The 230686-nt window shown below is 41.8% G+C and carries 175 protein-coding genes, 3 tRNA genes and 1 pseudogene (2 of these 179 running past the window's edge); 73 read left to right on the plus strand and 106 right to left on the minus strand.

Annotation, left to right across the window (positions count from 1 at the left end; translation table 11 throughout):
* Nucleotides 1-641: the 5' portion of a recombinase RecA gene (gene recA, locus F0361_RS06100; protein ID WP_138256564.1), read on the minus strand. Its footprint begins 367 nt before the window's first position; 641 of the gene's 1008 nt are visible here — the first part of the coding sequence; its start codon is at nucleotides 639-641; the stop codon falls past the left edge of the window.
* Nucleotides 642-972: 331 nt separating this feature from the next.
* On the opposite strand from recA, the gene trhO reads away from it, so the two are divergent.
* The 9 genes from trhO (at nucleotide 973) to F0361_RS06145 (ending at nucleotide 12468) form a co-directional block, all read left to right on the plus strand.
* Nucleotides 973-2013, plus strand: a complete 1041-nt coding sequence (gene trhO, locus F0361_RS06105) for an oxygen-dependent tRNA uridine(34) hydroxylase TrhO (RefSeq protein ID WP_154917650.1) — start codon at nucleotides 973-975, stop codon at nucleotides 2011-2013.
* 143 nt (nucleotides 2014-2156) lie between these two features.
* The gene (locus tag F0361_RS06110) at nucleotides 2157-3338 is read left to right on the plus strand and encodes a PSP1 domain-containing protein (protein ID WP_154917651.1); all 1182 of its coding nucleotides are present in this window, start codon (nucleotides 2157-2159) and stop codon (nucleotides 3336-3338) included.
* The gene (locus F0361_RS06115; protein ID WP_154917652.1) at nucleotides 3331-3816 is read left to right on the plus strand and encodes a gliding motility lipoprotein GldH; all 486 of its coding nucleotides are present in this window, start codon (nucleotides 3331-3333) and stop codon (nucleotides 3814-3816) included. Before F0361_RS06110 ends, F0361_RS06115 begins: the two co-directional genes overlap by 8 nt.
* A 4-nt stretch (nucleotides 3817-3820) precedes the next feature.
* A complete protein-coding gene (locus tag F0361_RS06120; protein ID WP_154917653.1) occupies nucleotides 3821-6163 on the plus strand; it encodes a penicillin-binding protein 1A in 2343 nt (780 codons plus the stop codon).
* Nucleotides 6164-6275: 112 nt separating this feature from the next.
* The gene (locus F0361_RS06125; protein ID WP_154917654.1) at nucleotides 6276-6977 is read left to right on the plus strand and encodes a CoA transferase subunit A; all 702 of its coding nucleotides are present in this window, start codon (nucleotides 6276-6278) and stop codon (nucleotides 6975-6977) included.
* 1 nt (nucleotide 6978) lies between these two features.
* Nucleotides 6979-7635 (plus strand): CoA transferase subunit B, encoded by a 657-nt coding sequence (locus F0361_RS06130; protein WP_138257312.1) that lies wholly within the window; start codon nucleotides 6979-6981, stop codon nucleotides 7633-7635.
* Between the two features lie 494 nt (nucleotides 7636-8129).
* Nucleotides 8130-10502 (plus strand): S9 family peptidase, encoded by a 2373-nt coding sequence (locus tag F0361_RS06135; RefSeq protein ID WP_154917655.1) that lies wholly within the window; start codon nucleotides 8130-8132, stop codon nucleotides 10500-10502.
* Between the two features lie 29 nt (nucleotides 10503-10531).
* The gene (locus F0361_RS06140) at nucleotides 10532-11032 is read left to right on the plus strand and encodes a GNAT family N-acetyltransferase (protein ID WP_246160815.1); all 501 of its coding nucleotides are present in this window, start codon (nucleotides 10532-10534) and stop codon (nucleotides 11030-11032) included.
* 284 nt (nucleotides 11033-11316) lie between these two features.
* Nucleotides 11317-12468, plus strand: coding sequence for a serine hydrolase domain-containing protein (locus F0361_RS06145; protein ID WP_154917657.1), 1152 nt, complete (start codon nucleotides 11317-11319; stop codon nucleotides 12466-12468).
* On the opposite strand, the gene F0361_RS06150 is transcribed toward F0361_RS06145, so the two are convergent.
* From F0361_RS06150 to F0361_RS06175, 6 genes are all read right to left on the minus strand, one after another.
* Complete coding sequence (locus F0361_RS06150; RefSeq protein ID WP_154917658.1) at nucleotides 12465-13619, minus strand: methionine aminotransferase; 1155 nt, start codon at nucleotides 13617-13619, stop codon at nucleotides 12465-12467. The two genes, F0361_RS06145 and F0361_RS06150, sit on opposite strands and share 4 nt — an antisense overlap.
* Before the next feature lie 68 nt (nucleotides 13620-13687).
* Nucleotides 13688-14233, minus strand: a complete 546-nt coding sequence (locus F0361_RS06155; RefSeq protein WP_154917659.1) for a type 1 glutamine amidotransferase domain-containing protein — start codon at nucleotides 14231-14233, stop codon at nucleotides 13688-13690.
* Nucleotides 14234-14367: 134 nt separating this feature from the next.
* Entirely contained in the window at nucleotides 14368-14838 is a 471-nt protein-coding gene (locus F0361_RS06160; RefSeq protein WP_154917660.1) for a very short patch repair endonuclease, read from the minus strand.
* 65 nt (nucleotides 14839-14903) lie between these two features.
* On the minus strand, nucleotides 14904-15650 hold the full coding sequence (locus F0361_RS06165) for a succinate dehydrogenase/fumarate reductase iron-sulfur subunit (protein ID WP_154917661.1): 747 nt from the start codon (nucleotides 15648-15650) through the stop codon (nucleotides 14904-14906).
* 9 nt (nucleotides 15651-15659) lie between these two features.
* Nucleotides 15660-17657 (minus strand): fumarate reductase/succinate dehydrogenase flavoprotein subunit, encoded by a 1998-nt coding sequence (locus F0361_RS06170; protein ID WP_154917662.1) that lies wholly within the window; start codon nucleotides 17655-17657, stop codon nucleotides 15660-15662.
* Between the two features lie 11 nt (nucleotides 17658-17668).
* The gene (locus tag F0361_RS06175) at nucleotides 17669-18346 is read right to left on the minus strand and encodes a succinate dehydrogenase cytochrome b subunit (RefSeq protein ID WP_154917663.1); all 678 of its coding nucleotides are present in this window, start codon (nucleotides 18344-18346) and stop codon (nucleotides 17669-17671) included.
* A 442-nt stretch (nucleotides 18347-18788) separates the two neighbouring features.
* On the opposite strand from F0361_RS06175, the gene F0361_RS06180 reads away from it, so the two are divergent.
* Entirely contained in the window at nucleotides 18789-22634 is a 3846-nt protein-coding gene (locus F0361_RS06180; RefSeq protein WP_154917664.1) for an Ig-like domain-containing protein, read from the plus strand.
* A gap of 58 nt (nucleotides 22635-22692) precedes the next feature.
* Here the strand turns inward: F0361_RS06180 and F0361_RS06185 are convergent, their stop codons facing one another.
* The 8 genes from F0361_RS06185 to F0361_RS06220 all read right to left on the minus strand — a co-directional run bounded on the left by F0361_RS06185 (nucleotide 22693) and on the right by F0361_RS06220 (nucleotide 35053).
* Nucleotides 22693-23121, minus strand: coding sequence for a hypothetical protein (locus tag F0361_RS06185; protein ID WP_154917665.1), 429 nt, complete (start codon nucleotides 23119-23121; stop codon nucleotides 22693-22695).
* 212 nt (nucleotides 23122-23333) lie between these two features.
* Nucleotides 23334-23723, minus strand: a complete 390-nt coding sequence (locus F0361_RS06190; protein WP_138256581.1) for a DUF2721 domain-containing protein — start codon at nucleotides 23721-23723, stop codon at nucleotides 23334-23336.
* A gap of 13 nt (nucleotides 23724-23736) precedes the next feature.
* Nucleotides 23737-24075, minus strand: a complete 339-nt coding sequence (locus F0361_RS06195; protein ID WP_154917666.1) for a cupin domain-containing protein — start codon at nucleotides 24073-24075, stop codon at nucleotides 23737-23739.
* 19 nt (nucleotides 24076-24094) lie between these two features.
* Nucleotides 24095-26941, minus strand: coding sequence for a VPS10 domain-containing protein (locus F0361_RS06200; RefSeq protein ID WP_154917667.1), 2847 nt, complete (start codon nucleotides 26939-26941; stop codon nucleotides 24095-24097).
* 75 nt (nucleotides 26942-27016) lie between these two features.
* Nucleotides 27017-28753: a M28 family peptidase gene (locus tag F0361_RS06205; RefSeq protein WP_154917668.1), complete on the minus strand. Its 1737-nt coding sequence runs from the start codon at nucleotides 28751-28753 to the stop codon at nucleotides 27017-27019.
* A gap of 12 nt (nucleotides 28754-28765) precedes the next feature.
* Nucleotides 28766-30322, minus strand: a complete 1557-nt coding sequence (locus tag F0361_RS06210) for a sulfatase family protein (RefSeq protein WP_154917669.1) — start codon at nucleotides 30320-30322, stop codon at nucleotides 28766-28768.
* Between the two features lie 95 nt (nucleotides 30323-30417).
* The gene (locus F0361_RS06215) at nucleotides 30418-31869 is read right to left on the minus strand and encodes a M20/M25/M40 family metallo-hydrolase (protein ID WP_154917670.1); all 1452 of its coding nucleotides are present in this window, start codon (nucleotides 31867-31869) and stop codon (nucleotides 30418-30420) included.
* Between the two features lie 22 nt (nucleotides 31870-31891).
* Entirely contained in the window at nucleotides 31892-35053 is a 3162-nt protein-coding gene (locus F0361_RS06220) for a WD40/YVTN/BNR-like repeat-containing protein (RefSeq protein WP_154917671.1), read from the minus strand.
* Between the two features lie 150 nt (nucleotides 35054-35203).
* Between F0361_RS06220 and F0361_RS06225 the strand changes: the two genes are divergently transcribed.
* The 3 genes from F0361_RS06225 (at nucleotide 35204) to F0361_RS18680 (ending at nucleotide 37565) form a co-directional block, all read left to right on the plus strand.
* Nucleotides 35204-36502, plus strand: coding sequence for an aminopeptidase P family protein (locus F0361_RS06225; protein ID WP_154917672.1), 1299 nt, complete (start codon nucleotides 35204-35206; stop codon nucleotides 36500-36502).
* Nucleotides 36503-36618: 116 nt separating this feature from the next.
* Nucleotides 36619-37389 (plus strand): exodeoxyribonuclease III, encoded by a 771-nt coding sequence (locus F0361_RS06230; RefSeq protein ID WP_154917673.1) that lies wholly within the window; start codon nucleotides 36619-36621, stop codon nucleotides 37387-37389.
* 2 nt (nucleotides 37390-37391) lie between these two features.
* Complete coding sequence (locus F0361_RS18680; protein ID WP_161598212.1) at nucleotides 37392-37565, plus strand: DUF4448 domain-containing protein; 174 nt, start codon at nucleotides 37392-37394, stop codon at nucleotides 37563-37565.
* Nucleotides 37566-37601: 36 nt separating this feature from the next.
* Here the strand turns inward: F0361_RS18680 and F0361_RS06235 are convergent, their stop codons facing one another.
* The 23 genes from F0361_RS06235 to F0361_RS06345 form a co-directional block, all read right to left on the minus strand.
* Nucleotides 37602-38882: a metal-dependent hydrolase family protein gene (locus F0361_RS06235; RefSeq protein ID WP_154917674.1), complete on the minus strand. Its 1281-nt coding sequence runs from the start codon at nucleotides 38880-38882 to the stop codon at nucleotides 37602-37604.
* 241 nt (nucleotides 38883-39123) lie between these two features.
* Entirely contained in the window at nucleotides 39124-39981 is an 858-nt protein-coding gene (locus F0361_RS06240; RefSeq protein ID WP_317131728.1) for an aldo/keto reductase, read from the minus strand.
* Between the two features lie 314 nt (nucleotides 39982-40295).
* Complete coding sequence (locus tag F0361_RS06245; RefSeq protein WP_154917675.1) at nucleotides 40296-41522, minus strand: murein hydrolase activator EnvC family protein; 1227 nt, start codon at nucleotides 41520-41522, stop codon at nucleotides 40296-40298.
* A gap of 4 nt (nucleotides 41523-41526) precedes the next feature.
* Nucleotides 41527-42282 carry a DUF4292 domain-containing protein gene (locus tag F0361_RS06250; RefSeq protein WP_170257993.1) on the minus strand — a complete coding sequence of 252 codons (756 nt, stop codon included), beginning with the start codon at nucleotides 42280-42282 and terminating at the stop codon, nucleotides 41527-41529.
* A gap of 32 nt (nucleotides 42283-42314) precedes the next feature.
* Nucleotides 42315-43235 carry a tetratricopeptide repeat protein gene (locus F0361_RS06255; protein ID WP_161598213.1) on the minus strand — a complete coding sequence of 307 codons (921 nt, stop codon included), beginning with the start codon at nucleotides 43233-43235 and terminating at the stop codon, nucleotides 42315-42317.
* Nucleotides 43236-43261: 26 nt separating this feature from the next.
* The gene (gene dut, locus F0361_RS06260) at nucleotides 43262-43696 is read right to left on the minus strand and encodes a dUTP diphosphatase (protein ID WP_154917677.1); all 435 of its coding nucleotides are present in this window, start codon (nucleotides 43694-43696) and stop codon (nucleotides 43262-43264) included.
* 18 nt (nucleotides 43697-43714) lie between these two features.
* Nucleotides 43715-45172 carry a lipopolysaccharide biosynthesis protein gene (locus tag F0361_RS06265; RefSeq protein ID WP_154917678.1) on the minus strand — a complete coding sequence of 486 codons (1458 nt, stop codon included), beginning with the start codon at nucleotides 45170-45172 and terminating at the stop codon, nucleotides 43715-43717.
* An 80-nt stretch (nucleotides 45173-45252) separates the two neighbouring features.
* Nucleotides 45253-46497, minus strand: coding sequence for a TCR/Tet family MFS transporter (locus F0361_RS06270; RefSeq protein WP_154917679.1), 1245 nt, complete (start codon nucleotides 46495-46497; stop codon nucleotides 45253-45255).
* Nucleotides 46498-46591: 94 nt separating this feature from the next.
* Nucleotides 46592-47452, minus strand: coding sequence for an ATP synthase F1 subunit gamma (atpG, locus tag F0361_RS06275; RefSeq protein ID WP_154917680.1), 861 nt, complete (start codon nucleotides 47450-47452; stop codon nucleotides 46592-46594).
* A 91-nt stretch (nucleotides 47453-47543) separates the two neighbouring features.
* Entirely contained in the window at nucleotides 47544-49124 is a 1581-nt protein-coding gene (gene atpA / locus F0361_RS06280; protein WP_138256598.1) for a F0F1 ATP synthase subunit alpha, read from the minus strand.
* A 65-nt stretch (nucleotides 49125-49189) separates the two neighbouring features.
* Nucleotides 49190-49729, minus strand: coding sequence for an ATP synthase F1 subunit delta (gene atpH / locus F0361_RS06285; RefSeq protein ID WP_154917681.1), 540 nt, complete (start codon nucleotides 49727-49729; stop codon nucleotides 49190-49192).
* 1 nt (nucleotide 49730) lies between these two features.
* Nucleotides 49731-50231, minus strand: a complete 501-nt coding sequence (locus F0361_RS06290; RefSeq protein WP_154917682.1) for a F0F1 ATP synthase subunit B — start codon at nucleotides 50229-50231, stop codon at nucleotides 49731-49733.
* 87 nt (nucleotides 50232-50318) lie between these two features.
* Nucleotides 50319-50507 carry an ATP synthase F0 subunit C gene (gene atpE / locus F0361_RS06295; RefSeq protein WP_013993139.1) on the minus strand — a complete coding sequence of 63 codons (189 nt, stop codon included), beginning with the start codon at nucleotides 50505-50507 and terminating at the stop codon, nucleotides 50319-50321.
* A gap of 35 nt (nucleotides 50508-50542) precedes the next feature.
* Entirely contained in the window at nucleotides 50543-51721 is a 1179-nt protein-coding gene (gene atpB / locus F0361_RS06300) for a F0F1 ATP synthase subunit A (RefSeq protein ID WP_154917683.1), read from the minus strand.
* 94 nt (nucleotides 51722-51815) lie between these two features.
* Nucleotides 51816-52199, minus strand: coding sequence for a DUF6168 family protein (locus F0361_RS06305; protein ID WP_138256602.1), 384 nt, complete (start codon nucleotides 52197-52199; stop codon nucleotides 51816-51818).
* A gap of 4 nt (nucleotides 52200-52203) precedes the next feature.
* Nucleotides 52204-52428, minus strand: coding sequence for an AtpZ/AtpI family protein (locus F0361_RS06310; protein ID WP_138256603.1), 225 nt, complete (start codon nucleotides 52426-52428; stop codon nucleotides 52204-52206).
* Nucleotides 52406-52840 carry a bactofilin family protein gene (locus F0361_RS06315; protein WP_154917684.1) on the minus strand — a complete coding sequence of 145 codons (435 nt, stop codon included), beginning with the start codon at nucleotides 52838-52840 and terminating at the stop codon, nucleotides 52406-52408. The genes F0361_RS06310 and F0361_RS06315 overlap by 23 nt, the downstream gene beginning before the upstream one ends.
* A 3-nt stretch (nucleotides 52841-52843) precedes the next feature.
* Nucleotides 52844-55399, minus strand: coding sequence for a type IX secretion system periplasmic lipoprotein PorW/SprE (gene porW / locus F0361_RS06320; protein WP_154918510.1), 2556 nt, complete (start codon nucleotides 55397-55399; stop codon nucleotides 52844-52846).
* Between the two features lie 295 nt (nucleotides 55400-55694).
* Entirely contained in the window at nucleotides 55695-56390 is a 696-nt protein-coding gene (locus tag F0361_RS06325; RefSeq protein WP_154917685.1) for an ABC transporter ATP-binding protein, read from the minus strand.
* A 68-nt stretch (nucleotides 56391-56458) separates the two neighbouring features.
* The gene (locus tag F0361_RS06330; RefSeq protein ID WP_154917686.1) at nucleotides 56459-57928 is read right to left on the minus strand and encodes a DUF5687 family protein; all 1470 of its coding nucleotides are present in this window, start codon (nucleotides 57926-57928) and stop codon (nucleotides 56459-56461) included.
* A gap of 60 nt (nucleotides 57929-57988) precedes the next feature.
* A complete protein-coding gene (locus tag F0361_RS06335; protein ID WP_154917687.1) occupies nucleotides 57989-58681 on the minus strand; it encodes a hypothetical protein in 693 nt (230 codons plus the stop codon).
* On the minus strand, nucleotides 58682-59314 hold the full coding sequence (locus tag F0361_RS06340; RefSeq protein ID WP_154917688.1) for a hypothetical protein: 633 nt from the start codon (nucleotides 59312-59314) through the stop codon (nucleotides 58682-58684).
* Nucleotides 59315-59324: 10 nt separating this feature from the next.
* Entirely contained in the window at nucleotides 59325-59663 is a 339-nt protein-coding gene (locus tag F0361_RS06345) for a PadR family transcriptional regulator (protein ID WP_154917689.1), read from the minus strand.
* A 144-nt stretch (nucleotides 59664-59807) separates the two neighbouring features.
* Here F0361_RS06345 and F0361_RS06350 point away from each other — a divergent pair, with 144 nt between their 5' ends.
* The gene (locus F0361_RS06350; protein WP_154917690.1) at nucleotides 59808-60857 is read left to right on the plus strand and encodes a ferredoxin--NADP reductase; all 1050 of its coding nucleotides are present in this window, start codon (nucleotides 59808-59810) and stop codon (nucleotides 60855-60857) included.
* A 300-nt stretch (nucleotides 60858-61157) separates the two neighbouring features.
* Complete coding sequence (locus tag F0361_RS06355) at nucleotides 61158-62999, plus strand: SLC13 family permease (RefSeq protein ID WP_154917691.1); 1842 nt, start codon at nucleotides 61158-61160, stop codon at nucleotides 62997-62999.
* Between the two features lie 5 nt (nucleotides 63000-63004).
* Here F0361_RS06355 and F0361_RS06360 read toward each other — a convergent pair whose 3' ends face one another.
* Nucleotides 63005-63778, minus strand: a complete 774-nt coding sequence (locus F0361_RS06360; protein WP_154917692.1) for a patatin-like phospholipase family protein — start codon at nucleotides 63776-63778, stop codon at nucleotides 63005-63007.
* Nucleotides 63779-63849: 71 nt separating this feature from the next.
* Nucleotides 63850-65364: a Do family serine endopeptidase gene (locus F0361_RS06365; RefSeq protein WP_154917693.1), complete on the minus strand. Its 1515-nt coding sequence runs from the start codon at nucleotides 65362-65364 to the stop codon at nucleotides 63850-63852.
* Nucleotides 65365-65717: 353 nt separating this feature from the next.
* On the opposite strand from F0361_RS06365, the gene F0361_RS06370 reads away from it, so the two are divergent.
* The 8 genes and pseudogenes from F0361_RS06370 (at nucleotide 65718) to F0361_RS06405 (ending at nucleotide 75876) form a co-directional block, all read left to right on the plus strand.
* Nucleotides 65718-66419 (plus strand): TIGR04282 family arsenosugar biosynthesis glycosyltransferase, encoded by a 702-nt coding sequence (locus F0361_RS06370; protein WP_154917694.1) that lies wholly within the window; start codon nucleotides 65718-65720, stop codon nucleotides 66417-66419.
* A gap of 59 nt (nucleotides 66420-66478) precedes the next feature.
* Complete coding sequence (locus tag F0361_RS06375; RefSeq protein ID WP_154917695.1) at nucleotides 66479-69682, plus strand: SusC/RagA family TonB-linked outer membrane protein; 3204 nt, start codon at nucleotides 66479-66481, stop codon at nucleotides 69680-69682.
* A 148-nt stretch (nucleotides 69683-69830) separates the two neighbouring features.
* Nucleotides 69831-71267, plus strand: coding sequence for a SusD/RagB family nutrient-binding outer membrane lipoprotein (locus F0361_RS06380; protein ID WP_246160817.1), 1437 nt, complete (start codon nucleotides 69831-69833; stop codon nucleotides 71265-71267).
* Between the two features lie 6 nt (nucleotides 71268-71273).
* Nucleotides 71274-72614, plus strand: a complete 1341-nt coding sequence (locus F0361_RS06385) for a sodium:solute symporter family transporter (protein ID WP_154917697.1) — start codon at nucleotides 71274-71276, stop codon at nucleotides 72612-72614.
* Nucleotides 72599-73207: pseudogene (locus F0361_RS06390) on the plus strand (metallophosphoesterase family protein); the annotation flags it as partial. The gene F0361_RS06385 and the pseudogene F0361_RS06390, both read left to right, overlap by 16 nt.
* A 264-nt stretch (nucleotides 73208-73471) precedes the next feature.
* Nucleotides 73472-73807 carry an arsenosugar biosynthesis-associated peroxidase-like protein gene (locus F0361_RS06395; RefSeq protein WP_094999161.1) on the plus strand — a complete coding sequence of 112 codons (336 nt, stop codon included), beginning with the start codon at nucleotides 73472-73474 and terminating at the stop codon, nucleotides 73805-73807.
* 122 nt (nucleotides 73808-73929) lie between these two features.
* Nucleotides 73930-74985, plus strand: coding sequence for an arsenosugar biosynthesis radical SAM (seleno)protein ArsS (arsS, locus tag F0361_RS06400; RefSeq protein ID WP_154917698.1), 1056 nt, complete (start codon nucleotides 73930-73932; stop codon nucleotides 74983-74985).
* A gap of 273 nt (nucleotides 74986-75258) precedes the next feature.
* A complete protein-coding gene (locus tag F0361_RS06405) occupies nucleotides 75259-75876 on the plus strand; it encodes a TetR/AcrR family transcriptional regulator (protein ID WP_154917699.1) in 618 nt (205 codons plus the stop codon).
* Here F0361_RS06405 and F0361_RS06410 read toward each other — a convergent pair.
* The 3 genes from F0361_RS06410 to F0361_RS06420 are packed head-to-tail and all read right to left on the minus strand — an operon-like array spanning nucleotide 75873 to nucleotide 78479.
* Nucleotides 75873-76922, minus strand: coding sequence for a glycosyltransferase family 9 protein (locus F0361_RS06410; protein WP_246160818.1), 1050 nt, complete (start codon nucleotides 76920-76922; stop codon nucleotides 75873-75875). The genes F0361_RS06405 and F0361_RS06410 overlap by 4 nt on opposite strands.
* The gene (locus tag F0361_RS06415) at nucleotides 76909-77511 is read right to left on the minus strand and encodes a DUF4254 domain-containing protein (protein ID WP_154917700.1); all 603 of its coding nucleotides are present in this window, start codon (nucleotides 77509-77511) and stop codon (nucleotides 76909-76911) included. Before F0361_RS06415 ends, F0361_RS06410 begins: the two co-directional genes overlap by 14 nt.
* Nucleotides 77512-77540: 29 nt before the next feature.
* The gene (locus F0361_RS06420) at nucleotides 77541-78479 is read right to left on the minus strand and encodes a DUF6427 family protein (RefSeq protein ID WP_154917701.1); all 939 of its coding nucleotides are present in this window, start codon (nucleotides 78477-78479) and stop codon (nucleotides 77541-77543) included.
* Nucleotides 78480-78520: 41 nt separating this feature from the next.
* On the opposite strand from F0361_RS06420, the gene F0361_RS06425 reads away from it, so the two are divergent.
* Complete coding sequence (locus F0361_RS06425; RefSeq protein WP_154917702.1) at nucleotides 78521-78742, plus strand: DUF6341 family protein; 222 nt, start codon at nucleotides 78521-78523, stop codon at nucleotides 78740-78742.
* Nucleotides 78743-78796: 54 nt separating this feature from the next.
* Here F0361_RS06425 and purD read toward each other — a convergent pair whose 3' ends face one another.
* The 9 genes from purD to F0361_RS06470 all read right to left on the minus strand — a co-directional run bounded on the left by purD (nucleotide 78797) and on the right by F0361_RS06470 (nucleotide 90721).
* Nucleotides 78797-80068, minus strand: coding sequence for a phosphoribosylamine--glycine ligase (gene purD, locus F0361_RS06430; RefSeq protein ID WP_154917703.1), 1272 nt, complete (start codon nucleotides 80066-80068; stop codon nucleotides 78797-78799).
* A gap of 42 nt (nucleotides 80069-80110) precedes the next feature.
* The gene (locus F0361_RS06435) at nucleotides 80111-81088 is read right to left on the minus strand and encodes a UDP-glucuronic acid decarboxylase family protein (RefSeq protein WP_154917704.1); all 978 of its coding nucleotides are present in this window, start codon (nucleotides 81086-81088) and stop codon (nucleotides 80111-80113) included.
* Nucleotides 81089-81097: 9 nt separating this feature from the next.
* On the minus strand, nucleotides 81098-82384 hold the full coding sequence (locus tag F0361_RS06440; protein ID WP_246160819.1) for a sugar transferase: 1287 nt from the start codon (nucleotides 82382-82384) through the stop codon (nucleotides 81098-81100).
* A 210-nt stretch (nucleotides 82385-82594) separates the two neighbouring features.
* The gene (locus F0361_RS06445) at nucleotides 82595-83896 is read right to left on the minus strand and encodes an O-antigen ligase family protein (RefSeq protein ID WP_154917706.1); all 1302 of its coding nucleotides are present in this window, start codon (nucleotides 83894-83896) and stop codon (nucleotides 82595-82597) included.
* A gap of 28 nt (nucleotides 83897-83924) precedes the next feature.
* Nucleotides 83925-84716, minus strand: a complete 792-nt coding sequence (locus tag F0361_RS06450; RefSeq protein ID WP_161598214.1) for a hypothetical protein — start codon at nucleotides 84714-84716, stop codon at nucleotides 83925-83927.
* Between the two features lie 77 nt (nucleotides 84717-84793).
* On the minus strand, nucleotides 84794-85876 hold the full coding sequence (locus F0361_RS06455; RefSeq protein WP_154917708.1) for an EpsG family protein: 1083 nt from the start codon (nucleotides 85874-85876) through the stop codon (nucleotides 84794-84796).
* A 5-nt stretch (nucleotides 85877-85881) separates the two neighbouring features.
* Complete coding sequence (locus F0361_RS06460; protein WP_138256628.1) at nucleotides 85882-87021, minus strand: hypothetical protein; 1140 nt, start codon at nucleotides 87019-87021, stop codon at nucleotides 85882-85884.
* The gene (locus F0361_RS06465) at nucleotides 87018-88340 is read right to left on the minus strand and encodes an MATE family efflux transporter (RefSeq protein WP_154917709.1); all 1323 of its coding nucleotides are present in this window, start codon (nucleotides 88338-88340) and stop codon (nucleotides 87018-87020) included. The genes F0361_RS06460 and F0361_RS06465 overlap by 4 nt, the downstream gene beginning before the upstream one ends.
* 29 nt (nucleotides 88341-88369) lie before the next feature.
* Complete coding sequence (locus F0361_RS06470; protein WP_154917710.1) at nucleotides 88370-90721, minus strand: acyltransferase family protein; 2352 nt, start codon at nucleotides 90719-90721, stop codon at nucleotides 88370-88372.
* 166 nt (nucleotides 90722-90887) lie between these two features.
* Between F0361_RS06470 and F0361_RS06475 the strand changes: the two genes are divergently transcribed.
* A complete protein-coding gene (locus tag F0361_RS06475) occupies nucleotides 90888-92639 on the plus strand; it encodes a glycosyl hydrolase family 28-related protein (RefSeq protein ID WP_154917711.1) in 1752 nt (583 codons plus the stop codon).
* Here F0361_RS06475 and F0361_RS06480 read toward each other — a convergent pair.
* From F0361_RS06480 to F0361_RS06535, 12 genes are all read right to left on the minus strand, one after another.
* Nucleotides 92636-93580, minus strand: a complete 945-nt coding sequence (locus F0361_RS06480) for an NAD(P)-dependent oxidoreductase (protein ID WP_154917712.1) — start codon at nucleotides 93578-93580, stop codon at nucleotides 92636-92638. The genes F0361_RS06475 and F0361_RS06480 overlap by 4 nt on opposite strands.
* 2 nt (nucleotides 93581-93582) lie before the next feature.
* On the minus strand, nucleotides 93583-94239 hold the full coding sequence (locus F0361_RS06485) for an HAD family hydrolase (RefSeq protein WP_154917713.1): 657 nt from the start codon (nucleotides 94237-94239) through the stop codon (nucleotides 93583-93585).
* Nucleotides 94240-94244: 5 nt separating this feature from the next.
* The gene (locus tag F0361_RS06490) at nucleotides 94245-95120 is read right to left on the minus strand and encodes an NAD-dependent epimerase/dehydratase family protein (RefSeq protein WP_154917714.1); all 876 of its coding nucleotides are present in this window, start codon (nucleotides 95118-95120) and stop codon (nucleotides 94245-94247) included.
* Nucleotide 95121: 1 nt separating this feature from the next.
* The gene (locus tag F0361_RS06495; RefSeq protein WP_138256635.1) at nucleotides 95122-95907 is read right to left on the minus strand and encodes an HpcH/HpaI aldolase family protein; all 786 of its coding nucleotides are present in this window, start codon (nucleotides 95905-95907) and stop codon (nucleotides 95122-95124) included.
* Entirely contained in the window at nucleotides 95885-96352 is a 468-nt protein-coding gene (locus F0361_RS06500; protein WP_154917715.1) for a YhcH/YjgK/YiaL family protein, read from the minus strand. The genes F0361_RS06495 and F0361_RS06500 overlap by 23 nt, the downstream gene beginning before the upstream one ends.
* Entirely contained in the window at nucleotides 96349-97017 is a 669-nt protein-coding gene (locus tag F0361_RS06505; protein WP_138256637.1) for an acylneuraminate cytidylyltransferase family protein, read from the minus strand. Before F0361_RS06505 ends, F0361_RS06500 begins: the two co-directional genes overlap by 4 nt.
* Before the next feature lie 324 nt (nucleotides 97018-97341).
* On the minus strand, nucleotides 97342-98202 hold the full coding sequence (rfbA, locus tag F0361_RS06510) for a glucose-1-phosphate thymidylyltransferase RfbA (protein ID WP_154917716.1): 861 nt from the start codon (nucleotides 98200-98202) through the stop codon (nucleotides 97342-97344).
* Nucleotides 98203-98211: 9 nt separating this feature from the next.
* On the minus strand, nucleotides 98212-99282 hold the full coding sequence (rfbB, locus tag F0361_RS06515; RefSeq protein WP_154917717.1) for a dTDP-glucose 4,6-dehydratase: 1071 nt from the start codon (nucleotides 99280-99282) through the stop codon (nucleotides 98212-98214).
* 1 nt (nucleotide 99283) lies between these two features.
* Entirely contained in the window at nucleotides 99284-100264 is a 981-nt protein-coding gene (locus F0361_RS06520; RefSeq protein WP_246160820.1) for a hypothetical protein, read from the minus strand.
* Nucleotides 100265-100283: 19 nt separating this feature from the next.
* Nucleotides 100284-101963 carry a DUF6909 family protein gene (locus F0361_RS06525; RefSeq protein WP_154917719.1) on the minus strand — a complete coding sequence of 560 codons (1680 nt, stop codon included), beginning with the start codon at nucleotides 101961-101963 and terminating at the stop codon, nucleotides 100284-100286.
* Between the two features lie 54 nt (nucleotides 101964-102017).
* Complete coding sequence (locus F0361_RS06530; protein WP_154917720.1) at nucleotides 102018-103514, minus strand: GH3 auxin-responsive promoter family protein; 1497 nt, start codon at nucleotides 103512-103514, stop codon at nucleotides 102018-102020.
* 5 nt (nucleotides 103515-103519) lie between these two features.
* Nucleotides 103520-104389, minus strand: coding sequence for a M23 family metallopeptidase (locus tag F0361_RS06535; protein WP_154917721.1), 870 nt, complete (start codon nucleotides 104387-104389; stop codon nucleotides 103520-103522).
* Between the two features lie 188 nt (nucleotides 104390-104577).
* Here F0361_RS06535 and tatA point away from each other — a divergent pair, with 188 nt between their 5' ends.
* The 3 genes from tatA (at nucleotide 104578) to F0361_RS18940 (ending at nucleotide 108196) form a co-directional block, all read left to right on the plus strand.
* Nucleotides 104578-104763 carry a twin-arginine translocase TatA/TatE family subunit gene (gene tatA / locus F0361_RS06540; RefSeq protein WP_138256644.1) on the plus strand — a complete coding sequence of 62 codons (186 nt, stop codon included), beginning with the start codon at nucleotides 104578-104580 and terminating at the stop codon, nucleotides 104761-104763.
* Between the two features lie 259 nt (nucleotides 104764-105022).
* Nucleotides 105023-107779 carry an OmpA family protein gene (locus F0361_RS06545; protein WP_246160821.1) on the plus strand — a complete coding sequence of 919 codons (2757 nt, stop codon included), beginning with the start codon at nucleotides 105023-105025 and terminating at the stop codon, nucleotides 107777-107779.
* A 240-nt stretch (nucleotides 107780-108019) separates the two neighbouring features.
* The gene (locus F0361_RS18940) at nucleotides 108020-108196 is read left to right on the plus strand and encodes a DUF6747 family protein (RefSeq protein WP_162850204.1); all 177 of its coding nucleotides are present in this window, start codon (nucleotides 108020-108022) and stop codon (nucleotides 108194-108196) included.
* A gap of 71 nt (nucleotides 108197-108267) precedes the next feature.
* On the opposite strand, the gene F0361_RS06550 is transcribed toward F0361_RS18940, so the two are convergent.
* The 3 genes from F0361_RS06550 to F0361_RS06560 form a co-directional block, all read right to left on the minus strand.
* Entirely contained in the window at nucleotides 108268-109254 is a 987-nt protein-coding gene (locus F0361_RS06550; protein WP_138256645.1) for a DUF4837 family protein, read from the minus strand.
* A 14-nt stretch (nucleotides 109255-109268) separates the two neighbouring features.
* Entirely contained in the window at nucleotides 109269-110900 is a 1632-nt protein-coding gene (locus F0361_RS06555) for a LysM peptidoglycan-binding domain-containing protein (RefSeq protein ID WP_246160822.1), read from the minus strand.
* A 118-nt stretch (nucleotides 110901-111018) separates the two neighbouring features.
* The gene (locus F0361_RS06560; protein WP_154917722.1) at nucleotides 111019-112209 is read right to left on the minus strand and encodes a phosphoglycerate kinase; all 1191 of its coding nucleotides are present in this window, start codon (nucleotides 112207-112209) and stop codon (nucleotides 111019-111021) included.
* Nucleotides 112210-112323: 114 nt separating this feature from the next.
* On the opposite strand from F0361_RS06560, the gene F0361_RS06565 reads away from it, so the two are divergent.
* Together F0361_RS06565 and F0361_RS06570 are read left to right on the plus strand one after the other, a co-directional pair.
* Complete coding sequence (locus tag F0361_RS06565; RefSeq protein WP_154917723.1) at nucleotides 112324-113487, plus strand: DNA polymerase III subunit; 1164 nt, start codon at nucleotides 112324-112326, stop codon at nucleotides 113485-113487.
* Nucleotides 113487-113885, plus strand: coding sequence for a DoxX family protein (locus F0361_RS06570; RefSeq protein ID WP_154917724.1), 399 nt, complete (start codon nucleotides 113487-113489; stop codon nucleotides 113883-113885). The genes F0361_RS06565 and F0361_RS06570 overlap by 1 nt, the downstream gene beginning before the upstream one ends.
* 30 nt (nucleotides 113886-113915) lie before the next feature.
* Here F0361_RS06570 and F0361_RS06575 read toward each other — a convergent pair.
* The 7 genes from F0361_RS06575 to F0361_RS06605 all read right to left on the minus strand — a co-directional run bounded on the left by F0361_RS06575 (nucleotide 113916) and on the right by F0361_RS06605 (nucleotide 135007).
* A tRNA-Cys gene (locus F0361_RS06575) sits at nucleotides 113916-113986 on the minus strand.
* Nucleotides 113987-114111: 125 nt separating this feature from the next.
* Nucleotides 114112-114182 (minus strand) — tRNA-Cys (locus F0361_RS06580).
* Between the two features lie 6 nt (nucleotides 114183-114188).
* On the minus strand, nucleotides 114189-114551 hold the full coding sequence (folB, locus tag F0361_RS06585) for a dihydroneopterin aldolase (protein ID WP_154917725.1): 363 nt from the start codon (nucleotides 114549-114551) through the stop codon (nucleotides 114189-114191).
* A 47-nt stretch (nucleotides 114552-114598) separates the two neighbouring features.
* Nucleotides 114599-115555: a PorP/SprF family type IX secretion system membrane protein gene (locus F0361_RS06590; protein WP_154917726.1), complete on the minus strand. Its 957-nt coding sequence runs from the start codon at nucleotides 115553-115555 to the stop codon at nucleotides 114599-114601.
* Between the two features lie 17 nt (nucleotides 115556-115572).
* The gene (locus F0361_RS06595) at nucleotides 115573-130125 is read right to left on the minus strand and encodes a T9SS type B sorting domain-containing protein (protein ID WP_154917727.1); all 14553 of its coding nucleotides are present in this window, start codon (nucleotides 130123-130125) and stop codon (nucleotides 115573-115575) included.
* A gap of 404 nt (nucleotides 130126-130529) precedes the next feature.
* On the minus strand, nucleotides 130530-132752 hold the full coding sequence (locus tag F0361_RS06600) for a PorP/SprF family type IX secretion system membrane protein (protein WP_154917728.1): 2223 nt from the start codon (nucleotides 132750-132752) through the stop codon (nucleotides 130530-130532).
* An 8-nt stretch (nucleotides 132753-132760) separates the two neighbouring features.
* Nucleotides 132761-135007, minus strand: a complete 2247-nt coding sequence (locus tag F0361_RS06605) for a T9SS type B sorting domain-containing protein (protein WP_154917729.1) — start codon at nucleotides 135005-135007, stop codon at nucleotides 132761-132763.
* A 222-nt stretch (nucleotides 135008-135229) separates the two neighbouring features.
* On the opposite strand from F0361_RS06605, the gene F0361_RS06610 reads away from it, so the two are divergent.
* On the plus strand, nucleotides 135230-136918 hold the full coding sequence (locus F0361_RS06610) for a glutamine--tRNA ligase/YqeY domain fusion protein (RefSeq protein WP_154917730.1): 1689 nt from the start codon (nucleotides 135230-135232) through the stop codon (nucleotides 136916-136918).
* Between the two features lie 152 nt (nucleotides 136919-137070).
* On the opposite strand, the gene F0361_RS06615 is transcribed toward F0361_RS06610, so the two are convergent.
* On the minus strand, nucleotides 137071-138018 hold the full coding sequence (locus tag F0361_RS06615; RefSeq protein ID WP_154917731.1) for an SPFH domain-containing protein: 948 nt from the start codon (nucleotides 138016-138018) through the stop codon (nucleotides 137071-137073).
* 524 nt (nucleotides 138019-138542) lie between these two features.
* Between F0361_RS06615 and F0361_RS06620 the strand changes: the two genes are divergently transcribed.
* The 4 genes from F0361_RS06620 to F0361_RS06635 all read left to right on the plus strand — a co-directional run bounded on the left by F0361_RS06620 (nucleotide 138543) and on the right by F0361_RS06635 (nucleotide 141952).
* Nucleotides 138543-139058: a Cif family virulence factor gene (locus F0361_RS06620; protein ID WP_154917732.1), complete on the plus strand. Its 516-nt coding sequence runs from the start codon at nucleotides 138543-138545 to the stop codon at nucleotides 139056-139058.
* Nucleotides 139059-139134: 76 nt separating this feature from the next.
* Entirely contained in the window at nucleotides 139135-139770 is a 636-nt protein-coding gene (locus F0361_RS06625) for a DUF1801 domain-containing protein (protein ID WP_154917733.1), read from the plus strand.
* Nucleotides 139771-139852: 82 nt separating this feature from the next.
* The gene (locus tag F0361_RS06630; protein ID WP_170257977.1) at nucleotides 139853-140590 is read left to right on the plus strand and encodes a sulfite exporter TauE/SafE family protein; all 738 of its coding nucleotides are present in this window, start codon (nucleotides 139853-139855) and stop codon (nucleotides 140588-140590) included.
* Between the two features lie 84 nt (nucleotides 140591-140674).
* Complete coding sequence (locus F0361_RS06635) at nucleotides 140675-141952, plus strand: alkaline phosphatase family protein (protein ID WP_154917734.1); 1278 nt, start codon at nucleotides 140675-140677, stop codon at nucleotides 141950-141952.
* A gap of 12 nt (nucleotides 141953-141964) precedes the next feature.
* Here F0361_RS06635 and gltX read toward each other — a convergent pair whose 3' ends face one another.
* Entirely contained in the window at nucleotides 141965-143488 is a 1524-nt protein-coding gene (gene gltX / locus F0361_RS06640) for a glutamate--tRNA ligase (RefSeq protein ID WP_154917735.1), read from the minus strand.
* A 182-nt stretch (nucleotides 143489-143670) separates the two neighbouring features.
* Here gltX and F0361_RS06645 point away from each other — a divergent pair, with 182 nt between their 5' ends.
* From F0361_RS06645 to F0361_RS06665, 5 genes are all read left to right on the plus strand, one after another.
* Nucleotides 143671-147156 (plus strand): DUF4175 family protein, encoded by a 3486-nt coding sequence (locus F0361_RS06645; RefSeq protein WP_154917736.1) that lies wholly within the window; start codon nucleotides 143671-143673, stop codon nucleotides 147154-147156.
* Complete coding sequence (ybeY, locus tag F0361_RS06650; protein ID WP_154917737.1) at nucleotides 147149-147568, plus strand: rRNA maturation RNase YbeY; 420 nt, start codon at nucleotides 147149-147151, stop codon at nucleotides 147566-147568. The genes F0361_RS06645 and ybeY overlap by 8 nt, the downstream gene beginning before the upstream one ends.
* 5 nt (nucleotides 147569-147573) lie before the next feature.
* Nucleotides 147574-149442, plus strand: coding sequence for a tRNA uridine-5-carboxymethylaminomethyl(34) synthesis enzyme MnmG (mnmG, locus tag F0361_RS06655; RefSeq protein ID WP_154917738.1), 1869 nt, complete (start codon nucleotides 147574-147576; stop codon nucleotides 149440-149442).
* 48 nt (nucleotides 149443-149490) lie between these two features.
* Complete coding sequence (locus F0361_RS06660; RefSeq protein WP_154917739.1) at nucleotides 149491-150324, plus strand: class I SAM-dependent methyltransferase; 834 nt, start codon at nucleotides 149491-149493, stop codon at nucleotides 150322-150324.
* A gap of 198 nt (nucleotides 150325-150522) precedes the next feature.
* Entirely contained in the window at nucleotides 150523-151029 is a 507-nt protein-coding gene (locus tag F0361_RS06665) for an OmpH family outer membrane protein (protein WP_154917740.1), read from the plus strand.
* Nucleotides 151030-151073: 44 nt separating this feature from the next.
* Here F0361_RS06665 and F0361_RS06670 read toward each other — a convergent pair whose 3' ends face one another.
* The 3 genes from F0361_RS06670 to rnr form a co-directional block, all read right to left on the minus strand.
* Nucleotides 151074-151742, minus strand: a complete 669-nt coding sequence (locus F0361_RS06670) for a LysE family translocator (protein ID WP_154917741.1) — start codon at nucleotides 151740-151742, stop codon at nucleotides 151074-151076.
* A gap of 7 nt (nucleotides 151743-151749) precedes the next feature.
* Entirely contained in the window at nucleotides 151750-152427 is a 678-nt protein-coding gene (locus F0361_RS06675) for a head GIN domain-containing protein (RefSeq protein ID WP_154917742.1), read from the minus strand.
* A 73-nt stretch (nucleotides 152428-152500) separates the two neighbouring features.
* Nucleotides 152501-154690 carry a ribonuclease R gene (rnr, locus tag F0361_RS06680; protein WP_154917743.1) on the minus strand — a complete coding sequence of 730 codons (2190 nt, stop codon included), beginning with the start codon at nucleotides 154688-154690 and terminating at the stop codon, nucleotides 152501-152503.
* A gap of 711 nt (nucleotides 154691-155401) precedes the next feature.
* Here rnr and rpiB point away from each other — a divergent pair.
* From rpiB to F0361_RS06710, 6 genes are all read left to right on the plus strand, one after another.
* Nucleotides 155402-155833, plus strand: a complete 432-nt coding sequence (gene rpiB, locus F0361_RS06685; protein WP_154917744.1) for a ribose 5-phosphate isomerase B — start codon at nucleotides 155402-155404, stop codon at nucleotides 155831-155833.
* 12 nt (nucleotides 155834-155845) lie between these two features.
* Complete coding sequence (locus tag F0361_RS06690; RefSeq protein WP_154917745.1) at nucleotides 155846-156766, plus strand: cation diffusion facilitator family transporter; 921 nt, start codon at nucleotides 155846-155848, stop codon at nucleotides 156764-156766.
* 140 nt (nucleotides 156767-156906) lie between these two features.
* Nucleotides 156907-157332: a PH domain-containing protein gene (locus F0361_RS06695; protein WP_138256671.1), complete on the plus strand. Its 426-nt coding sequence runs from the start codon at nucleotides 156907-156909 to the stop codon at nucleotides 157330-157332.
* The gene (locus F0361_RS06700) at nucleotides 157329-157772 is read left to right on the plus strand and encodes a GNAT family N-acetyltransferase (RefSeq protein WP_154917746.1); all 444 of its coding nucleotides are present in this window, start codon (nucleotides 157329-157331) and stop codon (nucleotides 157770-157772) included. The genes F0361_RS06695 and F0361_RS06700 overlap by 4 nt, the downstream gene beginning before the upstream one ends.
* 94 nt (nucleotides 157773-157866) lie before the next feature.
* A complete protein-coding gene (locus F0361_RS06705; RefSeq protein WP_154917747.1) occupies nucleotides 157867-158568 on the plus strand; it encodes an endonuclease/exonuclease/phosphatase family protein in 702 nt (233 codons plus the stop codon).
* Entirely contained in the window at nucleotides 158568-159446 is an 879-nt protein-coding gene (locus tag F0361_RS06710; RefSeq protein ID WP_154917748.1) for a GIY-YIG nuclease family protein, read from the plus strand. Before F0361_RS06705 ends, F0361_RS06710 begins: the two co-directional genes overlap by 1 nt.
* 209 nt (nucleotides 159447-159655) lie before the next feature.
* Here F0361_RS06710 and F0361_RS06715 read toward each other — a convergent pair whose 3' ends face one another.
* From F0361_RS06715 to dcm, 3 genes are all read right to left on the minus strand, one after another.
* A complete protein-coding gene (locus tag F0361_RS06715) occupies nucleotides 159656-160030 on the minus strand; it encodes a hypothetical protein (protein ID WP_154917749.1) in 375 nt (124 codons plus the stop codon).
* Between the two features lie 69 nt (nucleotides 160031-160099).
* Entirely contained in the window at nucleotides 160100-160708 is a 609-nt protein-coding gene (locus F0361_RS06720; RefSeq protein WP_154917750.1) for a hypothetical protein, read from the minus strand.
* 9 nt (nucleotides 160709-160717) lie between these two features.
* Nucleotides 160718-161944, minus strand: a complete 1227-nt coding sequence (dcm, locus tag F0361_RS06725) for a DNA (cytosine-5-)-methyltransferase (protein WP_154917751.1) — start codon at nucleotides 161942-161944, stop codon at nucleotides 160718-160720.
* A gap of 143 nt (nucleotides 161945-162087) precedes the next feature.
* On the opposite strand from dcm, the gene F0361_RS06730 reads away from it, so the two are divergent.
* Both F0361_RS06730 and F0361_RS06735 read left to right on the plus strand, forming a co-directional pair.
* Nucleotides 162088-163272 carry a C40 family peptidase gene (locus F0361_RS06730; protein WP_154917752.1) on the plus strand — a complete coding sequence of 395 codons (1185 nt, stop codon included), beginning with the start codon at nucleotides 162088-162090 and terminating at the stop codon, nucleotides 163270-163272.
* 158 nt (nucleotides 163273-163430) lie between these two features.
* On the plus strand, nucleotides 163431-164972 hold the full coding sequence (locus F0361_RS06735) for a sulfatase family protein (RefSeq protein ID WP_154917753.1): 1542 nt from the start codon (nucleotides 163431-163433) through the stop codon (nucleotides 164970-164972).
* A 162-nt stretch (nucleotides 164973-165134) separates the two neighbouring features.
* Here the strand turns inward: F0361_RS06735 and F0361_RS06740 are convergent, their stop codons facing one another.
* Together F0361_RS06740 and F0361_RS06745 are read right to left on the minus strand one after the other, a co-directional pair.
* Nucleotides 165135-166655 carry a sodium:solute symporter family protein gene (locus F0361_RS06740; protein ID WP_154917754.1) on the minus strand — a complete coding sequence of 507 codons (1521 nt, stop codon included), beginning with the start codon at nucleotides 166653-166655 and terminating at the stop codon, nucleotides 165135-165137.
* A 135-nt stretch (nucleotides 166656-166790) separates the two neighbouring features.
* Nucleotides 166791-168269, minus strand: a complete 1479-nt coding sequence (locus F0361_RS06745; RefSeq protein WP_154917755.1) for an acyl-CoA synthetase — start codon at nucleotides 168267-168269, stop codon at nucleotides 166791-166793.
* Nucleotides 168270-169034: 765 nt separating this feature from the next.
* Between F0361_RS06745 and F0361_RS06750 the strand changes: the two genes are divergently transcribed.
* On the plus strand, nucleotides 169035-170258 hold the full coding sequence (locus F0361_RS06750; RefSeq protein ID WP_154917756.1) for a porin family protein: 1224 nt from the start codon (nucleotides 169035-169037) through the stop codon (nucleotides 170256-170258).
* Nucleotides 170259-170418: 160 nt separating this feature from the next.
* Here the strand turns inward: F0361_RS06750 and F0361_RS06755 are convergent, their stop codons facing one another.
* Genes F0361_RS06755 through F0361_RS06770 form a run of 4 tightly spaced genes read right to left on the minus strand, consistent with a single transcriptional unit; the run spans nucleotide 170419 to nucleotide 175906 of the window.
* Nucleotides 170419-172542: an outer membrane protein assembly factor BamB family protein gene (locus tag F0361_RS06755; protein WP_154917757.1), complete on the minus strand. Its 2124-nt coding sequence runs from the start codon at nucleotides 172540-172542 to the stop codon at nucleotides 170419-170421.
* Nucleotides 172543-172575: 33 nt separating this feature from the next.
* Nucleotides 172576-173439 (minus strand): fructosamine kinase family protein, encoded by an 864-nt coding sequence (locus tag F0361_RS06760; RefSeq protein WP_154917758.1) that lies wholly within the window; start codon nucleotides 173437-173439, stop codon nucleotides 172576-172578.
* A gap of 6 nt (nucleotides 173440-173445) precedes the next feature.
* Nucleotides 173446-174399 carry an MBL fold metallo-hydrolase gene (locus tag F0361_RS06765; RefSeq protein ID WP_154917759.1) on the minus strand — a complete coding sequence of 318 codons (954 nt, stop codon included), beginning with the start codon at nucleotides 174397-174399 and terminating at the stop codon, nucleotides 173446-173448.
* Between the two features lie 4 nt (nucleotides 174400-174403).
* Nucleotides 174404-175906 (minus strand): S10 family peptidase, encoded by a 1503-nt coding sequence (locus F0361_RS06770; protein WP_154917760.1) that lies wholly within the window; start codon nucleotides 175904-175906, stop codon nucleotides 174404-174406.
* A 91-nt stretch (nucleotides 175907-175997) separates the two neighbouring features.
* On the opposite strand from F0361_RS06770, the gene F0361_RS06775 reads away from it, so the two are divergent.
* Genes F0361_RS06775 through F0361_RS06785 form a run of 3 tightly spaced genes read left to right on the plus strand, consistent with a single transcriptional unit; the run spans nucleotide 175998 to nucleotide 178882 of the window.
* Nucleotides 175998-177104, plus strand: coding sequence for an acyltransferase family protein (locus F0361_RS06775; RefSeq protein ID WP_154917761.1), 1107 nt, complete (start codon nucleotides 175998-176000; stop codon nucleotides 177102-177104).
* 29 nt (nucleotides 177105-177133) lie between these two features.
* Complete coding sequence (locus tag F0361_RS06780; RefSeq protein WP_161598216.1) at nucleotides 177134-177961, plus strand: PIG-L deacetylase family protein; 828 nt, start codon at nucleotides 177134-177136, stop codon at nucleotides 177959-177961.
* 18 nt (nucleotides 177962-177979) lie between these two features.
* A complete protein-coding gene (locus tag F0361_RS06785) occupies nucleotides 177980-178882 on the plus strand; it encodes a 3-keto-disaccharide hydrolase (RefSeq protein WP_246160823.1) in 903 nt (300 codons plus the stop codon).
* Here F0361_RS06785 and F0361_RS06790 read toward each other — a convergent pair whose 3' ends face one another.
* From F0361_RS06790 to F0361_RS06820, 7 genes are all read right to left on the minus strand, one after another.
* Nucleotides 178883-180517: a S41 family peptidase gene (locus F0361_RS06790; RefSeq protein WP_154917763.1), complete on the minus strand. Its 1635-nt coding sequence runs from the start codon at nucleotides 180515-180517 to the stop codon at nucleotides 178883-178885.
* Nucleotides 180498-180896, minus strand: coding sequence for a ribonuclease P protein component (gene rnpA, locus F0361_RS06795; RefSeq protein ID WP_246160824.1), 399 nt, complete (start codon nucleotides 180894-180896; stop codon nucleotides 180498-180500). The genes F0361_RS06790 and rnpA overlap by 20 nt, the downstream gene beginning before the upstream one ends.
* A gap of 22 nt (nucleotides 180897-180918) precedes the next feature.
* Nucleotides 180919-182775 (minus strand): M1 family metallopeptidase, encoded by a 1857-nt coding sequence (locus F0361_RS06800; RefSeq protein ID WP_154918516.1) that lies wholly within the window; start codon nucleotides 182773-182775, stop codon nucleotides 180919-180921.
* Between the two features lie 17 nt (nucleotides 182776-182792).
* Nucleotides 182793-184424, minus strand: a complete 1632-nt coding sequence (locus F0361_RS06805; RefSeq protein WP_154917765.1) for a S8 family peptidase — start codon at nucleotides 184422-184424, stop codon at nucleotides 182793-182795.
* Between the two features lie 31 nt (nucleotides 184425-184455).
* Complete coding sequence (locus tag F0361_RS06810; protein ID WP_154917766.1) at nucleotides 184456-185319, minus strand: MBL fold metallo-hydrolase; 864 nt, start codon at nucleotides 185317-185319, stop codon at nucleotides 184456-184458.
* A 162-nt stretch (nucleotides 185320-185481) separates the two neighbouring features.
* Nucleotides 185482-185862: a response regulator gene (locus tag F0361_RS06815; RefSeq protein WP_154917767.1), complete on the minus strand. Its 381-nt coding sequence runs from the start codon at nucleotides 185860-185862 to the stop codon at nucleotides 185482-185484.
* Nucleotides 185863-185873: 11 nt separating this feature from the next.
* Complete coding sequence (locus F0361_RS06820) at nucleotides 185874-189311, minus strand: PAS domain S-box protein (protein ID WP_154917768.1); 3438 nt, start codon at nucleotides 189309-189311, stop codon at nucleotides 185874-185876.
* 352 nt (nucleotides 189312-189663) lie between these two features.
* Here F0361_RS06820 and F0361_RS06825 point away from each other — a divergent pair, with 352 nt between their 5' ends.
* Complete coding sequence (locus F0361_RS06825) at nucleotides 189664-191544, plus strand: cation:proton antiporter (RefSeq protein WP_138256693.1); 1881 nt, start codon at nucleotides 189664-189666, stop codon at nucleotides 191542-191544.
* Here the strand turns inward: F0361_RS06825 and lepA are convergent.
* Nucleotides 191541-193337, minus strand: a complete 1797-nt coding sequence (gene lepA, locus F0361_RS06830; RefSeq protein WP_138256694.1) for a translation elongation factor 4 — start codon at nucleotides 193335-193337, stop codon at nucleotides 191541-191543. The two genes, F0361_RS06825 and lepA, sit on opposite strands and share 4 nt — an antisense overlap.
* Before the next feature lie 207 nt (nucleotides 193338-193544).
* Here lepA and F0361_RS06835 point away from each other — a divergent pair, with 207 nt between their 5' ends.
* The gene (locus F0361_RS06835; RefSeq protein ID WP_246160825.1) at nucleotides 193545-195953 is read left to right on the plus strand and encodes an outer membrane beta-barrel family protein; all 2409 of its coding nucleotides are present in this window, start codon (nucleotides 193545-193547) and stop codon (nucleotides 195951-195953) included.
* 102 nt (nucleotides 195954-196055) lie between these two features.
* A complete protein-coding gene (locus F0361_RS06840) occupies nucleotides 196056-198461 on the plus strand; it encodes an outer membrane beta-barrel family protein (RefSeq protein WP_154917769.1) in 2406 nt (801 codons plus the stop codon).
* Nucleotide 198462: 1 nt separating this feature from the next.
* Here the strand turns inward: F0361_RS06840 and F0361_RS06845 are convergent, their stop codons facing one another.
* The 4 genes from F0361_RS06845 to F0361_RS06860 are packed head-to-tail and all read right to left on the minus strand — an operon-like array spanning nucleotide 198463 to nucleotide 201923.
* On the minus strand, nucleotides 198463-198675 hold the full coding sequence (locus F0361_RS06845) for a hypothetical protein (RefSeq protein WP_154917770.1): 213 nt from the start codon (nucleotides 198673-198675) through the stop codon (nucleotides 198463-198465).
* Nucleotides 198672-200066 carry a radical SAM protein gene (locus tag F0361_RS06850; protein WP_154917771.1) on the minus strand — a complete coding sequence of 465 codons (1395 nt, stop codon included), beginning with the start codon at nucleotides 200064-200066 and terminating at the stop codon, nucleotides 198672-198674. The genes F0361_RS06845 and F0361_RS06850 overlap by 4 nt, the downstream gene beginning before the upstream one ends.
* Nucleotides 200038-200799 carry a prolipoprotein diacylglyceryl transferase family protein gene (locus F0361_RS06855; RefSeq protein ID WP_154917772.1) on the minus strand — a complete coding sequence of 254 codons (762 nt, stop codon included), beginning with the start codon at nucleotides 200797-200799 and terminating at the stop codon, nucleotides 200038-200040. Before F0361_RS06855 ends, F0361_RS06850 begins: the two co-directional genes overlap by 29 nt.
* 17 nt (nucleotides 200800-200816) lie before the next feature.
* A complete protein-coding gene (locus F0361_RS06860; protein WP_154917773.1) occupies nucleotides 200817-201923 on the minus strand; it encodes a TolB family protein in 1107 nt (368 codons plus the stop codon).
* A gap of 32 nt (nucleotides 201924-201955) precedes the next feature.
* Between F0361_RS06860 and F0361_RS06865 the strand changes: the two genes are divergently transcribed.
* From F0361_RS06865 to dusB, 3 genes are all read left to right on the plus strand, one after another.
* Nucleotides 201956-203182 carry a M28 family peptidase gene (locus F0361_RS06865; protein ID WP_154917774.1) on the plus strand — a complete coding sequence of 409 codons (1227 nt, stop codon included), beginning with the start codon at nucleotides 201956-201958 and terminating at the stop codon, nucleotides 203180-203182.
* A gap of 18 nt (nucleotides 203183-203200) precedes the next feature.
* A complete protein-coding gene (locus tag F0361_RS06870) occupies nucleotides 203201-203500 on the plus strand; it encodes a hypothetical protein (RefSeq protein ID WP_154917775.1) in 300 nt (99 codons plus the stop codon).
* Between the two features lie 132 nt (nucleotides 203501-203632).
* On the plus strand, nucleotides 203633-204631 hold the full coding sequence (gene dusB / locus F0361_RS06875; protein WP_154917776.1) for a tRNA dihydrouridine synthase DusB: 999 nt from the start codon (nucleotides 203633-203635) through the stop codon (nucleotides 204629-204631).
* Here the strand turns inward: dusB and F0361_RS06880 are convergent.
* Both F0361_RS06880 and rbfA read right to left on the minus strand, forming a co-directional pair.
* The gene (locus F0361_RS06880) at nucleotides 204628-205833 is read right to left on the minus strand and encodes an ABC transporter permease (protein ID WP_154917777.1); all 1206 of its coding nucleotides are present in this window, start codon (nucleotides 205831-205833) and stop codon (nucleotides 204628-204630) included. The genes dusB and F0361_RS06880 overlap by 4 nt on opposite strands.
* A 3-nt stretch (nucleotides 205834-205836) precedes the next feature.
* Nucleotides 205837-206229, minus strand: a complete 393-nt coding sequence (gene rbfA, locus F0361_RS06885; RefSeq protein WP_154917778.1) for a 30S ribosome-binding factor RbfA — start codon at nucleotides 206227-206229, stop codon at nucleotides 205837-205839.
* 64 nt (nucleotides 206230-206293) lie between these two features.
* Between rbfA and mce the strand changes: the two genes are divergently transcribed.
* The 4 genes from mce (at nucleotide 206294) to F0361_RS06905 (ending at nucleotide 207685) form a co-directional block, all read left to right on the plus strand.
* Nucleotides 206294-206695 (plus strand): methylmalonyl-CoA epimerase, encoded by a 402-nt coding sequence (gene mce / locus F0361_RS06890; protein WP_154917779.1) that lies wholly within the window; start codon nucleotides 206294-206296, stop codon nucleotides 206693-206695.
* Between the two features lie 89 nt (nucleotides 206696-206784).
* A tRNA-Ile gene (locus tag F0361_RS06895) sits at nucleotides 206785-206861 on the plus strand.
* Nucleotides 206862-207167: 306 nt separating this feature from the next.
* Nucleotides 207168-207437: a helix-turn-helix domain-containing protein gene (locus F0361_RS18960; protein ID WP_138256705.1), complete on the plus strand. Its 270-nt coding sequence runs from the start codon at nucleotides 207168-207170 to the stop codon at nucleotides 207435-207437.
* 2 nt (nucleotides 207438-207439) lie between these two features.
* A complete protein-coding gene (locus F0361_RS06905; protein ID WP_138256706.1) occupies nucleotides 207440-207685 on the plus strand; it encodes a hypothetical protein in 246 nt (81 codons plus the stop codon).
* Between the two features lie 309 nt (nucleotides 207686-207994).
* Here the strand turns inward: F0361_RS06905 and F0361_RS06910 are convergent, their stop codons facing one another.
* Nucleotides 207995-208237, minus strand: coding sequence for a hypothetical protein (locus tag F0361_RS06910; RefSeq protein ID WP_138256707.1), 243 nt, complete (start codon nucleotides 208235-208237; stop codon nucleotides 207995-207997).
* 475 nt (nucleotides 208238-208712) lie between these two features.
* On the opposite strand from F0361_RS06910, the gene F0361_RS06915 reads away from it, so the two are divergent.
* From F0361_RS06915 to F0361_RS06940, 6 genes are all read left to right on the plus strand, one after another.
* Complete coding sequence (locus tag F0361_RS06915) at nucleotides 208713-211463, plus strand: substrate-binding domain-containing protein (protein ID WP_154917780.1); 2751 nt, start codon at nucleotides 208713-208715, stop codon at nucleotides 211461-211463.
* Between the two features lie 244 nt (nucleotides 211464-211707).
* Nucleotides 211708-213075: a sugar porter family MFS transporter gene (locus F0361_RS06920; protein WP_138256709.1), complete on the plus strand. Its 1368-nt coding sequence runs from the start codon at nucleotides 211708-211710 to the stop codon at nucleotides 213073-213075.
* A 20-nt stretch (nucleotides 213076-213095) separates the two neighbouring features.
* Nucleotides 213096-214715 (plus strand): glycoside hydrolase family 32 protein, encoded by a 1620-nt coding sequence (locus F0361_RS06925; RefSeq protein WP_138256710.1) that lies wholly within the window; start codon nucleotides 213096-213098, stop codon nucleotides 214713-214715.
* A 6-nt stretch (nucleotides 214716-214721) separates the two neighbouring features.
* The gene (locus F0361_RS06930) at nucleotides 214722-217877 is read left to right on the plus strand and encodes a SusC/RagA family TonB-linked outer membrane protein (RefSeq protein WP_154917781.1); all 3156 of its coding nucleotides are present in this window, start codon (nucleotides 214722-214724) and stop codon (nucleotides 217875-217877) included.
* Nucleotides 217878-217892: 15 nt separating this feature from the next.
* On the plus strand, nucleotides 217893-219635 hold the full coding sequence (locus F0361_RS06935) for a RagB/SusD family nutrient uptake outer membrane protein (RefSeq protein ID WP_154917782.1): 1743 nt from the start codon (nucleotides 217893-217895) through the stop codon (nucleotides 219633-219635).
* 98 nt (nucleotides 219636-219733) lie between these two features.
* A complete protein-coding gene (locus tag F0361_RS06940) occupies nucleotides 219734-220633 on the plus strand; it encodes a carbohydrate kinase family protein (RefSeq protein WP_154917783.1) in 900 nt (299 codons plus the stop codon).
* A 310-nt stretch (nucleotides 220634-220943) separates the two neighbouring features.
* Here the strand turns inward: F0361_RS06940 and F0361_RS06945 are convergent, their stop codons facing one another.
* Nucleotides 220944-221135, minus strand: coding sequence for a hypothetical protein (locus tag F0361_RS06945; RefSeq protein WP_154917784.1), 192 nt, complete (start codon nucleotides 221133-221135; stop codon nucleotides 220944-220946).
* A 136-nt stretch (nucleotides 221136-221271) separates the two neighbouring features.
* Between F0361_RS06945 and F0361_RS06950 the strand changes: the two genes are divergently transcribed.
* The 3 genes from F0361_RS06950 (at nucleotide 221272) to F0361_RS06960 (ending at nucleotide 224773) form a co-directional block, all read left to right on the plus strand.
* A complete protein-coding gene (locus F0361_RS06950) occupies nucleotides 221272-221658 on the plus strand; it encodes a plasmid mobilization protein (RefSeq protein WP_154917785.1) in 387 nt (128 codons plus the stop codon).
* Nucleotides 221655-223955 carry a relaxase/mobilization nuclease domain-containing protein gene (locus F0361_RS06955; RefSeq protein WP_154917786.1) on the plus strand — a complete coding sequence of 767 codons (2301 nt, stop codon included), beginning with the start codon at nucleotides 221655-221657 and terminating at the stop codon, nucleotides 223953-223955. The genes F0361_RS06950 and F0361_RS06955 overlap by 4 nt, the downstream gene beginning before the upstream one ends.
* Before the next feature lie 101 nt (nucleotides 223956-224056).
* On the plus strand, nucleotides 224057-224773 hold the full coding sequence (locus F0361_RS06960; RefSeq protein WP_154917787.1) for a hypothetical protein: 717 nt from the start codon (nucleotides 224057-224059) through the stop codon (nucleotides 224771-224773).
* 85 nt (nucleotides 224774-224858) lie between these two features.
* Here the strand turns inward: F0361_RS06960 and F0361_RS06965 are convergent, their stop codons facing one another.
* A complete protein-coding gene (locus F0361_RS06965; RefSeq protein WP_154917788.1) occupies nucleotides 224859-226172 on the minus strand; it encodes a phage integrase SAM-like domain-containing protein in 1314 nt (437 codons plus the stop codon).
* A 294-nt stretch (nucleotides 226173-226466) separates the two neighbouring features.
* Entirely contained in the window at nucleotides 226467-227714 is a 1248-nt protein-coding gene (locus F0361_RS06970; protein ID WP_154917789.1) for a mechanosensitive ion channel family protein, read from the minus strand.
* A 137-nt stretch (nucleotides 227715-227851) separates the two neighbouring features.
* Between F0361_RS06970 and F0361_RS06975 the strand changes: the two genes are divergently transcribed.
* Together F0361_RS06975 and F0361_RS06980 are read left to right on the plus strand one after the other, a co-directional pair.
* Nucleotides 227852-230191: a PSD1 and planctomycete cytochrome C domain-containing protein gene (locus tag F0361_RS06975; RefSeq protein WP_154917790.1), complete on the plus strand. Its 2340-nt coding sequence runs from the start codon at nucleotides 227852-227854 to the stop codon at nucleotides 230189-230191.
* A gap of 4 nt (nucleotides 230192-230195) precedes the next feature.
* A protein-coding gene (locus F0361_RS06980; RefSeq protein ID WP_154917791.1) for a DUF1501 domain-containing protein crosses the window boundary here: on the plus strand, nucleotides 230196-230686 show its beginning. The gene runs 964 nt beyond the window's last position; the window shows 491 of its 1455 coding nt (coding positions 1-491); it begins with the start codon at nucleotides 230196-230198; the stop codon falls past the right edge of the window.

The raw sequence follows: 230686 nt of genomic DNA on the forward strand, positions 1-230686 counted from the left end.
CCCCCTGTTGTTGTTTCAGGGTTACCGAACATCACCCCAATTTTCTCCCGCAGCTGGTTGATGAAAATCACCGTACAATGGGTCTTGCTTATGGAACTTGTTAATTTACGTAATGCCTGTGACATCAATCTGGCATGCAATCCCATTTTTGAATCGCCCATTTCGCCTTCAATCTCGCTCTTGGGCGTCAAAGCTGCCACGGAATCCACGATTACAATATCAATCGCTCCGGAACGAATCAAATTATCGGCGATTTCCAAGGCCTGCTCACCGTTATCCGGTTGGGATATGATGAGATTATCGATATCCACACCCAACTTTTTGGCATAAAAACGGTCGAACGCGTGTTCCGCATCAATAAAGGCCGCAATTCCACCCTTTTTCTGTGCCTCGGCAATGGCATGTAATGTCAAGGTAGTCTTTCCAGAAGATTCAGGCCCGTATATCTCAATAACCCTTCCGCGTGGATAACCTCCAACACCCAAGGCAATGTCAAGTCCCAGGGATCCTGACGGAATTACCTCTACATCTTCAACAACACTGTCGCCCATCTTCATTACGGCGCCTTTTCCATAGGTCTTATCCAGTTTATCAAGGGTCAGTTTCAGGGCTTTTAATTTGGCTTCTTTTTCGGAACTCATTGTGTGTTTTTTAGGAACGCTAAATTAGTGTTTCTTTTCTTAAAAAAGAATATTCGGTTTTTGAACGCAACCATTTGCAACTTTTCTTATCTACTTAAAAAGCAAACCGGCAAAACATGTTTTGTTGGTGGGTTTTAGTGTCACTGGTTTTGATGGCCATTTCTTGATAGAAACTAACTCAAACAATGCTGTGAAGAAGAAAAGCAGGGATGGCCGAACGAAGAGCCTCGAATTATTCGGGGCTTTTTTTATGCGGAATAGGTAACCGACCTTCCTACGGGATTTTATATCTTTGCCCTTCAAAATTTGTTAACTTAACTATTCGTATAGCATGCAACTGTACAATACCTTAAGTGCAAAGGAAAGGGCGGCCCTCATTGAAGAGGCCGGTCAGGATCGCCTGACCATTTCTTTCTATAAATATGCACACATTGGCAATCCTGTCATTTTTAGAAATCATTTGTTCATTCATTGGAACGAAATGGATGTCTTGGGCCGAATTTACGTAGCCCATGAAGGCATCAACGCCCAATTGTCCGTTCCCGCAGGGAACTTTGGGCGATTCAAGGATTTTTTGGATAGTATTACCTTTTTGGAAAATGTGCGATTGAACATCGCCATAGAACAGGACAATATGTCCTTTTTAAAATTAAAGGTCAAGGTACGGCATAAAATCCTGGCCGATGGCCTTAACGATGCCACCTTCGATGTAACCAACAAAGGGGTTCACGTGAATGCGGAGAAATTCAATGAGCTCATAGAAGACCCGGATACCGTCTTGGTAGATATGAGAAATCATTATGAAAGCGAAATCGGTCATTTTAAGAATGCCATCACGCCAGATGTGGATACGTTTAGGGATTCCTTGGATATCATTGAAAAGGACCTTCAGGACCACAAAGAAGATAAGAAATTGGTCATGTACTGTACCGGAGGCATCCGTTGCGAAAAGGCCAGTGCCTATTACAAACACAAAGGTTTCAAACAGGTCTACCAACTGGAAGGGGGTATAATCGAATATGCCAGACAAGTAGAACAACTGAAACTGGAGAACAAATTTTTGGGCAAAAACTTTGTGTTCGACCATAGAAGGGGCGAACGCATCAGCGATGATATCATTTCCCAATGCCATCAATGTGGGGAACCCTGCGATGACCATGTAAACTGTGCCAATGAGGCCTGTCACCTTCTGTTCATTCAATGTAAAAAATGTGCGGAAAAAATGAACGATTGTTGTTCGGACCATTGTAAGGAGATACATGCATTGCCTTACGAAGAACAAAAGGCCCTGAGAAAAGGGAAAGTGGTAAGCAACAAAATCTTTAAAAAAGGGCGCTCAGAGGTTCTCAAGTTTAAAAAGCAATCTGTTTAGGTCTACTGAAAATCCACATATCAACATTAGGGTAAATTAAGTGCTCTTTTTTTCGCATAGATTTTCATTATCTTTACAAGAAGATTTTTTATGAACCTAGTTTGGCAAATCTTTTGGGATTGGGCCAAATCAATATATAAAATATGGGTTGTAGTAGTTGTTCTACCGGCAAGGATGGACAACCAAAGGGATGCAAGAATAACGGTACTTGCGGTACAGATGGTTGCAATAAATTAACTGTTTTTGATTGGCTTTCAAACATGTCGCTTCCCAACGGAGAGCGTCCATTTGAGTATGTGGAGGTACGATTTAAAAACAGTAGAAAGGAATTCTTTAGAAATACGGAAAACCTATCCTTATCCATTGGGGATGTGGTTGCCACTCAGGCACAGTCGGGTCATGACGTTGGCATGGTGACCCTCACGGGCGAACTGGTCCGTGTACAAATGAAACGTAAAAAAATAGACCCTTCCAAAGAGGAAATTCCCAAAGTATACAGAAAGGCCACGCAAAAGGACATCGATATCTGGCAGAAGTGCCGTAACCGGGAAGAGGAAATAAAAAAACGGTCCAGGGAAATCGCAATTATCCTAAATCTGCAGATGAAGATTTCAGATGTGGAATTTCAAGGTGATGGATCTAAAGCGACTTTTTATTATACCGCGGAGGACCGGGTTGATTTCCGTCAATTGATCAAGGATATGGCCAAGGCCTTTGGTATCCGTATCGAAATGCGGCAAATAGGCTATAGGCAAGAAGCCCAACGTTTGGGCGGTATCGGGTCTTGCGGAAGAGAGTTGTGCTGTTCCACCTGGTTAACGGATTTCAGGTCCGTAAGCACCTCTGCCGCACGTTATCAACAACTCTCGTTAAATCCCCAAAAATTGGCGGGACAATGCGGTAAACTGAAATGCTGCCTTAATTATGAGCTGGACGTTTACCTGGATGCCTTAAAGGACTTTCCACCACAGGACACCAAACTGTTTACGGAAAAGGGATTGGCCTTCTGTCAAAAAACGGATATTTTCAAGGAACTGCTTTGGTTTTCATACAAGGATGAACCGGCCAATTGGCATGTCCTCTCCAAGGACCAGGTGAACGAGATCATCGAAAAAAACAAGAAAAAAGAAAAAGTTCCAAGCCTTGAAATTTATGCAGCGGACAATATTGTTGAGGATAAGGTAGTTTTTGAAAATGTAGTGGGTCAAGATAGCCTTACCCGTTTTGATAGGCCGAAGAAAAATTCAAAAGGCAACAGAAACAGGAACAGAAAAAAGAACACGAATAAAAATAGAAAACGAAATAGGAGCAAAAAAAATGCGTAACTGTCTTTTTTTAGTGTTTGCCATAATCCTTCTCCATTCCTGTAATACCAATGTGGTCGCAACCGAGTATAAAAGTCTCAATGGGGCCGTTTGGAACAAAGACGATGTTTTGGAGTTCACGTTTTCTGAATTGGATACCCTAAAGCAATATGATATCTTCATCAATATTCGTAACGACGATACATTTCCCTATAGCAATCTTTTTTTAATTACGGCATTGAATACCCCGGAAGGCGAGGTGCTACAGGATACCCTCGAATACACTATGGCAATGCCGGACGGTACTTGGCTCGGCAAAGGTTCCGGGAGTTTGAAGGAGAACAAATTATGGTATAAGGAAAACATCGTTTTTGCCAATTCTGGCGTATATACTTTAGAAGTTTCGCACGCGATGCGAAAAAACGGAAATGTTCAAGGGGTGATTTCCCTGGAAGGCATTACAGACGTAGGTTTTGAAATAACAAAAAGTAATCCCTAAGCTCATGGCAAAAGCGACAGAAAAGAAAGGCAACTCCGGTTTTTCAAAATATATCAAATGGTTCTGGATACTATTTGCTTCGGGTGTGGCATTTGTCGCACTTATTTTTCTTTCCGCCGCATGGGGTTTTTTTGGTGAACTACCGCCTTACGAATATTTGGAAAACCCGCAAACCAATCTAGCATCCCAGATAATTTCTTCAGATGGCGAGTTGTTGGGGAAATTTTATTTGGACGATAACCGTACCGATGTAAAATATAAGGATTTGCCGGAGAATTTGGTCAACGCCTTGGTCGCCACGGAGGATGCCAGGTTTCAGGACCATTCCGGAATCGATTTTAGGGGAACGGTACGTGCCTTCTTCTTTTTGGGAACCAAAGGTGGGGCAAGTACCATTAGTCAACAATTGGCGCGGCAGCTTTTTGTGGGGGTCCGCTCCAGAAGTAAACTGGACGCAATCAAACAAAAAATAAAGGAATGGGTATTGGCCACACGCTTGGAGCGAAGCTATACCAAGGAGGAAATCATAAGCATGTACTTTAACATTTATGATTTTGGAAACAATGCGGATGGTATTCGTTCCGCAGCACGTATCTATTTTGGAAAGGAGCCCAAGGATTTGAAAATAGAGGAATCTGCCATGTTGGTTGGTATGTTCAAAAATTCTTCGCTTTTCAATCCACTTCGAAGAGAGGAAATGGTCAAAACCCGAAGAAACGTTGTGCTGGCCCAGATGGCCAAATACGATTATATCACCGAGCAGGAAAAGGATTCCTTGCAGGCCCTAAAAATGGACATCAACTACAATCCGGAGAACCATAGGGAAGGTTTGGCCACTTATTTTAGGATGTACTTGCAACGTTTTATGAAGGATTGGATCGACGAAAATCCCAAACCCGCCTTGGCCGGTGAACGTGATAAATGGAACATCTATCTGGATGGATTGAAAATATACACCACGATCGATTCCAAGATGCAGGCCAACGCGGAAGAGGCGGTATACGCCCATATGGCAAACCTACAGGCCGAGTTTTTCAATCAAAACACCAAGGAACGAAATGCAACTACACCTTTCTCCGATATCACCCCGGAAGAAACGGAAGCAATCATGGAGCGTGCCATGAAAAACTCCGATCGTTGGAGAGAGATGAAGGCAGCGGGCAAATCAGAAGAGGAAATCAAGAGTTCCTTCACCAAAAAAACCGAAATGACCGTATTCGATTGGAAGAGCGATACCCGCGAAAAGGATACCGTCATGACCCCTTTGGATTCCATCAGGTACTACAAAACCTTTTTAAGGGCGGCGATGATGTCCATGGAGCCTCAAACAGGCCATGTAAAGGCTTGGGTTGGGGGTATTAATTACAAGCATTTTCAATACGATAACGTAATACAAGGGGCCCGGCAGGTAGGTTCTACGTTCAAGCCATTTGTATATGCCGCCGCCATAGATCAACTCCGACTTTCGCCCTGTGAAAAACTACCGGATACACAATATTGCATAGAGGCGGGCAAACATGGAAACATGGAGGCTTGGTGCCCAAGAAATTCCGATTTAAAGTACTCGGGTAAAGAAATGACCTTAAAAAATGCCTTGGCAAATTCGGTAAATACCGTTACGGCACAATTAATTGATAAGGTGGGGCCAAAATCAGTAGTCTCCATTGCAAAAAACCTTGGGATATCTGGGGAAGTACCGGAAGTGCCCTCCATAGCACTAGGAACCCTGGATGCCAATATTTATGATATGGTTGGGGCCTATGGGGCCTTTGCCAACCAAGGGGTCTATGTAAAACCCGTTATGGTAACCAGAATTGAGGATAAAAACGGGACCGTATTGTATGAATATGTTCCAGAGACGAAAGATGTGTTGAGCAAGGAAGTCTCTTATGCCATGATCGATTTGATGAAAGGGGTAACCCAAGGTGGTTCAGGTACGCGTCTGAGACATGCTTATAACAAGAATAATACGGTATATAAAGAGATTATTACCGGATACCCATATGAGCTCACCAATCCCATTGCCGGGAAAACGGGAACCACCCAAAACAATAGCGATGGTTGGTTTATGGGTATGGTGCCTAATTTGGTCACCGGTGTTTGGGTAGGTGGCGAAGAGCGTTCCATCCATTTTAAAAATATACTTTATGGCCAAGGAGCCTCCATGGCATTGCCCATATGGGGATTGTATATGAAAAAGAATTATGCGAACGAGGAATTGGGCGTATCCAAGGAAGACTTTGAAAAGCCGGAAGATATGACCATTGTCACAGATTGTACCCAATTTATTGAAGACCAACAGAAGGATATTGAGCTTGAGGACGACCTTGAAGATTTGGATTTTTAATGAAAGTCAACGATTGTAAAATTTTTAAAAAAGCTTCGGTATACATCGAGGCTTTTTTATTTTGTTCAGTTTAAAAGCGTTATTTTAGTAATATGACATTTAATGTACAGATATGATTAGAAAAACGGTTTCAAATGTATCGGAAGCGCTTGCCGGGGTTCAAGATGGTATGACATTTATGCTCGGCGGATTCGGATTATGCGGAATTCCGGAGAAGGCCATAGAGGAATTGGTACGATTGGGCATAAAGGACATCACCTGTATTTCCAACAACGCAGGTGTAGATGACTTTGGTTTAGGGCTTTTACTTCAAAAGCGTCAGATAAAAAAAATGATTTCCTCCTACGTGGGCGAAAACGATGAATTTGAAAGGCAAATGCTTAGTGGGGAACTGGAGGTGGAACTGACCCCCCAAGGTACCTTGGCAGAAAAGTGCCGCGCCGCTCAAGGTGGGTTTCCGGCTTTTTTCACCCCGGCAGGCTACGGCACCGAAGTCGCGGAAGGCAAAGAAACTAGGGAGTTCAATGGAAAAATGTATGTGCTTGAGGAAGCTTTCAAAGCCGATTTTTCCTTCGTCAAGGCATGGAAGGGCGATGAGGCCGGCAACCTCATTTTTAAGGGAACGGCCCGAAATTTTAATCCGGTTATGTGTGGTGCGGCAAAAATCACAGTAGCCGAAGTAGAGGAACTGGTACCCGCGGGGTCTTTGGACCCCAATCAAATACATGTTCCGGGGATTTTTGTCCAAAGAATCTTCAAAGGAGAAGGTTATGAGAAAAGAATCGAACAACGAACCGTACGAAAAAGAAATTAAAATGTTAGATAAAAACGGAATTGCAAAACGTATCGCCAAAGAAGTAAAGGACGGTTATTACGTGAACCTCGGTATCGGTATACCTACACTGGTGGCAAACTTTGTACGTGACGATATTAGTGTAGAATTTCAGAGCGAAAATGGCGTATTGGGAATGGGCCCGTTTCCTTTTGAAGGTGAAGAGGATGCAGATATTATAAATGCAGGTAAACAAACCATTACAACCTTGCCCGGTGCCTCCTTTTTCGATTCGGCCACCAGTTTTTCCATGATACGGGGCAAACATGTAGACCTTACCATTTTAGGGGCTATGGAAGTTGCTGAAAACGGGGATATTGCCAATTGGAAAATACCGGGAAAAATGGTCAAAGGAATGGGAGGAGCGATGGATTTGGTATCATCCGCAGAAGATATTATCGTGGCGATGATGCATACCAATAGGGCCGGGGAATCCAAATTATTAAAAAGATGCACCCTACCGCTCACGGGCGTAAAGTGTGTAAAAAAAATTGTGACGAACCTTGCGGTACTGGAAATAGGCCCAGAAGGTTTTATCCTGTTGGAACGTGCGCCAGGAGTATCCGTGGAAGAAATAAAACAGGCTACGGAAGGTACACTTATCGTGTCCGGGGACATTCCTGAAATGAAATTGGACTAACACTACAACGATTGCATTTCATCGGATAAATCAAATACCTTGATTTATTCACAACATTTTGGGATAACTTCACAACAATAATTCACAAACAGCTTCTCTTTGTACCTATATTTACGTCACTGATATTTTTTAACCCAAAGTAAAAGCAAAACTTAACCAAAGATGGATACCCAGAATTACATTCCGAGAGAAGAAAAAGTGCAAGTATACCATAATGATTTTTTTAGTGGTTTTGTACGTTTGACGAAAAAGCTTTTCATGCTTTAGGTCAAAAGCAAATGAAATTAACTGTAAAGAGCAACTCCCCCAGGTTGCTCTTTTTTAGTTTCTAATTGAAAAATGAACCATTAAATTAGCTCACTTTTGAATTGGAAATAGTATTGGACAATTTACATCCAAATCTTAATTATAAATTGCCAGCCCTACCCTGCTAATTATTCCTATTTTTATTGCTTTATCATCTTACTCTTCTTTGAGAATTAAATCCAGTTTCTATGACAAAGTACTTTTTTGTCTTTTGCAACCTATTTCTAGGGCACTTAGTGGACGTAGCCGCGCAAGCTTCGAATACCTCCAGATTAAAAATTGAGGATATCATGAAAGGCGATGACTTTATCGGGCACCGGCCTTCCAATGTCTTATGGGCGACCGACCAATCCGCCATCTATTTCGATTGGAATCCAGAAATGGCCTATAGCGATTCGCTTTATAGCTATAATTTAAATTCCAAAAACATTGAAAAAGTCGGTTTCCTTGAAGCGCAAAAACTTCCCGCAACGCAAAAGGTGGACCATCCCACGCTAAATAAATCGGTCTATACTAAAAACGGGGACATTTTCCTATTGGATAATGCCACGGGCAAATCCTTGGCCATCACCAAAACCAAGGAAAGGGAATCCAATCCGCACTTTACAGAAAATGGCAAAAAAGTGGCTTTTGTCAACGGGTCCAATGTTTTTTCTTGGGATATGGACAATGGGGTTTTGGAACAGCTTACTGATTTTGTGGAACAAGTTGCGGAAGACTCCAAACGGAGCGAGAAGGATGAATGGCTGTACCAAGATCAATTGGAGCTTTTTGGTGTTTTACGCCAACGGAAGGAAAAAAAGGAGTTGGGCGAGCAAATTACCAAAAAAATGGAAGCCCTTGAACCCCTGCCCATAGCAACAGGAAAGAAACAGGTCATCAACCAAACCATTTCCCCTAATGGGCGCTATATTAGCTTTGTGCTGATGGATTCCCCTAAAAACAAAAGCACGATGGTACCCCATTTTGTGACGGAATCCGGGTATACGGAAGAACAAACCACCCGGACCAAGGTAGGCGACGAACTTCCAACCTATGAAATGTTCGTGTACGACACTAAGAAACGTACCCAATATAACGTTGTTTTGGATAGCCTGGAAGGGCTGAACGATGTTCCGGAATTCATGCAGGATTACCCGGACAAGACATATCAAAACGAAAACCCCATTGGAAGGATACCCAGTCCTACATGGCATCCTGAGGGTGAAAAGGCCATTTTGGACATTCAGGCCAGCAATTATAAAAACCGATGGTTGGTGCTTTTGGATGCCAAAACGGGAAAAATAGAACTCCTTGACCGGCAACATGACGAGGCTTGGATTGCGGGCCCCGGCATTACTGGGTGGTTTGATGGGGGCGACCTGGGTTGGATGCCCGACGGAAAAAGTATTTGGTATAAATCCGAAAAAACAGGCTATTCCCACCTGTATACCATGGATATGAACGGCAAGAACAAAAAGGCCTTGACCTCGGGCAATTTTGAAGTTTATGACCCCTTTATCTCCAAGGATAAAAAACGCTGGTATTTTACGGCAAATAAGAACCATCCGGGCGACCGCCAGTTTTATACCATGCCCTTAAAAGGGGGCAGAATGGAACAATTGACCCAATGGGAAGGCAGAAACGACGTAACGCTTTCACCAGATGAAACACAGATGGCCATTCTACATTCCTACTCTAACAAGCCCACAGAGCTGTACCTCCAAGGCAATCCGCTGTTTGGAGATACAAGCGAACCTACAGCCATCACAAGTTCCAATACGACAGCATTCAATTCCTATGATTGGAAGGATCCAAAGGTTATTACGTTTTCGGCCTCTGACGGTGCCATGGTTCACGCAAGGTTGTACACCCCCAAGTTGGAAGTCAAGAATAACGCGGCCGTAATTTTCGTGCACGGTGCAGGCTATTTACAGAATGCCCATAAATGGTGGAGCTCCTATTACCGTGAATATATGTTCCACAATCTATTGGTGGACAATGGCTATACCGTCTTGGACATCGATTACCGCGGCAGTGCCGGTTACGGTAGGGATTGGCGGACGGGCATATACCGTCACATGGGTGGCAAGGACCTGTCAGACCAAGTGGATGGCGCCAACTACTTGGTAAAGAATTACGGGGTTGATCCGGATAAAATCGGTATCTATGGTGGCTCCTACGGCGGATTTATAACCTTAATGGGCATGTTCAACGCACCGGAAACCTTTAGTGCCGGAGCGGCCATACGCTCTGTGGGCGATTGGGCGGCCTATAACCACCCGTATACCGCGCATATTCTGAATACGCCGGTAGCGGACAGTCTGGCCTATAAACGGAGTTCCCCTATCTATTTTGCGGAAGGTCTAGAAGGTAAATTGCTTATTTTACACGGAATGGTGGATGACAACGTGCATTTTCAAGATATGGTCCGATTATCCCAACGGCTCATAGAACTGGGCAAGGAAAACTGGGAAATGGCCGTATATCCCGTGGAACGCCACGGTTTTGTGGAACCTAGTAGCTGGACCGATGAGTATAAACGCATATTCAAATTGTTCGAGGAAACTTTGACGGATTAGAAATGCCGAATATTCCCAAAATAGAATTTATGCCGTGTCGACCTTCGGAATTAAAGGAATTAATGACCATTTCCAGAACTACTTTTTCCGATGCTTTTCGAGCTCAGAACAATCCCGAGGATTTCAATGTATATTTGGACAAGGCCTTTTCAAGAACACAGCTAGGGAAGGAACTTGACAACCCTAAAATGAATTTTTATTTTGTGTATTTTGAGGGTGTTTTGGCGGCCTATTTTAAATTGAACGAAGGCGATGCCCAAACGGATATAAAACAAGAGGGTTCAATGGAATTGGAACGTATCTATGTCCTTAAAGCCTTCCAGGGAAAACAATTGGGGAAGCGGATTTTGGATTGGATAAAGGATTGGGTCAAAGGAAACGAAAAATCATTTTTGTGGTTGGGCGTTTGGGAGAAAAACCCCCGTGCCATCGCTTTTTATGAACGTCATGGATTCTATAAATTTGGGACACATCCCTACTTTATTGGACAGGACGAGCAAACGGATTGGCTCATGCGTTTCGACTTTTAAAAAATAAGAATACTAAATATGAAATGAGCCATAACAATTCTTGATACCCACTGAAACCAAAGGTTCACGAACACCCTTTTTGAAAATAGACAAGCTTCGTGAGTAAATGGTTATTGGCGAAAACGAAGTTTCATGAATACCGCTGAAAAGCAAATAGTAAATAATGAACTAAATCGAAGATTCATGAACACCTATGGTAGACAAACTTAAATGATGTGAATAATTGCAACCCTGTGCTGAGCGTAGTCGAAGCATGACCCATTAAAAACAATAAAAATACACAGATGAAAAGTTTACAGTTCACCTTGTTAGCTCTAGTGATTTGCGGTATGTTAAACGCCCAGGAATATTACTTTCCGGAGCGAAATGCCCTTTGGGAACAAAAAAATCCAACGGAATATAAAGTCAATACCGAAAGACTAAAAGCGGTCGTAGACTTTGCCGAAGCGAACGAATATACCGGTTCCCGAGATTTAAGGATCGCTATATTAAAGGGTTTTGAAAGGGAGCCTTTCCATGAGATATTGGGTCCTACCAAAAAACGGGGCGGTCCTGCGGGAATGATTCTTAAGAATGGCTATGTAATAGCACAGTGGGGCGATGTAAAAAGGGTGGATATGACCTTTAGCGTCACCAAAAGCTTTTTAAGTACAATGGCCGGACTTGCATGGGACCAAGGATTGATCTCCACAACACAGGATAAGGCCGGTGATTATATTTGGGACGGTACCTTTGAAGGGGAACACAATTCCAAAATCACCTGGGAACATCTATTACAACAGAATTCGGCTTGGTCCGGTGAATTATGGGGTGGAAAGGATTGGGCGGACCGGCCACCGCGAGAAGGTGATATCGATGACTGGAAGTTTGAAAAACCCAAGGAGCCCGGTACGTTCATGGAATACAACGATGTACGTGTCAATGTACTTGCCTACGCCCTTACCCATGTATGGCGAAAACCGCTTCCCCAAGTTTTAAAAGAAAATATCATGGATGCGATCGGGGCGAGCACAACCTGGAGATGGCATGGATACGGCCATGCGTGGACGGAAATAGATGGAATACAAATGAAATCCGTGACAGGTGGTGGCCATTCAGGAGGAGGAATGTTCATCAATACGGAAGATATGGCCCGTTTTGGCTTGTTGTTCCTGAACAATGGCAAATGGAAAAACGAACAATTGATTAGTAAGGAGTGGATCGAGAAAGCCATAACACCCTCCGTTCCAAATAGCAATTACGGCTATATGTGGTGGTTGAATAAAAAAGGGGACAGGTATTGGGATGGATTGTCGCAAAACATATACTACGCCGCTGGTTTTGGCGGAAATTTTATCGTCATAGATTCGAAAAATGATATGGTCGTTGTTACTAGATGGTTGGAACCCAATAAAATAGGGGAATTTATGTCCAAATTGAATGAGGCGCTGGACTAAAGTGAGGACAAAATTTCCACAGCCCTTTCCAACGTTTCCTCCTTTTTCGCGAAGCAAAATCGGAGTACCTTATCATCCCTGTCGTTTACATTAAACGAGGATATGGGGATACTAGCCAATTTATGCTCAAGAATCAGTTTTTTGGCAAAGTCCTCGTCAGATTCTTGGGTAATTTGGGTATAGTCCAACAGTTGGAAATAGGTGCCTTGCGAGGGGATGAACTTAAAATTGCTATAGGCAAGGCCCTTTAGGAATAGATCTCGCTTCCTTTGATAAAAATCATTGAGCCCAAGATAGTGTTCGGGGGTTTTTAAGTATTCTGCCAAAGCCCGCTGTACGGGATGGTCAACACAGAAGACGGCAAATTGGTGCACTTTTCTAAATTCTTCCATCAGGGCTTTTGGAGCGGCACAATAACCCATTTTCCAGCCGGTAACATGAAAGGTCTTGCCAAAAGAGGCGCAGACAAAGCTACGCTGCGCCAAATCCGGAAATCTGGATACGCTCTGGTGCTGTTGTCCGTCAAATACAATATGTTCGTACACCTCATCGCTCAATACCAAAATATTCGTATCCTTAAGAATTTCCTGTAACCATAACATATCGTTTTGGGAAAGTATTTTTCCACTGGGATTATGCGGTGTATTGATTATCAACATTTTAGTTTTTTTGGTGATTTTGGCTTTGAAGGCTTCCCAGTCTATGCTATAATCCGGGGCATCCAATTGGAGGAAGACCGGTTTGCCCCCATTGACGAGAATGGCCGGTTCATAGCAGTCATAGGCAGGTTTTAGTACGATTACCTCATCTCCTACATGCACAAATGCCGATATGGCCGTATAAATGGCCTGGGTAGCGCCCACCGTAATGGTCAACTCATTTTCCGGATGGTATTGATGACCATGAAGTGTTTGAATTTTTTCAGAAATAACCTCCCTAAGGCCAAAATACCCTTGCATGGGGGCATATTGGTTGTGTCCCTCCATCATGGCATTGTTCACCAAGGAAATAAGATTCGGGTCCGCCTCAAAATTTGGAAACCCTTGGGACAGGTCAAGGGCCTTATGTTTTCGAGCCAAATTCCCTACGGTCGTAAATATGGTAGTTTTTACATTGGGCAGTTTGGAACTGTTTTTCGTATCGATATTCATAATCATAAAAATAAACCAAAAAAGCCCGAGAAGAAACCCGGGCCTTTCCAAACAACTAAACTAAAAAATTAAGCATGTTGCGCTTCATGTTTACCTTCCTTTATTTCCTCAATTACTTTTGAGTTAAAGGCAGGTAAATCCTGTGGATTTCTACTGGTTACAAAACCTTCATCCACAACAGCTTCTTTATCTTCCCATTTGGCTCCAGCGTTGATGAGATCATCCTTTATGGAACTGAAAGAAGTCAAGGTTCTTCCTTTTACGACATCGGCACTGATCAAAATCTGGGGGGCATGGCATATTGCCGCCACCGGCTTTTTCATGCTAAAGAAATCCCTAACCAAAACCAAGGCATCTTCGTTTCTTCTTAGGGTATCTGGATTCATTACACCTCCGGGCAATACCAAAGCATTATAATCCGATGCTTTTACCTCGGAAAGATTTCTGTCCACATCGTAACTGTTTGACCAGTTGCCATTGGCCCAGCTTTTTATTTTTCCGTTTTCCGGACTTATGATGTCCACTTGAAAGCCTTCTTTTTCCATGGCTTCCTTAGGTGATTTCAATTCACTTTCTTCAAATCCATGTGTTGCTAAAATTGCTATCCTCTTCATTATATTCATTTTTTAAGTTAATAATCTATCACTAGAAGAATATAATAATAGGAAAGGAAAATCTCCGTTAATGCCTTATTAAATTAGGACTGCTGAAGGTTAAAGCTCTCTTAAACGGACAAAGGCTAGGATTTTTAGTGAACTGATGCAAGATGTTGAAGGACTTCTTGAAGGCATCGGTCCAGCTCCTTTTTGACCTCGCGTTCCCAAAACCTAAATACGGTATAGCCCAAGCGGTCCAATTCCTGATTTACCTCTTGGTCACGCTGCATATTGCGTTCTATTTTAGCTATCCAAAAATCGCGGTTGGTCTTGATCTTGGGTTTGCGTTCCTCCCAGTTTTCGCCATGCCAATATTCCCCATCTATGAAAATGACCGTTTTATATTTTTTTAGAGCGATATCCGGCTTTCCAATGAGTTTTTTGTAGTCTACCCTATATCGATATCCGGCCGCATACAAGGCCCTTCTAAAGGCCATTTCTGGTTTTGTGTCCTTTCCCCGGATCTTACTCATAATCTTCGAGCGTTGGGGTGTGGTGTAGAATCCGGATTCCTCGTTAAATCTGGGGACTATAATTCGTTCTTCGGAATACTTTTTGGACATCCGCTAAAAATAAAAAATCCCATTTCGAATGAAATGGGATTTATAAAAACTTTATGATCTAGGAATTAACCCTTAACGTTTGCGAATAGATACTCCCGGTTCATACGGGCAATATTCTCTAAGGATATTCCTTTTGGACACTCGACTTCACATGCACCGGTATTGGTACAGTTTCCAAAACCTTCCAAATCCATTTGCGCGACCATATTCTTTACCCGGTCAACGGCCTCTACCCTTCCTTGCGGCAACAGCGCGTATTGGGAAACTTTGGCACCTACAAACAACATGGCCGAAGAATTTTTGCAACTAGCCACGCAGGCACCACAGCCAATACATGTGGCGGCACTAAAGGCGTCGTCCGCATCGTGCTTGTTTACTGGAATCGCGTTGGCGTCGATGGTATTACCAGAGGTATTTACCGATATAAAACCGCCCGCATTCTGGATACGGTCAAAGGCACTTCTGTCTACAATCAAATCCTTGATTACCGGAAAGGCCGTCGCCCTAAAAGGTTCAATATAGATTGTGTCACCATCCTTGAATTTTCGCATATGCAATTGGCACGTAGTAACTCCCCTATCAGGTCCATGAGCTTCGCCATTAATATATAAGGAACAAGACCCACAGATACCTTCCCTGCAATCATGGTCAAAAGCTACGGGCTCCTCTCCTTTTGATATCAGCTGACTATTTAACACATCCAGCATTTCCAAAAATGACATATCGGGGGAAACATCGCTGATTTTATAATCAACCATCTTTCCTTTATCATTAGCGTTTTTTTGACGCCAAATTTTCAATGTTAAATTCATAGCTTTTCTTTATTTATAACTTCGTTCCTTAACTTCTATATTCTCGTACACCAAATCTTCCTTGTGTAAAACGGCGTCTTTCGGTTCTCCCTTATATTCCCAAGCAGAAACATACTGGAACTCCTTTCTCCTTTTGGCCTCACCTTCCGGAGTCTGATATTCCTCCCTAAAATGACCACCTGCGGACTCTTCCCTTTGCAGGGCGTCCTTGGCGAACAATTCTCCCAACTCCAGGAAATCGGCAACGCGTCCCGCCTTAGCAAGTTCCTCGTTGTATTCGTCCGCAGAACCGGGTACCAAAACATCTTTCCAGAATTCGGCACGTAGTTCCGCAATTTCATTGATGGCCGATTTTAAATCGGCTTCATTTCTGGACATCCCACATTTATTCCACATGATTTTACCAAGACGCTTATGGAAATAGTCAACAGGGTGTTTGCCCTTGTTGTTGATCAAGTGATCTATATTATCCCGAACCGATTTTTCAGCTTCATCAAATTCCTTGGTATCCGTTGGGATAGGTCCAGTACGAATATCGTTTGCCAAATAATCGCCAATGGTATATGGTAGTACAAAATAACCGTCTGCCAGACCCTGCATCAATGCGGACGCTCCCAATCTATTGGCACCGTGATCGGAGAAGTTCGCCTCCCCTATCGCATAACAACCTGGAATGGTCGTCATCAGGTTATAGTCCACCCAAATACCGCCCATGGTATAATGCACCGCGGGATAGATCATCATTGGGGTCTCATAAGGATTTTCATCCACGATTTTTTCGTACATCTGGAACAGGTTTCCATATTTTGTCTTCACGACTTCCTGACCCAATTTTTTAACGAGGACATCATCATTTACGTCCAATCCTTTCACCAAGGCCTGTTCCCTACCATAGCGCATGAACGCATCGGCAAAATCCAAATACACGGCCTCACCGGTGGCATTTACACCGTATCCGGCATCGCAACGTTCTTTGGCCGCCCTAGATGCTACATCTCTAGGCACCAAATTACCGAAAGCCGGGTAACGCCTTTCCAGATAGTAGTCTCGGTCTTCTTCAGCAATCTTCGTTGGTTTAAGTTTCCCAGCTCGTATCGCTTCGGCATCCTCCAATTTCTTGGGCACCCAGATTCTACCGTCATTTCGTAAGGATTCTGACATCAAGGTAAGCTTGGATTGATGGTCCCCTGAAACAGGGATACAAGTTGGGTGTATTTGGGTATAACATGGGTTTGCAAAAAAGGCCCCTCGCTTATGAGCTTTCCAAGCAGCGGTAACATTACTGCCCATGGCATTGGTGGATAAATAAAATACGTTCCCGTAACCGCCAGTACCCAAAACCACCGCATGGGCGGAATGCCTTTCTATCTTACCGGATACCAAATCACGGGCAATAATACCCCTAGCCTTTCCATCGACAATGACCACATCCAACATTTCATGCCGGTTGTACATCTTTATCTTCCCCCTACCAATTTGTCGGTTCATAGCGGAATACGCCCCTAACAACAATTGCTGTCCGGTTTGGCCCGCTGCATAAAACGTTCGCGATACCAAAACGCCCCCAAAAGAACGGTTGTCCAATAAACCCCCATACTCCCTGGCAAATGGCACCCCTTGGGCCACACATTGATCAATAATATTTGCGGATACTTCGGCCAGACGATAAACGTTTGCCTCGCGCGAGCGGTAATCCCCGCCTTTAACGGTGTCGTAAAAAAGTCGGTAAGTAGAGTCGCCGTCGCCCTGATAGTTTTTCGCGGCGTTTATCCCACCCTGTGCGGCAATGGAATGTGCCCTACGTGGTGAATCTTGAAAGCAGAATGCCTTTACGTTGTATCCCAATTCCGCCAAAGTTGCCGCGGCGGATCCTCCCGCCAAGCCTGTACCCACTACGATAACGTCAATATTACGTTTGTTCGCAGGGTTGACAAGGTTGATTTTGTTTTTATGGTTGGTCCATTTATCGGCCAATGGGCCTTCAGGTATTTTTGAATCTAATGCCATATTAGCTGTTTTTAATGGGTGAAATGATGGTAAAGTGCAATGAAAATAAATCCTACAGGTAGACCTATAGCATACACCTGAGCCAAACCTTTCATACTTTTCTTGTAAATGGAATTGGCACCAATGGATTGGAATGCCGAACTAAACCCGTGAAGCAGATGCAGGCTCAATAGCACAAAGGCCAAGACATAGGCTCCAACGCGCAATGGATTTTCAAATTTATGGACCAATTCCTCGTAATATCTAAAACCTTCCCCGCTTGGTAAAAGACCGGACATGTCTCCTTGAACGTATTTTACGTTTATTTCGGGAATCCAAAAATCAATAAAGTGCAACACCAAAAATGCCAAAACGACCGCACCGCTCAACAACATGTTTCTGCTCATCCAAGTGGAGTTGGCATTGCCGTTATTCTTAACGTAGCTCTTTTGCCGTGCCTTGTTGTTTTTGATTTCCAAGATGAATCCCATTACGAAATGGAAGATTACGCCAAAAATGAGTATAGGCTGAAGAACGAATTGAACCGCCCAAAAAGTACCCATAAAATGGGAAGCTTCGTTAAAGGCATCCGGACTAAAAACCGATAAAATATTGATGGCAAAATGCTGTAGTAGAAAAACCATAAGGAAAAGGGCCGAAAGCGCCATCGCATATTTTCTACCGATTGAAGATTTAAAAAATCCGCTCATTGGTTGCTTTTTTAATTTGTACAAATTTACTGCACGGGGCAGTTATTAACAAGTTTTCAAGAGTCTAAGTGTGCTTATTTAGACCCATTTTAAGAATGTTTTATAGACTGTTTAAGTACGATCTAAAAAACAGGGTTTATATGGGTTTATAACTTAAACAGATTGATGGTTTTTTATAACGGTTCACCTAAAAATCTAGTATAATCAAACTACCAGATACTTGATTTGAATAATTATCGATTTTAGAAGGCTTGAAGAACAACCAATCGATAAAGTCTTTAAAAATATTGATAATCAGAACTATATGTAAACCCTATCCCTTCGTGTAAGAATTACCAACAACACTTTGAATTGGTCTAAAATACCATCGCTTAGTCGAAAAACAAGTTGTGTTTTTAGCTGCTTTCTTTTATTTCGACAGTTCATCCAGACCAATCACTATATGAAAATAGCTTTACGATCTACCAAAAGAAAAATTACCATACTTGCCGCCTTAGCACTTTTACTATTAAGTGCGGCTCCCTTTTTTATCGGATCAGGGCTAGATGCTCCCGAACCTCTTGGACGTTACCTAAACTTCAATTTTCCAGCGGCCGTACCCAACTCGAACGGTTTGCCGTATGCACCAGTGTACACCAATCTGACCTTTGACTCGCCCTTGACTTTTAATGAACTGCCAACATCGGCTAAAATTGTAGTCGGGCAAAGGGACGGAAAGATATTTTGGTTTGACAAGGACCCTGAAGTATCCCAAAAAAACATACTTCTGGATTTAAGTAATAAGGTAGGTGTAGTTTGGGACGGAGGCTTTTTAGGCTTTACTTTTCACCCGCAATTTGGTACCGCAGGGAACAATTACTTCTATACATATTACACCACTAAAGACCGTAATGGGAATAATTTCCCAAATATGTATACCACCCAAAGCTGCAATAGCGAGGAGTATTGGGGCAATTTTTTGATTCTATCCAGATATACCATGAATCCTACGACCATGACTGTGAATGAAAGTTCGGAACAGGTTATGTTGAAGCTTAGAATGTACGGAACCACACACAGAGGGGGCGGACTTCTCTTTGGGGACGATGGCTATTTATATCTCACCACCGGGGATCAAACTGCCTTTAAAAAGTCGCAGGACATTGTAAACAACTTGGACGGGGGCGTACTTCGCTTGGATGTGGATAGGAACCCTGCCCGCAGCCATGCGCCCATTAAGACCATGCCCCAAGACCATGGATTTTCAGATGAGATTACCGGGGTAGGATATTGGATACCCAATGACAATCCCTTTCTAAGCCCCAACGGTGCACGCTTTGAGGAATATTACTCCATGGGTCATAGAAACCCACATAGAATGACAAAGGACAGAGCTACCGGGAATCTGTATATTGGCGAAATAGGCGGAGGCCGCCACGAGGAAATCAATGTGGTCAAAAAAGGAAAAAATTATGGCTGGCCACTATACGAGGGTCTTTTCAGGAGCACTTTTTGTGTATCCGGTCTTTACGGGAACATGCCGCATGAAGAACCCTTGGTAGCTTTCCCCAGATCCCAGGCGAATGCCGTTATTGGCGGATTCGTGTATAGGGGCGAGGAAATCCCGGAACTAAAGGGTAAGTATATTTGTGCCGATTATGGTGTTGGCGAGGAAATCTGGGCCGTGAATACTTCCAACGGAACCTATGAACAGTTGGGTAATTTTAGTTCCACCAACATCATATCCTTTGGGGAGGACAAACAGGGAGAACTGTATATCCTGAAACAGGGCGTGTCCACGCTTTTTAAACTTTCCACCAAAAAATCATTCGAAGAGACCTTGCCCCAGACTTTGAGCGCAACGGGAGCCTTCAGCGATCTATCCACGCTGTCACCCTCACAAGGAATCTTCCCCTATGAATTGATCGAGTCTTTTTGGTCCGATGGTGCCCTCAAAAAAAGATGGTTGGGAATCCCTAATGACGGCACGCACGATACACAAGAGGAACAGATCAATTTTTCCGAAAACGGAAATTGGGATTTCCCCATTGGATCTGTGCTGATAAAGCATTTTGAAATGCCCTTGGATGAAAATAACCCATCGGTTACCAAACGTTTGGAGACCCGTTTTTCGGTCAAGGCGGCCAACGGTCAGTTTTATTATGTTACCTATAAATGGAACGAGGCCCAGACCGATGCGGTGCTATTGACATCCGGTTTGGATGAAACCTTGAACATGAAAAGGGCCGATGGAACGACCGAAGCCCAAGTCTGGACCTACCCCAGCAGAAGCGACTGCGCTACCTGCCATAATCCAAGCACCGGTGGTACCATTGGCACACGTACAAGATACCTCAACAAGGATTTAAGATATCCAAGAACGGGTAGAACCGCCAATCAATTGGTCACCTTGAGTCATTTGGGCATATTGGACCAAACGATCACGGATGCCAATACAAACTCCCTTTTAACATATAAAGCTTTGACCGATGCAAACGCCTCCTTGGATGAAAAGGCACGTTCCTACCTAGACCTTAATTGCGCCTATTGCCACCAGGCCGGTTCCGATGTTCGGGCGGATTTTGATATGAGGATGGTGCTGAACCTGGAACAAACGGGGCTTTTGGATGCGGGAATTTTTAATTCCTTGGGCATCCCCGATGAAGCTATTTTGCAACAAGGTTCTCCGGAGAAATCCATTGTATACCTGCGAGCCAACAGTCTACAGGATGGAATAGCCATGCCCCCCATTGCAAAGAACAGTATCGATGCGCAGGGTGTGGCCCTTTTGGAAGCATGGATACGGCAATTGGGTTCGAACACCGGACCCAATGAGGTGAATTTGGCCTTGAACAAAGTGGCAGTACAGTCAAGTATCGGTTTTGGAGGGGATGCCGCAAAGGCCGTGGACGGCAACAGGAGCGGTCTCTATTCCAATGGTTCCGTAACGCATACGGATACGTCCAACAATCCATGGTGGCGGGTCGACTTGGGAAGGGAGTACACTATCAGCAAAATCAATATGTACAATAGAACCGATTGCTGTTACGAGCGTCTGAGCGGTGCCAAACTCATGGTTGGAAACACGCCGAGCAACAATCCAGCCGACTATACAGAAGTGGGAACGGCCAATGCTGAACCCTCGCAATTCTTTACCAATGTCAACACCAGTGGTAGATACCTAATGGTATATTTACCTGGAAACAATAAAATTCTTTCCTTGGCAGAGGTAGAAGTCTTTGGAGAGGTGACAATCAACATTCCAGTGTACAATGTGCTGACATCACCAAACGTTGTGAACCTTCAGGTTGGCGAAACCTTTCAATTGAACGCCATTACGGAACCGGCCAATGCAACGGACGAAGGGGTTAGTTGGATTTCAAACGACCCTAGTATTGCATCCATTGATGCCACAACAGGTCTGGTAACCGCAGTGGGTCCCGGTGAAATAGATGTAACCGTGACAACCAATGATGGCGGGTATAAGGCCAGTGCCTTGGTTAAGGTTGCCGGCACTCCCCAAAACCCAATTTCCGTTTATAACGTATTGACATCACCCAACCAAGTGAACCTACAGGTTGGGGAGACATTTCAGTTGAATGCGATCACAGAACCTGCCAATGCGACGGACCAAAGCGTTAGTTGGATTTCCAACGACCCTAGTATTGCCTCCATTGATGCCACAACAGGTCTGGTAACCGCCAATGGGGATGGTGAGATCGATGTCACCGTTACTACGAACGATGGCGGTTATAAAGCCAGTGCCTTGATAAAGGTAACCGGAGGTACCGCTCCCAATATTTCGGTGTACAATGTGTTGGTGTCGCCAAAGACACTGACCTTAAATGAAGGGGAAACGTTCTTGCTCAATGCCATCGTTGAACCGGACAATGCAACGAACAAAAATGTACGTTGGTTCTCGAATGACCCATCGATTGTTTCCGTTGATCCCGATTCAGGATTGGTGACGGCCAATGCCGTAGGTGAGATGGATGTATCCGTTGTTACCGAGGACGGCGGCTATCACGCCACGGTGCTTGTCAAGGTAATTGCTCCAAATACCAGTTCCATAAAGCTGTACCCTATGCCGGCGACGGATACTTTCAACATAGACCTATCCGGATATATGGGCAAAGCTGTGGTGGTCAGTCTTTATGGGCCCGGTAACCAGTTATTGAAAACGGTAAGCTACCCTGCGAACCATCCTGCTGTAAATCAGTTTTCCGTATCGGAATATCCATCAGGGGTATATTACCTCTTGTTCGAATCCGCGGACGGTTATGAGGGAAAAACACTGATTATCAATTAAAAAATAAACACGTGAACTCGTAAGGCCTTTACAAGTTAAAGGCCTTTTTTATTGGATTTTAGGACAGAGGCTCCTTTTCCTCTTTGATTCGGTCCAAACTCCACGCAACGGCGGCTTCCAAATCATTGAATTGACGTAGTGATTCCTTGAAGAACATTTTCTCCAAAACGATGCTCGCAAAACTACCTTGTGTGGAACCCACCACACTGTAATAGGACAACTGATGTCTGTTCTTGTAAAATTTTAACCATTCTGTAGGAACTACCGTATAACTGTTTATACGATTGGAGATATAGGCAATGGGGGTCTCCTCCCCGAAAATTTCCTTGGCGGCCGCTACCGCCCTCTTGGCCATATTCCAGTCAAAAACAACCCCTTCCTTTATTTCCGAAATGACCAGACCATCAAAATAATAGAAAACCCCGAATTCAAACTCCCTTACCTCCCGTATTTTTTTGAAGTATGGAAGATCCTTAACACGTTTCATACTTTCAAGTTTTTTGTTTTATAGGTCAAGTCTGGACTTCTCGCAGCGCAGGGTAGAAAATTAACCAACCTGATAGTTATCGGGAAATCTCGGCAGGCAGCCATTGTAACCTTAACTTATTTTAATCAGTTTATCATTTGGACAAACACCTCTAAATGTACGGTTTATAATTGAAATAAAAGGTCAGAAATGCCCTGCAAATAGGGTGATATTCAGTTTTCCATGTTCTTGAGCTGAATCTCCAAAGCCTTGGTAGAAAGTTGCACCTCGATAAAAGAAAGTATCAAGGAAATCATGAGTGCAAGCAGACTGATGCCGAAGACAAGATTTGCCCAAAACGTGAGCTGGACGTAGATCAAAGACATGGTAATGACGGCCAGCAAAAAGCTAAAGATGGCCGTAGCCTGCATGTTCTTGATTATTGTCAGTCGTTTTTGTAGCTTTTTAACCTGTAAGCCTACGGATTTTGACCCCGTCTCCTCGAACTTTTGGTGCAATTGACGTATCAGCGCCGCGATGGCCAAATAACGGGCGTTATAGGCCAACATGGTCAAAGATATGGCCGGAAAAAGTAATGCGGGAATTCCTAAAGTTAGTTCCATTTAGTATTTTGTTTTAATCAATCGATATTCCAAAATATGACCAACTAACGTCCTCATCAAAGGGGTTTGATTGTGCATGAAGTTCACCGGGCTCAATGGTGATACACTTTCCTTTTGTTAAAATATGTTTTTCGCCATTTACCTCAAAAATGACTTTACCACTTTGAATGAAGAACACCTCGAACATGGTTTCGTGTAGATGAAAATCCACTTTGTCTCCTGGTTTAAAAACTGCAGTACCAAACATCATGAGGTGAGGTATTTCCCCTTTTGAAACCAAGGTCTTTTTCTTGATATGTTGATTATGGCTCACCCCTAGTTCTGGCAGTGTATTCCAATCTACTATTTTCACAGGTTTAATTGAATAAAAGTTAGTCTATCTTAAATGTGGTTAATTCTGTAATGCCATTGCCGGAAATCTTAACCACGTAAGTTCCTTTGGGCAGATATGTTTTTCCATCTTCTGCTTCCGATAACTTTGTTTTATGTTGTTTTAAGTAATTGTCTTTTCCGATTTTAGAGAAGGCTACATCAAAGGACAGAATATTGAAACCCTTATCCCCGTTTATCTCGGTCTCGCTTACCACAATATCGTCCTCGCTCAGGACGATGGCCTTAAAAGGGCCTTCCTTTGTGGTATAAAAGGTGATGTCCAAGCCTGGGGTTTGCGCTCTTGACCAGGAGCTTCTAGGGTTGCCCCATCTGCTGGAATGTTTGATATCGGTAAGTTCAAAAAGTTTCAATTTACTCTCCAAGGCCCGGGGTGTCATTTGCTGTAAGGTTGAAATATTGGCCTTATAAATACTTCGCCCGTGCGTACCCACCAATAGGTGTTTTGCCTTTTCCTGTATGACCAGATCATGCACCGCCACGTAGGGAAGTCCGTTATCGAAAACCTCCCAGGAACCGCCCCTGTCAAACGAAACATAAAGGCCATTATCCGTTCCAACAAAAAGCAGATTTTCATTTTCCGAATCTTCCAAAATGACGTTAACCGAAGAAGTTGGCATGTTTTTGGCAATGGATTTCCATGTTTTTCCGTAGTCCTCGCTCACATAGATATAGGGCGTAAAATCATCCCAACGATATCCGTTCAATGCAACATAAACACGTTCCTTTTTATGTTTTGATGCCGTTACCCGGCTCACCCACAAATCCTTGGGAAAAGACCCTGAAATCAAATCCCAGCTACCGCCTCCGTCCCTGCTTACCTGCACCAAACCATCATCGCTGCCGGTATATATCAGTCCAAACTTGAATGGCGATTCAGAAATGGTGGTCAAGGTACCATAGGCCACGTTCCCCTTTTTTCCTCCCATTGTCAGGTCCGGTGAAATGGTTTCCCAAGTATCGCCTTGATCTAAAGACCGGTGCAACTTGTTTCCGCCCAAATACAGAATATCCTGGTTGTGCGAGGAAAGTAGTATTGGCGTTTGCCAATTGAATCGGTAGGGCGATTCTCCCAATTCGTGCTTTGGTTGGATGTACTTCCTTTTTCCGGTCTCCAAATCCAATCGGAAGTAATTACCAAACTGAAATCCCGTATACACGATATTTGGGTTCCTACTGTCTATTTGCACCTGCATACCGTCACCGCCCAAAATGGATTTCCAAGGGTATTGCCCGGACTGGTGCCATTCCCTATTCTCCTCCGCATTATGGGGCCCCATCCAAACGCCGTTGTCCTGAAGACCGCCATATACATTGTACGGTTCCTGATTATCTACATTTATGGCATAGAACTGACCCACGATCGGGGAGTTGTTCTTTATCCAGCTCTCCCCATCATCGTAGGAAATGTTGAGGCCGCCATCATTTCCATTGATCAAATGCCCGGACCTATCTGGGTTTATCCACAAAGCGTGATGGTCTGAATGTACATTATCCTCATTGACCGCCATGTAGGTTTTTCCGCCGTCGTTCGATTTTAAAAGGGGAACACCCGCCAAATAGATTTTATCCACATTGGATGGGTCCACATTGATTTGGGCAAAGTAATACCCATAACTGTAGTATAGTCCGTCAATGTAATCCTGGTTCTGTTTTTTCCAATTGACACCACCGTCCGTGCTCTTATATACCTCCGCTCCAATGACGGGCGTATCAAAGAGCGATGCATTGGCATCTTCCAAGTAGGAAGCAAGGTCTGCCGGTTTTACGGCACCACTGAGCACCATTTGTTTTACGTTTTCGGCACGGTACTTTTCCTGAAAATTATTCGTTTTTAGAAAATCGTTGAGTTGTTTGTCCGATAATTTCAAAAACGCCTCCGTACCCATGTCCTTGAAATCTTCCTTTTGAAGTCCTTCCGTTTTCTTTACATCGTTATCCTGTTTTGCTCTCCTGAACTGATTGTCATGCACGGCATAAACGGTGTTGTCATCGTATACGGCAAGGCCGATTCTACCCACTCCCTCACCGGTAGGAAATCCACTTTGGGGCGTGGTTATTTTTTTCCAACTCGTTCCGGCATCGGTACTTTTATAAATGCCCGATGAATTGCCGTTCCCCAAAAAATCCCATGCCTTTCGATCCTTTTGCCACGTGGCCGCATACATGATATTAAAGTTTTTGGGGGCATGGGCCACATCTATGATGCCTGTGTCATCGCCCACAAATAAGGTTTTTTTCCATGTTTTGCCACCATCGGTAGATTTATAAAGCCCCCTTTCAACATTGGTGGAATATAAATGTCCTACCACGCCAACCACTACATCATTTGGATCATTGGGATTAATTAGGATGCGACCGATATGGTGCGAATCTGGCAATCCCATATTGGACCAAGTTTTTCCTTGGTCCGTTGATTTTAAAATACCGATGCCGGCATAGGTCGAGCGAGAGGCGTTGTTCTCGCCGGTACCGACATAGATTGTCCCCGATTCCCAATGCACGGCAATGTCCCCAATGTTCTGTGTTGGGGTATTGTCCATAATTGGGGTAAAGGTCGTCCCGTTATTGTTCGTATACCAAAGTCCACCCGAAGCATAGGCCACATAAAATTCAATAGGCGATTTTGGATTTACAGCCACGTCCACCACACGCCCACTCATAATGGAAGGTCCAATATTCTTCAAAGGGATGTTTTTTACCAAGGAAGCTTGACCCATTTGGGCCTTTTTTTCCAAGGATTTCAAAACCTCGGTTTGATCGGTGGGGGAAATCTGGGCCGTTAGCATGCTGAATCCCAATAGAAGAAAGAAGGGTACTATTTTCATGGTAGATTATAAATTATAGGGTTTTGGAAAGTTACTAAAACTTTGTTCAAAGTCCCTTTGGACCAACAGAAGTATCTATTGATTCTTAAGCCTTCCGATCAGTTTGTTGTAATATGATTTCAAATCCGACTGTTTTTGGGCTATTGCCGATTTTGTTTTTGGGGAATCATCTATATCGATTACGGAACCATAGGCTTTTTTATACCACTCCTCCCATGCTGATAAAATCTGTTTCTCAAACTTGAAATTGGAACCTTTTTCAATCGCCGTTTGACTTTGTTTAAACTCGTTTTCCAATCGCTCAAAGGATTCTTTTTCCAATATGCTTAAAATCCACAGTGCGGTTTTTTCATCGGCATTGACCAATTGTAGACCGCTGGCCAGTGCCGCCGTGCCCACATTTTGTAAGGTCTTTTGGGACACTTTGTCAATTCGGTCATTATCCGTATGGTAAAATTGATCCGTAAAATGCCATAGCAGCAATCCGGGAATATCGGCTTTTAAAAACGGTGTATGGTCGCTGCCTCCTTCAAAAGGGTTCGTATTCACTTCCCAGTTTGCGAATTCTCCTTGCTGTCGAAAATTATGGATAATAAAATCATTGAGATAATGGGGTGTCATGTCCTTTAGAGAAAGAACTTCGCCACCCCATTCTGTGTGCTTGTCATTTCCACGCGTCCATATGGCACTTGGGTCCGGCATTTTTTCGATTAAAAAAGAGCCTCCTGTGATATCCGTATTTTCGCCTACCATGTCCAGACTTATGCCCCATTTGATTCCTTGCGCCCTTGTTTTATCCTCTTGAATGTATCGGTGGGTGGACGATATTTCATCGCCCCAAAGAAAGGTCATGGTACGCTCGCAGTCGATTTGACCGGAATTGATGAGGTTCGCCGCAACGGAAGCCATTTCTAGCTGCACCCCAACACCGCTGGCATTGTCATTGGCGCCCGGTTCCTGGATATGGGCACTGAAAACCAGTCGTTCGGAAGGTTTTTTACTTCCTTTTATATTGGCGATTACTGTAAGCTCCTCAGCTTCATATATTTTTGTTTGAATGTTTACCTTGACCATCATTTCCCCTCTTTTAAACGCTGACTTTAGTCTTTCCTTGGCTCCAAAGGACAGGGCGATTCCCCAGAATTTGGTATTAGTTTGCGGAGGTAGGCTTCTAAACTGTATGGAGGTGATATTCTTTTCCGGTTGTAGGTACGTTGGATTGTTATAGGTCAAAACGCCCAAAACCCCTTTGTCCAATAACTCCTGGTAGATACCATTGAGGCCGAATTCCATAAAAACAACCTTGTTTTTCAAGTCGAGGTTGGGTATATCCTCCTTGGCGCCAATAGGGACCACTTCCGCCGTTATTCCTTCTGTTGGTGTTGAAGCCGCGTTGAGATAGGTCATGTTCCTGTTTGAGGTGGAGACCAAAATTGGATCGGTTTGGCCCAAAAATTCCAAACGTGCAGAAACAGGTTCCCAAGTTGGGTCTTTCATGGGTCGGGATTCGATCCTGTAGGTCAATCGGTCATTGGCATCGGCTTTGGATTCCAGTACATATCCGGCTTTTTCAAGTTCCTTGGCTATCCATTTCACACTATTGTTGAACCCGGTATTTCCAGGGACCCTCCAGTATTGCGCTACATAGTCCGTAGTTTCATAGGCCAATTTCCCATCGAACTTTGGTCGGACCAAATCAAAATATTCATATTTTTCACCCTCCTTGTTCTGTGAGTGTAGATGTAAGGGTATCACCAGCAATAGTGCATAAAAGAAACGGAGGGTGCATGTTTTTTCTAGGAACTGTGACATATGAGGAGACCTTTAATCCAACTGAAGTTTTTCTGTATCTGTATCGCTATTTTTAAGGATGGCCCGATAGGAATCGATAAGTTCCTGTAGTTTCTCTGGATGGCTTTCTGCCAAATTATTTTGTTGCCCTATATCGTCCTGTAAATTATACAACTGATATACACTGTCATTTCCCAATTCAATATCCACCAAATCATTTCTTGCTGGACCATTGTATGGGGGAATCATCGCCCAATCCCCTTTTCGAAAAGCCGTTCTGGAAGTAGCCTCCAGTACCAACTCGTCCCGGCCAGATTCGCTCTTTCCCAACAATACGGCCATCAGGTTTTTGCTATCCTCCGTTGTGGCATCACTATTTACTAAAGAGGCCAACGAAGCAAAAAGATCCAATTGGGATACCATCGCATTGGAAACACCCGGAGCTATGGTTCCCTTCCAATAGGTAATGAACGGTACTCGGGTTCCCGCTTCGAACAAACTATATTTTCCGCCACGTAGGGGACCGGCAGGTTTATGATGCCCCAATTTTTCCACGGCATCATCATAATAACCGTCGTTTACCACAGGGCCGTTATCACTGGAAAAAACAATCAGGGTGCTTTCCAACAAACCTTCCTTTTCCAAGGTTTTTATGAACTCCCCTATGACCCAATCCGCTTCCAAAATCACATCGCCTCTAGGTCCCATTCCCGATTTTCCAACGAACCTTGGATGTGGCGTTCTGGGAACATGGGGCTGTTGTAGGGCATAGTACAGAAAAAAGGGTCGGTCCTTATTTTTTTTGACATAGGTTTGGGCATCCGTCAAAAAATAATCGGCCATATCCTCATCGACCCATTTGGCGGCTTCCCCACCCTTCATAAAGCCTATTCGCGGAATGTCATTAACAATGCTGTTATTATGCCCATGGTGCCATTTCATTTTTAGCATTTCGGGATTGTCCAACCCAGTAGGTTCACCCTCAAAATTCTTTTCATAACTGACTTGAATGGGGTCATTGGGGTCCAGATTCACGACATTCCCGTTTTTGATATAGACCGTAGGTACCCTATCTTGGGTGGCGGCCAAAATATTACTGTAGTCAAAACCTACCTCATTAGGCCCCGGACGTATGGTCTCGTTCCAGTTGATTTCCCCGGCACCCAGGCCAAGGTGCCACTTACCAACAATCCCAGTAGCATAGCCCTCGTTTCTCAAAAGCTTTGGTAGTGTGGTTTGGGCCGTATCAATAATCAAGGAAGCGGAACCCGGAAGAATTTTTGCATTTTTATTCCGCCAAGGATACACCCCGGTCAACAAGGCATATCTACTAGGCGTACAGGTAGCCGAGGTGGCATAACCATTCGTAAATCGTAGTCCGCCATTGCCCAATGCATCCATATTTGGAGTTTTCAATTCCGTAGCCCCATAGGCACTAAGCTCACCAAAGCCCAAATCGTCCATATAAATAATAACGATATTGGGTTTGGTATCAGCACTCGTCATTTCACTGGTTGTGGCAGTATTGTCTTTGCACGAGAAAAGGCTCAATACCAAAATTGAAACAATAAGAAGTTGTCGACTTTCCATTCTTAGATGATTTGTTTTTTCTCCTTTTTAATTCATGCCCTGCGGTCAGATGAATTGAATTTGAATTTGAAAATTAACCTTGGACTTAATTTATGCTACTCCTCCCATTTCCAATCGCCTCCAATAATCAGTTTTTCCTTAAGGTCGTTTTTTATCATGAACTCCTTTGTAGTCTCACTATCCATTTTGGTCGCGGGAAGGGTTTCGGCATTTGCCAAGCCGTACAACATCATGGTGCCAAACCGGGAAGTATTGGTCATATGTTCCTCGTTCACCAAGTTAAAATCGTCACAATCCGAATGATAACAACCGTAAATGGAACGGTCCAAGTTGCTGTGAACCGATAAAATTGGCACCCCTTCCAACATAAAGGGCTGGTGGTCGCTATGCAATCCGGAACGGTTTGAAAATTCATTTTTATAGATGCTGTCCTGTTGTTGGATTGCGGCGCCTAAATCGGTGAAAAAAGCTTCGTTATCCAACTTTCCGCCAGCATTCATGCCAATGGGATTGCCTGCCATGTCCAGGTTCATCATGTATTTGATCTTGTCCATGGAACCTGCTTTTAGGGCTTCGGCAACCATATGTCTGGAACCGAAGAGTCCTTGCTCCTCGCCCATGAACATCACAAATTTGACCGTTCTTTTTGGCTGAAGGTTATTGGCCTTAAAAGCACGGGCAATATCCAATACGGCGAAAGACCCGATTCCGTTGTCTATGGCACCTGTAGCCAAATCCCAGGAATCCAAATGTCCGCCGATGACAATGATTTCCTCGGGCAACTCACTTCCGGGCAAGGTGGCAACCACATTTCTGGCACTGATCATATCGCTGTTATTGGTCATTTCTATGGTGGCGGACGCGGTTCCTTCTTTAAGCGTTTCTTTTAAGGCCATACCATCTTCCTTGCCGATACAAACGGCCGGAATGGGAATCAATTCCCCGGTTACGGAGGCGGTTCCCGTAAGAAGCACGCCATTATCCACTTGATTGATTATGATGATACCCTTGGCGCCGTACTTGATGGCCAAGGCCGTTTTTTCACTTCGGTGCAGATTGCTCAATCCTTCCGGACTTCCTTCTAAAATACTGATATAGACCAAGGCGATTTTGTCCTTTACGGCATCTGGATTTGCCGCATAATCTACCTCCAGCCCGTTGCCCATATCCACAATTTCCCCGGTTACGTTTGCTTCCACAGGAGAATGCCCCAGGGTTACCGCTTTCACGGGTTCATCGTTAATGGATACGGATACTGTGCCCCTGGACCAGGCCTCTACCTCAAAGGTTTGATATTTCACGTCCTCAAAACCATATTCCTTGAACTTAGTATAGGTGTATTCCTCTGCCTTTGCCCCATTTTCGGAACCAGTTAAGCGGTGGCCAATAGTTTCGGTAGCTTCCTTTAACGTACTGTAGCCTTTTGCGTTTTGCTTGATTTCGGCATCAATTCTGGCAAAGAGTTCCGCTTGGGATTCTACTTTTTTCGTTTCGCCGCAAGAGACGGCTAAAATGGCTGTTAAAACAATAAATAGTTGTTTTTTCATAGGTCTGCTAGTTGTTTTTATATTATGATTTTATTTTTTGGGTATGTTGTATTTGTAGTTCGCTTTTTTTCAATCGGGAATTCAATTTCTCCACTTCCACGGTTATGAATTTCTTAAACTTGGCATCTACCTCTTTAAGACGTTCATTAAAAATGGTATATACTTCCTGTTGTTGGTCCGTGGGTTTAAAATCGGCACCAAACCCACCGATGTCACTGGCCAAGGCACTCAGCCTACCATAAAGCTTTATGGGGGATCTAAAGGCATCTTCACGGGCCCCGGTCAGATGAATGTCATAAAGACTACCTGCTATAGCAATGGCCAAGGCGCGTAGTTCCTCGGCTTTTTTTCGGTCGGCTGAGCGGCTTAACTTTGGGATGATAGCATTGAGCTCTGCCCGTATCGCTTCAATATCATTAATCATGGTTACAGCCAAGTTCATCGCATCGCGAAGTTCCAAGGAAAAGTCTACTTGTTTTTGGATGTCTTCGAGACTACCTTCCGTACTCGGGTCTTTTAACACCTCTAGTTCCCTAATGTATTCTTTGTTGCCAATGACCAGTTTTACCTTGTAGCTATCGGGTACTACCTTGGGGCCGTATTGTCCACGCATTAAATCAAGGTCCCAAGTGACCAAAGGACGCCATCCTTCACCATTGAGCTGGACCCATGGCCTTCCGGGAGGGGTGGTCTGAAGTTTTGGTTTATAGGTTGGTTCATATCGTAGGTTCCACATGACCCTATTGACGCCTGGTTTGTTTTTTCCTTCCAAGGTCCGGACAACTTCATCTTCCATAGTCAAAATCTGTATTTCGATTTTTTGATCCGTACTATCCTTTAAGAAGTAATTGATTTCTGCACCATAGGCAGGGTTTGTTCCGGAATTTAAACTAGGACCATCGGTTTTGATGCTTTGAACATCTTGGAAACGATATACCGGTCTTAGGCTGAAAAGATGGGCCTCTTTATCCTTGGCATCCATATCGTATTCCCGTAATGGCGAAATATTATCCATGATATAATAGCCTCTTCCATACGTGCCCACCACAAGATCATCAAACCGTTCCTGGATTTCCAGCCAATAGACCGGGGCAGGGGGTAGATTGTTACGCAGGCGCATCCAATGTTCACCATCATCATGGCTTATATAAAGTCCGTTATCTACTCCCAAGTAGAGCATGCCCTCTCTTTTAGGGTCTTCCTTGATAACATGGGCAAAGCTATGGACAGATTTCGGCACTGTATCGCTTATTAACTTCCAGGTTTGCCCATAATCTTCTGTTTTGTAAACATACGGGTAAAAGTCCCCCATTTGATGCAAGTCTACCGTGATATAAGCACTTCCCTTTTTATATCGGGATGCTTCTATGTTGGCTATGGTGCCCCATTTGGGAAGATCGGGAATGTTTTGGGTCACATTTGTCCAGTTTTTACCGCCGTCTTTGGTGAGCTGAACTTGCCCGTCGTTGCTGCCGGTCCAAATAAGGCCCGGTTCCAATGTTGACTCCACAATGCTGAACAAAACCGACCCATCAAAGGTCATGAGGTTGTCTACCGCGATGCCCCCAGAATTTTGTTGATGGGTCTTATCGTTCAAGGTAAGGTCCGGACTGATCACTTGCCAGCTTTGTCCGCCGTCATCGCTTTTATGCACATATTGGCTGCCCACATAGACCCTATGTTTTGTATGAGGGGAAAAGGCCAATGGAAAATTCCAATGCCACCTGTATTTTAACTTGCCCGGTTCCCAACCATAGCCTGCTTCCGGCCAGACCCGAACGTCGCGGGCGTGCCCCGTTTTAACATTATAACGTTGCAGTCCCCCATCATAACATCCAGACCAAACAATGTCATTGTCAAAGGGATCGGGCTGTGCAAAGCCGCTTTCACAACCGCCCACACCCTTCCAAAGGCCCAGAGGTATATAGCCCTGTTTGCTGTTACTGGGGCCCATATAGGAATAGCCATCCTGACGGTTTCCATAAACATTGTAAGGAATCTTATCATCAACGGCTACATGGTACATTTGGGCTATTGGAAGCACGATCCGTTGAAAGGTTTTTCCATGGTTCATACTGATACTGGCACCCCCATCATGGGCCACCATGAGTCGGTCCGCATTGGTGGGGTCCACCCAGATATCATGGTTATCGCCTCCGGCACTGTAACTACTTTCAATGGTTTTGCCGCCATCCTTGGAAATACTGAATTTAACACTGGCAAAGTAGAGTTCATTAGGGTTAGAAGTTGAAACGGCCATGCGGGTGTAGTAGGGTGCACGTTCTGCAATATCGTGGTTTCGAGTCTGTAGGGTCCAAGAGTCACCAAAATCTTCGGAGCGATAAAGGGCCGGACTCTCGATTTCAAAAAGGGCATACACAATATTCGGACTGGAATGTGAAATGGCCACCGCCGTTTTTCCCACTGGATTTTCTTTACCACCTGGCAGGCCTTTTTTGGACAAGGGCTCCCAAGTATCCCCACCATCCAAGGTTCTGTAAACACCTCCTCCGGGCCCACCGCTGTTCAAGCCCCATGTATTAATATGTATGGACCACATGCCTACTAGGAGTCGGTCTGGATTTTTCGGATCCATGGCAAGTTCGGCTGCACCTGTGTTTTCATCCACAAAAAAGATGCGTTCCCAATTCTTACCGCCATCCGTGGTTTTAAATACCCCTCGTTCCTGCTGTCGTCCGTAGGTATGTCCCAGAGCAGCGGCGTAAACAACGTTTGGATTGGTAGGATGCACAAGAATACGCCCAATGCGCCCCGTTTTCTCAAGGCCCATGTTTATCCAGGTCTTTCCACCATCCTCGGATTTATAGATGCCATCACCCATTGCATGGGCGGGCCGAATCACAAAGGTTTCACCCGTGCCCACCCAAATGATATCGGGATTTGTTGGAGTAATGGCCACCGAGCCAATGGATGAAACGTCCTGAGCATCAAAAATGGGGTTCCAGCTAATACCACCATCGGAGGTTTTCCATAATCCGCCGGAGGCCGCACCGATATAGGTGGTCATAGGGTCTCCCGCCACCCCCGCCATGGCAATGGTACGGTTGCCTTCCGGTCCTATAAAACGAAACCGTAGGTTCCCAAAAACAGCGGGGTCTGTTTGGGGAAAAATCGAAACAAAGTTTAAAAAAAGTAATACAAGCAAAAAATACCGGATTTTCATGACAATTGGTTTGTTATGGTATGGTGTACAAGTTAGCCAATTGTTGTCTAAAATAGCCCTTTAAAAAGGGTGTAATTGTGGTAAATATGTGGTTCATTTCTTAAGAAAACAGTGGCTATTGCTTAATTTTATGGCAAAATCATAGACTTCATGAAATACGAACAAATTCCCAACGCCCTATTTATAAAAAACCGAGAGAAATTTATGGCCCGCATGCGTCCCAAGAGCATTGCGGTCTTTAATTCCAACGACATTTACCCTATAAGTGCCGATAGTGTCATGCCCTTTGAGCAACATCGGGATATTTTTTATCTGAGCGGGGCCGATCAAGAGGAAACTATTTTGTTATTATTTCCGGATGCCATGGACAAAAAACACCGGGAAATTCTATTCGTAAGGGAAACCAATGAGCACATCGCCATTTGGGAAGGTGCAAAGTTGACCAAGGAAAAGGCAACCGGCGTATCGGGGATACAAACCATTTACTGGCTAAAGGAATTTGACAAAGTTTTTTTTGATCTGATGACCGAAGCTGATACTATCTACTTCAATACCAACGAGCACTACAGGCAAGCGGTTGAGACCCAGACACGTGAAGACCGATTTATACTCGCCTGCCAGCAAAAATTCCCTGCGCACAAAGTGGCAAAGAGCAACCCGATACTTCAAGAAATTAGGGGTGTCAAGGAACCTGAGGAATTGGAACTGATGCAAATGGCCTGCAACATCACCGAAAAAGGCTTCCGTAGGTTATTGGGTTTTGTAAAGCCTGGCGTTATGGAGTATGAAGTGGAGGCGGAGCTATTGCACGAATTTATACGGAACCGTTCCAAAGGATTTGCCTATCCACCAATCATAGCCTCGGGCAACAATGCCAACGTACTTCACTATTTGGAGAACAACAAACCCTGTAAGGATGGCGATATGTTGTTGATGGACGTAGCGGCGGAGTATGCCAACTACTCCAGCGACCTTACCCGCACCATTCCTGTCAACGGGCGATTCACGAAACGGCAAAAGGAGGTCTACAACGCCGTACTAAGGGTGAAAAACGATGCGACCAAAATGTTGGTTCCCGGAACCCTTTGGGCGGAATACCATAAGGAATGCGGTAAATTGATGACTTCTGAACTTTTGGGCTTGGGTCTTTTGGATAAAGCCGATGTTCAAAATGAAAATCCGGATTGGCCCGCCTATAAAAAATACTTTATGCACGGCACCAGTCACCATATCGGGTTGAATACGCATGACTATGGGGAACTAAAGACCCCCATGAAAGCCAATATGGTATTTACCGTAGAGCCAGGGATTTACATTCCTGCGGAAAATATGGGAATCCGTTTGGAGGACGATGTGGTCATCCAAGAAAAAGGGGATCCCTTTAATTTAATGCGCAATATTCCTATTGAAATTGAGGAAATTGAGGAGTTGATGAATAGCCCTCTCTAACCTTCAAAAAATGGTAGTATCCATTTGGATGTAGGAGAATGGTTTGTTTCAAAGTGAGATAAAATAAGAGGTTTTGAATTCCTCAAAAACTAGAAAGAAATTAAAAAGTAAAGAATATGAAATTAGTATCGTGGAACGTCAATGGTATAAGGGCTTCCGTAAAAAAGGGCTTTGAGGATGTTGTGTCGAGTTTTAATGCCGATGTTTTTTGTATCCAGGAAACCAAGGCCCAGGATGACCAAGTGGCAGAGGCCTTATCTGGGATAGAAGACTATCATTTATATACCAATAGTGCCGAAAAGAAAGGATATTCAGGCACAGGGATACTATCAAAACAAGAGCCTATTTCTTTTGGCAGCAATATGGGTATTGCGGACCATGATATGGAAGGCAGGATTTCCTATGCGGAGTACCCCGACTTCTATTTGGTCAATGTCTATGTGCCAAACAGCGGTAATGGACTCAAACGGCTGGATTATCGGTCAGGCTGGGATACTGATTTCACGGAATACCTTCAAAACCTGTCAGAAAAGAAACCTTTGATCATTACGGGCGATTTTAACGTGGCCCACACTGAAAATGATTTGGCCAATCCCAAATCCAATTACAACAAAACGGCAGGTTTTACCCAAGTGGAAATCGATGGGTTCGACCACATGCTCAAAACCTTGAACCTAGTTGACAGTTTTAGGGCTTTGCACCCGGATACGTTTGACAAATATACGTTCTGGAGCATGCGCGGCGGAGCCAGAAGCAGAAACGTGGGTTGGCGTATCGATTATTTTTTGGTCAGTGAATCTTTATGGTCCAAGGTAACCTCGGCCGAAATCCATGACCAGGTCATGGGTAGCGATCATTGCCCTATCAGTTTGGAAATAGCACTATAGTTATGGGATTGCTATTGTTTTTACAGGATGTTTCGGAAATCGAAAAGAAAATCCAGGAGGCACCTGATCGTTCCTATGAGATTGGTGTGGCCATTGGTACCTATCTTCCCTTTGTGGTATTGATTTTGGTGGCCTATTTGTTTTACTACTACTCCAAAAGGCGGAGAGATTCTTGATATATGTACAGGATGATTTAAAAAAGTGCGACTTATTTACTCGGTAGACTTTATTATCTCGCCACCTTTCATTACAAATTGTACACGCTGTAGTTCTGTAATATCTTCCAGCGGATTCTTTTTGGTAGCAATAATATCGGCGTATTTACCTACCTCAATAGTTCCTATACTATCGTCCATTTTCAAAAGCTCCGCATTTACTTTGGTCCCGGCAATAATGGCTTCCATAGGAGTCATGCCAAACTTTACAAATTCGTGAAACTCATTGGCTGCAAAGCTACCGGGAAATCCCACATTGTCCGAACCAATACCCAGCTTTACCCCTCTCTTATGGGCCTCCACAAGTACCTTCATTCTGGCTTCCCTAAATTCCTTTTGGGAACGTTGCGTTTTTGTCAGGGCCACATTCCCAGGGTCCTTTAAGCGAAAATAGGTGCCAACCGTCAAAGTTGGTACTAGATAGGTGTCGTACTCCAAAAACAAGTCTATCGTTTCAGCATCCAAAAAGGTCCCATGCTCTATGGATCTTGCCCCAAATTTTATTGCTTTAACAATCCCCTCTTTGGCATGTGCGTGCATCATGACCGGAACATCCCTTTGGCCGGCTTCCTCTACCGCCGTTTTAAGTTCCTCATCGCTAAAATGTACGTTCCTTGGGTTGTCTCCTGTAGACATAAAAGCTCCCGTTACCAAAAGTTTGATCCAGTCGCTCCCATTCTTGATTTCTTGTCTAATGGCCTTCCGCATTTCATCCTTGCCATCCACAATGAGACCATCAGGGATAACGGATTGTTCGTTGGAAATATAATTTATATCCCCTCCCCCTCCGGTTACTGAAATATAGTGCCCGGCACCAAAAATCCGTGGTCCTTTGAACAGGCCGGCATTTATAGCATTGCGGATCTCAAAATGTGCATATTTGGTATCGGCATCACCGGCAATCCTTATCGTGGTCCAACCAGCTTCCAGCCATTCCTGTACCGTCTTTAATCCCCGTAATGCGTTAAAAGCCGAGGAACCCTTTAAGTGATTGGTTTGGTATTCACTGCCGTAAATTAAAGGGTGGGTGTGGGCATCTATCATTCCTGGTAATACGGTATATTCACTTAAATCGATAACGGTATATCCCGGTTTTAGCAGGTCCATGGTGCCCACTTCAATAATCCGATCCCCCTCTACAAGTATTACGGCATCGGCTTGAACTTGCGTATCTTTTGCCGTGATAAGATTTCCGCAAATTAAGGCCGTTGTTTCCTGTGCCCAGGCAATGCTGAAACATAAAAAGATAAAAACGAAAGATAGACGGATTCTATTCATTATTCTCGTAGTGTTAGTATATGTAGGAAAGATACAATTTTCATCATCCCTATGTTTAAAATTCAGTACCCGTAATGCTACCTTAAGGACATATTTCGAAGTTTAGGTGGGTAGCTATGAAAAATAGAAAGCTCAGCAAATACACTTCCATATTGCCTAGAATACAAAAGCTTCTGATTTGCACGAATCGGTCTAATAAATGAAAACGAAACAAAGTGCAAAAAGCCTACTCTTTTAAGGCTTAAAAATCAAAATGGTCAGGATGTGGCCCACTGCGTTCATCCCTGTCCAGGCTATCCAAAAAGGCCATGTCCTCATTGGAAAGCTCAAAGTCGAAAATATCCGCATTGGAGGCGATACGCTTTTTATGTACTGATTTTGGTATGGTGACCACCCCTTTCTGTAGGTTCCATCGCAGGATGATTTGAGCAGCCGATTTGTTGTACTTTTCGGTCAAATCCTTATAAAAATCCAATTGGAATAGTTTCCCTTGCATGAAGGGAGACCACGCTTCATACTGAATGGTATTTTTATTGCAAAAATCCAAAAGGTCCTGCTGCACTAAATATGGGTGAAATTCCATTTGATTCACCATAGGTACGATATTGCAGTCACTTAATAAGTCATCCAAGTGATGCCGCAAAAAGTTACTGACCCCGATTGCCCTAACCTTTTTAGTTTCGTATAAATATTCCAAAGCCCTCCAAGTATCCTTGTATTTCCCCTTAACGGGCCAGTGCACCAGAAATAGGTCGAGATAATCCACCTGCAATCGGTTGATGCTATCTTCAAACGACTGTAGCGTAGTATTATACCCTTGCTCACTGTTCCAAACCTTCGTCACTAGAAAAATATCCTCCCTGGCTACGGAACTTTCCTTAATTCCCCTGCCCACACCTTCTTCATTCTTATACACCGAAGCCGTATCGATATGTCTGTACCCCAAATCCAAGGCATCCTTTACGGAATCTATGACCTCTTGGTCTTTATCGGCTTGGTAAGTTCCCAAACCTAAATAAGGCATAAAAACCCCATTGCGTAATTCAACTCCCCCTGAAATGTCCGTAATTTTCATATGTTTATTCTTATTGTTTTTCATAGGTCAGATGTAATTATTCACATCATTTAAGTTTGTCTACCATCGGTGTTCATGAATCTTCGATTTCGCCAATAACCATTTACTCACGAAGCTCGTCTATTTTCAAAAAGGGTGCTCGTGAACCTTTGGATTCAGTGGGTATCAAGACTTGTTATGGCTCATTTCATATGTTTCGATTTTTGGTTGTTCCCTTCGGCTCCGCTCAGGGGCAGGAGTTGTTGGTTATGTAAAAGTTATTTTTCATTTTTCATTTTTCATTTTTCACTTTTCATTTTTCACTTTTCATTTTTCACTTTTCACTAACTACCACCCACTTACAACCGGTAGACCCATTCCTCCGGATTCAATCTATCCGTGTCCTGGTAGAGATAAAATTTTAAGCGGGTCTGGCCATTTGACCGATTGGTATATATGGTTCCCAATTCATCTTTTATATTCACTTTATCTCCTTTTTTTACATAGAGTTCGGCTAAATTATAGTAGGTACTTATAAAATTACCGTGCTTTACCTGAACCCCTTTGTTACCACCTGGTACCGCCAAAATGGCGATAACCTCGCCTTCAAATATGGCCCTTGCCTTAGATCCAGGATCTGTGGCAATGATGACCCCGTTGCTTTGGTGTTTTATTCCAGGGTATACGGCATCGTTGTATATACCAAAACCCTGACTTTTAATGCCCTTCTCAACGGGCCAAATTAATTTTCCTTTATTCGCCGAAAAATTGTTGGCCACTAGGGTCGCCTCCGGTGTCAACACGAATTTACTGGCACTGGTAGTGGTTTTACCAGCTTCTTTGTTGGAGGCGGCGATGGCCGACCGTATCAGATTTTCTATCTGTTGGTCTATTTTACGCGCCTCCCGCTTCTTTTCCTCAATGGCCTTGGCATATTTGCTTTCGTTCTGTCGGATGGTTCCCAATAGTGCTTTCTGCTCCTGTATCTCCGCGAACAACTGATCTTTGGCCTTGGTGTTCTGGGCCAACAGTACTTCCTTAACCTTGCGCTCCTCGTTTAGATCCATGTTCAAACGCGTTAACTCCTCCGTTTTGGCCAAAATCTGTGCTCCCTGCTCCTTTCTATAGTCCGTGTACTGCTTCATGTATTGAAGCCGTTTAAATGCCTGATAAAAGCTTTCTGAGGACAATAGAAACATCAATCTGTTCTGTTTGGATTTGTTCTGATAGGATTTTTGGATCATCCTGGCGTACTCCTCCTTTATTTCCTGTAGCTCTCCCTTGAGCTTACTGATGTTCCGTATGTTGGTATTGATTTGCCTATTCAGCAAATTGGCCTGTTGGTTCGTAACCCGAATCAATTGTTGACGGACGGTAATTTTTTTATCGAGGGCCTCCATCTGGTCCAGCACCGTGCCCCTTTCCTTTTTTTCGGATAACAATAATCTATTGATTTCCCGGATTTCGTTCTGTAGTTGTTCCCGCTTTTCCTCCAAGGCCTTTTGCTCGCTGGTTTGCGACCATAAAAGAGGTGCTCCCCATAGCAAAAGAAGAAAAAAGATACTGCAATGTTGTTTTGCTACCATTACGCTACTCCAAAACGATTTCTTTAAAACCTTTCGGTATATTATAAGGAAAATTGACGTCACGATTCAATTCTATGTTTCTATATTCCAAAAGAATCCGGTTCTCGTTGTTTTCTTCTATCGCCAAAATGGATACCTCATTGGGTATGGCTTCCTTCCCCACAAGTTGGTAGTTTTCATATTTGATTTCCAACAAGCGCTTTTTCAGGGGCTGTGACAATTGTTGTAGGTCCATCTTAAAGTTCTTGGGCTCGATTTGGAACAGGGTCTTGTAAAGCGCACCGGCAGTTTTTGGGGTCAATCGATAGTTATCCTTACCTATTGAAAGGTCAAACTTGTCATTTCTTAAGTCAAAAAGGGCCTGTCCCAACAACATGTTTTGAAGGATGGAGTAATCCACTTCGGTTCCCAAAAGCTTGCTCAAATAGGAGAAATCACCATCAAAATATTCATTGTCCATTTTGTTGTAAAACGAAACCCTATCCGGAGTGATATACGCTTTTACGATTCCCAAAGGAGCACTGATCCATATACCTTTATCCTTTTCCATCCGTAAGCTTACGGATACGCTTTGTTCGTCCTCCCCATCGGAATAATCGATTTTGACCCTTCCCGTAAGGGTTCTGAATTCCAACTTATTTTGGTAGTGGGCCTTTACGACGGACTTTGCCGATAGCCGATCATCCATGGAACCATCGGAAATTACCTTGGCACTTTTACAGGAAAACACAATAAGCGCGAAACTACATACCGTAGCCATTCTTAAATATGTTCGTAAACTCAATTGCATCATTAAAATCCGGGTTTCACCTTGTTCAAATATTCGTTTGCCTTTTCCGTATTCCCCATGGCACCGTACACCTCTGAAAGCTCCTTGTAGATTTTATTCTCCAATACCGGGTCGTCTATTAGATAATCCAAGGCTGTCTCCAAGGCCTCCTTTGCCTCGTTGAGGGTGTTGCCCATTTTAAGGGCGACTCCATTCGCATAGTATAAAAAGGGCTGTAGGGGATACTTTTCAAGAGCCTCCTCCGTAAGCTCTAGCAGTGTTTTGGCATCCCTGGATGCGTTTATCAAGTCCTGTATCCGCTTTTCAAACGCACCCAAATCACCGGCATCCCCGCTCTTGTTTTCAGATATGTCAATCTTGTTCGTTATAGTCCGCTGCTTTGCAATGGAATCGTTTATTTTGGATTGAAGGTACTCGGTTTTTACCGTTTTCTCCAATTCCAACAATATGCTCTTGGCTTCTTGATAGTTTCCCAGTTCATAATAAATAGTGGCCAGGTTCGATTTTAATTCCCGATTATTCCAAGGAATCTGTTCTTTTATGGTGCTCACGGTAGTGTTTTGGGCCTGCAAACTCTCTGCCAAGGTGTTTGCATACCAATAATTTTCCGGATCCTCCAAAACGGCTTCCTGCGCATATTCCTGGGCATTGATATACTGCTTGTCCAACAAATAGGATTTGGCGAGTTCAAAGGAAACCACTTCCTTTTCCGGTTCCAAATTCTTGCACTTTAAAAATGCGTTTATGGCCTTATCGTAATTTTGAATACCCTTTTGTTTTAGACCTTCAAAAAAATATTGCTGAAATTCATCTGAATACTCCTCAAAAGATACTTCCGCACTCTCCTCCTCGGTGATGGGACCTTCCTCTTGGGACAAAACAATCCCCGGGGCAAGCGTTGCTCCTAAAATAAGTAGTAGCATTGGGACTGTTTTTGTCATTCGTAGATCTATTTTACTCCGGTACTGCCAAAGCCACCGGCTCCCCTAAGGGTTTCGGATAGTTCTTCTACTACCTCCCATTCGGCGCGCTCATGTTTGGCGATCACCATCTGGGCAATACGCTCCCCGTTTTCAATGGTAAAATCGGAATTTGATAAATTCACCAAAATAACACCGACTTCCCCCCTATAATCCGCATCTATCGTGCCAGGTGCATTCAACACCGTAATTCCCTTTTTGGCCGCCAAACCGCTTCTAGGACGTACTTGGGCCTCAAATCCTATAGGCAACTCCATATAGAGGCCCGTTTTAATAATGGCCCTCTCCAACGGTTTTAGGGTAATTGGTTCTTCAATGTTCGCTCGCAAATCCATTCCGGCCGAAGCATCGGTTTCGTAATGGGGCAGCTCATGTTCCGATTTGTTGATTATCCTAATCTTCATTTTTATTGTTCGCTAGTCTTATTTGACAAATACCTTTTTCAAATTCTCGATTTCCATTTTGTACACCAATCCCAAGAAAATCAACAATAAAGGAATCCCTACAAATAAATTTCTATCAAAGATATAGAAGGATATTATTGAAAACAGTATGGAAACTCCTAAGTAAAATATAATTTTTCTGAAATTATAGGGTATGGGATAGTACATACGCCCAAAATAGAAGGACATTAACATCATTGAGCCATAGGCAACCAAAGTAGCCACGGCCGAGGCCACATAGCTAAAGTATTGTATCAAAGCGACATTAATGATGATGGTGAGGACGGCTCCGATCATTGAAATATAGGCCCCAAACTTGGTTCGATCCGTTACTTTGTACCAGACAGAGAGGTTGTGGTAAATACCCAAGAAAAAACTGGCCAGGATTATAATCGGCACTACGGACATGGCATCCCAATACGAAGTGTCCTGGATAAAGAGTTGCTTTAAAACATCGGCAAATACAACTACGGTCAACAGAATTATACTCCCCAATACCACAAAGTAGTTGGTAATCTGTGCATAGGCCTTCTGCGGATTTTTAGTGTCCGAATGGCTAAAGAAAAAAGGCTCGATTCCTAATCGAAATGCGGTAGCAAAAAGCGTCATGAACAAGGCCAATTTATAGCAGGCCGCATATTTTCCCATTTCAATTTTGGCAATATCGGGCGGTAATAATTCCGATAACAAATACTTATCAAAAACTTCATTTATTGTAAAGGCAATACCTGCGACCATTACCGGCATCGCATAGGTCAACATCCGTTTCCATAAATCCACATCAAAAATATACGGCCTTCTAAGGTATACCCGTATCATAAGCAACAGTGTAACGGCGCTGGCAAGTAGATTGGAAATCAGTATGTAGGATATCTCATAATCCGGCACGTACAATTTGTTAAAGAAACCGGCCCCATCCTCAACTGCCAACGATGGGAGAACTAAAAGAAAAAACAGATTTAAACCCAAGTTCAGCGCTACGTTAAGCGTCTTTACCATGGCATATCTCATGGGTTTTTCATTCGCCCTCAACCAAGCAAAGGGAATAATTACCAGGGCATCCAATACTAGGATACATAGCACATAGTTCATGTACTGGGCCTCTATATTGATGGCAGCGGCAATTGTCTTTTTAAATAACAGACCGATAAAAAGAAATAAGAACGAGGAACCCCCCAACGATAGTAAGGACGTGGAGACTACCTTCTTTTTGTTCTCCGAATCCTTGTAAAACCTAAAAAAAGCGGTTTCCATACCATAGGCCAAGAAAATATTGAAGATGGCAAACCAAGTAAAAATAAGGGTCACTTCTCCATACGTTCCCGGTGGCATGACCGAGGTATAAATGGGAACCAAAAGGAAGGACAACATCCGCGGGAGCACGGTTGCCAAGCCATAAATCGCCGTTTGTTTAAAAAGTTTTTTAAGCGGATTCAAGCAACTTAGATTGAAGTGTTAAATGTACCTATTTACCTTCGTTATACAAAGTTGGATTTCCCCCCAATCAACACATTTGTTCAATCTTCAACTTGAACCGGGGCCTGCTCATCCGAGAGTTCCAATCGTTTCATGGCAATAAATGCCATTAAAAACGCCACCAACAAGAAAAAGGCGGCCAATGTATAGGGCGCACCAGGATAGTAGATTCCTCCGCCGGGACGTATAAAAAAGTAGAATACCGGCGAGAAAACCAACTGACCAAGGATGGCGGTAATGCTCACAAGACCTGTGATGGAACCCTGGAGGTTTCCCTGTTCCTTTTCGGAAACTTGGTTGGAAATGATTCCTTGTACCGTTGGACCGGCAACCCCGCCCAAGGCATACGGGATTAAAAAGGCATATAACATCCATGGTTCCGAGGCCAGGGAAAAGAAGAACATGCCTACGGTCCACAGTAAAAAACCGACCGTGACCACAATTCGCTTTCCAAACTTTTTGACCAGGACACCTACCAATACACCTTGAACGATGGCTACCAAAAGCCCTACTACCATCAAGGATACCCCTATTTCCTTGGGACTCCAATTATAGCGTTCAATTCCGTAGTAAGACCATGTGGAGGGCAAGGCCTGACCGGCCAAATTCGCCAGAAAGAAAGCAAAAATTAGCAGAAGTACCCCTTTATACTTCCGGAGGGCAAATAAGGAGACCCCGGGAATCATCTTTGTAAGATTGATAGCCCTTCTATTTTCCGGTGTTAGGGATTCGGGCACAAAAAACAATCCGAATAGGAAATTCGCAAAGGTCAGTCCCGCGGCGATGTAAAAGGGTAGGCGGATGTCGATCTCCCCGAAAAACCCGCCCACGCCCGGACCAATGATAAAACCCAGACCAAAAGCGGCACCGATCAATCCAAAGTTCTTTGCCTTGTTCTCCTTGGTACTGACATCGGCAATATAGGCCGATGCCACCGTAAAACTAGCACCGGTAATACCGGCCAAAAACCTTCCCAAGAACAACCAGGTAATACTTGGTGCCCAGGCATGGATCAGGTAATCGATACTTAAACCCAGCAATGCCAGCAAAAGAATGGGACGCCTTCCAAACTTGTCCGAAATCTCCCCTAAAACGGGCGAGAACAAAAATTGTATTCCCGCGAATGCCGTGGTCAACCACATCCCATAGATTACGGCCATGGCCGTACCCTCGCCGGTTAGTTCCATGATCAAATCTGGGATAATGGGGAGAATGATGCCAATTCCAATAACATCGACCAAAATGGTGACGAAAATAAAGAGTAGGGCCGATTTTCTTGATTTCATGGAAGGGACAAAAGTCGGAAAAAAAGTCTTCTCATGTGCAAATAAAAACCCCTACGTTTCCGAAGGGGGTCTTTATTCAAACTTTTTAAATTGATTAATTATTCAAAGCCTCGGCGCCTCCTACAATTTCGAGGATTTCATTGGTAATAGCCGCTTGTCTTGCCTTGTTATAGGTCAGTTTCAACTGATCCCGCAATTCCTTGGCATTGTCGGTCGCCTTGTGCATGGCCGTCATTCGTGCTCCATGCTCACTGGCAAAGGAATCCCTAATAGCTTTGTACAACTGTGTTTTCAGGGATTTAGGAATCAATTGCTCCACGATTTCAGCTTTGGAAGGTTCAAACATATAGTCGGAATTACTTCCTTCCTCACCTTCCGCAGGAATAATCGGTAAGAATTGTTCCGTCATGACCAACTGGGTAGCCGCATTCTTGAATTTGTTGTACACGATATCGATGCGGTCATACTCCCCTTTGGCAAACTTTTCCATTAAATCCTCGGCGATTTCCGAAACATTATCAAAGGTCAAATCGTCAAATATCCCATTGTGATTTGAAATCACATTGTAACGCTTTTTTAGATAATCATTCGCCTTTTTTCCGATTGCAACAAAGTCGACTTGCTTACCTGTATAAACGTTTTCTACAAGATTAACGCTCTGTTTTAAGATATTCGAGTTAAAGGCACCACAAAGACCACGGTTGGATGTAATGGAAACCACCAAGACCTTATTGACCGCCCTATTGCTCGCATATACACTACCAGAGTCACCTTCCAAGCTAGCACTAAGATTCTGAAGCAGCTCCGTTAGTTTATCCGCATAGGGTCTCATGGCGGTAATTGCATCCTGTGCCTTTTTCAACTTTGCGGCAGATACCATTTTCATGGCACTGGTTATCTGCATGGTCGATGACACCGATGTAATCCTGTTACGTATTTCCTTTAAATTGGCCATTCCTTAAAGTTCTAAATTCTGAATTCAGAGTTATGAGTTTTTGACTATTGCAACCAAAATTCGTATTTACTCACCATTCAGCATTCTTAATTTACTTCTTATATTTCGCTGAAAGCTCTTTACAAACCGTTGCAAGCGTATCCGTAACCTCATCGGTCAGTTTACCTGCTTTTAAGGTATCCAATACGTCCCTATGCTTGGCGTTCAAGAACTCCAAATAGTCACGCTCAAACTCCTTTACCTTATCAACGGGAACATCGCGTAGCAAGTTCTTGGAACCGGCGTAAATAATCGCAATTTGATCTTCAACGGTAAAAGGATCGTTCTGGGCTTGCTTCAATATCTCAACGTTCCTACGTCCTTTTTCGATTACGTTCAACGTAGCCGCATCCAAATCGGAACCAAACTTGGCAAACGCTTCCAATTCACGGAACTGTGCCTGGTCCAATTTCAAGGTACCGGCCACTTTTTTCATGGATTTAATCTGTGCGTTACCACCCACACGCGATACGGAAATACCCACGTTGATCGCTGGTCTAACCCCTTGGTTGAACAAATCCTGCTCCAAGAATATCTGTCCGTCCGTAATGGAAATTACGTTGGTTGGAATATAGGCCGATACGTCACCCGCCTGTGTTTCGATAATCGGTAAGGCCGTTAAAGAACCACCTCCCTTTACCATCGGCTTTAATACCTCCGGTAAATCGTTCATATTCTTGGCAATGCTATCGTCATTTATAATCTTAGCGGCACGCTCCAGCAACCTTGAGTGCAGGTAGAAAACGTCCCCTGGATAGGCCTCACGTCCCGGTGGTCTTCTCAACAACAAGGAAACTTCACGATAGGCGACAGCTTGCTTGGACAAATCATCATAAATAATCAAAGCAGGACGACCTGTATCCCTAAAATATTCCCCGATGGATGCACCTGCAAAGGGAGCATATACCTGCATAGGTGCAGGATCTGATGCATTCGCGGCAACAATCGTAGTATACGCCATGGCACCTCTATCCTCCAATGTCTGGGCAATTCCAGCTACAGTAGAAGCTTTTTGGCCCACAGCTACGTAGATACAATAAACAGGCTCACCAGCGTCGTAAAACTCTTTCTGGTTCAAAATGGTATCGATACAAACCGTAGTCTTACCGGTCTGACGGTCACCGATTACCAACTCACGCTGACCTCTACCCACTGGAATCATCGCGTCGATGGCCTTGATACCGGATTGCATCGGTTCCGTTACGGGCTCCCTATAGATAACCCCGGGTGCCTTACGCTCCAATGGCATTTCATAGGTTTCTCCTGAAATCGGTCCCTTACCATCGATCGGGTTACCTAAGGTATCCACCACACGGCCCACAATGCCTTCACCTACATTGATGGAGGCGATACGTTGTGTTCTTTTTACGGTCGCTCCTTCACCTACGGCTTTGGAAGGCCCTAGCAATACAACACCCACATTATCCTCTTCCAAGTTCAAAACGATTCCTTCCAAACCGCCTTCAAACTCCACCAACTCACCATATTGGGCGTTTGCCAAACCATAGACCCTAGCGATACCATCACCAACTTGCAATACGGTTCCTACTTCGTCCAAAGTAGCGGTTGCATCAAATCCTGATAATTGTTTCTTTAAAATTGCCGATACTTCAGCGGCTTTTACTCCTGCCATTTTTGTTCCTGTTTAAGATAATCCCGTCGACTAGACTCCGGGTAAATTCCATTGCTGGAATATAATTATAGACTGTTTGTAAATTCTCTTTTTAGATTGTTCAGTTTGTTGGAAACGCTTGCGTCGTATTGCAAATCCCCTACCCTTAAAATAAAACCACCAATGATACTCTCATCGATTTTATTTTCTAAGGTCACTTCCTTTCCTGAAATGGACGCCACCTGTTTCAACAACTGCTTTTCCAAATCTGCCGTCATGGGAACCGCCGTGGTTACATAGGCCACGTCCTTTCCTTTCAGCGATTCGTTTAGAATGATATACTTTAATGCGACTTCGTTCAACAAGGAAACCCTTTTGTTCTCCACCAACATGTTCATCAGCCCTTCGGAAATGGCATGGGAACCTTTGAAAACTTCCTTGAGAACGTCCTTTTTGGCCGAACCGGAAATCACCGGATTGGAAAGCATATCCCGAAGCTCTTTACTATCGGAAACAGTGCTTACCACGGAACGCATGTCCTTTTCCACGGCATCCGTAGCCTTGTTCTCAACCGCTAAATCCAATATGGCCTTGGCGTATCGTACCGCCGCTCTAGAATCACTCATTTTAATTCAATTTGATGTCACCCAACATCTTCTCCACCAACTGCAATTGCTTATCCTTACCGGACAGCTCCTCCTTGATTACTTTTTCCGCTATGGAAACCGAAAGTTCAGCAACCTGACTTTTTAGCTCCGCCACTGCCGCCTTCTTTTCGCTTTCAATGGTCTCCTGCGCCTGCTTGATCATTTTATCGCCCTCTATCTTCGCCTGCTCCTTGGAATCCGCGATCATTTTTTCCTTTATCTCACGGGCCTCCTTCAACATCGCCTCACGCTCAGCACGGGCCTCCTGTAGCATTCTATCGTTATCAGCCTGAAGGTTTTGCATCTCCGCCTTTGCTCTTTCTGCAGCAGCCAATGCTTCTTGGATACCAGTCTCCCTTTCGTCAAGTGAGTTTAGAATAGGTTTCCAAGCAAATTTCACCAATAGGAAAATCAGTCCTAACAATAAAATGATCTGTACGACAAATAGACCTGGTGAAAAATCGTTTATTAATGTTTCCATTTATTTTGAATTTTTATACGAATCAATGATTAAAAAACACTTCCTGCAACCAACCGTTGCAGGAAAATGCTTTTTGGCTTAACGTTCTTATTTTCCTAAGAACAAGGCACCGAATGCCAAACCTTCCAAAAGTGCAGCGATGATGATCATCGCAGTTTGGATTTTACCGGTCGCTTCTGGTTGACGGGCAATACCTTCCATTGCCTTACCACCAATCTGACCAAGTCCAATACCTGCTCCAATTACGATCAAACCTGCTCCAATTAAATTGTACATAGTAAACTGATTTATATATTAAATTAAAAACACTCTTAAATAAAATCCGCCCTTACATCTTCCTCATCCGGAATTTCATGGCCCTCGGCATCGTGATGGTGTTCATGATCATGTTCGGCTACCGCCATCCCAATAAACAATGCTGATAGCATCGTAAAAATATAGGCTTGTAAAAAGGCAACCAATACCTCGATAAGGGTTATGAAAAACGACAGTATCAATGAAAGTCCGGTAGCTCCTGCCACTCCCAAACTATCCTTGAGGGTGAACATAATGGCGATCAAGCTCATAACCACAATGTGCCCGGCAGATATATTCGCAAACAATCGGACCAATAACGAAAAGGGTTTGATCAAAAAGGCACCCGCCAACTCGATGATGGCCAAGACCGGTCTGATCAAAACGGGTACCCCGGGCATCCATAACATGTGCATCCAGTAGTCCTTGTTTCCGCTGAACGTATAAATAATCAACGTTAGAATGGCCAAAGCCGCAGTAACTGCCAACTGTCCCGTAACATTAAACCCGAAAGGCGTAAGTCCTAATAGGTTCAATATCCATATAAAAAAGAATACGGTAAGTAGATACCCCGTAAACTGTCTGTATTTTTTCTCACCGATGTTCGGCTTGGCAATTTCGTCCCTTACATAAATAACCAAAGGTTCCAATACACGGCCAAAACCTGTGGGTACGTTTTTGTTTTTATATTGTCTGGCCAAAGAGGAGAAGGCCCACAACATGAACAACCCAACCAATAGAATTCCAACAACACTTTTTGTTATAGAAAAATCCAACACCTTGTGTGCATTGGTCGCGTGATGGCTCTCATCCAGGTTTACCGAAGTGGCACCAGCTTCCAACTCGTAAATTTTACTGTGCAGTTTTACAAATTTGGAACCGTTTTTTTCTACGATTACCTCGCCATTGTCATCGTGATGAAATTCAGAGGACATAAAAGTAGCCAAGCCATTACTGGACCAAACGATTACGGGTAACGGAAAACCTACGTGTTTTCTTTCGCCTTCAGCGTTTGTATAGGAGAACAAATGGAAGTCGTGGGAGTCCTTGATGTGGTGATTTATATATTCCGATACTTCCTCTTTCGTGTCAACAGCACCTTCATCTTGACCTTCGGAGAACGCAAAACTTTGGAGTGAACTTACTATTGCCGTAAACAATACTAGATTTCTTATCACTTTGGAAACTTCCTTCATTATTTCTTTATCAAAAATTATGCTCCTGAAAATTTGCGCAAAAGTAGTCAATCTAGATGTAATACAAAGAATTTTAAAGGCTTAAAATTCGACCTTATTTTTCACGCATGATTTTTGAAACAAAAATCACTTCCAAAGTCAAGAATATAATAATAGGAAGTAGCATCATAGCCCTGTAAAAATGGGGAAGTGGTTGATCTCCCATGAGTTGCGGAAAGAACATAGCGGTAAAAACCACAATCTTGAAAACTAACATCCCGATATACAAAAAACCCAATTGTTCAAAGACTTTTTGATTTTTTGAAAGGATTTGAAAGGCAATTACCAACAGTAAAGAGAAGAAAAAATGGAATATATAGGACTGTTCCAACAACTGTAAAAAGTCAGTTTCCAAATCCATCAAAACCGTTTGGCCCAAAAAAGAAATCGTGCCCACCATAGTGAACACGATCGTATATAAAAGAATCTTTCTGAACAATTGCCTATTTATTTAAGGACATCACCTTTTTAATGACCAGATATATGGACAAAAATACGGCAAGTAAGGTAATGGTGTCCTCTAAAAAGGTTTTTTGAAATTTTTCATCCAGCCAGGCGCCCAATAAATTCCCCAAATATATGGTTGCGCCCATTTGTATGGCAATCCCGGAAAGACTTGCCGCGGTGCGCAATAAATTGGAATCGTTACGAGGCTTTTGCTGGCTCATTTTTTGTGTTCATGGAAGGTTTAAAACCTCCAGCATTGCTAGCACCGGCCTTTCCTCCCCCCATGGTACAGGAAGCGTTGAAAGTAGCCCCGGGCTCTACGGCCAATTTGGAAACGGATACCGTTCCTTCAATTACTGCGGAAGATTTTAGGGAAAGTAGGTCGGACACCAAAAGCTCCCCATTGAAACTGCCTTCTATATCGGCATTTACACATTCCACCTTACCATGGATATACCCATCCTTTCCAATAACCACCTTGCCGGAAGTCTTCACATTGCCATCCAGCTTGCCGTCAATCCGGAAATCCGCTTCGGAGATGATATCCCCTTTTATTTTCGTATTCTTTTCGATTCTGTTTGGTTGTCCTCCTATTTCGCTCATAGTTCTAGGTTTTTGTTTATCTGAAAACATTGTTCAAGGTTTTGGGGTTATAAGTGTATTTCTGTATGCCTCTAAATTCTTATGTACTTGGATTATTTTATAGTTGTCCGATAAAATTACGAAATTCTCATCAGCCACCCGGTAATCCTTATTGTTTTTTAAAAGTTCCGAATAGCCCAATGCAAAGTCCTTGGATTTGAAACCGTGGACCACCACAAATTGGTCTTCCAGATTGTATATGTCCTTGGATACGATGTTCTTGTATTTTAAATCTACAATGGACTTTTCCAAGAGCTCCATCAATTTCAACGCCTTGTCATTATTGCTCCTCTTGAACGGAAAGACCACTTTCCAGTTCGATGTTCCCGTGGAGCCCGTTTCAGGCGAAAATTCCGTGGGTTCCAGTTTGGGAAGTTGCTCCGCCACCATCTGTTCCGCCTTTTTGCCTTCGGGGCTGTTTGGATAGGTAAGCGCCACATAGTTGAGGGCTTCCTTAAATTCTTCAAATCCCTGCAACCTACCAATGGCATTGGCCTTCAACATTTCGAACTTTGGCACGATGGGGTCTCCAGTAAACCGATTTATATTTTCCTCCGAACCCGTGATAACCTGTAAAAACTGCTGGTCCTGAAATTTCTTGAACAAAAGTTGGTACCTGTTTTCCGGACTGTCACTATCATCGGCAAGCTCTGCCTGTGGGTTCAATAAAATCTCCGCATAACGGGAACCGGCATGGTTTGCAATGATATCCGCCTTCATGGAAGCCATCAACGGACTGTTTTCCGCCTCGTAAATTTTATACAGATTGTATTTGGAGGGAAGGATCAAACGCTCTTCCGGATTGGACGCCAGCACATTTTCAAGCTTTTCTGCAGCCAACAAGTTTTCATTGAACTTTTCCTTATAAATAAGGCCCAACTGATAATTGGCAAAATTTCGTTCCGTTTTAAGGCTATCTATTACGGTTTCCTCCTTAGGAACCCTATCCATATAAAAGTCCAAAGAGAACTTTTCATCCTCTGTAACCGCAGCATCCGGATTGTTATTTGCCGCTATGGCCTCTCCCGTAGCTTCGGATATATTGGAAACCGCTTTGTTGGACCAACGCCAGTCATCGGCCAGTTCCCTATTGCCCCATCGGTTCTTAAAATCGTTCTGTCCGTATCCCAGGCTGGTAATATTGTAAAAGTAGAATTTACCTTGGTTCTCCTTGCCTCCCTTGGATTTGGCGAAGGCCGCAAAACCATCGGTCAACTTGTCCCGTTCCTTTTTCTGTGCCGCTTCCTTGGCCGCCTGCAGATCGGCGATATGCTTTTCAAAATAGGCGATTCGGTCGTCTATGGGCATTTCGTAGATGGTTATGACGCTATCGGTATACTGAACGATATCCTCATACTTGATCACGTCCTCAAGGTTATCCAATTTCTTTTTGATGGTACGGTACTTTTTGGTGTTTTCATCCAAATTCACAAGCACACTATCATAGTAGGCTCCGGCATTTTTGTACTGATTTTCGTCGAAATTGTATTCAGCCAGATTTTCATAATTGAGGGCGTTCAGTTTTGGCTCGTTCTGCGTGGCCCGTAGCGATTTATTGAAATAGGCCAACGCCAGACTATCGGAGCCTTGTTCGAGATGAAATTCGGCTATTTGCCTATAAATTTTGTCCAAGAAGGGCCTGTTTTCCCTGTTCTCCTCCAACTCCGTCAGGTACTCCAGCATTTCCTCCTGATTTTCGGAAGTGATGGCCGTATTCCTTATTTTTTGGATTTCGGCATTGATCATATACACCCTGGGCGATTTTCTATTGAGGTCGATCACCTTATCAAAAGCGTAATTGGCACTGTCCTTATAGCCCAACTGATTGTACAATTGCCCAATGATATAATAATATCGGCCTTTCTCCGGATTCTTTTTGGTGTAATAGGAAGCCACCTTTAATTGTTGAATGGCCGTATCCGGCACGTTTAGGTTGATGTATGCCTGTGCGAGCATGGCCCGCGCATCCGCATATTCCTGATCCTTTAGGGTCTCAAACTTCATCAACCGCTTTAGGTTCTTAATGGCCAGCTCCTCATTTTCGAGCCTGATATTTACCTTTTCCCGCCAAATACTGGCTTCGTTGAGCTTATTGCTTTCCGTGTATTTGTTGAGGATATAATTGAAGGATTCCAATGCCGGGATGTAACGTTCATCAAAATAGCGGGCCTTGCCCAATAACAAAAAAGCCTCATCGGTCTGCGGATTGCGTTCCTCGTCCTTGATATCCATACTATGTTTCTGGATGGCCTTGGTCGCCTTTTCCTCGGCAATGATAAAGTTGGGGTTGTTATCCTCCGAATCCAATTTAACCTCTCCCGATACCTCCAAACGCTCTATGGGCAGTATTTCCCAATAATCGTCCTTGTAGGAATCGTTCAGCGTGGCCCTACCCTCTTCAAAAGCGATATTACCGTTGTACAAGGTATTGTACTTGGTATTAAGAGCATGCCAGTTTCGATTTATGAAGGCATCCTTTTTGGTGGAACAGGCATTGAAGAGTACGGTTCCTAGAATAAGCGATAAAAAAAGTTTGTTTCTGTAGTTCAAAATAGACGGTCTACGTATGTATGCATAACTGAAAAACATCCATATTATTATACGCTTCATCGACAAATGGCCACTTTGTTTTGGAGATTATGGGCCGATATTAATTTCAAGGGCCGATGATTTACCGACTATCCGGTTTGTTTCCTTGAATTTTATACCGATTTTAAGTGGAAAATAGGTCCTTTGCCGATGTTTTTTGGAGCAATATCGATATCTGTTCCAAGGGTAGGAAATGGATTAAAACAAAAAACCGACTGAAGCGTCGGTTTTACTCTTTAAACTTGACAGGTTTAGATTATCCCGCAAAAAACGCCTCCAATTCCCTTAAGGTTTCGGTAGAGGTTTTGATGTCCTTGACCACTTGGCCCTTGTTCAATACCACAATACGTTTGCAGACTTCGGTCACATGGATTAAATCATGGCTAGATACCAAGACCGTAACGTCCTCCTTGGCCGCCAAGTCCTTTATAATACCCTTTAGGCGAATTTGTGTGGTAGGGTCGAGATTGGCAAAAGGTTCATCCAGGATAACCACTTGCGGATTTCCAATAAAAGAAGCTACAATTCCGGCCTTCTTCTGGTTTCCTTTGGACAAATCCCGTAGATATTTCTTTTGCCCTAAAATCTCACCATGAAAAAAATCCTCAAATTGGCCTAAAAGAGCATCCACATCGGCCTTGTTCTGCCCTCGTAAATCCCCAATGAAATAAAAGTATTCCTCCGGTGTCAAGTAACCGATCAAAAATGTCTCATCAATAAAGGAAGAGGTGATAGGCTTCCACTCCTCACTTGTATTTACTTGAATACCATTATTTTCTATATGTCCTGTTGTGGGTTGTATCAAATCCAACAACAAGCTGAAAAAGGTGGTTTTACCCGCACCATTGTTTCCAACCAATCCAAAGCTTTGTCCTGTTGGAATTTCTAGGTTTTCAATATTCAAAACGGTCTGACTGCCGTATTTTTTGGTCAAATTTTGTACTGTTATCATGGTTTTTTTGTTTCAGGTTTCAGGCTTCAAGTTTCATTTTTCACATACAGCGTCTAACGTCTAAAAGACTAGCTATTTTTTTCCTTGAATCCGGCAATCATGCCATATTTCTTTTTTCGGTACTGTCCTGTGACCTTATCCATTAGGGTATTTTTAAGGACCAAACCGATGAGTCCGAGGACGCACAGCACTGTGACACCCGCCGTCACCGAAAAGAGGTAATAGAAAAGACTGAATATAAGTATGGGTACAATAAGCACGGGAACCATAATCAAAAACTGATTGGCGCTCGTCCCTTGCATGTTCCCAAACGGACTCTGATCCAATTCTATCCTTTTTTTGTTGAACGACCCAAAATATAAAATGACGGGTATGTTTACCCCCAGATTGTAGATGGCACAACCAAAATTAATGGCCAAGGCTTCCCATCCAAAGTATATATACGGGATGGTCAACAAAAACATAAATATGACACTCACGGATATCAACAGCGCCTTGGACTCCAAATACTTTCGCAACGGTATATTTTGGGACATCATCATGCTGTAATAACTACTGTCCCAAGCTGGGATAAACTGTCCGAAGTTACTAAGGAAAATACCGGTCATAAAAACGCCCAAAAAGGCTTTCATGGGCATCATGCTGGCATAAATTTCCTGGGTATAGAATATAAGGCCATAAAACACGAACAACAGGGATATCCAAACCTGGGATTTTGTTCGTTTGTTACGCCAAATCATTTTAAGATCCAATTGCAAAAAGGTACCCAAGTCGCCAAAGCGTTTTGTCCAGGCCAAATCACTGGTATTGGCCTGTACCTTTTTAGGTTTTAAAGTAGCGTCCAAGTATATCTTATCATGGAGAAACTTATAGTTGATATAATAAATGAAAACCGCCAAGACCAACGGAACCAAAACTGTTATGGGATACGCATACAACCCATGAAATATAGGGCCAAAAACTTCCTTTATGGAAAATACACCAAAATAATCCAAGGCGTAAGAAATTACAATGATACCTCCAATAACCGTGAGTGCCTTGTCACTTTTATTTATAAGAAGGTTTAGGTAATTGATGCTCAAAACTATCGCCATAATGGCTATCAGCCAAAGGAATACATTGATTCCAGAATATCCTTGAAACAATAGTACAATGCAAAATGGCACAAAGAAGAACAGTGACAACAAATTGTACATGGAGGCCGCAGAACGACCTAAAATATAGTGGGCTATGGAACTTTTCTTCACGGGTGTGGTCAAAAAGGGCTTAATGTCCATCACGGGAAGTTTCTGCATGAAATACCGCAAAAACAGTTCGATCAGTACCCAGTAAATCAAATACTGGCTCAAGGTACACATAGGACTTTGGTCCGGTACGGCTTTTCTGAGTATAAAATACACCCCAGCACCTGACGCTGCAAGCACCAGGAGCATGTAGACTGCGAAAAAGCCCATGAGAATCTTTACGGCAAGGCTTTTACCAAAATTGGCCGACCTAAAAAAGGATTTCCATTGTAGGGAGGCAAATCGTTTAAACATAAGGGTTGGATATTGTTGTCAGGTTCATAAGTAAACCAAAAATGGAAAATGTTACAAAAACTAGGAGATTTTATACTCGGAATAGGTTTCTGCCAATATTTCATCAGCTTTTGATGGAATGACATATCCACAAATTTTGAGCAAAAGCCCCATACTTACAATTAATAAAGACAATGCCAATTGAAAATACAGGTTATCCATAAAGTCGTTGGTCCATGTTAGGTTCAATAGATTCATGGGGATAGTAAATAAATTTACAAGTAGCCCTTGATTATATATTATCTCCTGTAGCATCCATTTACGCCAAGCTCCTTCCATGCGTTTCTTCAATTGAAACGTTCTAAATAGCATTACAAGCGAAAAGCCTATAAATATCCCCGAAACTATGCCTTTTTTTAGCTCACCTGGAGGAAGCATTTTGAGCATCGTAAATATGACCATTACAAAAGTCAAGGTCGCTATTATCCTAGGGAGGGACCACCACTCCTTAAAATGACCCCAGATAATGCCGCGGTACTTTTTGGACATAGCTTTTCTGCGCTCATTTATAACATCCTGAAAACCAAAAACACCAAATTTTTTAAACTCACGGTTTTTGGCCTCCTCAAAAGTAAGTCCGGGGTTCTCTTCCCATTGCTTTTCAATACCGTTGGCTAAATGATCTACCAATTCTAGTTGTAAATCATAGTATTCCACATAATGGGCTCTAGTAAATTTAAATAGCTCTTCAATTTGGTTTTGGGTGAGTTTCATTTAATTACTGATTAGTTTACTATAGGTCTTTACAATTTGCCGTTTCAGAGTCATTACTTCTTGTAGCCCTGCAATATTAAACACCATGGCAAAAAACCAGTACGCATAGAAAACTGTTGGGCTTTCTTTTATTATTGGTGCCATTATTCCCATGAGGTACATAAATATCGAGGGCAAAGCCATGATAGACAGGATATATTTAGCTGATTGAATGTTCTTATAGATTCCTTCAGGCTTATAATAAATATAAAAGTGAATACACTGAGGGACGATTAAGCTAATACAAAATGAAATGGCAATTAAAGATTTTGGCAACAGGGTAGCGTTAAATCCAAAGAAAATCCCAATACAAATAGGAATGAAGAGTTGGTTGGGCTTGTAGAAATATCCAATGATTCTTTTAATTAATGCTCTTTGATGTGCCCAATGTTTCGCTTTTTGCCATTGATTCTCATATCTCTTGACAAAAGAGCGTTTAGTGCGCAAAAAATCTCCCAAACTAGTAGGTTCCTGAATGTTTTCGAATTCTGATGCCAGATGATCTAAAATCTCGAGACGAATATCCATGTACTTAACCCCTAAAAATTTAAGGTAATTGTCAATGTATATGACTTCTTCCTTAGAAATTGCCATTTTCAAATAATTATTGAATACTCCAATCTGGATTCACCAATTGTTGCATACTTCGTATAAAATCCTCCAATTCGGCCAATCTGTTAACCGTTTCCTTTTCCCCTTGTTTTGTAAGTTTATAATATTTACGCAGTCTGTTATCCACCTTGGCAACTTCCACATCCAACAAGCCTTCTGCTTCCAATTTGTGTAAAGCCGGATATAAGGCACCTTCTGTAATGTTCAATTCCCCTTTGGAAAGTTCCTTGACCTTTTGGGTAATTTCATAGCCATACATTTTACCCTCCTCATCCAACAATTTTAAGATTATAGTGTTTAAACTGCCTTTGTATAATTTCGAATTCCCCATTTTTCCTGTACGATTCAATTTTTCATTAACTAATATACATAAATTTCTTATGCATAAGATTTTTAGGTATTCTTTTTTTTATTTCCCATTTCATATACTTCCTTCTTTCCTTAATTTTGCATTCTATTTCTAGATTGGATACTTATGGCAGATTTTTATGCATTGACCGTTAAAAATATTAAGAAATTAACCCCCAATTCCGTGGCGGTCACTTTTGAGATTCCCAAGGATTTGGTCCAGACCTTTTTATTTACGGCCGGGCAATACATCACCATAAAAAAAGAAATTAAGGGAAAGGAACTGCGTAGGGCCTATTCCATCAGTTCTTCCCCCAAGAAAGACCACATTACCATTGGCATCAAAAAAGTAGATAATGGTGGATTCTCCCATTACGCCAATACCAAACTGCAAGTTGGCGACACCTTGGAAGTGATGCCGCCAGAAGGAAGATTTTTATTCAAACCCACGGGGAACTCACAACATGTAGCGGCCTTCGCGGCGGGTAGTGGTATTACCCCTATCATGAGCATTGCAAAAATGGTTTTGGACGGAAACCCAAAAAACAATTTTGTCTTAGTCTATGGAAACAAATCCTATGAGGAGACCATGTTCTACACGGATTTGGTAAAACTCCAATTGGATTATTCCAATCGGTTTTTTGTGTATTTCATCAATAGCCAGACACGGGAAGACAAAGCACTGTTTGGACGCATTGATACCTCTACGGTGAACTACGCCCTAAAAAACAAGCATGCCAATTTGGATTTTGACGGTTATTACCTCTGCGGGCCCCAAGAAATGATCGAGAACGTAAAGGATACCCTGTTGGATAATGACGTCCCAAAGGAGAAAATCCACTTTGAGCTATTCACGGCAACGGATATAAAGGAGGAACTGCCCAGTCTTCCCGATGGGCAAACCTCGTTGACGATTACCTTGGACGATGAGGTGTTTCAACTTACAATGGATAAAAAAACGACCGTGTTGGATGCCGTTCTTAAGGAAAATATCGATGCCCCGTACTCTTGCCAGGGTGGGGTCTGTAGCAGCTGTATCGCACGTATCACGGAAGGAAAAGCGGAAATGGCCGTAAACCAAATCCTAACGGACAGTGAAATCGCCGAGGGCTTAGTGCTTACGTGCCAAGCGCATCCTACCACACCTACACTTAAGGTAGATTATGATGATGTGTAGGAGCTTTAACTAGCTACACAAAGTGAGAAAATAAAAACAGTACTCCCCGTTTAGGTCAATTATCTATTTCAAAAGTATCTAGATTTGCCTTTAGGCAGTAGTTGAGCAGTTTCCAAATCGCAATGAATACCCTATGTATAATGAATTCCTTTCGATGCAAAATACCTAGGTAGCCCAAAATTTGTTTTCTATAATCCAGTTTCTCTTTCAATTTTTTTTTCAATTGAATTCGTAAAACTATGGTTCGAGCTAATTTGCACGTACCCTTGCGTTACCTTTAATCAATTTCTACCTTTAAATATGAGCTGGGAAATCATTACGGTATTTTTGATCATAGGCGCCTTGATCATTCTCTTTGCCCTTGAGGTTTTCCCCATGGATAAAATCTCCTTTTTTATCATTGGGGCCCTTTTGTTAACAGGTTTGGTGAGTCCGGAGGAGGCGGTCAGCGGATTTTCCAACAAAGCGGTAATCACCATTCTTTGTCTTATGATATTGGCCATAGGTCTAGAGGAGAATGGGGTCATTTCTTGGTTTGCCAAAGGACTAAAAGTTTTAAAAAACTGGCCGGCCTTGCTCGTGTTGATAGTCATCATGATATTATCTGGAGGCGTATCGGCCTTTATAAGCTCAACGGCCGTGGTCATCGTTTTCATTAAAATAGTCGCCGAACTAAAGGACAAGTACGGGTTAATGCCGGGCAAATTGCTTTTGCCTATTTCCTTCGCAAGTATTCTTGGTGGAAGCTGTACGCTCATGGGGACTTCCACAAACCTAATCGTCAACAACATCTTTATGCGCTATACGGGCGAAACCTTGGGGTTTTTTGAGTTTTCCAAGATGGGCCTCATTTTTTTAGGCACATCGATCGGCATTATCGTCCTTTTTTATTCCTTTCTACCCGAAGGGGAAAAAGATGGACTTTCCCAAAAATTTAATCTCAACAAATACCTGCTCACCCTAAAAGTGGATACGGATTCACCGCTTATAGGCACTCCATTAAAAGAATCCTTTATGTACAAGGAGCCAGAAATTACGGTGCTTCGGGTATCCAGGAACAATTATGAAATGAACCTTTCCAATCCCAAATTTGAGATTCAGCAAGGGGATGTGATTTTGTTGCATTGCAGTTTGGAGAATCTCCAAAAGATGCGGGGCGAAGGCTATTTTGACCTGGAAGTCGATGAAAACCTAACGAGTAGCTTCTCAAAAGGGACGTCCATAGAAAAGGTCGATGAACAAAAACAAGATCCTGAAGAGAAAGTCTCCAATACCGTCTTGCTGGAATTGCTGCTGCTACCGGGCTCACGATTTTTGGGCAATACTCTTGAATCACTTAAAAAAATGATCTTTCCAAGAGCCATCCCCATCGCCGTGAACAAAAGAAAATCCCTTACGAATCTTAAAAATAAGCTGCATCTTAGTAACAAAACGATTACAAAGCTCAAGGTTGGTGACCGATTATTGATTCAAACCGATGCATCCTACATCCAAAATTTTGAAAACAGCAATAATCTTGCAGTCTTAAATCAGTTTGATGGAGGTATCCCTTCCACGCCCCTTAAACGGAATCTCTCGCTCTTTATATTAATTATTACTATAATCCTGGCTGCAACAGGCGCATTCGAGATCATGACCAGTGTTATAGCCGGCACCATCGCAATGCTTCTATTCAAATGCATTGAATTGAATAAAATTTATGAAAAAATAAATTGGCAGATAATCTTTCTATTGGCAGGTATGATTCCCTTAGGAATTGCAATGACCAACTCCGGGGCGGATGCATGGTTGACCGAAGGCCTCTTGGGGTTAATGGAAGGACAAAGGCCAATGATAATTATAGGAATGTTGTTTTTGACAACCATGTTGTTGAGCGGCGTAGTCTCCAACAATGCCACGGCCATTATCATGGCCCCCATTGCCATTTCCCTGGCCAAGGGACTGGAATTGGATGTAAAACCTTTTATTCTTTGTGTGATGTTTGCAGCTAATTTTAGCTTTTTTACGCCTTTAGGGTATCAAACCAACGCCTTGATCTATAGCATGGGAATTTATAAGTTTAAGCACTTTCTAATTCTGGGAGGGATCATTTCCTTGGTGCTACTTGTCCTGGGTACCTTGCTCTTAAGTGCTATGCTGTAAGTGGATTAAGTACCAAGGGTTTCCAATTGTTTACAAGCACTTTCATATCCTATGGCATAGGCCTTTTCGATTCCTTTACGGTCCAGAATTCCTATATGTTCCAAGGTTTTCGGTTCGATTACCAGGTCGCATTTTTTTATTTTCTCCCGATTGATGGCATAGATCATCAATCCGGTGACCCTACCCGTCAATTGCAAGGAATTGGTGAGATTCTTCTTATTCAGCTCCGCTACGATGGATACATTGCTACCTATGACAAAATCTACCTTATCCCGAACCGGTTCCAAGGGAAAATTGTTCATAATGCCTCCATCTGCATACAAACTTCCATTATAGGACACCGGACTAAAAACGGGTGGCAAGGCCGCCGAAGCCAACAAAGGCTTGATCAGTTCCCCTTGACTAATAAAAAGTTCCTCTCCTTTTTCCAGGTTGGTGGCCACTACGTGCAACTCCTTTTTCAGCCCTTCAAAGGTATTGTGCGGAAAATAGGTCTTAAAAACGGTTTCATACCTATCGGTATCCAATAGGCCCGGTTTACCTATAGAAATAAAGTTATATTTGAACAGCGGAGTTTCCTTAAAGAAACGCAACATGTCCATAATAGGGGTTCCATTGGCATATAGGGCGCCTACTAGGGCCCCTACACTACTTCCCGCTACCAATTGGGCCTCCAGACCAAACTCCTGCATGGCCTTAATGACCCCAATATGGGCCATTCCCCGTACCCCGCCGCCTGAGAGCACCAAACCAATTTTCTTTGTTGAAAGGGATTCCATATACTTTCAAAAAAATGCCGTATAAAGTAATTTACTCCATACGGCATTAAAGTTAACCAAATACCACTAGTTTACGAATCCAATCCAAAGGCATAATAATACTTACTTCCATCTTCATAGACGCCTTCAATCATTACTCCGCCTTTTTTGTTTTCAAGAATACTGGCAACATCTTCAACATTGCGAACACGTTTGCCATCTATATGGGTTATTATAAAACCTTCCCGCATTTGGGTTTCCTTCTTGATTTTTCCTGGATACAGCTTGTTCACCTGTACACCGCCATCCAAGTCGAGTTTCTCGGCCAAATCCTTATCCAAGTTTTCAAAATCGGCTCCAAGGAGGTTCAATATTTCCTTTTTCTCCTTTTTCACGAGCTTGGTTGTTCCGTTGACATTTTCAAGGATTACTTTGAATTCCTTTTCGGTACCATCTCTATTGACAAGTAGATTTACTTCATCTCCTGGTCTTTTACTGGCAATGATTTCCTGCAATCTGGGGGATGTAGTAGTTTCCTCCCCGTTCACTTCAAGAATAATGTCACCTGACTCGATTCCGGCCTTATCCGCGGCGCTATTCTCACCAACCTGCTCAATCCATACCCCTTTAGTGAAGTCCACCTTCTTTTCCTTGGCCAGGTTGCTATCCATAGTCCGTATGGTCACGCCCAACATACCTCGTTGCACCGCTCCATATTTCAAAAGGTCCTCCACTACTTTTGTGACAATATTACTAGGTACTGCAAAACCATATCCGGTATAGGTTCCGGTTCTACTGGCGATTGCCGTATTTATCCCAACAAGATTACCATCTAGATTTACCAAGGCCCCACCACTGTTTCCAGGGTTGATGGCAGCATCGGTCTGGATAAAACTTTCTACGGCAAACTTGTCTTGATTGATATTGATACTTCTTGCCTTGGCACTAACGATACCGGCAGTTACGGTAGAATTAAGACCCATTGGGTTACCAACGGCCAAAACCCATTCACCTACCTCAACATCATCGGAATTTACCAAAGACATGGTGCTTAAATTATCGGCATCGATCTGTAACAAGGCCAAATCTGTAGTTGGATCAGTGCCAATAACCGTTGCCTTATAGGATTCATTATTATAAAGGGTAACCTCAACCTCATCGGCATTATCAATCACATGGTTGTTCGTAATGATATAGCCCTGATCGTTTATGATAACTCCTGACCCAGTACCGATTCTAGGTTGGGAGCGCATCCCTTCCGGACTTTGTCCTTTGAACATATCGCCGAAAAATTCCTTAAAGGGATCTGGAAGTTCCCTGCCTTGATTTCCATAACTAGGAGAGGATTGGGTGGATTTGATGTGCACTACCGCATCCAATACTTTTTTGGAAGTATCCGTAAAATCCAACGGTTTAATGTTTCCTTCCTCGTCCGCGGTATAAAGCACATGCTTTCCTTGTACCGTTTCTACCGTAGTCACACCCTTAATTTCCTCTTTGTCATTTAACTTGTTGATTACTATAACACCTAGGCTCACTGCCAAGGCGATAGCGGCAGAAAAGAGGTATACTTTTAAACTGCCTTTGTTTGATTTGTTTGTATCCATATTATTTCTGATTATAATTATATTATTTTTTAGTACGTTCCTATTTGTTCAATTCCTGTGCCATTTAAAACCCTGTGATTGCTAAAAATTTTTTAAAATTTGAATGCCTTTTAAGTTCTTTTTTAGACTGTTTAGTCTGATTTTAGGAAAAAGCATCAAAAAAATTGAAAGGAACGTACTTTTCGTCGACTCTTTATTAAAGTTTAAAGGCTGCCATCTAATCCAAATTGAGTTGTAAATTGGTTATTACCGACTAAAGGGTCGGTATCTGACATTTTGACTTGATTTAATTTGCAGTAAAATGTTAGACAAAACAAAACCCTTGGATTTTTTTGTCGTATGTTTAAAAAAGAATGATAACCGAATCCTTAATGCGCAGTACCGCCGTTCTTATTTTTGCCAACTCTTCCCAGGAAGAAATGCAATACAAACCCCTTCAAAGGGGCGAGGTACTGTTCGACTCCTTGACCAATACGGTTATCCAGAAGGTCAAGCAATCAAAATTGACCTACTTCCATATATCGGAAAAACATCAAAAGGGCTTTTCATTTGGGGAACGATTTTCCACCGCGGTTCAAAATATCTTTGACAAAGGGTTTGACAAGGTAATTACGGTAGGAAACGATACTCCCCATCTACAAACGGCACACATTACGACCGCGGCCAAGGCCTTGGCCGATGGCAAGACCGTAATTGGTCCTTCCTTGGACGGCGGTTTCTATCTAATGGGTATCCATAAGGCGGATTTTAACAAGGAGAAGTTCCAGAATTTGCCCTGGCAAAAATGCAACCTACTAAAGTCGCTTTTGGACACCCTACAGGAAAGCTATTGTCCCATACTTCAATTACCGACCTTTAGGGACATCGATACCGCTAAGGATGTTCTTTCCTTGGTCAACTACATCAGGTCCATCTCCGTTTCGATACAAAAACTTTTTGCCCTTTGTCTTTCGGTCAAACAACAATTTTTACTTCTAGCGGAAAATTGTTATGTCTCGGTCTTACTCCAAAACCCATATAACAAGGGGTCCCCAGTGTTAGTGCATATCCAATAATATGTACACGAAAGGTCTAAAACCTTTGTGAAAAGTTAAACTAACACCACCAAAAAAACATGAAGTATGTATTGTGGGTCGCGCTATTTTTCATGACCACCATAAATTTTGCCCAGGAGAGCGTATCGGGCACTGTATCTGATGTGTCAGGAGTACCCATTCCTTATGTGAATGTCCTGATATCTGGTACCAACAAAGGAACTACGACAAATGAAAAAGGTTTCTACGAACTTTCCAAATTGAACGAAAATGCCATCCTGGAATTTTCAGCTATTGGATATGAAACGCAAATAGTTCCCATAGATGGTGCCTTGGTCATTGATATTGCCTTATTGGAATCCTCCGAACAATTGGACGAAGTGGTCCTAACGGCACTTGGATTAAAAAGAGAGACCAAGGAATTGGGTTATGTGGTCCAAAGTTTGGACGCTCAGGGCGTTACCGAAGTTAAATCGGTCAATTTTTTGGATAACCTTACAGGTAAATTGGCAGGAGTTACCATTAGCCAAGGACCTACAGGAGTAGGTTCCACCTCAAAAATTACCATACGGGGAGAAGCTTCCTTCTCCAATAACAACCCACTTTTCATCGTAGACGGAGTACCCATTAACAATAACTCGGTTTTTAACTTTACCAACGAAGCGGCTGCGGGCTTTCAGGAAATCGATTTTGGAAATGGTGCCATGGAAGTCAATCCAGACGATATTGCAGAAGTATCCGTGCTGAAGGGTCCGAGTGCAGCTGCATTATATGGCACCCGGGCTTCCAATGGGGTCATTGTCATAGAAACCAAAAGAGGTAGAATCAGTACAGGTCTTGGTATTAGCTATAATACCAGCTTTTTCGTGGATACAGCCTTTCAATTGCCCGATTTTCAAAATGAGTATGGACAGGGCAATGCGGGGCAATTTGCCTTTGTAGATGGACTTGGAGGTGGCACCAATGATTTAATATCCTATAGTTGGGGGCCTCGTTTGGACGTAGGCAACCTTATTCCCCAATTTGATAGCCCAGTTACTTTGCCTGATGGAACCGTGGTGCGAGGTGGCGACACTGCACTTTATAGTGGTCTGCCTATTACGCCTACCCCATTTGTTTCACATCCAGATAACCTTAAGGATTTTTACAGAACGGGAACTACCTTTATCAATAACATAGCGGTTGGTTCAACCTTTCAAAAAGGTAGCTACCGACTTTCCTTTACCGATTTACGTAGTGAATCGATTATTCCTGGGGTAAACTTGGATAGGCAGACAATAAATACGCGTTTGACATTTAGACCTACGGATAAAATAAGGGTTAACTCGACCATCAATTATGTGAATTCTAAAAGTGATAACCGACCATCAAATGGTTACGGTTCCGAAAACGTAAATTATTCCTTGGTAGGTTGGGGGCCAAGATCCCTGAACATGGATAGCTTACGAAATTATTGGCAACCCGGATTAGAAGACATTCAGCAATACTCTTTCAACTATACCTATTTTGATAATCCATTTTTTACCATGTTCGAAAATAGAAACTCTTTCAATAGAGACCGAGTGTTCGGGAATATTTCGGCAAGTTATGATATCACGGAGCATTTGACCGCTTCAATTCGTTCGGGCATGGATTATTCAAGCGAACTAAGACAGTTACGACGTGCCTTTAGCTCTAACCGATTTCAAAATGGTGGGTATGCAGAACACGATGTGTTGTTTAGGGAGATAAACACTGATTTTCTTTTAAATTATACCAATCGTTTTAAAGATGTAATCCTTGATGTTAGTGTAGGTGGAAACCGGTTGGACCAAAAGGCCTTTACTTCTCAATCACAGACCACTAGTTTGGCGCAACCGGGAATTTTTAGGCTATCTAACGCGGCCTCCCCAGTAGAAGTCTTTGAGTTTGAATCGAACAAGCGAATTAACAGTTTTTATGGCTTGATGAAGTTGGGGTATAGGGATTTCCTCTTTTTTGACTTCACCGGAAGAAACGACTGGTCCAGTGCCTTGGCCACTCCATTTTCGGTAGACAACACCTCGTTTTTCTATCCTTCCGTATCTTCCAGTTTTATTATTTCTGAAGTAGTGCAACTGCCCAATTTAGTATCCTTTGCAAAATTGAGGGCCAGTTGGGCCCAAGTAGGTAATGACACAAACCCCTATCAAACGACTGGGGCCTTCGTTGCCCAGACGCCTTTCAATGGTCAACCTACCTTTAGCGATCAAAATACAATTGCCAATCCCAATCTACAACCGGAACGTACCTCTTCTTGGGAGGTTGGTGCCGATATTCGATTTTTTGGTGATCGGCTAAGTATGGATATATCTTACTACAATGCCTTAACCGAAGACCAAATTCTTTCCTTGCCTATTGGCATATCCTCTGGATATACACAACAGGTTGTAAATGCGGGAAGTGTTCGGTCCACTGGGGTGGAAATTATCGGGGGTATTTCACCCGTCCTATCCAATAATTTCAAGTGGAACAGCAGTTTGAATTTCAGCACCAACCGCGCCATTGTAGAGGACTTGCCCCAAGATGAAGGGCGTTTGACATTGGCCTACTCAAGAATCTATGACAGTCAAAACCAAACGGTATTTTTACAGGTTGAAGAAGGGGGACGCATTGGGGACCTTTATGGTACCGGTTATTTAAAAAATGAAAACGGAGATTTTATTCTTACGGATGAAGGACGTTACATCCCTGATAATGAACTTCAAAAACTGGGAAACTATAATCCGGATTTCATGCTAGGGTTTAATAACCAGTTCCAATACAAAAATTGGAACCTTGGCTTTCTATTCGACTGGCGCCAGGGTGGTATTATCGTATCGAGAACCAGGGCCCTGGGAAATGTGGGAGGTCAATTGGCAGAGACCGCCTTTCGGCCAGAGGAAGGAATCGTGCCCCTGGGGGTCGTAAATATTGGAACGTCTGAAAACCCTGTCTATGAACCCAATACGGTAGCGGTTTCGGCGGAGAGTTACTATCGCCAATTTTACGACCGAAACCACGAGGAAAACAATACCTATGATGCCTCTTTTCTAAAACTAAGGCAGTTTTCCTTAGGCTATACATTTACCGATCTTTCCCTTTTTAACCAAAACGCGACCTTAAACCTTTCCTTAATTGGCCGTAACCTTTTTGCCCTAACGGAGAATCCGCACTTCGACCCAGAGCAATTGGCCGTACAGGGACAGGGATTTATCAGCGGTGTAGAGGATATGTCCTATGCCACTTCAAGAAGTATTGGAATAAAAGCAGGATTCAATTTTTAAAAAAATGAAAATTATATTTAACATACTAGTAAACACTGTACTTAGCCTTCATGTCATACTTTTCGACGTTTTGACAAAAAATAAGGCTATTCTCCTTCCTGTTAATTCAAGCAAAGTTGACAAAAAAAGGAACAGTCGGGGTTTTTTCTTGAACTTGATAGTTGTATTTGTACTTGTGCTTTTGGGAACCACCTCCTGTACCCAAGATTTTGAGGATATCAACACCAATCCCAATGCTCCGGTAAGCGTACAACCAAGTCTTTTGCTAAGACAGGTTATTTATGATTACGGGGAGCAAATGTCCTACGAAGGCTTTACGGCGGGCAATCTTTTAGGGCAATATACCACGGCCTTGGATTTTAACCTTTTTGATAGGCATAACTTAAAATCGCCCCAACTAGGGGGTAATCCCTGGCCTATATTCTATCAAAATCTAAGGGATAATGAACTGATTTTAAACCACTCCCTTGAAAATCCTTCCTTTAGGGTTTACGAAGGGCCGGCACGTATCATGAAGGCCTACATGGCCGCTGCCTTGACAGATCTTTTTGGGGATGTTCCTTATTCTGAAGCTTTTAAGGGAAATCAAGGTACCGTCACGCCCGTCTACGATGCACAGCAGGATATTTATATGGCGGAAAATGGAATTTTCGATAATCTAACCAAGGGAATAGCGGCTATCCAGGCGTATGATGGAAATATCGCTCTGGAGGGTGATATCCTGTTCAGCGGAGACTTGGATAGCTGGGTGCGTTTTGCCAATTCACTAAAGATTAAATACCTCATGCGCGTCTCCTCAAAAATGGATGTTTCAAACGAATTAGAAACCCTGTTTTCCGAAGGAAATTTCATCAGCGAAAATAGCCTAAATGCCATTTTTAGTTTTACCGATGGGGAACCCAACAATTTTAGGTTGGCAAGGTTGCGAATTGGCGACTTCAACAATTTTGTCATGTCCGAAACCATGGAGGAAATCCTTATCGATTTGGAAGATGCTCGTATATCAAGGCTGTTCAGACCCTTTGCCAGTAGTGAAAAGGGTAATGAATATAATGGTCTATTGAACGGTATCGATGCGTCCTCCACTACGGTTACCTTGGCCGATTACTCTTTGGCGGGTACCATATTCCGGGAAAATACAGGCTTATTGGATGCCAATTTTATGACCAGTATGGAAACGTATTTCCTTTTGGCGGAAGCGGCACAAAAGGGTTTAATTTCTGCCGATGCCCAGAACCTGTATGAAATTGGTGTGTCCCAAGCATTCGACTATTGGCAGGTGGAGTTGCCAAGCGATTATCTTTCAGGAACCGGGGCAATGGAAAATGGCGACCCCTTGGAGAATATCATCACCCAAAAATGGATTGCCAATATGGTCAACGGCTATGAGGGTTGGATCGAATATAGAAGAACCGGTTTTCCCCAACTCAAAACGATATCGGCCAGTTTAAACGATGACCTAATTCCCGTAAGAATGCCCTACCCGGCGGAGGAAGAAGCGTTGAACAACCAAAATTATACCACGGCCGCCAACAACACGGATGGCAATAGTATCAATGTAAATGTGTGGTGGGACCATGAATAATCTAAAATGAGCGACCTAGTATTTTGGCAGTGGGGATTGATTCTAGTATCTAGTTTGGTACTGTTTCTTCTTTCCCCATACGCAAAAGATACCAATCAGTTTTTTAATGCGGTTCAAAAAAGGGGCACGCCCAATACCATGGTCCTTATGGGCAGTTTGATCATCTCATGGATTTTTGCCAAAAGCATAACCAATGCCGCTAACCTAGGTTTGGAATTTGGTATCGTTGGTGGGATTGCCTATGCGGGTTACTATGTGTCCTTTGCCGTTGCAGGTTTCGTAATATACCAAATGAGGGTAAAAGCAAATTATACCAGTATCCATCATTTCTTGACCTCCAAATTTGGAAAAAGAGCGGTGTCCCTGTTTTCTATGTTGATCGCTATTCGATTGTTCAATGAAGTTTGGAGCAATACCATGGTCGTTGGGTCCTATTTTGGGGAAGCTGGGTCGAGTCCGTATTACTGGAGTATCCTGATTTTTACCTTGCTAACATTGGCTTATGTAATCAAGGGTGGCATGAGCAGTTCCATTTTTACCGATGTCGTACAAATGGCCTTGTTCACCCTATTACTAGGGATAATACTTCTTACCGTATACGGACCTAAGACCGATTTTACGGTAAAGGACACGGTCAGTTCAGGTATATGGTCCTTTGAAACGGGACTAAACCTATTGTTCGCCGCTATAATTCAATCCTTTAGTTATCCCTTTCACGATCCCGTGCTCACGGACAGGGGGTTTATAAGCAGCCCTAAAACTACCTTGAAAAGCTTTTTAGGGGCCAGTGTAACCGGTGCTATATGCATTGTGCTGTTTAGCGTTATTGGTGTTTATGCCCAGTCCCAAGGAATTGTAGGGCAAGCTGCCGTTGAGGTTGGAAAGGCCTTTGGTATTGTAACACTATTAATCATCAATTTCATTATGATTACCTCAGCAGCCTCCACCTTGGATTCTACCTTTTCTTCCTTCTCAAAACTGATTGCCGTAGACCTAAAACTCGGAAAAACGCTTAGTATTGGAAGGTGGTCAATGGTTTTTATCGCCTTTTTGGGTACGATACCCGTTTTTTTGGATGCCAAAATTTTATCGGCTACCACCATAAGCGGCACCATGGTCATAGGATTGACGCCCGTATTTATCTTTTGGAAAGGAAAGGCCCCTAAAATTAGTTTTCACCTGAGCGTTATCTGCGGATTGCTTTTTGGTTTATTGCTTGTTTTTCAACGCTTCCCCCAGCAATTAATTTTAACGGAAGGGAAATATGCCGATTTGCTTTGGATCAACGTCTGGGGCATTCTTTGTTGCACACTTTTATATTTTATACCCTCATGGATCAAAAAATAAGGGACATAGGAACCAAAGAAGGCAAACTACTGCTGTTTGGCGGCGTTTATAGCAACCTACAAGCCTTGGAAAAATTGATTTCAATAGCCAAAAAAGAAGGTATACCCCCACAGAACTGTATATGTACGGGTGACATTACGGGATACTGTGCCCAACCCGAAGAAACGGTACAAGCCTTCAAAAATTGGGAGGCTTTGAGTATTGCCGGTAATGTAGAACTACAGCTGGCCAACGACAGTGAGGACTGCGGTTGCGATTTTAAGGCAGGTGGACGCTGTGACAGTTTTTCCAAAATGTGGTTTCCATATACAAAAATGAAGTTGTCCGAAGAATCCCTGAAATGGATCGGCAAGATACCCGAAAATATTAGCTTTGAATATGCGGGTAAAAAAGTAACGGTAGTCCACGGCAATTATGGCGATGTTTCAGAATTCATATTTAAATCCAACGCACAGGAAAGTAAGGAAAGGTGTTTTGAAGCCACCAACAGTCAAGTGATAATTGCAGGACATTGTGGGCTTCCTTTTCATCAAAGCATAAAAGGAAAATTATGGATTAATCCCGGGGTTATAGGGATGCCCGCGAATGATGGCACCCCAAGGGTTTGGTATGTTCTTATGGAGGATATTGATGGTACTATGTCTTTCTCCCATGAATCCTTTGAATATGATTTCCAGACCGCTCAACGGCTTATGTATCAAAACCATTTGCCAGAGGAATATGCGGACACCTTAGCATCCGGAATATGGGATAATATGGAAATTCTTCCGGAAATAGAGAAAATGGGACAAGGAATTCCCATTTCATTTACTATCGATTTAAATAAACAAAACATTCAATCCAAAACACAGCATAAAATGGCAGACTCGTATTATGACCCAAAAGATTTAAGAAAGTTTGGTAAAATAACCGAATGGAGCGAAGAACTGGGAACCAAGTTCTTTGATTACTATGGAAAGGTATTTGAAGAAGGGGCCTTGAGCGCAAGGGAAAAATCCCTGATTGCACTGGCCGTTTCCCATGTCGTAAAATGTCCCTATTGTATAGATGCCTATACCAAGGACGGATTACAAAAAGGGATAACCAAGGAGGAAATGATGGAAGCCGTACATGTTGGAGCAGCTATAGAAAGTGGTGCTACCTTGGTGCATGGAGTGCAAATGATGAACAAATACAACAAGTTGTCGATGTAATCCCCTGTCCACCAAAGGGGGAAGTATTGATACAAAACCTACTAAAAAATACTTATTTGGGATTGAGCATTATTATGTGGACAATCCTGAATACTTGATACTAAATACTAATTTCTAAAGAAATGGCTACAAAATCATTAAAAGCTACAGGAAACGAACTGGCGCAGAACAATCGCCAACTGGAAATCCTTAACGGAGGTATTTTTGCCGATGGGGAACTCCCCTATTTTAAGGATAAAATCGATCAAATTGGTCAGTTTCCTCTACGCCCCAAGAAATTGGAAATACTGCAGATCAATGTTGGATATATGTGTAACCAGGTCTGTGAGCACTGCCATGTGGATGCAGGTCCGGACCGCAAGGAAATCATGACACGCGAGACCATGCAACAATGTTTGGAAGTGATTAAAAATACGGGGGCACATACGTTGGATTTAACAGGTGGCGCGCCTGAAATGAATCCTGATTTCAGGTGGTTTGTAGAGGAGGCCGCAAAAGCAGGAATCAAGGATTTTATTGTACGTTCCAATTTGACGATTATTAGGGCCAACAAAAAATATCATGACCTGCCCGATTTCTTTAAAAAGCACAATGTACACGTCATTTCCTCCATGCCGCACTGGACCCGCGGAAAAACGGATAAACAACGCGGGGACGGTGTTTTTGATAAATCGATAAAAGCGCTTCAGGAGTTGAACGAACGAGGCTATGGGATGCCAGATAGTGACTTGCGCTTGGACTTGGTCTATAATCCATCCGGAGCCTACCTGCCAGGAGACCAGGCCGCCATGGAGAAGGACTTTAAAAAAGCGCTGAAAGAGGACTTTGGTATTCAGTTCCATAATCTATTTGCTATCACCAATCTTCCTATCGCCCGATTTTTGGATTATTTGATTGCTTCGGAAAACTATGAGGATTATATGTACGCCCTTGTAGAGGCTTACAATCCCGTTGCGGTGACCAATGTTATGTGTAGGAACACCATATCCGTAAGTTGGGACGGTTGGTTGTATGACTGCGATTTTAACCAAATGTTGGATTTAAAGGTAGCCAGTAAAATCAAACACATTAAGGATTATAATGAAGATATTCTTAACGATAGAAACATCATCATTTCCCAACACTGTTATGGCTGTACGGCCGGTGCCGGTAGTAGCTGTCAGGGAACTGTGGCTTAAGCCTCCCCTAACCCCTCCAAAGGAGGGGAATTTTTATTCTACTTTGGTGGTATCAGACATGAACTATGTCATGGAACACGTTGTTAATCCTTAAAAGTGTACACATAAACCGACCAAGTGGTCGGTTTTCATTTTCAGAAAAGTAGTAATTCATCGGGATTTTGAACTTTCGCCGATTTTTTTCTTCATCATATCCAAAGAATCGAATTTCTCCAAGTATCGATCGGTTCTTTGTACAGACCAAACGGTCGGATGAACCCAAATCTTGAAATCATGGACAAAACATTAAAACGCATGGCTACCATGCACCGAATGCAAACTGCTGGATTAGAACTTTTTTATGCAAATGGATATTATGCTACCAGTGTTGACGACATCTTAAATAAACTCTCGCTTTCCAAAGGGGCCTTTTATTATCATTTTGAATCCAAAGAGGACTTTTTTGTTCAAATCATACAGAATTTACTTTCTAGAAAAGTATATAGTTGCCTTATAGAGCCCATAGAAGGTTTTAGCAACCCACTGCAATCCATCAATTCATGTTTTGAAGAAGCTCTTGAAACGGCCGTTCACAATGAGATGGACTTTGGCTGCGTCCTCAATAACTTCCTTACGGAATTTCGCGGTAGGAACGAGGTAATTATGAAGCATTTAAACGAAATCCTATCCATATGGGAGGTAAATTTGGTCTCTACCCTTCAAAAAGGAAAGTTCAACGGTCATATTGACCGGCATGTGGATTGTGAAGCCGCAGCTACGTATTTGATGAGTTCTTATTTTGGTATAAGAACATTGATGGTAGGCGCAGCACCTAGTGCCAGAAAATACCGTTTTATGAGTCAATTGAAAATGTACTTAAAAACATTGGAGCCTAAGAAGGTAGCGGTTTAGACCTTTTCAAGTATTTGTAGGGCTCTCGTAACTATTTGTTCAGGTGCTAGTGTTTCCATTACCAGTTCGTAGCCTGGCGGGATTTTATTTCCATACACGGAGGTAGGTATCAACGGATATTTTTTTCTATCTGAAGTGATTTGATTTTCTTCCGGTTGGCCAAAGGGCACAAAACCTGCGACAGGGTGTGTTACCCCCCAAAGTGTAATAACGGGAACCCCATACATGGCAGCCAGATGCCCGTTACCGCTGTCCATGGAAATCATTACATCCAAGTTACTGATGAGTTCCAGCTCTTCTTTAAATGATATTTTTCCTGCGGCGGAAATACAATTGGCAAATTTTCCTTCCCAACCCTCCAAAATTGTCCGTTCGTTTTGACCGCCTCCAAAAAGGACAATTTTTACATCCTCAATGGCACTTAAATCGGCTATTAAGGTCTCCATAAAATCGAGCGGATAGATTTTACCCGGGAATGCGGCAAAGGGTGCGATACCGATTACCTTTTTTGCATCGGAAAAAACATCACAGGCAAATTCAGTGGTAATGTTTCGGCTCTTTAGAACATGGTCATTGTTTATGGGGAAGTGAAAGCCGAGCCTCTCAAAAACCGATTGATAGCGTTGATACATCGGTTTTAGGGGCTTTAATTCCTTGTTTTTTCCCGATGTCAATTCCCTTTTCTCCTTTCTAACCTTATCCAGCTGCTCAAATGGTATTCCAGAAAACCTAAAAAAAACTTTTAGTACATTACTCCGCAGGACATTGTGTATATCGGCCACGGCATCCACATCCAAACTTTTTAATTGTTTAAAAAGTTTCCAGAGTCCTAAAACTCCTTTGTGTGCTCCTTTCACATCGGCAATGAAAACTTTTATATTGGGAATTTCAGAAACAATGGGCGCAAAAAATGGTTTGGTAAGGAAGGTGATTTTTACATCGGGGTATTTTTCGGTCAAAGCAAGAAGTACAGGAACCGTCATGGCTACATCACCCATGGCTGATAGCCTGATCACCAGCATATGACGTATCTTACTTTTGGCCACGTAGGATGGGATTTAGTTCCTCATCATTGTACATCTTCATCTGCTTGTACACTTTCATGTATTTGTTGCCTTCCTCTATATCTTTCAATAACTGGTCTATGGCCGTGGAAAGATCTCTGCGCTGCTCCAAAAGAATGTCCAATTTCTCCTGACACTTTTTTAGATGTTCCTGGGATGCATCCTTCCTGTTCACCTCCTCCTGCATGTGGTAAATTTTCAAGGCGAGAATGGAGAGCCTGTCCACGGCCCAAGCAGGACTTTCTGTATTGATCGTGGCGTTTTGCTTAATTTCTACTGAGCGGTATTTATCTAGGAAATAACTGTCAATGTATTCAACAAGGTCCGTTCTGTCCTGATTGCTGGCATCGATTTTTCGCTTTAGATCCAAAGCTTGGAGCGGTTCTATTTGTGGGTTACGGATGATATCCTCATAATGCCATTGTACGGTATCGATCCAATTCTTTCGGTACAGCAAATGTGCTATATCGTTTTTTGGATAAGGATTATCAAAGACCTGATACACATCGTCCTTTTCATGATACTTCTCAATACTTTCCTCGAATACCTTTATGGCAAAGTCACTGAACATAATTGAATTTTTGACAAAGATACCTTATATCAGGAAATCAGAAGCCTACCCAAAAAAAATGAAATAGGAATTAAGAAGCTGGCTATAAGAAAGATCTCCCTGAATTTTTCGCGCTTAATGGATTGCACATAATTTGTAATCAAAATAACCGATGGGAAGAACGTAATTAACAAAGCATAGTTGTCCTTTGAAAGGACCAAAAGGTTTACCAACAAACCCAACACAAAGGATTGTACTACCAACCTGATCATGATGATCCGTCCAACTCCCGCCTTTCCCAATTTTAAGAAGGCCCAAATAACGAGTACCAAATTCGTTAAAATGTACAAACCGATTTTTACGCTTGACCCTAAATCAAAAGCAAACATGTTCTTAAAGTCTATATGAAATCTATAATGTTCCTGAAGCCAATCCAAGCGTTCAAAAACTGATAAAAAACCACCCAGTATTAAAACGAAACAAACTACCGAGGAAAGAATTACGAGCCAGTTTCTTAGGTTTTTAGGCTCATAGATAAATATGGCCGAAAGCACCAGGGCCAAATAGACTATAGCCCATTCATAAAAAAGACTACCGATCAATATCCATAAACTTGCATCAAAAATCTTCAGTTTAATGTTCTTAAGGGATTTGATGCTAAGGATTCGACGCATGGCCAAAAGCAAAAAAAAGTTGCAAAATATGGCGTTAGAATCCCCTAGGGTATTGGGGAAGAGCATTAGCAATAAGGTAAAAAACAGGATGGCATACGAATTATTCTTCGTTAGCTTGTTGCGTTTTACTATGAAATCTATAATGAAAACGCTGAATATCAAGACGGCCAATACGATAATTTCCTTAATCGGTTGTAAGGTGGCTATATCCCGATTTAGTATAAAAAATAGCGTAATAGGATACAACAAAAAGATAAAACTGAACAGAATGACAAAGTTTACCGGTTTTGTTTTACCAAAAATGCTTGAAATCATGGATGATTTTTATACTTTTGCCCTGTAAATATAGGAATAAGATGAAGTCATTTTTTTACGGTATCGAGGATTTGTTCGTCAATGTACTTTTTGCACCAATGGATGCTTTGCGATTTATGGAAAGCTGGACACTATCCAATATTTTGAACTGGATATTTATGTTAATAGGTTTTGTAGCATTTGTGTATTGGATGTTGGAGCTGAAAAAGTTCAACGATAACGGTGAAGAGGATAAGTCGATTTCTTCCCACTCGTACCTATAAAGATCAACACTTAAAAAAAACGGCATTTTCCAATTTGGAAAATGCCGTTTTTCTTTATAGGTCAAAACCTATATCCCGCCGGTAATTCATTCCCTCAAATTGTATCTTTTGAACGTTTTTGTAGGAAATCGCCAAAGCTTCCTTAAACGACTCTCCATAGGAAGTTACCGCCAAGACCCTTCCGCCATTTGTTAGTATTTTACCCTCTTTAAGGGTGGTGCCCGCATGGAAAACAATGGATTCCTCAATCGCGTCAATCCCGCTTATCTCTTTTCCTTTTTCGTAAGCACCAGGATATCCGCCCGAAACCGTCATCACCGTAGTGGCGGCACGTGCATCGATTTTAAGCGCTACATCGTTTAATTTTCCTTTTGCCACGGCATCCATCAACTCCACAAAATCATTTTGGATTCGAGGCAATACAACTTCGGTTTCCGGATCACCCATACGAACGTTGTATTCGATTACCTTGGGATCATCGCCAACTTTTATCAAACCGATAAAAATAAAACCCTTGTAAGGAAGCTTGTCCATTTTAAGGCCTTCTACGGTAGGTTTAACAATTTGGTCGTGTATTTTATCCATAAAAGAATCATCGGCGAAAGGAACGGGGGAAATTGCACCCATGCCGCCCGTATTGAGTCCGGTATCGCCCTCACCGATTCTTTTATAATCCTTGGCCGTGGGCAGCACCTTGTAGTTAGTACCATCTGTAAGCACAAAAACACTTAATTCTATACCGTCCAAGAACTCCTCTATGACAACGGTGGTGCTGGCGCTTCCAAATTTGGCATCGACCAACATGGATTTCAATTCCAATTTTGCTTCTCTCAAATCCTTAAGAATGACCACTCCCTTTCCCGCAGCGAGACCATCTGCCTTTAAAACATACGGAGGGGCTAGTCGCTCCAAAAATTCATAGCCCTCGTTCAAGGTCTCTGTAGTAAAACTTTGGTATTTGGCCGTTGGAATGTTATGACGCATCATAAACTCCTTGGCAAACTCTTTACTACCCTCAAGTTGGGCTGCCATTTTTTGTGGCCCGATAACGGGAATATCTCTCAATTGGTAATCCTCCAAAAAGTAATCATGGACCCCATTTACCAAAGGGTCTTCCGGTCCAACAACCACCAAGTCGATTTCCTTCTCCAGCACGACTTCCTTGATTTTTTCAAAATTGTTTACACCAATTGGTATGTTTACACCTAAATTGGAGGTACCCGCATTTCCAGGGGCAATGTAGAGCTTTGATAAATGATCGCTTTGGGACAACTTCCAAGCGAATGCATGTTCGCGGCCCCCAGATCCAAGAATTAAAATGTTCATGAGTATGCTTTTGGCAAAAGTAAGCTTTGATGCGTAAATAAACTATTTGGAAGAAAAATCCCGATGTTCCTTTTTCTGCAACTCCTCAGGAGAAAGAGATTTGAAATAATCGTATACGATTTTTAGGCCTTCAGACCGACTTACCTTAGGCTCCCAGCCCAAAATCTCTTTTGCTTTTGTGATATCCGGTTGGCGTTGGGTGGGATCGTCCTTGGGAAGCGGTTTATAAACAATTTTCTGATTTGTCCCGGTCAGGGCAATTATCTCCTCTGCAAACTCTTTAATCGTAGTTTCATGCGGATTTCCAATATTGACAGGATCCGGATAATCGCTGAATAACAATCGGTATATTCCTTCAACCTGATCATCGATATAACAGAAGGACCGAGTTTGCGAACCATCACCAAATACGGTCAAATCTTCCCCTCGCAAGGCCTGACCCATAAATGCCGGTACCACCCTACCATCATTCAACCGCATTCTGGAACCGTAGGTATTAAAAATACGGACAATCCTTGTTTCCAATCCGTGGTGTCTGTGGTAAGCCATGGTAATGGACTCCATGAAGCGCTTGGCCTCATCGTAAACTCCCCTAGGGCCTACCGGACTCACATTGCCGTTGTATTCCTCGGTTTGAGGATGTACCAGTGGATCTCCGTACACCTCAGAAGTGGAAGCCACCAATATCCTTGCCCCTTTCTCCTTGGCAAGGCCCAATAGGTTCAGCGTACCCAAGGAACCTACCTTTAAGGTTTTGATTGGGATTTTAAGATAGTCGATAGGACTGGCAGGAGAGGCAAAATGCAAAATATAATCCAATTTGCCCGAAACATGCACAAACTTGGTCACATCATGATGATGAAACTCAAAATTCTCCAATGGGAATAAGTGCTTTATATTATCCAGATCTCCCGTAATGAGGTTATCCATGCCAATTACATGAAAACCTTCATTAATAAATCTGTCACATAAATGTGAACCAAGAAATCCGGCCGCGCCCGTTATTAGGATTTTATTCATTGAAAGCTATTAAATACCTCTTGAAAACAATACTGTAGTGATCGTTTTAAAAATTATCCTGATGTCCAGAGTTATTGACTTGTTTTTAATATAATACATGTCGTATTCTAGTTTTCTTATTGAATCTTCCAAATTTTCTCCATACTTGTATTTTACTTGGGCCCAACCAGTAATACCAGGCTTTATGAGGTGCCTAGCACTATAAAATGGCGTAATCTCATTGAGTTTATCAACAAAAATTTTACGCTCAGGCCTAGGGCCTATTAATTGCATGTCACCCTTTATAATAGAAATTAGTTGTGGTAATTCGTCTATCCTGAACATTCTTAAAATCTTTCCGAAAGGAGTAATTCTTGCATCATTTTTGGCAGCCATCTTAGCACCGGTAGATTCGGCATCTACCACCATAGACCGAAACTTGAATATACTGAATTCCTTTCCGTATTGGCCTACTCTCTTTTGTGTGTAGAATAAAGGTCCCCGATTAAAAAAGAGATTAAGTACAAATACAATAGGAAGAAAGAATATGAAAATTGCTCCTACTACGAGTATAAATAGCCAATTCACTATAAAGGTGAACAGGGCTTCAAGGTATCTTATCTTACCGTTTTTCAATTGAAGTAACTCATAAAAGCTATCATTATGAGATTTTAAGGGTAGCGCTTCGTAAATATTCTCATAAAAGGTTGTAAATGATAGCACTTCCTTGCCTTTTAATATAGCCTCAATCAACATTTTTTCAAACCTCGGTGATAGCTGATCATAGCTAGGAATATTAAGAATAAAAGAGTCTATCTTGTCCATGGCATCCATAAACTTCTTTCTTTCTAAAATAGTTACGTTGTCTATGGAATAGGTAAGCCTGGTTTTATAATAGCTTTCCATTCCGTCACCATCTATCTGATCAATGTATTTCTGATGGTCATCATCGATTTCTTTATCAAATACGTACATGACATTCCTAATAGCGGGAATTACCTTGAATAAATTCCCGAAGAAATACCTCCACAAAAATATTTCCAAAGGGGTGAGGAATAGAAATATTATCAAGGGAATCCTCCAAAAGCTCGCATCAAAAAAAAGAACGGTCCCTATAAATATTGTTAAGACAAAAGAGCCTACTATGAAAAAAGATTGGGATAGAATCAATCTTGTCTTGAAGGGCCGTTCAAGATTATAGAAGTTTAACACATAGGACAACAAAAAGAAAAACAGAGTGCCCGAAACATAAAAAATTATCCTGAAAAAAATATTTTCCACCTTGATATCAAGGGCATCGTTTATGAAAACGTTCAATGCCGAACCAATGATAAAAAAATCCCCTAAAACAAGGATAGTTTTCCTTTCCTTGGTATTAAATATAAGTGGCTTTGGCATGGTTGTACCTTACTTTCTAGTCTTTGTCCCCCCTATTTGGTAACCTGCTCAAAGTTAAGCCTATTTTTAGAACTTTTAAATGGTTTCCAAACAGGTAATCCAAGTATATTAAAATCCCAAAAAGCCACTTCAGTTTTTTGGATTGGAAATGCATACAGGATTTTCCTTCCTGAACAAAAAAAGACTGTTGAAGAAAAAGAAAAAAACGATTCCAAGTTGCCTATTAAGAATGTTTTCCGTGAGCATACACAATAAAACAAAAACGAGAAACATAAGGTAAAAACCGTCCGTACCTGACAAAGCATATTTTATAAAATACCATAAGAAAATTATAACCCCCAAAAAACCCAAAATTCCAAACTTGATCAAAAAATCTAAAAACTGATTATGTGTATTGGTATTTCGTTTTGCCAAATACTCCTGTCCGTCCATCAAATATTGATTGTTCAGTTCATTCTGAATATCCCCGGTCCCCACCCCAAACAAAAATTTGTTTTTGAATAACTCTGCTGAAGACTTCCAAATATATATTCTATTGGTCTTGGACCAAGTCTCAAAGGAGTAGCTTGTGCCATATTGTTCATAATCCAATGTCCTGTCCATTTCTTCTCCTTTGTAGAACCTGTAATAGTTGTCCACATCCTGTAGGATGCCATTGGGCACTTTTAGCAGAAAGAGAGCCACTATCAATAAGCTTGAGAACACCAGTGCCACATACTTGATCCGCCCGCTTTTAATTCGATACAAATTGTACAATACTCCGGTCAAAATTGCGAAAACACAGGCCACTAAAGGCATTTTGGCCCCTAATGACACAACCATCAAAAAATAAATCAATAGAAGAATGAACCACCCTGTGCGCCTTTTGAAACTTGGTGCCTTGCTTAGGAAATAAAAGGAGGCAAGCACGCAAAAACCCAAATACAAGGTGAAATATGAAGGATGAAGTGCTTCGGTCAAAGCAATTTGGTTGAACTGAATAAGGACTTCTTTCCAATAATCCAATATATAAACCAATTCCCAATCTATAAATTGGGCCAAGAAAAATAAGTATCGTAACATACATGACCCCATAAAGATGAACAATACTCTACGAAGTCCAATTTTTAATCCCGCTAGGGTCAATGAAAAAACCACTGGAAAAACCAAGGATGAGGATATCCGTTCCATATACTTCCATCCGGTAATATTATCATCGGTATTAAGTAGCCAGATCAAAGAAATCCAGAAAAGTGCACTTGCCGCTAAAAATTTCCTGATATTAAAGTTGACTTTTTTCTTTGACCAAAAATGATTGAAAAACAACAGTAAGGCTAAGAGAATAATGGATACAGTATTCCATTTTTCGCTCCAAGGCAGTATGCCTATACAAAGTCCTATAGCAAAACTATGTATATCTATTTTCTTAATATGACCCAGATCGTTGACCATTTAAAAACTTTGTGGTGATTTAAATGTTTTATTGTTCTAAAACCATACTGAATAGTGCCTTGCTTTCAATATTTTCCAAACTGACAAAACTTATTCTGTCTATGTTTTTTGGAAGTGTTAAGGAAGCAAAGCATGGCATTTTTTCAGGACAATATGTTCTGATTTTGCTTACACTTTTCTTGTCCACTATGTTTTCAACAGCCCTATCGAACCTATAGAACCTAAATTCAAAATTACCTTCTAAAAAACTAGGATTCAAGTTACTCAAATAGAGTATGTTTTTGTTGGAGCTTATGTAACAATTTACTTTTGTCTCGCTGTCCACATGCCGAATAAAGGAGTTTTCGATTAATAATCTTTCCATGAATCCAGAACCTGAATTTTCAACCTTTGGGCTTTTTATTCCATTCAGTTCTAAACTATTGTTCGAACTATTTAAATTGATTATTTCATCTGCCTCCCACGTTCTTTTATTTCCAATATATTGGCCCGTTACCACCCTATTAATTTTGCCATATACGGAAAGGTCTTTTAAAATATAGAAATAAGCCGAATCCACATTTTGAATATCGCCTTCCCCTATGGCGATATTCAAAAAACCATATTTATATCTGCTCTCTGGCAGAGCTAGCGAGTCCTTTGGGTATAGATGAAGAAATAACTCGCCATTATCCTCAAAAACCTCTTTTTTCCAAAAACTATAAACCAGTTGTTGAGATGATGGTAAATAGTCCAACTTGGTTCTCTTCATTTCGCTCTTATATAGTTGTTTCCCGTTTTCGATTAAGAAATCGTTTATGAATTTATTTTTTGAATCCATCCTCCGTTGGCAACCAATGAAGAGTCCAAATACCAATACAAGAAATACTATTTGTGAAATCTTTATTCTCATCTTATTTACACCGAAAAGTATTTACCTATATTAAAGAGAATAGATTCGTGGTTGAATACATAAACGGAGTACGCCAGACTTAATACAACACAAATTACTGTCGCTATGGCTCTATTTTTTTTGGAACTGAATCTTTGGATTACCCCAACCGTTAATATCGGCACAAAAATGTCAGTATACAGGATTAACCTTGAGAACATCCCGTCAAACCGAAAGAGCAATAATGCGGCCAATGAAAAGGAAAAAAAAAGTGTATATGCTTTTTCATAATTCCCTTTCCTATTCCGTAAGAATAAAAATAAAATATTAAAAAGTATTAAAAGGCCAAGTTTTATAATAGAATTTGAAGAGGCCCTTTCAAAAGTGGAATAAAACTCCAGTTTTGTAATTACAAATTGTGGCAAGGGAAACAACTTCAAGAGATGAACAAAAATGGAAAAATAGCCAGCCAACACCCCAATAATCAAAATAACTGCCCTAATATTAGTTTTAAAATTCAAAAAACCTGTCAGAAAAGAAAACACACTTCCTTTATGGCTAAAAAATGCCATAATCTTAAAAAGGTTTGTTCGAATACCGGGCAGCACGCAAAGACTTAAAAGAAGCAGGGAAGAAGATAATCCCTGTCTAATTACATTTCCCTGAATCAAGTAAAAGGAGGAACTATTCAGCATAAAGAAGAGTGCCAAAAACATCATAGCCCTGGTATCCTTAAAAAAATAAAAATAGGCCAAAAACGTAAGTCCTATGCTCAATACGAGCTGAAATGTAATGTAATCTTCCTTGGAAAAGCCCATCAAATGTGATAAGGGCATCAATGCAAAAAAGAGGAAATCTCCCTTCCATGCCGTTTTAGAGATAAAAATATCAGCAAAAACGACATTATATTTATAAAAATCCATGTAAAGAGGCAAATCTATATTTGCTCCGTAATCCCTATTTATGAAGATCGCCAAAACACAGAGTAAAATTAAAAGAAGCGAAATGGCTTTTAAGGAGGTTGAGCGCTTAAGCTTAGAAAAAAGCAAAAAAACCAATAGGCACAATAACGAAATAGATTGTAATACTATAGGTTTATATATTTCCATAGAAACTATTTAACTCTTTCGGTCAGCTTGTTCCCAATTATGGAAAATGGATGCTCCTCCATATTCTTAAAGTAATATGAGATGTTTGAAGTCCTTTCGCTTTTATTATTTTCAAGAATTGCACGGGACAAGTCCTCCATAGAGGTAAAAACATGATCCACGGTATTCCTAAAATAATGGGGTATTTCTTCTCCATTAACCTCCAACAGGTATACTTTGCTGTCCTCATTGATGGCCAATGCCAATAAGGAGGAATAGTGTCCTACATAAAATCCAGTAATGGGAAAATCATAGGTTAAAACACCTTTATTGCGCACCACCGTTTCGAAAATAGTCCTATCGGACCTTGGGTGCAACTTTATTATCAATCTGTCTTTCACTGCATTGGAAAGTTTGTCTATAATTCCCTTATAGACAGATTTTTCCATACGCCCGTCCTCCACAAAAGTTTGGGCGATATAGCAGATTTTTTCCGGTTGTTTTGTTTGATTTTTTCCTTTTATGAAGGTATGGAAATCAGGGTTTCCAACAGTGGTAAAACTGTCAAGGGCCACATAATAGTGATTCTTAATAAACCACTCCTTCCAATAATCGCCCCACACAAATACATGGTCTGATAACAAGGGGCTTATCTTGTTTCTCTTATTGTTCTCAATATATTCATTGATTTTAAAAGACTTTGTGAAGTCCTTATTGAACAAATACAGAAAAATGGAAAATCTTCCTTTGACCAAAAAACTAAAAAGATATCGCAAATAGGTCATTTTTCTGTTGATTGCCGAGAAGTATCCCAGAAAGCTTCGCTCTAGAAATTCAGCATACATACCATGTTGCAACTGATACGTACAAACTCCTATTTTCTTGAATTTATAGGTCCAATAAAGGTCGGTTATCCTATAACTATAGTTGAAAAAAAAGGTGTTGGTATTATCCTTACCCTTATTCTCCCTGTAAACATTTTTAACTGGTGAAAGGCTGATTCTTGAATCCTGTGATATTTGAATCTTTTCGCTTTTGGTAAACGTATCATATACCAATATAACTTCCTTGGCTATGGAATTATGAACCAGGTATTCCGCTAATGGAATAACATATCTGTTGAAATTGGAATAATGGACTTCATATATAAATGCCTTGTCCTTCATAATATCTTTTTTCTCCTCAACAATGTTACAAGAATAATTACATCTATCAAAGCCTTGGTAATGAATGCCACGAAATGATAATCTATCAAATAAAAAGCGCCCAAAAACAAAACTATTATTAAATACAAAAGGGTTGAGCTCATTAACCAGACACTGACCTGCTTAATTTCACCTATTGCCTGTAATGGCCTTATCAGCAATATGGTATAGTTTACAAGTAATGTCCCAATAAGTAAACGGAAACCATTGGATTCAATGAAATTTGAATAACTAGATTTCAGCCACCAAAGCAAAATTGTATCCAAAAAGAAATATGAAACCAAGGCAATTACAAAAAATAACAACCCTACCCCAATTAACTGTAACTTTAAGTTCGTTGTGACCCTGCCCAAATTATTTTCTTGATACCAGACAGAAATTGCCGAAAAATAAACCAGGGAAATGGTTCCTGTTACTATCGCAACCCTATTGAAAAGGTCCAGTAGGGTAACATGGTCAGAAATTGTACGGGTATCAAAAAATAAGGGGTAATAAAACCGATCAAAAAACAGGACTATGGCTGAGGTTGCAAAAAAAATACTGAACCAGATGGTCTCTTTAAGAAAGCCTAGCTCAAACCTAAATAGACCTTTGGCCATTTCCCAGTTTACCGGGGATATCATTTTAAACGAGAGTTTGCCTTCATAACTTTTGGCCCTTACAAAATAGAGTAGATACAAAATGACATATATGAAAAGCAAGGTGGTGGAAATACCTGTAAGAGAAACATCAAATAAAGAAATGTAGAAGAAAGGCACTAGGAACAACATCGCAGCAGTGATGGCCCTTGCTATCGCCAAAAAATAAAAATCACTGAACGACTCCAACAAGGATTTATAGGGTATAATAAGAAAGGACAGAAAAAATACACAGAGTACGATACTATAAAAAACGTAATCCTGGTCAGTTCTCAAAATACTAAAGCTTTCAGAAATGTAGGAGGCATACAAAATAGCTTGAAGCAGTATGAAAAAGGCAAGTCCAAGAAGGTATGAAAAGGACACGCATTCTCTAAGTTCCGCCTGTATTCTATAGTTTTGTTTCAACCCAATTATCTGGGAAACCCGTCTATTCAATGTAGGGCCAATACCAAAAGAAAAATAATTGGACAAAAAGACAAGACTTATTCCAGTAGAATACTTCGCCCAAAAGTCCTTACCCATGTTTTCAATCAAATAGGGAGTAAGGATTAATGCCGCAGCAATTGGAACTACCTGAAAACCTATGTTGAAGAGTGCCTTTTTGAATACTTTTTTAGAAGAATAGGCAACATTGGACATCAGATTCTACCTTTTAAAATTTGTCTTTTTTAGGGAATATCAAAAGTCTTCTCAAAAAACCTATCCCCTTTAGGTTTAAAATGACCCAAATGTATGCTTTTGATTTTGTAATCCGGCAATTTGTTTTTCCCAAAGAAAAAAGTGTCCTTCTCCATAAATGAGATTAATATACTCCCCTTTACATCTAGATTATCGAACTTATATTTTTTTCTTTTCTCGGATAACACGTTTACATCTTCTGGAAAAACGTGGAAAAAAAACATACTTTCAGAATCCTGTTCGCTATAGGCTTTGTTAATTTGATATGTCCTATCGGCAAGGTCAATTTTTATGGTGTAACCCTGATCTTCATGGTATATTTCATTATTGTCATCTTCCCTGGCCCAATCATACTCCAATAACTCTTCATTGAACATGAGAGGGGGTTGTTTCCAATCTTCTTCAAAAATATTGTCGTATTTAAAATTGAATTCACGGCCTAGCTCATAGCCAAATTGCCTAGTTATATGATGCTTGTCAAAAAGGGCAAAGGTGTCATCCAGCCAAAGCTTGCAAGTATTGTTATAACACATAAGCGGTTTAAAATCTACCCACCTGACCGAATCCCCATAATCTTCAAATAAAGTTGATGTGTACTCCAGGGTGGGTATGTCTCCAAATAACTGATTTAAATTATCACCGTCGTTTGCAGATTTTCCAAACAATATATTTTGATATATGTTTTTTCTTGCTTCGTTTTCGGAGGCCATTTCAATACCGGGAACATAAAAAATAGGTTGAACCCCCTGTCTAATTGCTTCATCTAGAATCCATCGGTCCCAGTTCATTTCAGTTCCGTTAAAATCTATAAAATCAAGCCTAACCCAAATAACAATAAACCGTTTGCCCTTCAGGAGTTCCCTATAACGTTCCTTTGCATTCTTAAATCCGTAAACATTACCTGTTCTTTCATGCATCACATGGGCAACAAGGTTCTTTTCCTTCAACTGCTGATCTGCGAATTGCTTAAAGGCATGGAAGTGAGAATTGGCCAAAATCAACACTTCCGCATCAGAAATCCTCAAATCTCTCTTTATTCTCTTTTTCCTATTCTGATATTCGCCTATGAAGTATTCTACCCCTAAGAATTTCTTTCTCATTTCTTTGGTCAATGGATTGTTTTTAACTGTTAAATGCGGGGTATTCACATAGCTAAATTGATAGGTTGTGGCATCAATTTCAGATTTGGGGTAGAATTTATCCGGTTTAAGTTCTTGATATTTATACAACCCCAAAGCCAGGAGTAAAGGCACCAATACCCAAGAAACCAAAGAGGTGGGAAAATTAAAAACCAATCGGTATCTAAATACGTTTTCAATATATTTCCAACTGAGGTATGAGATTGGAATCATAATAACGCATAAGAGAAAAAGCTTAGTGAATAGGCTGAAATGATTGACATCATATCCAATTTCAACCAAAGTGGCAATAATTATCCAATGCCATAGATAAAGGCTGTAGGATATTTTGCCTATAAAACGTATCGCAGGATATTCCAAGAGTTGCTTTCCCCAGGAAGGAGCATTTTCTTCCTTTCCCAAAAAAATGATTAAAACGGTCAACAAAGAAACCCATAAAGCGTTCATGCCGGGCCAAAGACTGAACCCATCAAAAATGTACGAAAAGAGAAGTATTCCACCTAATGATATGGTATACAGCAGTCCTATTCCCTTTTTGGAATTTATGACCGGCAGCCCCTTGTGATAAAACACCGCCAGCATTGAACCTGTAAAGATTTCAAAAAATCGGGTGTGCAGTAAATAATAGTTGCTTTTGCTTTGTTCCGTAAATTCCACGAAATATACGCTGACAGCTATGGATAGTATGTAAATAAAAACGATTGCCCCATTCCGATACTTTTGGTTTTTAATTTTCCATAACAAGAAAAACAATAAGGGAACGAAAAGATAAAACTGTTCTTCGACTCCCAGGGACCAAGTATGAAGCAGTTGATATCGTTCTGAAACAGCGTCAAAATATCCAGAATTAAGATTTGCCGCGGCATAATTTCCTAATCCAATTGAGGCATATGGTAAAAACTCCAAATAGTTTATTAGAGGCTCTGGAAGCAACACCAAAAGATTGAATACCGTCAATAAAACCAAAATGACTATGAGAACAGGGGCTATCCTTTTTATTCTATTCAAATAGAACTTTTTAAACGAAAATTTATTCTCATTGAGCTTTTGAGTGATATTATAGGTTATTAGAAAGCCAGAAATCACGAAGAAAACATCCACCCCTAAAAATCCCCCCTTAAAAAGTCCCATTCCAAGATGACAAAAAATGACGACTAAAACAGCTATGGCCCTTAGACCATCAATATCCTTTCTATAATTCATTAAATATTAATTGAAGTTTTATGTTCTTTATGGAAAGTAGCCCTAGATATGAAGTGGTTAGCATTTTGTGAGCAAAGGTAGAGAAAACCTTACAGGCTTCCTTTGATGTCTTTATTTATTTTAATCCTAATTTTCGTACTTTTCCCGTTTTTAAAATGAATTTTATATGGCTATAAGGTCTGGTAAGTTTAGTAAATATGGTCCCATAATCCTATTATCCGTAATCTTAGGTTTTTTATTGGCATTTGTTGTTTTTAGGTACGAAAGTATAAAACGGACCCTTGGTCTTAGCAACATCCCTTATGAAAAAATAAACAAGACGTCACAGGAGCATAAAGACCTTATTAGACCGGCCATTTTTAATATTGAGGACTTTGGGGGATCCATGCAATTGGATGATAACTCCAGAGCTTTACAAGCTGCCATTGATGCAGCCATCGTAACCAGTACGGAGCTTAGATCGGATGATAAATGGGACATTTACGTTGGCAAGGTCTACATACCTGCAGGACATTGGAGGTTTGAGCGGGGTATATCTTCTGAGATTGGCGTGGAAATTATTGGAGACGGCGTAGGAAAAACCTATTTAGACTTTACAGGAAGTGGAACATTCATGGATTTTGGGTCTGAAAATGAAAAATTCGACCTTAAGATTAAAGATCTTTTCATCAATCAATTTCATCCAGATGCTACTGCTATACATTTAAATCAAGTCAATCGAAATAGCGGTATTTCAAACATTATTATTGAAGGAGGAGGAATAGGGTTAAGTCTTCTTAACTGCTACACCCCAAGTTTTGACTCCTTTTTTATATACAATGCCTCTAAATTTGGAATCCTGGGTAGGAATGCCACAAATACGGACTTTAGAAATTTTAAGGTCGAGAATTGTAAGGTGGGCGTCAAGTTTACCAATAGTGATATAAATTCATCTACGGGTTTGAAATTTTTTGGTGGAGTCATCCAGGGGTGCTATGACGAAGGGCTTATCTTGGAAGACTTGACCAACTTTACCTCCTTTTCCACTTTTTTAGAGGGAAATGGAAGAAATGAGGACAAGCCACAAATAAAAATAACAAGTGACTTAAATGAAAAGTTCGACAATGATATTATCGCCTTCTACAGTCCCTTTATCACGGGAGGGCATAGTGCCCATAAAGATCAAAATGCAGTAGAAGTTGAAAACACCTATACCTTCATTTTCAACGAAAGCTTTATTCGTGCGAACGACAGAATACTTACCGGTATAAAAGTTGGAAAAAATGTTATCAATGCGGAGATTTTAAATTCCAAATATAGCGGGGTCAAACAAAATTTCATTGTTGAAGATCCGGCCACCAACTTGGTGCTGGACCCTAAGTTAAGGGAAGGTAGAGGTTATGGCAGGCAATTTTTAGGATTGGGTTCAGAAAGTGGAAAAACCAACAATAGGCATTACATGGAAAGTTACCAAGGCATATTTGGCAACCTTAAAGAGGGGAAAATTGGTATTGGAACATTTAACGGAAAGCCCAGTATTCAAGGTTTTGGTAACGGAAGTTCCTACAGTATGACAACAAATCCAAAAATTGGAGACCATATTTCAGCTCCTAATGGTATTACGGAAATCTCAGGAATAAAATTTGCTACAACCATAACCTCATCGAATGTAAAAACTGACAAAAAATCCAGGAATATTATTGTAAATACTAATGATGGTAAACGTTTGGTTACAATAAGCCCTTCCGAGGAAGATATTAGGAGAGAACTGCTCATCAAAAATTCCGGTACCGCTAATAATTTATTGGAAGTAAGTTCCAGCACCTCTAACATTGAAAATAAAAAAGTCCTGAATTTGAAGGATGGAGAAACGGTTACCCTTCTTTATGACGGGGCGCAATGGCAAATCATATCAAAATATACTCCAACAGGAAACTAATCCTTACCTAAATTGATTAATTTCTTAAGGTTTTCAACGGCCATCGTTCCCTGCCTTTCCACGCTTTGAAAGGTTCTGGACCCTACGTGAGGAGTTATTATTACATTTTCGGCCCCTTTTAAAATCTCGTTTTCCAACATAGGTTCGTGTGCCAATACATCAGTGAGGTATCCTCTCAATTTGCCTTCTTTTAAGCCCTTTAGAATCGCCTTTGAATCTACCAACATTCCTCTAGAGGTATTGATCAATATCGGTTTTCTTTTAAATTTGTTCTCAACGACTTCTTCGCTAATAAGGTGTTCCGATTGTGGGGTATGCGGCAAATGAAGACTGATGATATCCGCATTTTTATAAATTTCGTTGATATCCTTTTCAAAGGAGATGTACGGATTTTGATCCAAAAACTCTCGGTCTTTATAAAGGTCGCACGCCAAGACTTTCATTCCTAGGGCATTGGCCTTTTTCGAGAGCTCCTTGCCAATGGCTCCCAAACCTATAATACCTATGATCTTTCCCTGAATTTCATGACCAACCCAACGTTTCCAGCTACCGGTGTTGGTGGAATTGTATTGTAAATGCACATTTTTTTCAAAGGTAAAAAGGAGTGCCAATACATGCTCCGATACGGAAACCTGATTGACACCGGGACAATTGGTAACCGGAATACCATATTTCTTTGCCGCTTCCAAATCTATTCGGTCAAGTCCAACCCCATACTTTGAAATATATTTTAGGTTTCCCTCCACCCCTTTTTTAATGACAGCCTCGGTATACTCATCGTCCCCACATATCACGGCATCGTAATTACCTATGATGGGCAACAATTGCCCTTCTGAAATAGGTCCACGCAGGGTGTCCAAATCATAACCTTGTTCTTTCAATAGTTCCTGATGCTTTCCAGGAGTATCCTGAAATGATGTGGAGGTAAGCAGTACTTTCATTCTTACAACAAATTTTTATCTACCAAAAGTTGTTCCAATTCCCTAAAGTTACTAAAACGAGGCCCGTTATAATCCTTGAACATACCTTCGTTTTCTTCATTGTCCCTTAGAGCAAAGTGAAGCTTGGAAAATTGGGCCGCATCCAAATCCGTAGTTGCATCGCCCAAGAAAAGGGTCTCTTCTCTGTTTAGCCCGTGTTTTTTAATTAAATATTCCGTCCAATGTCTTTTGTTTTCTGGAGACCCATGCAATCCTTCAAAAAAATGTAACATATTCCTTCTTGATGCGATAATTTCGATTTCATTTGAAGGAGTGCCTGTAATTACCCAAAAGCTTAATTTTTGGTAGTATTTCTCCAAAAACCAAATAGAATCCTGAACCGGTTTGGACATGACCACCTTTTCCAAAACCAAACTTGAGAATTTTTGGGCCATTTTATGGACATCTTCTTCACTAAGTTCTTTTCCGAAAAAAGTCTTTTCCCAGTACTTGAACTTTTCAAACCTGGAAATACCACCATGATGTATGTGATAATCGACTACCATGTTGGCAATATCCTCACCGTACGGCAAATACATTTCCTTAAAAGCTTCTGTTTTGGCACCAACTGACTCTGCAAGTACTCCATCAAAATCAAAAAAAATATTCTTAAGCGCCATTTTCCCTATTCATTGTGAACCGCCCTTATACATTCCAATAGGCCCTGGCCCATGTCAATGTGAGGATTGGCAGTAAGCTTTTTACTAACACTGGGTTCAAAGGAGTACGGAGTAAATTTGTAGTGATTTTGATAACCAGAGTCGCTACAATTCACCTCTACTTGGTTATTTAGAATTTCATTGATCATTTGAAAAAGTTCCAAACGCTTCATGCGTTCCGTTCCAGTAAGAATTACATGTAGGTTTGAAAAGGAATCGGATTCAATAACGTCCACTGATAGTTTAGCGGCATCAGCTGCATGAATGTATTCCCTTATTTCATTACCGTCTCCATGGTGGTCTATGCGTTTTTCCTTAACTGCCTTTTTGACCAAATTGTATATATAATTATTATCATACGGCCGCTCCGAATACACGGAACCGTAACGTAATATGACAAAAGGCAAATTGTATTTCTTATGGTATTCCTCTATTATTTTTTCCGATGCCAATTTACTAACTCCATAGAATGACCCCTTATTGCTCATGGCATACGCACTACTTGCGTAAATAAATCTTTCTACTTTCTGTTTAACACACTCCTCCAATATGTACATATTTCCAAGTACATTAAGATTCATTGTTTTGATTGGGTGCTTTATAGCATTGTCTAGATTGGCAAAACCGGCCAAGTTGTAAACAATATCGAATTGCTGCCCTTTAAAAATACTGGAAACTTGGTTCCGGTCTGAAATATCACAGTAATGATGCGTAACCTGATCAATTAATTCTTCATTTTCAGCAATATCCGCGACCGTAACACTATACTGTCTCCTTAAAAGTTCTTTGACCAAGTAGTGACCAAGAAACCCAAACCCGCCAAAAACAAGAATTTCTTTCATTCTATAATTTATCCCTTAATAAATCCATTTGTTCCCTAGCCTTGTCGCCAAGAAAAAAGAAATCAAGACTAAAGGCAAGAAAGTTATATTGCATCTTTATTTTATCCATTACCTTTTTATAATCGGATTCGATAACATGGAAACCAAGACTCCGCGATTTTTCCAAGGTTATCTTGTCTATTCTGGCAAGGACCTCTTTGACGTCATCATCGTAGAACATTCCAGGTTTACCCATAGACGCAGACAAATCATATGGCCCAACAATTATCCCATCTATTCCTTCAACATCTAGAATTTCTGAAAGATTATTAACACCCTCAATATGTTCTATTTGAGCTATTACTACAGCTTCCTCTTGTACCCACTTATTGTATTCATTAAAAGCAAGTCCATAATGCTGTGCCCTTGAAAGCCCTACTCCACGAGACCCCAAGGGTGGGTATTTTACCCAAGAAACTGCTTGTCTTGCCTCTTCAGCATTTTTTACCATAGGCACAATTACCCCATTTGCACCCGCATCCATAACCCGTTTAATAATAACCTCCTCATTCTTGCTTACCCTAACCAAAGCTTCCATTTTATTAGCCTGGACATGGGCGACTAAATTTTGTAATGTGGAGATGTCAATAGCAGAATGTTCTATGTCTATGGTAAGCCATTCAAAACCCGCAGATGACATGATTTCCACTATGGAAGGGTGTGGTATGGTAAGCCATGAACCAAATGAAACCTGCCTTTTTTTAAGTTTTTCCTTTAAATTACTCTTAGTGTGTAAAAAGTTCTTCATCTACTTTAAATACGATTTTCTTTATAGTTTCAACCTTATCTTCCACCGCATATTGGCATGCATGGATGTCTTTCGGGAAAAAGACAGCCATTTTTCCAGGCACTAAGTCAAACTCAGTAAAAGACTGTTTTTCAATGGAATAAAACTGACAGTCGTTTTCCTCCTTATAGGGTACCGTTACTTTAACGGCATCTTCATCAAAGACTTTGATACGCTCCTTGCCCTTTAGTATTATCTGAATATCCACTTCCCTCTTATGCGATTCTATAACGGATGGGCTCACATGCGTGTCATAACTCATGACTTTGTAATAGATTTGGTTATTTAGTCTATATTCCCCATTACCCGTACTTGTTGATATTTTTGGTAATTCTTGGAAAATCTCATTAAAAACTTCGGATTTTCCAAAATAATACCTCCAGTCCTCAATGTTTCCAAAAATCATCTAAGTGTTTTATATAAGGTTTCTGCCATGATAAAATCATGTAGTTCATCAATATCAATTGCCTCTATCTTATCAATTTCGAACATAATAGGGGATTTACCAATACGCTTCCCTCCTGCATTTTCAAAAGATTCCTTTGAAAAAATATACATATTGGAATTTTCTTCATATATAGGCGGCAAATCTTGTGTTCTAATTAATTCCACTGGGTCGTGGTTCAATGGTGTTCCATCAGAACCATAAAGCCTTGTTTGTATCCTTGTGACGGAAAAAATAGAATCGAATCCATCTTTCCTTCTCATCATAGTCTCGATGGCATCATCAATTGTCTCAGTCTTTAATAATGGGTTGGTACTGTGTGTCTGTAGGTAATAATCAGCATCTACCTTATTAATATCATACTCAATTATCTTGTTCATCGAAACCATATCTCCAATAAGCTCTTCTGGCCTATCCAGCACCAATACTTTGTTCGAATAATTGTATTCAATATCCTTTTTGATATCCTCACTGTCCGTATTTATCACAACTTGCTCAATATAATTGGAAGCTAATAAGCTATTAAGTATTTTGTGGTATAATGGAGCTCCGCTAAAATTTTTGAGGTTTTTGTTGGGAACCCTTTCAGAGTTTCCTTTCATTGGCAATAATGCGACTACTTTCATTTCTTATTAGTATTAGCTTTGTTCAAAAATACTATTATTCTTTATTTCATAGGCTTATCTTATCAACATCTTGGCCCTTTTAATATCCATATTAAAATTTGGGGATTCATAAAGTTCTTAATCATATTGTTTTATGTATGATGAAAATTAAAATAGTTGAGGGTTTCAGAAATGAAATATCAATTACAAGGATTGCCTATTATAAACACTTAAACGACTTATTTTTGATACTATGGTGACTTAAATTCCTATGCTTTATTACCAAATTCCATGAAAATCTTGCGAAAACATTGAAAATACACCTTGTAGTATTTTTTTAATACATTATGGTATCAAACTCATTAAATATTGACCGTATCCGCTTTTAAGCAGAGGTATTGCTAATTTTTTCAATTGTTCCGCACTAATAAAACCTTGTTTATAAGCTTCCTCCTCGATACACCCTATTTTTAAACCCTGTCTATTTTCAATCACCTGAACAAACTGTGAAGCCTGCATTAAAGATGTAAAGGTCCCGGTGTCCAACCATGCCGTGCCTCGGTCCATGACAATCACATGTAACCTCCCTTTTTTTAGATATTCCTTATTTATATCTGTAATCTCCAACTCCCCCCTATTGCTTGGTGTAACACTTTTAGCAATTTTAACAACCTCATTATCATAAAAATAAATTCCAGGAACCGCATAATTTGATTTAGGTTTGTTTGGCTTTTCCTCAATACTTATAGCTTTTCCTTCTATGTCGAATTCGATTACCCCGTATCGTTCTGGATCGCCCACCTGATACGCGAAAATAATACCTCCTTCGGGATTGTTATTTGCTTTGAGAAGAGTTGATAATCCTGTGCCATAAAAAATATTGTCCCCCAAAATAAGCGCTACCTTTTCATTCCCTATAAAATCAGCCCCTAATATGAATGCCTCGGCTATTCCATTGGGTTTCTCTTGAACTTCATATTTAAAAGAACAACCAAGATTAGAACCGTTACCCAACAAGTTTTGGAACAGGTGTAAATCTTTATGGGTCGTAATAATCAGTATTTCCCTAATACCAGAACTAATCAAGGTTGAAAGAGGATAATAAATCATGGGTTTGTTGTACACAGGCATCAATTGCTTGCTAACGGACAAAGTCAAAGGATAAAGTCTTGTACCTGAACCACCTGCTAAAATAATTCCTTTCATTGCAACTTTCTATTGCTTATAGCGCATTTTGTAGTAATCTTGGTATTCTCCAGAGTTTACATGATTAAGCCAATCATCATTTGCCAAATACCAATCTATAGTCATTTCTAGTCCTTCTTCCAATGTTACGGAGGATTTCCAGCCCAATTTTTTATTGATTTTTGTTGCATCAATTGCATATCTCAAATCATGCCCCGGCCTATCCTTTACAAAAGTTATTAGTTTTTCAGACTCCCCTTCATTTCTAAAAAGTCTTTTGTCCATCAAACTGCAAAGCAATTTTACCAAATCTATATTTTGCCGTTCATTAAAACCTCCAATGTTGTAAGATTCTTTATTTATTCCCTTGTGGTATACCAGGTCAATAGCGTTTGCATGGTCTTCTACGAAAAGCCAATCCCTTGTGTTTTTTCCATTTCCGTAGACTGGCAAAGGTTTGTTTTGGATAATGTTGTTAATAAAAAGTGGTATCAGTTTTTCGGGAAATTGGTAAGGTCCGTAATTATTGGAACAATTTGAAATTACATATGGCAGCCCATAGGTTTCCCCATATGATCTTACAAAATGATCAGAACTTGCTTTAGAAGCCGAGTAGGGAGAATTAGGTTTATATGAGGTTTTTTCAGAGAAAAATCCAGTATCACCTAATGATCCGTATACTTCATCAGTGCTGATATGATAAAATCGTTTTCTTTCATAATTTTTTTTCCAATTCTGTTTGGACGCATTCAAAAGATTTACGGTCCCAAGAACATTTGTTTTTACAAATTCCAATGGTTCTTCTATAGACCTATCCACATGAGATTCTGCCGCAAGGTGAATAACCCCGTCAAAATTCCAATTTGAGAAAAGGTCATTAATAAAGTACCCATCAGCTATATCTCCCTTGATAAATCTATAATTGGGATAGTTTTCAACATCCTTTAGGTTTTCAAGATTGCCCGCATACGTTAACTTATCCAAATTGACAATCAGGTAGCCAGGATAAGCCATAACCATTTTTCTTACAACGTGGGAACCAATAAAACCTGCCCCCCCCGTAATTAAAACAGTGTGATTTTGTCCATGGCTTATAGGCATTTCATAAAATTAAGGTTTTTGATTTCTGGTTCAGGTAAACTAAGAATGAAACAAAAAGGAAGACAACGATCAGAATTGAAGGAATGAGGACAAGATTTTTTCCGAAAAAGGATTTTTGAACCTCATGGGATTTTCCAAAATTGATAATACTTATAGGTTCCGTCTGTTCTGCTAATTCCAACTTTTTGATTTCAATATCCCTTATTAAAAGATTCTTGTATTCAAAAAGATCAGCAATATTTACTTGTTCCTGATTGTCCAAAATTATGCGTTCACTGGAAACAGCATTGTTCCTTGACGCCAAGTTATTGGTATAATTTGTAATGATTTTATCAACCTGGTCCAACAAAAGTTCATTCTGTTCTATCCTTCCTCTAGCATTATTTCTGGATATCATAAGAACCTCATCAAAATATGTGCTGGAATTAATATATTCCATCACTTTTTTTGCAAATTGAATCCCTAACTCTTTGTTTTTGTAATAAAAGGTTATTCGATGGTTAAATGAACTTTTATTTTCCAGTTCTGCCCTAACGATATCGGCAATGGCGTCGGTATTTTCAAAACTTTGCAATAGTTCAAGATATTGCATGTCCCTATCAGAAGTGCCCTCTTCAATAACCCTATTCACGGTAATCTCCAATCCTGCAAAATCAACTTCTTCGATTCCTATTGACTCAAAAAAACTGCTATCCTTTGCATCTATATTTGCTTGTATTTCATCAATGACATCATATAGATAATTTTTACTTTCCAACTGTGGTTTTACGATAACATCGGTTTTCTGCCTTTTGGTTACTATTTGGTTCAGTCCATATCCAACCGCAAAACCTATAGCAGCTAAACCAATCAGTATAAAAATATTTCTTTTTAAATAGACAAATACCCGTAGAATAAATTTAAATAAAGAATCAAACCCTTTTCCTATAAGCTGGAATAACTGTCCCAAGTCGATTTCATCGGAACTGTTCTGATTTTTCATTGATTGATTTTCCGCCATGTTATGTGTTGAATATTTGCTTTAAAATACGATCTGTAATCAAATAGGTAGGCTTTACACCGGTCGTTCCCAATCCACCCGAAGCCAAAGTACTTCCTGTCTCCAAAGGATTGTCCGAAGCATAATAGGCATAGCGCACCTTTACATCTTCCCGTATGCTCTTTCTAATTTTCGAGGCCGATTGTATTGCTTTTTGATAATGTACTCCTTCCATTTCCAATCCTATAACGTTCCAAGTGGACTCATGAAAAAACTTCAGGATGTCCTTGTTCTGGAGCGAAGTCCCTAAAACGGTTACCATGGCCCCTTCATATACCTTCAGACCGTTTCCTTTAAAATCCTCGCTACACAATTCATTATTAAATGGATAATTGTCAGCCGTTCCTTCAAAAATATGTGCAGAAGGTATCATGATATCGCCCTTGCCCCCTTCCAAAATCCCGGCCTTACCCATGATGGAGACGGAAACCACATTCAAAAAAACTTCCTTCTCATCCATTTCATAAGGTTTAAGAAACTCATCTATGGTTTCAAAAGCCTGTTCTCCAAAGGCATAGTCCATCACAAATATAACAGGTTTTTCTTCTTCACCTGTACTTGGAAAATTATAGCAGCAGACGTTCTTATTGAACATTCCCGTATCAAATATTTGGACGTCAATATTGGTACCAGAGGAATCCGCAATGGATATCATGCCATTGGCCTCTGCAAATTCACGTACCTTCAAGCGTAGGACCTCGTTGCCCGAAGCGCTCAAGGCTTCAAAAATTTCCAGTTTGCTAGTATTGGGAAACTCCTCTTTAAGGGCGTTGGTCGCGAAGAAGGAGTTCATGACACTATGCATGTTGGCGGAAATAATATGTATCGGCCTTTCCAAGAGACCATGTTCTTCCAGGATCCCTTTAATGTGGTTGGCCCATCGTTCACCGTGGATGTGGTGTCCCAATCGCTCCCTCAGTAGGGCGCTAAAGGTTATGGAACGCTTCTCTCCCGTAATTTCCTCCTCTATGGCCAATTTTCCCAACCAATATACAATGCGCAAAAATCGTTCTGGGTCGGTTTCTGTTGTCAGTTTATTGTAAACATGCAATACTTCTCCAAAGGACCTTCCCAAAATATTGGCGGTATGTATCAGGGCAATCTCCTTTTCAGATTGTTCCAACGTTTCCTTTTTAAGAAAAGCTTCCAGTTTTGACCAATCCCTGATGGTCTTATTGGATTCCGGTATCAGGACCTTCTTGCATATTTTTTCGGACTCAATGAACAAAAAAGTTAAATGGGTAAGAATGTCGTAGATATCCGATCTGCCCCGGGTAATCTCAATATTCATCTGCTCATCGTCTATTCGGTAGCAGTTTCGCCTTCTTTTTGGGGGGATTATTGGGTCTATGTGGGATATACCATAACCTTCGTCCGAGGTGAGATTTATGAACCTACATTGTTCAATTCCTTCGGGAAGTCTTTCCAGAACGTACAGAAGTCCGTTGAGTTCCGCCTTTTCCTCCCCTAAGGAGCCATAAATTTCTGGTCGTAGGAGCAGAAGAGCATTTTTTAAGGCTTCGCCCGAAATACCCGTTGGTTTATAAAAGCCCCTGTTAAAAAGATGGCGCATAGTGATGTACATGCGCTCTATGGCATTGGTGGATTCCTGCGCCCTGGTTGTTGTGACTGTTCTGCTCATAAGAGATTTCCCGCAAAACTACAATTATTATTTGGTATTGATATCGCCGTATTTTTAGGCCATGAATTCTTTCAATTTATCGGCTACGCTTCGGTCGTTCGCCAAACGTTGTACCTTGTTCTGACCTCCTAGTTTCCCCATGGATTTCATGTATTCCTTGAATCCGTTATGTCGTATACGAGTAATTTTAAGGGGTTGTAAGACCTTACCTTCTATCAAATCAAAGTAATAGCTGTTCTGTTGCTGTAAGGATTCGTCCAGAATTCTCTTGAAGGTATTCATGTCCGAAGGTTCCTTTTCGAATTCCACGAACCATTCATGATAGGGCAGCTCTTCGTTCTCCGGAGTAATTTGGGGAGCAACCGTGAACTCGTTCATTTTGGCATCCGTAGCATTCATTGCCGTTTGCATCGCTTCCTCAACTTCCTTTGCGATAACATGTTCCCCAAAGGCCGAAATAAAATGCTTGACCCTTCCGGAAACAACGACCTTGTAGGGCTCCAATGAAACAAACCGAACGGTATCTCCAAGGTTGTATGCCCAAAGCCCTGCATTGGTGGATATAATCATTACATAATCCACATCTTTTTCAACTTGTTCTATGGTCAATCGTTGGCCCTCCTCTTTATGAAAATCATCAATCCTGATGAACTCATATAATATCCCGGAATTCAGGAGCAACAACATGCCCTTTTCCATTTGGGAGTCCTGATAGGCAAAAAAACCTTCACTGGCAGGAAACAATTCTATACTGGCCACCTTCCTGCCAATGAGCTCCTCAAACTTTTTTCTGTAGGGTTCGTAATTGACCCCGCCATAAATGAAAAGCTCAAAATTGGGAAACAGATCTCCAATATTCCGATTGGTTTTTTCCTTCAACTTCTCAAAATACATTTGTACCCAGGAAGGAATACCCGCAATTACGGTCATATCCTCGTCCTTTGTTTCTTCAACTATGGTATTTACTTTGGTCTCCCAATCCTCGATGCAGTTAGTCTCCCAGCTTGGTAATCGGTTTTTCTGAAGATAATTGGGGACATAATGTGCGGAAATCCCGGAAAGCCTGCCCAATTTGATGCCGTTCTTTTCGGTAAGCTCCGGACTTCCCTGTAAGAAAATCATTTTTCCGTCTACAAAATCGGCCCTGCCAGTTTCATGGATATAACTGAGAATGGCATTTCTGGATGCTTCTACTTGGTGCTTTATGGATTCTTTGGTGATGGGGATGTATTTAGCGCCAGAAGTGGTTCCCGAAGTCTTCGCGAAATAAATGGGTTTCCCTGGCCATAAAATGTCCGGCTCTCCATCCACCACCCTATGCACATAGGATTTTAGTTCTTCATAGTCCCTAACGGGCACCCTTTCAACAAAGTCCTGATGCGTCTGGATACCATTAAAATCATGGTCCTCCCCAAATTTTGTACCGGACCCTTTGGCCACCAACTCCTTAAAGACCCTTTGCTGGGTTTTGTGCGGATTTTGAACCCATTTTTGGGTCTTGGCCACAATTCTTTTGGCGAAAATCTTGGCGGCAAAGGCTTTTAAGGACATGATAACTAATTGAAGTCTAAAAAATTCTGTGGGTCAACAGGATTTCCGTCATCCCAAAGCTCAAAATGCAAATGTGGACCCGTGGTCAATTCACCCGTATTCCCAACAGATGCGATTACCTCACCTCCGCGCACTACCGTTCCTTGGAATTTAGCCAGCGATCCATTGTGCTTATAAACGCTCAAAAGACCATCCTGGTGTTCCAGGATTATAACATAACCCGTATCCGCCGTCCATTCCGAAAATATAACGGTGCCATTGGCCACGGCCTTTACAGGGGTATCAATGGGTGCGACAATATCCACGGCGTAATGCTTACTTTCCAAATCATATCCCATGGAGACGGTTCCTGTAACAGGAGGAAAAAGGACTAGATTTTTCCTATTGGTGTCCCGTTCAAATAGATTGTATTTGTCTTCAAGGGCAACTTCAGCCCTTAAAAGGGAATCCTCCTTAATGGGCGATAGGTCAACGGATGCGGGGTCCAGCTTAAATTGTTCGAACAAGGAATCCCTGTTGATTTCATTGTTCTCAATATCGCCCTTCAAAACCATACGGATATTATCTAAATACCTATTGGTATAATTAAGGGTTCTTACAAGGGAGTCAGTCTTATAGGTAAGCTCTGTGGCCTGTCTTTTTAGGGCGGTGGAGGAGTATCCTGGTATATATTCCCTTAAAGGGGTAAATGCAATGAGGAGGATGGTAAGGCCAATAAGGGCAATCATGAAGAGTGATGCCGTTACAAAAACGTTCAATCGGCTCAACTTGAAAGATATTTTTTCCTCAAAAGTACTTTCGTTCAGTATTACCAAACGGTACTTGTGGAGCAGCTTGCGCTTTATTTCCTTTCTTCTTTTTACTTTTTTGGCCATCTGAACAAAGATAAACTTAGAAATGTAAACTAGTACGTTAAACCTAAAAATAAGCAACGCCTAAAGTCGCTATGCAATTTCCGTAAGATTATTTGATACTGATTTCAACCTTTCATTGCTTAACGTTAATATTCTAGTTAGGTAAACTAGTTTTTACTACATTTGTTATCCATTAAAGACTTTGTATTATGACAGTAGCGAATATATTCTTGGCAATAGGCCCATGGCAGATAGCAATAGTTGTTTTGGTAGTTCTTTTGCTTTTCGGTGGTAAAAAAATTCCCGAGCTCATGCGTGGCCTTGGCAGCGGAATCAAGGAATTTAAGGATGCTTCCAAAGAGGACGAGTCCCCTGAAAAAGAAAAAAAGGAATAAACATACATTCGAATACACTGAAAGGGCGTTATCCAATTGCGGTTAACGCCCTTTTTTTGTTGGATCTTTAATCATTAAATATGTTGTTGAAACTTCTTTGGACCCACGCATTTATTTAGGCTACACGACAAAAAACACCCCTTTCACAACAAAAAATAATCCATTATTGCCTTTAAAGGTATTTTCGAAAATAAATCCGTCCAAAACTTGTTATTAGACAACTAGTTTGTGAACGATTTTCGAAAATGATTTTTAAAGCATGAAATATATTTTATCCATTTGTGTATTTCTATTTTCCCTATCTATGGGAGCACAGGACTTTCAGACAGGACTGGCATCATCCAATACCGGGGCTTCAAAAAATACTACAGATCAAAAATTCTATACGATAGACAGAACTGACGATGAGAGGTTTTTCAATGCCGCAAGGGCAAACAATATTCCTCAAAGAACCCTGACGGATATCGATGGATTCTCGAATGGCTATTATGTGATTTCAGGTGTTTTCAGCAAGGATAACAAATTGGACAAACAGGTAAAGAAACTTAATAAACAGGGATTCAATGCCGGCTATATCAAAAATCCCAAAAACAAGCTTTACTATTTATACCTAAATCATTATAGCTCCTGGCAAAAAGCGATTGCCGATTGTAAGTCGGATTTTGATGGAAAATACGACGATAATGTTTGGATACTTAACATGGTAATCGATAACTCCTTTGACAATAGCGTCATTGCCAGTGAAAAAGACCTTTTGGAAAAAAGATTGCCAGAGGGCGGTAACATCATTTACTCCGATGCTGTTAGCTCCAACGGAGCGGCGACTAAAACCGCTGCCGTATATTATACCAATCAGGATAAAATTGACGAGTATAAGGAAGCCGTTTCTGGATTGCAGGAAAGTAGTGTTGCAAGTGCCGAGACCAATACCAACCAATCCAAAACGAACACTTCTCAATTAAGGGAATCTAAGAAGGAGATTTTGGTGAGACCCCTTGAACCGGAAGACGTGACCTATGATATGATACAGGAACAGGCTACGAAATCCGATTTGGCCGTCATGGAAGAGGAATTCCAGGACAACCCCGGCTCCAAATCCATTGAATCGGACCCTAATAAAAGCATGATCATAAAAAGGGCCGATGCCTATTTCGATAAAATGTGGTATGCCGAAGCTGCCAAACTCTACGAAACGGCTCTCGAAAACAATAAAACCGAGCAATCTTACGAGGTACTTCAGAAGATTGCCGATGCCCATTATTTCAACACAAATATGGAGCAGGCCTACAAATGGTACAATACCATGTATGAGACTTATGGGGATCAAATGTCCGCCGATAATATTTTTAGGTATGCACACTCCCTAAAAGGTACGGGAAACTATGCCAGGTCCAAAAGATTGATGCGACTTTACAATAAAAAATATGAGGCCCAACTTGGCAACGCTACCGTTTCAAACAACCAAAGGGAACAAATTTTGGACCGACTATTAAATGCTGAACCAAAATTTGATATAAAGAACCTTGGCATCAATTCTGAATATAGCGACTTCTCCCCTGCATTTTTAGAGCAGGACAAGGTTGTATTCGCCTCTGCAAAGGATTCGTCCGTATTTACGACCAGACGGTATAAATGGGACAACCAACCCTATTTGGACCTCTATACCGCCAAATTGAACGAGGAAACGCAAGAACTTCGCGATGCCATAAAGTTCAGCAAGAAAATTAACACGAAATACCATGAGGCGGCAGTTACCTTTACGCCAGATAACAACACCATGTTTTTTACAAGGAACAATTATGGCAAAAAGCTGCGTAGAGACAGTAAGGGAATCAACCACTTAAAAATCTATAAATCGGTCAAGGTCGATGGTCAATGGGCCGAAGCTACCGAAGTACCTTTCAACAGCGACTCCTATTCAACAGGACACCCCGTGCTTAGTCCGGATGGCAGGAAAATGTACTTCGTTTCCGATATGCCCGGAAGCATTGGTGAAACGGATATATTCGTAGCGGACCTCTTGGAGGACGGTTCCTTCTCGGAACCTAGAAACTTAGGTCCTGGCATTAATACGGCAAAAAAGGAGATGTTCCCCTTCGTGAACGGGGAAAAACTATATTTTTCTTCAGATGGCTATGTAGGAATGGGCGGTTTGGATGTATATGAGGCGGTTTTTAACGAGGATGGTGGATTTGAGGAAGTCAAGAACTTGGGCAAACCCATCAACAGTAATAAGGACGACTTCTCGTTTATCGTAAATGAGGAAAAACAAATGGGTTATTTTGCTTCCAATAGGGACGGAGGCAAAGGATTTGACGACATCTATTCCTTTAAGACTCTAAAAATAGAGGAGGTTCCCGTGGTGAAAAATGCCATCGCCGGAGTAGTGACAGAACTCGTAACCGGCGATGTTATGCCTAGGGCGTTGGTAGAATTACTGGACGAGAACAATATGAAACTGAAGGAGGTTGAGGCCGGCGAGGATGGGAGTTTTATGTTCGAGGATTTGGATGCCAACACCAAATACACCCTCAAGACCACGCGCAATTCCTATTTTTATGATGAAAGGGAAGTTGCCACGGCGGATAACGACACCATAAATGTCGATATCCAAATGAGAAAACTTAAGGAAATGATTGCCGTTGAGGACGGTATTCGAAAACTTAAGACGGAAATGATCCATTTCGATTTTGACAAATCTTACATACGCCCCGATGCCGCCAAAGAACTGGACAAGCTTGTTATCGTGATGAACGAGTATCCCCAAATGGTCATCAAGATAGAATCACATACCGACTCAAGGGGTAGCGATGCATACAACAAGTACCTCTCGGATAGAAGGGCCAAATCCACGCGGGAATATATCATATCCAAAGGTATTGCTCCGGAAAGAATCCAAAGTGCCATAGGGTACGGCGAGGAAAGACTGTTGAACGAATGTAACGGCAGTGTCCGTTGTACGGAAGAAAGGCACTACTTGAACCGTAGATCTGAATTCATCATTGTAGATTTGTAAAATCCATTTACATAAAGAATAAAAAAGGCAGAAACCTAAGGGTTTCTGCCTTTTTTAATTTGTCGAAGCGTATTGCTACCTCAAACGAATACATTTCAATTGAACGATAATACAGGTATTTCATAGATTTTTTAAAATATCCCTTTTTGTTTGCAGACTTTTTTATCCCTTAGTCTGATCTTTTTAGAAATATGCCTACGGTTTTAGAACTTTAGCTCTGTAACTTAAAAAACTATGATTATGGGGAATCTTTTACTTATCAAGGAAATTTATATTGAAGCCTTTAGAAACTGGAAAAGTTATATTCTGGAACACTATTTTAAGGTGTTTTCTTGGGCATGTTTTATACTAATTGCATTGGCGTTATATGCATTGATATTTAGAATATCTACAGGTTTTTCGTTTAGTAATCTTTAAGTGAGAATAAATATTTAAGCAAAAAAGGGCCCGCAAAATGTGGGCCCTTTTTTATGCATCAAGAAAGTATTCTACTCATTGAATTTTACGGTCTTTAAAATCGCCTCCAGCTCGAACATATAATCTCGTTTTTCGGTCGCCGGGGCAAAGGTAAAGCCTTCCAATACCAGTTTTCTGTTGTTTGGCTTGTCGTTTATGATATAGGTCAGGAACGGGCCTGCCATAGGATATGCGGACATTTCCCACCTCCCCCTAACCTCTGCGGCTTTCCTTCCGGCGACTTCCGCGGGAAAAACATAGGGTGAAAACGCCTTTTCCGTAATCATATGATTGTTTTTTCCGGGGATATCCTCCCCCGGAATAAACAGGTTTCCAATGGAATCGCGCATGCGTACAATGTCCTGGACAAAGGTCGAGTCGTTTGAAAATGTATCCCAGGGAACGCTGTAGGCAATAATGTTCATGTTCCCTTTTTGAATTTGCCTATCGATCCATACAAAATTCTCCTCTTCCCTTCCAACTTTATAAACGGAGGGTACATTCAAATTGATGCCCAACTTTTCCTGCAAGGCCTTTTCCTTGCTTAAGGACTTCAAAAATTTCTTTTGTGCTTCCGCTATTTCTAACGCTTTATAATCGGTTATAAATTCGGGGGCCTTTTCATTTAAATTATCAATGATCTCTTGGTGGTTTCTTCCTTTGACCACACCAATCAACTGCGGTTTGGCATACATGTTACTCTTCATGTGGGCAAGGTCCAGGGAGTCTTCCATGACATATAAAACGGACCTTGTGTTCCGTACAGAACCCGAGAATATCTGATGGGGTATTTGTGTGATGCTGAATTGGGCTTCGTCCCAAGATAAGCCCAATGCGGGAGCGGCAAAATGTCTTCTGATATTGTCCCCTACCTCACTTTTCCAAAGATCGTTATTGATTACGACCGTAAGGGTATTATAGGCACCAATGGATTCCGGTAAATAATCCTGTTGCTTATTCTCCTTGCAGGAAGCAAAGATCAAGATGGTCAATAAAAATAGTGTTCTGATTTTCTTCATTTTACATATCTAATTTACGATGAACAATCGCACAGTTTCAATTTTGTGCCCGGTTTTAGATTATTACCACTAATACCGTTCCATTCTCGTAAATTTTCGATACTAACTCCAGGATATTTTTTGGAAATCGTCCATAGGGAATCCCCACTGCGAACTTCGTGTACTTTTATGTTGCTCGATATTGAACCTTTTGAAGGGGTGTTCTTTGGTTTTACAGCGGCAACGGGCTGTTTTTTGGGAAAAATGGTCAATCGCTGGCCAATCCTAAGATTATTGCTCCTTAAGCCGTTCCATCTTTTTATTTGGCTCACACCAACGCCATAACGCTCCGCGATCTTACCAAGATAATCACCACTCCGTACCCTATAGACCACTTCTCCCTCCTCGGCCTGCTTTACAAGCTCCTGCAATGGACTTTCCTTGCTGTTAAGCTCCTTTTCCACATGGGCATAAATAGCCTCCTCATTGGCCACAAACTTGCCCATATGGCTTCTGGGCAAACGAAGGGTGTAGTTCTTTCCTTCCACATAAGGAATGGCATTCAATTTATAGGACGGATTTAAAATCTTTAGTTCTTCTTTGTCAATACCTACCAACTCAGCTATCTGGTCGAACGTAATGAGGCTTTTTACGTGTACTGTGTCGGTCTCAAAATACGGCCTGTCCACCTTTTGCCCCTTTAGACCATGCTCTTCCGCATATTCAAAAATATACATGGTGGCCAAGAATGCCGGCACATAGCCCGCTGTCTCCCTGGGCAAATAGCTTCGAATGTTCCAATAATTCTTATATCCGCCAGATCTTCTTATGGCCTTGTTGACATTCCCTGGTCCCGAATTATAGGCGGCGAGCGCCAAATCCCAATCCTGAAAAATTTCATAAAGTTTGGACAAATATTGACAAGCTGCCTTAGTAGATTTAATAGGGTCACTGCGTTCGTCTACATAACTTGTTACGTCCAAATTGTACATTTTTCCCGTTCCGTACATAAATTGCCATAAACCCGTGGCACCCACCCTGGACCTTGCTTTTGGGTTCAAGGCAGATTCAACAATGGACAAATACTTCATTTCTAAAGGAATATTGTGATTGTCCATTTCTTGCTCGAATAAGGGAAAGTAAAACTGGCTCGTGGTCAACATTCGCTGCATAAGCCCTCTTCTTCTTGTCAAAAATGATTTGATTACATTTTCAAGGGAGGGATTGTAAGCAACATTAAAAGGGGTTTTTTGGTTTAATTTTTCCAACCTGAGTTTTAATGTATCCGTATTCAAATCCAGCACATAGGTCGAATCCGGCTCCAAAGTCGTTACGTCTTCATAGATAGCCTCAAACAGCGGAGCATTGGCAATAAGTTCCTTCATCCAAAGACTATCGTACTTTGCAGCCTGGGATTGGTCCTTGAGGTCATACCTCTGGGTTTGGTCTGACTTCACCAAGATAAAGTCATTATCCGGGATGGAATCCACCGCCGAAAGGTCTATAACCTGTTCCGCCTGTAACGTGGCGGAATCATTTTCAATCTGGTTTGTGACAATTGCCTTCTTGTTTTGAAGGTTTACGGAATCTTTTTGCTGTGCCGATAAAAACATCGGAAACGCAAAAAAACCAACAAGAAAAAAACTACGGATGTGCAACTTGTTCATAGAGCGAAAATTTTCTTAGCGGGACTAACGAAAATCGTACATTTTTCCTTTAGAATAAAATTTTCTTTCTTAAAATGTAGATTAACCCGTTAAACTCCGTTAATCGATAACGCCCTGTCTACTCGTTTATTGCAGCGATTCCTGGCAATGTCCTTCCTTCCAGGCTTTCCAACATGGCCCCTCCTCCCGTGGAAACGTAGCTTACCTTTTCCTCAAAGCCAAATTGCTTGACTGCGGCAACGGAATCGCCCCCTCCCACAAGTGAATATGCACCATTTCGGGTAGCCTCATCAATGAAATTTCCAACAGCTATGGTTCCCTTGGCAAAGGCATCCATTTCAAAAACACCTACGGGACCGTTCCAAAGAATCGTTTTAGCGCCCAAAATCACTTTTTTGAAGTTTTCCAGCGTTTTGGGACCGGCATCCAAACCTTGCCAACCATTGGGTATGTTGTCTACATCCAGAACCTTGGTTTTCGCGTTTGGACTGAAATCATCCGCAGCGATTACGTCTACAGGCAAATGCACGTTTACGCCCTTTTCCTTCGCCTGCTTTAGGATATCCATGGCCAGGTCCATTTTATCGTCCTCGCAAATGGAATCGCCAACGCTGCCTCCTTGTGCCTTAACAAAGGTATAGGTCATACCCCCACCTATGATAAGGTCATCCACCTTATCCAATATATTCTCAATGATCGTAATTTTGGACGAAACCTTGGCCCCTCCCAAAATCGCCAATACTGGCTTTTCACCCGTCTGCATTACTTTTTCGATGGCGTCGATTTCCTTGGCCAATAAGTACCCAAAACATTTTGCCCCTGGAAAGAACTTGGCAACAATCGTTGTTGAGGCGTGTGCCCTGTGGGCAGTACCAAAGGCATCGTTTATGTAGACATCCCCCAATTTTGAAAGTTTTTCCGCAAAAGCCTCGTCACCCTTCTCCTCTTCACTGTAATACCTGAGGTTCTCCAACAACAGCACCTCTCCGCTTTTTAGTTCTTGGGCGGCCTTTTCCGCTTTTTCCCCAATACAGTCTTCCACAAACTTGACCGAAACACCAATTACTTCGGAAACCTTGGCACAAATATGCTTCAAGGACAGATCCGGATTTCTTTTGCCATCGGGCCGACCAAGATGGCTCATAAGAATCGCGCTGCCTCCATCTTCCAATACCTTAATGATGGTTGGCTTGGCCGCTTCGATCCTGTTGGCATCCGTTACTTCAAACTTTTCGTTCAAGGGTACATTAAAGTCAACCCTGATCAAGGCCTTTTTATTCTCAAAATTGTGGTCGTCTAATACTTTCATGGAATGGTACTTTAAAATGAAAGGCAAATGTAACCATTAATAGGTCTTGTTAAAACCTTCCCCAAGAAATTATGGCTATTCTTTCCTGCTCCAAAAACAACTATATTTGGAGCCATGCTATTCAAGGACGTTTTAGGGCTCCCCCATATAAAGAACCATCTCACATCCAGTGCCGATGCGGGAAGGATTCCCCATGCGCAATTGTTCGTAGGCCCCGAGGGGTCCGGCACCTTGCCCATGGCTTTGGCCTATGCCCAATATTTGATATGTGGCAACCAAAATGGCGAAAATGAGGGCGGCAACGCCGCCTGCAATCTAAAGTTCAGTTCCTTTGCCCACCCAGATGTACATTTCGTCTATCCCGTTGCCAATACGGAGCAGGCTAAAAAACATGCTGTAAGTGACAATTTTAGCAAGGAGTGGCGGGAGTTTTTGATCGAGCAACCCTATGGAAACCTATTTGATTGGTACAGATTGATCGATATTGAAAAAAAGCAAGGCCAGATCGGGGTGGACGAGGCCAAGGAAATCGTAAAAAAGCTATCCCTCAAATCCTATGAAGGCGGTTTTAAGGTCATGATCGTTTGGATGGCCGAAAAATTGAACACCGCCGCATCGAACAAACTTTTGAAGTTGGTAGAGGAACCATCGGAAAAAACGGTCTTTCTGTTACTTTGCCAAGATGAGGAGCAAATTCTACAGACCATACGTTCCAGATGCCAGATTTTGCATTTTCCACCTTTGGCAGAGGACGTTATCGCCGATGCGCTTCTCAAAAAAGGGGCATCCCAACAAGAGGCGATGCAAATCGCCCACGAAGCCAATGGAAACTTCAACAAGGCACTTGACCTTTTGAACAAGGACTCGGAAGATCTGGTGTTCGAAAAGTGGTTCGTGCAATGGGTGCGCAGTGCCTTTAAAGCGAAAGGAAACAAAGCCGCAATACACGAATTACTATTATGGAGCGATGAATTGGCGAAAACCGGAAGGGAGACCCAAAAAAAGTTCCTACACTATTGCATTATGGTAATGCGCCAGGCGCTGCTCTTGAATTACGGGGTGCACGAACTGGCCTATATGAAGATTCATGCCGATGGCTTCCAGTTGGAAAAATTCGCGCCCTTTGTGCATGAAAACAATATCCTGGAAATAACCAAAGAACTGGAAGATGCCATATTTCACGTGGAAAGAAATGGCAATGCGAAGATTATATTTACGGACCTATCCATTCGCCTTACAAGGCTACTTCATAAAAAACCGACTAAAATACCTACTTGATGGAAACGATACAGGAATACGCTTCTGAGCTCATTTTGCTTCTTTTTTTGGCCTTGACCTTTTTACAAAGCGGGGCCGATAAAATATTCGATTGGAAGGGCAATATAGGATGGTTAAAAGGTCACTTTTTAAAAACGCCGTTCAGGAATTCCGTTCCTTTACTAGTGGGGATTATCCTAGCGCTGGAACTAATTACGGGGATTGCCTCATTAATGGGCATTTATGGAATCCTAAGTTCCCAAAATACATCCATGGCTTTTTGGGGGGCTCTTTTGGGCTGTATCACCCTTTTGATGCTGCTGTTAGGGCAAAGGGTAGCAAAGGACTATGACGGTGCCAGGACGATAGTGATATATCTCATGCCCACCGTTTTTCTGTTGTTTCTGCTCCAGAACTAAAAAAAACCTCCCAAGAATAGGAGGTTTTAGAGGCATCGAGCGGATTCGAACCGCTGTACAAGCTTTTGCAGAGCTCTGCCTAGCCACTCGGCCACGATGCCCTTTTTAAAATGATTGCAAATTTAGTAAAAAATAATCCTTTTGTTTTAAAGGAAACGAAGTTTGTTTGAAATAATAGATCCATGGCCGCTCTATCATGGATCTATCAGAATTTATTCAGCTTTTGAGGCATCGAATGGATTCGAACCACTATAAAACCCTTGCAGGAGTTTCGCCTTCCCGTTCGGCCACAATGCCATTATCCTATTTTCCTCTCATGAGCGATAATTCTACCAGCACCTTTTGCACATCGCCGTTTATGGGCGGGTTTACCTTGGCAACTGAAATTCTCGATTTTTTGACCATTGGGAGTTCCTTAAAAATACGGTCCCCTATTCTTTTGGCCACATGTTCCAGAAGTTTGGAGGGAATGCCCATTTCCTCCACCACTATACGGTTTATATGAACGTAATCCACGGTGTCCTTCAGTGCATCGGATACGATGGCTTTGGAAAGGTCTGCCTTGACCTCAACATTTACCAAATAATCACTTCCGATTTTTGTTTCTTCCGAAAGACATCCATGGTATGAATACACTCTAATGTTATCTACCCTAATAATCCCCATGATCCAATTATTGATTAGATCACAAACTTAAAACAAAGATGGGTAAATCAATAGGTACACCTGCAATTGCTGATACCTTGGAATAGATCCACACCTATGGTAACGACATGAGTACCTGTACTATAGCCCAAAATCTCGTTCAAGATTATCTGATAGGAGTATCCAAAATAAAAGTTGCTTTTCTTTAACCCTAGTATCGGGGCTATATAGAGCGGGTTTCCTATCTGGTCGTTCAAGAACCTGTATGTAACCCCTGCGTAGTAGTAATCCTCAAAATCGTACCATCTGAACTTTACGTTCAAATCCGTTTCGGACCTGCCATCACTTTCAAAAATCTTGAACAACATAGAGGGCTCAATTTCCAAATTACTTGTCCTACTTTTGGTATATCTGTAGCCTGTATACACATAATAGTTTCTCAATTCATTGGGCTCGTCTATATCAAAGGTAAGGTCTCTTGGATCCTTGTCCAATAGGTTGGAGGCATTCGCCGCAAAGTAAAACTTGTCATATCGATACAAAACGCCCACATCAAAATTGTGGTTAGTCGTTTGCCTGTTGTTTACGATTCCATTATCGGGAAAGTCGATAAGATTGAACTGATCAATGTCGATATTGAACTGGTTAAAATTGTAGGAAAGGCCAAAGGATAAAAACTCGTCCTCATACCTATCCAAAGTTAGGTGATGGGCAAAAGAAACCCTGGCGCCCCTTTGTTTGGTATATCCGTTTGAATCGTTATATAGAAACACGCCCACCCCGGATTTTTCCCCAATCCGCATATCAGCGGCCAAGGATTGTGTCCTGGGAGCATCCTTTATGCCTACCCATTGTGCCAAACCATTGAGCCGTATCTTAACATGGTCTCCAATCCCTGCATAGGTGGGGGCCAATACAAACGGGTTATCCGCCAGATACTGGGAGAGCTGTGGGGAATTAAGTTCTTGACCTCTTACGAAGAAGGCGCTTGTGATAAGTGCTAAGGTCAATAATCTCTTAAACATAGTATTTAGGTTAAGTTTTATCTATATAAAGTGAAATGGCCAACAAATTCCCTACTATCTTCCTCCCCGTTCAATTGAATGACGTACCAGTAATCTCCGGTTGGCAATTCCTTGCCTTCGTATCTTCCATCCCAGCCCTTGGCATCATGGGCCTGTCTTGAAACCACTCTACCATAACGGTCATAAATCTTTATTAGTATATCTGGGAATTGCTGAATATTTTTTGGTATCCAGAAGTCGTTTTCGCCATCACCATCCGGGGTAAAGAAGTTAGGAATATCCACATCAATGAATTCCATAAAGATGCTGGCCATCATCTCACATCCGTTTTGGTCCACTACCCTAACCTCATAGGTGCCCGTCCTCATAATGTAGAACGTATTGTCGTTTCCATTGTCAACACCATCAAAATAATAGGTGTATTCTGGACTACCTCCCTCGGCAATGGCCGTTATCTCGTTTAAGCTTCGCTGTTCAGGAAGCAGGATCAACGGGTCGAAACTTTCAATGGTGAAGTCTACCGTAACCAAACAGCCATTTGAATGCGCGATGGTGATATAGTGATTTCCTGGAGCAATGTTCCTAAAGTCTGGATTGAGTTGCAGCGCAGAAGCATCCGTACTATCCAATGCGTACATCACATCCCCAATGAGGCTTTCATCCTCCAAGGTGATGTTCACGTAATTGTCCGGAAGGTCTCCCGTACACACATAAACAGGTTCAACCGTGGCGTTAAGATTTACACCTGGTTCTATATCCACGACCACATTGGTCTCACAGCCATTGGCATCCCTAACGAAAATCAAATAGTTGCCGGCGGCCATATCAACAAAAGAGGTCCTGTCCTGCACAAAGTCAGCATCATCATTGGAATTCAACGCCGTACTATACGGAGCCGTACCTCCCGTGATGTTCAATGAAATCGTTCCGTCCTGACTATCCACGCAAATTTCTGGGGTAGTAGTGGCATCAACCATTAGCATGGATGGTTCCGTAATGGTATACTCCAAATATTCGAAGCATCCATTCTGATCTTGGGCGATGATGATGTAATCTCCCGGTTCCAGATCCGTAAACGTGTTTACGGTATCGAACTGGTTCAGGTTGGGGGAAATGGCATATTGATATCCTCCAGAACCACCAGAAAGTGTAACGGTAATACTACCATTTCCTTCCCCTTCACAGGTTACATTGATTACCTCATCAACATAGGTCAATGGTGCAGGTTCCGAAATGATAACCTCCTCTGGCAATGTGGTACAATCCTCACTTGTTACCGATACATAATATGTTCCGGCAGGCAGGTTTCTAAATTCGCCAATGGATGTTGGACCGGCAATTCTTGCGGCAACGCTTAAGGAAGCATCGGTAAACAATTCGAACTGATAATTACCAAGTCCTCCAAATGCATCGGCATAGATAATGGCGGTACTTTCACCCGTACAATTGATGTATGCTGCCGATTGGTCCACAAATAACACCAAGGGGTCGATCATGTCTTCCGTAATCGCATTTGACTGAACCGCATCACAACCGTTGATAGCGTCCCTTACAAAGTATTGATAAGTTCCTGCACCCAGTGTTCCAGTTGCAGGTAATCCCATTGGATTGCTGGTCATTGGCAAAAAGTTGATACCATCGATACTATATTCATAGGTGCCACTGCCCCCTGTTGCCGTAAGCTCAAACTCAACACCGGTTGCACAGGTCAAAGGGTCGGTACGTATCAATTGCGCACTGACTGGAGTGGGTTCAATAATCTCGACCGTGTTGGTAGTCACGTCACAATCCCAACCGTCCGTAACCGTAATGCTGTAAATACCGGCACCCAAGTCATTGAAATTGGGGCTTAGTTGCGACGCCGTAGAGAAAAGGATCGTCGTGCCATCCGCATCAATATAGTTCAAGATATATTCATAAGAACCGCTTCCTCCGGCAACCGTTATGTTTGCGGTAACCGTAGCGCCCATATCGCCATAACATGCCAAATTGGTCACTAAAGGAGTCGCGTTTGCAACTATGGGTGTAGCAGGGTCAAGTACCACAGTGTCCGTGTAAGGACAACCTGCTTGGTCCGTGACCGTAATGTCATAGATGCCTGCGGATAGTCCACTAAAGACATTGGCATACACATTGTTTTCAGTAAACGTATCGGTTCCATTGGTGATGGAAATGGTATAAGGTCCGAATCCACCTTGGGGAACTACGCGAATTTCACCCCTATCGTTGGTACATGTTGGCTGCGAAAGAATGTCCGTAGTTGCCGTTAGTGCCATATCCGGTGAGGCGATGGTCACCATATTGGTATCTTCGGAACAAAAAGGCACATCCGTTTCCGTAATGGTGACGTAATAATTGCCCCCGGAAAGACCTCCAACAACCCTAGGGTTAACGGACGTATCCGTACTCACCACTCCGCCTACAGGGTTACCTGCAGCATCGAATATTTGATAATTATAGTTCCCAGTATACCCTGTGATGTTTATTTCCAATTCACCATTGGAATCACCAAAACACGTAACCGGAGTAACTGCAGTGGCTGTAGCCCTAATGAAATCATACGGTTCTACATTATAGGCGGGCGTATCAAAATAACATCCAGTATCTACATCGGTTACCCTAAACGTGTAGGAACCTGTTGTCAATAGGTCAAAAGTAGCCGTGGTGGCCGTAGACCCTGTTTGTACTGCATTTGTATTGCCAATAGGCAATAACTCGTACGTATACGTATGCGCCAAACCATTGTCTGAAACCGTAATGGTAACCGTTTCATCATTTGTACAGGTGATGTCCACATCTGTAGCGACCGATGCCGTAAACCTATTGATAGGCTGAATGATGACGGAATCCGTTGCGATACATCCATTGGCATCCCTAACATAGACCGTGATATTTTGCACCGTCCCGTTATCAGCGATATTGAATGTATTGGCTGATTGATAGGTAATACCATTTAAGCTGTATAAGTATGGCCCCGTTCCCGAAAGAACCCCAGGGGTCGCGGCACCATCTTCCACAGTAATAGTTACCACAGCCGTATTGATGCTGTTATCCGGAGCACAATCAAATGTGGTCGCAGAAGCACTAATGACCAAAGGTTGTGGTTCCGTTATCGTTTCGTTCTTGATGTCTTCACAACCTAGTCCGGACACCACTCTCACTTGGTAGTCTCCTGCCGGTAGGTTATCAAACAAAGGGCTGCTTTGTAATGGTCTATTTGAAGCTCCAGCACTTACCCCAATCAATTCATATTGATAGTTAGGATTTCCATCCGTAGTTGGGTCTAAAATAGCCCTTAAACTACCGTCACTACCTCCTTCACAGCTTACGTCGATTATGGTGGCATCCAATAAAACGGGCGTTATTGGAGCAACTAGCGCTTGTGAGATACTTTTCTGACATACGGGATTCGTAGTATCCAAGTCCCTAACTACAAAATTGTAAATTCCAATTTCAGTTAGATTTGTAAAAATACCTGTTGATTGGGTGACTATTGTACCTGATGGTGTGGTCATAACAAACTCTAGGTTTGTGGAACCCCCCGTTACACCAACTGTGATTTCGCCACCTGGATTAAGGGTACAGTCGATTGGCTTGTCTACGGTCGTTGACAAATTCATTTCTTCGTACAGTAAAACGGCCGGGGTTGTCGCGCTACATCCCCACTGATCGGTAACCATTACCTCGTAGTTGCCGGTGCCCAATCCAGAGAATATAGGCGTATTCTGGGAAGCACGGAAGTTAGAACCGTTCAATACCAACTGATAGGTAAAGTTGGACCCTTGGCCTCCTGATGCCAATACTTCAATCTCACCTTCCAAATTGGTACAGTTTTCCTGATTTACCTGTAAGCTGGCAGTTATTGGGGTAGGATCTACCAACACAATAGTGTTGTCTATCAATTGCTCACAACCTTGGGCATCCCTTACCCAAGCCTGATACGTTCCAGCTGAAAGTCCCCCTAACATTGGAGATGCTGTATAATCCGTAGGCAAGGTAGGTGCTGCTACACCTATATAATAGGTATAACCTCCCCATCCACCTTGAACGTTGATAATTTCTATACTACCATCGTTGCCAGGAACGCAGGTAATGTCCATTGTTGCAATTGCTCCACTAATGGCCATACTGGGCCCGGCAATGGTGAACGCTTCGGTGTTTACACAGAATGGGTTGTTGTCCTGTGCAATTGATACATAATAACTTCCGGCAGGTAAATTGATGTCGGCCATTGGACCGTTGGTGGCCTCATTGCCTGTTGTTACTAAAATATCATCGGCGGTATTTGCCAAGGTTCCGTTGGTGTCGTAAACTGTCCATGTAAACCCACCCGGATAGGTCGCGTCGACCAATTCGAAATTGACCGCACCTGTTGATGTTCCATAACATTCCACATCGCTTACATTGGTCACATTAATCGTAAAAGTGTTAGGCTCCAACAAGGTTTCGGAAGCCGAGATGATACAGCCTGTATCGATGTGCCTTGCCAAAATGGTATACGGTCCAGCCGCCAAACCTGGGAAGACATTGGATACTTGATAGTTCGAACCATTATCGATACTATATTCGAATCTCGAAGGGTCCCCTAACGTAGACACTACGCTCATGGTCAATTCCCCGTCGTTTCCTGGGTTACATGTAACCGTATTCGTGATGCTGACCGAAGCGGATATCAATTCGTCAAACGGATTTACAATGGCAGTCGTGGAGCCTAAACAGCCGTTGCTATCGTACACATTGATGGTATAGCTTCCACCAGCAAAATCGGTTTCAGTGTACACGGGATTCGTTCCAGATTGAACAACTACCGGAGCCTCTATGGGTGCCGTGTTCGGGTCGTCCTCTTCTATAAATTCATACCTCACGTAAGTTCCTGAACCACCTGTAATTGCCGAAGTATCTATGGTAATCGTTGCGTTGTTTTCGTTGTTTCCAACCGTACAGGCAAATTCAACCACCGATGCATTCACATTGGTGATGATTTCAGGCTCTGTAATTGCCTGAGTGATGTCCATTGAACAACCATTGGCCGCGGTAACCCTAATGGTGTAGGTGATTCCTGGGGCAATCAAACCTTCCAACCCTTGGAACGTGGCCCTTGTGGCCGTACTGGTCGTTGGTGCAATAGGGAATGTTGCACTGCTTCCAGGTCCGGAAATTATTTCATAGGAATAAGGTCCGGTGCCCACATCCGTACTCGTTACGGTTATGGATCCGTCATCGGCCCCGTTACAAGTAACATCCGTAAAACTGGAAACACTAATGTTTGGTAGTACCGCTGGCGGAACATTGACCACGATGCTGCCCAAACAATTGGGTATCGCCGTACTTGTATCATATACCGTTACAGTATAGTTGCCGTCAATACTGGCACCTGTCCATGTGATACTTGAACCGCCCATTGCTGTTCTTGCTTGGTCCACTGCTCCGGGGCCATCAATTTCATAATCGTAGGAACCAGATCCCGCGGTCACATTGATTGTGATTTCCGCATTGTTGGCAGGAACTACCTCACAATCCAATAAGGTTGTCAACGTAGCATTGAACTGTAAGGGTGGTTGAATATCAAATGTTTCAGTAACTGAACATCCATTTACATCCCTAACCTCTATAGTTTGTGCCAAACCAGAGCTAAGGCCTGTTACCAAGTATTGGTTGCTGACATCAAAGGTAAAGTTTTGGAAGGCATTTCCATTCACCCTTATCTGGAAAGGGGCCGAAGCTACCAATGGATTATCCAAGGTTACACTTACTTGGAACATTCCCTCATCGGCACATTCATCAACAATACTCAAACTAATTATTGGACTTGGATCTTCCAATACCGTGATAGGCCTTTGGAAAATACAACCATAAGCATCCTTAACATACACGATATAATCACCGGCTTCTACATTTGCTGTGGTGTTATTTATCCATCCCGCATCAGTTGTCAAAGGAGCAGGGGCGGTATCCAGTAAATATTGATATTCATACGGAGCCGTTCCGTTTCGTCCCGCTGCGGTAATGATGCCCGCGTTGAGGTTACAATTGTCGTTTTGTGGAGAGGCGACATCCAAATCCAGCGCAAAGGCGGATTCACGTATCGTAAAAGTACCTCCATCTACGGAACAACCGTTGTTGGGTCCGCCCACTTCCGTAAGCAATAAATAGTATTCCCCTGGAGGCAAGGTCGCAAAATTGCTTACCGTAACGGAACTGGGTGGGTTTACACTGGATGTACCCATATACCCGGTTGTTATGTTGGATTGCCTGTTGAAAACTTCATATTGTACATCGGTAGCAGCAACATCAAACCCAGAAAAAGTAAAGGATACGTTACCATCTGCGGAACCTGTACAACTTACGTTATTAACAGCGTCAAGCGTAGCCACCATGGATGATGGCGTGTTGATGGGTGCAGCGGCCTCCTCAAAATAATAACAATTGGTGGTCAAATCGAAAACCACAAAAGTATACGTGATGCCAGGTGTAAGTCCGGTAAACGTTGAAGTAAAGCCTCCAAGAACATCCGGAGCCTGATAGCTACTGGAATAAGGAGCCGAATACGTTTCCAAAATGGCAAATTCGTAGTTCCCACTTCCTACGGCAGCACCAACAGATACTACGGCCGTTCCCCCTACCAAACAATCAACCGTGGCCGTAGATACATCAATATCCAGATCATTGGGAGGTGAGGCAATGATTTCGGTCGTGTAGGAAGCACAACCATTGGCATCCACTACGTCAATTTGATAAATACCGAATTCCAATACCGTAAACGTATGGTCACGCGTAGACGGTGTGGTGGTATGGGTTTGGGTTGGAATCCCGTTGTTACCCGTTAAAATATAGGTATACTCGGCCGTTCCGCCTGAAACGCCTGAAATAGAAATTTCTCCCGGATTTGTGGTTCCCAATCCAGCATCACAGGTAATTGGTACATCCGAAGTAGTATATACAATAGGGCTTGGTTCAGCAATAATTACAGGAAAAGGAGCGGAAACACAACCCTTATCATCTGTAATGGTCACCTCATAATTGCCCGCAGGCAACCCAGTGGTCTGGGTTCCGTAATTGGTAGGGCCAGAAGTTTCCACTACATTGATTACATAAGGAGGCACGCCCACAGAAGTATCTATTTGAACATCCAAAGAGCCCGTGCTTTCACCATTACAAAGAATATCTGTTGGAACTACATTCGCAATTACGGGAGTTTGGGCTTCCGTAATGGTAATAGGATTTGTTACCACCACACAATTTACGGGCGTAGAGGTATCCGTAACCCTAAAAACAAAGTTCCCAAATAGGTTGGTCGTAAATACGTTCCCGGCAAAGTTCGTATTGGAAAAAGTAGTTCCCCCATCATTGGACCATTCGTATGAATAGGTTCCAGAACCTCCGTTGGCATTTATTGTAACGGATGCATCCACCAAACACGTTAAATCGTTCGTTAGGACCGCGTTCGCAGTCAATTGGGGATTTATCGTTACCGTTTGGGTATTGGCCGCCAAAGGACAACCTAGGGCATCCCTTACTTCAATATCATAAGAACCTGCGGAAAGATTACTAAAGGTATATGTAGTGGCTGTCGTTGGTGTTGGAGCCAACCAAGGACCGCCGTTTATCCTAAACTGATAGCCTCCGTTGCCACTGGTAACGTTCACTACAATCTCACCATCGTTGTTTCCACTGTAACACGTTGTGGGTTCTGCCGTAAACACAATTGGGTCGGTGGGATTTATGGTGAGCGGGGCGTCAATTATATCCTCGCAATTGTTTATATCACGCACACGCACCAAATAATCGCCCGGGGCAAGTCCGCTGAAAGTGGTATTGCTGCCATTAGTGGCAAAATCAAAACCTGCAATAATGCCTCCTACACCATCTTCCAGTTGATACCTATAGTTGGGGGTGCCACCCATAGCCGATGCGATGATAACTCCTCCATCCGTACAAGTAGCCTGACTAATGATCGTTGCCGAAGCAACCACAGGAGTAGGTTCGTTAATCGTTTGGTTCAAGGTAACCGTACAGCCTGCAATTGGGTTATCCACATCCCTGATAGAAATTGTATAGTTCCCCGCGGAAAGACCGGAAATGATCTGTGGGGACGTTGTGGAGCTACCCAATATCGTAGAGAAGTTGTCCAAACTATATTCAAATCCCCCAGCGCCAAAATTATCTACGTCAAAAGAAATGGAGCCATCCGTATCTCCATTACAGGTAACATCCATGGCAGAAACAATGGAGGCCTCAAATGCGTTGCCCGGTTCAACAGTTACATCTATGGTTACCGTTTGTGGGCATTGTTCCGGAAGTTGTGTCGCGACGATATTATCGATAACAACATCGTTTCCTGCAGTTGCAGTTCCAATGGTCCTTATTACTATATCCAAATTTGTCTCCGCACCTGGATTTAATGTGATGTTGTAATTTTCCCAGATATCAGGATCCGTACTCTTTGGAATATTACCTGTGGGTATGCTTGCTATGACCGTGCCCGATGAGTTTACCAGTTGAACATCCAGATTGGCATCAGCCCCTGTAGAACCAACAAATTTGAGATTAAAAACATCAATGGAAATGGTAATGTCCCTATTTGGAACCACTTCGATTCCCCTTTTGGCATAAACAATACCATTTACACCGGCGACCCCACCAATATTTATAGCAAGGTATCTACCATTTGGGTTTCCGGATTGTTCGTTGGGTACCAACCATGTATAAGGGTTCACAATGGTATTTGCCACAGAGTACTCCCCGTCCTGTATATGGGTGTCCGTACCAAAGCTAGGACAACTACTTGGGCTTCCGTCTTGAGGTTCAAAACAGAATAATGGGTCTATTTCCGTAATGCTGGTTGGCGCACCAACACCAAAATCCTCACGTAATAAAACACTCGGAGAAGGAGCCACATTACTGATATAATCTACCGAAATCGTATGGGTGCCGACAGGAACATTGGTGAAAATATTCGAATCTGCAGGTGTATTTGGCGTCCCATTCAAGCTATACGTGTAATCCAAGCTAGGATCGTCCGTTCCTATGGTTACGATACCCGTTCCATCACAGGAGTAATCGACCGTTGGGGTCAAGGTAACATTGGGAGGTGTTGGTGCCGGATCAATTGTTACGGACATTGGGTAAGTACAACCGTTGGCATCTTGCACGTATAGCGTATGTGTACCTGCCAATAAATAATCAATGGCATTCGCCCCATAGGACAATCCTCCGTCAAAACTGTAGGAATATGGTGCCGTTCCTCCTAGTACATTGGTAATCCGTACCTCAGCACCGGCACTTGGATTACATTCGATCAACTGGGTAACGGCAGCGGAAGCGGACAAGGTAAAAGGTTCCGTAATCGAATATAACTGACTTAACTCGCAATTATTGGCATCCCGTACCCGAACCGTGTAATTCCCCGTGCCCAGGTTATTAAAGGTATTGGTTGTTTGATAGGTTGCTCCGTTATTTATACTATAACGATAAGGAGCTTCCCCACCACTTGCCACAATGGTTATGGTTGCTTGGTTTTCTCCACTACAAAGAATTGGTGTGTTGGATACTGAAAGGGCCAATGGAGCATCTTGAACAATATTGATGTCATAGCTGGCTTCACAGTATCCTGTGATTCCGTTGTTATCTCGAACATAGACATCATAGTCTCCCGGAGCACTTACGGTAACAGGATTCGTCGTTGAGAAATCACCTGCAGTTGGTGTAACACCATCGGCAACAACAGCGTATACATAATTTCCGTCTCCACCGGCTGCTGTAATATCAATATCCGTATCCGAGGTACATGCGGTAATATTGCCAGCACTGGCAATAAGACTAAGTTCAGGATTAATTGTTATGGTTTGTGTATCCGTACAACTATTTCCGTCCCTAACATTGATGATATAGGTTCCAGGGGCAAGGCCTGTAAACACATTTGATGAGCTATAACCACCTCCGTTGATATTATATTCAAAATTACCATCGCCTCCTGATGTAACATTGGCCGTTATCGTCAATCCAACCGCATCGTCATAACAGAAATCATTGGGCGTTACTGCCAGTACAGGAGCGGTTGCCGGGTTTATATCAAAAGTAAAGGGTACCGCACAATTGTTGGCATCCGTAACGGTGCCCGTATAGGTGCCTCCTTGGGTCAATCCATTAAATACGCCATTCGTATTGGTGCCGAATAGCGAGGTATCCGGATTATAAAGGGTATATTCATAGCTTCCCCATCCACCCGATGCAGCAACGATTACACTACCATCGTCCAAACACGTGGGTTGCGTTACCATAGGTGCAGCTACCGTCAATGCCGATGGAGGTCCTTCCAAGGTATGGGTCGTATTGTACGTACAATTGGTATCCGTATCCAAAATGTCCAAGGTGTAATTGCCCGAGCCCAGGTTAGGAAGGCTTATTGTGGCCTGAACCCCTCCCGTAGCAACAGTTCCGGAAGGTCCGGTTACGGTATAGGTGAAATTTTGTCCGGTTTGATAATTAACGTTGAACTGTATCGTACCATCGGTCGCACCAAAACAGGAAACGGGAGTTACCGTGATACCACTCATGGTAATAGGTACAATAGGTGCTATGGTATGGTTTTCTTCGTAAAAACAACCATCGGCATCCGTTACCCTAATGGTATATGTATCCGGGGCCAAACCGTTAAAGTCGGCCGTATTTCCTAGAGTGGCATCCGGTGCTATCGTTGAAGGGGCAACAATCTGAATGGTCAAAGGAGCGGTCCCCCCAATTGAGGTAACCTGTAAATCTACCGTACCACTTGGACAGGTTATTTGGGATTCAACAACCGTAATATCCGTTGGAGGGTCCGTTGGGTCGATGATTATTGGAGTTGTGGCATATACACATCCCGCAGCATCCCTAACCGATACGGTATAGGAACCGGCGGTTAAATTTTCAAATCGATGTGCGTTTGGGGTCGAATCGGGAATAAAGTTTATTCCATCGATACTATAGCTGTAAGGTGCCGTTCCTCCGGATACATTCTGGGCCTCTATAATGCCATCTTGCAAACAGGAATAATCCTGAACTAATGCTGATTCCGCAAATAATGCATTTGCCGGACCGCTTATAGTATGGTAATACGGATAGTTGCAGTCCGCGCTTCCTCTACGCATATTGACCACAATGGTGTAGTCGCCAGGCATGAGGTTTCCAAAATAACCAGAAGCATTGGCGGCAATCGCATCGTTGATATCAAAATTATCGTTGATCACATCGATTTGTGGAATGTCAATATCGAATAGATAGTACGTAAGTTGGTAGCCATTATCGTCCAAAAGATTCATCTGTATGGACCCCGAAGCATCGCCAAAACAAGCTTGGTCTTCAATGGTAGCGCCTGAAAATTCGGCTGCCGGTCTAAATTCAATAGTAACCGTGTTGGAAAATGCAAAACAATTGTTTCGATCTACCACCACGAAGGTGTAATCACCGGGATTATAGATATCGAAGATTTGGCTGGACTGGAATTCGGTCGCAGGTATATCCTGGGGTGTTGGGTAGGAGGTAACTATAGTACCCGTTTCGTCCTCATAGGACCAAATAGCGTATCTATGGGGTGTTTGGCCCCCAGTGGAGCTCATGAGAATATTTCCTTCCCTACAGGTGATGTGTTGTGAGACCCGCGCCTCTATTTCCAAATCATTGCCGTCGACAAGGGTTACCTGCTCCGAATGGGTACAACCATCTTGGGTACGGGCAATAACAATATAGTTTCCTGCATTCAGGCCGGAAAAGGTAAAATCATTGTCTATCTGCGCGGTTTCATCATCGATCAAGGTCCCTAGACCACCGTTGGAACCATCGTCCAAACGAAGTTCATATTCATAATTGGGCTCGGCATTGTTAATTTGAATGTTGATACTTCCCTGTGATATACAATTGGGGTCCGTATGGGATACATCAAAAGTTACGTCCCTATCCAAAACTCCAATGACCGGAGTCCTAAAAATACAGGCATTGTCAATAGGATCTCCATTTAGGTCCAACTGGGTAACCTCCACCACATAACTGCCATTTTCACCCGCGTTAAAATCAAAACTAGGCCCATTGTTGGCACTGAAAGAAATCACGACGGTATCCGTATCGTCATTTACCAATTGGTATCCATAGCCATTCCCCAAATTGGTGATCGTGATGTTTCCGGGATTGGCACAAATGATGTCTTCCTTGGTATACTGGATGTCCAAGTTGTTTCTAAATACGTTGAAGTAGAAGCGACTGGTACACCCATTTTGATAGGTGACAGAAAGCCTGAACTGGCCTTCCGTATTCGCCGTATAGGTATTGCCGGTTGCCACTTGGTTCCAGGTACAGGTCAAGGCCCTATTGGCACAATCGTCCCCAGAAGGGCTGCAGCTTCCTTCGTCCAGCTGTTCCCAAACAATGGTTTGTGCATCAATAATGTTAATTTGTAACTCCTTTGTGTCCGCAGCGCCACATAGAAACAACTTGGGCAACATGGCATTGTCCACACTGCATTGAACAATTTCACCGGCGATATCGTTGTAAGGATCCGTATCATTATTGACGGCGTTCATCAACTCAATTATAGGGTTGGGTATCAAACCTGCTCCATAGGGAGTGACCGTAATGATTTCCTTGAACCCCTTACAAGGGTCTGCTACTATCTTGTCCACGATATAAGTACCCACCTGCGTAACAACGATGGTGCTTGGGTCATTATCCGGGTCACCATCGGTAATGACCGTATCGGTCGCGTCAAATTGATTGTTTCCGTTATCGTCCCTTACCCATACATATTCGTCAAAGCCATCTCCGGCATTCAATATGGCCGAACTTCCACATAGTTCTACGGTGCGTTGAAAATTACAGTCCGAAAGGTCATCCAATAGGAAGTTTGTGGCTCCAGGAACCACAAAACCACAAGCATTGAAGTCCGTTACACTGGGGTCATCTGTAACCATAGCGGTATTTTCAACTCCTTGATACGAGGAGTAGGCCAAATTCTGAATCAAATCCGAACATGCATCAATAAAATCGAAACAGTTTTCTGCAACCTGAACCCGCATTCTAATAGAATATTCAGGTCCATCCTCTTCTACCAGATTATTTGGAATCGAAAAAATAACTTCTCTTGAAGCAGGTGTATATACGTAAGTTACCCCTGGAGGTAACGCAAAATCAGATGGTATAAAGTCTGTTCTGCCGTCAGGCGGAGAAACATTTATTGGTAGGACATCTCGAATGGTATAATTGTCCGCATCATCATTCCCAATATTTTGAAAGGATAGTACATAATCCAAAACTTGGCCCAAATTAACTCCCTGACCGGTAATGTCCACACCGCCAGGAGTGTTAACCCGTTTTTCCAAAACAATATTTGGAGCGATAATTTCTATATCGAACGACGTAAAAAAGATATCATATTTGTCCTGAGAGGAACTTGCCCTCAATACGGCACTAGTGGCATCGTTTGGTATGACATTGTTGAATTGATTGTTTATCTCAAAAAGATCTATGTCCCAACCCAAGGTATTGATACTATTGGGGGTTCTATCTGTAACCAATGCGTCGTAACGAGTAATATTTGAGTTGAAAAAGTTTGTAGCTGGGTTTAATGTATTGGATAAAGGTGTAAAGACGCCACCACCAAAGGCATCGATAGCCAATCCATCGCCTGATATCCTATTATCCCCTTCCAAAGCAGCAACACCAATTTTGGCGTTCACAGGAAAAGGAGCCGGTAAACTGGTGAACCCACTTACCGGTATATCAACAGTTTGTCCAGATGCAATTCCTGCGTATCCATCAAAAGTGGTGATATATCTACTGCCGGGAAGATTTGGATTCTCATACACTACAACCAATTTCCAACCACCAGAAATACCGCCAGAAATACCACCTCCCAAACTGGCCCTAACATTTGCCACCGTATATTCTCCGTTTGGATCCGGTAACGCGGTAAGTATACTCGTTACATCCCTGTATGCTGCATATGGACTGTAATAACCAAAATCTGCATCCCCATTGCCGTCGAACAGTATTTCATCGGCGGTTATGTCTTGGTAGGCACCGCCCGGTACCCTAAACCTGATCTGGTCAATAGTACTACGATCCGGATTTACATAGACGGCGGACCAATACAAACCGGCATATCGAATTAAGGAACATGTAGGATCTGGAACCGTTAAAATTGCACTACTTGAGCTGAAGGTACTTGGGTCACCATCCACGTCAATATATTGCATGTCTAAGTTATCATTGTACTCAGAAGAACTGCCGGTCAAATTGTACGGTTCGTTTGGAGAGGTTGCAGGTATTGTAACCGTTACCCTTCTCCATCTTCCATTAATGAATTGCCACTCCTGTCTTGTTTCCTCTTGGGTTTGTCTATTGACAATGTTGTTGCCTGCAAAGGTTAGTTCACCCCTAATATCCGCGGAATACCTTACCTCAAAATTGTTCTTTACCTGTGAAAAAGTTGAAAAAGTTCCGATTACCAAAAAAATCAGAAACAATGAAACCCTCAATAAAGAGATTCTAATATTAATATTTGGAACGGTAAACTCCAAAAAGGTAGTTTGTTTGGTCATAGCACTATGTTCTAAAAGCACTTCGAGGGATTCAATTACAAATCACTACAGAATATGCCAATAACAAAGATTGTCCATACTAGGAAGGTTTGAAATTTATTGTTGTGGTCTGAAAGCTATATGTTGTGAAAAGTGGTTTGCAGAGGGTATGTGAAATGAGATCTCCCTGTTTTATGGTATTTATGACCCATGGAACATCTAGAAATTTTAAGAAAAATCAGGTTTAAACGAGGTCTCTTTGGTGGGTATAGAAAAAAAACTATTCTTAGTTTAGGAATGGTTTTAATCCTTCCGATTAAGAATTCTCCTTTACTGAAAAACAGATGGCTTTCGCCGTTAAATTTTGTTCCAAAAAAAAGACCAAGAAAAATTTCTTGGTCCATTTAATTGTGTTTTTCTTTTAACTATGCCACTTGCCCGGGGGTAACCCTCATAATCCACATTTTTTCATCATAGGCATCGTTCAATTTAGAATAATAGGATATTAGGGCATTTGTCCAGGAATCATGTTTTTTTAAGTAAACATACCTCCAATTATTTTTGGGATTGATAAAATAGCTGGCGCTGAGTCCGTAGGAATTTAAAAGCGCCACAAACCTATTGGCGTTTTTTGGGTTTGCAAAAACATTGGCGATGATATAGTAACCGGACCCGATACCATCAATTTCGTAGTTTTCAGGTTCCGTACCGTTGGCAGCCAATCTATCCTGTTGTACTACATTTTTACGAAGTACGTCCGTATCGTATTTGGAAGATTTCTCCCTTAACTTGTTTACATTGTTCACATAGGCTTCGTTGGTGTACCTGTTCTCAACGTTCATGATCCAGGTTTTGCCGTCATAGGCTCCGTTGAAATTTGAATCGTGGGCGGCAACTGCTTCCTCAAAAGTGTCATAGCGCTGTAAATACACGTATTTCAATCCGTTGTTTGGGTTGTCAATATAATCCGCCTGAATTCCTTTGGCATCCAAACTATTTAAGAATTTGTCCAGATACTTGCCCCCCTTGTAGACATTTGCCACCACATAGTAACCATCGGTTACATTGGGCAGGTCATTGAACTTTCTGCTTTTCACCCGTTCCTGAACCACTGTTTTTTCCTGTTCCTGGTTTACCTTATTTTTCTGTGGAGGGGTATATGCCAGCACGTCTTTTTTGGTTTCTTCCCGTCTGATTTCCTGCTTTGGTCGGTTCGTTCTGGACACCTCGGTATTCACTATGGCATTGGATGTACCTTTCTCTTCGAACGAATTGTTGCTTTGTGTCACATCATCCATGGCTTTTGAAGCGGCATTTACATTGGTGGCCAAGGCGTCTTGGGCCGATGTATTCCGATTGGTATTTTCTGCTGGTTTTATTTCTCGCTCCCGAGTATTTTGTGCCGATGCCAATTTTACATCGGATTCGTCACCCCTGAAGATTTCTTCGGCCCTGCGTTCCAAATCGGGACGTTCGCCATTGGTTTCGTTCCTAACCATTTTCATAACCATATTGAACCTTCGTTCCAGGTCTGCCTGTCTATTGGCCTCCAAGGAATCCTGCCGAAACATCAACTCTTCAATAATGGCATCGTTTTCGGCCAATTTCCTTTTCAGCTCCTCAATCTCATCATTCGTAGCAATGTTCTCCGGTTCAAAATCATTTTTAACCAAATCGTCTTCAAAATCATCTTCCAACATAACCCTGTCCTCGGTCAGGTTCGGTGTGAAGGAATAGGCAAAGGAAATTTCATGGGTAAGTCCAAAATTGTCAAAGTTGTTTGACAAGCCCTTCTCCATGGTATACCCCAAAGAAATCCGTTGGTTAAGATTAAATCCTACCCCGGCGGCAGCTCCATAAAAACTATCATAACCACCTTGGATCCAACCTATTTTTGGAAGGTCCAAAATTAAGCTTCCCCCTAAGGTGATGTTATCCTCTTCTCCATCCATTCGAACCCTTGCCAACGGCATCAAACGCCCCGCTTCCAGAATTCCGGAACTATTTTTAAACTGATGGGTATATTGCAGGTGTCCGGAATAGGTTTTCTCACTAAAATCCGTAAGGGATTCACTTGTTTTTAAATTATAATCGAATAGGTTTTCTGCAAAGGCACCAATATCAAAATTTCCGTAGGATAGGTTAAATCCCGGTTGAAAGGATAAAAGGTTCTGGTCCTGGAATCCCGCCAAAAATGGATCTTCCTCTACCGTTGTTGCACGGCCTTCGTCAAAACCACTATTGTAATAGGAAAGATTGGCCCCAAAGGTAAAATTGCTTTTATCGCTCAGTTTTACTCCGTAGGCGTAGTTTGCCAAAACACCATAGTTACTCAATGCCCCCAAACGCTGGGTATACAAACTCAATCCTAAACCGGTACGGTCGCTGATCCTACCACTATAACTCAAGAAATAGTTTTGGTTGTTATCGTCAAATTGTACCGATTGGTTCCTGTGCAATAAATTGATGTACGATTTGTCTTCCCGTACCGTAGAAAATGTTGGGTTTATCAAAAACCGATTGTATTTCAACAGGTTTTGGGAAGGTACCTCGTACCCAAAATAAGGATTGTCTTCCTGCGCTTGGGCCTTAGAAAACCCAAGGGCAAGAAGTACAAATAATAGTAGTATACGTGTTTTAGGTAGCATGTTTGGTTTTAGCGTATTACAGTGATTGTGCCCTGTTTCAGCACCTCGTTGGCATTTCGAATCTTATAATAAAACACCATGTTCTGCTTGGTAAATGCCGTTGAGGTCTGGGGCCAATTATTTTTATAGTCAAACTCATTTAACACCTCTTCTCCTTGGCCATTGTAAATGATTACGTTTACATCGGCCCTGTTGGAGTAGGAATTGGGTATTACCCATTGGTCATTGATTCCATCGCCGTTTACGGTAATGACATTGGGTACTTTGAACGTATCCAATATGGATACTTCAAACTGCCTAACAATATCACAATTCCCAATACTTGCTATCAGCGTGTACGTTCCCGGTTCGGTAATGGCAGCGCTGTCCGAAGTACTAATTTCCGTGTTGTTGGCATCCATCCATCTATAGGCCGTTCCGCCGGAAGCAGAAATCGTCCTAGTTGTTCCCTCAGGAATGACCATATTACCGGCCGGCTCCAAACTGATTAGGTTTTCGTCCAAAGGAGATATCGTGACTTCGTTAGAAATTAATTGACATCCGTCCCGATCCAAAACTAAACGGTATGTTCCCGTTGCGCTAACATTTAAGTCCCTGTCCGTAGTGCTTACCATGCTGCCATCCAATTGCCACTCAAACGATTCGGCCGTTAAATCCAATGAAGCGCTCAAGGTTATCAAATCACTAGCGCTACAATAGACCGTGCCTGTACTACTAATAGTAACTGTATCACCGGTCAATAATTGCACGGCTAAGGCATTTGATGTTTCGTTGTATGTATCGATAGTTGCGTTCACTGTATAACTTCCATTTTCCAAGTTGGAGGCGATGCTGATGGAGTTTCCTGTCTGACCGGATATGGTAGACCCGTCCTTTTGCCACTGATAGGCAAAGGCATCCCTAAGATCTTCCGTGACGTTGGTTTTGGTTCCATCCGAAGCAACCGCATTAATGGTCGCGACCTCCAACACTATACTTGTAGAAACACAGGAAGTATAATTTCCTGTATAATCCAATACCAATTCAAAAGACGCCGGTGTAACCACCGCCGTAGTTTCCGAGTTTTTGCTAGTGCTGCCACAACTTCCCCCTGTTTCGGTAACCTGGGCATAGTAGTTGCCTGCCTCGGTAACGTTCAATGTGCTGGTAGTTTCACCCGCGATTTCCCCACCGTTTTTAAACCATTTGTAGGTTGGGGAACTTGCATCGGTAGCGACGGATAAGGTCTGAGGCATCGTTGGGAGCAAGACCACGTTTTCCGGGTTGACCCTAGTAACGGAATATGAGCCCGGATTGCTCATGGCAACCGGCGCGGAACGCTCGGTACAGATACCTGTCCCTGAAATCTCAACCGCATAATCCCCTTCAAATCCCGCAACACCTCCATTAACGGTATAGGTAGTTCCGATGGCGCCCATAATGGCAACATCGTTCTTATACCACTGATAGCTCCAAGCCGCATCGGTTTGGTCAATGGACAATATTTCGGAATCCGTTGGACAGAGTACCGTTTTGCTTGGTGGATTAATTGCAATACCAGAACCTGTACCGCCAATGGTAACATCCACAATGTTGGAATCCGTATTTCCGGAACCCGTACAATTGGGGCCATAATCCACGTAGGCATTGTACATACCACTTTGGGTGACGTTCAATGTGTGCCCAGTCTGGCCTGTAAGCAGGGTTCCGCTTCTATACCAAATATACTGATAGGTTTCAGGATTGGGAATGTTATCCACCTGAAGAGTAATTGGCCCTGTAGCACAAACACTTCCCGGGGGTACACCGTCCCCTAGTTCGCTAATGTTCAGGTTATTGGTGATGTCCATGTAGTACATGTTGTACGTGGGGGATTCCGTTCCAATCTTTACCGGGTCGGTACTTCGTACCCGCATTTTGTAGTTAAGACCTCGAGTGTCCGTTGGAATGGAAAAACTTACATCAAAGTCGTTCACGGTATTTTTATCTGTTACCGTAACCAATTCAGTAGGCGCCGAAAAGCTACCGTTGGCATCGGATAGTTCCAAAATAAATTCGTTACCGGCATTGGCCGTACCGGCCCAAGTAACGTTCACAAAGTATTCGTTAAAGCCCCCATTACCCGCGCAGATATACCCCCAAACGGAGTTACCGGCAAGATTGGGATTATCCGCAGGTTCAGGTGCATTGATGATAATGGCCTGGGCAGAAAGCTGTAGGAAACCCAAGAACACAAGGAGGGTGGTCAAGTAGTAAGATTTGTAATTTTGTTTCATAGTGATGTGTGGTTTTGTGCCCCAAATGATAGTGATGTTGTAGGTCAAACACTTTAAACCTTTGGTACTCAAAACAAATATGACACAAATAACGCGCGTAGGGTATTTATTGTTGTAGGCCGATTCATTTTTGTTGTGAAACGCATTTTGTACAAGGTGAACCTTTTTTAATCTTAGGTTTTGCGGCAATTTTGCTACTTTTGTAGCTTGAAAAAATACAACATGAGCGAGACATCCAAGTCTTTGAATTTTATTGAACAGATCATAGAGGAAGATCTGGAAAATGGTTATTCCAAGAGCGATTTACGCTTTCGGTTTCCTCCCGAACCCAATGGCTACCTGCACATAGGCCACGCGAGTTCCATTTGTCTAAATTTTGGTTTAGGCCTTCGGTATCAATCCCCTGTAAATCTTAGGTTTGACGATACCAATCCGGCCAAGGAGGAGCAGGAGTTCGTGGACGCCATCAAAAAAGATGTTTCCTGGCTTGGTTTCAAGTGGGATACCGAGCGGTATGCTTCCGATTATTTCCAGCAGTTGTATGATTGGGCGGTTCAGCTCATCAAGGATGGCAAGGCCTATGTGGACAGTCAGACTTCTGAAGAAATGGCCGTGCAAAAGGGCACCCCAACACAACCTGGAACAAATAGTCCCTTTCGAAACAGAAGCGTTGCCGAAAACCTATCCCTGTTTGAAGAGATGAAAAGCGGGGCACACAAGGAGGGTTCGCATGTGCTGAGGGCGAAAATCGATATGGCCCATACCAATATGCTTATGCGAGATCCAATCATGTACAGAATCCTGCACAGAGCGCACCACAGAACGAATACCGATTGGTGTATTTATCCCATGTATGACTGGACGCATGGTGAAAGCGACTACATAGAACAGGTTTCCCATTCCCTTTGCACCTTGGAATTTTTGCCCCATAGAGAGCTATATGATTGGTTTTTGGACCAAGTGTACGATCCCAAAATGTTACGACCAAAACAGCGTGAATTCGCCCGAAGAAATTTGAGCCATACCGTTGTAAGCAAACGAAAACTGGCACAGTTGGTGGCCGAAAAAGTAGTCACCGGATGGGACGACCCCAGAATGCCCACCATCTCAGGAATGCGAAGAAGGGGGTATACGCCGGAGTCCATCCGTAATTTTGCCGATACCATAGGAATCGCAAAAAGGGAAAACCTAATCGATGTTTCCCTCTTGGAATTCCATGTGCGAGAAGACCTTAACAGAACGACCCCCAGGGTCATGGGTGTACTAGACCCCTTAAAGGTGGTCATCACCAATTATCCAGAGGGCCACGAAGAATGGCTGGAGGCAGAAAACAGTCCCGAGGACGAATCGTTAGGCTTTAGGCAAGTTCCTTTTTCAAGGGAATTATATATTGAGAAGGACGACTTTAAGGAGGAGGCCAACAAAGAGTTTTTCCGCTTGAAGTTGGGCGGAGAGGTTCGTCTAAAAAACGCCTATATTGTCAAGGCCGAAAGTTGCACCAAAGATACCGATGGGAATATTATTGAGGTACAATGTACGTATGACCCCAAAAGCAAAAGCGGAAGCGGTAACCCCGAAAGCCTAAGAAAGGTCAAGGGAACCTTGCATTGGGTGTCCATACAGCATGCCGTTCCTTCTGAAATACGATTGTATGACCGCTTGTTTACACATGAAAGTCCGGATACCCAAAAGGACAAGGATTTTATGGAATTTATAAATCCAAACTCCCTGGAGGTCATCACCGGGTATGTAGAGCCAAGTTTGAAAGAGACGAAGATTGGTGACCGCATTCAGTTTCAGCGCATGGGCTACTTCTGTGTGGATAAAGATTCTACTGAAGAAGAACTTGTGTTTAACAAGACCGTTGGGCTTCGGGATTCTTGGGCCAAGATCCAGCAGAAAGCGGAGTAAATCAACCAAACACAAACACGTAAGAATTAAAAATTCCAAATCCAGTGCACCCATAATTCCAATACTGGTCCAAAGCGTATATGAATAAGGTTAAACCAAGTGGTATATTTAAATTAAAAGGCCCGGTGATTAAACTTCCGCGCCTTTTTGATTTATTCTTTTGCTCTCCCCTTATCAATTGACTTGGCGTCCTTACTTTTTTTCATTTGCTCCCCGATCATATTACTGGCCGTAAAGGAAGCGACCATATTGTTCAGCATATCGCTACCAGCTTGAGGCGAATTTGGCAATAAGATCAAATTGGTATTCGTTTCTTCACCGATGCTTTGTAATGTATCGTAGTGTTGGGTGACAACGATCAAAGCGGAGGCTTCTTGGGAGTTGATGCCCACCTTGTTCAACACCTCTACGGATTCCTCTAGACCCCGTGCAATTTCACGTCGCTGGTCTGCAATACCCTGCCCTTGTAATCGCTTGCTTTCCGCTTCTGCCTTGGCCTTTTCAACGATAAGGATTCGGGCGGCATCACCCTCAAATTGGGCTGCGATTTTTTCCCTTTCGGAAGCGTTGATTCGGTTCATGGCCGCTTTCACCTGTGGGTCTGGGTCAATATCCGTTACCAAAGTCTTTATGATGTCAAATCCATATTCAAGCATGGCGTCGTTAAGTTCTGCCTTTACCGCAAGTGCTATATCGTCCTTTTTTACAAAGACATCGTCCAGTTTCATTTTGGGCACTTCGGCACGTACCACATCAAAAACATAGGAAGTTATCTGTTCATGCGGGTAATCCAATTTGTAAAATGCGTCATACACCTTGTCCTTAATGACCATGTATTGCACGGAAACCTTTAGCCGTACAAAAACGTCGTCTAAGGTTTTTGTTTCAATGATAACGTCCAATTGCTGGATTTTTAAGCTTAATCTTCCGGCAATGCGCTGCACGAAGGGTATTTTAAATTGTAACCCAGAATGCCTAATGCTGCTAAACCTTCCAAAGGTTTCAATAACCGCGGCCGTTTGCTGTTTTACGATAAAAACAAAGGACATAAGTACCAGCCCTAAAATAATTACAATCGGTATTAAAATAAAGTTTCCCATGATTCCTTGTTTAAAGTTAATTTGGATGAATGTACGAAATCGTACCTTTTTATTAGTACGCTTTGTGTTCGTTTTGTTACAAATTTCATAAGGTAGTACTTTTTTGGTGGGCTGGCATTAACCGCATCAATAGCCAAAAAGCTGTGTAAAATTGTAATTCCGATACTATTTCCCTTCCTTTTCTTTGCCTCTCCATAGAAAAGGAAGCAAAAGAAAGGAGACTTTCCAGCAGGAATTTTTACTTCGTAAAACCCATCTCGAAACTCGGCCGTTCCGCTTCACGGAACAGGTTCCATCCCGAGCTTTCTCGATGTATTCTTCTGGAAAGGAAACCATACATTCAACTTTATGTTTTCAAATTGACTTCTCTAAAGTTGATTGTGATTATCACTACTACGCCAAAAAACCCCTTGCGGTGTGTAATGTTTCCAAGCCGTTTACACGAAAATCCCGGCGGTTTGTAAAGTATTCTATTCATATTATTCTTGTTTTCTTATCTTATTAAGTATCTAAAAACCGCCAAAATGAAAAATTACCCGTTTCACGCCCCACTCGCTGCGTTCCTTCTTCTGTTAACCACCGTTTTTATTCTCTTAGCGTCTTGTAAGGACGGTACTTCAACTACCGCGGAAACGGATCAAGCCGTTACTAAAATCGATGTACAAGCCGAACTTGATAAGATAGAGGAAATGCGGGATTCCTTTCAAAAGACCGTACGAGAAAAACGCTATGGCGATCTAGGAAGTTTCGTAACCAAGGACCTTATTTCCATAGGGCCGGGGAGTGAAGATTGGAACGCCTATAGAAAACTCAGGGAACAACACGGTAACAAGTTCCGTTATGACAGTATCATCATGAGCCCAAAGGAAACCGTCATCCTATCCGATACCATGGCCTATGATTTTGGGGTTAGCCGAACTTTTTACACGGATAAAACCGGTACCGTTCATGAAATGGGCGATACCTCTCTGGTACTTCTGAAAAAGGTTAACGGAGAATGGAAATTGTACCGGGAATTGGCGTCTTCGCAGGTAGAGTAATCTAAATTTTGTACTTTCAATAAGGTTTGCAACCGTAACCAGAACTATTTGTACATGCCTTTAAGCTTTTAATATTTTGGATAACAACGTTTCTGAATTTATTTCAAAACAAGAAAAATGGTCCCATGAACTTCAATTATTACGGGAAATCGTGCTTTCCTGTGGTCTTGAAGAAACCTTTAAGTGGCGTTCACCCTGCTATACCTTTGAGGGCAAAAATGTAGTTATTCTGGGTGCGTTAAAGGACTTTTGTTGTTTGAGTTTTTTCAAGGGCGTTCTCCTCAAAGATTCCGAGGGTATTTTGAAACAGCAAGGCGAAAACACGCAATCCGGGAGAATAGTTCCGTTTACCGATACTGCCGAAATCCATCGGTTAAAACCCGTTCTAAAAGCCTATGTTTTTGAGGCGATCGAAGTTGAAAAGTCGGGACAAAAGGTCGAATTCAACACCCCCGACGAACTGGAGCATCCCGACGAATTGGAAGTCGCCTTTCAACAGGATGCAGAATTCCAAAATGCCTTTCAAAGCCTCACTCCCGGCAGGCAAAAGGGATATTTGTTGTTTTTTTCGGGCGCAAAGCAATCGGCCACCAGGGCGTCGAGAATCGACAAATACCGTTCGCGCATCTTTGATGGTAAGGGCCTGCACGATTGTATTTGCGGCCATTCCAAAAAAATGCCTTCCTGTGATGGGTCACATAAGTATCTTTGAGAAAAAGTTGTTTCGCTTCTTATTAGATATGCTACATAATCCATTAAATTGTAGGCTTTTGTAGGAACCCGCAGTCTTAGTCGTGAATAAATTAAACTATCTCTTTTTGCTCCTCGCCCTGGTCGCCGAAATTGTGGGCACCATTGGTGGCTTTGGGTCTTCCGTCTTTTTTGTGCCCATGGGCAATTTTTTTTTCGATTTTCATTTTGTGCTGGGGCTCACGGCCCTGTTTCATTTGTTCAGTAACGTTAGTAAAATCGTGCTGTTCAAAAAGGGTTTGGACAAAAAACTGCTGATAAATATTGGGGTTCCATCGGTAGTCTTCGTGATTATTGGAGGTTATTTGACCAAAATAGTGGATAGTTTCATTTTGGAAATTGTGCTCGCCCTGTTCCTGGTTGGTTTGAGCCTTTTGTTTCTGGTCAAAAAGGATTTGGTAATCAATCCGAATAGGAAAAATGCAGTTTCGGGCGGTGTTCTGTCCGGATTTTCGGCCGGGCTATTGGGAACCGGGGGGGCCATCAGAGGGCTTACCATGGCGGCTTTCAATTTGGAAAAAAGCGTCTTTATAGCGACCTCTGCATTTATTGATTTTTTTATCGATTTCACAAGAACCTTTGTCTACTTCAAAAATGGGTACATTCAAAAGGAACATCTCATGTACCTGCCTTTCTTGTTGGTCATTGGGATATCGGGCACGTATTTGGGAAAACGCATTCTTCATTTTATAGAACAGGATAAGTTCAAGACGATTTCCTTGCTCCTTATCTTGTTGATAGGTGTGGTTACCTTGGTGAACGTTTTGGTCAAAACGAACTAATCCTTAAAAACAAAAACACTTTTCTTTTTGTGCCGCTTTGCGGATGGACTATTTTAGGGCAAGCATAACTTTAACCTTGCGCGTATGTCCCAAATAAAACGGATTCCAAGCATCCTTGTTTGCCTTGGTCTTTTATTGTTGTCCGCTTGTAAAAGCGGTTCAAAAACTATATCGGCACCAACGGAAAATTCCAGTTCATCCGTGGAACGGCCCTATGTGGTCCTGGTTTCCCTGGATGGTTTTCGATGGGACTATGTGGAACGTTTCCAACCTCCGTTCTTGCGTACATTCATAAAAAACGGCGTCAAGGCCTCTTCGTTGATTCCATCATTTCCCACGAAGACCTTCCCAAACCATTATACGATAGCCACCGGGATGTACCCCGATAAGCACGGGCTGCTGGGAAATTCCTTCTACAGTCATAAAAAGGACAAAACCTACCGCATTGGCAAACGGGAATTTGTGGAAGACGGGTCGTTTTATAACGGCACACCACTTTGGGTACTGGCGGCAAAATCAGGAATGGTTTCCGCCAGCTATTTTTTTGTGGGTTCGGAAGCCAATATACATGGTATCTGGCCTACGTACTACAAAAAGTACGATGCGTCCATAAAAAACGAGGAGCGAGTATCCCAAGTGCTTGATTGGCTCTCCTTGCCCGATGCCCAACGGCCCCATTTGATCACGATGTATTTTTCCGATATGGACGATGTGGGCCATTCGTTTGGACCCAATGCCGATGCTGAACTGGAACCTGTCTTGATGGCCATGGATTTAAACCTACGCAAGCTTTATGAAGGCATTAAAGCAACGGGTCTGCCCGTGGACCTAATCATTGTGTCCGACCATGGTATGGCTGAAGTGCCCAAAGAGCGATACATTCCAATAGACCCAATTATAAACAATTCCCTATACACGGTGGTGGATAACGGGGCCATTGTCAATCTTCATCTGAAAGACCCCAACAATCTTGAAAATACACTAGCGAATCTGCGCCAGAAAGAAAACCATTTTAAGGTGTACAAAACAACGAAAACCCCGGGGTTTGAATATGTTCCCAAAAATCCCGATTGGGGAGAAATTCAGGTTGTGCCCAATTTTGGCTATTATTTTGCGAAACGGGAAAAAATAGACAACGTCATTTCCAAACCCAAAACGTCCTTTGGAGTACATGGCTACGACCCTGCACATAAGGAAATGCACGGGATATTCTATGCCCAAGGCCCTAGTTTTAAAAGCGGTTTGGAAATCGCTTCTTTTAAGAACATTCATATATACCCCTTGGTATGTAAAATCCTTGGTTTGCCCGTTCCTAAAGATATAGACGGAAACCTAACTGCAGTTCAGGAGGTTCTTAAATAGCTTAAAAATAGGCTAGGCGAGTGCCGAAATCGCCTTGTTTATCCGCTCTAAACTTTCTTCTTTGCCGATCAACGCCATGATATCGAAAATATGCGGGCCTTTCATGTCACCGACCAAAACCAGACGTAATGGGGGCATGACCTTACCAAAAGACAGTTCCTTTTCAGAAATCCATTTTTTCACCTCCAATTCCACATTCTCCGAGGAAAAGTCGGTTATGCCGTCTATAAAACTTGCCAAGTTTTGCATGATTTCTTGGGTATCGTCCTTCCATTGCTTTTTAACCGCTTTTTCATCGTACTTGGTAGGTGCTACGAAAAAGTAATCACCCAATTCCCAAAAATCCGAAACAAACGTGGCGCGATCCTTTATCAGGGAAACTACCTTCTGGACATAATCATTAGATGTTGAGGTGATTTCCTTTTCTTTTAAATGTAACTGAAAGGCTTCGGCCAATGTTGCATCGTCTTTTTGATGCATATACTGCTGATTATACCACTTGGTTTTGTCTGGGTCGAAGCGTGCTCCCGATTTGTGTACCCTTTCCAAGGAGAAGGAATCCACCAATTCTTCCAAAGTAAACAACTCCTGTTCCGTTCCCGGGTTCCAGCCCAGTAAGGCCAAAAAGTTCACCACGGCTTCCGGAAAATAGCCCGCCTCCCTGTATCCCACGGATTCGTTCCAAGATAATGGAAAAACAGGAAAACCTCCCTTTTCACCATCCCTCTTGCTCAATTTGCCCTTTCCAACAGGTTTCATGATCAGAGGCAAATGCGCAAATTGAGGCGCCTGCCAGCCAAAAGCATCATACAATTGTTGGTGCAGCGCCAAAGAGGGCAGCCATTCCTCGCCCCGTATCACATGGCTGATCTCCATGAGATGGTCGTCTACAATATTGGCCAAATGGTAGGTAGGCATCCCATCGCTTTTAAAAAGCACCTTATCGTCAAGGGTGTTTGTGTCGATTTCAATATCACCACGTATGATATCCTTCAAATGTAGTTTCTCATCGGGCGGGGTTAAAAAGCGTATGACGTACTCTTCCCCGGCATCTATTCTTCGTTGTACCTCTTCGGGGGTCATGGAGAGGGAGTTGTCCAGTTTGAGTCGGTTATGCCAATTGTAGATAAAGGTCTTGCCTTTTTTTTCGTGGTCATTTCGGTGAAAATCCAACTTTTCGGCCGTGTCAAAGGCATAATATGCCTTGCCCTTTTCAATGAGGTCCAGAGCGAATTTTTTGTATAAATGTTTCCGTTCGCTCTGCCTGTATGGACCATATTTCCCTAAGGTATTGCCCTTAGCGGTTGGGGAGGACGGTCCCTCGTCAAAGGGAATGCCGCACCAGTTCAGCGAATCTACAATATATTGCTCCGCACCTTCTACGAACCTGTTCTGGTCCGTGTCCTCAATACGGAGGATAAAATCGCCCTTGTGTTTTTTGGCGAACAGGTAATTGAACAAAGCGGTCCTAACCCCGCCTATATGCAAAGGTCCCGTGGGACTTGGCGCAAATCGTACTCTAACTTTCTGTGTCATTTGACAAAGGTATAAAAAGCGATGCTGAAGGGAAAGGGCTCATTTTGATGGTGGAAATAATTTTATGGAGGCTTCCGGTTCTCGATTTAGTATCGTTAAGTCTCGGATTAAGTGCCTTTTAACAAATTTTTTCTGTCCTTAAAAACCAAAAGGGTATATCTTGGTATAAAAATCCTTTGCCATTGCAGTTTTACAATCTCATATTAGGAAAATTAAACGACTTTATTAAAGCCCATTACACCCAAAAATTGATCAAGGGGGTTATCCTCTTTTTTGCTCTTGGGCTGCTGTTTTTTTTAGCGGTAGTAGGTGTTGAGTTTGCCCTGTGGTTGAATTCGACCTGGCGGCTCGCCTTGTTTCTTATCTTTTTGGCCGTAGAGCTTTTCCTTTTATACCGATATATTGGAATTCCTCTGTTCTATCTTTTCAAACTAAAAAAGGGCATCACGCCAAAGGACGCCTCCCTCATGATCGGAAAACATTTCCCGGAAGTTGGCGACAAATTGTACAACCTTTTGGATTTGGCCGATAATACGGAAAAATCAGAACTGTTGCTGGCAAGTATCGAACAGCGCTCTGAACATCTGAAAACGATTCCTTTTAAAAGGGCCATTAACACCAAGGAACCTTTAAAATATGTGAAGTTTGCCTTGTTGCCCTTGATGATTATTGGGCTGTTGTGGATTTCCGGCAATTGGAGTTCCTTTTTTGGAAGTTATTCCCGTGTAGTCAATTACAATATGGCCTATGAACCTCCCGCGCCTTTTAGGTTCGAATTGTTGAATACACAATTACAGGTAATAGAAAGTAAGCCCTTCACCTTCCAAGTGGCAACGGAAGGTTCGCTAAAACCGGATAATGTGTACGTTGTTTTTCAGGATAAGGAAATCTTGCTACAAGAGGAAAATGGAGTATTTCAGTATACCTTGTCACCGCCCATCACATCGGGGCGATTCATGTTCAAAGGTAGTGGGATAGAGTCCAGGGAATATGGGCTGGTTGCCTTGAAGGCGCCCGCCATATCGGATTTTAACATGCGATTGGAGTATCCTGCATATATCAATAAACTTCCAGAGGTCATAAAAAGTACCGGAAACGCCTTAATACCCGAAGGAACCAAAATAACCTGGGAGATAAAAGGCCAGGACACCGAGGAAATTAAACTAGTTGCAAAGGATACGTCTTTGCTGTTTAACAATAACGGGGACGATTTCAGCCTTTCCAAAAGAATCTATGCGAATTGGGACTATCAACTGGCCACATCCAATGCCAACATACGGGAATATGAGACCCTAAATTATTCGTTTCAGGTAATCAAGGATGCGTATCCAACGGTGAAGGTGGAGCAAGTCTTGGACTCCCTTGAACCGAATATTTCCTATTACTCAGGGGAGGCCACGGATGATTATGGACTTAAAAAGATTGAACTGGTCTATTTTGAACAAGGAAGCGAGCAAGATGAGAACATTATTGAGCTGAGCGGACCAAAATCCAATTTTCATCCATTCTACTATACGTTTCCCTCTGGGCTGAAATTGGAAGAAGGCAAAAAATATGCCTTCTATTTTAAGGTTACGGACAATGATGCCATCCATGGTGGAAAATCGGTTAAAAGCACTGTGTTCTCCCAACAAATTTTAGACAATAACCAATTGAAAAACAAAGAGTTGGAGTCTCAACAGTTGCTGATTAACAACTTGGACAAATCCTTGGAAAAGGCTGCCGAGCAACGTGATAACCTTAAGGAAATCAACACTTTACAGAAAGAAAAAAACCGATTGGATTTTAATGACCAACGTCAGGTATCCGATTTTTTAGAAAAACAGGAGCGACAGGAGCAATTGATGGAGAAATTCAGCCGGGAACTAAAGGAAAATCTGGAAAAAGGGGCGAAGGACGACAAATTGAACCAGTTATTGCAAGAGCGTTTGGAGCGGCAGGAAATGGAGGCCAAGAAGAATCAAAAACTTCTGGAAGAACTCAATAAGATTGCCGATAAAATCAACAAAGAGGAACTGACACAACGTTTGGAGGAACTGGGCAAAAAACAGCAAAACTCCGAGCGTAGCCTTGAACAATTGGTGGAGCTGACCAAACGGTATTACGTTACCGAAAAGGCCGCACAGTTGGCAAGCGATCTGGAAAAACTTTCAGAAAAACAGCAAGCGCTTGCCGCAGAAGAAATTGCCACGGAATCCTCAAAACAAGAACAGGAAAAATTGAACGGGGAATTTGATAGAATCGCAAAAGATTTGGATGAACTGAAAAAAGACAATGCGGATCTAAAAAAACCTATGGACCTAAGTATCGACAAGGCGAAGCAGGCGGGAATCCAAGAAAACCAAGATAACGCGTTGGAGGAAATTCAAAACCACGAAGAGTCGAAAGAAAAGTCGGATAACGAAGGCATGGAACAAAGTGCCAATAAAACCAAGCAAAATCAAAAATCGGCCGCACAGAAAATGAAGGAAATGAGTGAAGAGCTCGGACAGTCATCCATGAGTGGGTCTTCCGGCAGTGATTCCGTGGCAGAGGATGCTGAAATGCTGCGTCAGATTTTGGACAACCTCATCATTTTCTCGTTCAAACAGGAAAGTCTCTATGATAAACTGAGCGAACAGGACAGGGAAGATATTTCCCATTATTCCGAAACTGTTCGTAGCCAAAACGAGCTACGCAGTCTTTTTGAACATGTGGATGATAGTTTGTTTGCGCTTTCGTTGCGCCAAGCAGAGCTTTCGGAATTTGTGAACGAGCAAATTACAGAGGTCTATTACAACATTGACAAGTCCTTGGAAAGCGTCGCGGAAGGACAAATATACCAAGGAGTATCCTATCAGAAATACGTGCTTACAGCATCGAACAGTCTCGCTGATTTTTTGGCACATGTGCTTGAAAACATGCAGCAAAGCATGCAAATGGGCCAGGGAAGCGGTCAAAGCCAGGGAGGATTTCAGCTTCCGGACATCATTAAACAACAACAGTCCCTTGGGGAAAAAATGGGGGAGTCTGGTAGCCAGGGTCAATCAGGACAGGAAGGGAATCAACAGGGTAATCAAGGTAAGGAAGGAAACCAAGGAGGAGAACAGGGCATTCAGGGACAAAATGGAGAGCAAGGAGAACAAGGGAATAATGGAAACGAGGGAAGTGGGCAAGGAGAAGGTGGTCAATCCGGGGAGGGTGAAAACGGTACTAATAGGCAAAACCAAGGATTCGGAAATTCTCAAGGCAGCGATGGTTTGAGCGAAAGCGAGCTGCAAGAAATCTATGAAATTTATCAGGAGCAGCAACGCATCAAACAAGAGTTGGAAAGGCAGTTGGAAAACCTCATTAATGAAGGTGATCGCAAATTGGGGGAAAAGCTTATTCGCCAAATGGAAGATTTTCAGAACGACCTCCTTGAAAATGGTATTACGCAACGGACATTAAGCAAGGCCAACACCATACAATACGAATTGTTGAAACTAGAAAACGCTTCTTTAAAACAAGGAAAAAAAACAGAGCGGGAAAGTAACAGCAACAAAAAGGACTTCATCAATCCCATAACCACCAAACCCTCATTACTAGATAATTATCGTAACGAGATAGAAATTTTAAATAGACAAGCCTTACCTTTGCGCCAAAATTTTCAAAACAAGGTAAAAGAGTACTTCAAAGGCAATGATTGAATTTTATTTTGAGACGGAGGTTAAAATTTCCAATACGGAAAAATACAGGAGCTGGGTTTCAAAGATTGTTACGACTGAAGGGTATACTATAGGCGAACTGAATTACATTTTTTGCGACGATAGCTATTTGTTGGAAATCAATCAAAAATATTTACGGCACGACACCCTTACCGATATTATAACCTTTGATTATACCACAGGGAAAACAATGTCGGCAGACATATACATATCCACAGAACGTGTCCGGGAAAATGCTGTAAGCTACCAAGCAACTTTTGAAAACGAACTTTTACGGGTAATGTCCCATGGTATACTTCATTTAGCTGGGTACAAGGACAAGGAAGAGGAGCACAAAAAAGAAATGCGCATAAAAGAAGATGAAAAAATAAAAATGTTCCACGTGGAACAGTAGAAATTATGTTTGGAGAAATTTATGATGTTATTGTAGTAGGAGGAGGCCATGCAGGGGCGGAGGCAACAGCCGCTGCGGCCAATATGGGATCAAAAACACTCTTGGTTACGATGAACCTACAAACAATTGGACAAATGTCCTGCAACCCTGCCATGGGCGGAATTGCCAAAGGACAAATCGTTCGTGAAATAGATGCCTTGGGAGGTTATTCCGGAATTATAACGGATAAATCTGCTATTCAGTTTAAAATGTTGAACAAATCCAAAGGACCGGCCATGTGGAGTCCTCGGGCCCAAAGTGACCGAATGCGATTTGCAGAAGAGTGGCGCCTAGCACTTGAAAGAACACCCAATGTAGATTTTTATCAAGAAATGGTGACGGGGCTTCTTTTGGAAAAAAACAAAGTTATGGGGGTTAAAACATCCCTTGGTATTGAAATAAGGGGAAAATCCGTCATACTTACAAATGGTACTTTTTTAAACGGTTTAATCCATATTGGAGAAAAACAATTTGGAGGTGGAAGGGCCGGAGAAAAGGCTGCAACAGGAATTACCGAACAATTGGTCGATTTGGGATTTGACAGCGGGCGCATGAAGACCGGTACCCCTCCAAGAGTAGATGGAAGGTCCTTGGACTATTCAAAAATGATTCCCCAACCCGGTGACGACAAACCCGAAAAGTTCTCCTATTTAAACACACCTGTATTAAAAAAACAAAGAGACTGTCACATGACCCATACCAGTGCCCTGGTTCACGACTTGCTACGTGAAGGTTTTGATAGATCTCCCATGTTCAATGGTAGGATAAAGAGTATTGGCCCGAGATACTGTCCGTCCATAGAGGATAAGATAAATAGATTTGCCGATAAGGATTCACATCAAATGTTTATAGAGCCTGAAGGATGGGACACTGTTGAAATATATGTAAATGGATTTTCAACCTCATTACCGGAAGATGTACAATTTAAAGCATTACGGTCCGTCAAAGGTTTTGAAAATGTCAAATTTTTCCGTCCAGGTTATGCCATAGAATATGATTATTTTCCACCAACCCAATTAAAGCACACCTTGGAAACAAAATTGATAGAGAACCTTTATTTTGCAGGTCAGATCAATGGCACCACAGGGTATGAGGAAGCTGCCTCGCAAGGGCTAATGGCAGGTATCAATGCACATTTAAAAACAAACGAAAAAGACGCTTTTACACTACAACGCGATGAGGCGTACATAGGGGTGTTGATAGACGACCTTATCACCAAAGGAACGGAAGAACCTTATAGAATGTTCACTTCGCGAGCAGAATACAGGACCTTATTAAGACAAGATAATGCCGATTTAAGACTAACCCCTAAAGGATATGAATTAGGATTGGCAAAAGAGGATAGGTTAAAAAGAATGGAAGAAAAACTAAAGAAATCAGAAGCCTTTGTTAGTTTTTTTAAAAATACCAGTGTACTGCCGGAGCAAATGAATCCAATTCTTGAGGAGGTGAAATCGGCGCCGATAAAACAATCAGATAAAATGTTCAAATTGTTCTCAAGACCAAAAGTCACCATGGAACATATGCTTACACTGGAATCTGTGTCAGAATTTGTTAGTTCTAATAGCTTGGATAATGAGGTACTCGAACAAGCAGAAATTCAAGTTAAGTACTCGGGTTATATTGAAAAGGAAAAAGTAAATGCCGATAAATTAAACCGACTTGAATCTGTAAAAATTCCTGATAATTTTGATTATAAGGAATTGAAATCCTTATCCTTTGAAGCCCGTGAAAAACTATCAGCCATAAAGCCGGTTACTATATCCCAAGCATCCAGAATCAGTGGTGTAACACCGAGTGATATAAGTGTTCTACTAGTTTACCTTGGTAGGTAAAGTCATATTGTTCCACGTGGAACGATCCATCAAATCCTTCAAAAATATATGTCAAGATATCTCACCACAAAGGATTATTTTAACACCCAGGAGGAATTTCATCTAGAATACATATCCGAACTTGATATGCTAAAAACATATCCAGTACCTAAAAATCTAGATAATTATTACGACCATCCCGACTATATTTCGCATACAGACCAAAAGAAAACACTTATAGATAAAATCTATCAATTAATTAAAAATTATAGCTTAGATAAAAAAGTCAAACTAATCAAAAAACTAAGAACTACTGAAAAAACAATTCTAGATATTGGAGCAGGTACAGGCGACTTTTTAAAATACGCCCAAAAAGATGGTTGGCAAATCCACGGGGTAGAACCAAACCATCAAGCAAGAATAAAAGCACTCACAAAAGAAATAACCCTAAAGGAATCACTAGCGGATATACCAGAGGACAAATTTGATGTTATCACATTATGGCATGTACTTGAACACATTCCAGATTTGGAAAGCGAAATAAAAAATATTCAAAATAAACTAAAACTGAACGGATACTTAGTTATAGCGGTACCAAATTACAAATCCTATGACGCCAAACACTACAAACAATTCTGGGCTGCTTACGACACCCCAAGACATTTATGGCACTTCTCCAAGGAATCAATAAAAAGACTTTTTAAACCATACAAACTGAAACTAGTTCAAACGAAACCAATGCTTTTCGATTCCTTTTATGTATCCCTACTTTCCGAAAAGTATAAAAGCAGTAAGAATAATTATTTAATGGCTTTTTTGATAGGATTGGTATCAAACCTCAAAGGCATACTCAGCAAAGAATATTCTTCCCATATATATATTCTTAAAAAGCTAAATAACTAAATAGGTAATCGCACAATAAGAAATAAAAGTAAATAAGGTTATACCATACCCTTATAATAAAAAAGGTCTTAAAATAGCTTAAAATGTGGTGAGTTAAATAACATAAACCAATAAAAAGTAAAATTTACATAAGAAATAACTATACTCTATATATTAACTAAGCTTTCTTACTTTTGCCACAAATTAATAAAAACAAAAATGAAAAAATTAATCCTTGGAATAACACTACTTACTATTCTTTCCTGTAAACAAGAAAAAATTGCGTTTGTAGACAACGTAAAACTTATGAATGAATATCAAGAAAAAATTGATATAGAAACAAAATACAAAGAAAAAGCAGAAGCTCTTGGTAAAAAGCGTGATAGTATATCCCAAAAATTTCAAGCAGAGGCTACCGAATTTCAGACAAGAGCCCAAAGCATGTCACAAAACGCAGCACAACAAGAATATGCCCAATTCCAACAAAGAGGTCAACAAATGGGACAACAACTCCAAATGGAAGACCAACAATTACAAATCCAGGGACAAACAGAAATGGATAGCGTTGTTTCCAAAGTAAAAAAGGAAATACAGGCATATGGCAAAGCAAATGGTTACAGCTATATATTAGGAGGTGGAGAAGGGGGTAGTGTGCTCTATGGAAAAGAAACCCATGACATCACGACTGAAATCATAACCATCCTAAATAACAAGTATAAAAAATAACATATTAAAGAATCAATCTAAAAGGCCACAAATTGTGGCCTTTTTTAATAACTTATGTTTTCTATCCTTGATTCTATATTAAATCTATCGTTTGGAAGGAAACCCTTAACTATCAATACGATTCCGCAAACGATAAGTATAATTCCAATACCCTTCTTTATCAAGCGAATACGCGTACCCGTTAATTTCTTCTTTAACTGCTTGGCCAACAAAATTTTAAACAAATCCGTAATGAAATAGGAAAGTATCATTGTGGTAAAAAATACTCTAATTCGGGAAGGCTCATTATCCAGGCTAGGTCCCACAATGATTATAACTCCCAACCAAAATACAAGTACACCAATATTTATAAAATTTAATAGAAAGCCTTTCACAATGAGACCTAGATAGTCACTTCGCTTAGATTTTATTGGGATTTTCGAACTATTCCTTGAACCGTGTTTAAAAAAAATAGTTATCCCATATACCAAAAGGATAACACCGCCAAAAACATAAAGACCTGGTTGATTACTTAGATTCTCAAGCAACTGGTAACTACTGAAATAAGCTATGGTAATGAATAAAATGTCCGCGATTATTACTCCCAAATCGAATACCAAAGCAGCACGAAAACCCTTAATGGCACTTGTTTCAAGCAGTACAAAGAATACAGGTCCTATCATAAAGCTTAAAATAAAGCCCAATGGAATAGCTGCCTGTATATCTTCCCACATATAAATACTACATCCTTTTTATACTTCCGCCAAAAACAGTTTTCTCCTCCAATTTGGGTGGATTCCCATATACGAGTACTTCGCCGCCCGCCTTCACAGCAGCCTTCACATACTCGCTAGCATAAATTTCCGCTCTGGAACCCGCATTCACATTAACCGTAGAGAATTTGGTCTTAAGAGATTTACCCTCGTAAACGCCTCCTGTATTAATTTGAACGTCCTGTAAATTTGCAACTCCAGTAGCTTTGACAATACCGCCTGAAACGGATTTTATCAAAAGCTGCTCCACCTCTGTTGAAACATTAACCTCTCCTCCTTCTTGGGACTTCAATTCCAAAACATCCTGAACAATCGTACCCTCTGAAATAATCCTAGCATCCTCGTTGACATCGATGACCATAATATCTTCTGTGTAATACAAATCGACAAAAGTCTTATAACCACTAAAGAACTTGGTAATCTGCATGCGAATCTTCAGAATACCATCATTATTTACAATAGCTACTTTATCCGTATTCTCACCTGAAATAACGGCCTTGTTTTCAGAAGACCGAATAAGCTTAATAGAAATCCCGTCAAAACCCTTCACCTCGGCGAACTTACCCAGGCCAACAGATACCTTGCTATCCTGTGCCCCTAAGGCGTTACCCAGAAAAATACTTAAGATTAAAACTAACTGCTTCATTTTTAAGGTTTCATACCCGATAAACGGAAATTGATTTTAAGCAATTCCATGAAACAAAATTCATTCCAAAAAGCTATCCATTCTTCCCTAATAAAGAAAAATCCAAGTGTCTCTTAATCAAATCGGTACTCTTTACCATAACCACGACCTCGTCTCCCAATTGATACATTTTCTTGGTCCGTTCTCCAATTATGGCATATTGCTTCTCATCAAAGATATAATAATCTCCTTTTATGTCCCTGATGCGCACCATACCTTCACATTTGTTCTCGATAATCTCCACATAAATTCCCCACTCCGTCACACCACTGATGACACCTAAAAATTCTTGGTCCTTATGGTCTTCCATGAACTTGATCTGCATGTACTTTATGGAATCCCTTTCTGCATTGGCCGCCAGTGCCTCCATATCGGAAGAATGTTTACACTTCTGTTCATATATATCAGCCTTAACCGTATTCCCTCCATCCAAATAATGCTGCAATAAGCGGTGCACCATAACATCCGGATATCTTCTGATAGGTGAGGTAAAATGGGTATAATAATCAAAGGCCAATCCGTAATGTCCTAAATTATCAACCGTATAAACCGCTTTACTCATGCTACGAATAGCAAGTGTATCGACTAAATTCTGCTCCTTTTGACCTTTTACATCTTCCAATAATTGGTTCAACGAAGCACTAATGGATTTCTTATCCTTAAAATTTAGCTTATGACCAAACCTGGAGATAATACCGTTCAACGCGATCAGCTTGTCCTCATCCGGGTCATCATGTACCCTATACACAAATGTTTTCTTGGGTTTCTGTTTTCCAATGAACTCCGCTACCTTTCTATTTGCCAATAACATAAATTCCTCAATGAGTTTATTGGCATCCTTGGCTTCCTTAAAATATACCCCAATAGGTTCATTATTTTCATTCAAATTAAAGCGAACCTCTACCTTATCAAAAGAAATGGCCCCTTGTTTCATGCGCTTCTTTCGCATGATCTTTGCCAGTTTGTCCATGGTCAACGTAGCCTCAACCACATCCTCACCAACCTGATAGGCCTTACCACGAATTGACACATGTTCTGGAATGTGTCCTGAACCGCTTTCAATAATATGTTGGGCTTCCTCGTACGCAAAACGTTCGTTCGAATTGATTACGGTACGGCCAAACCATTGATTTTTGATAACAGCAGTATTATCCAATTCAAAAATTGCAGAAAACGTATATTTTTCCTCATTGGGACGCAACGAACAGGCATTATTAGAGAGCACCTCAGGCAACATAGGCACCACTCGATCCACCAAGTAGACCGAAGTGGCCCTATCATATGCCTCATCATCAAGAATAGTATCCACCTCCAGGTAATGAGAAACATCGGCTATATGAATCCCAATTTCATAGTTCCCGTTTTCCAAAACGGTAAAAGAAAGTGCGTCATCAAAATCTTTGGCATCCTTAGGGTCTATCGTAAAGGTCAATACGTCTCGCATATCCCTTCGTTTGGCAATCTCCTCTTTTTTGATGGTAGTATCCAGTCCATCGGCAAAACATTGTACTTCGACAGGAAATTCATAAGGTAGCCCATACTCCGCCAGAATTGAATGTATCTCCGTATTGTGCTCCCCGGGAATCCCTAAAACTTCGGTAATCTTTCCGTAGGGGGAATCCACACCGTCCGGCCAATCCAAAAGTTCCACAATTACCTTCTCCCCATCCTTGGCTCCATTAAGATTTTCTTTTGTAATAAAAATATCGGTATACATTCTAAAATCCGAAGGACGGACAAAAGCAAAGGTTTTTTGCATATCCACAACACCTACAAAGGTGCTTTTATAACGCTCCAAAACTCTTACAATCTCACCTTCCAGTTTTTTATTTTTTTTCCTTGGATAGATATACACTTCCACTACATCTTTATGAAAGGCCTTATTCAATTTATTAAAAGGAACAAAAACATCATCGTCCATCCCTTCCACAACAATATAGGCGTTCCCTCGTCCGGTTACATCCACGGTGCCGGTATGATAGGTCTTGACATCTTCCAATACCTGATAACTACCCCTGGAAACTTCACGAATGCGTTTTTTTTCCTTCAGTTGAGCCAATCTTTGAATCAATGTATTCCTATCATGGGCATCGGTAATACCTATTTTTGCGGCAATTTGTTTGTAGTTGAAACTTTTGCTTGGTTCCTTCTCCAAAACAGTAAAAATCCCTTTGGTAATTTCGTTCTTCCTGTGATTTCTACTCTTCTTATTTTTTTTCGACATTAAAGTTTCTGTTTGTTGGAAAATTACGAATTATAATCCACTAGCACGTGTTATATCACAATCATAGTTGTTATCAACATTAAGTATATAATTATCTTTTTTCTTTAGTCTTTTAAATATAAAATGATGATTATGATAGGGTGTTAATAAGGGGTAAAACTATTTTTAAAAATACTTGACTTTATTAGATACGAATAGTTATTGACATATAATGAGTACTCAAGAAATCTAAAAATCAGGCTATTAAAAAAGTTATTAAAATGAGTTCATAACCCATTTCAACATTCATTTTTTGATAAGTTAATGTAAATTTAATGTTAATTACAAGACCGATAGTTTTGAAAAACGGGGAATACTTTCTAATAGTTTTTTTCGCGTTTTCTTAGGAATGATTGTATTGTGCATTATTAAAATTCCATACAAATTTTAATTTGCTTTTTTTTCAACAACTTATGAGTGTCTAAATTGTGAAATGTACACACGAATGAACACCCTTCTGACAATTTTTGAAAATCTATGTTGTAAACGGATCATTTTTTGTGGTCACCATGTGGAAGTTGTACCTTTAGAAGCGTTTTAACGTTCCCCCAACGCTTAAAAACATATAATACTTACAAGCGAAACCCTCATCCAGGGATTTTTTATGGTAAGTTAAATACATCTACCAAGGTAAATTTTTAAAAATCAAGCTATTAACCTAATTATAAACACATGAAAATAGCTATAGGAAACGACCATGCAGGTACCGATTATAAACTTGCCGTCATAGGTCTACTGCGTTCAATGGATATTGAAGTCGTCAATTTTGGAACCGATGGTTCCGATAGCGTAGATTATCCAGATTTCGTACATCCGGTCGCCCAGGAGGTGGAAGATGGCAACGTGGATTATGGAATTATTATCTGCGGTAGTGGCAACGGGGCTTCCATGACCGCGAACAAACATCAAAAGGTCAGGGCCGCGTTGTGCTGGAACAAGGAAATTGTGGAATTGGCCAGGGAACACAATAATGCGAACATCTTAAGCCTACCGGCACGGTATATAGCCTTACAACAAGCCTTGGAAATGGTGGAAGTTTTTCTAAAAACGCCTTTCGCCGGTGGTCGTCACGAACGAAGGATCGAAAAGATTCCTTGTATTTAGTAGCTTACTTGTATGGGCCACGGTCACCATCATCACGCACACGGACATTCCCATCCAAAGGTGGAAGGCAGGAACCTCATAATTTCAATTTTACTGAATATTCTCATTACCGCTTCACAAGTGGTAGGGGGGATCATATCTGGAAGTCTTGCTTTATTATCCGATGCGCTGCACAACTTTAGTGATGTCTTATCGCTCATCGTTAGTTATATAGCGAACGTTCTTTCCAAAAGAAAGGCATCGACCACGAAGACATTTGGTTATAAAAGGGCAGAAATCATTGCCGCTTTTGTCAATTCCGCCACATTGATCGTTGTTGCGGTTCTGTTGATAAAGGAAGCTATCGAGCGATTTATACATCCGGAAGAAGTGGAATCCAGTCTGGTCATTTGGCTGTCTTTGTTGGGTATCGCCGCCAATGGTTTCAGTGTGCTGCTCATAAAAAAGGATTCGGATAAAAATATGAACATGAAATCCGCCTATTTGCATTTGCTTACGGATATGTTGGCTTCCGTAGCCGTGTTGATAGGTGGTCTGTTGATGAAGTTCTACGAAATCTATTGGGTGGACCCATTGTTGACATTTATCATCGCTGTGTATCTCATATTTATGGGCTTTGACCTTTTAAAGGATTCTACCCGGGTATTGATGCTGTTCACGCCCAACACCATACAGGTACAGCATATCGTTGATACCATATTGAAAATTAAACCTGTAAAAAACGTGCACCACGTGCATATATGGCAGTTGAACGAAGATGAAGTGCATTTGGAAGCGCATATCGATTTTTTGGAGGATATAAAATTATCGGAGTTCGACACGATTCTTGAGGAGATAGAGGAAGAACTCTACCATACCCACGGCATCAACCATATCAACATCCAACCGGAATTTGGTAAATGCGATTCCAAACATGTGATTGTTCAGGATTGACTCGATAATTTGGGATATTGGCATTGTCAATGTGTTTAATTATCCTTGACTTACTTAAATCAGCTATTTTTAAGAATTTAAAGAGTAATTTTCTGATTTTTATAGGTTTGTACAATGGTTTACTATAAACTTTCTTTTTAATGAAAATCTATAAATCCAAAATTAGCTGGGGGCTTTTAGCTGTTCCGATGCTCCTTTTTCTAGGTATTATAGTATCCATGATCGTGAAGGGCGAAGATACGTCCGGCATACTGACGACTTCCGGTATCTTTCTCGCTGTATGCCTGTTTATTTCGTATCTGCTGCTGCATACGGAATATGCCATTGATGCCGATATATTGTATGTAAAAAGCGGTTTCGTGTATAGAAAGCACCTGGATATTTCAAGAATAACATCTGTAAAAAAGACAAAAAACATTTTTTCCGCCCCTGCGGCATCTTTGGATAGAATACAACTTACCTATGATAAATTTGGAGTTTTAGTGCTATCTCCCAAGGAAAAGGAAAATTTCGTAAAAGATTTGGTGGTAATAAATCCCACTATAAAAGACTACGTAAACCCATGAACACATCCATAAAAAGATTCAACGAATTGGATACGTCTGAACTCTATGCAATATTACAGCTGCGCAGTGAGGTATTTGTGGTTGAACAAAGCTGTGTATACCAGGATTTGGACGGTAAGGATGCAAAGGCCCTACACGTTATTGGAAAAAAGGCTGGAGAAATCGTTGCCTACACCCGTGTGTTCGCACCGGGCGATTACTTTGCCGAGGCCAGTATTGGTAGGGTAGTGGTCAAACAAAGTCAACGGAAATATGGGTATGGCAAGGTGATAATGGAAGCATCCATAAAGGCGGTTGAGGAAGAATTGGGCACAAAAACCATTCGAATTTCTGCACAGACCTACTTGTTGAAATTTTACAATTCATTGGGCTTTAAAGCGGAAGGACCCGAGTATTTGGAAGATGGCATTCCGCATGTTTCTATGGTGCGGGGAAAATAAAAAGCTTCAATAAGGGGTTTGTTAATTTTAATTTTGTACGCAATTGGAACATAGACTGTTTGATTTATATTCATTCGTTGGCATTTAAAAAAAAGTGAAAATCATTTCATGGAATTGTAATGGCGCATTTAGAAAGAAATTTGATATTATTTCAAGTTTAGATGCGGATATTTATGTTATCCAAGAATGTGAAGATCCTAGTAGAACACGTGACAGAAGATATATAGATTGGAGTAATAACCACTTATGGATAGGGGATTCTAAAAACAAAGGTCTTGGCATTTTCGCTAAATCAGATATTAAACTAGAACAACTTGTTTGGTCTAATAATTTTAGAGACCATTCTGTAAAGTATTTTTTACCTTGTTTAGTGGATAATAAATTCCAACTATTGGGTGTCTGGACACATCGCAATAACTCACCAAATTTTGGCTATATGGGTCAATTTTGGAAATATCTGGAAACAAATTTTAAATATTTCGAGAATCCAATAATAGCTGGAGATTTTAATAGCAATGCTATTTGGGATCAATGGGATAGATGGTGGAATCATTCAGATGTAGTTCAAATACTAAAGCAGAAGCAAATTGAAAGTATATATCATATTATTTCTGGTGAAGAACAAGGATGTGAAACTACACCAACATTTTGGCTTCAAAAAAATGCAGCAAAGCCATATCATATTGACTATGTCTTTTTAAGTAAGGAATTTCAAAAACCAAAATCATTTAAAATTGGGGAACGATCTAACTGGATTGAATTCAGCGATCATGTTCCACTAATACTTGAATTATAATGGGTAAAAAGTTAACTGTATACATGATTGATGGCACTGCCTATGGACCTAGATTGAGCGAAATTGGGAATTGGGTTGGAAAAGCTATTTATAGTCCGCGATCATCTGTAAATAAAATTATGGACAGAACAGAGTTTGAAAACCCGGGGGTTTACTGTCTAAAGGGAGACCCGACAGACGAGGCCTTTGACGAGAAAATTTACATTGGAGAAGCAGAAAACATCAAAGTAAGACTAAAGCAACACTTAAGCGATCCAAACAAAGACTTTAAGGAGTTTATATTTTTTGTCAGTAAGGACGAATTATTAACAAAAACGCAAATTAGATATTTAGAGTCAAGATTAGTTCAACTTGCTATAGAAGCGAGGACCGCCCAGATAGACAACGGAAATTCGCCAAGTTTGCCAACTCTACACGAAGCGGATATTTCAGATATGGAGTATTTCTTGGAACAAATAAAGCTCATCCTACCTGTCATGGGCTTCAATTTTTTGATTTCGTCGACTGTAACAACAAAAGACTTGCAACTTAATCGACATAAGTCAGAAATCCACGAGACATACTTTATTAAGACAAGGACTTTTAGTGCGAAAATGATGGAAACAGACCAAGGATATATTGTTACTAAAGGAAGTGAAGCAAAGAAATCGCTATCAAACTCTTGTACTGAGACTTATCGAAATATGCGAAGGAAGCTACTTGAGACAAAAATCATGGTTGAAGATGGGGATAAATTAATCTTCGCCGAAGACGCAGTTTTTAACAGTCCAAGTGCGGCATCTAATATGATTTTAGGCCGCAACTCAAATGGTTTTTCAGAATGGGTAAATAAAGATGGATTGACATTTAAGGAAGTGCAAGAAAAAATAAACAGCTAATATTAACCTTGCTATGGTAGCCGTCGCAAGAATCCTTTCTTGTGGTAAAATAGATACTTCGCTTCACTCAGTATGACAAAATACAAAGACAGCCAAAAAAACTATTCTTGTTGAAAACCAAGCTTTTGAATTGAAAGATTGGAATAGAACGGAAAACAAAAAGGCACGCAAACGCATGCCAATATTTTCTAAGTACCGTATTTTGATAATTAAATCTTGATCGGTTCTTTATTACTTAGGTTGATATCCTCCAACATGGTGTCCGTAAACTTATAATGTCCACGGGTAGTAATGATTCTAAATCGGTTGGACTTCATCCTGCTCAAGGTATCCAGGAACAACCATTTGGTTTTTAACAGACGGGGCTTTTCGGATTTTAGGCTGATATCGAAAAAGTACTTTCGCCCGTTTTTAACGGCAACGATGTCCGGGGTAATTTTTTCGTCGGCTCCCTTTCTACTGTAGGATTTAGGTTTTTCGTAGCCTTCCAGATCTGCCTTGATATTCTCGAAGCCCGTAGCTTCCAAATGATGTATCGATTTTTCTAAAAATTCCGTGTTTTCTGACTTGTCTAATTTTATCATACCCTATAAAATAACAAAAAACAGGAGAAATCCAAGAATTAAACCCTGATTAACAGGTTTTTAACTTAATCACACCAATACTTTGGCAATTCTATTGGTTACTAGGAAATCCAATTTTAAGACCAGATTGAAGGGTTGCTCCGCCTTGTTGTTTTTGGAATGGTACAAATAACCGGCCGTTCTTGGGTCTAATTCCTGTATCTCCATCTTTCCATGAGGGACCATACCCTTTTGATAATAATCCAACAATGAATTTCTTGTCACACCCATTGCCTCCAAAAAGGACACCAATTTGCTCCGGTTTACTAAAGTGACCTTGCACGAAGTGTACTTGTTGGCCTCGTCTTCATAGATGGCGGTTACCAAAGCATAGAAATCGGTTTTTTTGGCCGAATCAAAAAGCCACCCCTCCTTAAGCACACCTTTTTTAAGGTAATGGAGTTCAAAGGCAAAAGTGGGCAGGTCCTCGTTGATATAATCCAATTGGGCCTTTTCATCTACCAGAAAAGCCTCTTGGGTTGTTCTATGTTTAAAGATTACATCAACGCCCCGAAGTTGTTCCTGTAGGCTTTGGACCCGTTCAAAATCGTAGTGCCTCAACCCTTTTGAATAATAGGTGTCCAGCAATTCCGAGAGTCTTTTTTCCTTTCCAAGGTCCGATGTAAAAGTACTCTTCAAAACAGGGAATTACGGATTGATTTTTTTGAAAAGGACTTCTCCTATTTTTGAGATGATACCAACTACCAAGGCGTTCCCCATAAAGAAGGCCCTTTTGGTATCGCTAATACCCTTCAATTGGGTATGATCGTCCGGGAACATGTTCAAGCGTTCCAATTCCATGGGCGTCAAACGGCGCAGGCCTTTGGAGGTTTGAACCACATGTTTAAATCGCGACGGACTTTTTCCGCCCTCCCCGGTAATGATCGTTCTCGAGGCATTGTCCAAGGCATCGGGGAACACCATGGCACCCTCACTATAATTGTAATTGAATCCGTTTTTAGCGGTGCGCACCTCCTTTTTAGCCCCTTTTAAATACTCCCATTTTGCCACATCTTGTTCATCAATGAAATATTCCCTTGGAACAGCGTCTTTTTGAAGCACATCCCCAAGGACCATTTTTACATCATCATAATCGGCCTTGGTCTTTAAGGTGGTGACTTTTCCTTCCACAAAGACCCCTGTATTTTCAAAAGGCGACAGTTTTTGGCCCTTGTTAAAGTTTTCGGACAGCGAGACCAAATCACCTTCAATCAAAAACTCTTGGGACTTGGCCGAGTCCACGTGGGCGGGAAAGGCATCGGCCAAAACACCTTCCTGAAGCATCCATGTTTCGGCACCCGATTTTTTCAGTTTTTTATACATCTCCGTGCTTTTGTGATAGCCCAGAAAAAAAATACGCCTACGCCGCTGGGGCATCCCATAATCCGCCGCATTGATAACACGCCATTCCACGGCATAGTCCAGTTCTTCCAAACTCTTGAGCATGATGGCAAAATCCCGACCTCGTTGGTTGGAAGGAGATTTTAGCAAGCGGTCCACATTTTCTAAAAAAAGGTATTTGGGCGGGCGTTTTTTTTCGGATAAAATCCTGTGGATGCTCCACCATAACACCCCTTTTTTTCCGATCAATCCCTTGGAATTTTGTAGGGTAGTGGCCACCGAATAGTCTTGGCAAGGGAACCCCCCTACTAACACATCGGCATCCCGAATGGCATCCGTTGGCACTTCGGAAATATCCGAATTCACATGGTTTTCAGACCCAAATCTAGCTTCGTACACCAAGGAGGCATGCTGGGTCTTGGTGCTGGGTTCCCACTGATTGCTCCAAACCACTTCAAAATTTCCGGTTTGCTCCAATCCCAGACGAAATCCACCTACTCCGGCAAAAAGTTCTATTACACGTAATTTGTTCACACCGTTACTTTTAACCCAACGTTTAAATTTAAAAATCCTCTTTTGGGTTTTCTTTCGGGCTAATGTAACCAAATTATACAATGAGATTCAAATACCAATTCAAGTAAAAAAGATGGGATTCTTTACTTTTACAAAAAAACCACATGCAATATTTCTCTAAAAGTCTGATACTTCTTTTTGCCCTGGTCCTTGGATGCAATAGAAAAACGGTTGTAGACGACAATCTTCAGGGATACATTGAAGCAATACAAAAGGAACATGCACCCGATAAAAGGGTTGCGTTGTTCAATATTGAAGGCAAGCATTCTGAGGATGGTTGGACCCTTGTTGGTGAAAGCAACGTTCCCGATGCTGTTAGTGCCCTCAAAGAGAAATTGAACGAAGCTGGTGTGGTATATACCGATAGCATTAAAATCCTACCGGACCCTAGTTTGGAAGGCAAACACGTTGCCTTGGTGACAAATTCCGTCGCCAACTTGCGAAGCGAGCCCAAACACTCCGCCGAACTTTCCACACAGGCCACTTTGGGAACCCCGGTAAAGGTCTGGAAAAAGGAGGGAGGGTGGTACTATATTCAAACCCCTGATAAATACCTGGCCTGGGTAAATTCCGGCGAAATCTCGGTAATGACCGATGCCGAATTGGAGGCTTGGACAAACCTGAAAAAGATTATTTTTACGTATACCTACGGGCATGTTTTTTCGGGCATCGATGCCCAAACACGGGTATCCGATCTGGTCGCGGGCAGCATTTTGGAAACAACCGGGGAAGGTGTGGATTTTTATAGGGTTCGTTTCCCCGATGGCCGGGAAGGTTTCGTAAAGAAGGAAGAGGCATCATTGTATGATACTTGGTTGGGCACTCTGGACCGAAGCCAGGAATCCCTTGTGGCGACTTCCAAAACCCTCATGGGCGTACCCTATCTTTGGGGAGGCACATCTACCAAGGGCATGGATTGCAGCGGCTTTACCAAAACCATCTATTTTTTAAACGGGATGATTATCCCAAGGGATGCCTCTCAGCAAGTAAATGCGGGGATTCCTATTGATTCTACAAAAAGCTTTGACCAGCTTCAAAAAGGGGATTTGTTGTTTTTTGGACGGAAAGCAACGGATTCCACCGCCGAAAAAGTGGTACATGTAGGTATGTGGATCGGCAATAATGAATTTATCCATGCTTCGGACAGAATCCGGATCAGCAGTATGGACAGGGACGCCGAAAACTATGACGAATACAATTTAAACAGGTATCTACGAACGAAACGTGTTTTTAAGGAACAGGACGCCCTATTGATAGATTTGGCCCAAACGCCCGTGTTCAAGGATTGAAATTTAAAAGTATCGATTTGATTTTTTGACCCAAAAGACATGATTTTCAAATAGGCCCTTGGTTTTTGTATATTTATTGGTATCGCCAAAGAGCATAATTTCCTAGGTCTTATTCCAGATTGTTTGGTAAACCGATAACCATTGAAAACCTTCCGCCGATGAACCATTTACATATAACACCCAAAAGGTATTTTCCCTTTCTGACCGCAATCTTGTTTTTTACGCTTTTTTGGGGATATTCCCAAAAACCTCAAGAGGCCAAACCGCCCAATATTGTCTTTATGATTGCCGATGATTGGTCCTATCCCCATGCTGGGGCTTATGGGGATGCCGTGGTGCGTACCCCCACCTTTGATGGTTTGGCAAAAAACGGGGCCGTTTTTGAAAATGCCTATTGCGCCGCACCTTCCTGCTCCCCATCGCGGGCAAGCATTTTGTTGGGAAAATATCCGCACCAACTGGAAAGTGCCGGAAATCTCTGGTCGGTGATACCGTCCAAGTTCACCAACTGGATGCGTTTGTTGGAAGATTATGGGTATCATACTGGGAAAAGCAGAAAAGGGTGGGGCCCGGGTGATTTTGAAGCAGGAGGCTATACCCATAACCCTGCGGGCAAGGATTATGATAATTTCAAGGCTTTTTTGGAAGCTAGAGAGAATAATCGGCCCTTTGCCTATTGGTTCGGGAGCCAAGACCCGCACCGGGACTATGAAACCAATGCAGGGGCAAAAACAGGGATGGACGTAAACAGGGTGTCCGTCCCTGAATTTTTACCGGATGTTTCCTGCGTACGGAACGATATTTTGGACTATTACTATGAAGTGGAGCGCTTTGATAGGGAGTGCGGCAATATAATCGCCAAACTTCAACGAGAGGGGCTGCTGGAAAACACACTTATTGTCATGACCAGCGATAACGGCATGCCGTTTCCCAGGGCCAAGGCCAACCTGTACGATTATGGCACCCGTATGCCTTTGGCCATGTACTGGAAAGGGCACATAGAGGGAGGTTTGCGTATTATGGAGTTTGTCAACTTCGTAGATTTTGCGCCTACCTTTGTAGAGGCCGCAGGGTTGCCACGGCAAGCCGAATTTAGCGGGAATTCACTGTTGCCGCTATTTGATACGGAAGCTGCGAAGGCTGGCCGAGACATTGTTTTCTTGGAACGGGAGCGCCATGCCAATGTGCGCAAAGGCAATCTAAGTTATCCGTCGAGAGCCGTGCGCACCCATGAATATCTATATATTCGGAATTTTGAACCGGACCGATGGCCGGCCGGGGACCCAACGGTGCATCAATCCGTAGGGCAGTATGGCGACGTGGACAATTCCATCACCAAATATCTGATCATGCAAGGCAAAGGGAACTCAGAAAAGGAAGCTTATTATGAATTGGCTTTTGGGAAACGACCCGAAGAAGAGCTCTACATTCTTGAAAACGACCCTTACAATCTAAGGAACGAAGCCAATAACCCAAAGTATGCCTCGGTACTGAACCTCCTGCGAAAACATTTGACAGGATGGATGGAAAACACGGGAGACCTACGCGCCAAGGAACTAAGGACCAATTATTGGGACGAGGTCCTCTATACCCCAACCTATCAAATGGAAAACAAGGACATATCCGCAGAAATCCAAGCGTACAAACAACTCGTTCGAGACGGTGGTGGTTTTAAGGAGGTCCAATGCCTTGACCCATAAAAAAGGAGGCGCCAGCAACACAAGGATATATTTGAGGCTACACAGCGTATTTCATGAAATGACGCTGAATTAACGTTGCCCAGCCAACTTCTTGAGATTGTTTGCTATTTTGAACATTCTCTTGTGCGAGGTTCTTTCACCTATTTTCCATAACCACCCGTATCAGCGACCAAAAACATGGTCTAAATGGGCCTTATCCGGTTTGCGATTTTTGGTCATAAGACTTACAACCACATAGGTAAGCATCGACAACAGAAAAGCAGGTATTATTTCGTGTACGTCCTTTAAGGACTCATAATTGAACCTAAAGACAAAACGCCAAACAATATTCGTTAACATTCCCACGACCATAGAGCTTAAAGCGCCCATATCCGTGCCCCATTTTAAATAGAGTCCCCCAAAAATGGCCGGAAAAAAGCTTGCCGCAAATACGGCGCCAGCAAAGGCGGTTAGCTCCACAATACCTGCAATAGGGTAGAGCGTCAACAAGAAAACGAACATACAGTAAATCGCCATGAACCATTTGGTCCTGGGAATTATCTTGGATTCTTGCATCGGCTTGGCCACATGCCAAATGTCCTTGACGAAAGCGGTTCCTATGATGATGATGACTGAAGCCAAGGAGGACATTCCCGCGGCAAAAAGACCTGCCACACAAATACCACTTACCAGTTTATTATCGAACTTATCCAACATAAACCCGATAACCTCATCCGTATGGTTTATGAGATAATTGGCCTCTTCCGGGGTTGCCATACCGTGTACCAAAGCGCCCAGACCCATGACACACACCAAGGATATTCCTAAGAAAACGGGCGTCCATATCATGGCGAACCGCATGCTTTTGGTATTGTTGACCGAGTAAAAACGGATGAGGTTTTTGGGTTCCGAAATCTGTTTCATACCCACGGAGAGCCCAATCCCCAGGATATACAGAAACGAAACCAATTCACCAAAGGTTACCAATCCGGAATTTATAGGGGTGCCCGCTTTGGACAAGTGGTCCGTGTTCGATACCACCTCGAAAAGATTGTCCACGCCACCCACATACATAAACGGAATGGCCAACATCAAAATGGCCACCCCGAACATGATGATGCCCTGTATGGCATCGGTCCAAAGCACGCTGTACATGCCGCCCCAAATGGTATAGGCGCAGGTTACGGCAATAATGGCAAAAGATCCATATGCATACGGAATATCCAACACGGACGTAAGCACGTGGGCGCATCCTTTGGCGATGCCTACCATGTACCAAAGTGTTGCAAAGAGGATGATTACGGCGGAAAGCACTCTTATGGTTTGTGTCAAGGAACTCTTATACCGCAGATGAAAATAATCTGGGATGGTGAACGACTTTAAGCGTGCGGTCTGGAACCGCATTTTGGGCCCCAGTAATTGCCAGGAGACGACACAAAAAAAGGTCCAAATAAAACCCATCCAAGCCCAGGAAAGCCCCAGTTCAAAGGATTTTCCAGCCTGGCCAATATAGGTGTTCGTACTGGCCGATGTGGAAAAAAAGGCCAAGGAAATCACCCATCCCGGGATTTCCCTTTTGGCCACATAAAAACCTTCAACACCTTCCGACGCCTTCTTTTTAAAATACCAGCCAATGTATAGACAACCTCCCACATAAAGGGCCGTTAAAATAAGGGTTACGTAGTGCTCGTAGAAGTAGTCCATCAGTGCTCCGGATTATGGTCGTTTTCCTCTACGTGAATATCCCTTTTAAGTACCAACGCTGCGTTGATGATGACTAGAATCAAGATTCCCACATAGGGAATCCAGGTTAAAAAATCCATGGTTTGGTTATTTGGTTTAAAACAATTTTTTTACCTCATTTTTGGTGACCTTGCCCAAGACGTTTCTTGGCAGCTCCCGTTGTATTATGTATTTCCTCGGAATTTTATATCCGGGCATTTGGGTCTTTAGCCAAGTATTCAATGCTTCCGTATTTATGCCTTCGCCCGATGGAACCAGGCACGCGGCAATGACCTCGCCCCATTCTTCATCGGGCAGGCCAACTACGGCACAATCGGCAATATGTTCATGTTTTCTAAGGACATCCTCAATTTCCAAGGCCGATATTTTATATCCACCGGACTTGATAATGTCCACACTGTCCCTGCCCAAGATCTTGTAAAGTCCGTCGTTCAGCATACCGATATCGCCCGTAATGAACCAACCGTCTTTGGTAAAGGCTTTTGCCGTTGCATCGGGTTTTTGCCAATATTCCTTGAACACACTGGGCCCCTTAATCTGGAATTCTCCCGGTTCGTTGGCCCCAACAGGATTGTTCTCTTGGTCTACCAGGCGCATTTCTACCGTTGGCAAGGGCAAACCAACATGGCCAGGCCTACGTTCCCCGCGATAGGAATTGGAAAGGCCCATGCCAATCTCCGTCATTCCATAACGTTCCAATAGGGTTTGCCCCGAAATGGCGCGCCATTTTTCAAGAACGGGAACAGGTAAGGCCGCAGAACCGGAAACCATCAATCGTAGTTTGGAAGCCGCTTCGGACATTTTTTTCTTTTCCTCGTCGCTCGCATTATCCCAAAAGGCAATCAGTTTGTAATAAATGGTTGGGACGGCCATAAAAAGGGTGAGCCTTCCAGAGCAAATAATTTCCCAAACCTTTTCATCGTTGAACTTTGGCAAAAACTCACAACACGCCCCGCTCCAAAGCGCACAGCTCATCACATTGATAATTCCATGGACATGATGTAAGGGTAGAATGTTCAAAATATAATCGTCTTTTTCCCATTCCCAGGCTTCTACCAAGGCCGTAATTTGGGCTTCAATATTGGAGTGCGTAGTAACTACGCCTTTAGGTTTGCTGGTAGTGCCGCTGGTGTATAAGATCATGGCCCTTCTGTCTGGGGAAAGATCGGGAAGGGCTGCTTTTTTAGGCACCAATACATCTTCCATGGGAACCACGGAAATACCCAATATTGACTCCAAGGGCCTTAAAAAGTCCACATAATCCTTATGGGCAATGACAATTTCCGCTTGGGTATCCTCCAGCACATATTGAATGGAGGGCAAAGGATGTAATACGCATAGGGGTACCGCGATGCCGCCCGCTTTCCAAATTCCCCATTGAATGGCGGTATATTCAAAAGAAGGAGGCACCAAAAACGTGATCCGTGCCTCTTCAAGGTCTTTAGAACCGGACAATAAATTGGCGGCTACGGCTTCTGCCGATGCTATAAGTTCGTTATAGGTATATTCCGTTTTGTTTGAAACAAGGGCTTTTCTGGTGCTAAAAACCTTGGCGCGGTCAAATAGTTTTAACATTATGGGTCGGTTAGGTTGCTGTCGCTACGGGTTCAAGTCAAAGGCAATTATTTTATTCCCTATTTTGGTGCCCAGTTTCTCTCCGCCACAGGCGATGGCAATATACTGCTTTCCATTAAATTCGAAAAAATATTGAAATACCACCCATTTTAATTAGTATTTCTCCTCAGATGAATTAATTGGTTGCTAAATACAACCAATAAGCATTATTAAAGACCTCTCTTTTTTGACCTCGATTGAAGCCATCAGTTTAGCTCGACACTTATTTTGAAACAACATTTATGGACTTGAAAAAGGGTTTTTATAAAATCAATATGACCATTTAGAAAGGAGACAAAACAGAATTCAGGTTTTAGACAATATTACTGAAGTTGCACAAAAAAGTAAAACATTTTAGATTTCTTATATGAAAAGACCAGACTTAACAAAAATATATAATCGTAGCAAAAAATTAAACAGGCCCATCTGGCTTTGAAATCTTAATCAAAAATTGTCAAATAAAAGAGCATTATTCACGTTACGTATTGGGTTGAAACAGTTTATTCCAAGGAAAGAAAACACGGAATGGCTTTTGATAGGATATATCACCCCTAAAGAATGTCAATTATGGATAATTGAAAACCAAAAAATAGGTTGCTCTTAATCAAAAATCAGAAGACGCTTGTTACCCATCGAAATATTTCAAAAACACTTTGAAATCAAATTAATATAGTTTCCCTCTCAATTGTTTTGATAATTTTATTTCTAGACAAACTAATGACAAATATGAAAAAATGCCTATTACTATCCTCCTTTCTAATTATTAGTTTTAAAGGTTTTGCACAAATATCTTTTGAGAAGGGGTATTTCATAGATAATTCCGGACAAATTTTTGATTGCTTTATTAGGAATGTGGATTGGAAAGACAACCCAGTTGATTTTGAGTATAAACTTTCAAAAGAAGGCAAACCCAAAAGAACTTCTCTTATTTACATTAAAGAGTTTGGGATAGGAACTTCTGTTAAGTTTGTTCGAGCAACAGTAAATATTGACAAGTCTAGTGAGGACCTCAATAGAATGGGAAAGGATAGAAACCCTATTTTTGAAAAGGAAAATGTTTTCCTGGAAGTATTGACAAAAGGATATGCGAGTTTATACCAATATCGCAACGGAGGCTTAAAACGATTCTTTTATTCGATAGACGCAAACCAGATTGAGCCATTAGTTTTCAAGTATTACTTGATTGATAAAGACAAAAAGGGAACAAATAACCGATTTAAACAACAATTATGGAATGAATTAAGTTGTGCAGGAATAAAAAAGGAACAGTTAGAGAAATTGACCTATACAAAAAACAGTCTTACCAATTATTTTATAAAATTCAACGAGTGTAGTGGCCAACAATTTAAGGTTTTCGGCACGAAATCTAAATATGACTTCTTCAATTTTACAGTTAGGCCTCGCATAAATAGATCATCATTGGTTGTTTCGAATTTTTTTGGAGGGTCAAAATATGCAGATTTTGGGAGTAAAACTGGATTAGGTTTTGGTATTGAAACAGAGTTTGTTTTGCCTTTTCAAAAGAACAAATGGGGACTAATAATTGAGCCAACTTACCATATGGGCTTTAAAGAAACAAAAACAACCGGTATAAATGATGGTTCGGGGGCTAATTCAATAGCTAGTTTATCATATAGTTCTATTGAACTACCAGTGGGGCTTCGGCATTATTTTTTTCTTAAAGAAAAATCCAAATTGTTTATAAATGCTTCCTATGTATACGACATTAATTCTGAAACTACTTTAATTATTCAAAGAACAGATAACCCTACGATAACCACATTGACAGGCAAAAGTTCAACCAATTGGGCATTTGGCATAGGCCTTAAAGTAGACAGATTCAGTTTAGAGGCTCGGTATTTTACCAATAGAGACATTATAAGTGACTTTTTTGCCTGGGACTCTCAGTATAATGCCTTTTCTATGATTTTAGGGTATACTGTCTTTTAATAGATGTTTATTAATTCCAGAGAATTTAAATCAAAACAATAGGTTTCATCTTAGCTATCCGAAACAGCCAGCGCCAAACTATTCTTTTTTATTGAACCAAGACTTGTTATGGTAAAAACAAGGGATGAATGGCCAATCTTATATTTATATAACAGACTAGCTACGGGTTCAAGGCAAAAGCAATGATTTTATTCCCTTTTTTGGCACCTAGTTTTTCCCCGCCACAGGCGATGGCAATATACTGTTTTCCATTAAACTCATACATGGCGGGAGTAGCGAAAGCGGGAGCAGGCAGCTCATATTCCCAAATAAGGCTACCATTTTCCTTGTCAAATACCCTAAAATAACCATCCCGAGTGGCCGCAATGAACAGCAATCCGTTTTCGGTCACCACGGCACCGCCATAATTTTCCGTTCCCGTACCGATTCCCTTATCTCCCAACTCAGGGGTATTGCCAAAGGGAATGGACCATTTAAAGTTTCCGGTATTCAAATCGATGGCATGCATCGTACCCCAAGGAGGAGATATGCCAGGCAGCCCCTTGCTGTCCAAAAACTTGGTGTATCCGGCATGTTTGTAACGTTCCTGAACGGTGTCTTGGGGTACATTTTCCGAAGCAACGGAATGTTTTATTTCCTCATCGAATAAAAAGGTTAGCAGGGCCTCCATTTCCTGTTTTGAAAGCTGGGGAAAACCTGTCATCATGCCCTTTCCGTTGGTAATTATCTCGGCCACTTCGTTTTTGTTTTTTCGGAGCTGCAGGTCGAGCAAACTGGGAAAACCACTTGCGGCATATCCTTTTCTGTCGGGTTGGTGACAGGTAACACAGTATTTTTGATAGGTACTTTCGCCCAAGGGACCGTCATGAGCTTCTTCATTGTTTTCAATAACACCTAGCATCCAAGCCATTTCATTGGAATTTACATAAAGAATTCCCTCTTCGGGATCCACGGAGGCCCCGCCCCATTCCGCCGCCCCATCGTAACCGGGCAATAATAAAACGGGTTCCGTATTTGGAGGGGCATAAAGTGTTTTGTTCGCCGCCTTAAATTCGGAAATCAACTCATCCCTATTTTCCGCAAAAGGACTGATATCAGATTCCGTTAGGTCTTGGGATTGCCGTGCAAAAGGCTCTGGCCGTGCCGGTATGGGTTGGGTGGGCCAGGCTTCTTCGCCCTCCAACATCGATTTGGGCACGGGCACTTCTTTAATGTCAAACAAGGGCTCTCCGGTCAATCGGTTAAAGACATACACATACCCTTGTTTGGTTACTTGGGCCACTGCGGGTATTTTTTTACCCTCCCTTTCCACCACCAACAGGTTGGGCGGAGCGGGCGGGTCACGGTCCCAAATATCATGATGGGTAAACTGAAAATGCCAAAGCCGTTCTCCCGTATTTGCATTTAAGGCCAAGAGCGAGTTGGAAAACAAGTTCTTTCCAAGCCGGACACCTCCGTAAAAGTCGGGCGCAGCGGAGCCCGTGGGCACATAAATGATTTCGGCTTCCTCGTCTACCGCCATACCTGCCCAGTTATTGGCGCCGCCCACAATGGAACTCTTATAGGTTGTGGAATCTTGCCATGTTTCGTGGCCAAATTCCCCAGGATGCGGGATGGTGTGAAACGACCATTCCAACGCACCTGTAACAACGTTAAACGCCATGATGTCCCCAGGAGCGGCCCCTGCTCCTTCGGAAACCCTTAGCGGCATGACGATTAAATCCTTAAAAACAGTGCCAGGGGTATTGGAAATGACGAACTTGTTTTCGGCGCTTTTAGGCATACCGGAACGTAAATCCACCTTACCGTCCGAACCAAAAGTCGGGATGGGTTTACCGGTCAAGGCATCGAGAGCGAACAGGAAAGCACCTCGAGTACACAGTATTCGTTTATCCTCACCTTTGGACCAATAGGATACGCCCCTGCTCGTGGAATGCCAGACTTTAACGGAATCCCCAAACTGCCAGATTTCTTCTCCCGTCCCGGCATGGAGTGCCACTACGCGAAGTGCCGCGGTAACCCCATAGAGCATGGAATCCACAACGATAGGATTCATCTGCATTTGACCCCAATCTTCAGATTCATAGGCCCAAGCCACTTTGAGGGATGTAACATTTTCTTTGGTAATCTGCGACAATGTGGAAAAATGGGTCCTTCCCGCATCGCCCAAATAGGAGGACCAAGTAGTAAACTCTTTTTGAGCAGGTGCTTCCTTTTTATTTTCTTCACAGGAACCTATTCCCAATATCAGAAGCAATAGGCCAATTATTTTGAGCGACTTCATAGCATGTGTATTTGCTTTAAAGGTAGCCAAATCCTAAAAATAGGTGGACAAAATTCTTTTGACGGGAGCAGCATACGAAGCCCCAAAAAGGTTGAGGTGGACAAGGAGATAGTACAGCTGATAAATATCCTTTCTTTCTTCTTCCCCAGGTTCAGGAGGGATGATTTCTCTGTATGCTTTATAAAAGGAATCCCCAAAACCGCCAAAAAGACGGGTCATGGCTATATCCACCTCATGATGGCCATAATAGATAGCCGGATCTATCAAAAAGGAAACACCATCTTTTGAAATCAAAAAATTACCACTCCACAAATCGCCATGTAACAAAGAGGGTTTTACTTTGGGAAACAAGTTGTTGCACACTGTATCCATTTTTTCTCCTGGAGGGATATCGGTTTTCGCCAAGAGTCCCTTCTCAAATGCCAAATATAGCTGAGGAAGGAGTCTTTCCTGCACGTAAAACGAAGTCCAATCCACATGTCTTCTATTGGATTGATTCAAACTACCTATGAAATTGTCTTCCTCCCACCCAAATGTCTGGCTATTGGATAATTGATGTAATTGGGCCAGTTGGCGGCCAAAAACGGACATATCCTCCAAACAAGGTCTTTTAGTTTCCACATATTCCATTAAGAAAAAAGCACCTGCTTCATAGGCGGCTACCTGAAAGGAACGTGGGGCTGCGATCGTATTGGTTTTCAAGAGCTCCTGGAGCCCTTTTTTCTCGGCATGGAACATTGCAAGGGCCTTGTTTTGCCCGTTGATTTTGCAGAAGAATTTTTCGGTTGTGGATTCCAAAAGGTAGGCCCTAGAGATGTCCCCTCCGGAAATCGGGGAAACACGCTCTATTTTTGTGCAAAGCAAGTAATTTAGATATGCAATCAATTCTTTGTCCAAAACCGTTTATAATTTAATGGCCATGCCCTTTCTTGCTATTTGAAATCCTGCCTGCAACACTTTTTTTGTTTGGGGAGCATCGGGACTCAACAAAGGGTTCGTATGGTTGAAATGTATGAAATAGACCTTGTTTCTCTCGGATCGGGAAAAATCCTTGAACGTTTCCATGCTTTCAATGACAAAGGGATGGGGAATTTCTGAGATGTCCCTGTAATTGATTTCTTCGGCATCGAAAAATGTGGCGTCCACAAAGGCATAGTCCACAGTTTTGATTTCTTCCCGAATGTTCTTTTCCCACTTTTCCCATTTGTCTATATCCGGAATAAACAACAAGGTTTTGTTGGGACCGATAACCTTATATCCCACGGTCTCTGAATACTCGTCGCGATGCGGAACGACAAAAGGAACGATGGCTAATTGCTCCGATATTTGAACCGATCTTTCATTTTCTATTGGAACAAGCCTGATATTTTTAGTTGCCACCAACTGTCCCCAAGGCCCATTTTCCGTCAAAAACCGATGCATTCTGGGCATGGAATAGACAGGAATGTTTTTGGTGTTTGCAGCTTCCTTGCCCAAATACATAAGACCGCCGTAATGCCCAATATGGGCATGGGTCAGAAAGATACCGTCTGGGTAATCATTTTGCCTGAAAGGCGCCATTTCGCGCAATGCCCTTATTTGGGCCGGCAGGTCTGGAGTGGCCTCGATAAGAATTGTTTGGTTGTTTTTAAAATCGACGACACCCAGGGAAACGACCTTTCTGGAATGGTCACCTTTTTCAAAAAGTTGCGCACAACATTCTTTTTCACAACCTATGTGCGGACTTCCCCCGTCCTGGACCGTTCCCAAAACGAATACTTCCACGCCTTCCTTGTCATTGGCGACAAACGAATGCTGGGCAATGCTCAGGTGGGGTAGAAGGAAAAGAAAAGCGATATTTAAGCAACGAAACCTCAACCTTTTATTGGGATAAAAATGCCCGAATATCCTCCGACAGTTTTTTTAGATCGGGCTCATGGGTGTACATCATATGGCCGGCCTCGTAGTATTTCATGGAGACCTTTTCGGTGACAATCCCATTTCTTGCAAAGGTATATTCGGCATCAAAAAAAGGCGTTATAAGATCGTAATAGCCGTTGGCCACCATCACCTTCATTTCTGGGTTACGCCTCATGGTTTCGCCAAGAAACGAGGCGGTGTTTACGGGCATTGGCTCCCAATAGGCATCATCGGGAGCAGTGCGCCATCGCCATCCCTCGCCACCTCCGGAGGTGATGTAGGGCCGGTCCATGTTAACTTTTAAATCGGTCGCAAAATAATGGTTGATCCCTGCGGTATAGGCCGCACCAATTTGATAGCTTGCCGGATCTCCCAAGTGGGGACTTTCGGCTACATCATCTGCCTCGTCGCCCATGAATCTTCCGTCCAAACGTCCAATCGCCAAACCTTGATCCTCCAAAAGTTTTTTCTGGAATCGTTCCACAAGAACGCGCAGGTTGGACCTAAGGATGTAGTCTTTGTCCAAACCAATAAAATAACTGAGCTTCTGGGCGATTTCATCCTTTTCGGCATTGTTCAAAAGGTTACCCTTATACAGGGCCTTGGTATAATCACCATAGGTAAACTCCCTGCACTCTTTTACAAAGACTTCCAGTGTTTTTCCTTCCCCTGCTTTTTTATGGTACCAAGCCGTGGCGGCCATACTCGGCAGATAAGTGATGTAAGAGGTAATGTTATAATGGATAGAAGTAGAACCGGCATAATCCAAAGCCTGGGAAATAAGGATCATACCGTTGAGCGCCATATTTTGACCCGAGCCCTCCAAGGCCTTTCCCAAATAGGCGGCCCTTGTGGTACCGTAACTTTCACCTGCCAAATATTTGGGAGAGAACCAGCGCCCGTTATCTGTGACCCATTTTCGTATAAATTGTGCAAATGAGGCAACATCCTCGTTAAGTCCGTAAAAGTCCTTACCCTTGCCATTGCCTACCAACCTGCTATACCCCGTCCCTACTGGATCTATAAATACAAGATCGGTAAGGTCTAAAAGGCCATGTTCATTGGCCACAAGATTGTAGGGCGCGGCGCCGTCGTCTTTCTTGGCTTCTGAATCCACTTTTATGATTTTGGGCCCAAAAAGCCCCATGTGTAGCCATAGGGAAGCGGAACCCGGCCCGCCATTGAAGATAAAGGTAACCGGCCTCTTTGTTACATCACCAATTGGGTTTTTGGTGTAGGCTACCGACCAAAATGTGGCTATGGAGTCGCCTGCTTTGTTGGTCAAAAAGGTTTCTTTGGCCGTTGCGGTATAATTGATGGTCTTTCCTCCAAACACCCCTTGATGGAGGGTTTCAAAACTCTTGGCATAGGGAATGGGTTTTTGGTCTTGTTCCTGGGCATCGGATTGGGAATGAAGGGTTAGACCTGGTATAAAAAACAAGAAAAAAAGTACTATTTTATGCATAAATGTCGGACTATTAAATGGTATTTGAAAGGTAATCATTTCATTTAAAAATTGTTGTACATTTCTGGGCTAAACCTAACCACTGAATTGTATGTCGCAATTCGCCAAACCTTTGTCTCAGCGCCTGTACTCCTTGGATGTTTTCAGGGGGCTTATTATGTTTCTTTTGATTGCCGAAGCTGCGGGTTTTCATGAAAGTTTTGCTGGTTTAACTGAGGGGTCCTCCTTGTATCCTTTAGCCCTTCAATTACAGCATCATCCTTGGAACGGGCTTCGTTTTTGGGACCTTATACAGCCTTTTTTTATGTTCATCGTTGGGGTGGCCATGCCATTTTCCTTTAAAAAGCGATTGGCATCCGGAAACCGTTCCGAATTAAATAGGCACATCGCCATGCGATGCCTAAAGTTGTTCCTCTTTGGGGTGTTGTTGCACTGTGTCTACAGCCATGGCCCGGTATGGGAACTATGGAATGTATTGGTACAGTTGGCATTCACAATCCTGATTGCCTACGCCATTATGCGTAAAAGCGCCGCCTTTCAAATAGGGTTTTCAATTTTTCTATTGGTGCTGACGGAAATTTTATACAGATCTTATAACCCAAATGCTCCCTTTGCCCAAGGGCATGAAACCTTTGGCTCTTGGGTCGACCTATTGGTGATGGGGAAGGTAAACGGCGGATATTGGGTATTCATAAATTTTCTTCCAACTGCCGCCCATACCATCTGGGGCGTTGTATGTGGTCAATTATTACTGAACCCTACTGCCGAAACCAAGAAAGTCAGGAACTTTCTTCTTTGGGGAATGTTGGCCACCGTTCTAGGTTTTGGACTCGACTTTTTTGAAATTACACCGATTATTAAACGTATTGCGACCTCATCGTTTACCTTGGCATCTGGCGGAATTTCAATTTTAGCGCTTGCCTTTTTTTATTGGATAATCGACGTGAAAAGGCATAAGAAAAAATGGCTTCAATTTTTTGCGGTCGTTGGCACCAACTCCATTTTCATCTATCTGTTCGCCGAGACTTTTGGTCATTTGATATTCAGGGAGTTTGACATTCTTTGGAACACAGGTCTTTTTCATGCCCTAGAGGCGTATAAGGATTGGATATTGGTTTTGGAATCATTGTTAATTCTCCTATTTTTATGGTATATAACGTATTATTTGGACAAGCGAAGGATTTATTTCAAAGTCTAGAAACGGGCTGGAACCAAAAAACATCTATCATGCAAAAACATCAACGATCCATAAATCAAATGCTAAGACAAGGGCTATTTGCGTTGCTTGTCATTTTTCTGGCAGGGTCCAGTTCTTGGGCCCAAAAACCTTATGAAGGAAAGACCCTTTTGGCGGTTTTTGCCCACCCTGACGATGAAAGTACGATATCCCCCATACTGGCAAAATATACCAGGGAAGGCGCCAAGGTGCACTTGGTGGTCGTAACGGACGGCAGGTATGGCACCAACGATTTCCATGACCATAAGGCGGGGGACGAACTGGTGGTTACACGAAGGGAAGAGATGCGCTGCGCAGCAGAATTGTTGGGCGTTGAACTGACACATTTAAACTTTCATGATCAGCTTAAGGCAAGCGAAGGATATGACGGGCACGTGCCCCATGCCCGGGAAATGGTGAAACAATTAAACGATATTGTAGAAAAAACCAAGCCCGATGCCATCATCACATGGGGCCCTGATGGCGGTTCCACGCACATGGACCATAGACTGGTTGGTGCCTCCATTACACAGGTGTATTTAAGCAAGGATTGGCAAAAGCCCATGTCGCTATACTTTTATGGAACACCGTTGGACAACATCGATGATGCCGATGGAAAAGTTCTAAGAGGGCAGGCAAGCAAATATTTAAGAACGAAAGTTCCCTACACCGATGAAGATCTGGAAATGGCCGCTAAATCCTACCGATGCCATTACAGCCAAATCGACCCCATGCTAACGGAAGCCGATTTTATGGACCGTAAGTCAAAAAATGGGAAGTTCGTTTACCTACGAAAGTTTGAAGCCCCAAAATCCGATTCCGATTCGGTTTTTGAATAACATACCAAAAACCATGAAATGCATCTTTCCAAGATAGAACGGTTGTTTACTTATTTTATAGACTGGAAAAGGAAACTGGTTTTGGTCATTTTTATGACAGTTAATACCGGTGTTATTTCACAAGAAACTACCGACACCGGTTGGACCTCTCTTTTTAATGGAAAAGACTTGACCGGATGGACTGCCAAAATCCACCATTATGATGTTTTTGACAACTATGGGGATACTTTTAGGGTGGAGGATAGCATCATAAAGGTCAGATATGACCAATATGAGGGCTTGTTCAATGATCGCTTTGGACATCTATATTACGACCAACCGTATTCCTATTTTCACCTATCCATGGAATATCGTTTTGTAGGCGACCTATTTCCGGGTGCTCCGGACTATACCCTTTTGAACAGTGGGGTCATGTTTCACTCCCAAGACCCTAGAACGATTCTTAAGGAACAGGATTGGCCCATTTCCGTCGAGATGCAATTCTTGGCGGGTGTGGAGGAAGGAAAAGAACGGCCCACAGGGAATATGTGCTCCCCTGGAACGGATATTTTCTACAACGGAAAGCTCGACCCCAACCATTGTGTCAATTCGATTTCCGACACCTATTTTGGCGACCAATGGGTAAAAGCGGAGCTTATCGTGTACGGGGATTCCTTGGTACAGCATATCATCAACGGTAAAACGGTATTGGAATATACAAAACCGCAAATGGGTGGTGGCGTCGTCAATGGGTACGATCCAAACATCTTTACACCGGGTACACCCTTGAAGGAAGGTTTTATAGCCTTACAAAGTGAGGGTCAGCCGATAGATTTCCGCAACATAAAAATAAGGAACTTAAAGGGCTGTATGGACCCTCAGGCCGTCAACTATAAGCCGTACTATATTGAGCCGGACCCGAATAATTGTGAATTCCGATAATTATCTATTGCCTAGGATACTGTTGTATTTTGAGGAATTTTCCAATAGTTCCGATGCCGCTAAAATAGCATCGTCATGGGATAGGTAGTATTGATAAAGCCCATCACGATAAAAATAGCGCTTGATAATTTCGTCCTCTAAATTTTTCTGGATTTCTTTTTGATACTTGTCCAAGGCATTTATCTTGCCTTTTTGAATATTGGCCAACAAGGTCTTATAACTATCCTTTACTTCTTGACCCAAGAAATCGTTTTCTGGACCGGAAAGTGCTTCGGTAATTGCCTTTTCCGCTTTGGTCTCAAAGGAAAAATCGCTTTCCCTTACAAAGGCCTTAAAGTCGTTAAAATCAGAATTAGAAAACTGAAAATCGCCTACATCGGCTACTTTATGGCTAAAGTAGTAATCCGTAGCATAGTCGAAAATGACATTGTTTTGCAGTAATGCCATGGTTAAATCGTTCGTTTTGACCGCGGCGATTTCAATATCGGGCAAGACGCCCCCGCCATCCTGAACCTTTCTTCCGTTCCTGGTGGTAAAATCATTGAATTGGGTATTTCTGATGGCATTGCCATTTTCATCCCGGTTCCAGTAATCCAAGGCCTGGATGCAACGTCCGGATGCCGTGTAATACCTGGAAATGGTCACCTTTAACTGCGTACCATAGGTCAATTTTAAGGGTCTTTGCACCAAGCCCTTTCCAAAACTACGGGCCCCCATAATGACTGCCCGATCCAAGTCCTGTAAACTGCCCGAGACGATTTCACTTGCAGAGGCACTGCTCCCATTTACCAAGACCACCAAAGGAATTTCCGTATCCACGGGTTGGTTGCTTGTGCGGTATTCCCTATTGAATTTCTTTACTTTGGATTTTGTGGTCACCACCAATTCGCCTTTGGGAACAAATAAGTTTGTGACGTTTATGGCTTCTGACAGCAACCCTCCCGGATTGTCGCGCAAGTCCAGTACTATTTTTTCGGCCCCTTTTCCTTTGAGGTCGAGCAAGGCACTTTTTGTTTGGTCCGTGGCCTTGGCATTGAATTTTGACAAAACAATGTACCCGGTTTTGTCGTCTATCATTTTGTAGAAAGGCACGGCATCCACTTCAATTCCTCCCCGTTCAATGGTAGTACTGTTTATCTTCCCTTGTCGCTTGTAAATAATGTCCACGGTGGAACCTTCGGAACCTTTAAGAAGCTCACTGGCGTTGTCCTCAAAATCCGCCACCTTGATATCCCCTATTTGAATGATCTGGTCCCCGGCCTTTAAACCGGCCTTGTCCGCAGGATATCCCTGATGCGGTTCAACGATCAACAGCCTGTCCTTGTAGGTGCGTACCAACGCTCCAATACCGGAATATTCCCCTGCATTGTTTATTCGGTACGATTCTACATCCTGTTCGTTTAAAAACTTGGTATAAGGGTCCAAATCCTCCAGCATGTTCTTAATGGCGGTATCCATAAGTTCCGCTGGATTTGTCTCGTCCACATAGTTCATATTAAGCTCCTTGAAAAGCGTAGTGAAAATTTCTATTTGCTTCGCTATTTCAAAAAAATCGCTTTTAAAACTACTTCCAACAATAAGAAAAGTAAGGGCTAGAACGGGAACAACAACTCTTTTACGCACTAGTTTTTTCATGAATCCGGGCATTAAATTTCTCTAAAAGCAGCTTCATTTTGGACTCTATATCCACAAAAGCAGGCATTTCCTTTCCAAGGTATAAAAATAAAAACGCAAAGTTTCCTTGTGTATTGTTAAAAACCAGGCCTTTGTTCAATCGGTAGGACTCCCGTAGCAGTCTTTTGATTCTATTTCGATGAACGGCACGTTTGAAGTTTTTTTTTGGAACGGTCACCGCGGCTTTTATGCGAACATCTTGCTGAGCGGTTTCCAAATAGATAAGTTTAAGGGGGAATATGGAAAGACTTTTTCCTTCGGTAAAGAGTTGGCCAATACTTTTTTGGCTTTTTAGCTTCTCTTTCTTACCGAAGGAAACGTCTTTTTTTTGTTCGGGCACGTCCATTTTTTAGCACCAAGCCTTATTCTTCGGCTTGCCAGACATTGTTTTCCTCGTTGATATCCGCCATGAGTTGGGAGGGATCGATTACCACCGCCTGAATGTCCGAAATAGGCCTGTTGATGGTAAAGTCATAGTTGGGATATGCCCAAGGCCAATCTGGCAACACGGTTCTTTCAATTTGCGGATACGGATTTTCCTTTTCGCCGCGCATCATCCGCAAGGGCGCATAGAATGTTTCCCGGCTGCCGTCTTGATATACCAACAATATGTCGATGGGCATTGGCATCAAACCAATTCTTTCCATGGTTATTTTAGTGCCTTCACCTTCTGGTTCTACCGACTTTATACCGTAATCTATCGTGTTGGTGGTCTGTGTCCAATCGGTCAAATACCAATCCAACTCCATTCCAGATACCTTTTCTGCGGTTCTTTTGATGTCATTGGGCACTGGATGCTTGAACTTGAAATCCTCATAGTATTTCCTGAGCGTTTCCATTAACTTATCCTGACCCATAACGTACCCCAATTGGGCAAGAAAAACGGCCCCTTTGCTATAGGCCGAAATCCCATAGGCGAAATTAAGGTCATATCGATCTGCATGCGTGCTCATGGGCTGTTCCTTTCCGGAAAGGGCCAAATTATAATAGCTTTTATAGGAGTTTTCAAAAGGATTTTCCTTGTTTTGCTCCCTGATCTCGTTGCTGCATAATGCCGATATAAATGAAGTAAACCCTTCATCCATCCATTCATGCTTTGCCTCGTTGGTGGCCAGCACATGCTGAAACCAGGAATGAGCCAACTCGTGGATCATGGTACCAATGACACTTCCGGGTTTGTCGCCACCCGTAATCAAGGTGGCCATGGCATATTCCATGCCTCCATCCCCACCTTGGATGACAGAATATTGTTTGTAAGGATACGCTCCGATATTACGGCTGAAGAAGTTCATCGCTTTTTCGGTCATGGGCTGTACCGCTTTCCATGTCTCCAAAAACTTAGGATCGTTTTTATAGAAAAAGTGAAGGGTTGGGCCATCCTCCATTTGTAATGTGTCATGCACATACTCCGGATCTGCCGCCCACATAAAATCATGGACCATGGGCGCCTTAAAGTGCCAAGTAAGGGTCTTTCCCTTTTGTTTTTTTACAGTTGTTCCCGGAGCTTCATAGCCATGTCCTATTTCTTGCGGATTTTGTAAATATCCGGTTCCTCCTACTACATAGTCCTTGTCCAAAGTGAGCTTTACATCAAAATCGCCCCAAACACCGTGGAACTCCCTAGCGATATATGGATCCGCATGCCATCCTTCAAAATCGTATTCCGCTAATTTGGGATACCACTGGCTCATGGAAAGGGCTACTCCATCGGCATTATTGCGGCCAGACCTTCTAATCTGAACGGGAACCTGACCTTTAAATGTCATTTCGAACGTCGTTTTACCTCCAGAGGGAATCGGCTTTGCCAAGTCCACGACCAGTACGGTACCTTCTTCTTGGAAGCTTACGTTCGCCCCATCTTGGGTCAAGGATGCTACATGTAGGTACCCAATTTCACTTTCGGAAAGACCGGCGATACGACTTTTCTTGTCCTCCGTAATCATTCTTCTATCCGGGTCTTGGATGTTTTGAAGTCGTATGTCCATTTCGCTTCCAGGCTGGAACGCATTGAAATACAAATGGTAATAGACACGGCTCAATACATCTGGAGAGTTGTTGGTATATACGAGTTTTTGTGTTCCCGTATATTGATAGTTCTCAACATCCATGTTCACGTCCATTGTATAGTCCACGTGTTGCTGCCAATACCCGGTCTGGTTTTGGGCTAAGGCCATGCTTACACAACCAAACAATAAAGTAGCTAGAAGTATTTTCTTCATCATTTTAAGATTCAATATTATAATTGTAGTTGACCATTGCTCACCTTACTTGCCATAATTAGCGCATTATAGGCGTTCACCATTTTACCCGAAGTGGATATCTCCGCCAAACTGGCACTTTTGGTGTTGTCTCCCCCTAGAACGACTTTGGTTTTTACGGGAAGCCCGGAATTTAAAATAATTTTCTTCACCTGTTTTGCGCTTAGGTTGGGATATTGTGACCAGACCAAGGCCGCTACTCCCGAAACCGCTGGTGCCGCCATGGAGGTGCCAGGTGAATACTCGTATTCGTTGTTAGGATAGGTAGAATAGACATCCGTACCAGGGGCAAAGACATCCACGTTGATTTTACCATAGTTGGAGTAGGAAGCTACCAATTCTGACCCATATTTAGGGTCCAAGGCGCCTACCGTAATCACGTTATCGGCAAATTCCACCCCATTGTTTATCTGATCGTTGGGATAGTTTGGATTGGCGGGATCGTCCAAGTTGGCCCCGTCGTTTCCTGCGGCGTGTACGAAAAGCACATCGTTGTCCGCAGCATATTTAATGGCGTCATAGACCCATTGTGCATTTGGTGAGAAGGATTTTCCAAAACTTCCATTGATAATCTTGGCCCCGTTATCCACGGCATAACGTATGCCCCTTGCAATATCCTTGTCATACTCATCCCCATTGGGAACGGCCCTAATACTCATTATTTCCACGTTATTGGCCACTCCGTTCGCACCAAGGCCATTGTTTCTTTCCGCGGCTATTATTCCAGCTACATGGGTGCCATGGCTTTCATCGTCTACACGATTGTTGGGATTTCCATTTCCATAATCCGTGTCATTGTAATCATAGGGGTCGTCACCTACAACTTCCCTTCCGTTAAAATCCTTGTTGAGGTTGTAGTTCAATTGCTCCGTAAAATAGTTGATGCCATCTCCCAGCTCTTCAATGACTTCTGGAATGGAATCCTTGAAGGAGTACATTTGTAACAAAATGGATTTATTACGCTGCATGGCCTCCGTGGATGCTTCCATACCCATAACATCCTCTTTTGTATAGGTTTCCTTGCCTAAAAAGGCCTTAACCTCCGTGTCCGCATTTTTAACGGCTTGAAGGATTTGTTCGTATCGTTCCTTGTTCTGTTGGGCGGAGGTGTACTCCTCGTCCAATTTGGCTTTTGCCTTGGCCAATGTTGCTTGGTCGCCAATGTTCAGGCGCAACATCCGTACATATTCCAATTGCTCATTGTAAGATTCACCCAAGAAATTATAACCGTGGATATCGTCCACATATCCATTGTTGTCATCGTCCTTGTTGTTGCCGGGTTTTTCATCGGAATTTGTCCATAGCACCCCATCCAGGTCTTCATGATCCAAATCGATTCCAGAGTCCAGAACGGCCACTATGATTTTTTTCCCTTTTTTGTTCTTGATGATTTCAGTATACGCCTTGTCTACGCTCATCCCGGGAATGGTATCACTTGCAAGGTCCAAATGGCCCCAGTTTTTCTTCTCCGTTTCCGTCAGTTCCGAAATCTTTAAGGGAACGGCATCAATGTTCTCCACGGGAGTTAAAATAAGGCCTCCCGTACCACCGCAACCCAATAGTGCGACAAAAGAAAATACCAAGAGCGATTTAGTGATTGTACGTATCATATAAAATAGTAGTTAATTAAATTTTGGTTCTTTAATTGAAAATTTCATTGAAAGTAAAGGTTTGATCCAGCCTAACGCCTTTTTCGGTCTTTTTGACCGTACAAAGCTGGTTATGCGCATCGTGTTCAAAGAAAAGAAAATAGTTTTTTTCCGCCGCCTCGTTGAGGAATTTTTCTTTTTCGGTGAGTGTAAGCAAAGGTCTTGTATCATAACCCATAACATAGGGCAAAGGGATATGGCCTATGGTAGGCAGTAAATCGGCCACAAACACGATTGTCTTTTCTTTATAGTCGATTTTTGGCAACATTTGTTTTTCCGTGTGCCCATCTACAAAATAGATGCCAAAACCTAATTCTGAATTCTCTCGAAAGACCGAATCCCTTGAGGTTTCTACGTAGTTCAATTGCCCGCTTTCTTCCATTGGCAATAGGTTTTCGGCTAAAAAGGATGCCTTTTCCCGGGAATTTGGCTTTACGGCCCACTCCCAATGTTCCTTATTGGTCCAAAATTTGGCGTTCTTAAATGCCGGTTCATAGCCTGTCCTGTCCTTGTTCCATTGAATGCAACCGCCACAATGGTCAAAATGCAGGTGGGTAAGGAAAACATCGGTAATATCCTCTTTGGATAGACCAATAGTATGTAGTGATTTATCCAAGGTAAAATCGCCCCAAAGATGGTAGTGGCCAAAAAATTTTTCAGATTGTTTGTTGCCAAGCCCGGAATCGATAATAATGAGTCGGTCCTCATTTTGAATCAGGAGGCTTCTTGCGGCCATATCGATGAGATTGTTGCTATCCGCAGGATTTGTTCTCTGCCATAGGGACTTGGGAACTACTCCAAACATGGCGCCGCCATCCAATTTAAAATTTCCAGTTTCAACGGGGTATAGATTCATGAACCTACCGGGTAACAGTATAAATCCGGAAAATTAATTAAAAAGGATAGGAAAAACAGGCTGTTTAAGAGTTTTTAACGCAAGCCCACTTTGGATTTGGGTTTATGGGCAGTAATTATCGGACACTAAATGTGATTATCATTTAACTTATTGGAAGGCAAATCAAAGCAACAATTCCTCTAGGGAATGGTGCGCCAAAGGTTTGGCCAAGTGCTTTTCAATCTCTTTATAACTCTCCGATTTTTCCAAATCCTTGGGATTTATGGACGAACTTAACATGAATACACGGCATTTACCCTTGGTTTCCACGGGTAGGTTTTTATATTGTTCGATGAATTCAAAACCATCCATTTCCGGCATTCTAATGTCTAGAAAAATTACATCCGGAAAGTCCTCCGGACTTTCTTCCAATTCTCTTAAATAATTTAATGCCTTTAACCCAGAGGTTTTGACTATAACTTCGTTTATAAACTTGGATTTTGAAATAATGGCCTTGTTTATGTAGTTGTCTATTTCAGAATCATCTATCAATAATACCTTCATGGCGGTAGAATTTAGTTATTAGGATATGTATTTGGCAAGGTAAGGGTGAAAGTCGTTCCAATCTTAGGTTTGGAATCCAGTTCAATGGTTCCATCCAACTTGTTTATAATTTCCTTTACAATGAATAGCCCTATTCCCGAGCCCATTTCATCGCTTGAGTCCCTGTAAAACATATCATATATTTTTTCTTGGCTCTTTTTCTTTATACCTATCCCGTTATCCTTAATTTCAATTACCGCCTTTTCTTCGTTAGTATTCACGTCAATCCAAATAGACGGTGTGGTTTTTGTTTTGTCATTGTACTTTATGGCATTCGACAAGAAATTACTGATCAATACGGCTATACTTCTACGGTCTGAAAAAAACTCACAATCAGTCTTTAAATTGGTAGATATGTGAATTTTTTTAGTGTTTTTAAGATACCATAAATCTTGCAAAGCTTTGTCAATAATTTCCTTAAAATTCACTTTTTCACATTTCAATGACATATGTTTATTTCTGGAATAGGAAATTATATCTTCAATAAACGCGTCTAGACGCATTACGGAGTTCTCCATCATCTCCAATCTATTAATTGTTTCCGGTTCCCCCTTTTCTTTTTTCATTATGTCCAGTAGGCCCATTAAGGAAGCGAGAGGAGCACGAAGTTCATGTGAGGCACTATAGACAAAACTATCCAACTCAGAGTTGGTCTTTTTCAGTTCTGCATTTTGGTTTTCAAGCCTTTTTTCGAATTCCTTGGCCTCAGTAATGTCCACCGCGGTTCCTTGAGAAGCTATAACTTTGCCACTAGCGTCCGTTGTCACTTCCATTTGGACTTTTACATATTTTATGGATTTATCCCTATGTATTATTCTGTAGGAGAAAGAACTATTGTCCCTTTGCGAAATTTTGGTGTCAATAATTGTATCATGCATGACAAGGTCATCTGGATGTATTAATGTTTTAGTAAAGGCAACATCTATTTTTCTTCCGGGTTCAACATCATATATTTCGTACATCCTCTCAGACCAATCGATAATATCCTTTTCAAAATTCCAGTTCCAATACCCAATCTTTCCAATGCGAATGGCAGCGTTCATTTTATTTTGGAGCTCAAGAATTTCCCGTTCCGTTTTCTTTTGATCTGTAAGATCAAAGGCCACGGAACCTATGCCTATTGGCTTGTTATTATTTTTGTCGTTAATGAGAAAGGCAGAAAGTGCTGCTGGAATATTCCTGTTTTCCTTAAAGCTTTTAAGGTAACCTTCCCCGCTCCAAGAACCATTTTTGAAAATTATAGGCATGTACTCCTCTTTGATTACCTGTCTTGAGTCCTCAGGAAAAAAATCCAAAATGGAATAATTGGAAATTGCGTCTTCATTGGATAGGCCCACAAGTTCCCTTCCGGATTCATTAAGATAGATACCACCACCATCCATACCGGACAACCCTATAAAACCAGGGCTTTTTTCAATTACTGCTAATAGTTTTTGATTTTCCTCTTCACTAACCTTTCGTTGCGTAATGTCTCTAAAATAGACAGTAAGACCCTCTGGAGAAGGATATACATGGCTTTCAATCCAAATATTGTTTCTGGGATGGAACTGCTCCAAATGAACATATTCCTGCTTTTTTAAAGCGCCCTCAATTTTGCCCCTCGTACTTGAACTTATAGTGTTTTTAAAAACATCCCATATATTTTTGCCTATAAGCTCCTCTTTCTTTTTTTGAATTAACTCTTGTGCCTTAGCATTAACATAGGTTAGGTTCCAATGATTATCAATGGAAATGAACGCATCAGAAATTCGCTCGGTCAACTCTCGATATTTTTTTTCACTTGCAACAATTTTTTTCTGTGCCTTCCTTTCATCAGTCCTGTCCAAATAGGTTGCTAGAATGTACTTTTTTTTATTTACTTCGTACGTTTCCGCTGAAGCTGTAAAAAAAATTTTCTCCTTTCCCTTTGGCCGGGCTATGAGTTCCATTGATAATATTTTTCCACTGCTATTTAGTGAATCTAGGGCTTCCTTTCGCTTTGATTCCTCATCGATTATGATTCCTAGTTCTTTGAATTTTTTACCAATTACTTCTTTCAACTGAAAACCTAGCAATTCCAAAAAATATTGATTGGCATCGGCAAATTTTAATTCATTATCAAAGATGGCCATGCCTATGGTCTGACTATTAAATGCTTTTTGAAATTTTTTGAGGTTTTCATTTGCGGCATACTCTAATTTTTTTCTGGCCGTAACGTCTCTAACGATGCCCAATATGGTGCCATCATTCAATTTTTTTGCACTTACTTCTCCATAGAAACTGGATCCGTCCTTTCTAAGAAGCTTTCTTTCGGTAAGAACGGAATGTCCTTTATTTATTTCTTTGAATCTCAAGGGAGCCTTTTTTAAGTCGGATTTTGTTGCTAATTCAACAAGGTTTTTAGTAAGTAGCTCCTCTTTTGGATAACCAAATAATTCCACGCCCTTAATGTTGGCTTCCAAAAGATTTCCATGGAAATCAGCCAAAAATATACCATCTGAAGCTTGCGCTATAAAAGCCCTAAGTTTCTGTTCATTTTCTTGAAGCAAGTGGGTTTTTTCATTAACCATTTTTCGTAAAGTTCTAGGCTGCTCCAGTAGAAATGTGGTAAAAACGCCGGCAATAATAGAAAGAATAAGGCCAAGTCCCCCTAAAACATAAAAACCATATAGTGCCAGTTTTTTTTCAGAAATCACATATAGCTTCCATTCACCATTGTAATCACTTATGAAGTGTTTCATTGCGTTATTTGAAAACACTTCTTTTGTGGCATAAAATATTTGTTCGGAACCGTCCGTATTAGTTTTATAAAGTTGATATGAAAACGGATTATTTTCTAAAGATTTCAAGGAAATTTCCGACAACAAAGACTCAAGTTTAATTACGGCTGCGGCAAAACCGGCAAATTGGTTTTCGACATAAATAGGTGTACGGCAAACAAAACCTGAACCTCCCTGCTTTAAATTAATGGGCCCGGTAACATAGTACCCTCCTTTTTCCATTGTTTTTAAAGCGCCTTCTTTACCTATGGAGTCCTTTAAAATATTAAATCCCAAAACTTCGTTTCCTTCAAAAGGATAAACATTGGTAATAAGACCGGTACTGTCAACCAGCTCAAGCGCATCTATGTTACTATTTGTACCAAGAATTAATTTTGCAACTTTTGGAAAATCTTCCGGAACGCCATAGTTTTCAGTTAAAAATGCCAAATTTTGAGTGCTTGAAAAACCTTGTTCCAATATCCTTTTTATTTCATTTTCAACTTGGGAAGCCTGTCTTCTCAATTCATTCTCTTCGGAGCTTTTTAGAATAAGATACCTTTGATAGCTCAAATAAGTGGTGAGTCCAAAAACAAAAACAAATACCAAAAGCCCAGAAAACTGGGACATCCCTAGTTTAATATTTTTTAAGGGTTTTAATATCAACTTCATTTGCACCTATTACTTACGTATCATCAACTAACTATAACTTTACACAGATTCACTTTGCGACGGTAAGGCGGCCAAGGGTAAGATTTAGGGATGGTCTTTACGAACTTTCATCATTTTTGGGGAGGGGCAATGGGACAAAAATAGAAAAGCATTTTCCAATTCTTGTATTTTCAATCAAAAAACGTAAGTAAAATGTTACAAAAAGTTTTTTTCCTTGCGCGAAAAGGATACATTACCTTGTTTTGGAAAAATATCTTCATATAACAAAATTTGAGTTTTTTTAATTGTGGTATTGGATTTTCATTTTGTTACAACTGCCGTTTAATTCTTATTTTTAACAAAAAAGTATTCCATGCTAGAACTTGCAGGTATTATCATCTTAGGCATTATAGCGCAGTGGGTAGCATGGCGCTTCAAATTACCGGCTATTCTTCCCCTAATTTTGATCGGTTTGATAGTGGGCCCGTTATCAACTTTATATACGGAAGATGGGTCCAAGCTTATAGAACCTATTTGGAATGGGCAGAAGGGGTTGTTCCCAGGGGAGGGGCTTTATTACTTTGTGTCCTTGGCAATAAGTATCATCTTATTTGAAGGAGGGTTAACGCTAAGGCGGTCAGAAATACGAAATACGGCTCCAGTTATTACAAAGCTAATCACCTTGGGAAGTTTGGTAACCTTTTTCGTGGGTGCTTTGGCGGCCCATTTTATCTTTGACCTTAGCTGGCAGATTTCTTTTCTCTTTGCGGCTTTGATCATTGTTACTGGCCCTACGGTAATCACCCCTATTTTAAGAAATATACCGCTAAAAAAGGATGTTAGCGCAGTGTTGAAATGGGAAGGGATATTGATCGACCCCATTGGTGCGCTTGCGGCCGTTTTGGTGTTTGAGTTTATTAGTGTAGGCGAGGGTCAGGCCTATACATTGACCGCACTCGTGGAATTCGGTAAGATTTTGCTCTTTGGCTTTACCTTTGGGTTTACCTTTGCCCATGGTTTGGCATTTGCCATAAAAAAGAATTTCATACCACATTACCTATTGAACGTGGTGTCGCTTTCCGTAGTTCTGCTGGTCTTTGTGGAGTCCGATCTGTTCGCACATGAATCCGGTCTATTGGCAGTAGTGGTCATGGGGATGGTCATGGGAAACATGAATCTGCCCAACATAAAAGAACTATTATATTTTAAGGAATCGCTCAGTGTACTTCTAATTTCCATCCTTTTTATTCTTTTGGCTGCCAATATTAATATTTCAGATATGGAATTGATTTATAACTGGAATACCGTGATTTTGTTTGCGACCATAGTCTTTATAATCAGGCCCTTAGGGGTGTTCCTAAGTGCCATGGGTTCCAACCTTAAGTTCAACGAAAAACTCTTTGTTAGTTGGGTAGGTCCTAGGGGTATCGTGGCTGCAGGTATCGCGTCTTTATTTGGATCAAAGCTTCTCGCCAAAGGGGAACCTGGCTCAGAATATATTACGCCATTGGTGTTCATGATCGTTTTGGGAACGGTCTTATTGAATGCGACTACCGCCAGATTATTTGCCAAGTTGGTAGGTGTATTCCTTTACAAATCAGAAGGCATTTTGGTCATTGGCGCCTCACGGGTTTCCAGGCTTATAGCGGAGTATCTACAGAAGAACAACAGGCATGTGGTTTTGGTGGACAATAACGATACGAACGTTGCCAAGGCGCGTAAGGCGGGATTAGAGGCCTTTAGTGCCAATATTTATTCGGATTCCTTGGGAGATTATATTGAGCTTAACGATGTGGGCTATCTTATGGCCTTAACAGGAAACTCTGATATAAACAAGTATGCCATTGATAAGTTTAAAGGTGAGTTTGGTGAAAATGGCTCCTTCCGCTTGGTCGATTCGGAAGAAATGAACGACCCTGAAAACAACCCCAAGGAAGGTCTTTTTTCCCATACGGACGATTTCATCAAACTGACCGAAACCGCCAGAAAAAACCCTGTTATTCGCGAAATAGAATTGAAGGACACGGAACATTATGAAGGACTTATTGAAATTACCAAGGCCGATCCTGACATAATTCCTTTATTCCTAAAAACTCCGGATGACGATATCAAAATAATCTCCTCGTTCAGTAAAGATTTTACGGATATCGAGGAAGGCTCAAAACTGGTATATCTTGGAAAAGCCCTTCCTGTTGAAGAGGAGCTTCAAAAAGAGGAAGAAATGAATTCACCTAACAAACAAATAAAAACTTAATCGTTCAGTTTCAGTACGGCCATAAATGCTTGCTGCGGTATTTCTACGTTTCCAACTTGGCGCATCCGTTTTTTGCCCTTTTTCTGTTTTTCCAACAGCTTTCGTTTTCTGGAAATATCCCCACCATAACATTTTGCAGTTACGTCCTTACGAAGGGCCTTGATCGTTTCCCTGGAAATAATCTTGGAACCTATGGCCGCTTGAATAGGAATGTCAAATTGTTGTCTAGGAATAAGTTCCTTCAACTTTTCGCACATTTTTTTACCAATGTTTGCGGCATTGTCAAAATGAATCAAAGCGGACAAGGCATCTACCGGTTGGGCGTTTAATAAGATATCTACGCGGACCAGTTTTGATGCACGCATTCCAATGGGGGCATAATCAAAGGAGGCATATCCCTTGGAAACCGTTTTTAGACGATCATAGAAGTCGAAAACAATTTCCGCCAAGGGCATATCGAAGTTCAGTTCCACCCGTTCCGTCGTCAAATAGGTCTGGTTGGTAATCTGGCCTCGTTTTTCAATGCAGAGGGACATTACGTTGCCTACGAAATCCGCCTTTGTAATGATGGTTGCCTTAATATAAGGTTCCTCCACACGGTCTATGGTAGAGGGATCGGGAAGGTCACTGGGATTGTTAACGATGATGGCGGTTTCCGGGTCCTTACGGGTATAGGCATGGTAACTAACGTTTGGCACGGTGGTAATGACGGTCATGTCAAATTCCCGTTCAAGTCGCTCCTGAATGATCTCCATATGAAGCATCCCCAAGAAACCACATCTAAAACCAAAACCCAGGGCCGCACTACTTTCCGGCGTAAAAACTAGGGATGCATCGTTCAGCTGCAGCTTTTCCATGGAGGAACGCAGTTCTTCAAAATCCTCCGTATCTACCGGATAAATTCCGGCAAAAACCATAGGCTTTACATCCTCAAAACCGGCAATTGCATTTTTAGTGGGTGTAGCGGCATCGGTAATCGTATCGCCTACCTTTACCTCTCTGGCATCTTTTATACCTGTAATCAAATATCCCACGTCACCGGCGCTTATCATGGGTTTTGGATGCTGGGTCAGTTTTAAGGTGCCAATTTCATCGGCATCATAACTTTTACCGGTTGCCACGAATTTTATCTTCTGATTTTTTCGGATAGTCCCGTTGATAATCCTAAAATAGGTTTCCACCCCCCTAAACGGATTGTAGACAGAATCAAAAACCAAGGCCTGAAGGGGCTCGTCCGGATTTCCTTTTGGCGCCGGAATACGTTCTATGATGGCCTTTAGAATTTCCTCGATACCAATTCCCGTTTTGGCACTGGCAGGGATTACGTCCTCCGCATCGCAGCCCAAGAGGTCCACAATATCGTCCGTAACCTCTTCTGGATTTGCGCTGGGAAGGTCCACCTTGTTTAAAACCGGTATGATTTCCAAATCGTTTTCCAGGGCCAGATACAGGTTCGATATGGTCTGGGCCTGAATGCTCTGTGCGGCATCTACCACCAAAAGCGCGCCTTCACAGGCCGCAATGGATCTTGAAACTTCATAGGAGAAATCTACATGCCCAGGGGTGTCTATGAGGTTCAAAACATATTTTTCACCATTGTATACATAGTCCATTTGAATGGCATGGCTTTTTATGGTAATTCCACGCTCACGCTCCAAATCCATGTTGTCCAACAGCTGTTCCTTTTTTTCCCTTTCGGTGACGGAACCCGTGAAATCCAAAAGACGGTCCGCCAAGGTACTTTTACCGTGGTCAATATGGGCAATGATGCAGAAATTTCGAATGTTTTTCATAGCGTCAATTGAAAAAATAGCTCCTTTTAAACTTTGGAATCTACCCGTTTAAAAAGCAATTGCAAATATAGTCTAAATAGCATCTAGATTTTAGGAAGCTTCGACTAAATAAATAGGCAATATTGTGCTAAAAACAAAGCGGAAAGAGCCAATCGTAAAAATATACAGTATTATTTTGTTAGATTTGATGTTCAACCCAAACTAATATTGAGACCGCTACTGCTATTTTTCCTGGCGCTACTAGGAGGTTCCCAAGCGGCGCAAAGCCAGACCCACCAACTCACCGGAACGGTAAAGGACGAGCTGGGCGAAACCATCCCTTTTGCTTCAGTTTTTTTGTTACAGGCTTCTGACTCTACGATGGTCAAAGGAACATCGGCAGATGAGGCGGGCATTTTCTTGATTTCTGATATCACCCCAGGACTTTACATCGTACAATGTTCCTACATTGGGAAAAGTTCGGAAGGGCTTCCCCTGGACATCCGGTCCGATATTAAAATAGGAGCTTTGATTATTCCACAACAAGCGGAGCAATTGGATGAGGTTGTCGTTGTATCGGCACGGCCCCGGGTAGAGCGAAAAGTGGACCGGTTGGTTTTTAACGTGGAAAATACCGTATTGTCCCAAAGCAATTCCTGGGACATCCTAAAACAGACCCCCGGCGTAATACTCATGCAGGACGAGCTACAGATACGAAACCAGCCCGCCGTGGTTTATATCAACGACAGGAAAGTCCAATTATCACCATCTGAAGTAAGAAGCCTGCTCGAAAATTATCAAGGGCAGCACATTAAATCCGTAGAGGTCATCAACAATCCCCCGGCCCGGTACGATGCGGAGGGAGGTGCGGTTTTGAACATTATTACCAATAAAAATATTTCTTTGGGCTATAAAGGCAATTTTAGTTCAAATTACACCCAAGGAATCTTTCCCAAATACAATTTTGGCACCTCTCATTTTTACAAGACCAACAAGCTAAATATAAATGCTTCCTACGCCTATGCCCCACGGAAGGATTTTAAGGATGTGCAAAACAGGACCAATTTTATCAACGATACGGGTGTATTTTCCCGCTGGGATACGGATTTTGACAAGACCAATAGATTTGAAACCCACATAGGAGGGCTAACGTTGGATTATACGATCGACGACCGCAACGAAATCAACCTAACCTCCAATATGCAACTTTCCCCCAAAAGGGAATACGACAATTTTCAGAGCACCGTTATTACCAATGGAATTGGTATTTTGGATTCGACCTTTACCACGGCCAGTTTTTTGGACGAGACCAAGAACAATATTTCCGGGGATGTAACCTACAAGCATACTTTTAAGGAAAACGGAAGTTTACAGGTGAACGCACATTACACTACTTTTGATTTAAGCCGAACACAACGTGCTAGTTCCGATTATTTTCTGCCCACTGGCGATTTTATAAGAAACTATAGCTTCTTTACCGATGCCGATCAGGATATCGAAATCATAACGGCCCAATTGGATTACAGTACTCTTTTGGGTACGGTGAGTTTTGAAACCGGGGCGAAGCTTTCCATGATCAATTCTGAAAGTCGCTTACAGTTCTTCACGGAAAATAACGGCCGGGTTTTTGTTCCAAACCTTTCTGACAATTTTCTGTACGATGAGAATGTATATGCCGCATACGTAAGCGCTTCCAAGGATTGGGAAAAGTGGAGCCTCAAGGCAGGACTTAGGGCGGAACATACCCAAAGTTCCGGAAACTCCCTGGCACTTTCCACGGTAAACGAATTAGAGTATTTTGAACTTTTTCCGTCGGTCTATATGCTTCATACCATTAACGAAAACCATAGCGTGGCCCTTGATTATTCCCGAAAACTGCAAAGGCCCAGGTATGAGGATTTGAACCCCTTTCGAACCTTCATCAATGAAAATATTTTTTACGAAGGAAACCCCACTCTTGTTCCCAACTTCAGCAAAAACTTTAACCTGAACTATACCTTGAACCAGGAGTTTTTCTTTGATCTTTATTACCGGGACAATGGCAATTATATCTCCACACTTTCCTTTCAAGACAATGAAAACCAAGTACTTAGGGATATCACACAGAACGTATTGGAAAGCACTTCCTACGGGTTGGATTTTAATTACGGCAAATCCATTACCAACAACTGGTACGTGTACAGCTATCTATCAATCTTTCATGAGGATGAAACCTTCTTGGCCTTGGAGAGCGATGCTTTCTCTGCCACCAATGAAATAAACGGTTATTATATAGATGTAACCAATTATTTGACCCTTTCCAAGGACGGTACTTTTAAGGGTGAATTGGGACTGGCCTATTTATCTGGATTTTTAGCAGGTTCCTATACCATGTCCGAAACAATAAACCTTACCATGGGCCTCCAAAAATCCCTATGGAACAGAAGGGCGGAACTTAGTCTCAACTTCAACGATATCCTGGGCAAGGCAAACCCATGGTTTTCCTCAAAATATTTAAATCAGGACAATTCATACATCGCGGTAGAGGAAACCCAAAACGTACGTCTATCTTTCATCTATAATTTTGGAAACTTCCGTCTAGAGGATAATCAGCGCCAAATAGAAAAAGCGGAAAGGGACCGAATTGGCTCCGAATAAGTGCCAAAATTGACTGTTCATACAATATTCTTACATAGAAACATTTGCTGTAAGATATTTCCGAATAACTTTTTTATATTCGCTTGCGACTACCATTAGCCAATGAAGCCAGCCTTACCACTCCTTTTCTTCATTTTACTTATTTCCATATCAATAAACGGCCAAGAGTTTGAAATTTCGGGTAGTGTAAAGGACCAAAACGGAGACCCCCTAGTCTTTGCAAACGTTTTATTGAAGAATCAGGATTCGATATTGATTCAAGGTGCCGCTACGGACGAGTCGGGCCTATTTATCCTGAACAACGTTGAGAAAGGAATCTATCTAATATCTGCGAGTTATTTAGACAATACAAGTGAAACCCGTTCGATACAGGTTTCCACGGATTTGAGAACAGAGGATTTGATCATTCTAAAGACCGAGACCCAATTGGATGAGGTTGAGGTCGTGTATAAAAAACCTACTATAGAGCAATTGGCGGACCGACTCATTTTTAACGTTAAAAACACATCCCTGTCCCAAGGTAATATCTGGGACATTTTAAAACAGACCCCGGGTGTTATCATCGTGAACGATAAGATCAACATTAAAGGGAGTTCCAATATTGGGGTCATGATCAATGGCAGGTTGGTGAACATCCCGCAAGCCGATATAGTCAATCTGCTTTCGGGTAGTTCCGGCGACAATGTGGAATCCGTGGAGGTAATCTTGAATCCTCCGGCCAAATACAGTGCTGAGGGCGGACTTTTGTTAGACATAAAAATGAAGAAAAACCTCATTGCCGGATATAATGGGTCCGTCTACAATAGATACACACAGGCGGTATTCCCAAAACATATAATCGGTACCGATCACTTTTTTAAGGGCAAGAAAACCGATTTTTCACTTTCCTACAGTTTTAGAAAAAGCAAGGATTTAAGAAGGTTTACGGACATTACCAATTTTTTCGACTCCGGAGCTATTACGGACGTATGGACGACCGAACAAAGGACCGTTACCAGGAGCAATGAACATAACATTAATGGGTTTTTCGATTATCAGGTCAATGACAAAAACAGCCTTAGTTTTTCTACGATCAATTCGTTTACGGCTCCCGCCAATAGGTTTATCGATTCCAGCACCCTCATTGAAGATACTTCAGGTGATTTACTATCCAGTTTTCTAACGGTAAACGATTCCGATTATGACGCCCTTAACTCGGCATATTATCTGGACTGGACCCATAAGTTCAATAAGAAAGGCGAACAAATTTCCCTGGCCTCCAATTATACCTATTATCAATATAACAGGGGACAGGATTTGGATACTGATTTTTTTGACAGCGACGGGATTCTTACCGGGGATAATGATTTCACCACACAATCCAACCAAAAGACGGCCATCTACAGTGCCCAAGTAGATTACAACAACCCCATAAAAAAAACCACCACCTTGGAAACAGGTATGCGGTATTCCGGTATTAACTCCCAATCGACCATTGGCCAAACAGGTTTTGATAGGACCCAACCGGGTATTGACCCAACAGAGGCGGGTGTTTTTGACTATGACGAGAAGATTATGGCGGGCTATGCAAGTCTCAACAACAATTGGGACACTTGGCAATTGAACATGGGGCTTAGGTCTGAATACACGGAGACTATAGGAGACCTGAACACGGCAAGTGAGCCTATTAAAAATTCCTATTTGGAGCTTTTTCCCTCTGTTTCGGCCCAACATGATTTCAAAAACAAGCACAATTTGGCCTTGCGGTACTACAGAAGGATTACTAGGCCTAGATATAGTGATTTAAACCCATTCCAATTTTTTCAGAGCAACAATACGGTGGTAGAGGGCAACCCAAATCTAAGGCCCGCCATTAGGAACTATGTTTCCTTGGAGTACGGCATCAAAAGGGATTATTCATTGGAAGTCTATTATTTTAATGATAACAATGATTTCTTTGAGCAAGTGGTACAAGACAATGAAAGCAATTTGCTCCGTTTTTTGAGCGTCAATTTGGAATCCAATGTCACTTATGGTGCCGAGTTTAGAATGAATAAGCGTTGGACGGGTTTTTGGGATACCTACCTGTTACTTACCTATTACAATAAACAGACTAGTTTTAGGGATATCGATAGCGGAGCGATCGTAAGCAATGGTTTATGGACGGGAAACGTTAGGTTCAACAATTATTTTACGCTCTTAAAGAATCGTTCCCTATATGCGGATGTTCTTTTCAGGTACTCCTCGCCAATGGTACTTGGTAATTCCAGAAGGGAATCCACAAGCCAACTTATACTTTCACTTAGCAAGACGTTTTGGCAGCGAAGGGCGGCATTGTCCTTTTCCTTTGATGATGTCTTCAACGATGGCAACTTCTTCTATACCCGTAACTATCTCAATCAGGACAACAGCACTTTTTCCAGAAGGGAAACGCGATTGTTTTATATTGGGTTCAGATATAGGTTTGGGAACAACAAAATACGGGACAACCAAAAACGAAAAAGTACGGACGAGGGGGATAGGATTTAAATTAGAGCCCTATAATCATCGACCCACACACTCCAAGGCTAATCAGCATGTAGACACCTGCCAAGATCAGAAACACCTTGCCCCCCTTCTTTTTGTTTTTACCCATCAAAACAACGCCAATGATGCCTAAAAGTGCGGCCGGACCGAACATGATGAGAAGTATCAGCACGAACAAACCATCCAAATTCCCTACCTCCATTGGAATTAAACTCATACTATTTCTTTTTGTAATTCTTGTAACCGATTTATTTTATCATCCCTATAGAAAAGATTCATCGTTTCAAAGGGGATTATTTTATTGTCCTTGTTCACAATATGCACACAGGATTTTTTTATGGCCCTTACGTCAAAGTTATGGGCATCTATGAATTGCATGATGATTATCCTGAAAAGGTTGTCATAACCAAGTTCCGGCGCATCGATTTCCGGGAGGCAGCACATGATGCTTTTTAGGTTCTCCGATGCCTTTTCCACAGAATTTCCGGTACTGAAAAGTTCGATCATCTTTCCATGGAGCTGTTCGTCCTGTTCATAAATGATGGTGTTTTTTCCTTCGTTCAATAAATCGTCCGGATTTACATAGCGGGTCAAGGGACTCACTTCCCCGTCAATTTTTAAGGCATAGGCCATGACCAAAGCATCTGGGTTGCAGGGAACCGGGATAAGATCGTCCGGCTCAAAAATAGGGGATTGTTCCAAAATCTTTCTACGAACCTCCGTAAGCGTAATCCTGTTTTCGTCCACCTCAAAATTTTCCAACCGCCCAGCTATCTGTGTGGGTTGAAAGGTTATCCCGCGCACACATTTTTGTTGTAGGGCAAAATCTATGGTCTTTCCCATTTCGTGGTCGTTCAACCCCTTTTGAAGGGTAACAACCAAAGTGGTCGATAGGTTGAGTTGGTTCAAATGTTCCAACGCCTTAAGGCGGATATCCGCCAGGTCTGCCCCTCTCAAAGTTCGTAAAACGTGATTGTCCAGGGAATCGAACTGTAGGTAGATTTCAAAATCCGGCATGTAGGTGGCAAGTCGCTCCGCAAAATCAAATTCCTTGGCGATGCGTATGCCGTTTGTGTTGACCATTAAATGCCGAATGGGCAAGGACTTTGCATAGTCCAAAATCTCAAAAAACTGAGGATGTAAGGTAGGTTCGCCACCACTAAGCTGAACCACATCCGGTTCCCTTTCGTTTTTTACAATCGCGTCCAGCATAGCTTTAACCTCGTCCAAGGTCCTGTGCCTGCCATAGTTAGGGGAAGAGCCCGCGTAACAGGTGGGGCAAGTTAGGTTGCATCGGTCCGTTACCTCAATGACAGTTAAGCAAGAGTGTTGTTCGTGATCAGGACAAAGCCCACAATCATAGGGGCATCCGTAAAGGGCCTTTGTATTGAAAGTCTTAGGATACTCCGAAGCTTTATTGTAGTTCCTTATATTCTTATAATAGGGAATGTCATCGGCAATCAACACCTTGGAACGCCCATGCTCCGGACAGTTTTTCAACATATACACCTTTTCATCCTCAAAGACGATTTTAGCATCGATCCTGCGAAGACAGTCTGGACAAAGGCTTATCGTATAGTCATAATAGGTGTATTTTGCTTCGGGCATGTGTGAAGAATTGGCGGATAGTTTTCCAGTAATATAATAGGCAAATTAGACATAAAATTTGGATGCTGCTCAACCCCAAAACCAAAAAGGAATTCGGTTTTAAAAACTCTATGAAAAATCGAAACAGGAAATAGGTTATCATAAAAATCTTGAAATGCATGCCACTTTCAAATTGCTCCCGTCGTTTCCGGAACTTTTTTATGAGGATAAAAAGGACTGTTAGGAATACGATTTCATACAGGGCAATGGGATGTCTATAGACACCATCGCCCAAATCCGTTCCTAGAAAAAAAGCGGTTTCTTTCCCATAGGTAAACTCCTTGATACCCGATACAAAGCAGCCTATCCTACCAATAATGATTCCTAAAATAATGGGGAGGGTAAATAGATCGCCGGACGACTGTTTTTCCCCGATTATTTTTTTGACCATTTCAACTCCAAGCACCCCCCCAAAAAGTCCGCCCATAATGGTTTTATTGTTCAAAATAGCAACCCACCCTTGTTCCCAATGTAGCAAGGGGTTTTCCAAAAAGGCGACCACTCGTGAGAAAAAAAGGGCGCCAAAAATGGCTCCGATAATAATGGAAAGTCGGTTGTTGGAGGATATAGTGTCCGTGGAATTTTTCCTTAGGAAAAGATAATAACGAAATCCTACAAAGAAGGCAACATACTCCAATATGAGGTGCATGTTCAGATGTATACCAAAAATGACGGGCTCAAAGGGGATGGTCATTTAAAAGCAATAAAATGCTACTCTTGCCACTCCGCAATAAAGAGATTCGTATCCCTGGTGCCACCATTATTTCGGTTGCTGGAAAAGGCCAAGTATTTACCGTCGTTGGAAAAAACAGGGAAGGCGTCAAAGGTTTCCCCATGGGTTACACGCTCCAAATTCTTGCCGTCGATGTCGATAAAATAGAGGTTAAAAGGAAACCCCTTTTCGGCCTCAAAGTTACTGGAGAACAATACCTTTTTCCCCGAAGGATGAAAGAACGGGCTCCAGTTGGCATTTCCCAAAAAGGTCAATTGTTTCAAATCGCTTCCATCGGCATTACAAATAAAGAGCTCCATTTCCGTTGGTTCTACCAAGCCTTCGGCCAATAAATCCTTATACTTTTTTATGGCCTCGGGGGTTTTGGGTCTGGATGCCCTAAAAATAAGCTTGGTACCGTCCGGGGAGAAAAAAGCCCCACCGTCATAGCCCAGTTCGTTGGTTATCTGTTTTACGTCCGTTCCGTCCAAGTTCATGGTGTATAGTTCCAAATCGCCGCTTCGGGTGGAAGTAAATACTATTTTATCGCCTTTTGGGGAAACGGTCGCCTCGGCATCATATCCGGGCTCATCCGTCAATTGCGCCGTGATATTTCCCTCCAGGTCCGCCACAAAAATATCAAAGGAATCATAGACGGGCCAGACGTAGTTCCCATTTTTGCGAAGCGGTACTTCAGGACATTCCTTATCCGCCAAATGGGTGGAACCGTATACAAAATGTTTGTTGTCCGGTAAAAAATAGGCACAGGTGGTACGTCCGTACCCAGTGCTGACCATGGGAGGAATGGAATCCGTAATACCATCGGCCACGTTCATCAAGAACATTTGATCGCAATTAAGGCCCCAGTTCGTATTGTTGGATTGAAAGATCATCTGTTTGTCGTCCCAACTCCAATAAGCTTCCGCATTGTCCCCGCCAAAAGTGATCTGCCGGATGCTTTTAAAATACTTTTCTTCCGGATAGATCAAGGTGTCCTCTCCCGCCATTAAGGAGGTGGTTGGCTCGGGAGTTGTTTCGGTCTTTTTGGTTTCGTTTTTACAGCTGAAAACAAGGCAGATAAGCCCTAAAAGGAATAAAATTCTCATGGAGATGCGTATTTTTGTCAAAAATAAAAGCTATGCCGCGCAATCTAATACTTTTGTCCGTATTTTTTATTGTATTGACCTCCTGCAAACAAGAAGTACAAAAGAAGGTCACCCTACGGGAAGATGTAGCCTTTTTGGCGAACGACAGCCTACGAGGGCGTGAAACAGGTACTCCGTACGAAAAAGAGGCGGCCCGGTATTTGGAAGAACGTATGCGGAGTATTGGATTGTTGCCCAAAGGGAACTCAGGCACCTATTTCCAGACCTTTAGTTTCAAGCCGAAAAATGACCCGCATGCCGAAGTACAATTTGTGGATGGCGATAGCACCATTACCGGAACCAATGTCATAGGGTATATTGACAATAAGGCCGATAAGACCGTTATCATTGGCGCCCATTACGACCATTTGGGGATGGGGGGAGAAGGCTCTTTGTATGCCGATGGCGAGGCCATTCACAATGGGGCGGACGATAATGCCAGCGGTGTGGCCGTATTGTTGCAATTGGCGGCTAAACTCATGGATACGATAACACGGCACAACTACCTTATCATGGCCTTTTCCGGAGAGGAAATGGGCCTTTTGGGGAGTAATTATTTCTCAAAAAACCCCACGATCGATTTGTCAAAGGCGAATTACATGCTCAACATGGATATGGTAGGGCGCATGCGCGAGGATAAGACCCTTTCCATTAGCGGCACCGGAACGGCTCCCATTTGGAGTCAGGTATTGAACAGTAACAACCCCGGATTCAAATTGGTGTTGAGCGAATCTGGTGTGGGACCCAGCGACCATACCTCTTTTTATTTACAGGATATTCCCGTACTGCATTTTTTCACGGGGCAACACGAGGATTACCATAAGCCTTCGGACGATTTCGACAAACTGAATTATGAAGGGATGGAAATGATCACGGATTACATCCTTTCCGTCATCTATGATTTGGACGACGACGCAAAGCTGGCCTTTAGAAAAACGAAAAACGAAAGTGAGGAAACCCCACGATTTAAAGTAGCCCTGGGTGTAATGCCCGATTATTTATTTGATGGAAATGGGATGCGCATAGACGGCGTTACCGACGGTAGGCCTGCAGCCGCGGCCGGACTCCAAAAGGGGGACGTGGTCGTTCAATTGGGCGACAGTACCGTAACGGATATGATGAGCTACATGCGCGCACTTTCCATTTTTGAGGAGGGCGATGCCACGGAAGTTATCGTTAATCGCAATGGCGAGAAAATCAAAGCAACTATTTCGTTTTAGGTTGAAATAAAAAGGTCTTTGCTTCAAAGTTTCTTTTCCTTATTAGGGATGGGTGTTTCGCGAAAATGGAACGCGGAGGGTCCGGGTTTTTCTTCTGATACTTTTTCCATCGCCGAAAAAGTATCCAAAAAGGCTAGGCTGATTCTGGGATACTTGAAATCCAAGAAGTCTTTGGCCCGCATCGCCCAGGCCGTTTCCGATTGCATCGGAATACTCTGTGGGCGATTTCCTTTTGCCAATTCCAAGGACTCCCGGATTTACTACGTATCCCAAAATAGGCCGGTTTACTCCCTAAAATTCATTTATGTTACCTGCTGAATTTAAAACCCAAAAAAGCTCCCCTCCCTGATTATGGAGGGGTGCTTCCATGAAAAAGGAATGGGGAGGGTTGAATTAGCATCCTTTGTAAAGACCGTTTTTTACTATTTTTGCACCTCAAATGATTTGGTTATGCCCAAAATCGGTGATATAGAACTACCTGATTTTCCGTTGCTACTGGCTCCTATGGAGGATGTGAGCGATCCACCCTTTCGTGCTTTATGCAAGGAGCAGGGAGCCGATGTGGTCTTTACCGAGTTCATTTCTTCAGAGGGCCTAATTCGAGACGCTGCCAAAAGTGTTATGAAGTTGGACATTTACGAAAAGGAACGTCCTGTGGGCATTCAGATTTTTGGGGCCAACTTGGATAGTATGTTGCAATGCGTGGAGATTGTGGAAAAATCAAACCCGGACATCATAGATATCAATTTTGGTTGCCCGGTCAAAAAAGTAGTATCCAAGGGTGCAGGCGCTGGTATTTTGAAGGATATCGACTTGATGGTTTCCCTTACGGATGCCATGGTAAAACATACCAAACTCCCCATTACCGTTAAGACCCGTTTGGGCTGGGACGAGGATTCCATAAAAATCGTTGAGGTTGCGGAACGTTTACAGGATGTTGGCTGCAAGGCCATTTCCATTCATGGGCGTACCCGTGCCCAAATGTATAAGGGCTACGCAAAATGGGAACCTATTGCGGAAGTAAAGAACAATCCCCGGATGCATATACCCGTTTTTGGAAATGGGGATGTGGACACTCCCGAGGCCGCTATGAAAATGCGCGATGAATACGGACTTGACGGTGCCATGATCGGAAGGGCCAGTATTGGATATCCTTGGTTTTTTAGGGAAGTAAAACACTATTTTAAGACCGGTGAACATCTTGCCCTTCCAACCATGCAAGAACGCGTGCACGCCGCAAGAAGGCATTTACAGATGTCCATAGACTGGAAGGGGGAGAAACTAGGCGTTTTTGAAACCAGAAGACATTATACCAATTATTTCAAAGGGATTCCCAATTTTAAGGAATACCGTATGAAAATGGTCACCAGCGATGATGCCGTGGATGTTTTTGATGCCTTTGATGAGGTGCTTGAAAAATTTGGAGACTATCAGTTCGAGCAAGTTTAAGCTGCAATCAACTTTTTATTGATTCGGCTGCTGGCAATTTTGGAAGCGATAAAGCCTAATACCAGAATAGTCGCTAACACGGTCAAAACATTGATCAATTGAAATTCAACCGGATAGGCCAAAGAGGGTGTAATCTTAAGCCACCCAAAGAAAATCTGGGACCATACCAATAGCGACCCCAGCAATACCCCTATCAATCCCCCAAATCCTGTAACCAAGATTCCTTGAACAAAATAAATGTTGCGCAATTCCTTTATGGTAGTTCCCAAACTGTACAAGGTTTTGGAATTCTGTTGTTTGTCCAAGATCATCATGATAATTGCCCCCACCACATTGAACAGTGCAATGATCAACACCAGCGTAAAGATGAGGTAGGTGGCCATATTTTCGGTATTCAGCATTTTATAGAGGGTGCTATTCAATTCCTGCCGATTTTTCAAAATGACCGAATCTCCCAAAACCGCCTCGATTTCGGAACGGACGGTTTGCTCATCCGCCCCATCCTCCAATTTAAAATTGATACCGGAAATTTCGTCTTCGGTTTTTTCCAATAAGGCTTGGGTTAAGGAAAGATCGGCGAATACATATTTGTTATCCAAATCGGCCTCCACCGCATAGACACCACCAATGATAACAGGTAGGCGGTTATAGAGCGAACTTACCCCTTGCTGCGAAAGAGACCCTTTCCCAGGTTTAAAGGCGTAAATCTGCATCGGGCTTCTAAATTGGTTAATGGTCACACTAAGTATATTGGCAATGCCTATGCCTGAAACCACCTGTTGATCGTTAATGGTCCAATCGCCCAAATATAAAATGGAATCGGTATTTACCACCTTGATATAGTTAGAGTCGATGCCCTTGATATAGGCAATGTGATTTTTTCCTTTGTGTTCCAGATAAACTTTTTCCTCAACTTCCTTGGAATAATGGGTAAGTCCATTGATTTTGGCCAAACGACTTTCTTGGTCTGGAGTAATAGAAAAGAATTTCCCGAAGGCCGGTTGTGCCTTAAGTTCTGGATCAAAGGAATTGGTAAAGGAAAGACTAAAAGTTTTAAGACCCGCAAATCCTGAAAGAACGATAAATAGCGCCGCTGAACCAATGACGATGACAAGAAAAGTGATAAAATTAATGATGTTTACCGCATTTTGTGAGCTCTTGGAGCGCACATATCTTTTGGCGATATAGAGCGGAAAGTTCAAGAATCAGGACTTTTTTCTTCTTGGCAACAAGTCCCTGTTCTCAATAGGGTTTTCCTCCCCTTTCAAGGACTTTTCTATTTTTTCTATATAATCGAGCGAGTCGTCCAAATAGAACAACAATTCCGGAACCCTGCGCAATTGGTTTCGGGTACGTTGGGCCAGTTCGTGCTTGATCAAGGGCTGGTTGGATTTAATGCCTTCCAACAATTCCTTGGCCTGTTCTGTTGGAAATATACTGATGTAGACCTTGGCTATGGAAAGGTCGGTCGTGACGGAAACCTTGGAAACGGAAATCAAGGTACCCCTAAGCCCCCCTTCTATGGCGGCTTTTTGAAGGATAGCTACAATATCCTTTTGAATGACCCCGGCGATTTTTCGTTGTCTTTGTGTTTCCATACGGCAAAAATACATAGAATAATGTATCTTGTTATTATTCTATAGGGCACAGATACTGTAAGTGATGAAAAAAATTGAACATTTGGGAGTTGCCGTAAAAAATTTGGAAGATTCAAATGCGCTGTTCGAAAAATTGTTGGGAGAGGCACCTTATAAGGAAGAGGTGGTTGCCTCTGAAGGTGTTAGAACTTCTTTTTTTAAAAATGGCCCCAACAAAATAGAGCTTTTGGAGTCCTTGAACGATAACGGCCCCATTGCCACGTTTTTGGCAAAAAAGGGCGAGGGTATTCACCATGTTGCTTTTGAAGTAGCCGATATTCGTTCCGAAATAGCGCGTTTAAAACAAGAGGGTTTTGAAGTCTTGGGTGATGAACCAAAAAGAGGCGCCGATAATAAATGGGTGGTCTTTGTGCATCCTAAGTCCACGAACGGTATATTGATAGAATTATGCCAAGAAATCAAATAGGCAATTGGTCATTGCGGACCGGTTGAATTGGCAACCTAAAATGTTGTGGCATATAAAAATAAGTGGTAATATTGCATCCGCAATTTGCGGGTCCTATAGCTCAGCTGGTTAGAGCACCTGACTCATAATCAGGGGGTCCATGGTTCGAGCCCATGTGGGACCACCAGTAAAATAAGGCAGTCACAATACTTTGTGACTGCCTTATTTGTTTCATCAGCGTGCTTTCAGCGTGCTTTTTTGGAATGTAGGATTTGGTGTTTTCACTTTTTATTTAAAACTATTTCGTTTACATATTGAACACAATATGGCTCGGGTTTGCCATATTCAATACTCTCTTAGTTTAAATATAATTGACATTCATTATTCAGTCCCACTTATTGACTTTTTTAGACAGTTTATCTAATTATTCAATCCACTAGGATATATTTTAATATATTCCTTAAGCAATAATTAAACCAACCGATTTTCAATTATGCAAGTTGTTTGTCTACAAGAGGAAGCATTTTATGCATTGTTTCGGAAAGTAATTGAACATGTAGAATCGAAAAGACCAAACACACCAGAGAGATGGATTGATGGTGAGGAGGCTATGTCGATTTTGAAAATTAAGTCGACTACCACCCTTCAAAAACTAAGGGATGAAGGAAAGGTCAGGTTTTCACAGCCTCAAAAGAAGATTATTCTATACGACAGAGTGTCTATTATGGAATACATTGAAAAACACGCACGTGAAACTTTTTAACTATGGAAGAAGAGATTAAAGTTGACGAAAAGTTTAAAAGCGCCTTTAATTTAGGCTATCGTTTGGCTGAAGAGTTGAACCTTAAAACTCCTTTGATTCAGAATCAAGAAAAAATCATGCCCGATAATCCAATGCATTTGGGAATGCAGTGCTTTATTGATGAAGCCAAACTTTTAAAAGATAAGAAACAGGAAAAATCGGTAGAAAACAGTTTTAAAAAAACAAGGAACAAAGGTTTAGGGTTATAGAAACCTAATTTTACTGATTTTTAATACTTTGGTTTAAGTTGTCTATTGTCTTTCATGGCGATTATAGTGACAATATTCCCTTTGAACACATAATACACTGTCGTTCTTTTGTGTATGACGGCCCTCCTTATTAGTTTTTTACTTTTAGATTCGGGGTAAAGGGTCGGGAAATTCGAAACCGTATTTTCAAATTGTTTTAGCAGGTTCTCAAATTTAAGGACTTCTTTTTTATTGAATTTGACCCTAAGAAATTCCTTAATGTCAAGTGCATTTGAAAGTGATCTTTCTGTCCACTTTACCTGAACAAAATTATCCATTGGCCAGACCGTTCCAAAAATCTTTTGAACTCATTGTACCTCCTTGTTCAAAATCCCTGATACCGGCAAGAATATTGACCCTGTCACTTTCGGTCAGTTCATCCCACCAATCCCCCGATTTACCCTCACTGGAAAGCTTTACAGAATTGAGCAACCCAACAAGCGTATCATCCTTTAAAGACTCAATCCAATTAACGAGTTCCTTTTTTGTAGTATTTAGTTCAGAAGTGCTCATATCAATTCTATAAAAATAAAAATACAAAAATCGGGCAACTAAAAATCTATGTTTGCAGGAAATCATTTACTTTGAACTTTAAAAAATAGTTCTTTAAACATTTTTAGTACTTCATGATAGAAAAGTTTATGGTATTTGGCCATAGCAATTTTGCTATTACTTTTCTTTAAGATTATAACAATTTGCTACAATTCTTTTAGGTTAAACAGGTTTATTTAAACCTACCAATTGTTACAATTAAAAAACCTCATTAGTGAAAAATCTACAGGCGGAAGCTCTAACACCGTAAAAAGAAGGGATTGTAAGAAGTGAAGTAGTTTTAATCATAAAACTATTCAAAAATACACTACTTTAAAAGAGTATTCAATTGGGAATATTTACCCAAATTTGTAATTTTTCAAATATTTTTTTCAACTTTTAATAGAAAAGGATGGATAAATTTCAATTTAATTAAACTTATGCTCGTCACAAATTCATGAAACATATCAGGTATATTTTCATCTTAATCAATATTTCATTGGCTTTTTCCATTTTGTCATGTGACAGAAGTAAAGACGTTGAAAAAATACATATTGGTTTTTCCCAGGCTATGACGAATGACGATTGGAGGCGTTCCATGAATAACTCCATGGAATTGCAGGCTTCAATGAACCCTGAAATTGATTTGCAAATTAAAGATGCTAATTATGATGTGCTTACACAAATAAAACAGATAGATGAGCTGATTGCAGATAGCGTAGATGTTCTAATTGTATCGCCTATTCAATCTAAACCCATTACGGCGGTTGTTAGGAAAGCAATTAATGCCAGTATTCCTGTTCTGGTTGTAGACAGAAAAACTGAAGGTCAACAATATACAGCCTATTTGGGAGCTGATAATATCGAAATAGGAAGAAATGCGGCTAAGGAAATTATCGCTTCAAATAGAAAAGACTCAATTCGAATTATTGAAATAAGAGGTATGGCCGGATCTTCTCCTGCAGAAGAAAGGACGATGGGTTTTCAACAGGTAATAAATCAATTCAAAAATGCAAAGATAGTTGCGAAAATAGAAGGGGACTGGGAGAAGGAGTCTATTCAGGAATCGCTGAGACAACTGCTAAATAACGATATTAAAGTTGATTATGTATTTGCCCATAATGATAGAATGGCAGTTGGTGCATGGGAGGTAGCACGCGAGTTGGGAATAGAAAATGAAATTAGTTTTATTGGAGTAGATGGTCTAGCTGGAACTAATGGAGGAATTCAGGCGGTAAAAGATGGAATTTTAAAGGCAACGGTTCTCTATCCTACTGGTGGAGATGAAGCAATTAAATTGGCTTTGAAAATCCTAGATAACGAATCTATACCTAAAAATAACATTCTCTCGACTACTATTATCAACGAGTTGAACGCTGACATTATGAACAACCAATTTGAAAAGATAAATGATCAACAAGATCAAATGGAAGAACAGTTGGCTGCGATAAAATTACAAGAGGAACTTTATTATTCGCAAAACAACCTTCTTAAAATTACAATGGCATTGTTGGCAATTATTCTAAGCCTTACAGTATATAGCGTTTATTCCATCTTTGCAATTCGAAAGAAAAATAGGCAACTGGAATTGACTAACGAAAAGGTTACCGTGCAGCGGAATCAAATCGAAAAAATTGCGAAGGAGATCAAAATAAGCAATGAAGCAAAGCTAAATTTTTTCACAGGGCTTTCTCATGAATTTAAAACGCCCCTCACGTTAATTTTAAGTTCTATAGAGTCGATAAGCGACTATGCTAAAGAAAAAGGCTCCAGAATGGGGAACGAAATAGAGTTAATACATAATAACTCCAATAGGTTATTGAGATTAATTAATCAATTACTTGATTTTAGAAAAATCGAAGACCGTAATTTTAATCTAAAGGCATCCAAAACTAATTTATACAACTTTTCAAAATTAATATTCCAAGATTTTGAAAGGGAAGCCATGAAAAGAAATATTGATTTCAAATTAACTTCCAATAATGAATCCTTGGATATTTTTATAGATAGAAATTTAATGGATAAGGTATATTTCAATCTTCTTTCCAATGCATTTAAGTTCACACCAGACAATGGTAAAATAGGTGTATATATAAAAGATGATGAAAGTGCCAATATTGTGAAAATTCACTTTAAGGACACAGGAATTGGTATACCTTCGAACGAAATAGATGGTGTTTTTCAAGCATTTTTTAAAGGTTCTAATAATAGAAAAAACAGCTCCGGCGTAGGTTTACATTTGAGCAAGGAATTTGTGGAGATGCACAAAGGTAATATTGAAGTTGAATCTCTACACGGTACGGAGTTTATTGTATCACTTTACAAAGGTCAAGCACATCTAGATGAATCAGAAATCATATCGGAACAAGATTTGGTTGATTCCAATATAATCGATTTTTCTTCTGACCAATTAATAGATGATAATTATTTAATTCAGGCTCCTAGCAAAAACAAAGAGAAATATTCAGTTTTGATAATTGAGGACAATAAAGATCTTTCTTTGTTCCTTAAAAATAAACTACAGTTGGAGTATGATATTCATTTATCAGAAGGTACGGATGCAATTGAGAAAGCTTTTGAGACTATTCCGGACATTATACTTTGTGACATTAATCTTCCGGATAAAGATGGCTTCGAAATTTGCGAGATTTTAAAAAAGGATTTGCGTACATCGCACATACCTACTGTAATACTAACTGCACTAGGCAATAAGGAATCCTATATCAAAGGACTTCAATCCGGAGCAGATTTGTATCTTACGAAACCATTCAGCTATTCTATTTTGATTCAGTCAATTAAGTCTTTGCTCTATAATAGAGAAAAACTCAGGTATTATTTTACCAGTAACATCCATAAAATTGAAGAAATAAATTCCTTTGGGGATATAGAACAAAAATTTATTAGCCAATTAAATACATTGATAAATGATAATTTGGGCAATTCTGATTATTCAGTTGAAAATCTGGCTGAAAATCTTACTATCTCACGTGTCCAGTTATACAGAAAGGTCAAGGCAATTATGGGTATAAGCATTAGTGATTACATAGGCAATATCCGCTTGGAAAAGGCTAAAACCATGCTCGAAAATGGCTCATTAACAGTTTCAGAAATTGCTTATTCCAATGGTTTTTCTTCTCCAAATTACTTCTCTACTGCCTTTAAAAACAAATACGGTATTTCCCCTGCGGCGTTTCGTAAGTCTGTTTGAGTTACAGTTCAACCATTCCTTCCAACACTTTTCATCTTAGAAGTAACAATATCGAACATAATGTAACATGAATATACTTGCTACATGCTCGATAATGTTAAAAAATTATTTTAAAATACTGATTATCAATTACTTAACATTTTGTGATATGTTTCTTAACCAAAGCATAACACATTGACACATTATCAAATTACACACTTCATTTTTGCGAATACTTTAGTGACATCACTAGAGAATTACGATTATGAGAAAAATATGGATTTGGTCGATTACCGCTGCATTGGCTGGTTTTCTTTTTGGCTTTGACACAGTAGTCATCTCAGGAGCCGATAAAAAACTACAAGCATTATGGCAATCTTCCGATATGTTCCATGGTACAGTTGTAATGGCGATGGCCTTGTGGGGAACCGTAGTTGGGGCAATTTTGGGTGGTATTCCTACGAATAAGATTGGGAGAAAGAAAACTTTATTATGGATAGGTATACTCTATACAGTATCTGCATTAGGTTCGGCTTTTGCAAATGACCCTATAACTTTCGCAATATTCAGATTTATTGGTGGTCTGGGAGTAGGTGCATCAACCATAGCAGCTCCTGCCTACATTTCTGAAATAGCTCCACCAAAGGACCGTGGGAAGTTGGTAGGACTTTACCAATTTAATATAGTTTTCGGCATTTTAATAGCTTTCTTATCGAATTACTTGTTAAGCGGTGTTGGAGAAAATGCATGGCGATGGATGATAGGCGTAGAGGCCATACCTGCATTTGTTTATACCCTGTTCGTACTTACGGTTCCAAAAAGTCCAAGGTGGTTGTTGACCAAAATGCGTACTGATGAGGCGAAAAAGGTATTACAACTTATCAATCCTGAACAAGATCCAGAAGTATTGTTGCTAGAAATTAGGACAGAAAGCAAAAACAACGTTTCCGACGAAAATATACTTATAAAGAAATATAGGTTTCCACTGATGTTGGCTTTTTTAATTGCAATGTTCAATCAATTTTCTGGCATCAATGCATTTCTTTATTATGCCCCTAGAATATTCGAAGAGGCAGGCTTAGGCGAAAGTACCGCTCTATTAAGCAGTATTGGGATAGGGGTAACCAATATGATTTTTACCCTTATAGGAGTCTTGCTAATTGATCGGCTAGGAAGAAAACAACTAATGTACATAGGTTCTGTCGGGTACATTATTTCCCTATCACTAGTAGCTTGTGCTTTTTTCCTACACTGGGAAAGTATTGCAGTGCCTATTTTTCTATTTCTCTTTATTGCTGCACATGCTGTAGGACAGGGAACCGTAATCTGGGTGTTCATTTCTGAAATTTTTCCAAATCATTTAAGAGGCTCGGGTCAGTCGTTCGGTAGTTCGGTGCACTGGATTTTGGCAGCCATTATTCCCTCGTTGGTGCCTGTATTATTCACAGCAATTGGTGCAGGTACGGTGTTTGCTTTTTTTGCTTTTATGATGGTACTGCAATTGTTGTTTGTGGCTTTTGTAATGCCGGAAACAAAGGGTATATCGCTAGAAGAGTTAAGTAATACCCTAACAAGGGGAAGGAAGGACAAAATCGAAAATATTATTGGTTTTAATGAAGGGAAATCTAACTGAAAATTATAAAGACCATAAAAATGAAAAATAAAGCATTAAAATTAACTATCGTAATAGGAATTTTTTCAATGATAGCTTCTTGTAAAAATTCTATGGAAAGGAGAAACGACAATGTTGAAGATAAGCAAGATACACTTGTCAGTTCCAATGAATTGTTATACCGTCCAAATTTCCATTTTTCACCAGATACAGGTTGGATGAACGATCCAAATGGAATGTTTTTTTATAACGGGTATTACCACCTATATTTTCAACACTATCCAGATGGTACTAAATGGGGGCCTATGCATTGGGGACATGCGGTTAGTAGTGATTTGTTCAATTGGAAAGAGCAACCAATAGCGCTGTATCCAGATGATTTGGGCTATATTTTTTCCGGTAGTGCTGTTGTAGACCACGAAAATACATCAGGATTTGGAGTAGATGGCAAAATACCTATAGTTGCAATTTTCACCAGCCACGACCCTAAAAAAGAGAAAACGGGTGAAATAGATGTGGAAAATCAAAGTATCGCTTATTCGCTGGACGAAGGACTTACATGGACAAAATATGAAGATAATCCTGTTTTAAAAAATCCAGGTTTCAGAGATTTTAGAGACCCAAAAGTTAGCTGGGATAATGAGAGGAAAAGATGGACAATGGTTTTGGCCGCAGGCCAAGAGATACAATTCTACACCTCAAAAGACCTAAAGTCATGGGAGAAACTTACAAGTTTTGGAGAGGGTATCGGTAATCATGACGGAGTATGGGAATGTCCGGATTTCTTTCAATTACCTGTTATTGGCAAGTCAGAAAAAAAATGGGTTTTGTTGGTGAGTATTAATCCTGGAGGGCCTAATACAGGCTCTGCTACCCAATATTTTGTAGGAGATTTTGATGGTTCAGATTTTATTTTGGACGAATCATTCAAACAGGAGATGGAAAAAGAGCATAGTTTCTGGGTAGACTATGGTCGTGACGATTATGCGGGCGTTACCTTTTCCAATATTGAAAACAAGGATGGCAGCAAGCTATTTATGGGATGGATGTCCAATTGGTTGTATGCCAACGAGGTCCCTACTGAAAAATGGCGAAGTGCAATGACAATAGCCCGCACATTGGAATTGACAAAGGGTGAAAATACGTTTCGATTAGTCTCGAATCCTGTTCCAGAACTAAATGAATTTGAGGTTGAGAAGCTAAAAAATTCAGATGTCCCACTTGAAGGAAAGACTTTGCTAACTACTTCTAAGGCTATCGATTTTACTCGTGCTCGGATTAACTTTAAAGTTGAAGATTTGGTTGATGGGATTTACACTTTTGAATTGACGAATAGCAAAGGGGATAAGTTACGATTTGGTTACGACGTCACAGAGGGAAATTATTTTGTAGATAGAAATAAGGCTGGGATAACTGATTTTTCGGACAGATTTAGTGACCGGATTGCCATAGCTCCAAGGATTTCTACACAAAAGGATTGGTCAGGTACAATTGTTCTGGATAAAACTTCCATAGAATTGTTTTTTGACGACGGCCAAACCGTTATGACAGAAATATTCTTTCCACAAGCACCTCTCGATAGTTTCTATTTTGAAGCTCCGTTAGATGAATCTAAACTCGAATACATTGAAATACATCAACTTAAATTTAACTTAAACTAGAAAATTATGAAATTAAAACTCTTACTATTTTTAATGGTATTTGTTCCAATAGGTCTGTCCGCCCAAGGTCGGATTACAGGTACTGTTACTTCCTCAGATGACGGTACTCCTTTACCTGGAACCTCGGTAATTATTAAAGGAACAACAATTGGAACAACCACTGACTTTGATGGTAATTATGAATTGAACAATGTAGCCGACGATGCAACCCTTGTATTTAGCTATATTGGATTTACCACCCAGGAAGTTCCTGTGAACGGGCAGTCACTAATAAATGTTGCCCTAAAAGAAGATGCCCAACAACTTGATGAAGTAGTATTGACAGGATATTCCACGGAGCGTAAGGTAGATTTGACCGGAGCGGTTACAGTAGTTGATATTGCCCCAATAGAAGGTCAAAGTTTAAGTTCCGGTAATGCCATGCAAGCACTACAAGGAAGGGTGGGAGGTCTTTTTATTGAAAAATCCGGTGACCCTACAGGGTTGAACAGCAGGATACTGATTAGAGGACTTACTACTTTGGGGAATAATGATCCGCTTTACATTATAGATGGTGTTCCAACAAAAAGGCAAGAGGTATTCGCAAGTTTAAATCCTGCAACTATCGAATCCATTCAAGTATTGAAAGATGCGTCGGCCTCTTCAATATATGGGTCAAGAGCCGCAAACGGGGTCATCGTTGTAAGTACTAAAGGAGGTCTTAAAGGAGAACGACTAACGGTTAGTATCAATTCCAATTTATCTGTCCAATCAGAGCGAAAACAGCGCTATGATATGTTGAGTTCCCAACAACGTGGTGAAGCTTTGTGGAGGGCATCCGTAAATGATGGAGCAGATCCAAATGCAGGTTATGGTGAAATATACAATTTCGATTGGAATAATGACTTTAACAATCCCATACTAAACAGCGTTACTGTTCAGCCCTTTGTAGGAGGAGACCCAAATGTACCTTCAGGTAATACCAATTGGCAAGACGAAGTTTACGAGACAGGATATGTATTTAACAATGAGGTTACTGTTACCACAGGTTCAGAAAAATCTTCTTTATTAATAAACCTTGGATACTTAAAGAATACAGGTATGCTGAAGTTTACAGGTTATGATAGATATACTGGTAAAATTAATGGTACTACAAATTTATTTAACGACAGATTAAAATTTGGAGTTAATACACAAATATCAACTTCAAATGAAACATTGGTAGCAAGTGATGTTGGTGGAGCGCCTACAACCGGTTTGTCCATTACCCTTGCACCTACCATTCCTGTTTATGATGCAAATGGAGAGTTTGCAGGTCCTTTGGGGGCTGGGTATTCGGATAGAAACAACCCACTATTAATGCAATATTTAAACAGGTGGGACAATGCTATAAAAAACAATTTCTTCGGTAATGTTTTTGCAGAATTGAGCATACTTGATAATCTTAAGTTCCGCTCTAGTTTAGGAATAGACTTTAGTGATTTCAAACGTAAAAATATAGAGCCAAAAGTATTTAACGGTTTTGTCACTCGAAGTAATAACAGGTTAATTTTTGACACCAATAAATTGAGAACATTAACTTTTTCAAACACTTTGAATTATAATTTAGAAGTTGGGAAACACAGATTTGGAGCGCTATTGGGTATTGAGTCTATAAGAGAAGATTTTGATACTATTTTTGCGCAAGCAGATGATTTTGCAGTAGAACAAGAATCTTATTTTGTGCTTTCCGCCGCAACTGGTGCGAGAACAAATAATGGTATATCTACCCAATACAGCCTCGCTTCACAATTTGGGAAATTAAACTATTCATTTGATGATAAATACTTGGCATCCTTTACAATCCGTAGAGACGGTTCCTCAAGGTTTGGAGCTAACAATAGATATGGTATTTTTCCAGCAGCTACACTGGGTTGGAGAATTAGTCAGGAAGAATTTCTCAAAGACAGTGAAATACTTTCCAATTTAAAACTAAGGGCAGGTTATGGAGAAGTAGGTAACCAAGAGATTGGTAATACGGCTCGGTTTGGTTTATATGAGTCTCGTTACGGTCAAAATCAAGCTCAGTTGACAGGAGGATTTTTTGAAATTTACTATAATGTGGGTACGGCATATGATATAAATGGAAACAATACAGGCACGCTGCCTTCAGGGTTCGTCTCAACTCAGGCTCCTAACCCTAATTTGAAATGGGAAACAACCAAAGAATGGAACTATGGTATTGATTTTGGGTTTTTAAACAATAAAATAAACGGATCCTTTGATTATTTTACTAGGGAGACCACGGATATCTTGACTACTCCTCCCATTGCATCTGTAATTGGAGAAGGTCAACAAAGAGTATTGAACGGTGCCGCAACTGCTGCTAGAGGTTGGGAATTTAACTTAGGATATTCTAATGTATGGGAAAGCGGATTCTCTCTTGGTGTTTCCACTAATTTTGGTGCTTTTAAGGACGAAATTACATTTCTACCAGAGGAGGTGAGAGCAGCCTTTCCTGGGACGGCCCAAAATTCAATTCTTGGACAATCACAAACGGCAATTTTTGGCTATCGCACAGATGGTCTTTTTCAAAGCCAGGCAGATGTTGATTCCCATCCTACCGGAGGGGTGCAAACAGGCAATGCTAGACCGGGAGGTATAAAAATTGTGGACATTGACAACAATGGTGTAATCGACAGCAATGACCGTGATTTTATTGGTAATACCTTACCTGACTTAGAATATGGTATACGTCTTGATTTAGGATACAAGAATTTTGATTTCTCTGTTTTTGGTTCAGGGGTTGCCGGTCGTATAGGTGTTGACTCCTATATTTTTTGGAACAACTTTGTACAGGGTAGAGATAATGCGGGTCTTGGCGTGTTAAATGCATGGACCCCTCAAAATACAGATTCTTCGATACCTTCACTTTCCTTGGTAAACAACTTTACGGATACTTCAGACTATATTTTTAGAAACAACTCTTACTTTAAAATAAGGAATATGCAAGTGGGATACTCATTGCCAACTGATGTGATAGGAAAAATGGCAGGAATGACCGGTTTAAGAGTTTACCTGCAAGGAGAAAATTTATTTTGGTTTACCCCCAAAGGATATATTGGAGCTGATCCAGAGAGAATAGATGTGAACCGTATTCCGGTACCAACCGTGTATTCACTAGGCTTGAACATTAACTTTTAACAAATAGCGATAATCATGAAATATAATAAAATAATAACAACGGTGATATGCGCAACCCTTTTGCTCACTGCCTGTTCAGATAATTATTTAGAGTACGAACCTGAGGGGGTATTGTCCAGCGAAAACGTGGCAACCGCCGAGAATGCGGAATCTTTGGTCATTGCAGCATATGCAGGAATTGCCAATGATGAAATGATTGGACCATTAACACATCAATGGGTTTATGGTAGTGTACGTTCGGACGATGCTTATAAAGGCGGTGGCGGCCGAGGTGATGTTGACGTTGTAGATAAATATGAGCAATACAATCTCACTATTGCAGATATGGGAGATTGGATGGCGCCTAGAACGTGGACCGATTATTACAAGGCGATTTCTAGGGCAAACTTTGCACTATCTGTCATCAATGATATACCGGACAGTGAATATGCACAAAAAACAACTAGACAAGCAGAATTACGCTTTTTAAGAGCTCATTCGCATTTTATGTTAAAGTTGATTTTTAAAAAAATACCATATATCACCGAGAATTTAACCCAAGAAGAAATTGCACAGACCTCAAATGATGTAGATAATGATGCTTTATGGAATACAATCGCTGATGATTTTCTTTTTGCCTATGACAATCTACCACAAGCTCAAGATCAAGTTGGCAGGGCAGACCGAAATGCTGCTGCTGCATATTTAGCCAAATTAAGGTTGTTTCAAGCTTATGAGCAAAATGATCAACATCAAGTAACGAATATAAATACCTCACGTTTACAGGAGGTGATTGATTATGCGGATGAAGTTACCGGTAGTCTACAACCGGATTTTGGGGAAAATTTCTTGGATGGATTTGACAATGGACCGGAATCTATCTGGGCTGCCCAGTTTTCAATTAATGATGGTACAACTGTGGGAAGGGTGAGTTTTGTAACTGGGTTAAATTCGCCACATGGTACAGGGCTTTATGGCTGTTGTGGATTTCATTTGGCCAGTCAGAATATGGTAAATGCATTTAGGACTGATGGAAACGGACTTCCCTTATTGGAAACGTTTAATGACTCCGACATTTTCACCAACGTAGATGCAAATGGAATTACCCCCCCCGACAGTGGATTAAGTGTTGACCCAAGGATTGATCATACGGTGGGAATACCTGGAAGGCCTTATAAATATAGAAATACGGTAAATGATACAGGAGACATGATATATAATTTTAGTTGGGCAAGAGATCCGGGAGTATATGGCTTTTTCGGGAATATGAAAGAGCAGCAAGCGCCTGATTGTTCGTGCTATGTTAAGGAAGGACCATTTGTGGGCACTTCCAAAAACGTTGATTTTATTAGGTATGCCGATGTTCTCCTCTGGAAGGCAGAAGCTTTAATTCAATTAGACCGATGGGATGAGGCCTTACCTATAATTAATCAAGTTAGAAATCGTGCTGCTGCTAGTACTCAAAGGCCTTTGGATGCAGGGGCAACTGATATTTATAACATAGGTACTTACGCTTCTTTTCCATCGAAGGAATATGCATGGCAGGCCTTAATGTTTGAAAGAAGGTTGGAGTTTGCCATGGAAGGACATAGGTGGTATGATTTAGTAAGATGGGGAATTGCGGAGGAAACACTAAATGCATATTTGGCAGAAGAAAAGACTAAAAGAGATTTTCTCGCAAACGCTAGTTTTACAGCAGGTAGAGATGAATATTACCCAATACCACAAAGAGAAATTGATTTTACTGGTGGATTATATGTTCAAAATCCCGGGTATTAAATTTTCAAGGACAATAATAAGTTGAGTTAGTTTTGTTAGTTTGAAAGGCACGGGAAAATCTTTCCCGTGCCTTTTTATTACAGGATAATTGAAAATAAATGAAAAAATCAGTGCACAAAATGAAAGCAGTATGTTTTGGAGAAGTCCTTTTTGATAGTTTTCCAACTTATTCTAAAATTGGGGGAGCTCCCTTAAATGTTTCTCTAAGGTTACAATCTTTTGGGGTGAATGTATCGATTGTAAGTAGTATTGGTGACGACGAAAGAGGAAAAAAAATTATGAACCATCTAAACAATTCGGGAATAGATACTAGTTGTATTTACAAGCATGGGGATTTTCCGACTGGGGTGGTAAATGTGGGCTTGAATGATAAGGGAGTGGCTTCTTATGATATCCCCTATCCTGTAGCTTGGGATAAAATTCCTTTTTTAGATAAATATGCTAAATTGGTTAGGGATTCTAATTTCTTTGTATTCGGAACACTGGTATGTAGAGATGATGTTTCTAGGTCTACTCTGAAAGGATTATTAAAACAAGCTCGTTATAAAGTACTGGATGCAAATCTTAGGTTTCCCCATTATAATCCCAGGCTGTTGGTTGATTTAATGATGGAAGCTAATTTCATTAAGTTTAACGATGATGAGCTTTTCGAAATTGCAACTTTATTAGGGTCAAAATACAACTCTTTGGAACAAACCATAGTTTATGTTGCGACTAAGACTAATACGAAAACTATATGTGTAACAAAAGGCGCTTATGGTGCAACACTATATCAAAATAAATGCTTTTATTACAATAGTGGCTATAGAATAAAGGTAGTTGATACAGTTGGTTCCGGGGATTCTTTCTTGGCATCTCTCTTGTTTAAACTTTTCAGTGAACAAGGACCGCAAAAGGCGTTGGATTATGGATGTGCAGTTGGTGCAATGGTAGCTAGTTGTGAGGGAGCAAACCCTTTTCTTTCAAAAGAAAAGATTACTCTGTTTATGAATCCTTAAAAATATAATTTTAGTATTGAAAAACAGGCCCTTTAAGTTATACTATAATCTAGAAGGTATTTCTTTGAACAAAGCTTTGTATTCGTGGTCTTTTTATAGGTTTAGCTAATCATCCTATTCTAGTATGGTATCCTTCAAAATGTCTTATATTTAAAAATAATTATTGCAATTTGGTTAACATCAATAATAGATTATTGGAGTTTATACGGGTTTACTAAATTATATCCTCCCCTGCGGAAGTCGGCCAGACCTCCTGCTCCAATTCTCCCATGCGGACACGCTTCTCCGGTCCGCAACGGTCGTCCTTCCGCTACAGGCCGCCCGACCCCCTCGGTCGCCCAAAAGTACAAGCGGCGTAGAACGCCCCTTGACCTTTCCTTCCCCTACCCACAAAACCGTCATCAACGGATTTTTTCAGGATTTCGACATCCCAGTTAAGGCCATATAAAACATCGGTTTGGTCCCATTTGTCCCTATGCGGTTTCATATGATTCAACATCATAAATAATTGAAAATAAATTGGTTATATTAAATATTCTCCCGTTATATTTATCCGTGTAACGGATAGCGAGGTGTATTCTAAGTAACTTAGAATCGGCTACTTCTGGCGAAGTGTTCTGCTAAAATGAGCATCTAAAATGAAACCTAGAAAAAGGGGAAGGAAACGATTGGGGAACAAGAAGCGTTGGCATAATATAATGCTCAGGTTCAACGATGCCGAATATGAAAAACTGAGGGCCATTTGCGAAAGCTACAATTTGGACATTTGCCAAAGAGGAACCCTCGGTCCATTGCTTCGAAGATTGGTCCTGAACGGCAAAACAGAAGAGAAGGAAAGATTGCCCGATACTTTGGAGCTTGCCTACCATATCAACAGGATAGGGAACAACATAAACCAATTGGTAAAGTTGGCCCACCAAAAGAATTTAAGAAACCCCAACATAAGCTTCGAAACGGAAATAAAAAGGACCAACGAACTGCTCTACGAACTTTTGGAAATAACGCTGAAAGCAAGAACGGAATGATAGCCAAGATAATTTACGGACAGACCTGCAGGGGAACCTTGGACTATATCCTCGGCAAGGAGGGCATGCAGGTCCTCGGTTATGGGAATACTTTTTCCCAGGATATCCCCCCGAAGTTTTTCGGGAGCCTTCTCCATTTTCAGGGACAGCGCAACGCGACGAAGAACCGCTATGCCCATATCAGCCTGAACCTGCCCCACGACGAGCATGTCGATGACAGTACCTTTTTTGAAATCTCCAAGGAATATATGGAAAAGATGGGCTATGGGGAACAGCCCTTCATGGTCGTAAGACACAACGATACCAAACATGAACATGTGCATATCTTAACCACCAATGTCAATGACAAGGGACAGGTTCTAAGTCTCTACAATAGCAAGAGAAGGAGCATGACCACCACAGGTTATCTGGAAACTAAATATAATCTTGAACCTGTCCCAAGGACAAAACAGGAGAAGCAACTCCCGATTTTCAGATTACCGGAACCGAGAACCAACAACGATGATATCCAAGGAACACGATACTACATACAGGACGTATTGAACCGCATCCTACAGAGATATAAGGTCAGGAGTTTCGAGGAGCTGGCCCGACTTGTAAAGCCCTATCATATTGAGGTCAGACAGACCCAAAGCACAACGGGAAGGGCAGGGGTAGCCTTTGGACTGGACAACCGACAAGGATACCGAACCCGATTTATCAATGGTTCCCAGATACACCGACAAATGAGCGGCCCGAAACTCCAAAGGATCTTCGACAGTCATAAAAGGTCCAAGCTATTGCCGATGCACCGGAAGCGGCTTTTGAAACAAATAGGGACGACCTACGATTTATTCAAGACCATCCGACCGCACGACCTCAAGGAAGTGCTCAAGGAATATAAGGGCATGGATATCGAACTTGATATAAAGAGGGATACCATTGAAGGGTATACCATCTACGACAAATCAGGATATGTCTTCAGGGAAAAGGAACTGGGCAAACATCTAAGCATGCAGAAGCGGTTGGATATTTTCGGCAATGGCGATGCATGGACCGAAATAAACATTCATAGCAAACAGTTCCTAATAGAAATGCAAAAATTGATAAGGGAAGCGATTCGAACATCGTACTTGAAATCAAAACAGAAAAAGGGATTGCTATCGGAACATATCGAAACACTCAGTTTTACGGACATCGTTCCAATCCTAATGGAATCGGAAAAGCACCGCTTCCTTGAAAAATATATGTCAAGCGAGCAGAAACATCTATTTAGGAAAAACCTACAAGAAACCTTTCCCAAAATCCAACAAAGAATACATGACACGGAAACCATAAAGGAAAAGGAAGCCCTACAGGGAAAGTTCGATTTGATAGGGGATGTATTGAGAAAAGGCGTTTTCAATGTAGGGGCAACGGATGGTAGCGTTAGGCACCTGTTCCAGGCCTTGGGTGTGAGATACCAGAACAACAAACTACTGTTCAACGATTCGGAAAAATATTCCGTTCCTGTTCCCTTGGGAAATCTTCCCTTTCCAAAAAAAATGGAGGAGCATGTATCAAATGGATTTGTCCGACAGAACCATCTCATGTTAGAAATGATGATAAAGCAGGATGTTGACAATGTATCCAAGCAAACGGCCATCTCCTTTTTTCTTCCCATGGTCTTTCCCGGATTGTTCGAACGGATGCATCCCGATTATAAACGGCGATACGAAAGCCTTGCTTTAGGCGCTTACCTCAAACATGCCGAACGGATGCATGCATCGTTCGAGAAATCCCCAAAGGACTACATCGCTTTTTTCAATGCCAAGGGATTCTATTTTGAGAAAGGAGAAAGCGGTATCAACATAAAGTCGATTTACACCAACATAAACTCAAGTTACAAGATGCCAAAAAGAACAAACCTTTATTTAGGTTCCATCTCAGATTTGGAAACGACCTTAAAGCAACAGCAACCGGTTTTGGAAAATCTCATCAAAAATAGAAGGGACAACCTCAAGAATCTATGGGCCGGTCATTTGATGGAACTGGGCCACTACGATAGGGTCGCTTACATGCTGACAAATGAAAGCGTACATCCTAACCTTGACAGGAAAGCAACTATACATCACATGGATAAAGGGCTTCGTAAAGCCATACAGGAGCGGATAGCAAGTAAAAACACCTTCAAACAAAACCGACTATTGAGAAAGGGTGTTTATGCTATCGGCTCGCTATTGGACAAACCAACAGGGAACCAAGAAGATTACAACGGGTTTAAGGATGAGTTGACTGACTATACAAAGAGAAGGAAGAATCGGGGAATTTCATTTTAGCGGCAAAAGGGCATATCGAAAATGAAAATACTTTGGCTATGATGGTTACTTTTTGTGGTTAGGGAGAAAAAAATGTAGTTATTTATAATACAAAACATAATATGACCAGAATAAAACAAAAGAAAATAGAGAGGTATATTTTGGATGAGTTTTTAAAGTACACTATGCTTAAGACAACTATTGTTGATATTGATGAGATGGAAACACCTGATTTTATATTGACATGCCCAAATAAAAAAATTTCAGTCGAACATACTAAATATCTAAATTCCAAGCTGAAGAAAATCGAGGAATTCAGGAAGGAGGTATTAAATGGTGCCGAGAACAAATTCAAAAAAAATAACAATGAAGCTTTGAACGTTTATTTTCATTATACCCAACAAAAGATGGATGTTAAAACTTATTCGAAATCATATTTTGTGGATTTGTTGCACGATACGGTTTATGATATTTATGCTGTCAACAAGGATAGAAAGTTCTACGTCTCAACTAAAAGGAATAAAATAGAAAATGAGTATTTCAACAAAATCAGTGTCTCCAATGATACAGATAATAGTCTTTGGCAATGGATAGGAGCGCATCGTGTCGAATTTGCCGATATAAAGGAAATACAGAAGATTATTGATAGAAAATCCAAATTAGTTAATGCATATGAAAATTTAGTAGATGAGAAATGGCTTTTGATAGAAGCAGGAAAAGGTCATAAATCGTCAAGTTTTAGGTTTGACCAACTTGTTCGAAAAAGTATATCAATTAAATGTTTTGATAAAGTATACTTATTTGATTCGACTTCTCGTGAGTTTTTTCTTTTGGACTAGAAATCACAGCATAAAATGTAAAGGAATCATCAAAGTATCTTAGGTCAAATGAAAAAGTAAGTTGTCCATTTTATGGATAGGAATATTACGCTTTTGTGATTTTGGCATTTATTTCATCTAGGATTTTCTCCGAAACGCTTCTGCCGTAGTGTTTTTCGGTAACTTGAACACTTGAGTGCCCTAGGCCTGAGGAAATCTTCCGTATATCGATTCCCATGTCCAACCCAATATTTGTCCAAGTATCTCGTAATGTGTAGGTAGTAATTTTTTTATCGATGCCAGCAAGCGCTGCAATTTTTCCAGCGTACTTATTGAAAATTTTAATCTTTCCTTTATTGACCTTGTATAAACGTTCAGGTGAAGTATTATTTGGGATAATCGGAAAAAGATACTCATTATCGTCCTGACCGTTTAAATAGTGGTTGATAATTTCCAAAGACTCAGCGTTCTGTAGGACACTAAAATAATCACCTTCATAGTGCGTTTTTTTGCGAAAATATTTGATACGGTTATCCTCAAATTGAAAGCGTTTTAATATGGCCATATCAAAAAAGTTCATACCCATATTATTGAACATGAACAGTAGATAGTTGCGGTTGTCCCAAATAGGGGTAAATGGTGGCAACTCTAACTTCCTGATTTTTTGGATATCCTGCAAATCGATGGGTGAGGGAGCGTTTGCGTGACTTTTCTTTTTAATATTCGACAAAGGCTTGTGGTCTTTCAAATCTTCATAGGTTTTCCTTGCATCGTTCATAATGGCCTGTAGACTTCGAAGAAATATGGCCGGAGTATTTTTTGAGGTGTAACGATTTAATAGGTAAGCTTTGAAGTCTTTCGAGAAACCATAATCGATGGCCTTGATCTCCATGTCGAAATCCTTGAATTCCTCTAAAGGTATCATTTTATCATCCTTGATTTCAAATAAGGATTTGATTTTAGAATCCGCCAAACCTCTTAAATGCCTCCTATATTTAATTAGGGATTTTAAGGCATCCTCATAAGAACTTGCAGTTGAAAACCTTCCTTCAATACGCAGGCGGTTCAAATATTTTGCACCATGATTTAAAATGGTGCGGGATTGCGATTTTTTAAAGAATCGTTGTTCGATTTCTGATTTTAGGCGATTCATTTCCCAATTTTTTATTTCTCCAGCGTGCTCATCTAGCCATAAATCCACATCTGAATATATCTTAATTGTCCTTTTAGTGTGGCGCACAGCGTTCATAACGCCTTTAATTTTACCTGTGGTAAAATCATATTGATTCTCCTTTAAGTGCAAATTGAAAGGAATGTCGCGTGTTTTTCGGTTATGGCTGATACGTAGTACCAAAGGAAATTTTTTACCTTTAACTGTGTTAGAGGCGCGTCTATCGAAGGTGACCTTAATTGTTGCCATAAGAAAAAGAGATTATTGTTTAATTTTTTTCAGCGTGCTTTCAGCGTGCTTTTTTTGGTTTTGAATGGTTTAAAACGAATTTAAAGATAATTAAAAACCCCATAAATGGGCGTTTCAAGACATATAAAACCATTTGAGACCATAAAGAGACTGACTCATAATCAGGGGGTCCCTGGTTCGAGCCCAGGTGGGACCACGGAGTGGTCAAAAAGTCTTAGCGTAAGCTAGGACTTTTTTTGTGGAATGAACTTTGGGCGAGAATGGTATTATTGGGACTTCAATTCGTTAAGATTCTTAAACGTTTTGTCCAAAATCCACCGGGAGCTCAAAAACCTTTAAATCGAAAAAGGGAAGGGCCGCCATTAGGTGATCGAAGATGTCCGCCATCACATATTCATAGTTTTCCCAGCGTTTGTCTGCACTAAAGGCATAGATTTCCAAAGGAATACCTTGCGGGGTAGGAGCCAGTTGTCTAACCATCAGGGTCATGCCCTTATTCACGGCAGAGTGGTTTTCCAAATAGTCCGTAATATACTTGCGAAAGACGCCTATGTTGGTGAGGTTTCTACCGTTGATCGCCAGTTCCTTGTTCCGTCCATTTTCTATATTGAAGGCCTTTATTTTTTCGTTTCTGTCGGATAAATACGGTTGTATCAATTGGATTTTTTTGAGCGCTTCCACATCCTTATCGGAGAGAAAACGAATACTTTTTTGACTGATGTTCAAGGCCCTTTTGATCCGTCTCCCTCCCGATTCCTGCATGCCCCTCCAGTTTTTGAAGGAGTCGGATATCAAGGCATAGGTGGGAATGGTGGTAATGGTCTTATCAAAATTTTGCACCTTGACCGTGGCGAGATTGATCTCAATTACATCCCCGTCCGCCCCATATTTATCAAAGGTGATCCAGTCGCCTATGCGTACCATATCATTGGCGCTTACTTGGATACTTGCCACAAGACCCAAAATGGAATCCTTGAATATCAAAAGAATTATGGCCGACCCAGCACCCAAGGCCGTAAAGAATTTCCAGACCTGTACGTTGGTCACTATGGCCAGAATGGCCAAAATACCTACGGACCAGCCAAAAATCATAAATACCTGTATGTAGCTATCCAGGGGCTTGTCCCTAAACCTTGGTTTGGTTTTTAGGTAATCATTGATACTCCTGAATACACGTTTGATGATTGACAAGGCCAAGAGTACCAACATTACTTGCAGGGTTTTCATGGCAATGCCGCGGGCGAAGTCAAAATCGATAAAAGCGACGGGCATCGTTTTGAACAGGAGAAACATAGGTGCCAGATGGGCAAAGTACCTAGGCACCCTATTGGCAACCAAAAAATTATCGAAATTGGTCTTTGATTGCCTGGCAATCCTTATGGAAAAGGCCCTTAAAAACTTCCAAATGACCCAGTCCAGAATCCATGCCAAAACGAGTACCGCGGCCATCAGGATGGTCAGGTTTAAATATGCGGTAAGCGTTTCGCTGATTCCGGTCTTTATCAAGTAGTCGTAAAGTAGCCTGGATGTTTCTTTTTCCATGCTGCAAAAGTATCAATTATTCCTATTATTTTTTTTGGCATCAACTATCGATACCTTTGTTGGAGGGTTGCTAAGTAATTGAAATTAAGGGTAAATTGATTACATTTAGAGGGCGACCGGATTTCAACCCATTCCAAATGAATTACAAAATCACAACGGCACTGGTTTTGGCAGCTATTATTGGCGGATTGTATGCCTATAAAGGGGGTCTTTTTGAATTCGAAAACGAAGAATACACCAGCCTGTCGTTACCGGAAACGGTAGATTATAATTTTCATATAAAACCGATTCTCTCCGATAATTGCTATACCTGTCACGGTCCCGATGCCAATAAGCGTAAGGCCGGACTGCGCTTGGACGTTCAGGAATCCACATTATCGGAACTACCGGAATCTCCTGGTCACTTCGCCATTGTACCAAAAAACCTTCGGGAGAGCAAGGTCTATCAGGCTATACTATCGGAGGACCCCACGACTCAAATGCCTCCGGCCGATTCCAAATTGTCCCTATCGGCCTATGAGAAAAAACTCATCAAAAAATGGATCGAGCAAGGGGCTCCATTTGAAAAACATTGGGCGTACATCCCCCCGGAAAAAACGTCCCTTCCCCAAACCAAAAGCACTTGGGGGAATAATGAAATCGATGCCTTTGTGCTCAAAAAATTGGAAGAGCATAACTTGGTTCCCTCAGACAGAGCATCCAATGAGACCTTGATACGAAGAATCAGTTTGGACCTCACGGGTCTTCCCCCTGCTCCAGAATCCGTTGCCCAGCTTTTGGCCCCGGCTTCCCAGGATACCATAGCGCATATCATCGATACTTTTTTGGCCTCCCCGGCCTATGGCGAGCGTATGACCCAATCCTGGTTGGACGTGGCGCGTTATGCGGATTCCCACGGCTATCAGGACGATAGTTACCGTACCATGTGGCCGTGGCGCGATTGGGTCATACATGCCTTCAACGAGAACCTACCGTACGACATCTTTTTAACCTGGCAGTTGGCGGGCGACCTCCTGCCCAATCCCACCAAGGAACAGATCTTGGCCACGGGATTCAACAGAAATCATCCCATAACCCAAGAGGGAGGGGTAATACAGGAGGAATATAGGGTCAATTACGTGCTGGACCGTACCAACACCTTGGGGAAAGGGATTTTAGGGCTTACCCTGGAATGTGCACGTTGCCATGACCATAAATACGATGCCATTTCCCAAAAGGACTATTTTGAAATGTTCGCCTTTTTCAACCAGGTGGATGAGAAGGGGCTTCAGATGGATGCCGTGCAGGCCAAGAACCAAGCTTTTTTTGCCGACCCCCCGTTTATCCAGATTTCGGCAGCGGAGACCAATGGCGTACTTTCCTTTATCAACATGAAGGATACCCCCAAGATAAACGTAATGGTCATGAACGATTCCGCTCCTAAGACCACCTATATTTTAAACCGTGGGGAATACGACCAACCTACAGATTCCGTCCTTCCAAATACGCCAAAATCGATATTCGCTTTTCCCGATAACCTTCCCAAAAATCGCCTGGGACTCGCAGAATGGCTCACGGACCAAAAACATCCATTAACGGCCAGGGTATTCGTGAACCGCATCTGGGCCATGCTTTTTGGAAAGGGCCTTGTGGAAACCGTAGAGGATTTTGGGGTTCAGGGGAGCCTACCTACGCATCCAGAACTATTGGACTGGCTGGCAGTGGATTTCATGGAACACGGTTGGGATATCAAGTACCTGCTCAAAAAAATAATGCTTTCGGCTACCTACCAACAAAAATCGGAGTTAAGGCCCGACTTGAAACTTTCGGACCCCGAAAATATATGGTGGGCACGAGCCCCTAGGTTTCGAATGAGCGGGGAAATGATTCGCGATTACATCCTTGCCACCAGTGGACTATTAAATCAGGAAATTGGGGGACCCAGCGTAAAGCCCTACCAACCTCCCGGTCTTTGGGAGGAAACGAACGCCGGCGGAAACAGGGGTGTCCTAACAAATTATATTCAGGACGAGGGTGCCGACCTCTACAGACGCTCCCTGTACACCTTTTGGAAAAGGACCCTGCCACCGCCCAACATGACCATTTTTGATGCGCCCACCCGCGATTTTTCGGAAGTTCGACGGCAAAAGACCAATACCCCTTTACAGGCCTTGGTGCTCCAGAACGATGTGCAGATCTTGGAAGCGGCCCGGGTATTGGCCCAAAACTTGGTCTATGAAGACCCAAATGGAAAAGAATATGTGACCGATGTCTTCAGGCGCATCCTAGTCCGGTCTCCCAAAGCGCAGGAATTGGCGGCACTCACCAATTATTACCAGGATGCCTTAAAAGGATATAGGGAGCGACAGGCAGAGGCGGAAAAATTGATTGCGGCAGGGGAATATCCCAGGCTGGAAACCGATGCCGCAAAGACGGCCGCACTCATGCTCACCGCACAGGTAATCTATAATTTGGACGAAACCATCACCAAAGAGTAAGCGTATGGAAGAACATAAAAACGAAAACCCTTTAAAGGTCAATAGGCGCCACTTTTTTTCACAGTTGAGCGTGGGCATAGGTTCCTTGGCCTTAGGATCCCTTTTAATTCCCGATCTGTTCAAGAACGGCTCCAAAGAGTTGGCCCAACAACCTTTGGGCATCCCCCATTTTGCCCCCAAGGCAAAACGGGTCATCTATCTGTTTCAGGCCGGGGCGCCCTCGCAATTGGAAACCTTTGATTATAAACCGATGTTGCGCAAGCGCATGGGTGAAGATTTGCCGGAATCCATCCGAAACGGGCAACGGTTAACGGGCATGACGGCGAATCAGGAAAAGTTTCCGTTGATGCCGCCGGCCGTCAATTTCAGGCAACATGGACAAAGTGGTACCTGGATCAGTGATTTTTTTCCGTATACGGCTAAAATTGCCGATGAGATCACGGTCATCCGCAGTATGCATACCGAAGCAATCAACCACGATCCCGCCATCACCTT

The organism is Maribacter flavus (assembly GCF_008386635.1).
In the GTDB taxonomy this organism is placed as follows: domain Bacteria; phylum Bacteroidota; class Bacteroidia; order Flavobacteriales; family Flavobacteriaceae; genus Maribacter; species Maribacter flavus.

What these genes read in the sequence shown, in the direction of transcription:
- trhO (WP_154917650.1), top strand. Translation starts at nt 973, where the DNA reads ATGCAACTGTACAATACCTTAAGTGCAAAGGAAAGGGCGGCCCTCATT.
- F0361_RS06110 (WP_154917651.1), top strand. Translation starts at nt 2,157, where the DNA reads ATGGGTTGTAGTAGTTGTTCTACCGGCAAGGATGGACAACCAAAGGGA.
- F0361_RS06115 (WP_154917652.1), top strand. Translation starts at nt 3,331, where the DNA reads ATGCGTAACTGTCTTTTTTTAGTGTTTGCCATAATCCTTCTCCATTCC.
- F0361_RS06120 (WP_154917653.1), top strand. Translation starts at nt 3,821, where the DNA reads ATGGCAAAAGCGACAGAAAAGAAAGGCAACTCCGGTTTTTCAAAATAT.
- F0361_RS06125 (WP_154917654.1), top strand. Translation starts at nt 6,276, where the DNA reads ATGATTAGAAAAACGGTTTCAAATGTATCGGAAGCGCTTGCCGGGGTT.
- F0361_RS06130 (WP_138257312.1), top strand. Translation starts at nt 6,979, where the DNA reads ATGTTAGATAAAAACGGAATTGCAAAACGTATCGCCAAAGAAGTAAAG.
- F0361_RS06135 (WP_154917655.1), top strand. Translation starts at nt 8,130, where the DNA reads ATGACAAAGTACTTTTTTGTCTTTTGCAACCTATTTCTAGGGCACTTA.
- F0361_RS06140 (WP_246160815.1), top strand. Translation starts at nt 10,532, where the DNA reads ATGCCGTGTCGACCTTCGGAATTAAAGGAATTAATGACCATTTCCAGA.
- F0361_RS06145 (WP_154917657.1), top strand. Translation starts at nt 11,317, where the DNA reads ATGAAAAGTTTACAGTTCACCTTGTTAGCTCTAGTGATTTGCGGTATG.
- F0361_RS06150 (WP_154917658.1), bottom strand. Translation starts at nt 13,619, where the DNA reads ATGAATATCGATACGAAAAACAGTTCCAAACTGCCCAATGTAAAAACT.
- F0361_RS06155 (WP_154917659.1), bottom strand. Translation starts at nt 14,233, where the DNA reads ATGAAGAGGATAGCAATTTTAGCAACACATGGATTTGAAGAAAGTGAA.
- F0361_RS06160 (WP_154917660.1), bottom strand. Translation starts at nt 14,838, where the DNA reads ATGTCCAAAAAGTATTCCGAAGAACGAATTATAGTCCCCAGATTTAAC.
- F0361_RS06165 (WP_154917661.1), bottom strand. Translation starts at nt 15,650, where the DNA reads ATGAATTTAACATTGAAAATTTGGCGTCAAAAAAACGCTAATGATAAA.
- F0361_RS06170 (WP_154917662.1), bottom strand. Translation starts at nt 17,657, where the DNA reads ATGGCATTAGATTCAAAAATACCTGAAGGCCCATTGGCCGATAAATGG.
- F0361_RS06175 (WP_154917663.1), bottom strand. Translation starts at nt 18,346, where the DNA reads ATGAGCGGATTTTTTAAATCTTCAATCGGTAGAAAATATGCGATGGCG.
- F0361_RS06180 (WP_154917664.1), top strand. Translation starts at nt 18,789, where the DNA reads ATGAAAATAGCTTTACGATCTACCAAAAGAAAAATTACCATACTTGCC.
- F0361_RS06185 (WP_154917665.1), bottom strand. Translation starts at nt 23,121, where the DNA reads ATGAAACGTGTTAAGGATCTTCCATACTTCAAAAAAATACGGGAGGTA.
- F0361_RS06190 (WP_138256581.1), bottom strand. Translation starts at nt 23,723, where the DNA reads ATGGAACTAACTTTAGGAATTCCCGCATTACTTTTTCCGGCCATATCT.
- F0361_RS06200 (WP_154917667.1), bottom strand. Translation starts at nt 26,941, where the DNA reads ATGAAAATAGTACCCTTCTTTCTTCTATTGGGATTCAGCATGCTAACG.
- F0361_RS06205 (WP_154917668.1), bottom strand. Translation starts at nt 28,753, where the DNA reads ATGTCACAGTTCCTAGAAAAAACATGCACCCTCCGTTTCTTTTATGCA.
- F0361_RS06210 (WP_154917669.1), bottom strand. Translation starts at nt 30,322, where the DNA reads ATGGAAAGTCGACAACTTCTTATTGTTTCAATTTTGGTATTGAGCCTT.
- F0361_RS06215 (WP_154917670.1), bottom strand. Translation starts at nt 31,869, where the DNA reads ATGAAAAAACAACTATTTATTGTTTTAACAGCCATTTTAGCCGTCTCT.
- F0361_RS06220 (WP_154917671.1), bottom strand. Translation starts at nt 35,053, where the DNA reads ATGAAAATCCGGTATTTTTTGCTTGTATTACTTTTTTTAAACTTTGTT.
- F0361_RS06225 (WP_154917672.1), top strand. Translation starts at nt 35,204, where the DNA reads ATGAAATACGAACAAATTCCCAACGCCCTATTTATAAAAAACCGAGAG.
- F0361_RS06230 (WP_154917673.1), top strand. Translation starts at nt 36,619, where the DNA reads ATGAAATTAGTATCGTGGAACGTCAATGGTATAAGGGCTTCCGTAAAA.
- F0361_RS18680 (WP_161598212.1), top strand. Translation starts at nt 37,392, where the DNA reads ATGGGATTGCTATTGTTTTTACAGGATGTTTCGGAAATCGAAAAGAAA.
- F0361_RS06235 (WP_154917674.1), bottom strand. Translation starts at nt 38,882, where the DNA reads ATGAATAGAATCCGTCTATCTTTCGTTTTTATCTTTTTATGTTTCAGC.
- F0361_RS06240 (WP_317131728.1), bottom strand. Translation starts at nt 39,981, where the DNA reads ATGAAAAACAATAAGAATAAACATATGAAAATTACGGACATTTCAGGG.
- F0361_RS06245 (WP_154917675.1), bottom strand. Translation starts at nt 41,522, where the DNA reads ATGGTAGCAAAACAACATTGCAGTATCTTTTTTCTTCTTTTGCTATGG.
- F0361_RS06250 (WP_170257993.1), bottom strand. Translation starts at nt 42,282, where the DNA reads ATGGCTACGGTATGTAGTTTCGCGCTTATTGTGTTTTCCTGTAAAAGT.
- F0361_RS06255 (WP_161598213.1), bottom strand. Translation starts at nt 43,235, where the DNA reads ATGCTACTACTTATTTTAGGAGCAACGCTTGCCCCGGGGATTGTTTTG.
- dut (WP_154917677.1), bottom strand. Translation starts at nt 43,696, where the DNA reads ATGAAGATTAGGATAATCAACAAATCGGAACATGAGCTGCCCCATTAC.
- F0361_RS06270 (WP_154917679.1), bottom strand. Translation starts at nt 46,497, where the DNA reads ATGAAATCAAGAAAATCGGCCCTACTCTTTATTTTCGTCACCATTTTG.
- atpG (WP_154917680.1), bottom strand. Translation starts at nt 47,452, where the DNA reads ATGGCCAATTTAAAGGAAATACGTAACAGGATTACATCGGTGTCATCG.
- atpA (WP_138256598.1), bottom strand. Translation starts at nt 49,124, where the DNA reads ATGGCAGGAGTAAAAGCCGCTGAAGTATCGGCAATTTTAAAGAAACAA.
- atpH (WP_154917681.1), bottom strand. Translation starts at nt 49,729, where the DNA reads ATGAGTGATTCTAGAGCGGCGGTACGATACGCCAAGGCCATATTGGAT.
- F0361_RS06290 (WP_154917682.1), bottom strand. Translation starts at nt 50,231, where the DNA reads ATGGAAACATTAATAAACGATTTTTCACCAGGTCTATTTGTCGTACAG.
- atpE (WP_013993139.1), bottom strand. Translation starts at nt 50,507, where the DNA reads ATGTACAATTTAATTGGAGCAGGTTTGATCGTAATTGGAGCAGGTATT.
- atpB (WP_154917683.1), bottom strand. Translation starts at nt 51,721, where the DNA reads ATGAAGGAAGTTTCCAAAGTGATAAGAAATCTAGTATTGTTTACGGCA.
- F0361_RS06310 (WP_138256603.1), bottom strand. Translation starts at nt 52,428, where the DNA reads ATGAGCCAGCAAAAGCCTCGTAACGATTCCAATTTATTGCGCACCGCG.
- F0361_RS06315 (WP_154917684.1), bottom strand. Translation starts at nt 52,840, where the DNA reads ATGTTTTCAGATAAACAAAAACCTAGAACTATGAGCGAAATAGGAGGA.
- F0361_RS06325 (WP_154917685.1), bottom strand. Translation starts at nt 56,390, where the DNA reads ATGATAACAGTACAAAATTTGACCAAAAAATACGGCAGTCAGACCGTT.
- F0361_RS06330 (WP_154917686.1), bottom strand. Translation starts at nt 57,928, where the DNA reads ATGTTTAAACGATTTGCCTCCCTACAATGGAAATCCTTTTTTAGGTCG.
- F0361_RS06335 (WP_154917687.1), bottom strand. Translation starts at nt 58,681, where the DNA reads ATGAAACTCACCCAAAACCAAATTGAAGAGCTATTTAAATTTACTAGA.
- F0361_RS06340 (WP_154917688.1), bottom strand. Translation starts at nt 59,314, where the DNA reads ATGGCAATTTCTAAGGAAGAAGTCATATACATTGACAATTACCTTAAA.
- F0361_RS06345 (WP_154917689.1), bottom strand. Translation starts at nt 59,663, where the DNA reads ATGGGGAATTCGAAATTATACAAAGGCAGTTTAAACACTATAATCTTA.
- F0361_RS06350 (WP_154917690.1), top strand. Translation starts at nt 59,808, where the DNA reads ATGGCAGATTTTTATGCATTGACCGTTAAAAATATTAAGAAATTAACC.
- F0361_RS06355 (WP_154917691.1), top strand. Translation starts at nt 61,158, where the DNA reads ATGAGCTGGGAAATCATTACGGTATTTTTGATCATAGGCGCCTTGATC.
- F0361_RS06360 (WP_154917692.1), bottom strand. Translation starts at nt 63,778, where the DNA reads ATGGAATCCCTTTCAACAAAGAAAATTGGTTTGGTGCTCTCAGGCGGC.
- F0361_RS06365 (WP_154917693.1), bottom strand. Translation starts at nt 65,364, where the DNA reads ATGGATACAAACAAATCAAACAAAGGCAGTTTAAAAGTATACCTCTTT.
- F0361_RS06370 (WP_154917694.1), top strand. Translation starts at nt 65,718, where the DNA reads ATGATAACCGAATCCTTAATGCGCAGTACCGCCGTTCTTATTTTTGCC.
- F0361_RS06375 (WP_154917695.1), top strand. Translation starts at nt 66,479, where the DNA reads ATGAAGTATGTATTGTGGGTCGCGCTATTTTTCATGACCACCATAAAT.
- F0361_RS06385 (WP_154917697.1), top strand. Translation starts at nt 71,274, where the DNA reads ATGAGCGACCTAGTATTTTGGCAGTGGGGATTGATTCTAGTATCTAGT.
- F0361_RS06395 (WP_094999161.1), top strand. Translation starts at nt 73,472, where the DNA reads ATGGCAGACTCGTATTATGACCCAAAAGATTTAAGAAAGTTTGGTAAA.
- arsS (WP_154917698.1), top strand. Translation starts at nt 73,930, where the DNA reads ATGGCTACAAAATCATTAAAAGCTACAGGAAACGAACTGGCGCAGAAC.
- F0361_RS06405 (WP_154917699.1), top strand. Translation starts at nt 75,259, where the DNA reads ATGGACAAAACATTAAAACGCATGGCTACCATGCACCGAATGCAAACT.
- F0361_RS06415 (WP_154917700.1), bottom strand. Translation starts at nt 77,511, where the DNA reads ATGTTCAGTGACTTTGCCATAAAGGTATTCGAGGAAAGTATTGAGAAG.
- F0361_RS06420 (WP_154917701.1), bottom strand. Translation starts at nt 78,479, where the DNA reads ATGATTTCAAGCATTTTTGGTAAAACAAAACCGGTAAACTTTGTCATT.
- F0361_RS06425 (WP_154917702.1), top strand. Translation starts at nt 78,521, where the DNA reads ATGAAGTCATTTTTTTACGGTATCGAGGATTTGTTCGTCAATGTACTT.
- purD (WP_154917703.1), bottom strand. Translation starts at nt 80,068, where the DNA reads ATGAACATTTTAATTCTTGGATCTGGGGGCCGCGAACATGCATTCGCT.
- F0361_RS06435 (WP_154917704.1), bottom strand. Translation starts at nt 81,088, where the DNA reads ATGAATAAAATCCTAATAACGGGCGCGGCCGGATTTCTTGGTTCACAT.
- F0361_RS06445 (WP_154917706.1), bottom strand. Translation starts at nt 83,896, where the DNA reads ATGGTCAACGATCTGGGTCATATTAAGAAAATAGATATACATAGTTTT.
- F0361_RS06450 (WP_161598214.1), bottom strand. Translation starts at nt 84,716, where the DNA reads ATGGATTCAAAAAATAAATTCATAAACGATTTCTTAATCGAAAACGGG.
- F0361_RS06455 (WP_154917708.1), bottom strand. Translation starts at nt 85,876, where the DNA reads ATGGAAATATATAAACCTATAGTATTACAATCTATTTCGTTATTGTGC.
- F0361_RS06460 (WP_138256628.1), bottom strand. Translation starts at nt 87,021, where the DNA reads ATGAAGGACAAGGCATTTATATATGAAGTCCATTATTCCAATTTCAAC.
- F0361_RS06465 (WP_154917709.1), bottom strand. Translation starts at nt 88,340, where the DNA reads ATGTCCAATGTTGCCTATTCTTCTAAAAAAGTATTCAAAAAGGCACTC.
- F0361_RS06470 (WP_154917710.1), bottom strand. Translation starts at nt 90,721, where the DNA reads ATGAATTATAGAAAGGATATTGATGGTCTAAGGGCCATAGCTGTTTTA.
- F0361_RS06475 (WP_154917711.1), top strand. Translation starts at nt 90,888, where the DNA reads ATGGCTATAAGGTCTGGTAAGTTTAGTAAATATGGTCCCATAATCCTA.
- F0361_RS06480 (WP_154917712.1), bottom strand. Translation starts at nt 93,580, where the DNA reads ATGAAAGTACTGCTTACCTCCACATCATTTCAGGATACTCCTGGAAAG.
- F0361_RS06485 (WP_154917713.1), bottom strand. Translation starts at nt 94,239, where the DNA reads ATGGCGCTTAAGAATATTTTTTTTGATTTTGATGGAGTACTTGCAGAG.
- F0361_RS06490 (WP_154917714.1), bottom strand. Translation starts at nt 95,120, where the DNA reads ATGAAAGAAATTCTTGTTTTTGGCGGGTTTGGGTTTCTTGGTCACTAC.
- F0361_RS06495 (WP_138256635.1), bottom strand. Translation starts at nt 95,907, where the DNA reads ATGAAGAACTTTTTACACACTAAGAGTAATTTAAAGGAAAAACTTAAA.
- F0361_RS06500 (WP_154917715.1), bottom strand. Translation starts at nt 96,352, where the DNA reads ATGATTTTTGGAAACATTGAGGACTGGAGGTATTATTTTGGAAAATCC.
- F0361_RS06505 (WP_138256637.1), bottom strand. Translation starts at nt 97,017, where the DNA reads ATGAAAGTAGTCGCATTATTGCCAATGAAAGGAAACTCTGAAAGGGTT.
- rfbA (WP_154917716.1), bottom strand. Translation starts at nt 98,202, where the DNA reads ATGAAAGGAATTATTTTAGCAGGTGGTTCAGGTACAAGACTTTATCCT.
- rfbB (WP_154917717.1), bottom strand. Translation starts at nt 99,282, where the DNA reads ATGCCTATAAGCCATGGACAAAATCACACTGTTTTAATTACGGGGGGG.
- F0361_RS06520 (WP_246160820.1), bottom strand. Translation starts at nt 100,264, where the DNA reads ATGAAAAATCAGAACAGTTCCGATGAAATCGACTTGGGACAGTTATTC.
- F0361_RS06525 (WP_154917719.1), bottom strand. Translation starts at nt 101,963, where the DNA reads ATGAGCAGAACAGTCACAACAACCAGGGCGCAGGAATCCACCAATGCC.
- F0361_RS06530 (WP_154917720.1), bottom strand. Translation starts at nt 103,514, where the DNA reads ATGTCCTTAAAAGCCTTTGCCGCCAAGATTTTCGCCAAAAGAATTGTG.
- F0361_RS06535 (WP_154917721.1), bottom strand. Translation starts at nt 104,389, where the DNA reads ATGGCCAAAAAAGTAAAAAGAAGAAAGGAAATAAAGCGCAAGCTGCTC.
- tatA (WP_138256644.1), top strand. Translation starts at nt 104,578, where the DNA reads ATGACAGTAGCGAATATATTCTTGGCAATAGGCCCATGGCAGATAGCA.
- F0361_RS06545 (WP_246160821.1), top strand. Translation starts at nt 105,023, where the DNA reads ATGAAATATATTTTATCCATTTGTGTATTTCTATTTTCCCTATCTATG.
- F0361_RS18940 (WP_162850204.1), top strand. Translation starts at nt 108,020, where the DNA reads ATGGGGAATCTTTTACTTATCAAGGAAATTTATATTGAAGCCTTTAGA.
- F0361_RS06550 (WP_138256645.1), bottom strand. Translation starts at nt 109,254, where the DNA reads ATGAAGAAAATCAGAACACTATTTTTATTGACCATCTTGATCTTTGCT.
- F0361_RS06555 (WP_246160822.1), bottom strand. Translation starts at nt 110,900, where the DNA reads ATGAACAAGTTGCACATCCGTAGTTTTTTTCTTGTTGGTTTTTTTGCG.
- F0361_RS06560 (WP_154917722.1), bottom strand. Translation starts at nt 112,209, where the DNA reads ATGAAAGTATTAGACGACCACAATTTTGAGAATAAAAAGGCCTTGATC.
- F0361_RS06565 (WP_154917723.1), top strand. Translation starts at nt 112,324, where the DNA reads ATGCTATTCAAGGACGTTTTAGGGCTCCCCCATATAAAGAACCATCTC.
- F0361_RS06570 (WP_154917724.1), top strand. Translation starts at nt 113,487, where the DNA reads ATGGAAACGATACAGGAATACGCTTCTGAGCTCATTTTGCTTCTTTTT.
- folB (WP_154917725.1), bottom strand. Translation starts at nt 114,551, where the DNA reads ATGGGGATTATTAGGGTAGATAACATTAGAGTGTATTCATACCATGGA.
- F0361_RS06590 (WP_154917726.1), bottom strand. Translation starts at nt 115,555, where the DNA reads ATGTTTAAGAGATTATTGACCTTAGCACTTATCACAAGCGCCTTCTTC.
- F0361_RS06595 (WP_154917727.1), bottom strand. Translation starts at nt 130,125, where the DNA reads ATGACCAAACAAACTACCTTTTTGGAGTTTACCGTTCCAAATATTAAT.
- F0361_RS06600 (WP_154917728.1), bottom strand. Translation starts at nt 132,752, where the DNA reads ATGCTACCTAAAACACGTATACTACTATTATTTGTACTTCTTGCCCTT.
- F0361_RS06605 (WP_154917729.1), bottom strand. Translation starts at nt 135,007, where the DNA reads ATGAAACAAAATTACAAATCTTACTACTTGACCACCCTCCTTGTGTTC.
- F0361_RS06610 (WP_154917730.1), top strand. Translation starts at nt 135,230, where the DNA reads ATGAGCGAGACATCCAAGTCTTTGAATTTTATTGAACAGATCATAGAG.
- F0361_RS06615 (WP_154917731.1), bottom strand. Translation starts at nt 138,018, where the DNA reads ATGGGAAACTTTATTTTAATACCGATTGTAATTATTTTAGGGCTGGTA.
- F0361_RS06620 (WP_154917732.1), top strand. Translation starts at nt 138,543, where the DNA reads ATGAAAAATTACCCGTTTCACGCCCCACTCGCTGCGTTCCTTCTTCTG.
- F0361_RS06635 (WP_154917734.1), top strand. Translation starts at nt 140,675, where the DNA reads ATGTCCCAAATAAAACGGATTCCAAGCATCCTTGTTTGCCTTGGTCTT.
- gltX (WP_154917735.1), bottom strand. Translation starts at nt 143,488, where the DNA reads ATGACACAGAAAGTTAGAGTACGATTTGCGCCAAGTCCCACGGGACCT.
- ybeY (WP_154917737.1), top strand. Translation starts at nt 147,149, where the DNA reads ATGATTGAATTTTATTTTGAGACGGAGGTTAAAATTTCCAATACGGAA.
- mnmG (WP_154917738.1), top strand. Translation starts at nt 147,574, where the DNA reads ATGTTTGGAGAAATTTATGATGTTATTGTAGTAGGAGGAGGCCATGCA.
- F0361_RS06660 (WP_154917739.1), top strand. Translation starts at nt 149,491, where the DNA reads ATGTCAAGATATCTCACCACAAAGGATTATTTTAACACCCAGGAGGAA.
- F0361_RS06665 (WP_154917740.1), top strand. Translation starts at nt 150,523, where the DNA reads ATGAAAAAATTAATCCTTGGAATAACACTACTTACTATTCTTTCCTGT.
- F0361_RS06670 (WP_154917741.1), bottom strand. Translation starts at nt 151,742, where the DNA reads ATGTGGGAAGATATACAGGCAGCTATTCCATTGGGCTTTATTTTAAGC.
- F0361_RS06675 (WP_154917742.1), bottom strand. Translation starts at nt 152,427, where the DNA reads ATGAAGCAGTTAGTTTTAATCTTAAGTATTTTTCTGGGTAACGCCTTA.
- rnr (WP_154917743.1), bottom strand. Translation starts at nt 154,690, where the DNA reads ATGTCGAAAAAAAATAAGAAGAGTAGAAATCACAGGAAGAACGAAATT.
- rpiB (WP_154917744.1), top strand. Translation starts at nt 155,402, where the DNA reads ATGAAAATAGCTATAGGAAACGACCATGCAGGTACCGATTATAAACTT.
- F0361_RS06690 (WP_154917745.1), top strand. Translation starts at nt 155,846, where the DNA reads ATGGGCCACGGTCACCATCATCACGCACACGGACATTCCCATCCAAAG.
- F0361_RS06695 (WP_138256671.1), top strand. Translation starts at nt 156,907, where the DNA reads ATGAAAATCTATAAATCCAAAATTAGCTGGGGGCTTTTAGCTGTTCCG.
- F0361_RS06700 (WP_154917746.1), top strand. Translation starts at nt 157,329, where the DNA reads ATGAACACATCCATAAAAAGATTCAACGAATTGGATACGTCTGAACTC.
- F0361_RS06710 (WP_154917748.1), top strand. Translation starts at nt 158,568, where the DNA reads ATGGGTAAAAAGTTAACTGTATACATGATTGATGGCACTGCCTATGGA.
- F0361_RS06715 (WP_154917749.1), bottom strand. Translation starts at nt 160,030, where the DNA reads ATGATAAAATTAGACAAGTCAGAAAACACGGAATTTTTAGAAAAATCG.
- F0361_RS06730 (WP_154917752.1), top strand. Translation starts at nt 162,088, where the DNA reads ATGCAATATTTCTCTAAAAGTCTGATACTTCTTTTTGCCCTGGTCCTT.
- F0361_RS06735 (WP_154917753.1), top strand. Translation starts at nt 163,431, where the DNA reads ATGAACCATTTACATATAACACCCAAAAGGTATTTTCCCTTTCTGACC.
- F0361_RS06740 (WP_154917754.1), bottom strand. Translation starts at nt 166,655, where the DNA reads ATGGACTACTTCTACGAGCACTACGTAACCCTTATTTTAACGGCCCTT.
- F0361_RS06745 (WP_154917755.1), bottom strand. Translation starts at nt 168,269, where the DNA reads ATGTTAAAACTATTTGACCGCGCCAAGGTTTTTAGCACCAGAAAAGCC.
- F0361_RS06750 (WP_154917756.1), top strand. Translation starts at nt 169,035, where the DNA reads ATGAAAAAATGCCTATTACTATCCTCCTTTCTAATTATTAGTTTTAAA.
- F0361_RS06755 (WP_154917757.1), bottom strand. Translation starts at nt 172,542, where the DNA reads ATGAAGTCGCTCAAAATAATTGGCCTATTGCTTCTGATATTGGGAATA.
- F0361_RS06770 (WP_154917760.1), bottom strand. Translation starts at nt 175,906, where the DNA reads ATGCATAAAATAGTACTTTTTTTCTTGTTTTTTATACCAGGTCTAACC.
- F0361_RS06775 (WP_154917761.1), top strand. Translation starts at nt 175,998, where the DNA reads ATGTCGCAATTCGCCAAACCTTTGTCTCAGCGCCTGTACTCCTTGGAT.
- F0361_RS06780 (WP_161598216.1), top strand. Translation starts at nt 177,134, where the DNA reads ATGCAAAAACATCAACGATCCATAAATCAAATGCTAAGACAAGGGCTA.
- F0361_RS06785 (WP_246160823.1), top strand. Translation starts at nt 177,980, where the DNA reads ATGCATCTTTCCAAGATAGAACGGTTGTTTACTTATTTTATAGACTGG.
- F0361_RS06790 (WP_154917763.1), bottom strand. Translation starts at nt 180,517, where the DNA reads ATGAAAAAACTAGTGCGTAAAAGAGTTGTTGTTCCCGTTCTAGCCCTT.
- F0361_RS06800 (WP_154918516.1), bottom strand. Translation starts at nt 182,775, where the DNA reads ATGAAGAAAATACTTCTAGCTACTTTATTGTTTGGTTGTGTAAGCATG.
- F0361_RS06805 (WP_154917765.1), bottom strand. Translation starts at nt 184,424, where the DNA reads ATGATACGTACAATCACTAAATCGCTCTTGGTATTTTCTTTTGTCGCA.
- F0361_RS06810 (WP_154917766.1), bottom strand. Translation starts at nt 185,319, where the DNA reads ATGAATCTATACCCCGTTGAAACTGGAAATTTTAAATTGGATGGCGGC.
- F0361_RS06815 (WP_154917767.1), bottom strand. Translation starts at nt 185,862, where the DNA reads ATGAAGGTATTATTGATAGATGATTCTGAAATAGACAACTACATAAAC.
- F0361_RS06820 (WP_154917768.1), bottom strand. Translation starts at nt 189,311, where the DNA reads ATGAAGTTGATATTAAAACCCTTAAAAAATATTAAACTAGGGATGTCC.
- F0361_RS06825 (WP_138256693.1), top strand. Translation starts at nt 189,664, where the DNA reads ATGCTAGAACTTGCAGGTATTATCATCTTAGGCATTATAGCGCAGTGG.
- lepA (WP_138256694.1), bottom strand. Translation starts at nt 193,337, where the DNA reads ATGAAAAACATTCGAAATTTCTGCATCATTGCCCATATTGACCACGGT.
- F0361_RS06840 (WP_154917769.1), top strand. Translation starts at nt 196,056, where the DNA reads ATGAAGCCAGCCTTACCACTCCTTTTCTTCATTTTACTTATTTCCATA.
- F0361_RS06845 (WP_154917770.1), bottom strand. Translation starts at nt 198,675, where the DNA reads ATGAGTTTAATTCCAATGGAGGTAGGGAATTTGGATGGTTTGTTCGTG.
- F0361_RS06850 (WP_154917771.1), bottom strand. Translation starts at nt 200,066, where the DNA reads ATGCCCGAAGCAAAATACACCTATTATGACTATACGATAAGCCTTTGT.
- F0361_RS06855 (WP_154917772.1), bottom strand. Translation starts at nt 200,799, where the DNA reads ATGACCATCCCCTTTGAGCCCGTCATTTTTGGTATACATCTGAACATG.
- F0361_RS06860 (WP_154917773.1), bottom strand. Translation starts at nt 201,923, where the DNA reads ATGAGAATTTTATTCCTTTTAGGGCTTATCTGCCTTGTTTTCAGCTGT.
- F0361_RS06865 (WP_154917774.1), top strand. Translation starts at nt 201,956, where the DNA reads ATGCCGCGCAATCTAATACTTTTGTCCGTATTTTTTATTGTATTGACC.
- dusB (WP_154917776.1), top strand. Translation starts at nt 203,633, where the DNA reads ATGCCCAAAATCGGTGATATAGAACTACCTGATTTTCCGTTGCTACTG.
- rbfA (WP_154917778.1), bottom strand. Translation starts at nt 206,229, where the DNA reads ATGGAAACACAAAGACAACGAAAAATCGCCGGGGTCATTCAAAAGGAT.
- mce (WP_154917779.1), top strand. Translation starts at nt 206,294, where the DNA reads ATGAAAAAAATTGAACATTTGGGAGTTGCCGTAAAAAATTTGGAAGAT.
- F0361_RS18960 (WP_138256705.1), top strand. Translation starts at nt 207,168, where the DNA reads ATGCAAGTTGTTTGTCTACAAGAGGAAGCATTTTATGCATTGTTTCGG.
- F0361_RS06905 (WP_138256706.1), top strand. Translation starts at nt 207,440, where the DNA reads ATGGAAGAAGAGATTAAAGTTGACGAAAAGTTTAAAAGCGCCTTTAAT.
- F0361_RS06910 (WP_138256707.1), bottom strand. Translation starts at nt 208,237, where the DNA reads ATGAGCACTTCTGAACTAAATACTACAAAAAAGGAACTCGTTAATTGG.
- F0361_RS06915 (WP_154917780.1), top strand. Translation starts at nt 208,713, where the DNA reads ATGAAACATATCAGGTATATTTTCATCTTAATCAATATTTCATTGGCT.
- F0361_RS06920 (WP_138256709.1), top strand. Translation starts at nt 211,708, where the DNA reads ATGAGAAAAATATGGATTTGGTCGATTACCGCTGCATTGGCTGGTTTT.
- F0361_RS06925 (WP_138256710.1), top strand. Translation starts at nt 213,096, where the DNA reads ATGAAAAATAAAGCATTAAAATTAACTATCGTAATAGGAATTTTTTCA.
- F0361_RS06930 (WP_154917781.1), top strand. Translation starts at nt 214,722, where the DNA reads ATGAAATTAAAACTCTTACTATTTTTAATGGTATTTGTTCCAATAGGT.
- F0361_RS06935 (WP_154917782.1), top strand. Translation starts at nt 217,893, where the DNA reads ATGAAATATAATAAAATAATAACAACGGTGATATGCGCAACCCTTTTG.
- F0361_RS06940 (WP_154917783.1), top strand. Translation starts at nt 219,734, where the DNA reads ATGAAAAAATCAGTGCACAAAATGAAAGCAGTATGTTTTGGAGAAGTC.
- F0361_RS06945 (WP_154917784.1), bottom strand. Translation starts at nt 221,135, where the DNA reads ATGATGTTGAATCATATGAAACCGCATAGGGACAAATGGGACCAAACC.
- F0361_RS06950 (WP_154917785.1), top strand. Translation starts at nt 221,272, where the DNA reads ATGAAACCTAGAAAAAGGGGAAGGAAACGATTGGGGAACAAGAAGCGT.
- F0361_RS06955 (WP_154917786.1), top strand. Translation starts at nt 221,655, where the DNA reads ATGATAGCCAAGATAATTTACGGACAGACCTGCAGGGGAACCTTGGAC.
- F0361_RS06960 (WP_154917787.1), top strand. Translation starts at nt 224,057, where the DNA reads ATGACCAGAATAAAACAAAAGAAAATAGAGAGGTATATTTTGGATGAG.
- F0361_RS06965 (WP_154917788.1), bottom strand. Translation starts at nt 226,172, where the DNA reads ATGGCAACAATTAAGGTCACCTTCGATAGACGCGCCTCTAACACAGTT.
- F0361_RS06970 (WP_154917789.1), bottom strand. Translation starts at nt 227,714, where the DNA reads ATGGAAAAAGAAACATCCAGGCTACTTTACGACTACTTGATAAAGACC.
- F0361_RS06975 (WP_154917790.1), top strand. Translation starts at nt 227,852, where the DNA reads ATGAATTACAAAATCACAACGGCACTGGTTTTGGCAGCTATTATTGGC.